Origin of the sequence: Spirillospora sp. NPDC052242 (assembly GCF_040679555.1) — a bacterium.
Taxonomy (GTDB): Bacteria; Actinomycetota; Actinomycetes; order Streptosporangiales; family Streptosporangiaceae; genus Spirillospora.
This window is the reverse complement of sequence record NZ_JBFAUZ010000001.1, coordinates 1-219,923: the sequence shown is the minus strand read 5'-3', so window position 1 is coordinate 219,923 and position 219,923 is coordinate 1. Positions and strand designations below refer to the sequence as shown.

Annotated in this window: 233 protein-coding genes, 2 tRNA genes, 4 pseudogenes and 2 riboswitches (1 of these 241 running past the window's edge); of the genes and pseudogenes, 152 read left to right on the top strand and 87 right to left on the bottom strand. The window is 72.7% G+C overall.

Annotation, left to right across the window (positions count from 1 at the left end; all coding sequences use genetic code 11):
* Positions 1-1,090, top strand: partial view of an FAD-binding oxidoreductase gene (locus tag AB0L25_RS01195; protein ID WP_500167352.1) — the 3' portion only. 500 nt of this gene lie to the left of the window's left edge; only the last 1,090 of its 1,590 coding nucleotides appear in the window; the start codon falls outside the window, past its left edge; it ends in the stop codon at positions 1,088-1,090.
* Here AB0L25_RS01195 and AB0L25_RS01190 read toward each other — a convergent pair.
* On the bottom strand, positions 1,053-1,367 hold the full coding sequence (locus AB0L25_RS01190; protein ID WP_500167350.1) for a hypothetical protein: 315 nt from the start codon (positions 1,365-1,367) through the stop codon (positions 1,053-1,055). The two genes, AB0L25_RS01195 and AB0L25_RS01190, sit on opposite strands and share 38 nt — an antisense overlap.
* Here AB0L25_RS01190 and AB0L25_RS01185 point away from each other — a divergent pair.
* Positions 1,360-1,530, top strand: coding sequence for a hypothetical protein (locus AB0L25_RS01185; RefSeq protein WP_500167348.1), 171 nt, complete (start codon positions 1,360-1,362; stop codon positions 1,528-1,530). The two genes, AB0L25_RS01190 and AB0L25_RS01185, sit on opposite strands and share 8 nt — an antisense overlap.
* A 78-nt stretch (positions 1,531-1,608) precedes the next feature.
* Here AB0L25_RS01185 and AB0L25_RS01180 read toward each other — a convergent pair whose 3' ends face one another.
* The 3 genes and pseudogenes from AB0L25_RS01180 to AB0L25_RS01170 form a co-directional block, all read right to left on the bottom strand.
* The gene (locus AB0L25_RS01180; protein ID WP_500167347.1) at positions 1,609-2,085 is read right to left on the bottom strand and encodes an Rv0361 family membrane protein; all 477 of its coding nucleotides are present in this window, start codon (positions 2,083-2,085) and stop codon (positions 1,609-1,611) included.
* A gap of 5 nt (positions 2,086-2,090) precedes the next feature.
* Positions 2,091-3,020, bottom strand: a complete 930-nt coding sequence (locus AB0L25_RS01175) for a hypothetical protein (RefSeq protein ID WP_500167345.1) — start codon at positions 3,018-3,020, stop codon at positions 2,091-2,093.
* Between the two features lie 193 nt (positions 3,021-3,213).
* A pseudogene (locus AB0L25_RS01170) lies at positions 3,214-3,393 on the bottom strand (SDR family oxidoreductase); the annotation flags it as partial.
* A gap of 546 nt (positions 3,394-3,939) precedes the next feature.
* Between AB0L25_RS01170 and AB0L25_RS01165 the strand changes: the two are divergent.
* From AB0L25_RS01165 to AB0L25_RS01145, 5 genes are read left to right on the top strand one after another with little or no spacing between them, the layout of a single operon-like run.
* The gene (locus AB0L25_RS01165) at positions 3,940-5,532 is read left to right on the top strand and encodes an AMP-binding protein (protein ID WP_500167343.1); all 1,593 of its coding nucleotides are present in this window, start codon (positions 3,940-3,942) and stop codon (positions 5,530-5,532) included.
* The gene (locus AB0L25_RS01160) at positions 5,529-6,758 is read left to right on the top strand and encodes an acyl-CoA dehydrogenase family protein (protein WP_500167341.1); all 1,230 of its coding nucleotides are present in this window, start codon (positions 5,529-5,531) and stop codon (positions 6,756-6,758) included. The genes AB0L25_RS01165 and AB0L25_RS01160 overlap by 4 nt, the downstream gene beginning before the upstream one ends.
* A gap of 40 nt (positions 6,759-6,798) precedes the next feature.
* On the top strand, positions 6,799-7,563 hold the full coding sequence (locus tag AB0L25_RS01155) for an enoyl-CoA hydratase/isomerase family protein (RefSeq protein WP_500167339.1): 765 nt from the start codon (positions 6,799-6,801) through the stop codon (positions 7,561-7,563).
* A gap of 9 nt (positions 7,564-7,572) precedes the next feature.
* A complete protein-coding gene (locus tag AB0L25_RS01150) occupies positions 7,573-8,511 on the top strand; it encodes a VOC family protein (RefSeq protein ID WP_500167337.1) in 939 nt (312 codons plus the stop codon).
* On the top strand, positions 8,502-9,596 hold the full coding sequence (locus AB0L25_RS01145; protein ID WP_500167335.1) for an acyl-CoA dehydrogenase family protein: 1,095 nt from the start codon (positions 8,502-8,504) through the stop codon (positions 9,594-9,596). The genes AB0L25_RS01150 and AB0L25_RS01145 overlap by 10 nt, the downstream gene beginning before the upstream one ends.
* Before the next feature lie 47 nt (positions 9,597-9,643).
* Here AB0L25_RS01145 and AB0L25_RS01140 read toward each other — a convergent pair whose 3' ends face one another.
* Positions 9,644-10,756, bottom strand: coding sequence for a helix-turn-helix domain-containing protein (locus AB0L25_RS01140; RefSeq protein WP_500167333.1), 1,113 nt, complete (start codon positions 10,754-10,756; stop codon positions 9,644-9,646).
* Between the two features lie 121 nt (positions 10,757-10,877).
* Here AB0L25_RS01140 and AB0L25_RS01135 point away from each other — a divergent pair, with 121 nt between their 5' ends.
* Entirely contained in the window at positions 10,878-12,104 is a 1,227-nt protein-coding gene (locus AB0L25_RS01135; protein ID WP_500167331.1) for a YncE family protein, read from the top strand.
* Here AB0L25_RS01135 and AB0L25_RS01130 read toward each other — a convergent pair whose 3' ends face one another.
* Positions 12,105-12,455: a hypothetical protein gene (locus AB0L25_RS01130; RefSeq protein ID WP_500167329.1), complete on the bottom strand. Its 351-nt coding sequence runs from the start codon at positions 12,453-12,455 to the stop codon at positions 12,105-12,107.
* 274 nt (positions 12,456-12,729) lie between these two features.
* On the opposite strand from AB0L25_RS01130, the gene AB0L25_RS01125 reads away from it, so the two are divergent.
* Positions 12,730-13,344: a hypothetical protein gene (locus tag AB0L25_RS01125; protein WP_500167327.1), complete on the top strand. Its 615-nt coding sequence runs from the start codon at positions 12,730-12,732 to the stop codon at positions 13,342-13,344.
* Positions 13,341-14,189 (top strand): hypothetical protein, encoded by an 849-nt coding sequence (locus AB0L25_RS01120; protein ID WP_500167325.1) that lies wholly within the window; start codon positions 13,341-13,343, stop codon positions 14,187-14,189. The genes AB0L25_RS01125 and AB0L25_RS01120 overlap by 4 nt, the downstream gene beginning before the upstream one ends.
* 4 nt (positions 14,190-14,193) lie before the next feature.
* Here the strand turns inward: AB0L25_RS01120 and AB0L25_RS01115 are convergent, their stop codons facing one another.
* From AB0L25_RS01115 to AB0L25_RS01100, 4 genes are read right to left on the bottom strand one after another with little or no spacing between them, the layout of a single operon-like run.
* Positions 14,194-15,105, bottom strand: coding sequence for an HpcH/HpaI aldolase/citrate lyase family protein (locus tag AB0L25_RS01115; RefSeq protein ID WP_500167323.1), 912 nt, complete (start codon positions 15,103-15,105; stop codon positions 14,194-14,196).
* Positions 15,105-16,298, bottom strand: a complete 1,194-nt coding sequence (locus tag AB0L25_RS01110) for a CaiB/BaiF CoA transferase family protein (RefSeq protein WP_500167321.1) — start codon at positions 16,296-16,298, stop codon at positions 15,105-15,107. The genes AB0L25_RS01115 and AB0L25_RS01110 overlap by 1 nt, the downstream gene beginning before the upstream one ends.
* 1 nt (position 16,299) lies before the next feature.
* A complete protein-coding gene (locus AB0L25_RS01105; protein ID WP_500167319.1) occupies positions 16,300-17,811 on the bottom strand; it encodes an aldehyde dehydrogenase in 1,512 nt (503 codons plus the stop codon).
* A gap of 11 nt (positions 17,812-17,822) precedes the next feature.
* Positions 17,823-18,782 carry a TIGR03621 family F420-dependent LLM class oxidoreductase gene (locus AB0L25_RS01100; protein ID WP_500167317.1) on the bottom strand — a complete coding sequence of 320 codons (960 nt, stop codon included), beginning with the start codon at positions 18,780-18,782 and terminating at the stop codon, positions 17,823-17,825.
* Positions 18,783-18,832: 50 nt separating this feature from the next.
* Between AB0L25_RS01100 and AB0L25_RS01095 the strand changes: the two genes are divergently transcribed.
* The 12 genes from AB0L25_RS01095 (at position 18,833) to AB0L25_RS01040 (ending at position 32,363) form a co-directional block, all read left to right on the top strand.
* A complete protein-coding gene (locus AB0L25_RS01095) occupies positions 18,833-19,687 on the top strand; it encodes an enoyl-CoA hydratase/isomerase family protein (protein ID WP_500167315.1) in 855 nt (284 codons plus the stop codon).
* A gap of 109 nt (positions 19,688-19,796) precedes the next feature.
* Positions 19,797-21,089 (top strand): aromatic ring-hydroxylating oxygenase subunit alpha, encoded by a 1,293-nt coding sequence (locus tag AB0L25_RS01090; protein ID WP_500167313.1) that lies wholly within the window; start codon positions 19,797-19,799, stop codon positions 21,087-21,089.
* On the top strand, positions 21,086-21,436 hold the full coding sequence (locus AB0L25_RS01085) for a hypothetical protein (RefSeq protein WP_500167311.1): 351 nt from the start codon (positions 21,086-21,088) through the stop codon (positions 21,434-21,436). The genes AB0L25_RS01090 and AB0L25_RS01085 overlap by 4 nt, the downstream gene beginning before the upstream one ends.
* A 164-nt stretch (positions 21,437-21,600) precedes the next feature.
* Positions 21,601-22,392 (top strand): SDR family NAD(P)-dependent oxidoreductase, encoded by a 792-nt coding sequence (locus AB0L25_RS01080; protein WP_500167309.1) that lies wholly within the window; start codon positions 21,601-21,603, stop codon positions 22,390-22,392.
* Positions 22,393-22,438: 46 nt separating this feature from the next.
* A complete protein-coding gene (locus tag AB0L25_RS01075; protein ID WP_500167616.1) occupies positions 22,439-23,386 on the top strand; it encodes a PaaX family transcriptional regulator in 948 nt (315 codons plus the stop codon).
* 19 nt (positions 23,387-23,405) lie between these two features.
* Entirely contained in the window at positions 23,406-24,164 is a 759-nt protein-coding gene (locus AB0L25_RS01070) for an SDR family NAD(P)-dependent oxidoreductase (RefSeq protein WP_500167307.1), read from the top strand.
* 226 nt (positions 24,165-24,390) lie between these two features.
* Positions 24,391-25,005 (top strand): hypothetical protein, encoded by a 615-nt coding sequence (locus tag AB0L25_RS01065; protein WP_500167305.1) that lies wholly within the window; start codon positions 24,391-24,393, stop codon positions 25,003-25,005.
* The gene (locus tag AB0L25_RS01060; RefSeq protein ID WP_500167303.1) at positions 25,002-27,494 is read left to right on the top strand and encodes an Hsp70 family protein; all 2,493 of its coding nucleotides are present in this window, start codon (positions 25,002-25,004) and stop codon (positions 27,492-27,494) included. The genes AB0L25_RS01065 and AB0L25_RS01060 overlap by 4 nt, the downstream gene beginning before the upstream one ends.
* Positions 27,491-28,408 (top strand): hypothetical protein, encoded by a 918-nt coding sequence (locus AB0L25_RS01055; protein ID WP_500167301.1) that lies wholly within the window; start codon positions 27,491-27,493, stop codon positions 28,406-28,408. The genes AB0L25_RS01060 and AB0L25_RS01055 overlap by 4 nt, the downstream gene beginning before the upstream one ends.
* The gene (locus tag AB0L25_RS01050; RefSeq protein ID WP_500167299.1) at positions 28,405-29,997 is read left to right on the top strand and encodes a hypothetical protein; all 1,593 of its coding nucleotides are present in this window, start codon (positions 28,405-28,407) and stop codon (positions 29,995-29,997) included. The genes AB0L25_RS01055 and AB0L25_RS01050 overlap by 4 nt, the downstream gene beginning before the upstream one ends.
* A 123-nt stretch (positions 29,998-30,120) precedes the next feature.
* A complete protein-coding gene (locus tag AB0L25_RS01045) occupies positions 30,121-30,786 on the top strand; it encodes a TetR/AcrR family transcriptional regulator (protein WP_500167297.1) in 666 nt (221 codons plus the stop codon).
* A gap of 140 nt (positions 30,787-30,926) precedes the next feature.
* Positions 30,927-32,363, top strand: a complete 1,437-nt coding sequence (locus tag AB0L25_RS01040) for a sigma-70 family RNA polymerase sigma factor (RefSeq protein ID WP_500167295.1) — start codon at positions 30,927-30,929, stop codon at positions 32,361-32,363.
* Here AB0L25_RS01040 and AB0L25_RS01035 read toward each other — a convergent pair whose 3' ends face one another.
* The gene (locus AB0L25_RS01035; protein WP_500167614.1) at positions 32,364-33,110 is read right to left on the bottom strand and encodes a CAP domain-containing protein; all 747 of its coding nucleotides are present in this window, start codon (positions 33,108-33,110) and stop codon (positions 32,364-32,366) included.
* Positions 33,111-33,402: 292 nt separating this feature from the next.
* Here AB0L25_RS01035 and AB0L25_RS01030 point away from each other — a divergent pair, with 292 nt between their 5' ends.
* From AB0L25_RS01030 to AB0L25_RS00965, 14 genes are all read left to right on the top strand, one after another.
* Positions 33,403-34,614: an ammonium transporter gene (locus AB0L25_RS01030; RefSeq protein ID WP_500167293.1), complete on the top strand. Its 1,212-nt coding sequence runs from the start codon at positions 33,403-33,405 to the stop codon at positions 34,612-34,614.
* Positions 34,601-35,305 (top strand): YoaK family protein, encoded by a 705-nt coding sequence (locus AB0L25_RS01025; RefSeq protein ID WP_500167291.1) that lies wholly within the window; start codon positions 34,601-34,603, stop codon positions 35,303-35,305. The genes AB0L25_RS01030 and AB0L25_RS01025 overlap by 14 nt, the downstream gene beginning before the upstream one ends.
* A 151-nt stretch (positions 35,306-35,456) precedes the next feature.
* Positions 35,457-36,431: an urea transporter gene (locus AB0L25_RS01020; RefSeq protein WP_500167289.1), complete on the top strand. Its 975-nt coding sequence runs from the start codon at positions 35,457-35,459 to the stop codon at positions 36,429-36,431.
* 55 nt (positions 36,432-36,486) lie between these two features.
* Positions 36,487-36,798 carry an urease subunit gamma gene (locus AB0L25_RS01015; RefSeq protein ID WP_500167287.1) on the top strand — a complete coding sequence of 104 codons (312 nt, stop codon included), beginning with the start codon at positions 36,487-36,489 and terminating at the stop codon, positions 36,796-36,798.
* A complete protein-coding gene (locus AB0L25_RS01010; RefSeq protein ID WP_500167285.1) occupies positions 36,795-37,622 on the top strand; it encodes a sirohydrochlorin chelatase in 828 nt (275 codons plus the stop codon). Before AB0L25_RS01015 ends, AB0L25_RS01010 begins: the two co-directional genes overlap by 4 nt.
* Positions 37,612-38,076, top strand: a complete 465-nt coding sequence (gene ureB, locus AB0L25_RS01005) for an urease subunit beta (RefSeq protein ID WP_500167283.1) — start codon at positions 37,612-37,614, stop codon at positions 38,074-38,076. Before AB0L25_RS01010 ends, ureB begins: the two co-directional genes overlap by 11 nt.
* Positions 38,077-38,081: 5 nt before the next feature.
* Entirely contained in the window at positions 38,082-39,809 is a 1,728-nt protein-coding gene (gene ureC, locus AB0L25_RS01000; RefSeq protein ID WP_500167281.1) for an urease subunit alpha, read from the top strand.
* A 47-nt stretch (positions 39,810-39,856) separates the two neighbouring features.
* A complete protein-coding gene (locus AB0L25_RS00995) occupies positions 39,857-40,561 on the top strand; it encodes an urease accessory protein UreF (protein ID WP_500167279.1) in 705 nt (234 codons plus the stop codon).
* An 11-nt stretch (positions 40,562-40,572) separates the two neighbouring features.
* The gene (gene ureG / locus AB0L25_RS00990) at positions 40,573-41,208 is read left to right on the top strand and encodes an urease accessory protein UreG (RefSeq protein WP_500167277.1); all 636 of its coding nucleotides are present in this window, start codon (positions 40,573-40,575) and stop codon (positions 41,206-41,208) included.
* Entirely contained in the window at positions 41,190-42,113 is a 924-nt protein-coding gene (locus AB0L25_RS00985) for an urease accessory protein UreD (protein ID WP_500167275.1), read from the top strand. Before ureG ends, AB0L25_RS00985 begins: the two co-directional genes overlap by 19 nt.
* Complete coding sequence (locus tag AB0L25_RS00980) at positions 42,110-42,562, top strand: fluoride efflux transporter FluC (protein ID WP_500167273.1); 453 nt, start codon at positions 42,110-42,112, stop codon at positions 42,560-42,562. The genes AB0L25_RS00985 and AB0L25_RS00980 overlap by 4 nt, the downstream gene beginning before the upstream one ends.
* The gene (gene crcB / locus AB0L25_RS00975; RefSeq protein WP_500167271.1) at positions 42,562-42,918 is read left to right on the top strand and encodes a fluoride efflux transporter CrcB; all 357 of its coding nucleotides are present in this window, start codon (positions 42,562-42,564) and stop codon (positions 42,916-42,918) included. The genes AB0L25_RS00980 and crcB overlap by 1 nt, the downstream gene beginning before the upstream one ends.
* 78 nt (positions 42,919-42,996) lie before the next feature.
* The gene (locus AB0L25_RS00970; RefSeq protein WP_500167269.1) at positions 42,997-43,554 is read left to right on the top strand and encodes a TetR/AcrR family transcriptional regulator; all 558 of its coding nucleotides are present in this window, start codon (positions 42,997-42,999) and stop codon (positions 43,552-43,554) included.
* Positions 43,551-43,940: a DUF6463 family protein gene (locus AB0L25_RS00965; RefSeq protein ID WP_500167268.1), complete on the top strand. Its 390-nt coding sequence runs from the start codon at positions 43,551-43,553 to the stop codon at positions 43,938-43,940. The genes AB0L25_RS00970 and AB0L25_RS00965 overlap by 4 nt, the downstream gene beginning before the upstream one ends.
* Here AB0L25_RS00965 and AB0L25_RS00960 read toward each other — a convergent pair whose 3' ends face one another.
* Together AB0L25_RS00960 and AB0L25_RS00955 are read right to left on the bottom strand one after the other, a co-directional pair.
* Complete coding sequence (locus AB0L25_RS00960) at positions 43,941-44,096, bottom strand: hypothetical protein (protein ID WP_500167266.1); 156 nt, start codon at positions 44,094-44,096, stop codon at positions 43,941-43,943.
* Positions 44,097-44,388: 292 nt separating this feature from the next.
* Complete coding sequence (locus AB0L25_RS00955; protein WP_500167264.1) at positions 44,389-44,529, bottom strand: hypothetical protein; 141 nt, start codon at positions 44,527-44,529, stop codon at positions 44,389-44,391.
* A gap of 621 nt (positions 44,530-45,150) precedes the next feature.
* On the opposite strand from AB0L25_RS00955, the gene AB0L25_RS00950 reads away from it, so the two are divergent.
* Positions 45,151-45,738 carry a dihydrofolate reductase family protein gene (locus tag AB0L25_RS00950; RefSeq protein ID WP_500167262.1) on the top strand — a complete coding sequence of 196 codons (588 nt, stop codon included), beginning with the start codon at positions 45,151-45,153 and terminating at the stop codon, positions 45,736-45,738.
* A gap of 230 nt (positions 45,739-45,968) precedes the next feature.
* Positions 45,969-46,472 (top strand): hypothetical protein, encoded by a 504-nt coding sequence (locus AB0L25_RS00945; protein ID WP_500167261.1) that lies wholly within the window; start codon positions 45,969-45,971, stop codon positions 46,470-46,472.
* Positions 46,473-46,738: 266 nt separating this feature from the next.
* On the opposite strand, the gene AB0L25_RS00940 is transcribed toward AB0L25_RS00945, so the two are convergent.
* A tRNA-Arg gene (locus tag AB0L25_RS00940) sits at positions 46,739-46,810 on the bottom strand.
* 128 nt (positions 46,811-46,938) lie between these two features.
* Here AB0L25_RS00940 and AB0L25_RS00935 point away from each other — a divergent pair.
* From AB0L25_RS00935 to AB0L25_RS00900, 8 genes are all read left to right on the top strand, one after another.
* Entirely contained in the window at positions 46,939-47,301 is a 363-nt protein-coding gene (locus AB0L25_RS00935) for a response regulator transcription factor (RefSeq protein ID WP_500167612.1), read from the top strand.
* Between the two features lie 21 nt (positions 47,302-47,322).
* Positions 47,323-47,985 carry a DALR anticodon-binding domain-containing protein gene (locus AB0L25_RS00930; protein WP_500167259.1) on the top strand — a complete coding sequence of 221 codons (663 nt, stop codon included), beginning with the start codon at positions 47,323-47,325 and terminating at the stop codon, positions 47,983-47,985.
* Positions 47,982-49,373: a diaminopimelate decarboxylase gene (gene lysA, locus AB0L25_RS00925; RefSeq protein WP_500167257.1), complete on the top strand. Its 1,392-nt coding sequence runs from the start codon at positions 47,982-47,984 to the stop codon at positions 49,371-49,373. The genes AB0L25_RS00930 and lysA overlap by 4 nt, the downstream gene beginning before the upstream one ends.
* A gap of 14 nt (positions 49,374-49,387) precedes the next feature.
* Positions 49,388-50,674 carry a homoserine dehydrogenase gene (locus AB0L25_RS00920; protein WP_500167611.1) on the top strand — a complete coding sequence of 429 codons (1,287 nt, stop codon included), beginning with the start codon at positions 49,388-49,390 and terminating at the stop codon, positions 50,672-50,674.
* 102 nt (positions 50,675-50,776) lie between these two features.
* Positions 50,777-51,844, top strand: a complete 1,068-nt coding sequence (gene thrC / locus AB0L25_RS00915; protein ID WP_500167255.1) for a threonine synthase — start codon at positions 50,777-50,779, stop codon at positions 51,842-51,844.
* The gene (thrB, locus tag AB0L25_RS00910) at positions 51,845-52,783 is read left to right on the top strand and encodes a homoserine kinase (RefSeq protein WP_500167253.1); all 939 of its coding nucleotides are present in this window, start codon (positions 51,845-51,847) and stop codon (positions 52,781-52,783) included.
* 455 nt (positions 52,784-53,238) lie between these two features.
* Complete coding sequence (gene rho, locus AB0L25_RS00905; protein WP_500167252.1) at positions 53,239-55,329, top strand: transcription termination factor Rho; 2,091 nt, start codon at positions 53,239-53,241, stop codon at positions 55,327-55,329.
* 168 nt (positions 55,330-55,497) lie between these two features.
* Complete coding sequence (locus AB0L25_RS00900) at positions 55,498-56,844, top strand: sensor histidine kinase (protein WP_500167250.1); 1,347 nt, start codon at positions 55,498-55,500, stop codon at positions 56,842-56,844.
* 77 nt (positions 56,845-56,921) lie between these two features.
* Here the strand turns inward: AB0L25_RS00900 and AB0L25_RS00895 are convergent, their stop codons facing one another.
* Complete coding sequence (locus AB0L25_RS00895) at positions 56,922-57,437, bottom strand: hypothetical protein (RefSeq protein ID WP_500167248.1); 516 nt, start codon at positions 57,435-57,437, stop codon at positions 56,922-56,924.
* Between the two features lie 87 nt (positions 57,438-57,524).
* Here AB0L25_RS00895 and AB0L25_RS00890 point away from each other — a divergent pair, with 87 nt between their 5' ends.
* From AB0L25_RS00890 to AB0L25_RS00800, 19 genes and pseudogenes are all read left to right on the top strand, one after another.
* On the top strand, positions 57,525-58,178 hold the full coding sequence (locus AB0L25_RS00890; RefSeq protein WP_500167246.1) for a response regulator transcription factor: 654 nt from the start codon (positions 57,525-57,527) through the stop codon (positions 58,176-58,178).
* Positions 58,179-58,338: 160 nt separating this feature from the next.
* Positions 58,339-58,557 carry a 50S ribosomal protein L31 gene (rpmE, locus tag AB0L25_RS00885; protein WP_500167244.1) on the top strand — a complete coding sequence of 73 codons (219 nt, stop codon included), beginning with the start codon at positions 58,339-58,341 and terminating at the stop codon, positions 58,555-58,557.
* A gap of 117 nt (positions 58,558-58,674) precedes the next feature.
* A complete protein-coding gene (gene prfA / locus AB0L25_RS00880) occupies positions 58,675-59,739 on the top strand; it encodes a peptide chain release factor 1 (protein WP_500167242.1) in 1,065 nt (354 codons plus the stop codon).
* A complete protein-coding gene (gene prmC, locus AB0L25_RS00875) occupies positions 59,736-60,596 on the top strand; it encodes a peptide chain release factor N(5)-glutamine methyltransferase (protein ID WP_500167240.1) in 861 nt (286 codons plus the stop codon). The genes prfA and prmC overlap by 4 nt, the downstream gene beginning before the upstream one ends.
* A gap of 79 nt (positions 60,597-60,675) precedes the next feature.
* Positions 60,676-61,303, top strand: a pseudogene (locus AB0L25_RS00870) (L-threonylcarbamoyladenylate synthase); the annotation flags it as partial.
* Positions 61,304-62,090: 787 nt separating this feature from the next.
* A complete protein-coding gene (locus AB0L25_RS00865; RefSeq protein ID WP_500167239.1) occupies positions 62,091-63,035 on the top strand; it encodes a DUF2207 domain-containing protein in 945 nt (314 codons plus the stop codon).
* A 157-nt stretch (positions 63,036-63,192) separates the two neighbouring features.
* A complete protein-coding gene (locus tag AB0L25_RS00860; RefSeq protein WP_500167609.1) occupies positions 63,193-64,371 on the top strand; it encodes a glycosyltransferase family 4 protein in 1,179 nt (392 codons plus the stop codon).
* A gap of 408 nt (positions 64,372-64,779) precedes the next feature.
* Positions 64,780-65,199 carry a Cg1360 family ATP-synthase-associated protein gene (locus tag AB0L25_RS00855; protein WP_500167237.1) on the top strand — a complete coding sequence of 140 codons (420 nt, stop codon included), beginning with the start codon at positions 64,780-64,782 and terminating at the stop codon, positions 65,197-65,199.
* Between the two features lie 108 nt (positions 65,200-65,307).
* Positions 65,308-65,532, top strand: coding sequence for an AtpZ/AtpI family protein (locus AB0L25_RS00850; protein ID WP_500167235.1), 225 nt, complete (start codon positions 65,308-65,310; stop codon positions 65,530-65,532).
* A gap of 61 nt (positions 65,533-65,593) precedes the next feature.
* On the top strand, positions 65,594-66,391 hold the full coding sequence (gene atpB / locus AB0L25_RS00845) for a F0F1 ATP synthase subunit A (protein WP_500167233.1): 798 nt from the start codon (positions 65,594-65,596) through the stop codon (positions 66,389-66,391).
* A 106-nt stretch (positions 66,392-66,497) separates the two neighbouring features.
* Complete coding sequence (atpE, locus tag AB0L25_RS00840) at positions 66,498-66,731, top strand: ATP synthase F0 subunit C (RefSeq protein ID WP_191327571.1); 234 nt, start codon at positions 66,498-66,500, stop codon at positions 66,729-66,731.
* A 31-nt stretch (positions 66,732-66,762) separates the two neighbouring features.
* Positions 66,763-67,320, top strand: coding sequence for a F0F1 ATP synthase subunit B (locus tag AB0L25_RS00835; RefSeq protein WP_500167231.1), 558 nt, complete (start codon positions 66,763-66,765; stop codon positions 67,318-67,320).
* The gene (locus AB0L25_RS00830; RefSeq protein ID WP_500167229.1) at positions 67,317-68,144 is read left to right on the top strand and encodes a F0F1 ATP synthase subunit delta; all 828 of its coding nucleotides are present in this window, start codon (positions 67,317-67,319) and stop codon (positions 68,142-68,144) included. The genes AB0L25_RS00835 and AB0L25_RS00830 overlap by 4 nt, the downstream gene beginning before the upstream one ends.
* Before the next feature lie 40 nt (positions 68,145-68,184).
* Positions 68,185-69,822 (top strand): F0F1 ATP synthase subunit alpha, encoded by a 1,638-nt coding sequence (gene atpA, locus AB0L25_RS00825; protein WP_500167227.1) that lies wholly within the window; start codon positions 68,185-68,187, stop codon positions 69,820-69,822.
* A gap of 6 nt (positions 69,823-69,828) precedes the next feature.
* A complete protein-coding gene (locus AB0L25_RS00820; protein ID WP_500167225.1) occupies positions 69,829-70,731 on the top strand; it encodes a F0F1 ATP synthase subunit gamma in 903 nt (300 codons plus the stop codon).
* Positions 70,731-72,161: a F0F1 ATP synthase subunit beta gene (gene atpD / locus AB0L25_RS00815; protein WP_500167223.1), complete on the top strand. Its 1,431-nt coding sequence runs from the start codon at positions 70,731-70,733 to the stop codon at positions 72,159-72,161. Before AB0L25_RS00820 ends, atpD begins: the two co-directional genes overlap by 1 nt.
* Positions 72,162-72,249: 88 nt before the next feature.
* Complete coding sequence (locus tag AB0L25_RS00810) at positions 72,250-72,636, top strand: F0F1 ATP synthase subunit epsilon (protein WP_500167221.1); 387 nt, start codon at positions 72,250-72,252, stop codon at positions 72,634-72,636.
* A 30-nt stretch (positions 72,637-72,666) separates the two neighbouring features.
* Positions 72,667-73,134 carry a DUF2550 domain-containing protein gene (locus AB0L25_RS00805; protein WP_500167218.1) on the top strand — a complete coding sequence of 156 codons (468 nt, stop codon included), beginning with the start codon at positions 72,667-72,669 and terminating at the stop codon, positions 73,132-73,134.
* A 247-nt stretch (positions 73,135-73,381) separates the two neighbouring features.
* Positions 73,382-74,911, top strand: a complete 1,530-nt coding sequence (locus AB0L25_RS00800; protein WP_500167216.1) for a M28 family peptidase — start codon at positions 73,382-73,384, stop codon at positions 74,909-74,911.
* Positions 74,912-75,048: 137 nt separating this feature from the next.
* Here AB0L25_RS00800 and AB0L25_RS00795 read toward each other — a convergent pair whose 3' ends face one another.
* Positions 75,049-75,675: a cob(I)yrinic acid a,c-diamide adenosyltransferase gene (locus tag AB0L25_RS00795; RefSeq protein WP_500167214.1), complete on the bottom strand. Its 627-nt coding sequence runs from the start codon at positions 75,673-75,675 to the stop codon at positions 75,049-75,051.
* 80 nt (positions 75,676-75,755) lie between these two features.
* Between AB0L25_RS00795 and AB0L25_RS00790 the strand changes: the two genes are divergently transcribed.
* From AB0L25_RS00790 to AB0L25_RS00780, 3 genes are all read left to right on the top strand, one after another.
* Positions 75,756-77,336 (top strand): GMC family oxidoreductase, encoded by a 1,581-nt coding sequence (locus tag AB0L25_RS00790; protein ID WP_500167212.1) that lies wholly within the window; start codon positions 75,756-75,758, stop codon positions 77,334-77,336.
* Positions 77,337-77,776: 440 nt separating this feature from the next.
* Entirely contained in the window at positions 77,777-79,279 is a 1,503-nt protein-coding gene (locus tag AB0L25_RS00785) for an aldehyde dehydrogenase family protein (RefSeq protein WP_500167210.1), read from the top strand.
* A 2-nt stretch (positions 79,280-79,281) separates the two neighbouring features.
* The gene (locus tag AB0L25_RS00780; protein ID WP_500167208.1) at positions 79,282-79,770 is read left to right on the top strand and encodes a GNAT family N-acetyltransferase; all 489 of its coding nucleotides are present in this window, start codon (positions 79,282-79,284) and stop codon (positions 79,768-79,770) included.
* Between the two features lie 82 nt (positions 79,771-79,852).
* Here AB0L25_RS00780 and AB0L25_RS00775 read toward each other — a convergent pair whose 3' ends face one another.
* The gene (locus AB0L25_RS00775) at positions 79,853-81,187 is read right to left on the bottom strand and encodes a carotenoid oxygenase family protein (RefSeq protein ID WP_500167206.1); all 1,335 of its coding nucleotides are present in this window, start codon (positions 81,185-81,187) and stop codon (positions 79,853-79,855) included.
* A 138-nt stretch (positions 81,188-81,325) separates the two neighbouring features.
* On the opposite strand from AB0L25_RS00775, the gene AB0L25_RS00770 reads away from it, so the two are divergent.
* Positions 81,326-81,862, top strand: a complete 537-nt coding sequence (locus AB0L25_RS00770) for a PadR family transcriptional regulator (protein WP_500167204.1) — start codon at positions 81,326-81,328, stop codon at positions 81,860-81,862.
* 75 nt (positions 81,863-81,937) lie between these two features.
* Here the strand turns inward: AB0L25_RS00770 and AB0L25_RS00765 are convergent, their stop codons facing one another.
* Complete coding sequence (locus AB0L25_RS00765; protein WP_500167202.1) at positions 81,938-82,759, bottom strand: SDR family oxidoreductase; 822 nt, start codon at positions 82,757-82,759, stop codon at positions 81,938-81,940.
* Positions 82,760-82,861: 102 nt separating this feature from the next.
* Between AB0L25_RS00765 and AB0L25_RS00760 the strand changes: the two genes are divergently transcribed.
* A complete protein-coding gene (locus AB0L25_RS00760) occupies positions 82,862-83,470 on the top strand; it encodes a TetR family transcriptional regulator (RefSeq protein ID WP_500167200.1) in 609 nt (202 codons plus the stop codon).
* A 10-nt stretch (positions 83,471-83,480) separates the two neighbouring features.
* Here AB0L25_RS00760 and AB0L25_RS00755 read toward each other — a convergent pair whose 3' ends face one another.
* The 3 genes from AB0L25_RS00755 to AB0L25_RS00745 all read right to left on the bottom strand — a co-directional run bounded on the left by AB0L25_RS00755 (position 83,481) and on the right by AB0L25_RS00745 (position 86,416).
* Complete coding sequence (locus tag AB0L25_RS00755; RefSeq protein WP_500167198.1) at positions 83,481-84,269, bottom strand: site-2 protease family protein; 789 nt, start codon at positions 84,267-84,269, stop codon at positions 83,481-83,483.
* A 1-nt stretch (position 84,270) separates the two neighbouring features.
* Complete coding sequence (locus AB0L25_RS00750; protein ID WP_500167196.1) at positions 84,271-84,861, bottom strand: TetR/AcrR family transcriptional regulator; 591 nt, start codon at positions 84,859-84,861, stop codon at positions 84,271-84,273.
* A gap of 328 nt (positions 84,862-85,189) precedes the next feature.
* Entirely contained in the window at positions 85,190-86,416 is a 1,227-nt protein-coding gene (locus AB0L25_RS00745) for an MFS transporter (RefSeq protein WP_500167194.1), read from the bottom strand.
* A gap of 74 nt (positions 86,417-86,490) precedes the next feature.
* On the opposite strand from AB0L25_RS00745, the gene AB0L25_RS00740 reads away from it, so the two are divergent.
* Both AB0L25_RS00740 and bla read left to right on the top strand, forming a co-directional pair.
* Entirely contained in the window at positions 86,491-86,973 is a 483-nt protein-coding gene (locus tag AB0L25_RS00740) for an RrF2 family transcriptional regulator (RefSeq protein ID WP_500167192.1), read from the top strand.
* A gap of 190 nt (positions 86,974-87,163) precedes the next feature.
* Positions 87,164-88,120, top strand: coding sequence for a class A beta-lactamase (gene bla, locus AB0L25_RS00735; protein ID WP_500167190.1), 957 nt, complete (start codon positions 87,164-87,166; stop codon positions 88,118-88,120).
* A 6-nt stretch (positions 88,121-88,126) separates the two neighbouring features.
* Here the strand turns inward: bla and AB0L25_RS00730 are convergent, their stop codons facing one another.
* Both AB0L25_RS00730 and AB0L25_RS00725 read right to left on the bottom strand, forming a co-directional pair.
* Positions 88,127-88,336: a hypothetical protein gene (locus AB0L25_RS00730; protein WP_500167188.1), complete on the bottom strand. Its 210-nt coding sequence runs from the start codon at positions 88,334-88,336 to the stop codon at positions 88,127-88,129.
* Positions 88,333-88,725, bottom strand: a complete 393-nt coding sequence (locus tag AB0L25_RS00725) for an ATP-binding protein (protein ID WP_500167607.1) — start codon at positions 88,723-88,725, stop codon at positions 88,333-88,335. The genes AB0L25_RS00730 and AB0L25_RS00725 overlap by 4 nt, the downstream gene beginning before the upstream one ends.
* Before the next feature lie 111 nt (positions 88,726-88,836).
* Here AB0L25_RS00725 and AB0L25_RS00720 point away from each other — a divergent pair, with 111 nt between their 5' ends.
* Genes AB0L25_RS00720 through AB0L25_RS00710 form a run of 3 tightly spaced genes read left to right on the top strand, consistent with a single transcriptional unit; the run spans position 88,837 to position 89,989 of the window.
* Complete coding sequence (locus AB0L25_RS00720; RefSeq protein WP_500167186.1) at positions 88,837-89,649, top strand: helix-turn-helix domain-containing protein; 813 nt, start codon at positions 88,837-88,839, stop codon at positions 89,647-89,649.
* On the top strand, positions 89,646-89,822 hold the full coding sequence (locus AB0L25_RS00715) for a DUF397 domain-containing protein (protein WP_500167184.1): 177 nt from the start codon (positions 89,646-89,648) through the stop codon (positions 89,820-89,822). The genes AB0L25_RS00720 and AB0L25_RS00715 overlap by 4 nt, the downstream gene beginning before the upstream one ends.
* On the top strand, positions 89,813-89,989 hold the full coding sequence (locus tag AB0L25_RS00710; protein ID WP_500167182.1) for a DUF397 domain-containing protein: 177 nt from the start codon (positions 89,813-89,815) through the stop codon (positions 89,987-89,989). Before AB0L25_RS00715 ends, AB0L25_RS00710 begins: the two co-directional genes overlap by 10 nt.
* On the opposite strand, the gene AB0L25_RS00705 is transcribed toward AB0L25_RS00710, so the two are convergent.
* From AB0L25_RS00705 to AB0L25_RS00695, 3 genes are all read right to left on the bottom strand, one after another.
* A complete protein-coding gene (locus AB0L25_RS00705; protein WP_500167180.1) occupies positions 89,990-90,121 on the bottom strand; it encodes a hypothetical protein in 132 nt (43 codons plus the stop codon).
* Positions 90,122-90,137: 16 nt separating this feature from the next.
* Entirely contained in the window at positions 90,138-90,497 is a 360-nt protein-coding gene (locus AB0L25_RS00700) for a maleylpyruvate isomerase N-terminal domain-containing protein (protein WP_500167178.1), read from the bottom strand.
* 82 nt (positions 90,498-90,579) lie between these two features.
* Positions 90,580-91,029 carry a carboxymuconolactone decarboxylase family protein gene (locus tag AB0L25_RS00695; protein ID WP_500167176.1) on the bottom strand — a complete coding sequence of 150 codons (450 nt, stop codon included), beginning with the start codon at positions 91,027-91,029 and terminating at the stop codon, positions 90,580-90,582.
* A 166-nt stretch (positions 91,030-91,195) separates the two neighbouring features.
* Here AB0L25_RS00695 and AB0L25_RS00690 point away from each other — a divergent pair, with 166 nt between their 5' ends.
* Positions 91,196-92,083, top strand: coding sequence for a LysR family transcriptional regulator (locus tag AB0L25_RS00690; RefSeq protein ID WP_500167174.1), 888 nt, complete (start codon positions 91,196-91,198; stop codon positions 92,081-92,083).
* Positions 92,084-92,087: 4 nt separating this feature from the next.
* Here AB0L25_RS00690 and AB0L25_RS00685 read toward each other — a convergent pair whose 3' ends face one another.
* The 6 genes from AB0L25_RS00685 to AB0L25_RS00660 all read right to left on the bottom strand — a co-directional run bounded on the left by AB0L25_RS00685 (position 92,088) and on the right by AB0L25_RS00660 (position 96,752).
* Positions 92,088-92,771 (bottom strand): hypothetical protein, encoded by a 684-nt coding sequence (locus AB0L25_RS00685; RefSeq protein ID WP_500167172.1) that lies wholly within the window; start codon positions 92,769-92,771, stop codon positions 92,088-92,090.
* A gap of 72 nt (positions 92,772-92,843) precedes the next feature.
* Positions 92,844-93,290, bottom strand: coding sequence for a hypothetical protein (locus AB0L25_RS00680; protein WP_500167170.1), 447 nt, complete (start codon positions 93,288-93,290; stop codon positions 92,844-92,846).
* 112 nt (positions 93,291-93,402) lie between these two features.
* The gene (locus AB0L25_RS00675; RefSeq protein WP_500167169.1) at positions 93,403-94,680 is read right to left on the bottom strand and encodes a hypothetical protein; all 1,278 of its coding nucleotides are present in this window, start codon (positions 94,678-94,680) and stop codon (positions 93,403-93,405) included.
* A gap of 519 nt (positions 94,681-95,199) precedes the next feature.
* Positions 95,200-95,379, bottom strand: coding sequence for a WD40 repeat domain-containing protein (locus AB0L25_RS00670; RefSeq protein ID WP_500167605.1), 180 nt, complete (start codon positions 95,377-95,379; stop codon positions 95,200-95,202).
* Positions 95,380-95,421: 42 nt separating this feature from the next.
* Entirely contained in the window at positions 95,422-96,102 is a 681-nt protein-coding gene (gene nucS / locus AB0L25_RS00665) for an endonuclease NucS (RefSeq protein ID WP_500167167.1), read from the bottom strand.
* 41 nt (positions 96,103-96,143) lie between these two features.
* Positions 96,144-96,752 carry a TetR/AcrR family transcriptional regulator gene (locus tag AB0L25_RS00660; RefSeq protein ID WP_500167165.1) on the bottom strand — a complete coding sequence of 203 codons (609 nt, stop codon included), beginning with the start codon at positions 96,750-96,752 and terminating at the stop codon, positions 96,144-96,146.
* 123 nt (positions 96,753-96,875) lie between these two features.
* Between AB0L25_RS00660 and AB0L25_RS00655 the strand changes: the two genes are divergently transcribed.
* Positions 96,876-98,999 carry an MMPL family transporter gene (locus tag AB0L25_RS00655; RefSeq protein ID WP_500167163.1) on the top strand — a complete coding sequence of 708 codons (2,124 nt, stop codon included), beginning with the start codon at positions 96,876-96,878 and terminating at the stop codon, positions 98,997-98,999.
* Between the two features lie 9 nt (positions 99,000-99,008).
* Here AB0L25_RS00655 and AB0L25_RS00650 read toward each other — a convergent pair whose 3' ends face one another.
* Positions 99,009-102,332 carry a DUF4132 domain-containing protein gene (locus AB0L25_RS00650; RefSeq protein ID WP_500167161.1) on the bottom strand — a complete coding sequence of 1,108 codons (3,324 nt, stop codon included), beginning with the start codon at positions 102,330-102,332 and terminating at the stop codon, positions 99,009-99,011.
* Between the two features lie 168 nt (positions 102,333-102,500).
* Here AB0L25_RS00650 and AB0L25_RS00645 point away from each other — a divergent pair, with 168 nt between their 5' ends.
* Together AB0L25_RS00645 and AB0L25_RS00640 are read left to right on the top strand one after the other, a co-directional pair.
* Positions 102,501-102,698 carry a hypothetical protein gene (locus tag AB0L25_RS00645; protein ID WP_500167159.1) on the top strand — a complete coding sequence of 66 codons (198 nt, stop codon included), beginning with the start codon at positions 102,501-102,503 and terminating at the stop codon, positions 102,696-102,698.
* Positions 102,699-102,802: 104 nt separating this feature from the next.
* Entirely contained in the window at positions 102,803-103,192 is a 390-nt protein-coding gene (locus AB0L25_RS00640) for an SCO5389 family protein (protein ID WP_500167157.1), read from the top strand.
* A gap of 52 nt (positions 103,193-103,244) precedes the next feature.
* On the opposite strand, the gene AB0L25_RS00635 is transcribed toward AB0L25_RS00640, so the two are convergent.
* On the bottom strand, positions 103,245-104,219 hold the full coding sequence (locus AB0L25_RS00635) for an LLM class flavin-dependent oxidoreductase (protein WP_500167155.1): 975 nt from the start codon (positions 104,217-104,219) through the stop codon (positions 103,245-103,247).
* 55 nt (positions 104,220-104,274) lie between these two features.
* Here AB0L25_RS00635 and AB0L25_RS00630 point away from each other — a divergent pair, with 55 nt between their 5' ends.
* From AB0L25_RS00630 to AB0L25_RS00615, 4 genes are all read left to right on the top strand, one after another.
* On the top strand, positions 104,275-105,846 hold the full coding sequence (locus AB0L25_RS00630; RefSeq protein ID WP_500167153.1) for a 3-hydroxyacyl-CoA dehydrogenase family protein: 1,572 nt from the start codon (positions 104,275-104,277) through the stop codon (positions 105,844-105,846).
* 23 nt (positions 105,847-105,869) lie between these two features.
* Positions 105,870-106,187, top strand: a complete 318-nt coding sequence (locus AB0L25_RS00625; protein WP_500167151.1) for an Rv1322 family protein — start codon at positions 105,870-105,872, stop codon at positions 106,185-106,187.
* 13 nt (positions 106,188-106,200) lie between these two features.
* Positions 106,201-106,923 (top strand): alpha/beta hydrolase, encoded by a 723-nt coding sequence (locus AB0L25_RS00620; protein WP_500167149.1) that lies wholly within the window; start codon positions 106,201-106,203, stop codon positions 106,921-106,923.
* Positions 106,924-107,014: 91 nt separating this feature from the next.
* Complete coding sequence (locus AB0L25_RS00615) at positions 107,015-107,836, top strand: alpha/beta fold hydrolase (protein ID WP_500167147.1); 822 nt, start codon at positions 107,015-107,017, stop codon at positions 107,834-107,836.
* On the opposite strand, the gene AB0L25_RS00610 is transcribed toward AB0L25_RS00615, so the two are convergent.
* The 3 genes from AB0L25_RS00610 to mce form a co-directional block, all read right to left on the bottom strand.
* The gene (locus AB0L25_RS00610) at positions 107,796-109,403 is read right to left on the bottom strand and encodes an AI-2E family transporter (RefSeq protein ID WP_500167146.1); all 1,608 of its coding nucleotides are present in this window, start codon (positions 109,401-109,403) and stop codon (positions 107,796-107,798) included. The two genes, AB0L25_RS00615 and AB0L25_RS00610, sit on opposite strands and share 41 nt — an antisense overlap.
* A gap of 129 nt (positions 109,404-109,532) precedes the next feature.
* Complete coding sequence (locus tag AB0L25_RS00605) at positions 109,533-110,855, bottom strand: DivIVA domain-containing protein (RefSeq protein ID WP_500167144.1); 1,323 nt, start codon at positions 110,853-110,855, stop codon at positions 109,533-109,535.
* 340 nt (positions 110,856-111,195) lie between these two features.
* On the bottom strand, positions 111,196-111,618 hold the full coding sequence (gene mce, locus AB0L25_RS00600; RefSeq protein ID WP_500167142.1) for a methylmalonyl-CoA epimerase: 423 nt from the start codon (positions 111,616-111,618) through the stop codon (positions 111,196-111,198).
* 83 nt (positions 111,619-111,701) lie between these two features.
* Between mce and AB0L25_RS00595 the strand changes: the two genes are divergently transcribed.
* Positions 111,702-112,892, top strand: coding sequence for an acetyl-CoA C-acetyltransferase (locus AB0L25_RS00595; protein WP_500167140.1), 1,191 nt, complete (start codon positions 111,702-111,704; stop codon positions 112,890-112,892).
* A gap of 35 nt (positions 112,893-112,927) precedes the next feature.
* Here AB0L25_RS00595 and AB0L25_RS00590 read toward each other — a convergent pair whose 3' ends face one another.
* Positions 112,928-113,617 (bottom strand): DUF4230 domain-containing protein, encoded by a 690-nt coding sequence (locus AB0L25_RS00590; protein ID WP_500167137.1) that lies wholly within the window; start codon positions 113,615-113,617, stop codon positions 112,928-112,930.
* A gap of 116 nt (positions 113,618-113,733) precedes the next feature.
* Between AB0L25_RS00590 and AB0L25_RS00585 the strand changes: the two genes are divergently transcribed.
* Positions 113,734-114,045: a DUF3817 domain-containing protein gene (locus AB0L25_RS00585; protein ID WP_500167135.1), complete on the top strand. Its 312-nt coding sequence runs from the start codon at positions 113,734-113,736 to the stop codon at positions 114,043-114,045.
* Here AB0L25_RS00585 and AB0L25_RS00580 read toward each other — a convergent pair.
* From AB0L25_RS00580 to AB0L25_RS00570, 3 genes are all read right to left on the bottom strand, one after another.
* Positions 114,042-115,424 (bottom strand): hypothetical protein, encoded by a 1,383-nt coding sequence (locus tag AB0L25_RS00580; RefSeq protein ID WP_500167133.1) that lies wholly within the window; start codon positions 115,422-115,424, stop codon positions 114,042-114,044. The two genes, AB0L25_RS00585 and AB0L25_RS00580, sit on opposite strands and share 4 nt — an antisense overlap.
* A complete protein-coding gene (locus AB0L25_RS00575) occupies positions 115,417-116,343 on the bottom strand; it encodes an ATP-binding cassette domain-containing protein (protein WP_500167603.1) in 927 nt (308 codons plus the stop codon). The genes AB0L25_RS00580 and AB0L25_RS00575 overlap by 8 nt, the downstream gene beginning before the upstream one ends.
* 375 nt (positions 116,344-116,718) lie before the next feature.
* Positions 116,719-117,129, bottom strand: a complete 411-nt coding sequence (locus tag AB0L25_RS00570) for a MerR family transcriptional regulator (protein WP_500167131.1) — start codon at positions 117,127-117,129, stop codon at positions 116,719-116,721.
* Positions 117,130-117,260: 131 nt separating this feature from the next.
* Here AB0L25_RS00570 and AB0L25_RS00565 point away from each other — a divergent pair, with 131 nt between their 5' ends.
* The 5 genes from AB0L25_RS00565 to AB0L25_RS00545 all read left to right on the top strand — a co-directional run bounded on the left by AB0L25_RS00565 (position 117,261) and on the right by AB0L25_RS00545 (position 121,861).
* The gene (locus AB0L25_RS00565; protein WP_500167129.1) at positions 117,261-118,130 is read left to right on the top strand and encodes an NAD(P)-dependent oxidoreductase; all 870 of its coding nucleotides are present in this window, start codon (positions 117,261-117,263) and stop codon (positions 118,128-118,130) included.
* A complete protein-coding gene (locus tag AB0L25_RS00560) occupies positions 118,127-118,558 on the top strand; it encodes a PPOX class F420-dependent oxidoreductase (protein WP_500167127.1) in 432 nt (143 codons plus the stop codon). Before AB0L25_RS00565 ends, AB0L25_RS00560 begins: the two co-directional genes overlap by 4 nt.
* A gap of 111 nt (positions 118,559-118,669) precedes the next feature.
* On the top strand, positions 118,670-119,611 hold the full coding sequence (locus AB0L25_RS00555; protein ID WP_500167125.1) for a tetratricopeptide repeat protein: 942 nt from the start codon (positions 118,670-118,672) through the stop codon (positions 119,609-119,611).
* Between the two features lie 89 nt (positions 119,612-119,700).
* A complete protein-coding gene (locus AB0L25_RS00550; protein WP_500167123.1) occupies positions 119,701-120,360 on the top strand; it encodes a cytidylate kinase-like family protein in 660 nt (219 codons plus the stop codon).
* Positions 120,361-120,457: 97 nt separating this feature from the next.
* A complete protein-coding gene (locus AB0L25_RS00545) occupies positions 120,458-121,861 on the top strand; it encodes an NAD-dependent malic enzyme (RefSeq protein ID WP_500167121.1) in 1,404 nt (467 codons plus the stop codon).
* 3 nt (positions 121,862-121,864) lie between these two features.
* Here AB0L25_RS00545 and AB0L25_RS00540 read toward each other — a convergent pair whose 3' ends face one another.
* The gene (locus AB0L25_RS00540) at positions 121,865-122,497 is read right to left on the bottom strand and encodes a hypothetical protein (RefSeq protein ID WP_500167119.1); all 633 of its coding nucleotides are present in this window, start codon (positions 122,495-122,497) and stop codon (positions 121,865-121,867) included.
* Positions 122,498-122,660: 163 nt separating this feature from the next.
* Between AB0L25_RS00540 and AB0L25_RS00535 the strand changes: the two genes are divergently transcribed.
* The 3 genes from AB0L25_RS00535 to AB0L25_RS00525 all read left to right on the top strand — a co-directional run bounded on the left by AB0L25_RS00535 (position 122,661) and on the right by AB0L25_RS00525 (position 125,463).
* Positions 122,661-123,236 carry a YqgE/AlgH family protein gene (locus tag AB0L25_RS00535; RefSeq protein ID WP_026402503.1) on the top strand — a complete coding sequence of 192 codons (576 nt, stop codon included), beginning with the start codon at positions 122,661-122,663 and terminating at the stop codon, positions 123,234-123,236.
* 11 nt (positions 123,237-123,247) lie between these two features.
* A complete protein-coding gene (locus tag AB0L25_RS00530) occupies positions 123,248-123,511 on the top strand; it encodes a DUF3039 domain-containing protein (RefSeq protein ID WP_500167117.1) in 264 nt (87 codons plus the stop codon).
* 209 nt (positions 123,512-123,720) lie between these two features.
* Positions 123,721-125,463: a DEAD/DEAH box helicase gene (locus AB0L25_RS00525; RefSeq protein ID WP_500167601.1), complete on the top strand. Its 1,743-nt coding sequence runs from the start codon at positions 123,721-123,723 to the stop codon at positions 125,461-125,463.
* Positions 125,464-125,466: 3 nt separating this feature from the next.
* On the opposite strand, the gene AB0L25_RS00520 is transcribed toward AB0L25_RS00525, so the two are convergent.
* From AB0L25_RS00520 to AB0L25_RS00510, 3 genes are all read right to left on the bottom strand, one after another.
* On the bottom strand, positions 125,467-125,988 hold the full coding sequence (locus tag AB0L25_RS00520; RefSeq protein WP_500167115.1) for a gluconokinase: 522 nt from the start codon (positions 125,986-125,988) through the stop codon (positions 125,467-125,469).
* Between the two features lie 3 nt (positions 125,989-125,991).
* Complete coding sequence (locus AB0L25_RS00515; RefSeq protein WP_500167113.1) at positions 125,992-126,573, bottom strand: isochorismatase family protein; 582 nt, start codon at positions 126,571-126,573, stop codon at positions 125,992-125,994.
* A gap of 93 nt (positions 126,574-126,666) precedes the next feature.
* Positions 126,667-128,028, bottom strand: coding sequence for a nicotinate phosphoribosyltransferase (locus tag AB0L25_RS00510; RefSeq protein ID WP_500167111.1), 1,362 nt, complete (start codon positions 128,026-128,028; stop codon positions 126,667-126,669).
* Positions 128,029-128,114: 86 nt separating this feature from the next.
* Between AB0L25_RS00510 and clpS the strand changes: the two genes are divergently transcribed.
* The 11 genes from clpS to rdgB all read left to right on the top strand — a co-directional run bounded on the left by clpS (position 128,115) and on the right by rdgB (position 135,252).
* Entirely contained in the window at positions 128,115-128,411 is a 297-nt protein-coding gene (gene clpS / locus AB0L25_RS00505) for an ATP-dependent Clp protease adapter ClpS (RefSeq protein ID WP_500167600.1), read from the top strand.
* On the top strand, positions 128,411-128,989 hold the full coding sequence (locus AB0L25_RS00500) for a DUF2017 domain-containing protein (protein WP_500167109.1): 579 nt from the start codon (positions 128,411-128,413) through the stop codon (positions 128,987-128,989). Before clpS ends, AB0L25_RS00500 begins: the two co-directional genes overlap by 1 nt.
* 75 nt (positions 128,990-129,064) lie before the next feature.
* Entirely contained in the window at positions 129,065-129,508 is a 444-nt protein-coding gene (locus AB0L25_RS00495; RefSeq protein WP_500167107.1) for a M67 family metallopeptidase, read from the top strand.
* A 45-nt stretch (positions 129,509-129,553) separates the two neighbouring features.
* Positions 129,554-129,682: a hypothetical protein gene (locus tag AB0L25_RS00490; protein ID WP_267898570.1), complete on the top strand. Its 129-nt coding sequence runs from the start codon at positions 129,554-129,556 to the stop codon at positions 129,680-129,682.
* An 85-nt stretch (positions 129,683-129,767) separates the two neighbouring features.
* Complete coding sequence (locus AB0L25_RS00485) at positions 129,768-130,040, top strand: MoaD/ThiS family protein (protein ID WP_500167104.1); 273 nt, start codon at positions 129,768-129,770, stop codon at positions 130,038-130,040.
* Between the two features lie 33 nt (positions 130,041-130,073).
* Positions 130,074-131,021, top strand: coding sequence for a PLP-dependent cysteine synthase family protein (locus AB0L25_RS00480; protein WP_500167102.1), 948 nt, complete (start codon positions 130,074-130,076; stop codon positions 131,019-131,021).
* A 193-nt stretch (positions 131,022-131,214) separates the two neighbouring features.
* Positions 131,215-132,018, top strand: coding sequence for a thioesterase family protein (locus tag AB0L25_RS00475; protein WP_500167100.1), 804 nt, complete (start codon positions 131,215-131,217; stop codon positions 132,016-132,018).
* A gap of 139 nt (positions 132,019-132,157) precedes the next feature.
* Entirely contained in the window at positions 132,158-133,060 is a 903-nt protein-coding gene (gene murI, locus AB0L25_RS00470; RefSeq protein ID WP_500167098.1) for a glutamate racemase, read from the top strand.
* A gap of 39 nt (positions 133,061-133,099) precedes the next feature.
* Positions 133,100-133,849: an MBL fold metallo-hydrolase gene (locus AB0L25_RS00465; RefSeq protein ID WP_500167096.1), complete on the top strand. Its 750-nt coding sequence runs from the start codon at positions 133,100-133,102 to the stop codon at positions 133,847-133,849.
* 66 nt (positions 133,850-133,915) lie between these two features.
* Complete coding sequence (gene rph, locus AB0L25_RS00460; protein ID WP_500167094.1) at positions 133,916-134,635, top strand: ribonuclease PH; 720 nt, start codon at positions 133,916-133,918, stop codon at positions 134,633-134,635.
* Positions 134,632-135,252 carry an RdgB/HAM1 family non-canonical purine NTP pyrophosphatase gene (gene rdgB / locus AB0L25_RS00455; protein WP_500167092.1) on the top strand — a complete coding sequence of 207 codons (621 nt, stop codon included), beginning with the start codon at positions 134,632-134,634 and terminating at the stop codon, positions 135,250-135,252. Before rph ends, rdgB begins: the two co-directional genes overlap by 4 nt.
* A 15-nt stretch (positions 135,253-135,267) precedes the next feature.
* On the opposite strand, the gene AB0L25_RS00450 is transcribed toward rdgB, so the two are convergent.
* The 3 genes from AB0L25_RS00450 to AB0L25_RS00440 form a co-directional block, all read right to left on the bottom strand.
* On the bottom strand, positions 135,268-136,197 hold the full coding sequence (locus AB0L25_RS00450; RefSeq protein WP_500167090.1) for an anti-sigma factor RsbA family regulatory protein: 930 nt from the start codon (positions 136,195-136,197) through the stop codon (positions 135,268-135,270).
* Positions 136,197-137,084, bottom strand: coding sequence for an MEDS domain-containing protein (locus AB0L25_RS00445; RefSeq protein ID WP_500167088.1), 888 nt, complete (start codon positions 137,082-137,084; stop codon positions 136,197-136,199). Before AB0L25_RS00445 ends, AB0L25_RS00450 begins: the two co-directional genes overlap by 1 nt.
* Before the next feature lie 110 nt (positions 137,085-137,194).
* Positions 137,195-138,184 carry an anti-sigma factor RsbA family regulatory protein gene (locus AB0L25_RS00440; protein ID WP_500167086.1) on the bottom strand — a complete coding sequence of 330 codons (990 nt, stop codon included), beginning with the start codon at positions 138,182-138,184 and terminating at the stop codon, positions 137,195-137,197.
* A gap of 240 nt (positions 138,185-138,424) precedes the next feature.
* On the opposite strand from AB0L25_RS00440, the gene AB0L25_RS00435 reads away from it, so the two are divergent.
* Positions 138,425-138,509 (top strand) — tRNA-Leu (locus tag AB0L25_RS00435).
* A gap of 105 nt (positions 138,510-138,614) precedes the next feature.
* Here AB0L25_RS00435 and AB0L25_RS00430 read toward each other — a convergent pair.
* Positions 138,615-139,085, bottom strand: a pseudogene (locus tag AB0L25_RS00430) (PH domain-containing protein); the annotation flags it as partial.
* Between AB0L25_RS00430 and AB0L25_RS00425 the strand changes: the two are divergent.
* Positions 139,084-139,431, top strand: a complete 348-nt coding sequence (locus AB0L25_RS00425) for a hypothetical protein (RefSeq protein WP_500167084.1) — start codon at positions 139,084-139,086, stop codon at positions 139,429-139,431. The pseudogene AB0L25_RS00430 and the gene AB0L25_RS00425 overlap by 2 nt on opposite strands.
* 272 nt (positions 139,432-139,703) lie before the next feature.
* Here AB0L25_RS00425 and AB0L25_RS00420 read toward each other — a convergent pair.
* The 3 genes and pseudogenes from AB0L25_RS00420 to AB0L25_RS00410 all read right to left on the bottom strand — a co-directional run.
* Positions 139,704-140,147: pseudogene (locus tag AB0L25_RS00420) on the bottom strand (PH domain-containing protein); the annotation flags it as partial.
* Positions 140,144-140,659: a PH domain-containing protein gene (locus tag AB0L25_RS00415; protein WP_500167082.1), complete on the bottom strand. Its 516-nt coding sequence runs from the start codon at positions 140,657-140,659 to the stop codon at positions 140,144-140,146. The gene AB0L25_RS00415 and the pseudogene AB0L25_RS00420, both read right to left, overlap by 4 nt.
* On the bottom strand, positions 140,656-141,279 hold the full coding sequence (locus tag AB0L25_RS00410) for a TetR/AcrR family transcriptional regulator (RefSeq protein ID WP_500167080.1): 624 nt from the start codon (positions 141,277-141,279) through the stop codon (positions 140,656-140,658). The genes AB0L25_RS00415 and AB0L25_RS00410 overlap by 4 nt, the downstream gene beginning before the upstream one ends.
* Positions 141,280-141,361: 82 nt before the next feature.
* Here AB0L25_RS00410 and AB0L25_RS00405 point away from each other — a divergent pair, with 82 nt between their 5' ends.
* Positions 141,362-141,961 (top strand): DUF998 domain-containing protein, encoded by a 600-nt coding sequence (locus tag AB0L25_RS00405; RefSeq protein WP_500167078.1) that lies wholly within the window; start codon positions 141,362-141,364, stop codon positions 141,959-141,961.
* An 18-nt stretch (positions 141,962-141,979) separates the two neighbouring features.
* Here the strand turns inward: AB0L25_RS00405 and bcp are convergent, their stop codons facing one another.
* On the bottom strand, positions 141,980-142,447 hold the full coding sequence (bcp, locus tag AB0L25_RS00400; protein ID WP_500167076.1) for a thioredoxin-dependent thiol peroxidase: 468 nt from the start codon (positions 142,445-142,447) through the stop codon (positions 141,980-141,982).
* 123 nt (positions 142,448-142,570) lie between these two features.
* Between bcp and AB0L25_RS00395 the strand changes: the two genes are divergently transcribed.
* The gene (locus AB0L25_RS00395; protein ID WP_500167074.1) at positions 142,571-142,882 is read left to right on the top strand and encodes a DUF3618 domain-containing protein; all 312 of its coding nucleotides are present in this window, start codon (positions 142,571-142,573) and stop codon (positions 142,880-142,882) included.
* Positions 142,883-142,946: 64 nt separating this feature from the next.
* On the opposite strand, the gene AB0L25_RS00390 is transcribed toward AB0L25_RS00395, so the two are convergent.
* The 5 genes from AB0L25_RS00390 to AB0L25_RS00370 all read right to left on the bottom strand — a co-directional run bounded on the left by AB0L25_RS00390 (position 142,947) and on the right by AB0L25_RS00370 (position 148,278).
* On the bottom strand, positions 142,947-144,218 hold the full coding sequence (locus AB0L25_RS00390) for a family 4 glycosyl hydrolase (RefSeq protein WP_500167072.1): 1,272 nt from the start codon (positions 144,216-144,218) through the stop codon (positions 142,947-142,949).
* Positions 144,219-144,222: 4 nt separating this feature from the next.
* Positions 144,223-144,894, bottom strand: a complete 672-nt coding sequence (locus AB0L25_RS00385; protein WP_500167070.1) for an SIMPL domain-containing protein — start codon at positions 144,892-144,894, stop codon at positions 144,223-144,225.
* A gap of 21 nt (positions 144,895-144,915) precedes the next feature.
* A complete protein-coding gene (locus tag AB0L25_RS00380) occupies positions 144,916-146,097 on the bottom strand; it encodes an amino acid deaminase/aldolase (RefSeq protein ID WP_500167068.1) in 1,182 nt (393 codons plus the stop codon).
* Between the two features lie 65 nt (positions 146,098-146,162).
* The gene (locus AB0L25_RS00375; protein ID WP_500167066.1) at positions 146,163-147,107 is read right to left on the bottom strand and encodes a CE1 family esterase; all 945 of its coding nucleotides are present in this window, start codon (positions 147,105-147,107) and stop codon (positions 146,163-146,165) included.
* Between the two features lie 34 nt (positions 147,108-147,141).
* Positions 147,142-148,278 (bottom strand): winged helix DNA-binding domain-containing protein, encoded by a 1,137-nt coding sequence (locus AB0L25_RS00370; RefSeq protein ID WP_500167064.1) that lies wholly within the window; start codon positions 148,276-148,278, stop codon positions 147,142-147,144.
* A 200-nt stretch (positions 148,279-148,478) separates the two neighbouring features.
* Between AB0L25_RS00370 and purU the strand changes: the two genes are divergently transcribed.
* From purU to AB0L25_RS00355, 3 genes are all read left to right on the top strand, one after another.
* Complete coding sequence (gene purU / locus AB0L25_RS00365; protein ID WP_500167062.1) at positions 148,479-149,327, top strand: formyltetrahydrofolate deformylase; 849 nt, start codon at positions 148,479-148,481, stop codon at positions 149,325-149,327.
* A gap of 124 nt (positions 149,328-149,451) precedes the next feature.
* Positions 149,452-150,066 carry a DUF6286 domain-containing protein gene (locus AB0L25_RS00360; RefSeq protein ID WP_500167060.1) on the top strand — a complete coding sequence of 205 codons (615 nt, stop codon included), beginning with the start codon at positions 149,452-149,454 and terminating at the stop codon, positions 150,064-150,066.
* A gap of 10 nt (positions 150,067-150,076) precedes the next feature.
* Positions 150,077-150,628, top strand: coding sequence for a hypothetical protein (locus AB0L25_RS00355; protein WP_500167058.1), 552 nt, complete (start codon positions 150,077-150,079; stop codon positions 150,626-150,628).
* A gap of 75 nt (positions 150,629-150,703) precedes the next feature.
* Here the strand turns inward: AB0L25_RS00355 and AB0L25_RS00350 are convergent, their stop codons facing one another.
* A complete protein-coding gene (locus AB0L25_RS00350; protein ID WP_500167056.1) occupies positions 150,704-152,131 on the bottom strand; it encodes a cation:dicarboxylate symporter family transporter in 1,428 nt (475 codons plus the stop codon).
* 82 nt (positions 152,132-152,213) lie between these two features.
* Between AB0L25_RS00350 and AB0L25_RS00345 the strand changes: the two genes are divergently transcribed.
* The 9 genes from AB0L25_RS00345 to amaP all read left to right on the top strand — a co-directional run bounded on the left by AB0L25_RS00345 (position 152,214) and on the right by amaP (position 157,782).
* The gene (locus AB0L25_RS00345) at positions 152,214-153,929 is read left to right on the top strand and encodes a sensor histidine kinase (protein ID WP_500167054.1); all 1,716 of its coding nucleotides are present in this window, start codon (positions 152,214-152,216) and stop codon (positions 153,927-153,929) included.
* Entirely contained in the window at positions 153,926-154,678 is a 753-nt protein-coding gene (locus tag AB0L25_RS00340) for a response regulator (protein ID WP_500167052.1), read from the top strand. Before AB0L25_RS00345 ends, AB0L25_RS00340 begins: the two co-directional genes overlap by 4 nt.
* Positions 154,679-154,745: 67 nt before the next feature.
* Positions 154,746-154,919, top strand: a complete 174-nt coding sequence (locus tag AB0L25_RS00335; RefSeq protein ID WP_500167050.1) for a hypothetical protein — start codon at positions 154,746-154,748, stop codon at positions 154,917-154,919.
* A gap of 163 nt (positions 154,920-155,082) precedes the next feature.
* A complete protein-coding gene (locus tag AB0L25_RS00330; protein ID WP_500167048.1) occupies positions 155,083-155,577 on the top strand; it encodes an Asp23/Gls24 family envelope stress response protein in 495 nt (164 codons plus the stop codon).
* The gene (locus AB0L25_RS00325) at positions 155,574-155,981 is read left to right on the top strand and encodes a hypothetical protein (protein WP_500167046.1); all 408 of its coding nucleotides are present in this window, start codon (positions 155,574-155,576) and stop codon (positions 155,979-155,981) included. The genes AB0L25_RS00330 and AB0L25_RS00325 overlap by 4 nt, the downstream gene beginning before the upstream one ends.
* A 13-nt stretch (positions 155,982-155,994) precedes the next feature.
* On the top strand, positions 155,995-156,195 hold the full coding sequence (locus tag AB0L25_RS00320; RefSeq protein ID WP_425248240.1) for a hypothetical protein: 201 nt from the start codon (positions 155,995-155,997) through the stop codon (positions 156,193-156,195).
* Positions 156,192-156,599, top strand: a complete 408-nt coding sequence (locus AB0L25_RS00315) for an Asp23/Gls24 family envelope stress response protein (protein WP_500167043.1) — start codon at positions 156,192-156,194, stop codon at positions 156,597-156,599. Before AB0L25_RS00320 ends, AB0L25_RS00315 begins: the two co-directional genes overlap by 4 nt.
* A complete protein-coding gene (locus tag AB0L25_RS00310) occupies positions 156,596-157,210 on the top strand; it encodes a DUF6286 domain-containing protein (protein WP_500167041.1) in 615 nt (204 codons plus the stop codon). Before AB0L25_RS00315 ends, AB0L25_RS00310 begins: the two co-directional genes overlap by 4 nt.
* Complete coding sequence (gene amaP, locus AB0L25_RS00305; protein WP_500167039.1) at positions 157,210-157,782, top strand: alkaline shock response membrane anchor protein AmaP; 573 nt, start codon at positions 157,210-157,212, stop codon at positions 157,780-157,782. The genes AB0L25_RS00310 and amaP overlap by 1 nt, the downstream gene beginning before the upstream one ends.
* 333 nt (positions 157,783-158,115) lie before the next feature.
* On the opposite strand, the gene AB0L25_RS00300 is transcribed toward amaP, so the two are convergent.
* The 7 genes from AB0L25_RS00300 to AB0L25_RS00270 form a co-directional block, all read right to left on the bottom strand.
* Positions 158,116-158,499, bottom strand: coding sequence for a type II toxin-antitoxin system death-on-curing family toxin (locus AB0L25_RS00300; RefSeq protein WP_500167037.1), 384 nt, complete (start codon positions 158,497-158,499; stop codon positions 158,116-158,118).
* Positions 158,496-158,705: a toxin-antitoxin system HicB family antitoxin gene (locus AB0L25_RS00295; RefSeq protein WP_500167035.1), complete on the bottom strand. Its 210-nt coding sequence runs from the start codon at positions 158,703-158,705 to the stop codon at positions 158,496-158,498. Before AB0L25_RS00295 ends, AB0L25_RS00300 begins: the two co-directional genes overlap by 4 nt.
* Positions 158,706-158,742: 37 nt before the next feature.
* Positions 158,743-160,116, bottom strand: a complete 1,374-nt coding sequence (locus tag AB0L25_RS00290) for an L-serine ammonia-lyase (RefSeq protein ID WP_500167033.1) — start codon at positions 160,114-160,116, stop codon at positions 158,743-158,745.
* A gap of 51 nt (positions 160,117-160,167) precedes the next feature.
* Entirely contained in the window at positions 160,168-161,430 is a 1,263-nt protein-coding gene (gene glyA, locus AB0L25_RS00285) for a serine hydroxymethyltransferase (RefSeq protein ID WP_500167031.1), read from the bottom strand.
* Between the two features lie 2 nt (positions 161,431-161,432).
* Positions 161,433-161,837, bottom strand: coding sequence for a glycine cleavage system protein GcvH (gcvH, locus tag AB0L25_RS00280; protein WP_500167029.1), 405 nt, complete (start codon positions 161,835-161,837; stop codon positions 161,433-161,435).
* Between the two features lie 16 nt (positions 161,838-161,853).
* A complete protein-coding gene (gene gcvT / locus AB0L25_RS00275) occupies positions 161,854-162,948 on the bottom strand; it encodes a glycine cleavage system aminomethyltransferase GcvT (protein WP_500167027.1) in 1,095 nt (364 codons plus the stop codon).
* Between the two features lie 101 nt (positions 162,949-163,049).
* Positions 163,050-163,147: riboswitch (glycine riboswitch) on the bottom strand.
* 4 nt (positions 163,148-163,151) lie between these two features.
* Positions 163,152-163,247, bottom strand: a riboswitch (glycine riboswitch).
* Between the two features lie 51 nt (positions 163,248-163,298).
* Positions 163,299-163,682, bottom strand: a complete 384-nt coding sequence (locus tag AB0L25_RS00270; protein WP_500167025.1) for a hypothetical protein — start codon at positions 163,680-163,682, stop codon at positions 163,299-163,301.
* 236 nt (positions 163,683-163,918) lie between these two features.
* Here AB0L25_RS00270 and AB0L25_RS00265 point away from each other — a divergent pair, with 236 nt between their 5' ends.
* Entirely contained in the window at positions 163,919-165,217 is a 1,299-nt protein-coding gene (locus tag AB0L25_RS00265; RefSeq protein ID WP_500167023.1) for a M50 family metallopeptidase, read from the top strand.
* On the opposite strand, the gene cds1 is transcribed toward AB0L25_RS00265, so the two are convergent.
* Entirely contained in the window at positions 165,210-166,352 is a 1,143-nt protein-coding gene (gene cds1, locus AB0L25_RS00260; RefSeq protein WP_500167021.1) for an L-cysteine desulfhydrase Cds1, read from the bottom strand. The two genes, AB0L25_RS00265 and cds1, sit on opposite strands and share 8 nt — an antisense overlap.
* A 63-nt stretch (positions 166,353-166,415) precedes the next feature.
* Between cds1 and AB0L25_RS00255 the strand changes: the two genes are divergently transcribed.
* Together AB0L25_RS00255 and AB0L25_RS00250 are read left to right on the top strand one after the other, a co-directional pair.
* Positions 166,416-167,501 carry a hypothetical protein gene (locus tag AB0L25_RS00255; protein WP_500167019.1) on the top strand — a complete coding sequence of 362 codons (1,086 nt, stop codon included), beginning with the start codon at positions 166,416-166,418 and terminating at the stop codon, positions 167,499-167,501.
* A gap of 66 nt (positions 167,502-167,567) precedes the next feature.
* Positions 167,568-167,930, top strand: a complete 363-nt coding sequence (locus tag AB0L25_RS00250; protein ID WP_500167017.1) for a YybH family protein — start codon at positions 167,568-167,570, stop codon at positions 167,928-167,930.
* A gap of 9 nt (positions 167,931-167,939) precedes the next feature.
* Here AB0L25_RS00250 and AB0L25_RS00245 read toward each other — a convergent pair whose 3' ends face one another.
* The gene (locus tag AB0L25_RS00245; RefSeq protein WP_500167015.1) at positions 167,940-169,475 is read right to left on the bottom strand and encodes an ATP-dependent DNA ligase; all 1,536 of its coding nucleotides are present in this window, start codon (positions 169,473-169,475) and stop codon (positions 167,940-167,942) included.
* 76 nt (positions 169,476-169,551) lie between these two features.
* Between AB0L25_RS00245 and AB0L25_RS00240 the strand changes: the two genes are divergently transcribed.
* On the top strand, positions 169,552-170,307 hold the full coding sequence (locus AB0L25_RS00240) for a hypothetical protein (RefSeq protein ID WP_500167013.1): 756 nt from the start codon (positions 169,552-169,554) through the stop codon (positions 170,305-170,307).
* 325 nt (positions 170,308-170,632) lie between these two features.
* On the opposite strand, the gene AB0L25_RS00235 is transcribed toward AB0L25_RS00240, so the two are convergent.
* From AB0L25_RS00235 to AB0L25_RS00225, 3 genes are all read right to left on the bottom strand, one after another.
* Positions 170,633-171,619: an AurF N-oxygenase family protein gene (locus AB0L25_RS00235; RefSeq protein ID WP_500167011.1), complete on the bottom strand. Its 987-nt coding sequence runs from the start codon at positions 171,617-171,619 to the stop codon at positions 170,633-170,635.
* A 105-nt stretch (positions 171,620-171,724) separates the two neighbouring features.
* The gene (locus tag AB0L25_RS00230; protein WP_500167010.1) at positions 171,725-172,585 is read right to left on the bottom strand and encodes an SDR family NAD(P)-dependent oxidoreductase; all 861 of its coding nucleotides are present in this window, start codon (positions 172,583-172,585) and stop codon (positions 171,725-171,727) included.
* 46 nt (positions 172,586-172,631) lie between these two features.
* Positions 172,632-173,738 (bottom strand): ferritin-like domain-containing protein, encoded by a 1,107-nt coding sequence (locus tag AB0L25_RS00225; protein ID WP_500167008.1) that lies wholly within the window; start codon positions 173,736-173,738, stop codon positions 172,632-172,634.
* 109 nt (positions 173,739-173,847) lie between these two features.
* Between AB0L25_RS00225 and AB0L25_RS00220 the strand changes: the two genes are divergently transcribed.
* On the top strand, positions 173,848-174,528 hold the full coding sequence (locus AB0L25_RS00220) for a TetR/AcrR family transcriptional regulator (RefSeq protein WP_500167006.1): 681 nt from the start codon (positions 173,848-173,850) through the stop codon (positions 174,526-174,528).
* Between the two features lie 50 nt (positions 174,529-174,578).
* Here the strand turns inward: AB0L25_RS00220 and AB0L25_RS00215 are convergent, their stop codons facing one another.
* Positions 174,579-175,169 (bottom strand): TetR/AcrR family transcriptional regulator, encoded by a 591-nt coding sequence (locus AB0L25_RS00215; RefSeq protein ID WP_500167004.1) that lies wholly within the window; start codon positions 175,167-175,169, stop codon positions 174,579-174,581.
* 115 nt (positions 175,170-175,284) lie between these two features.
* Between AB0L25_RS00215 and AB0L25_RS00210 the strand changes: the two genes are divergently transcribed.
* Positions 175,285-176,748: a flavin-containing monooxygenase gene (locus tag AB0L25_RS00210; RefSeq protein ID WP_500167003.1), complete on the top strand. Its 1,464-nt coding sequence runs from the start codon at positions 175,285-175,287 to the stop codon at positions 176,746-176,748.
* Between the two features lie 50 nt (positions 176,749-176,798).
* Here the strand turns inward: AB0L25_RS00210 and AB0L25_RS00205 are convergent, their stop codons facing one another.
* A complete protein-coding gene (locus AB0L25_RS00205) occupies positions 176,799-177,383 on the bottom strand; it encodes a TetR/AcrR family transcriptional regulator (RefSeq protein ID WP_500167001.1) in 585 nt (194 codons plus the stop codon).
* A gap of 212 nt (positions 177,384-177,595) precedes the next feature.
* Between AB0L25_RS00205 and AB0L25_RS00200 the strand changes: the two genes are divergently transcribed.
* From AB0L25_RS00200 to AB0L25_RS00190, 3 genes are all read left to right on the top strand, one after another.
* Complete coding sequence (locus AB0L25_RS00200) at positions 177,596-178,420, top strand: hypothetical protein (protein WP_500166999.1); 825 nt, start codon at positions 177,596-177,598, stop codon at positions 178,418-178,420.
* A gap of 75 nt (positions 178,421-178,495) precedes the next feature.
* On the top strand, positions 178,496-178,879 hold the full coding sequence (locus AB0L25_RS00195; RefSeq protein WP_500166997.1) for a nuclear transport factor 2 family protein: 384 nt from the start codon (positions 178,496-178,498) through the stop codon (positions 178,877-178,879).
* A gap of 166 nt (positions 178,880-179,045) precedes the next feature.
* Positions 179,046-180,137: a hypothetical protein gene (locus AB0L25_RS00190; RefSeq protein WP_500166995.1), complete on the top strand. Its 1,092-nt coding sequence runs from the start codon at positions 179,046-179,048 to the stop codon at positions 180,135-180,137.
* A gap of 45 nt (positions 180,138-180,182) precedes the next feature.
* Here AB0L25_RS00190 and AB0L25_RS00185 read toward each other — a convergent pair whose 3' ends face one another.
* The 3 genes from AB0L25_RS00185 to AB0L25_RS00175 all read right to left on the bottom strand — a co-directional run bounded on the left by AB0L25_RS00185 (position 180,183) and on the right by AB0L25_RS00175 (position 182,546).
* Positions 180,183-180,848, bottom strand: coding sequence for a TetR/AcrR family transcriptional regulator (locus AB0L25_RS00185; protein ID WP_500166993.1), 666 nt, complete (start codon positions 180,846-180,848; stop codon positions 180,183-180,185).
* 78 nt (positions 180,849-180,926) lie between these two features.
* Positions 180,927-181,595, bottom strand: coding sequence for an aggregation-promoting factor C-terminal-like domain-containing protein (locus tag AB0L25_RS00180; protein WP_500167598.1), 669 nt, complete (start codon positions 181,593-181,595; stop codon positions 180,927-180,929).
* 396 nt (positions 181,596-181,991) lie between these two features.
* On the bottom strand, positions 181,992-182,546 hold the full coding sequence (locus tag AB0L25_RS00175) for a MarR family winged helix-turn-helix transcriptional regulator (protein WP_500166991.1): 555 nt from the start codon (positions 182,544-182,546) through the stop codon (positions 181,992-181,994).
* Between the two features lie 320 nt (positions 182,547-182,866).
* Between AB0L25_RS00175 and AB0L25_RS00170 the strand changes: the two genes are divergently transcribed.
* The 10 genes from AB0L25_RS00170 to AB0L25_RS00125 all read left to right on the top strand — a co-directional run bounded on the left by AB0L25_RS00170 (position 182,867) and on the right by AB0L25_RS00125 (position 192,848).
* The gene (locus AB0L25_RS00170; protein WP_500166989.1) at positions 182,867-183,670 is read left to right on the top strand and encodes an MlaE family ABC transporter permease; all 804 of its coding nucleotides are present in this window, start codon (positions 182,867-182,869) and stop codon (positions 183,668-183,670) included.
* Complete coding sequence (locus AB0L25_RS00165; RefSeq protein ID WP_378298643.1) at positions 183,671-184,525, top strand: ABC transporter permease; 855 nt, start codon at positions 183,671-183,673, stop codon at positions 184,523-184,525.
* The gene (locus AB0L25_RS00160; RefSeq protein WP_500166987.1) at positions 184,522-185,637 is read left to right on the top strand and encodes an MCE family protein; all 1,116 of its coding nucleotides are present in this window, start codon (positions 184,522-184,524) and stop codon (positions 185,635-185,637) included. The genes AB0L25_RS00165 and AB0L25_RS00160 overlap by 4 nt, the downstream gene beginning before the upstream one ends.
* Positions 185,634-186,713: an MCE family protein gene (locus tag AB0L25_RS00155; RefSeq protein ID WP_500166985.1), complete on the top strand. Its 1,080-nt coding sequence runs from the start codon at positions 185,634-185,636 to the stop codon at positions 186,711-186,713. Before AB0L25_RS00160 ends, AB0L25_RS00155 begins: the two co-directional genes overlap by 4 nt.
* A complete protein-coding gene (locus AB0L25_RS00150; protein WP_500166983.1) occupies positions 186,713-187,741 on the top strand; it encodes an MlaD family protein in 1,029 nt (342 codons plus the stop codon). Before AB0L25_RS00155 ends, AB0L25_RS00150 begins: the two co-directional genes overlap by 1 nt.
* Positions 187,741-188,799, top strand: a complete 1,059-nt coding sequence (locus tag AB0L25_RS00145; RefSeq protein WP_500166982.1) for an MCE family protein — start codon at positions 187,741-187,743, stop codon at positions 188,797-188,799. The genes AB0L25_RS00150 and AB0L25_RS00145 overlap by 1 nt, the downstream gene beginning before the upstream one ends.
* The gene (locus tag AB0L25_RS00140) at positions 188,799-189,914 is read left to right on the top strand and encodes an MlaD family protein (protein ID WP_500166980.1); all 1,116 of its coding nucleotides are present in this window, start codon (positions 188,799-188,801) and stop codon (positions 189,912-189,914) included. Before AB0L25_RS00145 ends, AB0L25_RS00140 begins: the two co-directional genes overlap by 1 nt.
* On the top strand, positions 189,911-191,227 hold the full coding sequence (locus AB0L25_RS00135) for an MCE family protein (RefSeq protein ID WP_500166978.1): 1,317 nt from the start codon (positions 189,911-189,913) through the stop codon (positions 191,225-191,227). Before AB0L25_RS00140 ends, AB0L25_RS00135 begins: the two co-directional genes overlap by 4 nt.
* A gap of 21 nt (positions 191,228-191,248) precedes the next feature.
* Positions 191,249-192,265, top strand: a complete 1,017-nt coding sequence (locus AB0L25_RS00130; protein ID WP_500166976.1) for a hypothetical protein — start codon at positions 191,249-191,251, stop codon at positions 192,263-192,265.
* Between the two features lie 97 nt (positions 192,266-192,362).
* On the top strand, positions 192,363-192,848 hold the full coding sequence (locus tag AB0L25_RS00125) for a MarR family winged helix-turn-helix transcriptional regulator (protein ID WP_500166975.1): 486 nt from the start codon (positions 192,363-192,365) through the stop codon (positions 192,846-192,848).
* A 3-nt stretch (positions 192,849-192,851) separates the two neighbouring features.
* On the opposite strand, the gene rpsD is transcribed toward AB0L25_RS00125, so the two are convergent.
* Positions 192,852-193,457, bottom strand: coding sequence for a 30S ribosomal protein S4 (gene rpsD, locus AB0L25_RS00120; protein ID WP_500166973.1), 606 nt, complete (start codon positions 193,455-193,457; stop codon positions 192,852-192,854).
* 62 nt (positions 193,458-193,519) lie between these two features.
* Between rpsD and AB0L25_RS00115 the strand changes: the two genes are divergently transcribed.
* On the top strand, positions 193,520-194,395 hold the full coding sequence (locus AB0L25_RS00115; protein ID WP_500166971.1) for a DUF2470 domain-containing protein: 876 nt from the start codon (positions 193,520-193,522) through the stop codon (positions 194,393-194,395).
* A 290-nt stretch (positions 194,396-194,685) separates the two neighbouring features.
* Positions 194,686-195,867, top strand: coding sequence for a trans-sulfuration enzyme family protein (locus AB0L25_RS00110; protein ID WP_500166970.1), 1,182 nt, complete (start codon positions 194,686-194,688; stop codon positions 195,865-195,867).
* A 97-nt stretch (positions 195,868-195,964) separates the two neighbouring features.
* Here the strand turns inward: AB0L25_RS00110 and AB0L25_RS00105 are convergent, their stop codons facing one another.
* Positions 195,965-197,167 (bottom strand): DUF5925 domain-containing protein, encoded by a 1,203-nt coding sequence (locus AB0L25_RS00105; RefSeq protein WP_500166968.1) that lies wholly within the window; start codon positions 197,165-197,167, stop codon positions 195,965-195,967.
* A gap of 133 nt (positions 197,168-197,300) precedes the next feature.
* Complete coding sequence (locus AB0L25_RS00100; protein WP_500166966.1) at positions 197,301-198,083, bottom strand: lysophospholipid acyltransferase family protein; 783 nt, start codon at positions 198,081-198,083, stop codon at positions 197,301-197,303.
* A 132-nt stretch (positions 198,084-198,215) separates the two neighbouring features.
* Here AB0L25_RS00100 and AB0L25_RS00095 point away from each other — a divergent pair, with 132 nt between their 5' ends.
* The gene (locus AB0L25_RS00095) at positions 198,216-199,076 is read left to right on the top strand and encodes a hypothetical protein (RefSeq protein ID WP_500166964.1); all 861 of its coding nucleotides are present in this window, start codon (positions 198,216-198,218) and stop codon (positions 199,074-199,076) included.
* Between the two features lie 30 nt (positions 199,077-199,106).
* On the opposite strand, the gene AB0L25_RS00090 is transcribed toward AB0L25_RS00095, so the two are convergent.
* Positions 199,107-199,784 carry a uracil-DNA glycosylase gene (locus tag AB0L25_RS00090; RefSeq protein WP_500166963.1) on the bottom strand — a complete coding sequence of 226 codons (678 nt, stop codon included), beginning with the start codon at positions 199,782-199,784 and terminating at the stop codon, positions 199,107-199,109.
* 246 nt (positions 199,785-200,030) lie between these two features.
* Here AB0L25_RS00090 and AB0L25_RS00085 point away from each other — a divergent pair, with 246 nt between their 5' ends.
* Positions 200,031-201,476: a WS/DGAT/MGAT family O-acyltransferase gene (locus AB0L25_RS00085; RefSeq protein ID WP_500166961.1), complete on the top strand. Its 1,446-nt coding sequence runs from the start codon at positions 200,031-200,033 to the stop codon at positions 201,474-201,476.
* On the opposite strand, the gene AB0L25_RS00080 is transcribed toward AB0L25_RS00085, so the two are convergent.
* Both AB0L25_RS00080 and AB0L25_RS00075 read right to left on the bottom strand, forming a co-directional pair.
* Entirely contained in the window at positions 201,454-202,479 is a 1,026-nt protein-coding gene (locus AB0L25_RS00080) for a hypothetical protein (RefSeq protein WP_500166959.1), read from the bottom strand. The genes AB0L25_RS00085 and AB0L25_RS00080 overlap by 23 nt on opposite strands.
* A gap of 35 nt (positions 202,480-202,514) precedes the next feature.
* On the bottom strand, positions 202,515-203,450 hold the full coding sequence (locus AB0L25_RS00075; RefSeq protein WP_500166957.1) for an NAD(P)/FAD-dependent oxidoreductase: 936 nt from the start codon (positions 203,448-203,450) through the stop codon (positions 202,515-202,517).
* Positions 203,451-203,515: 65 nt separating this feature from the next.
* Here AB0L25_RS00075 and AB0L25_RS00070 point away from each other — a divergent pair, with 65 nt between their 5' ends.
* Positions 203,516-204,091: a helix-turn-helix domain-containing protein gene (locus AB0L25_RS00070; RefSeq protein ID WP_500166955.1), complete on the top strand. Its 576-nt coding sequence runs from the start codon at positions 203,516-203,518 to the stop codon at positions 204,089-204,091.
* A gap of 16 nt (positions 204,092-204,107) precedes the next feature.
* Positions 204,108-205,454: an MFS transporter gene (locus tag AB0L25_RS00065; protein ID WP_500166953.1), complete on the top strand. Its 1,347-nt coding sequence runs from the start codon at positions 204,108-204,110 to the stop codon at positions 205,452-205,454.
* On the opposite strand, the gene AB0L25_RS00060 is transcribed toward AB0L25_RS00065, so the two are convergent.
* Positions 205,413-205,976: a TetR-like C-terminal domain-containing protein gene (locus AB0L25_RS00060; RefSeq protein ID WP_500166951.1), complete on the bottom strand. Its 564-nt coding sequence runs from the start codon at positions 205,974-205,976 to the stop codon at positions 205,413-205,415. The two genes, AB0L25_RS00065 and AB0L25_RS00060, sit on opposite strands and share 42 nt — an antisense overlap.
* Before the next feature lie 50 nt (positions 205,977-206,026).
* Between AB0L25_RS00060 and AB0L25_RS00055 the strand changes: the two genes are divergently transcribed.
* Positions 206,027-207,106, top strand: a complete 1,080-nt coding sequence (locus AB0L25_RS00055; RefSeq protein ID WP_500166949.1) for an FAD-dependent oxidoreductase — start codon at positions 206,027-206,029, stop codon at positions 207,104-207,106.
* Between the two features lie 16 nt (positions 207,107-207,122).
* Here AB0L25_RS00055 and ddaH read toward each other — a convergent pair whose 3' ends face one another.
* From ddaH to AB0L25_RS00040, 3 genes are all read right to left on the bottom strand, one after another.
* Positions 207,123-207,962 carry a dimethylargininase gene (gene ddaH / locus AB0L25_RS00050; protein WP_500166947.1) on the bottom strand — a complete coding sequence of 280 codons (840 nt, stop codon included), beginning with the start codon at positions 207,960-207,962 and terminating at the stop codon, positions 207,123-207,125.
* A gap of 213 nt (positions 207,963-208,175) precedes the next feature.
* On the bottom strand, positions 208,176-209,390 hold the full coding sequence (locus AB0L25_RS00045) for a DUF6801 domain-containing protein (RefSeq protein WP_500166946.1): 1,215 nt from the start codon (positions 209,388-209,390) through the stop codon (positions 208,176-208,178).
* 142 nt (positions 209,391-209,532) lie between these two features.
* Positions 209,533-210,363 (bottom strand): alpha/beta fold hydrolase, encoded by an 831-nt coding sequence (locus AB0L25_RS00040; protein ID WP_500166944.1) that lies wholly within the window; start codon positions 210,361-210,363, stop codon positions 209,533-209,535.
* 291 nt (positions 210,364-210,654) lie between these two features.
* On the opposite strand from AB0L25_RS00040, the gene AB0L25_RS00035 reads away from it, so the two are divergent.
* The 3 genes from AB0L25_RS00035 to AB0L25_RS00025 are packed head-to-tail and all read left to right on the top strand — an operon-like array spanning position 210,655 to position 214,104.
* Positions 210,655-211,884, top strand: coding sequence for a M20 metallopeptidase family protein (locus tag AB0L25_RS00035; RefSeq protein WP_500166942.1), 1,230 nt, complete (start codon positions 210,655-210,657; stop codon positions 211,882-211,884).
* Positions 211,881-213,182 carry an MFS transporter gene (locus AB0L25_RS00030; RefSeq protein WP_500166941.1) on the top strand — a complete coding sequence of 434 codons (1,302 nt, stop codon included), beginning with the start codon at positions 211,881-211,883 and terminating at the stop codon, positions 213,180-213,182. Before AB0L25_RS00035 ends, AB0L25_RS00030 begins: the two co-directional genes overlap by 4 nt.
* Positions 213,183-213,240: 58 nt before the next feature.
* The gene (locus tag AB0L25_RS00025) at positions 213,241-214,104 is read left to right on the top strand and encodes a phosphorothioated DNA-binding restriction endonuclease (RefSeq protein ID WP_500166939.1); all 864 of its coding nucleotides are present in this window, start codon (positions 213,241-213,243) and stop codon (positions 214,102-214,104) included.
* Between the two features lie 49 nt (positions 214,105-214,153).
* On the opposite strand, the gene lpdA is transcribed toward AB0L25_RS00025, so the two are convergent.
* A complete protein-coding gene (gene lpdA / locus AB0L25_RS00020; protein WP_500166937.1) occupies positions 214,154-215,557 on the bottom strand; it encodes a dihydrolipoyl dehydrogenase in 1,404 nt (467 codons plus the stop codon).
* A gap of 211 nt (positions 215,558-215,768) precedes the next feature.
* On the opposite strand from lpdA, the gene AB0L25_RS00015 reads away from it, so the two are divergent.
* The 3 genes from AB0L25_RS00015 to AB0L25_RS00005 all read left to right on the top strand — a co-directional run bounded on the left by AB0L25_RS00015 (position 215,769) and on the right by AB0L25_RS00005 (position 219,735).
* Positions 215,769-216,302, top strand: a complete 534-nt coding sequence (locus AB0L25_RS00015; protein ID WP_500166935.1) for a hypothetical protein — start codon at positions 215,769-215,771, stop codon at positions 216,300-216,302.
* 63 nt (positions 216,303-216,365) lie between these two features.
* Positions 216,366-217,739 carry an MFS transporter gene (locus AB0L25_RS00010; RefSeq protein ID WP_500166933.1) on the top strand — a complete coding sequence of 458 codons (1,374 nt, stop codon included), beginning with the start codon at positions 216,366-216,368 and terminating at the stop codon, positions 217,737-217,739.
* A gap of 604 nt (positions 217,740-218,343) precedes the next feature.
* Positions 218,344-219,735 carry a family 2B encapsulin nanocompartment shell protein gene (locus AB0L25_RS00005; RefSeq protein ID WP_500166931.1) on the top strand — a complete coding sequence of 464 codons (1,392 nt, stop codon included), beginning with the start codon at positions 218,344-218,346 and terminating at the stop codon, positions 219,733-219,735.
* Positions 219,736-219,923: the final 188 nt, after the last annotated feature.

Genomic DNA, 219,923 nt, shown 5'->3' with positions numbered 1-219,923 from the left:
GCGCGTCCAGGCCGGGATCCTGGGCCCCGCGCTGGAACGGGAACTGCGCCCGGCCGGCCTCACGCTGCGGCACTTCCCGCAGTCGTTCGAGTTCTCGACGCTCGGCGGCTGGCTGGCGACCCGCGCGGGCGGCCACTTCGCGACCGTCTACACCCACATCGACGACCTGGTGGAGTCGATGCGGGTCGTCACCCCGGCCGGGACCGGCGAGTCGCTGCGGCTGCCCGGCTCGGGCGCGGGCCCCTCGCCCGACCGCATGTTCCTCGGCTCGGAGGGCGCCCTCGGCGTCATCACCGAGGCGTGGCTGCGGCTGCGCGAGCGCCCCCGGTGGCGGACCGGCGCGGCCGTCGAGTTCGACGACCACGCCGCGGCCGTCGCCGCCACCCGCGCCATCGCCCAGTCCGGGCTGTTCCCGGCGAACTGCCGGCTGCTCGACCCCGCCGAGGCGTTCGTCAACGCGGGCTCGTCCGCGCCCGGCGGCGTCCTCGTCCTCGCGTTCGAGTCGGCCGACCACCCGGTCGACGCGCCGATGGAGCGGGCGGCGGAGATCTGCCGCGACCACGGCCGCATCCCGGACGGCGTCACGCGCGGGGCGAGCACCGGGACGGCGGAGACGTGGCGCTCGGCGTTCCTGCGGATGCCGTACCAGCGGGACGCGCTGGCCGCCCGCTCGATGATCGTGGAGACGTTCGAGACGGCGTGCACCTGGGACCGCTTCGACGCCCTCCGCGACGCCGTCCGCGACGCCGCCGAACGGGCCCTCGCGTCCGTCGGCGCGACCGGCGTCGTCACCTGCAGGTTCACGCACGTCTACCCGGACGGCCCGGCCCCGTACTTCGGCGTCTACGCGTCCGGCGCCTGGGGACGGACGGTCGAGCAGTGGGACGAGATCAAGGCGGCCGTCTCGGACGCCATCGCGGCCCACGGCGGCACGATCACCCACCACCACGCGGTCGGCCGCGACCACCGCCCCTGGTACGACCGGCAGCGCCCCGAGCCGTTCGCCCTCGCGCTCCGCGCGGCCAAGGCCGCCCTCGACCCCGCGGGCGTCCTCAACCCCGGCGTCCTGATCGACCCGCCGCCCCGCTGACCCGGGACGTCCGGGCGGCGAGTTCGGCGAGGCCGGGGGCGGCGGAGGGGGCGCGCAGCGCGATCTCCGCGCCGTCGCGGGCGGTGAGCCCGAGGCCGCGCAGCCCCGCCGGTCCGTCGACGAACCGCAGCGGGAGCGCCGCGAACGTCTCGGCGCCGATGTGCTCCTCGACCTCCGCCGGGTCGCCGCCGAGCCTGATGGTCGGGGACCTCGGCCGGCAGGGCGTCCTGCTGCGCCGCGGGGACGAGCGCGACCGGCGCCGCACGATCGTGAGCATCGCCGACGAGCACCGTCCCGCGATCGAGTCCTGGCTCGGCGCCGGCGCCGCCGCCTGGCGCACCGCGTTCGAGCCGATGTCGCCGGACGAGCGGGACCTCGTCGTCGACGCCCTGCTCACCTACGAGCGGGAGACGATGGCGGCGACCCGGCAGCCCGACTGACTTCCCGGCGCGCGAACGCCGCGGGACGGGACGACCGGCGGCCGTCCCGTCCCGCGGCGCCGTGCGAGCGGGCGGCGCCTACCCGGGCCAGCGGTCGCGCTCGGGGTCGCACATCTTCCAGGTGCCGCCCTCCTTGCGCAGGTAGAGCGTGGCGGGCTCCTGCTCCGGGCGGGTCAGGCGCACCTCGGCCAGGTCGCCGGCGATCCGGATGCCGGACGTCTCGACCGGGCGCTCCGCGCTCTCGTCCCCGCCGCGCTCGTCCTCGGGGACGCCGGACTCGACGAGGCTCCGCGCCTCCTCGGCGCACAGCAGATCCAGCGTGGTGACCATGTCCTCCCGGTCGACCGCGTGCGCGAACTCCTCGACCGTGGCGTGGATCCGCGCCTCGTCCCGGTGCGTCCAGCGGTAGACCCCGTAGCCGGCGCCGGAGACGACCGCGAGCACGGAGACCGCCGCGACGGCCACGATCACCCGGAAGCGCGATCCCCGGCCCTTCGCCTGCCTGGGCGGGAACGGAGGCGGCGGCTGGTTCGGGCTGTAGGGCAGGTTCTGCATCCGGTTCACTTCCCCTGGCTCTTGAGCAGGTCTTGGATGAGTTCCTTGAGGTCCTCTTCCGCTTCCTGGCGGATCCTGGCCTGTTCCTGCCGCCATGCCGTGGTGGTGCCGCCGGTCAGAGCCGCGCTTCCCGAGCCCTTCGACCCGTTCGACTTCTTGGAGAGCCACTGGGCGTTCACCGGCGAGTGGGCGACGACGTACATGTTGTGCGGGGTGAGCTCCAGGAAGCCGGGCAGGGCGACGAGCCGGCGCAGCGGAACGATGTGGTCCATCGCCACCCCGGTGACCCGCAGGTTCCGCGAAGCGGGGTAGGCGTTGTCGGGCGAACCGATTTTGGGCGCCTGGACGCCCCGGAGGTAGGTGGTCGGCGGGAAGTCGGGCCGGTTGTCGTCGATCACCTTGTAGAGGCTGTGGACCGACGGCGGGAGCTTGGGCGGGCGCATGTCCACCCGCTTGGTCATGCCCTTCTTGTCGTTGCCGTGCCGGTCCTTCCCGTACCGGGGGAACTCGTACGTCTTGGCGTTCCACCGCTGGACGGCGTTCTTCTCTTCCGTGGAGACGTTCTTGAGGGTTCGTTCGATCTTCTGGACGACGTTCGCCGAGGGCGTCATGAACTGCGTGCGCGGATGCTTCGCCTGCGCCCGGTCGAGCGCCCGCTCGCAGGCCATGAGCCGGGATATGGCGCGGTTCTGCTCGGTCCGCAGGGTCGCCGCCTCGGCGTTGTAGGAGGCGACGTACGAGGCGCTGGTGCTCACGTTCGGTCGGGCGTTGTGGGCCCGGATGCGGGCCTGCACCGCTTTCAGTTCGGCGGCGGGACCGGGGCACAGCCTTTCGTAGTCGGGGGCGGCCGCCGCCGGGGAGGGCGCGGCGACCGCCAGGAGCGCGGCAAGGGGAGCGGTGGTCAGGAGCGCGGCAACGCGGCGCGGCGTTCGCATCACGACTCCTCGTCCGTCAGGGGAGACCATGCTCATATAGACGCTGATGTCTTTCTAAAAGTTCGGCCCCCCTGACACCCGGGATCGCCGAGACGGCGATCCCGCGCTCGTCCACGGTGAGGAGGTCGTGGCCCTCCGACCCGCCGGCGGCCACCACCTGGGCGGTGTGGAAACGCCAGCCTCGCGCGAACCGCTATGCGTTGCGCAGGGCGTCCGAGATCGGCTTCGCGCCGCCGTGGGCCGTGTAGCCGCCGTCCACGGGGATCTCGGCGCCGCTGATGTAGGACGCCTCGTCGGAGATCAGGAACACGACGAGCGGCGCGACCTCGTCCACCGTGCCCGGGCGCCCGAGCGGCGTCTGCGCGTCGTTCGCCGCCCGGAACGCCGCCGGAACCCGACCCCGTCACCCGCGTGCCCGTCGGGCGGGGCGGTGAGGTCGGTGGCGATGACGGTGGCGCCCTCGCGGGCGAGTGCGGCGGCCGCGGCGGCGCCCTGCCCGCGCGCGGCCCCGGTCGCGACGACGATCTTGCCTGCGACGCGCGGCACGGCGCTCCCTCCCGTGATCGGTCCGCCCACCTTCGCGCATCGAGCGGCGATCCGAAAAATGGATCTCGTGGATGGCCGCCATTCGTCGGAGTGATGGCGATCGATGGGACGGGCCGATTTGGGCGCGGAATTCGCGCACATTTCGGCTTCGCCGAAATTCGGGTACCCGGAAGCGGCCGTGGCCACACTGTCACCTGACGTCCCAAGCGACCATTTTGTTCCGTTTTGGACACTATTGCCGTATATGGCGTTGTATGTTCCGATATTTAGCGCACTGTCCAGATCCTGGATGATCTCGATTCGACCGCCGGCCACCCACCCCCGCAGCACCCCCGTCACCACGCATGCCCCCCGAGCGACAGCGGAGGCCCGGATGCGCAAGGAGACGCTGGAGAGCTTCGTCCTCGGCGATGTTCTCCGGTCGCAGGCGCAGATTCACCGCAGGCAGACCTTTCTCAGATTCCGGGACGGCGACATCAGCTACGGCGAGGTCGACGCGTCCGCCGACCGGATGGCGCGGGCGCTGTCCGGCGCCGGCGTCGGGCGCGGCGACCACGTGGCGCTGATGCTCCCGAACTGTCCCGACTTCGTGCCCCTCGTGTTCGCGCTGGCCCGGCTCGGCGCGGTCGCCGTGCCGGTCAACATCGGCTACCGGGGCGAGCTGCTCCGGCACGTGCTGACCAGCTCCGACTCCCGCTGGCTGATCATCGACGGCCCGTACGCCGAGCGGCTCCCCGAGCTGGCCGAGCGGCTCCCGAAGCTGGAGGGGGTGCTCGTCCGGGACGCGGCCGGGGCCGGGATCCTCCTCGACCGGCTCGGCAAACCGGCCCGCGAGCTGGGGAGCCTGCCGGACGACGGGGACGGCCCGGTGCGCGTCCCGGTCGGGTTCGGCGACCTGCAGGCGATCATGTACACGTCGGGCACCACGGGCCCGTCGAAGGGCGCGATGGTGCCGCACGCGCTCGCGCTGACCTGCGCGTACGACTCGCTCGACTTCCTCGACCGGTGGGGCAAGACGATCTACTGCCCGCTGCCCCTGTTCCACGCGGCGGCGCTGTGGGACGGGATGCTGTCGGCGCTCCTCGGCGGCGGGTCGATCGCGATCGTGGAGAAGTTCAGCGCGTCCCGGTTCTGGGACGACGTGCGCCGCTTCGACGCGCAGGTGTGCATGAGCGTGTTCTCGATGATCCCGATCCTGCTGAACCGTCCGCCGTCGCCGCGCGACCGCGACCACCGGCTCGAGACGTTCTACATGGGCAAGTCGAACCTGGACGAGCCGCTGCGCGAGCGGTTCGGCGTCCGGTCGGTCGAGACGTACACGAGCACCGAGGCGGGCATCGCGACGGGCAGCCCGTACGGGGAGTGGCGGACGGGCTCGTGCGGCACGGCGCACGACGAGCGGTTCCACGTCGCGGTCGTCGACGAGCAGGACCGGGAGGTCGGGCCGGGCGAACCGGGCGAACTGGTGCTGCGGCCGAAGCAGCCGTTCGTCCTCACGACCGGGTACTACGGCGCCTGGGAGGCGACCACCCGTTGTTTCCGGAATATGTGGTTTCACACCGGAGATCGGGTATGGCGTGACGAGGACGGCTATTTCTTCTTCCTCGACCGGATGAAGGACGCCATCCGCCGGCGCGGCGAGAACATCTCGGCCTTCGACCTGGAGTGCGAGATCAACGATCATCCGGCGGTGCTGGAGTGCGCCGCGATCGGCGTGCCCTCCGAGCTGGAGGACGAGGACATCAAGGTGTCGGTCGTGGTGCAGCCGGACCTCGGCCTCGACCCGGCCGAACTGATCGCGTACTGCGAGGAGCGGCTGCCGCGCGCGATGGTCCCCCGCTACGTCGAGTTCGTCGACGCCCTGCCGCGCACCCCGACCGACAAGGTCGCCAAGTACCGGCTGCGCGCCCAGGGCGAGGGCGGCATCACCCCCACGACGTGGGACCGGGAGGCGGACGGCCGGTGAACTGGGACGACACACCGCAGCAGGCCGCGTTCCGCGAAGAGGTGCGGGCGTTCGTCAGGGAGAACTTCCCCGCCGCGTACAGGCCCGCGTGGCACGAGGAGCAGAGCCTCGAACCCGAGGACGTCGCAGGCTACAACTGGCCCGTCGACCGTGTATCGGACGATCCGGTAAGGCGGGACGGCGCGCGCGCGTGGGCGCACGCGCTCGCACAACGCGGATGGATCGCACCGCACTGGCCGTCCGAATTCGGGGGTGCGGGCCTGTCTCCCATGGAGGAGTTCATCCTGCACGAGGAGATGATGCGCGCGCGCGTCCCGACCGTGAACGGCATCGGCGCCTTCCTTCTCGGACCCACGCTCCTCGTGCACGGGACGGACGAGCAGAAGGCCGCGCACCTCCCGCCCATCGCGCGCGGCGAGGCGACGTGGGCCCAGGGGTTCTCCGAGCCCGGCTCCGGCTCGGACCTCGCGTCCCTGCGCACCCGCGCGGTGCGCGACGGCGACGTGTACGTGGTGGACGGGCAGAAGGTGTGGACGTCGCTCGGCCAGTACGCCGACTGGCTGTTCGTCCTCGTCCGCACCGACCCCGACGCCGAGCCCCGCCACCGCGGCATCACGTTCCTGCTCGTCGAGGCGGACGCGCCGGGCGTCACGATCCGCCCCATCACCGACCTGCGGGGCGCCGCGCCGTTCTGCGAGATCTTCTTCGACGGCGTCCGGGTGCCGGTCGCGAACCGCGTCGGCGAGGAGAACCGCGGCTGGTACGTCGCGATGACCGCGCTCGGCTTCGAGCGGGCCGGGATCGGCGCGACGATCAAGTACGAGCAGGCGCTCGCCGAGCTCGTCGCGTACCTGCGCTCGCGGGACGGCGCCCGGTTCGCCCGCGCGGACGCGGACCTGCGGCGGGAGATCGCCCGCCGCCACACCGAGATCCGGGTGCTGTACAACCTGGCGCGCCACACCGTGTCGCGCCAGGCCGCGGGTGAAGAACCGGGGTACGAGGCGTCCGTCAACCAGCTCTTCGGTGCGGAACTCCACCAGCGCCTTGCGCGCACCGGCGCGCGCGCGTTCGGACGGTACGCCGACCTTTGGGAACGCGACGACGCACCCATGAACGCCTACTGGACCCACATGGTCCGCGACTCGGTCGCGTCCACCTTCCTCGGCGGGACCACCGAGATCCAGCGGAACGTCATCGCCACCCGGGGCCTGAACCTGCCCCGCTGACCCCCACGAGCCGATCCCTACCAGGAGGAGCGAGAAGCGCATGCCCGACACCGGATACGGCGACTACGAGACCATCGACCTGAGGCTCGACGAACGGGTGGCCTGGCTGACCCTGAACCGTCCCGACAAGCTCAACGCGCTCACCCCCACGACGATGCACGAGCTGCGGGACGTCTTCACCCGCGTCGACGACGACGAGGACGTGTGCGTCGTCGTCCTGCGCGGCGCCGGGGAGCGCGCGTTCTGCGCCGGGATGGACCTGGCCTGGTCCGAGAAGCTCACCCCGCGCGAGCGCGTCGAGCAGGGACGCCTCGGCGAGAAGACGTTCGCGATGATGGAGCGCACGTCCGTCCCGGTCGTCGCGGCCGTGCACGGCTACGCGGTCGGCGGCGGCCTCGAACTGGCGCTCGCCGCCGACTTCATCGTCGCGTCCGACGACGCCAAGATGGGCCTGGTCGAGATCACCCTGTCGGCGCGGCCCCCGTACCGGCCGAAGATGACCGAGGACGGCGACCCCGACCAGCCCGAGTACGGCGGCTCGGCGCCCGGCTGGGGCGGCGTCAAGCGGCTCCCGGAACGGATCGGCAAGGCCCGCGCGAAGGAGCTGCTGTTCACCGGCGCGCGCATCGACGCAGAGCGCGCGCTGCGGCTCGGGCTCGTCAACGACGTGTACCCGGCCGCGGAGTTCGACGAGCGGGTCGGCGAGCTGGCGCGGCGCATCGCGGCGATGAACCGCTACAACCTGCGCCTCGTCAAGGAACTCGTCACCAGCGGTTACGACTGGATCGAACCCCACCCGAGCTAGGAGGCACCCGTGCAGATCTACCGGATCGACCACGTCGCGCAGGTGACCACCGACCTCGACGCCCAAGTCGAGCTCCTTGAAGGGCTCTTCGGTTTCCGGCGCGCGCGCACATGGGACAACCCCGCCGAGGGCGCGCGCGGCGCCCGCCTGGAGATCCCCGGCAGCCACGGCCAGGCGTGGGAGGTCGTGGAGCCCGCCGGGGACGGCTCCGCCCTGCAGGCGTTCCTCGACGACCACGGCGGCCGCCCCGGCCTGCACCACGTCGGCGCCGAGGTGCCCGACCTCGAGGCGGCCCGCGCCGAACTCGAGGTGCGCGGCATCAAGCCGACCGCGGGCGAGCGGGGCCGCTGGCTCGAGGCGTCCCTCAGCCCGCCCGAGCGCGGCCCCGGCGTGCTGTGGCGCCTCCGCGGCCCCGGCGGCCTCGCCATGTGCGGCGACACCCCGGACGCCGCGACCGGCCCGTGGGACGCACCGGACGGCCCGTCCCTCGGCATCGTCGCGCTCGACCACGTCTGCCAGGCGTTCCCCGACCGCGACGAGCTCGCCCGCTGGTACCGCGACCTCGCCGGGTTCGTCCAGGTCTGGCGCACCGCCGACGACGAGCACCCCGACATGGCCGACCTCGTCCTCAACATCCCCGGCTCGGCGATCTGCTGGGAGGTGATCATGCCGCGCGGCGAGGACTCGTTCATCGAGCGGTTCTGGGACCGCAACGGCGCCGCCGCGCACCACGTCACGTTCGAGGTCGCCGACTGGGACCGCGCCATGGACGCCTGCCGCCGCCACGACACGCCCACGTTCGGCGAGAACGAGGGCGCCACCGACGGCGCCGCGTGGCGGGACGCGTTCATCCACCCGAAGCACACCGGCGGCGTCCTCGTCCAGCTGTTCTGGGAGGAACGGCCGGGCGTGTGGGTCCGCTCCGACAAGATCCCGCCATGGACCTGACCCGCACCGAGGACCAGGAGCTCATCGCCGCGACCGCCCGCGGGCTCCTGGCCTCCCGCGGCGCGGCCGCCGGGGCGCGGGCGATGGACGGCGACCCGGCGGGGCACTCGGCGGACCTGTGGAAGGAGATGGCCGGGCTCGGCTGGACCGGCCTGCCGTTCCCCGAGGACGCCGGCGGCGCGGGCGGCGACTTCCTCGACGCCTGCCTGCTGTTCGAGGAGCTCGGGTACGCGCTCGTCCCGAGCCCGCTCGCCGCGTCCGTCGCCGCGTGCGGCATGCCGATCGCCCGGTTCGGCACCCCGGCGCAACGCGAACGCTGGCTCGGCGCGATCGCCGCCGGGCGCGTCGCGACCGCCGCGCCCCTCCCGTGGGACCGGCCCGGCGAGGGACCGGCCGCACGCCGCGACGGGCCCGGGTACGTCCTCGACGGCGTCGCGACGTTCGTCCCGTTCGCCGCGTCCGCCGAGAACGTCCTCGTCGTGGCGCGGCTGGACGGCGAACCCCGCGCGTTCTGGGTGGACGCGTCGTCCGTGACCCCGCATCCGGCGGGGACGCTCGGCCTCGACCGCCCGTGCCACCTCGACCTCGCGGGCGTCCGCGTCGCACCGGACGACGTCCTCGGCGCCGACCGGGCCGCCGCGGACGCGATCTCGCTGTTCGGCACCGCGGCGACCTGCGCGGAGATGGTCGGCGCCGCGCAACGGGTGCTCGACATGACGGTCGCGTACGCGGCGGAGCGGCACCAGTTCGGCCGCCCCATCGGGACGTTCCAGGCGGTGCAGCATCACTGCGCCGACATGGCCATCGACGTCCTCGGCTCCCGCTTCATCGCCTACGAGGCGATCTGGCGGCTCTCGTCCGGCCGCGAGGCGTGGCAGGAAGTCTCGACGGCCAAGGCGTGGGTGAGCGAGGCGTACGAACGGGTGTGCGCGCTCGGCCACCAGGTGCACGGCGCGATCGGCTTCACCCGTGAACACGACCTGCACCTGTTCTCCCGGCACGCCATGTCCACCGCCCTATCCCACGGCGACGCCACCCTGCACCTGGACCGCCTCGCCACCACCCTCAACATCCCCCACCCCTGACCCCCGAGGGCCCCGGCCACCCGGCCGGGGCCCCGCCGGGGCGAGCGTCAACCGGCCTCGGTCGTCCGTTCCAGCCACGTGTGCAGGGCCCACCACCAGCGGAGCGTGTCGAGCACCGTGCCCTCCGCGCCCGGCGACGCGCCGACGACCTCCTCCAGCCGGCCCAGCCGGTACCGGACGGTGTTCGGATGGACGTGCAGCGCCGCGGCCGTCCGGTCCAGCCGGCGCTCGTGGTCGAGGTACGCCAGCGCGGTCGCCGCGAGCTCGCGGTGGAACGGATCGTCCGGGTTCAGCGGGCCCAGCAGCGTCCGGTTCAGCAGCCTCGCCAGCGCGGGCTGCGCCGCCAGCGCCGTCACCCCCGCCAGATCCGTCAGCTCCCGCAGCCCGCGCAGGCCCCGCGCCTCCGCCGCCCCCAGCGCGGCCCCGCACAGCGCGTACAGTTCGTCCACCTCGCCGAGCCGCGCCGGCGGCGCGCACACCACGAGCACGTCGTCGTCCAGGCCGTCCGGCAACCGGGGCGTCAGGCCCGACAGACGGCCGTCCACCAGCCCGAACACGCCGCCGCACACCGCGAGCCGCCGCTCCACCGCCCGCACCTGCACCGGGTCGGCGACGTTCGACGTCAGGCACCGGTACAGCCCGTCCGGCCGCAGCCCCGCGTGCAGGACGTCCTCGTCCGCCGGGGCCTCCCCGTGCAGCAGCCGCCGCAGCACCTGGAACCGGACGTCCCGCGCCGTCCGCGCCAGCTCCAGTTCGGCCGTCCGGTACCCGTTCACCACCGCCCGCTCCAGCGCCCCCACCCGCGGTTCGAGCTCCAGCAGCGCCGTCAGCATCACCTGCTCCGGCACGCCCGCCGCCCGCCCCCGCACCACCGCGATCTGCGCCGCGCGGCTCCGTCCCGCCTGCACGCCGTGCAGCAGCGCCGTGATCGGCACCCCCTGCGCCGCCCGGTCCGCGCCCAGCCGCGCCGCCGCCGCCAGGTCGCCCTCCCGCGCCAGCACCACCGGCAGCACCAGCGCGACGTGCCGCCGCGTCTCCTCCTCCGGCAGCCGCGCCACCGGCGGCGACTGGCTCCGCGCCGCCCGGACGACCTCGTCGATCACGCCCGCGTCCGTCGCCATCCCGCGCAGCACCGAAGCGAAGTCCTCGTGCACGATCACCGCCGGGGTTGTGGGCCGGTTCCAATCAACATGCACCGTCTTGTCCGCCGCCCCCTACCGGGACCGTGCGGGCGCTTGCTTTCCTATCGGCTACCGAAAAGTAACACCGCGAGGAGCGGCCATGAAGCCCCGGACGATCAGCTGCGGCCTCGCCGCCGCGGCCCTCACCGCCACACTCACCGCCGCCCCCGCCCACGCGGCGGACCTCCGCGAGGTGATGTTCGTCGGCAACAACTGGGACGGCACCGCGCACGTCATCGAGGCGCGCGGCGACTTCGAGGCCATCGGCCGCATCAACGTCATCCCCGACAAGGAGGAACGCCTCCGGGAGATCTACAGCGACCCCGTCAAGCTGATCTTCTTCCTGGGCGTCCGCATCACCGTCGGCGAGGGCCACGACCAGTACGTCGACGACATGTACTCCACCCCCGACGGCCGCTCCATGGTCGTGTCCCGCCCCAGCTTCGCCGACGTCGTCTCCATCGACCTCGAGACCGGCGCCGTCAACTGGCGCTTCCCCGTCTCCGGCCACCGCGCCGACCACATGGCCGTCTCGCCCGACGGCAACTCGGTCGCCGTGTCCGCCTCGACGTCCAACACCGTGCACGCCCTCGACATCGAGACCGGCGAGCAGATCGGCTCGTTCGCCACGGGCGACAAGCCGCACGAGAACGTCTACACGCAGAACGGCCGGTACCTCTGGAACATGTCGATCGGCGAGGTCAACAACGACCTCGACGCGCCGTGGCTCGACTTCGCCAAGGGCGACCGCCGCATCACCATCGCCGACACCACCACCTTCGAGGTCGTCCGCACCATCGACATGCGCGACCGCCTCGACGCCTTCGGCCGCGACGACCTCTCCGACGCCGTCCGCCCCGTCGCGTTCACCCCCGACGAGTCGAAGCTGTACTTCCAGGTGTCGTTCTTCAACGGCTTCCTCGAGTACGACGTCGAGTCCGACACGATCACCCGCGTCAAGGAACTCCCGAAGAACCCCGAGACCAGCGACGACCGCACCACGTTCGTCAACGACTCCCGCCACCACGGCATGTCGATGAGCCCCGACGGCTCGAAGCTCTGCATCGCCGGCACGATGGACGACTACGCCACGATCGTCGACCGCGCCACCCTGCAGGAAGGCCCCCTCGTCACCGCGTCCAAGCCCTACTGGGCGACCGTCAGCGGCGACGGCAAGTCGTGCGTCATCTCCGAGAGCGGCACCGACCAGGTCACCGCGATCAGCTTCGCCACCGGCCGCAAGATCGCGTCCGTCCCCGTCGGCGACCACCCCCAGCGCGTCCGCCTCGCCCACATCCCCGCCGACTGGACGCCCCCGACCGGCTGATCACCGCCCCGCGACCATCCCGGACGCCCGCACGGCGAGCCACCTGGCCAGCCACAACCACCACGGACGCGACAGCCCGAGCACGATCGCGTCCCGGATCCCCCGCCGCGCCGCGTCCCCCGCCGCCCACCCGCGCACGAGCACGATCATCGCCTCGGGCGCGGGCCGGGCGGCGGCGACGAACATCCGCACGATGCCGTCGCGCAGTTCCGGCCGCCCGGCGGCCGCGTCCAGCCAGAACGCCGCGGACTCCAGATCGCGGTCACGCGCAGGCGCATCTCGCGGGTCTCGCCGGACGGCGTGCGGACGTGCGTGAACGTCGTCCCGTTCGTGACCTCGCCGGTCAGGCACCGGACGACGCAGCCGTCGTCGCGCGGTTCGACCACCTGGACGGTCGCGCCGGTCACCGCTTGCGCGGGACGGCGCCGTGGTCGCCGACGAGGAGGGGATCGTCCGCGAGGTCGGGGCGGCGGTCGGCGGTGGAGACGAGGCCTGCTCGGCGGCACCGCGTCCGTAACCGGTCGCGGGGGATGGGGAAATTCGATACCGCCGCGCGATTAATGAGGTCATACTTCCCCTGAATGTGGAACGGGGGAGAAAAATGGATCTTGCCCGTGGACGACTTGTGGCTCCGACGATCTTTCTCGCGCTGGCCTGCGGGTGTGGCAGTGGCGTGATCAGCGGCGGAAACCCGGAGGAACCGGGCGCGAAGGCGTCCGAGAAAGGCGGCGGCGGCAATCCGGGCGGCGGTGGCGGCGGCGGGGAGGACACCGATTACGGGCCTCTCGAATTGCCCGTGGGAAACACCGGCGTGAACGCGGCGCCGGGCAAGGTGTACGAGGCCCTGCAGACGGGGAATTGCGGGCAGGCGCGGGTGGAGCTCGCGGCGGCGCCGAATGCCGCGTCGCCGCCCGACCCGGAGACGATGCGGTTGCTCCGGGTCGGGATCGCGCTGTGCGAGCGCAGGGGCGGGGACGCCAAGAGGGCGTTCGCGGGGTTGAGCAAACCGCTGGAACCCCAGTTCATGTGCTTCCTCTACCGGGCGGCCGCGGGCCTCATCGAGCGGCGGCCGGTGTCGGCGTTCGGGGATTGCCCGGCGGATCGCAGTCCCGGTGTGACGTCACCGGACGTGGAGATCCCCTCGCCGGAGCCGTCGCCGCCCGAGCCGCCGCCGACCCAGGTGCCCACCGACCCGACCGAGCTTCCGACGGAGGTCCCCTCCACGGAGGTCACTGGATGACGACCCCCGACGAACCCGCGGGGGAGGCGCCCCAGTCCGGGGTGTTGCGGTGGGTCACGGCCATCCTGGCCAACGCGACCGTCATCACGGCCATGCTGGTCTACTTCGGCTGGCAGCGCAGCGACGTGATGGCGAAGCGCCTGGGGATCAACGAGAGCATCCTCGGGATGTCGACCAGGGACTACGTGCTCCGGAGCGTCGGGCAGGTCCTGGTGCTCCTGCTGGTCATCGCGCTCGGCGGGTTCGTGTGGATCGCCCTCGACGGGTGGCTGACCCGCGCGCTGGAGAACCCCGGGCGCCTCACCGCCGTCGTCCTGCGCCTGCTCGGACTGGCGTGGATCGTGCTTCCCGCAATCGTCTTCGGGCTGGGGTTCGTCCCGGCCCTGAAGGCGTTCACCTACGTCGCGTTCCCGTTCAGCATCGGCGCGGGCGTCCTGCTGGCCTACTACCGGGCGCACGTGGAGGGGACGCCGCCCGCCCGGGACGCGCTGCTCCGCGGGTTCGTGGCGCTCGGCGTCGCGTTCGCCCTGTTCTGGGGGACGTCCCATTACGCGATCGTGCTCGGCAACGACCTCGCGGACAGGGTGAACCCCCGCGACCTCACCAAGGTGACCGTCTACAGTCCGCAGCGGCTGCACCTCGGCGCCCCCGGGGTGACCGAGTCTCCCTTGCCGGACGACAAGAGCGCCTATCGCTTCAAGTACACGGGGCTTCGCCTGCTCGATCACACGGGCGGGCACTACTTCCTCATCTCCGACACCTGGACGCGCGGCGAGGGCACCGTCATCGTGCTCGCGGCGAAGGACTCCAAGGCGCCCGTCCGGCTGGAGTTCTCGCACGCCTGAGCGGTCATTCGGGCGGATGCGGGCCCGCGAGGGCCGCCTTGCGGAGGGTGTTGGCGGCGAGGCGCATGTGGGCGGCGTCGACGAGACGGCCGTCGCGGCCGATGGCGCCCGTGCCGGAGCCGGACGCGCTCTCGTAGATCTCGATCGCCTCCCGCGCCTCCGCGATCTCCTCGGGGGTGGGGGAGAAGACGTCGTTGGCGATGGGCACCTGGCACGGGTGGATGGCCCACTTGCCGTCGAAGCCGAGGAGCGCGGCGTGCCCGGCGGCGCGGCGGTAGCCGTCCGGGTCGCGGTACGCCGGGTACGGGGCGTCGATCGCGTCGATCCCGGCGGTGCGGGCCGCGGTCAGGACCTGGACGCGCGCGTGGTGCCAGAAGTCGCCCGGGTAGTCGCCGAGCGGGTCGAAGTTGCCGTCGACGCGGGCGTGCAGGGACGCGGAGAGGTCGCCCGCGCCGAAGATGACGGCCTCCAGGCGGGACGAGGCGCGGGCGATCTCGGTCGCGTTCGCGAGGCCCTCGGCCTCCTCGATGAGGACTTCGAGCCCGATGCGCTTCGACAGCCCGAGCTTCTCCTCCAGCTGGGTGAGCAGGACGTCCACCCACCAGACGTCCCGGGCCGTGCGGGCCTTCGGGACGATCAGGACGTCGAGGGCGTCGCGGGCGCCGGTGACGATCTCGATGACGTCGTCGTGGCACCAGCGGGTGTCGAGGCCGTTCACGCGGACGGCGCGGGCGGTGCGTCCCCAGTCGAGGCCGGTGAGGGCCGCGACGGCGGTCGCCCGCGCGGCCTCCTTCGCGGCGGGGGCGCACGCGTCCTCCAGGTCGAGGAAGACGAGGTCGGCGCCGGACGCGGCGGCCTTCGCGCACATGTGCGCGTCGTTCGCGGGCGTCGCGAGCTCGGAGCGTCTCGGCCGCATCAGATGATCCCTTCCGATTCGAGGGCGTCGATCTCGCCGGGGGCGAGGCCGAGCAGCTCTCCGTACACGTGGCGGTTGTCGGCGCCGAGCGGACGGCCGAGGTGCTCGACGCGTCCCGGCGTGTCGCTCAACCGGACGACCGGGGCCTGCACGGTGACGCGGCCGAGGTCGGGGTCGTCGACGGGGAGGAACGTCCCGCGGGCCCGCAGGTGCTCGTCGGCGAGCAGGCGGGGCGCGTCGTAGACGGGCGCGGCGGTGACCTCGGCCTTCTCGAACACCGCCATGGCCTCGTCGAGGGTGCGGTCCGCGACCCACGCGGCGACGAGCCCGTCCACTTCGGCGGCGCGTTCCTGGCGGCGGACGGGGTCGACGTAGTCCGGGTGCTCGGCGAGGTCGGGACGGTCGATGGCGCGGAACACGCGCACCGCGATGCTCGGCGACGCGCTGGAGATCGCGAGCCATGCGCCGTCGGACGTCCGGTACGCGTTGCGGGGGGCGCTCGCGTCGAGCCGGTTGCCGGCGCGCCGCTTGACGACGCCGAGCTGGTCGTAGGCGAGGGTCGAGGTCTCCAGGAGCCGGGTCAGGGGCTCGATCAGGCTGACGTCGACGAGCTGGCCGGGGGCGTCGTGGACGTCCCGGTGGTACAGCGCCATCATCACCGCGTACGTGGCGGCGAGGCCCGCGACGCCGTCGGCGAGCATGAACGGCGGGAGCGTCGGGGGGCCGTCGGCCTGCCCGGTGAGGTGCGCGAACCCGCTCATCGCCTCGGCGAGCGTGCCGTAGCCCGGACGGTCGCTCTTGGGGCCGCCGCGCCCGTAGCCGCTGATGTGCGCGTACACGATGTGCGGGTGCGCGGCGTGCACGGACTCGTAGTCGACGCCCCAGCGGGCCAGGGCGCTCGGCCGGTTGCCGACGACGAGAACGTCCGCGACGGCGAGGAGCCGGTGCAGGAGCTCCTGGCCTTCGGGTCTCCGCAGGTCGAGGGTCGCGCACTTCTTGTTCCGGCCGATGCTTTTCCAGAGGAGGCCGATGCCGTCGCGGCGCTCGCCCCAGGTGCGCATCGGGTCGCCGGTGCGCGGCTGCTCGATCTTGACGACCTCGGCGCCGAACTCGCCGAGGGCGGTGGCGACCGTGGGGCCGGCGGCGAGCGTGGCCGCCTCGACGACCCGCACGCCGGTCAGCGGGCCGGGCACCTCAGCCCTCCGCCGCGAGGGAGATCGCCTTGGACTCCAGGTAGCCGTCGAGGCCCTCGGGGCCGAGCTCGCGCCCGACGCCGCTGGCCTTCATGCCGCCGAACGGCGCCGCGGGGTCCATGCTGTACGGCTGGTTGACCCCGAACGATCCGGTGCGGACGCCCCGCGCGACGCGCAGGCCCCGGTCGGCGTCGGCCGTCCAGACCGAGCCGGACAGCCCGTACTCGGAGTCGTTCGCGATCGCGACGGCGTCGTCGTCGCCGTCGTGGGCGATGACGGACAGGACGGGCCCGAAGATCTCCTCGCGCGCGATCCGCATGGCGTTGTCGACGTCGGCGAACAGCGTCGGGCGGACGTACCAGCCGCGGTCGAGCCCGTCCGGCATGCCGTCGCCGCCGACGACGACCCGCGCGCCCTCGCTCCGGCCCGCCGCGATGTACCCGAGGACGCGTTCCTGCTGGCGGCGCGCGACGAGCGGCCCGATCTCGGTGGCCGGGTCGGACGGGTCGCCGACGCGGAGGGACGCGACCATGTCCGCGAGGGCGTCGACGTGCTCGGCGTACCGGCCGCGGGGGACGAGCACGCGGGTCTGCGCGACGCACGCCTGCCCGCTGTTCATCAGCCCGGCGACCTTGATCCCCGCGGCGACGGCGGCGGGGTCGGCGTCGTCCAGGACGATCGCGGCGGACTTCCCGCCGAGTTCGAGGCTCGCGCGCTTCAGCGCGGCGCCGCACGCCCGCGCGACGTCCCGTCCGGCGGCGGTGGACCCGGTGAACGACACCTTGTCGACGCCGTGGTGCGCCACCAGGTGCCGCCCGACGTCCGGCCCGGCGGGCAGGATGCTCACGACGCCCGGCGGCAGGCCGGCCTCCGCGACGAGCTCGGCGAGCAGCAGCGCGTCCAGCGGGGTCTCCGGGGACGGCTTGACGACGATCGTGCACCCGGCGACGAGGGCCGGTGCGAGCTTCCCGACCAGCAGGAACTGCGGCATGTTCCACGGGACGATCCCCGCGACGACGCCGACCGGCTCCTTGCGGACGAGCACGTCCGCGCCGAACATCCCGGGCCGGGCCCGCTCCCACGCGACCGTCCCGGCGATGTCGGCGAACGCTTTCAGCAGCACCATCGGCAGCGTGGCCTGCGAGAACTTCGAGAACGTGATCGGCGCGCCCATCTCCGCCGTGATGAGCCGCGCCATGTCCCCGCGCCGCCCCTTGTACAGCGCGGCGAGGCGGCGGACGGCCGCGGCGCGCTCGGCCGGGTCGAGCCGCGGCCACGGGCCGTCGTCGAACGCGGCGCGGGCGGCCGCGACGGCGCGGTCGGCGTCCGCCGGGGCGGCGCCCGCCACGGACGCGATGACCTCCCCGGTGTGCGGGGAGACGACGTCGATGGCGCCGTCCGTGCTCGGGTCGGCCCACTCCCCGCCGATGAAAAGCCGTTTCCGCTCGACCCCGACCTGCTCGATCCCGAACTGCTCGATCCCGACCTGCTCGACCGCACTCTGTTCGCCCATGTCTCCCTCTCCTATGTCCCCGCGAGGCGGGCGACGACGGGCGCGAACCGCTCCATCTCCCGCTGCTGGACGCTGATGTAGTTCGCGCCGAACGCAGCGCGGCGCTCGGTGAGCCGGTCGGCGACCTCGTCGAGCGAGCCGACCAGGACGTTCGGGTGCTCGGGGAGGCCGTCCGGCGGCACCCCCATGAGGCCGGCGACCCGCTTGACGGCCGCGTCCGGGTCGTCGGTGATCGCGGTGAAGAACGGCGACGCCTCGATCTCGAGGTCCGCGAGCCGCGCGCCCGCCGCCTCCCGGACGAGGCCGAACCGGTGCGCGGCCTCCTGCGGCGGCGTCCGTCCGGCCTCGTTGACGGCGTCGAACGGCACGTTGTTGATGCTGACGATGTCGGCCTCGCGGGCCGCCAGGGACAGGACGCGCCGCCGCGCGCCGCCGATCATGATCGGCGGCCGGGGACGCTGCACCGGGACGGGCAGCCCCGCGTACTTGGTCGCGGTGGCGTGCGCGCCGCGCAGGTCGAGCTGCTCGCCGCTCCAGTGCGCCTTGACGAGCGCGACGACCTCTTCGAGCTTGTCGACGCGGCGTCCGGGCGGCGCGAACTCCAGGCCCATCGCCGCGTACTCCAGGGGGCTCCAGCCGGCGCCGATGCCGAACTCGAGGCGTCCGTCCGACAGCAGGTCGAGGGTCGCGGCCTCCTTCGCGAGGACGGCCGGGACGTGGTAGTCGGCGCAGAACACGCGGCAGCCGACGCGCAGCGTCGAGGTCACGGCGGCGGCGGTCGCCATCGCGGCGATCGGCGCGAGGTGCTGCGGCGGGAGCCGCGACTCGCGGGCCGCCCGCCCCGGCCCCAGGTAGTGGTCGGACACGAACAGCGTCGCGTACCCGAGGTCCTCGGCCGCGCGGGCGAGGTCGCGCCACTCCGCCCCCGAGGTCGCCTTCGTCGCCTGGACGGCGAAGCGAAAAGGATGCATATTTGGCACCGTACATCAGAAGTCTGTCGCACAACAGAGAGGGCGGCGCGATGGTGAAGCGCGCGCGGTACGCGGAGTACAAGGACAGCTACCCGAACTACCGGTTCGAGCTGAGCGACGACGGCATCCTGCTCATGCAGTGCCACACGAACGGCGGCAGCCTCGTGTGGGACTGGAAGTCGCACGACGACATGGCGGACGCGTTCGCCGACGTCGCCGGCGACCGGGAGATCAAGCTGCTCATCCACACCGGGACCGGCGAGAACTACAACGCCGACTGGGGGCTGCTGCCGAACGGCGAGCTGCCCGACCCGCCGATCTACGACGCGATGCCCGGGATCAGGGGACTGCACAAGCTGGACGAGAAGGCCTGGTACAACCGCAACCTGCAGTGGAACGTCCTCGACGTCGACGTGCCGATGATCAGCGTCGTCAACGGCCCGTGCAACATCCACTCCGAGGTGCCGCTGATGGGCGACATCGTCCTGGCCTCGGAGGACGCCTACTTCCAGGACGTCTCGCACTTCCCGCGCGGCCAGGTGCCGGGCGACGGGCAGCACGTCATCTGGAACCACGTCGTCGGCCCGAACCGGGCGCGCTACCTGCTGCTGACCGGCAAGAAGCTGTCCGCGCGGGAGGCGCTGGAGTGGGGCGCGGTCAACGAGGTCCTGCCGAAGGACCGGGTGCTCGACCGGGCGTGGGAGCTCGCCCGCGAGCTCGTCAAGCGGCCGCCGCTCGTCCTGCGGTACACGCGGCAGCTGTTCACCCAGAACCTCAAGCGCGCCTACCTGGACGAACTGGGCCACGGGCTCGCGCGCGAGACGTACGCCCAGCAGGAGTTCTTCCCGTTCGGCGGCGGCATGGCGCCCCTTGACCGCGCGTGGGACGACGAGCCGTGGACGTGACGGCGGACCCCCGTCGCGGCCCCCGCGGCACACAAAAGGAGACAGAAGTATGTTCTCAAAGCAAAAATCTGATTAGTATCGGCGCCATGCCAAGGCAAGGAGACGGGTCATGACGGAGCTGCAACAGCGCCTGGCCACGGGGAAGGGCAAGTTCACGCCGCTGTACGAGGACCTCGACACCGGCCCGGTCGACTACGAGGACTCGATCTCGCCGGAGTTCTTCGAGGCCGAGCGGGAGGCCGTCTTCCGGCGGTCGTGGCTGTACGTCGGCCGGTCCGAGCGGCTCCCGCGCCCCGGCACGTTCTTCACCCGCGAGCTGAACGGCCTGGCGTCGATCGTCGTCGCGCGCCGCAAGGACGGCGTCGTCAACGCCTTCCACAACGTGTGCGCCCACCGCGGCAACAAGGTCGTCTGGCAGGAGCACCCGCAGGAGGAGTCGAAGGGCTCCTGCCGCGAGTTCGCCTGCAAGTACCACGGCTGGCGGTACGGGCTGGACGGCCGCGTCACGCACGTCACGAACGAGGAGGAGTTCTTCGGCCTCGACAAGGACGCGCTGCGGATGCCGCCGGTCCACTGCGAGGAGTTCGCCGGGTTCATCTTCGTGAACCTCGCGCCCGACCCCGTCCCGCTGCGCGCCTACCTCGGCGACCGCCTCCTCGAACTGGAGGCGTACCCGTTCGGCGAAATGACGCAGCACTACGGGTTCTCGGCGCCGATCCGCGGCAACTGGAAGCTCGCCGTCGACTCCGTCTGCGAGTGGTACCACCCGCCGTACGTCCACGCGCGGTTCATCGACAAGGACGTCGCCAAGGCGGAGAAGATGGTCCCGCCGCCGGACTCCTACCACTACGACCTGTTCACGCCGCACATGCTGACGTCCGTGCCCGGCCCGCCGCCGCTCCCGCCGCGCGAACCCGGGACGGCCGGGCCCGCGGCTCGCGACCAGAAGTGGGTCTACCGCCTGTTCCGGGCCGGCCTGTTCGGCCCCGACGACGTGCCCGACCTCGGCCCGCTCCCCGGGTTCCTCAACGCGGGGAACATCAAGTCGTGGGGCAACGACCAGTTCTGGCTGTTCCCCAACCTGTCGGTGCAGATCTGGGCCCGCGGCTTCTACATCACCTACACGTACTGGCCCGAGGCCGTCGACCGGCACACCTACGACATCGACCTCTACTTCGTCCCGCCGAAGAACGCCCAGGAACGGCTGGCGCAGGAACTCGTCGTCGACAGCACGATCGAGTTCGCCATGCAGGACGTGAACACCATCGAGGCCACGCAGCAGGGGCTGTCGACCCGCGCCAACCGGCAGTTCCACCTCAGCGACCAGGAACTGCTCATCCGCAAGTTCCACAAGACCGTCCGCGACACCGTCGCCGCCCACGACGCGAAGGAGGGCCGATGACGACCGCGACGTCCGGCGCCCGCACCCTGCCCGAGCGGTTCGCCGACCTGGAACGGTGGGTCGCCGACTGGGCCCGCCCCACCCGGCAGGAGCGCTACGACATGCGCCTGTCGAAGAAGTACGACGAGCTCGAGGAGTTCTACGACGCGATCGCCCCCCGCGTCGAGGAGGCCATCGACTACCTCAACACCCGCGACCTCACCGACCTCGCGGACGACGACGCGCGCCTGCTGCAGCTCCTCTACTCGATGATCCTCGTCTCGTACGCGGTCAACGTGTTCATGCAGCCGCGCATCCCGGACTCGGGCGCCGCGTTCTTCGACACGACCGCCGAACCGGCCGTCTGACCGGGGGAGTCGCATGTCGATCACCGCGACCCCGCTCGGCCCGACGACCGGCCTGGAGATCACGGGCCTGCACGGGCGCGAGGAGGCGGTGGCGTGAACGCACCGAACACGGACGTCGGGAGCAGCGGTACCGCGGGAGCCGGCGCCGGAGAGGAGGCCGCGGCATGAACGCACCGCACACGGACGGCGGGGGCACCGGCCCGGGCGGGGCGCGGGTGGCCGTTGTCACCGGTGGGGGGTCCGGCATGGGGCGGGCGATCGTGCACCGGCTCGCGCGGGACGGTCTCGCGGTCGCGATCCTCGACATCGACGCGGCGAACGCGGAGCGGGTCGCCGCGGAGGTGCGGGAGCGCGGCGGCGCGGCGCTCGCGGTCGGCGGCGCCGACGTCTCCGACCGGGCCCGCGTGGACGCGGCGATCGCGCGCGTCCGCGCGGAGCTCGGCCCGGTGCTCGTCCTCGTGAACAACGCCGGGATCACCGGCTTCCGCGAGTTCATGTCGATCACGGAGGAGAAGTGGCGCCGCGTCATGGCGGTGAACCTCGACGGCCCGTTCCACTGCACGCAGGCCGTCCTGCCCGACATGCTCGACGCCGGCTGGGGCCGGATCGTGAACATCTCCTCGTCCAGCGCGCAGGGCGGGCAGGAGTACATGGCCCACTACGTGTCGTCGAAGGCGGGGCTGATCGGGCTCACCAAGTCGCTCGCGCTGGAGTTCGGCCCGAAGGGGATCACCGTCAACACGATCCCGCCCGGGTTCATCGACACGCCGATGCTGCGGGAGTCGGAGCGGCGCGGGATGTTCGGCGGCACCGTCGACGACCACGCGGCGCGCACGCCCGTCCGGCGGCCCGGCACCCCGGAGGACATCGCCGCCGCGTGCGCGTTCCTGGTGTCCGAGGAGGCGGGGTACATCACGGGCCAGATCATCGGCGTGAACGGCGGGCGCAACACCTGATGGACGCACCGGTGCGCCGGGCCCGCGCGGATAGCCTTCCCGCGTGATGGAAGCCCACATGGAGACCGCCGTCGAGGCGGTCCTGGAGACCGGGGCCGAGGCCGCCGTCGACCTGCCGCGCGTCCAGGTCGGGTCGAACCCGCAGCACCTCGTCCTCGGGCTCTTCATGGACTACTGGCCCGACCGCGCGGCGTACCTGCCGTCCGCGGCGATGGTCGAGCTGCTCACCGAGTTCGACAACACGGCGCCGAGCGCGCGCGCCGCGATCGCACGCCTCGCCCGGCGGAACGTCCTGGAGGCGGCCAAAAAGGGGCGCCGGACGTACTACCGGCTGACGGCGACCGCGGCGCGCTCGCTCGGCCGGGTGCAGGAGCGGGTCGTGCGGTTCCGCGCCGAGGAGCGGCCGTGGGACGGGGCGTGGACGACGGTCATGTTCTCCGTGCCCGAGGAGCGGCGCGACGTGCGGCACGTCGCCCGGACGCGGTTGCGCTACCTCGGCTACGCCCCGCTCTACGACAACGTGTGGGTGTCGCCGCGGGCCGACCGCGACCAGACCGTCGAGCTGTTCGAGAGCGTCGGGGTGGCGAACGCGACGGTGCTGCGCGCGGAGGTGACGTACGCGGCGGGCGGCGGCGACCCGCTGTCCGCCTGGGACGTCGACGCGATCGGCGCCCGCTACGCGGAGTACATCGCGGAGTTCGCGCCGCTGCTGGAGCGGGTCGAGCACGGCCGGGTGGGGGCGGCGGAGGCGCTGGTGGCCCGGACGGAGGTCAAGGAGAGCTGGCGCGAGCTGCTGAGCGTCGACCCCGAGCTGCCCGCGGACCTGCTGCCGGCCGGCTGGCCGGGGCGCCGGGCGCGGCGGATCTTCGCGGGCGTCTACGACGGGCTGGGGCCGCTCGCCGAGGCGCGCGTCCGGCAGCTCATCGCCAAGTACGACCCGGAGCTCGCGGGCAGGGCGCGACACCGGACCACCACCACGATCACGGAAACGTAGGGACGAAGGGGAGGACGCCATGGAGTCCGGAAACGAGCGGCTCGCCGGGAAGGTCGCGATCATCACCGGGGCGGGCGCGGGAATCGGAAGGTCCATGGCGACCCTGTTCGCCGCGCACGGCGCGCGGGTCGTGTGCGCCGACCGCAGCGGACGGCAGGACGACGTCGCGGCCGAGATCGGCGCCGCGGCCGTCGGCGTGCACTGCGACGTGGCGCGGGCGGACGACGTCCGGGCGATGGTCGAGGCCGCCGAGGAGCGGTTCGGACGGCTGGACGTGCTGTGCAACAACGCGGGGTTCGGCGGCCCGCGCAAGCCGATCGCCGAGCAGGACGAGAGCACCTTCGACGACGTCGTGGCGGTGAACCTCAAGGGCGTGTTCCTCGGCATGAAGTACGGCATCGCCGCGATGCTGCGGGCGGGCGGCGGCTCGGTGGTGAACACGGCCTCCGCGGCCGGGCTGGTGGGCTGGAAGAATCACTCCGTCTATGCGGCGGCCAAAGGCGGGGTCGTCCAAATGACGAAGAGCGCCGCGCTGGACTACGCGGAAGAAGGCGTCCGGGTTAACGCCATATGTCCGGGCATGACGTGGACCGATCTCGCGGGTGCCTCCGCGGCGCGCCCGGCGCCGCCGCCGGACGCGAAAATGCCGCTGCAGCCGATGAACCGCTGGGGGCTGGCGTCCGAACTCGCGGCCGCCGCGCTGTTCCTCGCGTCCGACGAGTCGTCGTTCGTCACGGGCGCCGCCCTCCCGGTGGACGGCGGCTACGTCGCCCGCTGAGCGATCATTGAGAATCTCGGGATAACGGGCGCGGCCCGTTGAGCTGACGTACGGGACTTACGGGGAATATGGGACCCGAATACGGTTCTGCAATCGGGTTTTTCCTGGCCGAATCCGGCCAGGGTCCGAGAACGGCCGGAGAACACGGTAATTCGACCTAGACAGCCCTCTTCGCGGCGACCAAAATCGCACTCCGGATCAGCCGTGATCGGGAGGAACGCACCGGATGGGACGCTTCGTCGCGGGGGCCCGGGGCGCGCTCCGGCAATGGCGGTACCCCCGGGAGTTCCGGATCGCGGCGCCCGCGTGGCCCGCCGACGCGCTCGCCGCGCTCACCGAGCTGGCACGCCTCGAGGCCGCCGCCGCGAAGCCGCCCCCGCCCGCTCCGGCCGCCGACACCGTGACCGACGTACCCGTCCCGCCCGCCGCCGCCCCCGCGCCCGAGCCCGCCGAACCCGCCGGGCTCGGCGGACGGTCGCTGGCGGACGTGGCGACGAGCCTGTGGCGGCTGCGCGCGCGCATCGAGCGGATGGACGACCCGCCCCGCGCGCTCGTCCGGCACCTGGAGTCCGCCTGGGACGCCTTCGCCGACGCGGGCGTCGAGATCAAGGACCACGCGGGTGAGCCGTTCGACCACGGGCTCGCGATCTCCGTGGCCGCCTACCAGCCCACCCCGGGCCTGCACCGGGAGCAGATCATCGAGACCGTGCGGCCGGGCGTCTACCTCGACGACCGTTCGATCCAGATGGCGGAGGTCATCGTGGGCACCCCGCAACGGACCGAGGAACCGGACGCCGGGGGACCGGCGGCCGGAGCGATGGAGGAGACGCGCGGACGATGACCAGGACCACGATCGACTTCGGTATCGACCTCGGCACCACCAACAGCGCGATCGCGATGCTGAGCGGCGTCGGCGCGGAGATCATCAAGAACAACGTCAGCTCCGACACGACCCCGTCGGCGGTGATGCTCGACCGGCGCGGCCGGCTCCAGGTCGGGATGCGGGCCAAGCAGCGCAGCGAGGACGACCCGGACAACACCTGCGTCGAGTTCAAGCTGCGGATGGGCACCACCGGACGGCCGAAGGAGTTCCCCGCCGCCGGGCGCACGATGACGCCCGAGGAGATGTCGGCCGAGGTGCTGCGGTCGCTGCGGCACGACGTCGTCCAGCACCACGGCGAGGAGATCGGCGCGGCGGTCATCACCGTCCCCGCCGCGTTCGAGCTCAGCGCGTGCGACGCCACCCGGCGCGCCGCCGAGCTGGCCGGGCTGCCGTACGCGCCGCTGCTGCAGGAGCCCACGGCGGCCGCGTCCGCGTACGGGTTCCAGACCGACACCGACAACGCGTTCTGGCTGGTCTACGACATCGGCGGCGGCACCTTCGACGCCGCCGTGGTCAGCGTGCGCGACGGCGAGTTCACGGTCGTCAACCACTGCGGCGACAACTACCTCGGCGGCAAGCTGCTGGACTGGGCGATCGTCGAGGAGGTGCTGGTCCCGGCGGTCGCCGAGGAGTTCCGGGTGGACGACCTGCGCCGCGGCAACCCCGCGCAGCGCCGGAACATGGCCAAGCTGAAGTGGGCCGCCGAGGCCGCCAAGATCGAGCTGTCCCGGGCCGACGAGGCGGCGATCACGGTGGAGATCGCCGACGCGTCCGGCGACCCGCAGGACTTCATCTACGACCTGACGCGCGCCGAGGTGGAGCGGCTGATGGAGCCGCTGATCGTCCGCTCGGTCAACCTGAGCCGCAAGGCGCTGGCGGAGAGCCGCCTCGGGCCCGGGGACATCGAGAAGGTCCTGCTGGTGGGCGGCCCGACGCTGATGCCGTACCTGCGGGAGCGGCTCGCCGACCCCCGCGAGGGCCTCGGCATCGACCTCGACCACAGCCAGGACCCGCTCACCGTCGTCGCGCGCGGTGCCGCGATCTTCGCGGGCGGGCAGCGGCTCGACACCGTCGACGCGCCGCCGCCCCCGGCGGTGAGCGGCGGCGAGTACGCCGTCGAGCTGGAGTACCGCCCGGTCGGCCCGGACATCGAGCCGTTCGTCGGCGGCCGGGTGACCGGCGCGGACACCGCGGGCTGCGCCGTCCAGTTCGTCAACGCCGCCGCCAAGCCGCCCTGGCGCAGCGGGCTGATCCCGCTGGCGGCGGACGGCACGTTCACCGCGACGCTCTGGGCGGAGAAGGGGCGCGCGAACACCTTCGAGATCGAGCTGACGAACGCGACCGGCGACCGCCGCCCGATCGCGCCCGGGACGCTCACCTACACGGTCGGGATCGTCGAGACGCAGCCGCCGCTCACCCACTCCATCGGGATCGGCCTCGCCGACAACGAGGTCGAGTGGCTGTTCCGGAAAGGCACGCCGCTGCCGGCCCGCCGCCGCACCAAGCTGAGCACGACGGTCACCGTCAGCCGGGGCAGCGGCGACGGCATGATCCGCATCCCGGTGGTGGAGGGCGAGCACCACCGCGCCGACCGCAACCGCCGCATCGGCCGGCTGGAGGTCGACGCGGAGCAGGTCACCCGGGACGTCCCCGAGGGCAGCGACGTCGAGATGACCATCGCGATCGACGAGTCGAGGCTCGTGGTCGCGCGCGCGTACGTCCCGATCCTGGACGAGGAGTTCGAGCACGTCCTGAACCTGCAGACCGAGTCGGTGCCGGCCGCCGACGACCTCGCCCGCGACGCCGCGGCCGAGAAGCGGCGGCTGGCCGCGGTGCGCCGCCGCGTCGACGAGTTCGGCGACGCGCGCGCCGCCGCGGTGCTCGCCCGGATCGACGCCGAGCGGATCGTCCCCGACCTCGACGCCGAGGTTGACGCCGCGCAGGTCGACCCGGACGCGGCCGCCGCCGGCGCGCGGCGGCTGCTCGACCTGCGGGCCGCGGTGGACGAGGCCGAGGACGAGCTCGAATGGCCGCAGCTCGTCCGGGAGGCCCGCGAGGCCGTCCCGGTGCTGCGGGAGATCGTCCGGGAGCGCGGCCGCCCCGGCGACCAGCCGATGCTGGACGCCGCCGAGGAGGCCGTCCAGGAGGCGATCACCGCGCACGACGCCGACCTGCTGCGGCAGCGCATCGACGAGCTGCGGCTGCTCGCCATGCGGGTGCTGGACGAGTCCGGCGACCTCGCGTTCATCGCGTTCGAGGAGCTGGAGACCCTGCAGCCCGAGATGCGCGACCGGGAGGAGGCCGGCCGGCTGGTGGCCGCCGGGCGGCGCGCCGCCGCGTCCGGCGACGTCGACACGCTGCGGCAGGTCAACGCGGCGCTCGGCGAGATGCTGCCGTCGCCGCCGCCCCCGCCCGACCCGTTCAGCACGGTCCGGCGCGGCCGATGAGCGGCCCCGCGCGCGCACCGGGCGCGCCGGAGGCGCCGGCGTCCGCGTCGTTCGCGGCGCGGGAGGCGGCGCTCGCCCAGGCTCGCCTGCTCGCCCGCGCCGGACGGTACGCGGAGGCCGCGGCGCTGCTCGACGGCGAGCACGGCGCGGACGTCCTCGACCTGCGGGCCCGCATGCACGCGCAGCAGGGCCGCCTGGACGACGCCGACCGCTGCTGGGCCGAGGCCGCCGAGCTGTCCCTGGGCGACGCCGACGCCGCCCGGGGCCGCGCCCGGATCGCCGAGCTGCGCGCGCGCTCGTCCGCCACCGGCCCCGGCCGGGTGCTCGCCGCGCGCGTCCTGCTCCGCGCGGGCGGCGCGGTCGCGGCGCTGCTCGCGCTCGTCCTGCTCGCCGCGCTCTGGGCGGACGACGACGCGCCCGCGGCCCTCCCGGCCGCCCCGGCGCCCGCGGCCTCGCCGCCGTCCGCGCCGCCGGCGCCCGCCGACCCGCTCACCGGGCTGGACCTGGACGTCCCCGGGGTGCGGGCGGAACGCCGCGGCGGGGAGATCGCGGTCACCTTCGACCGCGGCCTGTTCGGCGCGGGCGCGGCGCTCACCCCGGACGGCCGGGCCGCGCTCGCCGCGCTCGGCGAACGGCTGCGCCCGCACGCCGCCCGGCTCGCGGTCGCGGTGATCGGCCACACCGACCGCACGGCCGTCCGCCCCGGCGGGGAGTACGCGAGCAACGTCGAGATCGGGATGATGCGGGCCACGGTCGCCCGGGAGGCGCTCCGCTCCTCCGCGGGGATCCCCACGGCCCGGTTCACGCTGTCGACCCTCGCCGGCCTGGACCCGCCGCACGGCGGCGACGCGGCCCCCGGCGACCCCCGCGACCGCACGGTCAGCCTGCGCGTTTCCGCCGTGGAGGGACGATGAGCACGCGGGACCGGAACGCGGCGGCGTTCTTCGCGCACGCCGGAACGGACCTGTACCGGCGCAACCCGTTCCGGGTCGCCGGCCTCTCCGTCCACGCGACGGCCCGCGACATCCGGCGCCGCGCGGACGAGCTGCGGGTCGAGGCCCGCCTCGGCACGGGCGCGGGCGGCGGCGCCGGGCCGCTGCCGCTCCGCACGCCGCCCGACGCGGACGCCGTCCAGGAGGCGCTCCAGCGGCTCCGCGACCCGGTCCGCCGCCTCGAGGACGAGCTGTTCTGGTTCTGGCCCGCGCACAACGCGGCCGTCGAGGGCGCCCGCGACGAGGCCCTCGACGCCCTGCGGGAGGGGCGGCTCCACGACGCCGAGCGGCTGTGGGCCGACCCCGCGCCCGGCCGCGCCGCCGCCGTCGCCGCGCACAACCTCGCCGTCCTCACGCATGTCCAGGCCCTCGACGGCTTCCTCGACGCCGACACCGCCGACACCGCCGCCGACGGCCCCGGCGGCCGGGACCCGTGGGCGGCGGCGCTGCGGCACTGGCGGACCGTCCTCGGCACCGACGCGTTCTGGGACCTGGTCGCCGCCCGCGCCCGCGCCGCCGACGACCCGCGCCTCGGCCCCGGCACGGCCGACGAGCTGCGCGAACGGCTGCCCGCCGTGCTGCTGAAGATCGCCGCCGAGGCCGCCGTCCGGACGTCCCTGGGCGGCGACGCGACAGGCGGGTCCGCGCTCACCGGGGTGATCCGCGCCTCCGGGTTCGACGAGGCGGCCGTCGACACCGCGTTCCGCGCGGCGGCCGCGCCCGAGATGAACCGGCTCCGGTCGCTCGCGGAGTCCGCGCTCGACCGCGCCAGGACGTCCCCGGACACCGCCTGCGACGAGGCCGTGCACATCCTCGACCACTCCGGCGGCCCGCTGGAGGCGCTGGGCGAGATCCTGACCCCGGACCACCCGCTGCTGGAGGGCGTCCGGGACGAGATCGCCGAGCGCGTCCAGCAGTGCACGGTGCTGTACGGCAACAAGACCAAGGACTGGGCGACGGCCGAGGAGATCCTCGAACGCGCCGAGCCCGTCGCCGCGACGGTGACCGTCAAGTCCCGGATCCGCGCGAACATCGAGACCGTCGGCGAGAACCGGCTCTACGCGACCTGCTGGTTCTGCCGGGAGAACCCCGCCGACGACGACGCGGCGTACGAGAAGCAGATGCACGGCGACGTGCAGCAGCAGGTCGTCGGCTACTACCCGGCCCGCCAGATCCAGACCACGTGGCGGAAGCTGACCGCCCGGGTGCCGCGCTGCGCCGCCTGCGCCGCCGCGCACCGGTCCCGCGGCCGGAACGTGACGGGCTTCGGCTGCCTCGGCACCGCCGGGACGCTCGCCCTCGGCATCGCGCTGATCGTCGCGGGCGCGCCGCCCGTCGTGCCGTTCCTGCTGATCTTCGCGGCCTTCATCGGCTTCTTCGTCGTCATGGCCTCCGGGAACGTCGACGGCCTGCCGAAGAAGGCGCACGCGACGCTGGGCGACTGGCCGCCCATCAGGGAGCAGCTCGCCGCGGGCTGGGCGTTCGGCGAGAAACCCCCGTCCGCGGGCTGACCGGCCGGACGGGCCGGACGGCTCGGACGTGCGGGGCCCGTCAGGACGGGGCCGACGGGCGGCCCCCGATCCCCAGCCGCCCGGGGCGTTCTCTCCGGGGCCGGGACGTTCTATCGTGGGCGGATGCCCGAACCGCAGACCCGCCGCCTGCCCCGCGGCCGCCACGCCCTGGCGCGCGAGGAGGTGCGGCGCATCCAGCGGGCCCGGCTGTGCCGGGCGATGGCCGAGGTGATGGCCGAGAAGGGGTACGTCGACACGTCCGTCGCGGACGTGCTGCAGCGGGCGACCGTGTCGCGGCAGAGCTTCTACGAGCTGTTCGACTCCAAGCTCGACTGCTTCATGGCCGCCTTCGCGGGCGCGGGCGAGATCCTGCTGGAACGGCTCGCCGCCGACGTCGGCGTCGCCCGGGGCGCCGCGGCCGGCGGGACGCCCGCCGACCGGCTCGCGCTGTGCGAGCGCGCGATCGGCGCCTACCTGCGGGCGCTCGCCGCCGAACTGCCCTACGCGCGGCTGTTCCTCGTCGAGGTCTACGCGGCCGGCCCCGAGGCGATCGACCGCCGCGCCCGCACCCAGGAGATCATCACCGGTGCGCTCGCCGACCTGGTGGGCGCCGAGGACGAGTCCGTCCGGTTCGCCTGCCGGACGATCGTCGCGGCGACGAGCGCGATGGTGACCCCGCCGGTCGCCGAGCAGGACGCGGACGCGCTGCTCGCGCTGGGCCCGCCGCTGATCGAGCACGTCCGGCTGCTGTGGTCCGCGGGCGTCCTCGGCGGGGAGCCGTCCGCCTAGCCGCCCGGCCGGATCGCCGCCGGGCGGCGTCTTTGCCATGCTACGGCGATGGCCCGCAATCCCTCGATCACCGGCATTTCGTGTTATCCGCCGCGTTCCGGGGCGTCTCCTGAGGAGCTCTCGGAAGGACGGTGAAGCCCGTGCCCAAGGACGTGGCCCCGCTCGTGCGGGCGGCGCAGGGCGGCGACCCCGCGGCCAGGAACGAACTGGTCGCCGAACACCTGCCGCTCCTCTACAACGTGGTCGGCTGGGCCCTGGACGGCCACGCCGACGTGGACGACGTCGTGCAGGAGTCGCTGCTGCGCGCGCTCGGCGGCCTCGACGGCCTCCGCGAGCCCGCCAGCTTCCGCTCCTGGCTCGTCTCCATCGCGATGAACCAGGTCCGCAGCCGGTGGGCGGCGCTGCGCCGCCGCGCCCCCGTCGACCCGGACGCCCTGGCGCGGCTCGCCGAACCCGCCCCGGACTTCGCGGAGACGGCCGTCCTGCGCCTCGAACTCGCCGGGCAGCGCCGCGAGGTCGCCGACGCCACCCGCTGGCTCGACCCCGGCGAGCGCGACGTCCTCGCCCTCTGGTGGCTCGAGGCGTCCGGGCACCTCGCCCGCCGCGAGCTCGCCGACGGGCTCGGCGTGACCCCCGCGCACGCCGCCGTCCGGGTGCAGCGCATGAAGGCCCAGCTCGCGACGTGCCGCGCCGTCGTCCGCGCGCTCGCGCCGCCCCGCTGCGACGCGCTCGTCCTCGACCGCTGGGACGGCCGCCCGTCGCCGCTGTGGCGCAAGCGCATCGCCCGGCACGTCCGCGCGTGCCCCGCGTGCACCGACCGGGGCCGCGACCTCCTCCCGCCCGAGGCCCTCCTCGCCGGCCTCGTCATGATCCCCCCGCCGCCGGACGCCTTCGACCTCGCCTCCGCGGCGACCGCCGCCTCCGCGAGCAGCGGGACCGGCGGGTCCGGCAGGGGCGGTGCGGACGGGGGCGGGCGGGGGATGGCGCGGGGCGGGTGGGCGGCCGCGGGCGTGGTGCTCGCGATCGCCGTCGCCGTGGCCGTCTGGAGCCTGCGGGACTCCCCGCCCCCGGCGCCCCGCACGCTCGATCCCGCACCCGTGCAGCGCGCGCCGTCCCGTGCGCCCGCGCCCGCGACGGCGCCCGAGACGACGCCCGCGAAGGACCATCTCGACCGGCCCGAGTCCGAGGCGCCGCCGACGGTCGAGGAGCAGGTCGTCCGGCTGGTCAACGCCGAGCGCGCCCGCGCGGGCTGCCGCCCGCTGACCGTCGCGCCCGCCCTGCGCGAGGCCGCACGCGCGCACTCGTCCGACATGGCCGCCCGCCGGGCCCTCGACCACCGCGGCGCCCGCGGCGACGGGCCCGGCGACCGGATCACCGCCGCCGGGTACCGCTGGAGCGCGTGGGCCGAGAACATCGCGCAGGGCCAGCCGACGCCCGCCCGCGTCGTCGCCTCGTGGATGGGCAGCCCCGGGCACCGCGCCAACATCGTCGACTGCGACCTGCGGCAGATCGGCGTCGCGGTGTCCCGGGGCCCCGGCGGACCCTGGTGGACGCAGGTGTTCGCGACCCCGCGCTGATCAGCGGGCGCCGAAGACCTGCGTCCAGTACGGCCCGCCCGACTGGACGACCCCGACGCCGATCTCGTCGAACTTGCAGTTCAGGATATTCGCGCGGTGTCCGGGGCTGTTCATCCACGACCGCATCACGCTCTCCGGGCCCGACTGCCCCTTCGCGATGTTCTCCCCGTACGTCGACCACCGGTACCCCGCCGACGTGATCCGGTCGCCCGGGCCGTCCCCGTCCGGGCTCGTGTGGTCGAAGAAGCCCCGCGCGGCCATGTCCGCCGAATGCCCCTGCGCCGCCCGCACCAGCAGCGCGTTGCTCCGCACCGGGCCGCAGCCCGCGTCGGCGCGCGCGCCGTTCACGAGCGCCACCACCCGCGCCGCGACCGTCCCGCCCGCCGGGGCCGGCCGCGCGGACCGCCGGGGCTCGCTCGTCCGGGCCGGACGTGCGGGCGCGGACGTCCGCGCCCGCTCGGGCGCCCGCGATTCCCGCCGCACGGGCTCCCGCGTCCTCTCCGGCTTCGGCTCCGGCGCCGTCCGCGACGGCGACGGCGACGCGGGGGCGGTCGAGCGCGTCGCCGTCGGCGCGGGCGACGGCGTGCCCGCGTGCCCCGCGAGCGTCCCGTCCGGATCGTCCCGCACCAGGCCGACGACCGTCCCGGCGACCGCCCCGGCCACGAGCAGCCCCGCCGCGCCCACGGCCGTCCATACGACGACCCGCTCCGACGCCCGGCGCGGCCCGCGCCCGTCCCGTTCCCTCATCGCTTCCACGTCCCTTCCGTGTACGGATCACGAGGCAGACCGGCGGCGGAGGGGGCGATAACGAAAAATCCGGAAGCTCCTTCGACACCCGAAGTGCGGCCTCCCGTGCAGACGTCCGAAGTGGCGGCCCCCGCCCCCGCACCGGCCGTCCGGCCGCAGGGGCGCGCCAAGCGGTGTCCAAGATTTCCAAGCGCAGTGTTTGCCGCGTCGTCGGCGATGTGCGAGGTATCGCGGGAATTCCCAGCCTGCGGACGGACCGATCCCCAAAGGGGAAACATCAGGAAGGTCTGAAATGTCCTCGGGACTGAACACCGGCGATTCCGCCTGGCTGCTGGTGAGCACCGCGATGGTGCTCCTCATGACGCCGGGGCTCGCCTTCTTCTACGGCGGAATGGTCCGCTCCAAGAACATGCTGACGATGCTCTACATGAGCTTCATCTGCATCAGCCTGGTGACGATCCTGTGGTTCCTCTACGGGTACGGCATCGCGTTCGGCAAGGACGCGGGCGGGCTCGGGCTCATCGGGTGGGGCGACTGGCGCCTCGGCAACGTGGGCCCGGACACGCTGCAGGGCCGGATCCCGGAGCAGATCTACGCGTGCTTCCAGCTCACCTTCGCGATCATCACGGTCGCGCTGATCAGCGGGTCCATCGCGGGACGGGCGCGGTTCGGCCCGTGGATCCTGTTCGTCGTCGTGTGGGTGACGCTGGTCTACCTGCCCATCGCGCACTGGGTGTTCGCGCCGTCCGGCTGGCTGAGCGAGTGGGGCGTGATGGACTTCGCGGGCGGCCTGGTCGTGGAGCTCAACTCGGGCATCTCGGGCCTCGCGATGGCGCTCGTGCTGGGCCGGGGCGTCGAGTTCCGGCGCGGCGAGGGGCCGCGGCCGGGCAACATCCCGTTCGTCATGCTGGGCCTCGGCCTGCTCTGGTTCGGCTGGTTCGGCTTCAACGCGGGCTCGTCCCTCAACGACGGGGCGCTCGCCACCCGCGCGTTCGTCAGCACGATGATCGCGGGCTGCTCGGGGATGCTGACCTGGCGGCTCCTGGAGTGGCTGCGCACCCGGCACCTGACCCGGCTCGGGTCGGCCAGCGGCGCGCTCGCCGGGCTGGTCGCCATCACCCCGTCGTGCGCGTTCGTCAGCGTCGAGGGCGCGTTCCTCATCGGCGTCGTGGCGGCGGCGGTCTGCACGTACGCGGTCCAGCTGAAGCTCGTCGCCGGGTACGACGACACCCTGGACGTCGCCGGGATCCACGGGGCCGGCGGCATCGTCGGCGTCCTGTCGCTCGGCTTCCTGGCCACCGGCTGGGAGAAGGGCACGGCGGGGCTCTTCTACGGCGGCCCGGCATCGGTGCTGGGCAAGCAGGCGGTCGCGGTGATCGCCGTCGGGCTGTACGCGTTCGCCGTCACCTTCGTCATCGGCACCGTCATCGACCGGCTGTTCCGCATGCGCATGACCCCCGAGGAGCAGGCCGAGGGGACGGACGCGAGCTTTGCCGACGAGTGACGCGGCGGCGGGGGAGCGCGAGCACGGGCCGCTGCCCGCGTTCCTCATCCTGCTGACGGGCATCACCGGGCTGATCGACGCGGTCAGCTACCTGGAGTTCGGCAACGTCTTCGTCGCGAACGCCACGGGCAACGTCATCTTCCTGGGCTTCCGGCTCGGCGGCAGGGGAGAGACGACGGGCCCGTTCGTCGCGACGACCATCTCGACCGTGTTCTTCTGCGTCGGCGCCGCGATCGGCGGACGGACGCGCTTCGGCGGGCTCGACCATCGCGGGCTGCTGCTCGCCGCGGGCGTCACCGTGCAGGCCGCCGCCCTCGCCGCCGCGGCCCTGATCACCACGGTCCTCGGCCACACCCCCGCGCTCGAACGGCAGGCGCTGATCCCGCTGCTGGCGGCGTCGATGGGCTGGCAGTTCGCGATCGTGCGGCGCGTCGACGTCCCCGGCTTCCGGACGATCGTGATCACCACCGCGCTCACGTCGCTGGTCGCCGACCGGGGCAGGCCCCCGAGGCAGGTCGTGGGCAAGGCGCTGTCGATCGCGGCGCTGCTGGTGGGGGCGATGGCCGGCGCCCTGCTCATCCGGCATCTCGGCGTGGCGGCACCGCTGTGGACGGCGGCCGCGGTGCTGCTCGGCATCGGGGCCCTCGGCTTCTCCCGCGCCCGCAGTCCCGGATCCGAGCGCTGGGCCTGACCCGGGGATCTTTCCGTTACTTGGCCAACTGTTGATGGATGGCCAATTTTGCGGCCGAGTCTCCGGGAAAGAGGCCACATGTCATCACCGAACGGGCGGTAGCCCGAACCGTCCGGCCATTCATGCCATTCCGTCCGGGAGGAGGGTGTCCGTGCCGTCACCGTCATCGGACGCGCCGGATACCGGGAACCCGGAAAGGCAGCAGCGGTCGCCGGTCGCCGTCCAGACGATTCCGCGCGGCGTCGCCCAGGTCGACTTCCAGTCCAGCGACTGGACCGGGCTGCTGTTCATCCTCGCGCTCTTCGTCGGCGGCTGGCAGTTCGGCGTCTTCGGCCTGCTCGGCACCCTCACCGCCACCGTGACCGCGTCGCTGCTCGGCGTCGACCGGGACCGGATCTCGCTCGGGCTCGAAGGGTTCAACGGGACGCTCGTCGGCGTGGCGCTGGTGCTCTACCTCGGCGTCAACTGGACGACGGTGGCCCTGGTCATCGGCTCGGCGGTCGCCGCGAGCGTGCTCACCGCGGCCCTGCGGACCGTCCTCGGCCCGTACGACCTGCCGACGTTCACCGCGCCGTTCTGCGTCGTCACGACGGTGATGGTGATCGGCGCGCCGTCCTACGCGCGGGTCTGGGCCGACCACGCCAACACCGCCGCGCCCTCCGCGGCCGACCCCGGCACCGCGATGACCTGGCACGACTTCTGGCGCGGCTGGTTCAACGGCGTCGGGCAGGTGTTCTTCCAGGACGACTGGTACGTCGGCCTGATCTTCCTGGCCGGGCTCGCGGTGGCGAGCCGGCCCGTCGCGGCCGCGGCGGCCGTGTCGAGCCTCATCGGCCTGCTGGTCGGCTGGTGGCTGGGCGCCCAGGCCGCCGACCTCGGTGCCGGCCTGTACGGCTACAACGCCGTCCTGACCGGCATCGCGCTGACCGGGACGTTCGTCGCCCTGAGCCCGGTCGGCGTCGCGTACGCGGCGATCGGCGCGGCCACCGCCGCCGCGCTGACCGCCGGCATGACCGTGCTGTTCGACACGGTCGGCGGCCACACCCTGACCTGGCCGTTCGTGCTGGTCACCTGGGTGTTCCTGGCGGCCGTGCCGCTCCTGTCCAGGCTGCGGCGGGCCGATTGAGCGCAGCCCCGGGCACCGCACCGCGCACCGAACCGCGTCTCCAGAGAGGACACCGATGAACCTGTCACCACGAGAGATCGACAAGCTGCTCGTCTTCACGGTCGCGGAGCTGGCGGAACGGCGCCGCAAGCGCGGCCTGAAGCTCAACTACGGCGAGACGGTCGCGCTGATCAGCGCGGCGATCGTGGAGGCGGCCCGGGACGGCCGGACGGTCGCCGACTGCATGGAGCTCGGCAAGCAGGTGGTCGGACCGGACGAGGTGCTCCCGGGCGTCCGCGGAATGCTGAAGCTGATCCAGGTCGAGGCCACGTTCGACGACGGCACCAAGCTCGTCTCCTGCCACGACCCCGTCGGCGGCGGCAAGTGACCGTGCCGCCCGCCGCCACCGGACCGCCCGCCGGACGGGACCGCGCCGTCCTGCGGGTGGGCGGGCACGAGTGCCCGGCCGGGACCGGCGGCGTGCTCGGCCCGGGCCGCGACCTCGCCGTCGCGCTCGCCGCGCACCCGCGCGCGGTCGTGGTGCCGATGACGCTCGGCCGCGACCCGGGCCTCGCGGCGGCGGCCGCGCAGACGATCGCTTGGGCGGCGCGCGGCGCGGCCCCCGGCGACCTGCTGCTCGCCGGGCCGCTCGGCACGACGACGCACCTGGTCGGCTGGCTGCGGGCGGCCGTGGCACGGGCGCCGCGCGGCGGCGGCGACCGGGCGGCGCTCCTGGTGGCGCCGCCGGGCGGACCCGAGGACGACGCCGAGCTGTACAAGGTCGCGAGGCTGGTCTGGCGGGACCTGCGCGTCCCCTGGGTGGAGGTCGCCTTCATCGGCGGCGAGCCCGGCGTGCCCGAGGGCGTCGACCGCTGCCGCCGGCTGGGCGCCCGGGACGTCGTGCTCGTGCCCGCGGCGCTCGTCCCGCCGCCGTCCCACGCAGGGACGAGCGCCGCCGGGCCGCCGCTCGGACCCGCGGCGCTCGCGGCGCTCGTCCGGCGGCGCGCCGCCGAGGCGGAGGCGCGGTGGCTCCGGGACGGAGACGACGGCCTCGCCGCACCGGCGCACCGGCACCACGATCACCACGATCACGCCCATCACGACCAGCCCGATCCCGACCACCACCGCGGGCACGCGCCGGCGGGGCATGCGCACGGCCCGTCGCCGGAAACCGAGGAGACCCTGAAGGAGGCGGCCGCCCATGGCCGATGACGTGTACATGTTCGCGGACGGCTCGATCGAGCTGAACGCCGGGCAGCGCAGAGAGTCCATGACCGTGCACAACACCGGCGACCGGGCGGTGCAGATCGGTTCCCACTTCCACTTCTTCGAGGTCAACCGGGCCCTGCGGTTCGACCGGGAGAGGGCGTTCGGGATGCGGCTGGACATCCCGGCGGGCACCGCCGTCCGGTTCGAGGCGGGCGACACCAAGGAGGTGCGGCTCGTCGAGTACGGCGGCGGGATGCGCATCGTCGGGTTCGGCGGGCTGCTCGACGGCAGCATCCGGTCCGGGGCCGCGAAGGCCAGGGCGCTGGAGCGGATGCGCGCCCGCGGCTACCTCGACGAGCCCGAGGAGCCCGGCAAGGGCGGCGGCGCCAGCAAGAAGAAGCAGTCGAAGACCCGGACCGCCGCGGCGGGCCGCGGGTCGCGGTCGAAGAAGGGCTGACCCCGATGGCGACGACGATCTCTCGCGCGCAGTACGCGAGCATGTACGGCCCCACCGTGGGCGACCGGATCCGCCTGGCCGACACGAACCTGGTCGTGGAGGTCGAGAAGGACCACACCGAGGGCCACTACGGCGACGAGGCCCAGTACGGGGGCGGGAAGACGGCCCGGGACGGCATGTCGGCCGACCCCGCCTCCCGCAACGCCACCACGGCCCTCGACACCGTGATCACCAACGCGGTGATCATCGACCCGGTGCTCGGCGTCGTCAAGGGCGACATCGGGATCAAGGACGGCCGGATCGCCGGGGTCGGCAAGGCCGGCAACCCGCACACCCAGAACGGCGTGGACCGGCGCCTCATCATCGGCGCCGGCACCGAGGTGATCTCCGGCGAGAACCTCATCGCCACCGCGGGCGCGATCGACACGCACGTCCACTTCATCGCCCCGCAGCAGGCCCAGCACGCGCTGAGCAACGGGATCACCACGCTGGTCGGTGGCGGCACCGGCCCCGCGGACGGCACCCGCGGCACCACCTGCACGCCCGGCCCGTGGAACATCTCCCGCATCCTGCAGGCGTACGAGGACGTCCCGATCAACATCGCCGTCTACGGCAAGGGCAACAACAGCCTGCCCGGACCGCTGGACGAGCAGATCCGCGCGGGCGCCGCCGGGCTGAAGGTGCACGAGGACTGGGGCTCGACCCCGGCGGCCATCGACTGCGCGCTGCGCGTCGCCGACGACCACGACGTGCAGGTCACCATCCACACCGACACCCTGAACGAGGCCGGGTTCGTCGAGGACACCATCGACGCGATCAACGGCCGGGCGATCCACACCTACCACTCCGAGGGCGCCGGCGGCGGGCACGCCCCCGACATCCTGCGGATCACCTCGGAGCCGAACGCGCTGCCCGCGTCCACGAACCCGACGCTGCCGTACACCCGCAACTCGGCGGACGAGCTGCTGGACATGACGATGGTCTGCCACCACCTCAGCTACGACGTCCCCGAGGACCTGTCGTTCGCCGAGAGCCGCGTCCGCGCCGAGACGATCGCCGCCGAGACCGTCCTGCACGACCTCGGCGTCATCAGCATCATCGGCTCCGACTCGCAGGCCATGGGACGGGTCGGCGAGTCCTTCACCCGCGCGTTCCAGGTCGCCCACCACTGCAAGGACAAGCGCGGCCCGCTGCCCGAGGACTCCGCCCGCAACGACAACCACCGGGTGCTGCGCTACCTGGCGAAGCTCACCATCAACCCGGCCCGCGCCAGCGGCATGGCCGACACGATCGGCTCGCTGGAGGACGGCAAGCTCGCCGACATCGTGCTGTGGCAGCCGCACTCGTTCGGGGCGAAGCCGTTCATGGTCGTCAAGGGCGGGCTGATCAGCTGGGCGCAGATGGGCGACCCGAACGCCTCGCTGCCCACCCCGCAGCCGGTCTACCTGCGGCCGACGTACGGGTGCTTCGGCCGGGCTCTCCGGGAGACCTGCGTGACGTTCATGTCGGACGCGGCCATCGCGGAGGGCGTCCCGGAACGGCTCGGCCTGGAGCGCCTCATCCGTCCCGTGCGGCAGTGCCGGACCGTGGACAAGCGGCACATGCTGCGCAACTCGACGCTCGCCGAGATCGCCGTGGACCCCGAGACGTACCGCGTCACCGTGGACGGCGAGCCCGCGTCCATCGAACCGGCCACGAGCCTGCCGCTCAACCGGCTGTTCTTCATCGCTTGACGGGCGGAGTCGCATGACGAGTGGACGCGCATGACGGGCGGGCTCCCATGACGGACGACCTGGAGCCGCTGCTGGCCGGGCTCCAGCTCACCGACTCCGGCTTCCCCAGCGGGCTGTACACGCTGTCGCACGGGCTGGAGGGGCACTTCCAGCTCGGGGCGATCCCCGCGGCGGGCCCGGCCGCCCCGGTGCGCGACCTGGTGCGCGATCTCGTCCGCGCCGCCGGCACCGGCGACGCCGCCGCGCTCGCCCTCGCGCACCGGGCGGTCGCGGCCGGGGACTGGGACCGCGTGGTGGAGGTCGACCGCAGGCTGCACGCGATCAAGCTCAACCGGGAGCAGCGGACCGCGTCCGTGCGCACGGGCCGGCAGGTGCTGGACACCGCCGGCCCCGCGTTCGGCTCGGCCCCCGCCGCGCGGCTCGCCGCCCTCGTCGCGGACGGCGCGACGCCCGGCAACCACGCCGTCGTCGTCGGCGCCGTGCACGCGGGCCTCGGCGCGCCCGTCCGGCACGCCGTCGCCTGCGACCTGTTCGCGTTCGCCGCGAGCTGCGCGGCGGCGACGGTACGGCTCGGCCGCGTCGACTTCCGGAACGCCCAGCGGCTCCTGCGGGAGCTGCGCCCCGAGCTCGTCCGGGCGACCGGGACCGCGCTGGCCGCCCGCGGGCCCGCGGACCTGCACTCGTCGACACCGGCGGCGGACGCCGTCTCCGCCCTGCACGAACGGGCCGAGGCCCGGCTGTTCATCACCTGACCGGAGGACGCATGGAACTCGAACACGTCTACAAGATCGGCATCGGCGGCCCGGTGGGGTCGGGCAAGACCGCCCTCATCGAGGCGCTGGTGCCCCTGCTCGTCGCGCGGGGCCGCCGCCCCGGCGTCATCACCAACGACATCTACACGCAGGAGGACGCCGAGCACGTCCGCCGCACCCTAGCGGGCACGCTCGACCCCGAACGCGTCGCGGGCGTCGAGACCGGATCGTGCCCGCACACCGCCGTCCGGGACGACCCCACGATGAACCTCGCCGCGGCCGCCGAGATGCTCGACCGGTTCCCCGACATCGACGTGCTGCTGTTCGAGAGCGGCGGCGACAACCTGACGCTCACCTTCAGCCCCGCCCTGGCCGACGTCTACGTGTTCGTCCTGGACACCGCCGAAGGCGAGAAGATGCCGCGCAAGCGCGGCCCCGGCACCACCGACTCCGACCTGCTGGTCATCAACAAGATCGACATCGCGCCGTACGTGCGCACCGACCTCGCGGTCATGGAGCGGGACGCGCGCGCCGTGCGCGGCGACCGTCCGGTCGTCCTGACCGACTGCCTGGCCGGGACCGGGATCACCGAGGTCGCCGACTTCGTCCTGCAGCACCGGGAGGCGCCGTGCTCGCCGACGGGCTGACCGGCGCGCCGCCGCCGATCGCCGCGCCGCCCGCGGCCGTCGCGCGGCACGCGTCCGTCCCGGACACGCTCCCGGTCGGCGCGCCCGGCAAGGACGGCGTGCTCGACCTGGAGTTCGCCGTCCGCGGCCGCACCGAACTCGTCCGCCACTTCCAGCGGGCGCCGCTGCACACGACCCGCCCCCTGCACCCGGAACCCGACCTTCCGGACATGCCGCACGTGCTGTTCATGTCGTCGGGCGGCGGCGTCCTGCAGGGGGACCGCTACCGCATCCGGCTGCACTGCGGGCCCGGCACGTCCGTCCACTTCACCACCCAGACCGCCACGCGGCTCTACCGGATGGAGCACGACTACGCCGCCCAGACGGTCGACCTGCACGCCGCCGCCGACGCCTACGTCGAGTACCTGCCCGCCACCACGATCCCCTTCGCGGACTCGCGGTTCTACCAGCGCACGACCGTCACCGCCGACCCCGGCGCGACCGTCCTGCTGGGGGAGAAGCTGATGGCGGGACGGCTCGCGCGCGGCGAGCGGCACGCCTACACCGCCTACTGCACCGACCTCGAGGTGCGAGACCCGGACGGCCGCACGCTGTTCGCCGACCCGCTCCGGCTCGTCCCCGCCGAAGCCCCGGTGACCGGCCCCGCCGTCATGGACGGCTTCGGGCTGGCGGCGTCCCTCTACGTCGTCACCCGCCGCGCCCGCGAGGCCGCCGACGCCATGCACGCCGCGATCGCCGGCACGGGCCTGCGCGGCGGCGCGAGCGTCCTGCCCGGCGACCACGGCGCGTGGGCGCGGATCCTCGGCGCCCGGTCGCCCGAGGTGGAGACCGCGTTCCACCGCACCTGGGACGCCGTCCGCCGGCTCCTGCTCGGGACGCCCGCCCCCGACCGGCGGCACCCGTGAAGGGCCGCCTGGGGCACCGCGAGCGCGCCGAGGCGGCCGTCCTACATCCGAGCGCCCGCGCCCGCGCCCTCGCGGAGATCGCGTTCGGGGGCGCGCTCGGCGCGCTCGCCCGGTACCTGCTCGGCGAGGCGATCCCCACCGACCCGACGGGCTTCCCCTGGGACACGTTCACCGTCAACATGCTCGGCTGCCTCGCCATGGGCGTCCTGACGTCGTACCTGCTCGGCGGTCGACCGCACCCGTGGGTCCGGCCGCTCGCGATCACCGGCTACCTCGGCGGGTTCACGACGTTCTCGCATCTGATCGACGACCTGCACAGCCTCGACGGCGAACCCGGGCTGGCCGCCGGGTACGCGGTGGCGAGCGTGGTCCTCGGCTGGGTCGCGGTGGCCGCGGGCCTGGTCCTCGGCCGCCGGATCCCGCGCGGCCGTCCGGCGGAGGAGAAGTGATGCTGGCGATCCTGGTCCTGGTGGGCGGCGCCGTGGGCGCGACGCTCCGCTACCTCATCGACGGCTACGTCAAGGCGTCCGCCGGGAAGTCCTTCCCGTGGGGCACGCTCGCCGTCAACCTCCTCGGCTCGGCGCTCCTCGGCGCCCTGCACGGGGCCGGTTCGGGGACGCACGTCGAGGCGCTGCTCGGCACCGGCCTGTGCGGCGCCCTCACGACGTTCAGCACCTTCGAGCTCGACACCGTCCACCTCATCCAGGACGGCGCGTACGGCAAGGCGGCCGTCAACGCGATCGGCAGCCTGCTGCTCGGCCTCGCCGCGTTCGTCGCGCTCTACACCCTCGCCAAGGCCGTCTGACGGACCGTGTAACCCACGTCACCTGCGGATCATACCATTCCGTATGGTATGTTCCAGGGAAACGATCAAGGCGGTGGCATGGCGGGCAAGCGCGACTGGCTCGAGGCGGGGATCGGGATTCTGACCGAGGACGGTGCGCCCGCACTGACCCTCGAACGGCTGACCGACCGCCTCAACCTGACCAAGGGGTCCTTCTACCACCACTTCAAGGGCATGGCCGGCTACAAGACCGACCTGCTCGCGTACTACGAGAACGAGCACACCAGCCGCTTCATCGAGAACGCGGAGCGCGCCGGTGAAGCGGCCGGGACCAAGCTGGAACACCTGATGGAACTGGTCCTGGAGAGCAAGGACCAGAGCGACGACCTCGAGAACGCCATGCGCGCCTGGGCGCTGCAGGACGACGAGGCCCGCGCGCTCCAAGAGCGCGTCGACCGGCTGCGCATCGACTACCTGCGATCGCTGGTGCGCGGCCTCGGCGCCGACGACCGGGATCCGGGGCCGCTGGCCAGCCTGTTCTACCTGCTCCTGGTCGGAGCCCAGCAGGTCGTCCCCCCGGTGCCCGGCGACGAACTTCGGGAGATCTACACGCTGGCGCTGCGACTGGCGCCGCGAGAGAACGGACGGAACCCATGAGCGCACTCGCCCGCTGGACCCCCCGACTGATCATCGCGACCGCGATACTCCACTTCGTCTGGGCCTTCGCCCAGCCCAACGCCTGGGCGGACATCGTCGCGGACGGCTTCGCCCGTACCGCGGTCGACGCCGACGCGCCCGGCTACTTCGAGCGCGAGGCCAGCATCTGGTTCATGGGCGCGGGCATCGCGCTGCTCGCACTCGGCACGCTCACCCGGCACGCGCTGCGGACGACCGGCCGCGTCCCCGCCCAGGTCGGCTGGTACCTGCTGGCGCTCGGCGTGCCGCTCAGCGTCATCTACTTCCCGGTCACCGGAAGCTGGGCGCTCGTCGTCATCGGCGTGCTCGCGCTGGCCGCCGCACGCCGCCCCGCGCCCGCCGACTGATCACTCCGAGCCCGGACGGCCGAGCGCGTCGACCTCCGCCGAGGCCAGCGGCACCGGCGTGAACATCGGCGGCTCCTCCGCCGGATGCAGCGCCGTCGGCCCGTACAGCCAGTCCACGAACGAGTAGTCGTAGGTGCCGCGCTCCCGCAGCCACACTGGACCCGGTCTCCCGCACCGGAGCCGTCTCGGCACCCCTGGCGACCCGGTGGAACTCCGCACGCAACGTGGGGAGCACATCGCCCCCGTCGACCGGATTGCTGTAACGCACGGCCGCGTGACCGGGCTCCACCACCCCGCCGTACCCCTCCTTCTCCAGAGCGAGCTGGTCGGACAGCGCCCGATCGGTGTACTCCCACTTGTACGAGAGCAGCGGCGACCCGGGCTCCCCATGACCCACCCCGACCGGCCGCAGCCCCGGGTGCCCCCAGAGCCGCTCCGCGCGGCACCGCTAGGGCGTCGTCCGCTCGGAGACCTCCTCGCGCCCGAACTCGAAGAACTGCGACTCCGTCAGCCATTGGAACGGGATGTCCAGCCCGTCGATACAGGCCATCGGCCGATCGGCCGCGTTGTGCTGCGCGTGCCAGTTCACAACCGCCCAATCCCTAGAAAGCGATATGAAAACCGCCCCCTGACAGACGCCTACATCTCACTAAGCGCAATAGACATGAGCACCACAGCACAACAAAGCCCACCAAGAAGAACAACCCCGGACGCCGCCAAAGCAAGCCCCGGCCGAGCCAGCCGACGCACCACCAGATAAGCCACCGCACAAGCCAAAAACGCGGCCACCGCAAGGTAGAGCACAAAAACAGCCGCCACCCCCACCAACACAGCGGCCCCCACAGCAGCCGCCACCCTTGCCCCACCCCGAAGGTCCCGCCCAACGAGCAAGTAGGTGACCAACCCAGCAAACCCAGCACACCCACCCAGCATCACGGGGATGATCAGGTCATCCGCATTCATGCGCTTGTCCTCCCGATTCGAGACCGTTCCGTCACATACGACCCACCCTCACCCCAAAAAGTTCGACCCGCAATCCACATTGATCGACGCCACCGTGCATGAGCCGTTGGCACGGACGGCTGAGGAGACCTCCGCCTCGGCCGCGCCGCCACACCGCCAGGACACGTCATCCAGGGAGCAGGCCGATGAATCCCACGGCCCGGACAGGTCGGTACATGCGACAGCCGACAAGCGGAGGAGGCCCACGATGGGCAAGGTGCTCACCCACATGACGATGTCGCTGGACGGGTTCATCGCGGACCCGAACGACCAGGTCGGGGAGCTGTTCGACTGGTACGAAACAGGCGAGGTCAGCGTGCCGAACCCCAACGAGACCGTTTCGTTCCAGGTCGACGAAGCGAGTGCGCAGGTGCTGCGAGGGCTGACCGAAGGTTGCGGTGCGGTCGTCGCCGGCCGGCGCCTGTTCGACATCGCCGACGGCTGGGGCGACAAGCACCCGGCCGGAGCCCCCGTCGTCGTGGTCACGCACCGCACCCCCGAGGACGCCGCCACGAGGTGGCCCACCACGACGTTCGTCGAGGGAGTCGACACCGCGATCGCCCAGGCGAAACAGATCGCCGGCGACCAGGACGTCACCATCGCGAGCGCGTCGATCATCCAGCAGGCACTCGACCTAGGCCTGGTGGACGAGGTGTGCGTCAGCCTCGTCCCCGTGCTGTTCGGCGAAGGAATCCCCTACTTCGCCAACCTCCGCCAAGGCCACCAACTCCTCGACGACCCGACCGTCGTCCAGGGCCGCCGCGCCCTCCACCTGCGCTACCCGGTCCGCCGCTAGGGCCAACCTCGATCCCTCACGAGCCTCGCGCAGTACGTCGCCCTGGCACGGAGGCGCCCACCATCACTCGTCCCCGGCTCCGACTTAGAAAACCTACGGCCCACGCGGAGCGAACTACATCGAGTTGGGCTTCCCCTTGGCCGACCTAACCATGTTGATCCTTCACGGGGCTCCAGCAAGTCATAATGAATCAACCTGGCGGCTGGGAAAATGCTGTTACCTTCCCCTCCATGGCTGATCTCTTGGATTCGGTGGTCGAACCTGATGGCGCGGCGGATCACCAGATGTTCGGCATCTGCGATGAACGGGCCCCGATCGATGCCGATCTCGCCGCGCCGGTTCCTGGTCACGGTTGGCTCGGCGTCGGGAAATCCGCCGTGCTGCTCCGGGTGGCGACGGACTTTCTCGGGCTCCACGTCGCCATCGAGCGTTGGAACGACGAGCCGCCAGAGGTACAAGCACCCGAGGTCACCGACACCGTGCTCTTGCACTTCCCAACGGGCTCACTGACGTACGACGCCGTTGCAGGTGGCCTCAAGCCTGACTTCTTCACCGTGCCTCCTGGCACCTACAACGTCCGCATATCAGGCTGGGGCCGCGCTGATATCTGGGACAAGTGGAGTGAGATCAATGATGATCTCGACGGCGATGAAGCGGAGCGAGCAACTCGGGCCCTTCGGGGCCACGAACGCTACCTCTTCCAACTCTGGCCCTCCGGGCCCACACCTCGGTGACGTCGCGGGGCAACGCGTTGACGGCTGAGGGCGGGTACTGGTTGGAAGGATGGATGCGGCCCTGCGCCGCTAGGCTCGAGCCCCGATTCCGCGCCGGGGCTCTTGTCCTGGGGTGACCTGGGCGGATGTCCTCTAAGGCCGCTCCGCGCATGTTCCGTGAATCGCGACAGACGGCGACTTCCAGGGACGCCCGGCCGCCGACATGCGAAACCCCGGTGACCGCTGTTCCAGCGGGTCGACCGGGGTTCGATGTGATCAACTCAGGGTGCCCCCTGCAGGATTCGAACCTGCGCACACGGCTCCGGAGGCCGTTGCTCTATCCCCTGAGCTAAGGGGGCGTGCGCCCTGTGTGGGGCGCGGTAGAAGGTTACCAGGGTTGGCGGGGTGACGCGCACCTGGAATGTTCGCCGTGCGTCGAGGGGTGGAGTGGGCTAACTTCGTGGCCGTGACCGAGCCACTGGGACGCGTGCTGGTCGTCGATGATGACGAGGTGATCCGCCAGCTCATCGCCGTGAACCTGCAGTTGGAGGGGTTCGAGGTGTCGACCGCGGTGGACGGTCAGGACTGCCTCGACAAGGTGGGCGAGGTTCAGCCGGACGTGATCACGCTGGACGTCATGATGCCGCGGCTGGACGGGTGGGTGACGGCGATCCGGCTGCGGGAGGATCCGGCGACGGCGCACATCCGGGTCGCAATGATCACCGCGCGGGCGCAGGAGCACGACGTCCGGCGGGGGCACGAGATCGGTGTCGACGCTTATGTGACGAAGCCGTTCGATCCGAACCAGTTGATCCAGACGGTGCGGAAGCTCGCGGCCGTGTCCAGATAGTGGTCAAGTAGTCTCATCCGGGTGACTCCTGCCGATGTGAGCGCCGCCCTGGTGGCGGGGTTGCGCGATGCCGCGGCCCGGGGGGAGTTCGCGGGGGACGTGCCCGTGGACGTGCCCGTGTTCGCTCGGGGGCCCGGGGTGTTCGAGAGTCCCGTGGCGTTGCGGCTGGGGCTCGATCCGGAGGTCGTCGCGCGGTGGGTCGGGGGTGTCGCTTCGCGGGGGTTCGTTCGGGTCTGTGTGGGCGTGGACGAACTGGTGGAGCGTGTCCGGAGTGATCCTGGTTACGGGGTCGCGAGGGTGCCGGCGTTCCGGTGGGACGAGTGGCCGCGGACGTTCGAGAATCCCGGGTTCGTCGTGCGGTACGCGTACGCCAGGGCTTGTTGGGCTGTGCGGTGGGCTCGTGAGGTAAAGGTTCCGGAGGGTTCGCTGGTGCGGGCGGAGCCCGAGGAGTTGGCGCTGGTCTCCTTGTTGGGAGACTTCCCTGGGCGCGCGGCTCAGGCGGAGCGGGAACGGGACGCCAGGCCGTTGGTGTTGTGTCTGGAGAAGGTCGCCGGGGCGTACCACGACGTGCACGAACGTTGTCCCGCCACGGACGGAGGACGGGTCGCCTTGGCCGAGGCGGTTTCGCGCGTCCTCGGCAACGGCCTGAACATGATCGGTGAGACCCCTAGAGAGCGAATATGAGCCGTGTACATCCTGCCGGTCCCCGGCATGCCGACGTTCTGCCCGAAGACCACCCGGCGGGGCCCGCCGACGATCTGAACGCACTCGATGTGCGGGTGTGGCCCCGGAACGCCGTCCGGGAGGACGGCGTCATGACCGTGGGCGGTGTCGACGTTCGGGACCTGGCCCGGGAGTACGGGACGCCTTTGTACGTCTACGACGAGGACGACGTGCGGAGCCGGATGCGCGAGTACGCGGCGGCCTTCCACGACGGTGACGTCCACTATGCGGGCAAGGCGTTCCTGTGCGGGGCCATGGTCAAGTGGCTCAACGAGGAGGGGCTCGGCCTGGACGTGTGCAGTGGCGGGGAGCTCGCGGTGGCGTTGGCCGCGGGGTTCCCGACCGAGCGCATTACGTTGCACGGAAGCAACAAGGCCACGTGGGAACTGGAGAAGGCCCTCGAGGCGGGTGTCGGACGGATCGTGCTCGATTCGTTCGAGGAGATCGCGCGGTTGGGCTATCTGGCCCACGAGCGTGGGGTTCGGCCCAAGGTGATGGTGCGTGTGACTACGGGAGTGGAGGCGCACACGCACGAGTTCATCGCGACGGCCCATGACGACCAGAAGTTCGGGTTTTCCAGGAGTTCGGGGGCCGCGCTCGAGGCGGTTCGGCGGGTGCTGGCGCTCGGGCAGCTGGAACTGGTGGGGCTGCACAGCCACATCGGCTCGCAGATCTTCGACGTGGACGGGTTCGAGGTCGCGGCGCACCGGCTCGCGGAGCTGCTCGTGGCGATCAGGGACGAGCACGGGATCGAGCTCCCGGAACTCGACCTGGGCGGCGGGTACGGGATCGCGTACCTGCCGGGCGAGGAGCCGCACGATCCGAAGGCGATCGCGGACGGGCTGCGCGAGATCGTCGCGCGGGAGTGCCGGGCGTACGAGCTGGCGATGCCGCGGCTGACGGTGGAGCCGGGGCGCGCGATCGTCGGCCCGGGGGGCGTCACGCTGTACGAGGTCGGCACGGTCAAGGACGTCGAGGGGCTGCGCACGTACGTGTCGGTCGACGGGGGGATGAGCGACAACCTCCGGACCGCGCTGTACGGGGCCGAGTACACCGGCGTGCTGGCGAGCCGGTCGTCCGATGCCCGGCCGATGCTCAGTAGGCTTGTCGGCAAGCACTGCGAGAGCGGCGACATTGTGGTGCGCGACCTGTGGTTCCCCGAAGATATTGCGGCGGGGGACCTGGTCGCGGTCGCGGCGACGGGTGCGTACTGTCGTTCGATGGCCAGTAACTACAACCACGTGCCGAAGCCCGCCGTGGTGGCGGTGCGGGACGGCAGGTCGCGCGTGATCGTCCGGCGGGAGGGCGTCGAGGACCTGCTGCGGCTGGATGCGGAGGTCGAAGCGTGAAACGCCGACTGCGGGTGGCGCTGCTCGGTTGCGGCGTCGTCGGCACGGAGGTCGTGCGGCTGCTGCACGAGCAGGCGGACGACCTGGCCGCGCGGGTGGGCGCGCCGCTGGAGCTGGCCGGGATCGCCGTGCGGCGGCCCGACCGGGTCCGCGCGGGCGTCCCGGCGGAGCTGGTCACGACGGACGCGCAGGCGCTGGTCACCCGGGACGACGTCGACATCGTCGTCGAGGTGATCGGCGGGATCGAGCCGGCGCGGACGCTGCTGCTCGAGGCGATGAAGTCGGGCAAGTCCGTCATCACGGCCAACAAGGCGCTGCTGGCGGAGGACGGCGCGACGCTGTTCGCCGCCGCGCGCGAGTACGGCGCGGACCTGTACTACGAGGCGTCCGTGGCGGGCGCCATCCCGCTGCTGCGGCCGCTGCGGGAGTCGCTGGTCGGCGACCACGTGCACCGGGTGCTGGGCATCGTGAACGGCACCACGAACTACATCCTCGACCAGATGGACACGCACGGCGCGGGGTTCAACGACGCTCTGGAAGAGGCCCAGGCGCTGGGGTTCGCCGAAGCGGACCCCACGGCCGACGTGGAGGGGTTCGACGCCGCGGCCAAGGCCGCCATCTTGGCGCAGCTCGCCTTCCACACGCCCGTCACCGCTGCCGACGTGCACCGGGAGGGCATCACGGAGGTCAGCCCGGGCGATGTGGCCGGCGCCAAGGGCATGGACTGCGTCGTGAAGCTGCTGGCCATCTGCGAGCGCGTCCCGTCCGAGGACGGACGCAACGGGCGCGGGGTGTCGGTGCGGGTCTATCCCGCGATGATCCCGCGGTCGCACCCGCTGGCGAGCGTCCGGGACGCCTACAACGCGGTGTTCGTGGAGGCGGAGTCGGCCGGGTCGCTGATGTTCTACGGTGCGGGCGCGGGCGGCGCCCCGACGGCGTCGGCGATCCTCGGCGACCTGGTCGCGGTGGCGCGCAACGTCGCCGGGGGCACGCCGGGCCCGGTCGAGGTGACGTACGCGAAGCTGCCGGTGCTGCCGATGGGCGAGACCGTCACGCGCTACTACATCCAGCTGGACGTGGCGGACGAGGCGGGCGTGCTCGCGACCGTGGCGGAGGAGTTCGCCCGGCACGGGGTGTCGATCCAGGCCGTCCGGCAGGTCGGGACGGGCGAGGACGCGCAGCTCGTCGTGGTGACGCACCGGGCGCCGGACGCGGCGCTGTCCGCGACGGTCGAGGGCCTGCGGGGGCTGTCGATCGTCCGCGAGGTGGCGAGCGTCATGCGCGTCGAGGGCGAGGACTGACGCGGGACGCGTCCGGCACGTCCCGCACGCACTAGAATTCGCACGACATCGCAGGTCGTGCGGCGGTCTGGGTAGGGACCGCAGGTCGGCAAGGAGAACGACGTGAACCCCAACGCCCGCGCGTGGCGCGGCCTCATCGAGGAGTACCGTGACCGGCTCCCGGTGACGGAGAAGACCCCCGTCGTCACGCTGCTGGAGGGCGGCACGCCGCTCGTTCCGGCCCACCGGCTGTCCCAGCTGACCGGCTGCGAGGTGTACCTGAAGGTCGAGGGCGCGAACCCGACCGGCTCGTTCAAGGACCGCGGCATGACGGTCGCGATCAGCAAGGCGGCCGAGGAGGGCGCGAAGGCGGTGATCTGCGCGTCCACCGGCAACACCTCGGCGTCCGCGGCGGCGTACGCGGTGCGCGCGGGGATGACCTGCGCGGTGCTGGTGCCGCAGGGCAAGATCGCGATGGGCAAGCTGGCGCAGGCGCTGGTGCACGGCGCGCGGCTGCTGCAGGTCGACGGCAACTTCGACGACTGCCTGGAGCTGGCGCAGAAGCTCGCGGTGGACTACCCGGTCGCGCTGGTCAACAGCGTGAACAAGTACCGGCTGCAGGGGCAGAAGACGGCCGCGTTCGAGATCGTCGACGCGCTCGGCGACGCCCCGGACGTCCACTGCCTCCCGGTGGGCAACGCGGGCAACATCTCCGCCTACTGGATGGGCTACAAGGAGTACGCGGAGGGCGGGGAGGCGTCGAGGCGGCCGCGGATGCTGGGCTTCCAGGCGAGCGGCGCCGCGCCGTTCGTCAAGGGCGAGCCGGTGCTGAAGCCGCAGACGATCGCGACCGCGATCCGCATCGGCAACCCGGCGTCGTGGAACCTCGCGATCAACGCGCGGGACGAGTCGGGCGGCGCGATCGACTCGGTCACCGACCGGCAGATCCTCGCCGCGTACCGGCTGCTGGCCCGCGAGGAGGGCGTGTTCGTGGAGCCGGCGTCCGCGGCGAGCGTCGCGGGACTGCTGCAGGCGAGCGAGCAGGGCGGCGTCGAGCGGGGCGCGAAGGTCGTCTGCACGGTGACCGGAAACGGCCTCAAGGACCCCGACTGGGCGATCTCCGGGGCGCCCGCCCCGACGACCGTGAAGGTCGACGCGCACGCCGCCGCCTCCGCGCTGGGCCTGACCTAGATGGGGTGGCCGCAGGCGCCGGTCTCGGTGCGGACGCCCGCGACCAGCGCGAACCTGGGGCCGGGCTTCGACTCGCTGGGCCTGGCGCTGACGCTGCACGACGACGTCGAGGTGGGGCTGACCGACGACGCGACGGCCATCGAGGTGGACGGCGAGGGCGCCGAGGTCGCCGACCGGGGCGAGCGGCACCTGATCGTCACGACGCTGCGGGCCGGGTTCGACCGGATCGCCGCGCTGGGCGGGGCCGATCCCGGCCAGCCGAAGGGTGTCCGGCTGCGGTGCCGCAACCGGATCCCGCACAGCCGGGGGCTCGGGTCGTCGTCGGCCGCCATCATCGCCGGGCTGGTCGCCGCGCGCGCGCTGCATCCGGACGGTTCCGTACTGGACGACGACGAAGTGCTTCGGCTCGCGACCGAGATCGAGGGGCATCCCGACAACGTCGCCCCGTGCCTCGCGGGCGGGCTGACCGTCGCGTGGACGACGCCGGACGGCCCGCGCCTCGTGCGGCTCGAGTCCCGGATCGACCGTGTCGTTGCGTTCGTCCCGGAGCAGCGTCTGGCCACCGAGCGCGCGCGCGGGCTGCTGCCCGAGACCGTCCCGCACGCCGACGCGGCCGCGAACGCCGGACGGGCCGCGCTGCTCGTCGCCGCGCTCACCGCGGGCCTCGACGGCGTCCTTCTGGACGCCACGGAGGACCGGCTGCACCAGGATTACCGGGCCCCCGCGATGCCGGAATCCGCGGCGCTCGTGGCGCGGTTGCGCGACGCGGGCGTCCCCGCCGTGATTTCCGGGGCAGGTCCTACTGTCCTGGCCTTCACAACTGCATCACAAGTTGATTCGATGGAGCTTGAAGTGGGTAATGGGTGGCACGAACACCCGTTGCAGGTCGCGGTCCGCGGCGCACGCGTCGTGGCCGGTGAACCGCCCGTCCGGCCCTGACCCCCGGCACCGCTGGAGCGCGCCCGCACACCGCTCCCGCCGGTACCGGATCCGGCGAGATCCACCGAGGTAAAATGCGAAGACATCGACCTCTGGGGAATAGCAGTGCGCCCTGGTGATGTTAGGCTGAATGCCGCACCAGATGCCCCGTTCGGGGCAGCGTGCTCGTCAGCCGCGCGTCGCCAGATCGGCCCTTCGGCCGTGTCGGTCCCGCGTACTAGGCTTCCCGAGACCGTGACATCCCGATGTCAGGCATTCCAGCGAAACTTCGGACGTGGCGGGACCCGGGACACGCACGAGCGAACCGTCCCGACCATCATCTGGCTGTGCCCAGACATCGCGGCTCGCGACCCCATCGTGAGCCGCGGAGCCCGACTCGGCGCCCCCGCCGGGCCGCACTACCGGGTTGACTGGCCGAACGCCGGCCAACACCCGCTCCCTGGGAAGGACCCTTAGTGAGCGAATCCAGCGAACTCCTGACGGACGCATCCGGCACGACCGCCGTCGAGGCCGGCGCGGAGCCCGCCGCCACCCCCCGGCGCCGCCGGCAGGGCACCGGCCTGTCGGCCATGGTGCTTCCCGAGCTGAAGAAGCTCGCGTCCGAGCTCGGCATCACCGGGACGACCGGGATGCGCAAGAGCCAGCTCATCGCCGCCATCCAGGAGAAGCAGGGCGGCGGCCGTGAGCAGGGCTCGGCGGGGAGCGAGCAGGGAGCCGCTGCCCCGGCCAAGACCGAGCGTCCCCGGCGCACCCGCACCGCCGCCAAGCGCGACGCGTCCGACGACACGGCCGCGGCGACCGCCGCCCCCGCGCCGGAGCAGGCGCCCGCCGACAAGCCCGCCGACCGGGGCGACCAGGCCGCCGACCAGGCCGAGAAGCCGCAGAAGGCCGCCGACAAGGGCGACAAGGGCGACAAGGCGGAGAAGGTGGCCGACAAGGCCACCGACAGGCCCGAGCGCGGCGACAAGGGGGAGCGCGGCGGCCGGCAGAACGCGCGCGCGGCGGCCGACGGCCGCGGCGACCGCGCCGAGCGGCAGGGCCGCGACGGCGACGACGACTCCCAGGGCGGCCGCGACCGCGGCGAGGGCCGCGACGGCCAGCGCGACCGCGGTGAGAACCGCGAGGGCGGCGGCCGGCAGCGGCAGCGCGGCCGTGACCGCGACGGCCGTGACCGCGACGGCCAGGGCGGCGGCCAGGGCGGCGGCCGGCAGCGCGGCGAGGGCCGCGACCGCGACGGCGGCCGTGACCGCGACCGCGACCGCGACGGCGGTCGTGACCGCGACGGCCAGGGCGGCGGCGGCCGGCACGACGACGACGAGAGCGGCGGCCGGGGCCGGCGCGGGCGCCGGTTCCGCGAGCGCAACCGGGGCCGCGGCCGCGAGCGCTACGAGGAGCCGGTGATCAGCGAGGACGACGTCCTCATCCCGGTCGCGGGCATCCTCGACATCCTGGACAACTACGCGTTCGTCCGGACGACCGGCTACCTGCCGGGGCCGAACGACGTGTACGTCTCGCTGTCGCAGGTCCGCAAGAACGGGCTGCGCAAGGGCGACGTCATCACCGGCGCCGTCCGGCAGGCCCGTGACGGCGAGCGGCGCGAGAAGTTCAACGCGCTCGTCCGGCTCGACACCGTCAACGGCATGGAGCCGGAGCAGTCGAAGGGCCGCGTCGACTTCAGCAAGCTGACCCCGCTGTACCCGCAGGAGCGGCTGCGCCTCGAGTCCGACCCGGGCGTCCTGACGACCCGGATCATCGACCTCGTGTCGCCGATCGGCAAGGGGCAGCGCGGCCTGATCGTGTCGCCGCCCAAGGCCGGCAAGACGATGGTGCTCCAGGCGATCGCCAACGCGATCACCAAGAACAACCCGGAGTGCCACCTGATGGTCGTCCTGGTGGACGAGCGTCCGGAAGAGGTCACCGACATGCAGCGGACGGTGAAGGGCGAGGTCATCCACTCGACCTTCGACCGTCCCGCCGAGGACCACACCACGGTCGCCGAACTGGCCATCGAGCGCGCCAAGCGGCTCGTCGAGCTCGGTCACGACGTCGTCGTCCTGCTCGACTCGATCACCCGCCTCGGCCGCGCCTACAACCTGGCGGCCCCGGCGTCCGGGCGGATCCTGTCCGGTGGTGTCGACTCGACCGCGCTGTACCCGCCGAAGCGCTTCTTCGGCGCCGCGCGCAACATCGAGAACGGCGGCTCCCTGACGATCCTCGCCACCGCCCTGGTCGAGACCGGGTCGCGGATGGACGAGGTCATCTTCGAGGAGTTCAAGGGCACCGGCAACATGGAGCTCAAGCTCAACCGGCAGCTCGCGGACAAGCGGATCTTCCCCGCGGTGGACGTCGACCAGTCCAGCACCCGTAAGGAAGAGATCCTCATGGCCCCCGAGGAGCTGCGGGTCGTCTGGCAGCTCCGCCGGGTGCTGCACGCGCTCGACACCCAGCAGGCGCTGGAGCTCCTCATCGAGAAGATGAAGGAGACCAAGTCGAACGCCGAGTTCCTCCTGCAGGTGCAGAAGACCACGGTGTCCGACGACCGCTGACGCGTCGCACGTCGCCCCCGTCCGGCTCGTCCGGGCGGGGGCTTCGCGCGTCCGGCGCCGCCATGGTGGGGTTTTCCCCACCCGGGAACTACAGGTGGACGTCATGGCGGCCCGACCTCCCGTCGAGCACTCTTGAACCGTACGGAGAACCGGCCACGGAGGGGTGACATGGGCGGGTTGAGCACGGCGCCGGGCGGCGCCGCGACGAGCGCCGCGGGATCGGGACGGTCGGTGGCGCGCGCGTCGTGGCGACCGCTGGACATGGCGCGTTCGTCCATCACGTGGCGGTCGGCGGCCTACCAGCTCGTCGGCCTGGCGTACGGCACCGCCTGGTTCATGCTGCTGGTGACCGGGGTCGCGCTGTCGGCGGGGCTCCTCATCATCTGGGTCGGGGCGCCGCTGGCGGCCCTGCTCCTCCTCCTGTGGCGCGGCGGCGCGATCGCCGAGCGGGCGCTGATGAAGGGCGCCTTCGGCGTCACGATCCCGAGCCCCTACCGGCCGATGCCCAAGGGGAACCTGTTCCGGAAGCTGAAGGCCATGGCGGCCGACCCCGCCACCTGGAAGGACTTCGCGTACTTCGCGCTGCTCTTCCCCGTCACGTTCATCGAGTTCACCGTCTCGGCGATCCTCTGGGCGGCGACCGCGGTCTTCCTCGCCGCGCCGGTGGTGGTGCTGCTCGGCGAGGACATGCGCATCCAGGTCGGCGACCTGTTCACCTACTATCCGCAGACCCCCCTCGACGCGCTGCCCGCCATCCCCGTCGGCTGCGCCCTGCTCGTCCTGGCGATGTACGTGACCCGCGTGATGGGCATCGGGCACGCCCTGTACGCGGTGTTCCTGCTCGGCCCGAACGCGTCCCAGACGGAGGCGCGCCGGCAGCAGGCCCGCGCCGACCGCCTCCAGGCCAGCCGGGCCCGCGGCGTGGACGCCGCCGAGGCCGAGCGCCGCCGCATCGAACGCGACCTGCACGACGGCGCCCAGCAGCGCCTGCTGGCCGTCGCGATGGACATCGGCCGCGCCCGCGCCAAGCTCGAGGACGACCCCGAGGGCGCCCGCGCACTGATCGAGCAGGCCCACACGGGCACCAAGGAGGCCATCTCCGAACTGCGCGACCTGGCCCGCGGCATCTACCCCGCCATCCTCACCGACCGCGGCCTCGACCCCGCCCTGTCCGGCCTCGCCGCCCGGGCCCCCGTCCCCGTCGAGGTCGACGTCGACCTCCCGGAGCGCCCCCCGGCCGCGGTCGAGAGCATCGCCTACTTCATCGTCGCCGAGTCCCTCGCGAACATCGCGAAGTACGCCCGCGCCACGCGCGCGTCCGTCCGGGTGGCGCGCGAGGACGCCTGGGTCGTCGTCGAGATCATCGACAACGGCGTCGGCGGAGCCGTCGCCGCCCCCGACGGCGGCCTCGCCGGCCTCGCCGACCGGGCCGCCACCATCGACGGCATGATGATCGTCGACAGCCCGCCTGGCGGCCCCACGATCATCCGCGCCGACCTCCCCTGCACCTGGTAGCCCACCCCCACCGGGGCGTTCCGTCCAGGGACGCCCCGGCCCGCTTCCGGATCGTCGCGCGATGGTGTTGCGGGGCCTCAGGTCGGTTCGGGCCAGTGGGCGGTGCCGTGCACCGGCAGGATGTCCTTGACGCGGCAGCCCATGGCGTCGATTGCGGGGAGCAGCTCGCTGCGGACCTGCGTGTCCGCACCGGGTGGGTAGGCGACCCGGATCTGGTGGCCGTAGGCCGTTTCGTAGGTCAACCTCCACCGGCCGCCGGCGGCGGCGAAGTGGTCCTGCCGGGCGCCGTCCGCGCCGCAGAAGCCGCCACGGGCGCTGGTCGGTGCCAGGCTTCGGCGCAGGACGCGGAGCCGCTCCTCGTACGGCGGGGCGCCTTCCGCCTCCGCCAACTGCAGGTAGACGTGGACGTCCTTGCGGTAGGGGTCGAACCAGGGGCCGTCGACGTCCGAGCCGCGCTCCCTCATCCTGGCCATCAGCCGCTCGACGAGGCCGGTGAGCACGAGCGCGTCCTCCGCCTGCGTCCAGTCGGCGGCGGTCCCCACCGGCGACGCGGGCGGCGGCACGAGCGCGAGCAGCCGTTCGAGCTCCCTCATGACCGCAGACTCTAACCGCGACCGGAGGGAGGCCCGGCGCGGCGCCGCCGCGCCCGCGACGGTCGAAGGGACGCGGATAATGGACGGATGCGGGTTGTGATCGCCGAGGATTCGGTGCTGCTGCGCGAAGGGCTCGTCCGGCTGCTCGACGACGCCGGGATCGAGACCGTCGCGACGGTCGGGGACGGTCCCGGGCTTATCGGGATCGTCGAGGAGCACGACCCCGACCTCGCGATCGTGGACGTGCGGATGCCGCCGTCGTTCACCGACGAGGGGCTGCGCGCGGCGCTCGCGGTGCGCGAGCGGCGGCCGGAGACGCCGATCCTGGTGCTGTCGCAGTACGTGGAAGAGCGGTACGCGACCGACCTGATCGGCGGCGGCGCGGAAGGCGTCGGCTACCTGCTGAAGGAGCGGGTCGCGGACGTCGCCGAGTTCATCGACGCGGTGCGGCGGATCGCCGCGGGCGGCACCGTCATCGATCCCGAGGTGATCGGCCAGCTGCTGGGCCGGCGGCGGGACGGGGACCCGCTCGAGGGGCTCACGCCACGGGAGCGCGAGGTGCTCGGGCTGATGGCGCAGGGACGGGCGAACGGTGCGATCGCCGCGGACCTGGTCGTCACCGAGGGCGCCGTGGAGAAGCACATCTCCAACATCTTCGCGAAGCTGCGGCTGCAGCCCGCGCAGGGCGAGCACCGGCGGGTCATGGCCGTCCTCACCTACCTGGGGCGCGCCGGCGGCTGAGGGGAACGCGGGAATGCCCGGTGACCTCGGCACGTTCTGGTATCTGGCACACTTGGAGTGCAACCGCTGCGGTACCGGTTCACGCCTCCCCCATATCCCATGGCCCGGCCATGCGTGTCAGGCGGGGCGCCCGGCGACCGCCCCAGGCGAGGAGAAACCCATGAAGGCCGACATTCACCCCGAGTACGTCGTCACGACCGTGACGTGCACGTGCGGCAACACCTTCGAGACGCGCAGCACCGCCGCGAACGGCGTCATCCACGCGGACGTGTGCTCGAACTGCCACCCGTTCTACACGGGCAAGCAGAAGATCCTGGACACCGGCGGCCGGGTGGCGCGCTTCGAGCAGCGCTTCGGCAAGAAGAAGGCCGACAAGTAGGACGAGCGCGCACCAGCGACCAGGGACGGCCCGGGGACCCGAGCGGGCTCCGGGCCGTCCGAAGCCTGCATCCGGAGGCCGCCAGGGGTCCCCGGGCCGGAACGGCCAGGACACAGCGTGAATCTCGACGATCTGATCAGCGAATACGCGGGCATCGAAGAGCGGCTCGCGGACCCGTCCGTGCACGCCGACCAGGCGCTCGCGCGGCGGCTCGGCAAGCGGTACGCCGAGCTGAAGCCGATCGTCGAGACCTACCGGGACTTCACCTCCACCGAGGACGACCTGGGGACCGCGCGGGAGCTCGCGGGCGAGGACGAGACGTTCGCCGCCGAGGCGACCGAGCTGGAGAAGCGCCGCGCGGAGCTCGAGGAGCGGCTGCGGCGCCTGCTGGTGCCCCGCGACCCGAACGACGCCAAGGACGTCATCCTCGAGGTCAAGGCCGGTGAGGGCGGCGAGGAGTCGGCGCTGTTCGCGGGCGACCTGCTGCGCATGTACCTGCGGTACGCGGAGCGGATCGGCTGGAAGACCGAGATCCTGGACTCGCACCCGTCCGACCTGGGCGGGTACAAGGACGTGACGGTCGCGGTGAAGGCGAAGGGCTCCCAGGAAGAGGGCGTCTGGACGCGCCTGAAATTCGAGGGCGGCGTCCACCGGGTGCAGCGGGTTCCGGCGACGGAGTCGCAGGGACGGATCCACACGAGCGCCGTCGGTGTCCTGGTGACGCCCGAGGCCGAGGACGTGGACGTCCAGATCGACCAGAACGACCTGCGGATCGACGTTTACCGTTCGTCCGGTCCGGGTGGGCAGAGCGTCAACACGACCGACTCGGCGGTGCGCATCACGCACATCCCGACGGGCGTCGTGGTGTCGTGCCAGAACGAGAAGAGCCAGCTCCAGAACAAGGAGCAGGCGCTGCGCATCCTGCGGTCCCGGCTGCTGGCGATCGCGCAGGAGGAGGCGGACGCGGCGGCGGCGGCCGAACGCAAGAGCCAGGTCCGCACGGTGGACCGCTCCGAACGGGTCCGCACCTACAACTATCCGGAGAACCGGATCTCCGACCATCGCGTCGGATACAAGGCCTACAACCTCGACCAGGTGTTGGACGGCGACCTGCACAACGTGACGCAGGCGCTCGTCGACGCCGACATGGAACGCCGGCTGGCCGAAGCCCAGGAATCATGACGCTGCTGCTCGACGAGATCGCCAGGGCGACCGCGCGGCTCGCCGAGGCGGGGGCCGCCTCCCCCCGCGCCGACGCCGAGGAGCTCGCCGCGGCCGTGCACGGCGTCAAGCGGTCCGAGCTGCACGGCGTCCCGGACGGCTCGTTCGACGCCCGGTTCTGGGAGTTCGTCGCCCGGCGGGAGGCCGGCGAGCCGCTGCAGCACATCACCGGGCGCGCGTTCTTCCGGTACCTGGAGCTGAAGGTCGGGCCCGGCGTGTTCGTACCCCGCCCCGAGACCGAGGTGATGGTCGGCTGGGCGCTCGAGACGCTGCGGGACATGGACGTCCGCGACCCCCTCGTCGTCGACCTCGGCACCGGATCGGCGGCGATCGCGCTGTCGATCGCCCTGGAGGCGCCCCGCGCGCGCGTGCACGCGGTGGAGAAGGACCCCACGGCGTTCGTCCACGCCACCCGCAACATCGAGGAACTGGACGAGCGCGGCCGCGTCCGGCTGCACCTCGGCGACTTCGGGACCGCGCTGCCGGAACTGGACGGCACGGTCGACCTCGTCATCAGCAACCCCCCGTACATCCCGATGAGCGAGTGGGAGTACGTCCCGCCGGACGTCCGCGACCACGACCCGGCGGCGGCCCTGTGGGGCGGCGGGGACGACGGGCTCGACGCCATCCGCGTCGTCGAGCGCACCGCGCGCCGCCTGCTGCGGCCGGGCGGCCACGTCGCCGTCGAGCACAGCGACCTGCAGGGCAACGCCGTCTACTGGACGTTCCCCGAGGAGAACGGCTGGCGCGACGTCCGCAACCGCCGCGACCTCACCGACCGGGACCGGTTCGTCACCGCCCGCATGATCGCCGACTGACGCCTTCGCGGTGCGGCCCGGCGCCGCCGTGACGGCGGAAGCGGCCTGAGCGGGAAGCCGGGCGTGGGAAACTGGGGTCGTGAGCCGACGTTATGACTGCGCTGAGCCGATGGAGCGGACGCGGGGGATCGCGGAGGCGGTCTCCGCGGTACGGCGCGGAGAACTGATCGTCCTGCCGACGGACACGGTGTACGGCGTCGGTGCCGACGCGTTCACGCCCGCGGCGGTCACCGCGCTGCTGGAGGCCAAGGGCCGCGGCCGGGAGATGCCCCCGCCCGTCCTGGTCGGGTCCGTGCGCGCCGCGACCGCGCTCGTCGAGGACCTCGGCCCCTACGGGCAGGACCTGATCGACGAGTTCTGGCCGGGCGGGCTGACGCTGGTGTGCCGCGCCAACCGGAGCCTCATGTGGGACCTCGGGGAGACCAAGGGCACGGTCGCGGTGCGGATGCCGATGCACGAGCTCGCGGTGGAACTGCTCAAGGAGACCGGCCCGCTGGCGGTCAGCAGCGCGAACCTGAGCGGCTCGCCGGCCGCGCGGAACGCCGCCGAGGCCGAGGAGATGCTCGGCGACTCCGTCTCGGTCTACCTGGACGGCGGCCCCACCGGGCACGGCGACGCCTCCACGATCATCGACCTGACCGGCTCCGTGCCGCGCCTGCTGCGCGCGGGCGCCGTCCCGGTCGAGAAGATCCGCGCCGTCGTCGGCATCCTGCTCACCGACGACGAGCCGGACGAGGACGAGCCGGACGCCGCCCCGTCGCCCCCGTCGCTCACGAAGGACACGTCCGCGAACACCCGCATCGAGGACGCGACCGACCCGTCCGACGCCCCCGCGCCCCCGTCCCTCACGAAGGACGAGCCGAAGGCCGCTCCGGAGGACGCGCCGACCGGCGAGCTGACCGACGAGGCCAAGGACGCGCCCAAGGACGCGCCCAAGGACGCGCCCAAGGACGCGCCCAAGGACGCGCCCAAGGACGCGCCCAAGGACGCGCCCAAGGACGCGCCGACGGGCGGCGATGTTCCGGCCGCGACGAAGGACGAGCCCGCGAAGGTCGCCGACGAGCCCGAGAAGGCTGCGGCGGACGACGTCGCGAAGCCCTCGGGCACGGCCTCGGCCGACGAGAAGCGCTAGACGTACCCCACGGCCCCCGCCGTCCGGTGCGGCCCGCGCCCGGACGGCCCGCCAGGACGGACGTCCGGCGCCCGCGGCGCACCGGTCTCAGCGGCCTCCGAGTGGCGCGGAGGCGGGCGGGGGGCGTGGGGCTTCCCGTACACGCGGGGCGCCGGGAAACTCCCGGGACGGGGGCGCTCACGCCCCTGCGAGCGCCCTTGAGCGGGCGCCCGACCCGGCGATCGTGCGGCGCACGCCCCGCGGCGACCCCGGAGCAATCGCGGGGTACCCCCGAAGCCAGGGGATTCGGTCGGAAACGGGGGAATCGCGGCATCGGCGCGTTGGGCACGCGGACGCCGGGTAGCGATGCGACGATGCGAGACGTGCGTGGCCGTGTCCGGGGGCCCGCGATCGGGGCGGGCGTGCTGCTGGTGGCGCTGCTGGTCGTGCCCGCCGCGGCCGATCCGGCGGTGCGGCCGCGGATCCCGACCTACGACGTGGTGCTGACCCTGCGGGCCGACGGGGTCCTGCACGTGCGGGAGACGATCACGTTCGACTTCGCCGACGGCGGCCGCGGGATCGTGCGGCGCCTGCGGTACCGCGTCGGCGACCGCCTGTACGAGGTCCGGGACGTGCGCGCCAGTTCGTCCACCGGGGCGCCGGCCCGGGTGCGGACGACGAAGCTGGGGCACGAGCTGCGGATCGGCGTCGGCACCCGGGGGCCGGAGGTGCACGGCCGGCAGGCGTACGTGATCGAGTACGACGTGCTGCGGGCGTTCACGCCGCGCGCGGGGTTCGACGAGCTGGGATGGGACGCGATCGGGACGGGCTGGGACGTCCCGATCGAGCACGCGGCGGTCCGGGTGGAGGCGCCGGTGCGGCTCCGGGACGTGCGGTGCCGCGCGGGCAGGCCGGGTGCGAGCGTCGCCTGCGCGGGGGACCGGGACGGACGGTACGCGATCGACTTCACGCAGGACGGGCTGGCGGCGGGCGAGGGGATGCGGGTGCGGGTGCGGCTGCCCGACCGGGCGGTCACGGCGCCGCCGCCCGCGTACGCGCGGCCGCACTGGGCGGGGACGTGGCGGGGGACGGCGATGCTCGCGTTCGCGGTGGCCGCGGTGGCGCTGGCGGTGCGGCGGCCGCCGCGGCGGCGGACGGGGACGGGGCTGGCGGCGGCGGGCGCCCTGCTGGTCGCCGCGGACGCCGCGAACGACGTCGTCGCCCGCGGACCCTGGGCGTTCTCGCTGGGAGACCCGTCGCTGGCGGGGCTCGCGCTGCTCACGGTGGGCGCCGGAATCGTTCTCGCCCACAGGGTAGGTGAGCCGTAAGGCACGCGGGCGGGCACGAGTTGGGATTACAGTTGGTCGGTCGCGAGGCGAACTGATCGCCCCGGACGGCCGTCTACGTATCAAGGGACGTGTGCCGGCTGGACGCGCGCGTCCCGTTCGGGGCGGCGCGGAGACCGGTGAGGGGAGGCGCAAGGGCGTGCGGGAGTACCTGCTGACCATCCTGGTCGCCGCCCTCGTGTCCTACGTGCTCACTCCCTCGGTGCGCAGGTTCGCCGTCTGGTTCGGGGCGCAGGCCGTCCCGCGCGACCGGGACGTGCACGTGATCCCGACGCCCCGGCTGGGCGGGCTCGCGATGTTCGGCGGGATGGTCGCCGCGCTGGTCGTGGCGACGGGGCTGCCGCAGATGCGCCAGGTCCTGCAGGACGGCGACATCACGGTCGCGAAGGCGCTGCTGCTGTCGGGCGGGCTGATCGTGCTGGTCGGCATCGCCGACGACCGGTGGGAGGTCGACGCCCTCACCAAGTTCGCCGGGCAGGTCGCCGCCGCCGGGATCTTCATCATGCAGGGCATCCAGATCTACGTGATCCCGCTGCCGAACGGGGAGTCGCTGTCGCTGCCGCCCGCGTACGGGGTGCCGCTGACGGTGTTCGTCGTGGTCGCGACCATCAACGCGGTCAACTTCATCGACGGGCTGGACGGCCTGGCGGCGGGCGTCGTCGGCATCGCGGCGCTCGCGCTGTTCTCGTACGCGTACCTGCTGTCGAAGGCGAACGGCATGACGACGCTGACGAGCGCGACGCTGACGGCGGCGGTGCTGTTCGGGATCTGCGCGGGCTTCCTGCCGCACAACTTCAGCCCCGCCCGGATCTTCATGGGCGACACCGGGTCGATGCTGATCGGGCTGCTGCTCAGCGCGTCGACGATCATGCTGACGGGGCAGTTCGACCCGGCCGTCCTGGCGAACGGGCTGTTCCCGTTCTGGGTGCCGCTGCTGCTGGTCCCGGCCGTCGCGGCGGTCCCGTTCATGGACATGCTGCTCGCGGTGTGGCGCCGCACGAACCAGGGCCGGTCGCCGTTCTCCCCGGACAAGCAGCACCTGCACCACCGGCTGCTGCAGCTCGGCCACTCGACCCGCCGCGCCGTGCTGATCATGTACTTCTGGGTGGGGCTGCTGGCGTCCGGCCTGGTCGGGCTGGCGATCTTCGACGCGGCCTGGATCACCCTCGGCGTCACCCTGGTCGTGGCGGTCGGCGGCGTGGTGCTGGTCCTGGCCGGTCCGGGACGCGGACGGCGCCGCCGGAGCAAGGACGAGTCCGGAGCGGGCGACGCCGGGGGCGGCGCCGAACCCGCGATGCGCACCAAGATGCCGGTCTGACGCCCCGCCCGACCCCCGGCTCCCGAACCCCCGCCGGTCCGAGGCCCCGCCCACGAGGCCCCGGCGGACCCCCGGCAACCGAATCCGGTTCCGTGATTTGCGCCACTCGAAGGTGTACGGATCCCCCTGCGCTGCGGGCCTGAAGGCGACTCGCCGGTAACGATCAGACGTCGGAGGACATGTCACTCGGCGTGTTCGCTTAGGGTCGGCCCTGTCGGCGCCCTGCCCGGGCGTTGCCCCCGGCGCCGACGCCCCCGACCTCGACGGACGTCCCGTGCCGTGAGCCGCCGGGGACCGCGAGCCCGCCCGGTATCGCATTACCTAGAGGGTAATTGTGGACATTCCGGACGCTTGTGATACCTTTCACGAACAAGAGACGAACACTCAACGTGACCAGCCGGAGCCCTCATGCAACCTTCCGACGCCCGGATGCTCCGCGGCGCCGCGATCCCGACCGCAATGGTCGGCGTGGGTGCCGTCCTGATCGGCCTGCTGACCGCGGGCACCAAGGGACTCTTCGGCGCGGCGCTGGCCGCGGTCGTGGTGATCGCCTTCTTCTCCCTCAGCGCCGTGGTCGTGTCGTGGGCCGGCCGGATCTCCGCGCAGACGATGATGCTCGCCGCGCTGGCCAGCTACGTCGTGAAGATCCTCGTGGTGATGGTGCTGGTCACCCTCATCGACGGGGTGTCGATCTGGAACACGAAGGTCTTCGGCTGGACCGTCATCGGACTGGCCCTGACGTGGATCGCCGCGGAGTTCCGGGTCACGTTGCAGCGGGGGAGGCCCTACATTGACGAGCCCGAGGGCGCCCTGGACAAGGTTCCGTGATGAGCCGATCACGGACGGTGCCGGCCGCGGGGCCGACACCGCGACCGGTCGCCAGGGACTACTCCAATATGACCACCGCCTTGATGGCCTGCTATCGTCCGGAGCGCGATGAGCGAGCAGAAGCGTCGGCCGGAGGACGGTCAACAGGAATTCGCCGACGCCGCCTGGTCCGTGCCCAGCTACCTCCTGTCCGGGATGGCCATCTGGGGTGGGCTCGGATGGCTGCTGGCCAAGTGGACGGGACAGGCGTGGATCACGCCGATCGGCCTGGTCATCGGCGTCGTGCTCGCCATCTACCTGGTCTACGTGAAGTACGGTCGCCATTCCGCCTGAGCGGCCCCGCCGCCGAGGAAGCCTTCGTGAACCATCGCCACATTGATGAAGGGAACGCCGCGTGAACGCGCAGACGGTCCTCGCCTCCACCGGTGGGGGGGAGTTCCAGGCCCCGGGGCCTGAGATCTTCGAATTCCCGCCCCTGTTCGCCGGCGGCCCCGAGTGGCTCACCAAGCCGGTGCTCTTCGCCGTCGTCGGCGCGCTGGTCGTCTGCGTGTTCTGCTGGAGCGCGTTCGCCAAGCCGAAGCTGGTGCCGCGGGGCGTCCAGAACATCGGCGAGATCGGCTACGTGTTCGTGCGCGACCAGATCGCCCGCCCGTTCCTGGGCAAGAACACCGAGCAGTGGATGCCGCTGCTGATGTCGGTGTTCCTGCTGGTCTGGGTATGGAACATCTTCGCGGTCATCCCGGTGATCCAGTTCCCGATCACCTCGCACATCGCGTTCCCGGCCGTACTGGCGATCTTCATCTACTTCATCAAGGTGTACCTGGGCATGAAGCACCAGGGGCCGGTGAAGTACTTCACGAACCTGATCCCCCAGGGCCTGCCCAAGCCCGTCTACTTCCTGCTGGTGCCGATCGAGTACCTGTCGACCTTCATCCTGGCGCCCTTCACGCACGCGGTGCGGCTGTTCGCCAACATGTTCGCCGGTCACATGATCCTGGCGTTCTTCAGCCTCGTCGGGTTCTGGTTCCTGATCGAGAAGCCCACGGCGCTCGGGTTCGGTGTGGGCATCATCGGCGTGATCGTCACCATCGTCATGACCGCGTTCGAGCTGCTCATCCAGTTCCTGCAGGCGTTCCTGTTCACGATGCTGGCCGCCATGTACATCCAGAGCGGCCTGCACGCGGACCACTAAAGGCCACACGGTGTCGCTCTGCCCCCCGGCCGGGCGTCCCAAACAGTCATCCTCGATAAGCCAGACCGGCGGACACTCCGCCGGCCGACAGAAAAGGAAAGAACCCATGACGGGAGTGCTCGCCGCCGTCGAAGGCAACGTCACCGCGATCGGGTACGGCCTCGCCGCCATCGGCCCCGGCATCGGTGTCGGCATCATCTTCGGCCAGGGCGTCAACGCGATCGCCCGCCAGCCCGAGCTGACCGGCGTCATCCGCACCAACATGATGCTGGGCTTCGTCCTCACCGAGGCGCTGGCCCTCATCGGTCTGGTCGCGCCGTTCATCTTCCAGGGCATCTGACCGGGCTTCACCCTGAGGAGGGGCTGTAGACATGATCACAGCGACTTCCGTCCTCGCGGCGGAGGAGAACAACCCTCTGCTTCCGCACTCGTACGAGCTGGTCGTCGGGATCTTCTCGTTCCTCGTCGTCCTCATCGTCGTCGGCAAGATCCTCACCCCGCGCATCCAGAAGACCCTCGAAGAGCGGTCCAATGAGATCGAGGGGGGCCTGAAGCGGGCCGAGGAGGCCCAGGCCGAGGCCAAGGCGACGCTCGAGGAGTACAAGGCCCGGGAGAAGCAGGCCGCGGTCGACGCGTCCGAGGCCCGGCGGAAGGCCGAGGAGCAGGCCGCCGCGATCATCGCGGAGGCCAAGGAGCGGGCCCAGGTCGAGGCGAACCGCATCACCGAGGCCGCCAAGGCCGAGATCGAGGCGGAGCGTCAGCAGGCCCTCGCGGCGCTGCGCGCCGAGATCGGCACGCTGTCGGTCGACCTCGCCGGCCGCGTCGTGGGCGAGTCCCTCGAGGACAGCGCGCGCCAGAGCCGGGTGATCGACCGGTTCCTCGAAGAGCTCGAGGACCGTGCTCGCACGCAGGAGCAGATCACATCATGACCATCACGGGAGCGGTGAGCAGGGCGTCGCTGGCCGAGGCCGGGGAGCGGCTGGAGGCGGTCATCGCCTCCGGTGACGCCGACCTGGCCCGGCTGGGCGGCGACCTGTTCTCGGTGCTGCACCTGATCGACCGCGAGCACGGACTGCGGCGGGCGGTGTCCGACCCCTCGCGGGACGGGGCCGACAAGGCGCAGCTCGTCCGGATCCTGCTGGAGGGCAAGGTCACGCCGGCCGCTCTCGGGCTGGTCGCCGACGTCGTCGCGCTGCGCTGGTCCACGTCCTCGGAGCTGGCGGACGCGGTGGAGATCCTCGCGGTCTCCGCCGAGGCCGCCCGCGCCGAGGCGGACGGGCGGATCGACGACCTGGAGGACGAGCTCTTCCGGTTCTCCCGGCTCGTCGAGGGCGAGGCGGAACTGCGCGCCGCGCTGACGAACCGCGCCCTGCCGGACGACCGGAAGGCCGGGCTCCTCGGCGCGCTGCTGGACGGCAAGGTCACCGCGGCCACATCGGCCCTGGTCACCGAGGTCGTTCTGCGGCCCCGAGGACGTAGCCTGGAGAGCGGGCTGGCCGAGTACGGCAAGATCGTCACCCGGCGCAGGCAGCGGCTGGTGGCCCTGGTCCGCTCGCCGGTCGAGCTTTCCGAGTCGCAGCGCACGCGGCTCGCGGCGGTGCTCGCCGCCGCGTACGGCCACGAGGTACACCTGAACATCGAGCTCGACCCGTCCACGATCGGCGGACTGTCGATCCAGATCGGGGACGAGATCATCGACGGCACGATCGCCGGACGGCTGGACGACGTCCGCCGGCGGCTCGGCACCGGCTGAGGCCGGCAGAGCTGACCCCAAAGGGAGCAAGAGAGGAATCATGGCGGAGCTGACGATCCGTCCGGATGAGATCCGGAACGCGCTGGAGCGCTTCGTCCAGTCGTACGAGCCCGAGGCCGCCGCGCGCGAAGAGGTCGGCACCGTCGTCGATTCGGGCGACGGCATCGCCCACATCGAGGGGCTGCCCTCCGCGATGGCGAACGAACTCCTGGAGTTCGAGGACGGCACCCGCGGCCTGGCTCTGAACCTGGACGTGCGCGAGATCGGCGCCGTCGTCCTGGGTGAATTCAGCGGCATCGAGGAGGGCCAGAAGGTCCGTCGGACCGGCGAGGTCCTCTCGGTTCCCGTCGGCGACGGCTACCTCGGCCGCGTCGTCGACTCGCTGGGCAACCCGCTGGACGGCAAGGGCGCCATCGAGACGACCGAGCGTCGTGCCCTGGAACTGCAGGCGCCCAGCGTCGTGCAGCGGCAGTCGGTGGGCGAGCCGCTGCAGACCGGCATCAAGGCGATCGACGCGATGACGCCGATCGGCCGCGGCCAGCGCCAGCTGATCATCGGTGACCGGCAGACGGGCAAGACGACCGTCTGCGTGGACACCATCATCAACCAGAAGGAAGCCTGGGAGTCGGGCGACCCGAGCAAGCAGGTCCGCTGCATCTACGTCGCGGTCGGCCAGAAGGGCTCCACGATCGCCAACGTGCGCCGCTCCCTGGAGGAGGCCGGCGCGCTCGAGTACACCACGATCGTGGCGGCCCCGGCGTCCGACCCGGCCGGCTACAAGTACATCGCCCCCTACACCGGGTCGGCGATCGGCCAGCACTGGATGTACCAGGGCAAGCACGTCCTGATCGTCTTCGACGACCTGTCGAAGCAGGCCGAGGCGTACCGCGCGGTGTCGCTGCTGCTGCGCCGCCCGCCGGGCCGCGAGGCCTACCCGGGCGACGTCTTCTACCTGCACTCGCGTCTGCTGGAGCGCTGCGCGAAGCTGTCGGACGACCTGGGCGCCGGTTCGATGACGGGTCTGCCGATCATCGAGACCAAGGGCAACGACGTGTCGGCGTACATCCCGACGAACGTCATCTCGATCACCGACGGCCAGTGCTTCCTGGAGACGGACCTGTTCAACCAGGGCGTCCGTCCGGCCATCAACGTCGGTATCTCGGTGTCCCGAGTCGGCGGGTCTGCGCAGATCAAGGCGATGCGCAAGGTCGCCGGTTCGCTGAAGCTGGCGCTGTCGCAGTACCGTGACCTGGAGGCGTTCGCCGCCTTCGCGTCCGACCTGGACGCCGCGTCGCGGGCGCAGCTGGAGCGCGGTGCGCGCCTGGTCGAGCTGCTGAAGCAGCCGCAGGGCAGCCCGTTCCCGGTCGAGCAGGAGGTCGTGTCGGTGTGGGCGGGCACGTCCGGCCAGCTGGACGACGTCCCGGTCGCCGACATCCGCCGGTTCGAGCGCGAGTTCCTCGACCACGTCGCGCGCGAGGAGGGCGGTCTGCTGACCTCCATCCGCGAGACGGGCCAGCTCTCCGACGACGGCCTGGCCGCGCTCGAGCGCACGATGGCCTCCTTCAAGAAGGGCTTCCAGACCAGCGAGGGTGAGCTGCTGGGCGCGGAGGAGAGCGTCGAGGCGATCGACGAGGAGGCCGTCGGCCAGGAGACGATCACCCGCGTCAAGAAGGGCTGACGGGCGATGGCCCAGGTTCGCCAACTCCGGCAGAAGATCAGGTCGGTCAAGTCGACCGCCAAGATCACTCGTGCCCAGGAGATGATCGCCACCTCGCGGATCGTCAAGGCCCAGCAGGCGGTGGCGGCGTCCAAGCCGTACGCCGACCAGATCACGCAGGCCCTGTCCGCGCTGGTGAGTCACCACGTCGGTGTCGATCATCCGCTGCTGCACGAGCAGCCGACCGACAACCGCAGCGCGGTGCTGATCATCACCAGCGACAGCGGCTTCTGCGGCGCGTACAACGTCAACGTCATCCGAGAGGCCGAGGCGCTGATCACGCGGCTGCGGGAGTCCGGGCGCGAGCCCGTCCCGTACGTGATCGGCAACAAGGGCATCACCTGGTACCGGTTCCGCGACCGGCACATCCAGGAGCAGTGGGCGGGCTTCACCGACCGGCCCGACTTCGCCTCGGCGGAGCGGATCGGCCGGCGGCTGACCGACGACTTCCTGAAGACGGACGCGGAGGGCGGCGTCGGTGAGATCCACGTGGTCTACACCGAGTTCGTCTCGCGGCTGACGCAGGAGGTCCGGGTCACGCGCCTGATGCCCCTGGAGATCCAGGAGGGCACGGAATCGGACGCCAAGGTTCCGCCGGCGTACGACTTCGAGCCGTCGGCGCAGGCCGCGCTGGACCTGCTGCTGCCCAACTACGTCGAGAGCCGCATCTTCCACATGCTGCTGCAATCCGCGGCGTCCTACCAGGCGTCGAAGCAGCGGGCGATGAAGTCGGCGACCGACAACGCGAACGAACTGGTCGAGGTCTACACGCGCCAGATGAACCAGGTGCGGCAGGCCATGATCACCCAGGAAATCAGCGAGATCGTCGGTGGCGCTGACGCGCTCGCCGATTCTGGCGGGAGTAACTAATGACTGCACCAGTAGAGACGGCGACCGCGACCGGGCGCGTCGCCCGTGTCATCGGCCCGGTCGTCGACGTGGAGTTCCCCGCCGACGCCATCCCGGAGATCTACAACGCCCTCCGTGTCGAGGCGACCATCGGCGGCGACACCCAGACCCTGACCATGGAGGTCGCCCAGCACCTCGGCGACAACATGGTCCGGGCCATCTCGATGAAGCCCACCGACGGCGTCGTCCGCGGCGCCCCGGTCGTGGACACCGGCGAGTCCATCTCGGTGCCGGTCGGCGACATCACCAAGGGCCACGTGTGGAACGCCCTCGGCGAGACGCTCGACGTTCCCACGGCCTCCCTGGAGGTCAACGAGCGGTGGGGCATCCACCGCAAGGCCCCGGCGTTCGACCAGCTGGAGTCGAAGACCGAGATGCTGGAGACCGGCATCAAGGTCATCGACCTCCTCTGCCCGTACGTCAAGGGCGGGAAGATCGGCCTGTTCGGCGGCGCGGGCGTGGGCAAGACCGTCCTCATCCAGGAGATGATCCGGCGTGTCGCCCGCAACTTCGGTGGCACCTCGGTGTTCGCGGGCGTCGGCGAGCGCACCCGTGAGGGCAACGACCTCTGGGTGGAGATGGAAGAGGCGAACGTCCTCAAGGACACCGCGCTGGTGTTCGGCCAGATGGACGAGCCGCCGGGCACCCGTCTGCGGGTCGCGCTGTCGGCGCTGACGATGGCCGAGTACTTCCGGGACGTCCAGAACCAGGACGTGCTGCTGTTCATCGACAACATCTTCCGGTTCACCCAGGCCGGCTCGGAGGTCTCCACGCTGCTCGGGCGCATGCCGTCCGCGGTGGGCTACCAGCCGACCCTGGCGGACGAGATGGGCGTGCTGCAGGAGCGGATCACCTCGACGCGCGGTCACTCGATCACCTCGATGCAGGCGATCTACGTGCCCGCCGACGACATCACCGACCCGGCGCCGCACACCACGTTCGCGCACCTGGACGCCACCACGACGCTCTCCCGGGCCATCACCGAGAAGGGCATCTACCCGGCGGTCGACCCGCTCGACTCCTCCTCGCGGATCATGGACCCGCAGGTGCTGGGGAACGAGCACTACGAGGTCGCCCAGGAAGTGAAGCGGATCCTGCAGAAGTACAAGGAGCTGCAGGACATCATCGCGATCCTGGGTATCGACGAGCTCTCCGAAGAGGACAAGGTCACCGTCAACCGGGCGCGGCGCATCGAGCGTTTCCTGTCGCACCCGATGTACGTGGCCGAGCAGTTCACCGGCCAGCCCGGTGTGACCGTGCCGAAGGACGAGACGGTCGCGTCCTTCAAGGCCATCGCGGAGGGCAAGTACGACCACATCCCCGAGCAGGCGTTCTTCATGTGCGGTGGCATCGAGGACGTCGAGAAGAAGGCCAAGGAGCTGGAGAGGTAGTCCGCTCCGGTCGCGGCCGGGTTCCGGACTCCGGGACCCGGCCGCGGCCGAACCGCGGCAACCGATCCGGCAATCGGAGGATTGTGACGTGGCAACCCTGAAGGTCGGGCTCGTCTCGCCGGAGCGCGAGATCTGGTCCGGCGATGCCAAGATGGTGGTCGCGCAGACCATCGAGGGCTCGCTCGGCATCCTGCCCGGGCACGCCCCGGTGCTCGGCGTCCTCCTCGACGGCAGCGTGGTCAAGATCGAGCCCGCCGACGGCGGCGAGCCGGTCACCGCGATGGTCGGCAGCGGCTTCTTCTCCGTCGCGGCCGACGAGGTGTCGGTCCTGGCCGAGCAGGCCGAACTGAGCCACGAGGTCGATGTGGACGCCGCGAAGCGCGCGCTCGAAGAGGCGCAGGCGTCCGGCGACGAGGACGGCACCATCGAGCGGCGGGCGCGCGCCCGGCTGCGCGCGGCGGGCATCGAAGCCTAGTATCGAGGCCGAGCGGAACGGCGGGGGGACTTGGGCGAGCACCTGGCAGTGGACGTCGGCGCGGTGCTCGCCGCCCTCGCCGCGGTGTGCGCGCTCGTGTTCCTCGCGATGGCGGTACGCCGCCGCCTGTTCGTGCGCGGCGGCGGCGCGGTCGAGTGCAGCCTGCGGGAGCTGCCGGCCGAGGAGGGCGGCGCCCCGGGAGTGTGGCGCCTGGGCATCGGCCGCTACAAGGGCGATGTCCTGCACTGGCACCGCGTGTTCGGACTCAGCAGACGGCCCCGGCAGGTGATCCACCGCCGGGGCCTCGTCGTGTCCAACCGCAGGCGCCCCGATCCGGAGGAGGCCGACGGCCTGCTGCCGGACGTGAGCATCATCGAGGTCCGCGACGGCGACCTGCGGGTCGAGCTCGCGATGGGCGCGTCCGCGCTGACCGGCTTCCTGGCATGGCTGGAGGCGGCGCCCCCCGGCTTCCCGGTGGACCTGCACGTCCCCGAGTAGACACGTCCCCGAGTGTCCCCGGGTGGACACGTTCCCGAGTGGACGTCCGGAGCCCAGCCGTTGCCCCAGGCTTTTCACGGCTTGTCCCGTGCGGCTCACCTACCGGATCGGCCCACCCGGTTCGGCATGGGCGGGTAAGGGCGCGGTATCGGTTCGTCCTGCGTACGGTCGTGCGAGTTGCCGGTGACGGAGCGTGTCGAGATGATCGCTGCTGGTCAGCTCTCTCTTCCCGTTCGCAGGAGTCCAAGTGCGCAAGCTGCTCAGTGGGTCGGCCGTGATGCTGCCCGCCGCGACCGTGTCCCTCCTGGCGTTGTCCGCGGTCCCGCCCGCCGGCGCGGCGCCGGCCCGTCCCGACCTCGCCGAGCTGGTGACGATCGGGGACGTGCGGCGGCACCTGGAGGCGTTCCAGCAGATCGCCGACTACAACGGCGGCAACCGGGCGGCGGGCACGTCCGGGTACGACGTCTCGGTGAAGTACGTCGTGGGGCGGCTGCGCAAGGCGGGGTTCTCGCCGACCGTGCAGAAGTTCACCTACCCGTACTGGCTGGAGCGCTCGGAGCCGGTGATGTCCCGGACGGGCGGCAAGAGCAAGAAGAAGACGTACAAGGCGGGCGAGGACTTCGCCGCGATGATGTACTCGGGCTCCGGTGACGTCACCGCCCGCGTGTTCGCCGTGGACGTCCCGGCGAAGGGCGAAGAGGGCACCAGCGGGTGCGAGAAGAAGGACTTCAAGGGGTTCGACAAGGGCGCGATCGCGCTCATGCAGCGCGGGAAGTGCTCGTTCGAGGTGAAGGCCGCGCGCGCGCGGAGCGCGGGTGCGGCGGCGGCCGTCATCTACAACAAGCCCGGTGAGAAGGGCCCGATCAACGGGACGGTCGCGAAGCCGGCGAAGCTGCCGGTGGTCTCCACGAGCCACGAGGTCGGCGCGGCGCTCGCGAAGGCCGCGGCGAAGGGCGGGCTGACGCTGCGGGTGAAGACGGACACCGAGCACGGGAAGCGGTCGTCCAGCAACGTCATCGCCGACACGAAGCGGGGCCGCGCCGACAACGTGGTCGTCGTCGGCGCGCACCTGGACAGCGTGCGAGAGGGCGCGGGCATCAACGACAACGCGACGGGTTCGGCGGCGGTGCTCGCGGTCGCCGAGGAGATCGCCGCGCTCGGCGAGAAGGGCCTGCGGAACCGGGTGCGGTTCGCCTGGTGGGGCGCCGAGGAGGAGGGCCTGCGCGGTTCGACCCACTACGTCGAGAAGATGGACCCGTCCGACCGGCGGAACATCGCCGTGAACCTCAACTTCGACATGCTCGGCTCGGTGAACGGGATCCGCGCCGTGTACGACGGCGACCACTCGCTCGGCCAGGGCACGACCCCGCCGCCCGGGTCGGCGGCGATCGAGAAGATGTTCCGCGAGTACTACAAGGACCGCGACCTGCCGACGGCCGAGAGCGTCTTCAACGGCCGCTCCGACTACGGCCCGTTCATCGACCACGGCATCCCGGCGGGCGGCATCGCGACCGGCGCGGACGGCGTGAAGACGGCGGCGGAGGCGAAGGCGTACGGGGGGCGCGCGGGCAAGACCTACGACCCGTGCTACCACGCGAAGTGCGACCGGATGAAGAACGTGAACCTGAAGATGCTGGACACGAACGTCGACGGCGTCGCGCACGTGACGCAGCTGCTCGCGGCCAGCACGGTCGCGGTGAACGGCGACGCCCGGCTGCTCCCGTCGGCGCTCGGCGCGGCGGCCCCGCTGTGGAGCGGCGGCCACCTGCTCCGCTGAGCGGGCGAAGCGACCGCGAGACGGGACGAGACGAGACGGGACGGGACGAGACGAGACGGGACGGGACGGGGCGGGGCCGGCGATCGGCCCCGCCCCGTTCGCATGCGCGGGCACGCGTGCCCGGCGCGCCGGTCGTCCTAGCGTTCGCCGCCCGGCTTCCACAGGACGTCGCCGTGCTCGAGGTTCGCGACGCGGCAGAGGATGAACAGCAGGTCCGACAGGCGGTTCAGGTACTTCACGGCCAGCGGGTTGACGCCGCCGGGCGCGGCCTCGGGGTCGTCCACGGCGGCGGCGCCGTGCGCCTCGACGGCCGCCCACGCGGAGCGTTCGGCGCGCCGGGTGACGGTCCGCGCGACGTGCAGCAGCGCGGCGCCGGGCGTCCCGCCGGGCAGGATGAAGCTGCGCAGCGGCGTCAGCTTCGCGTTCTGCTCGTCGCAGGCCGCTTCGAGCCGCTCGATGTACGACGCCTCGATGCGCAGCGGCGGGTACTCGGGGTCCGGGACGACCGGGGCGCACAGGTCCGCGCCGACGTCGAACATGTCGTTCTGCACGCGGACGAGGAGCGCGGCGACGTCCTCGGGGAGGGAGCCGAGGGCGAGCGCGGCGCCGATCGCGGCGTTGGCCTCCTCGACGTCGGCGTAGGCGGCCAGGCGCGGGTCGGTCTTGCGGGTGCGGGACGCGTCGCCCAGCGCGGTGGTCCCGTCGTCGCCCGTCCGGGTGTAGATCCGGGACAGCACGACCGGGTTCTCCCTGTTCTTCGCCATGCCGGTCACCCTAACGCCGGGCTCCGTTCCGAAGGGCGTTCGGTAGTGTTCGACGACCTGGTCCGTGCAGGAGGTGCGCCGTGTACGACTACATCATCGTGGGGGCGGGCAGCGCGGGGTGCGTGCTGGCCGCCCGGCTGACCGAGGACCCGTCGGTCACGGTGCTGCTGCTGGAGGCGGGCCCGCCCGACGACGCCCCCGAAATCCACATCCCGGCGGCCGTCGCGTCGCTGATCAAGGGCCCGTACGACTGGGACTACGCGACCGTCCCGCAGGAGCACGCCGCGGGCCGCAGCGTGTACTGGCCGCGCGGGCGGACGCTCGGCGGCAGCTCGTCCACCAACGCGATGATCTACACCCGGGGCGCCCGGCTCGACTACGACACCTGGCGGGACGAGCACGGCTGCACCGGCTGGGGCTACGCGGACCTCCTGCCGTACTTCCGCCGGGCCGAGGACCAGCAGCGCGGCGAGAGCCCGTACCACGGCGTCGGCGGCCCGCTCCGCGTCGAGGACCTGCGCTTCAAGCACCCGCTGACCCAGGCGTGGGTGAAGTCGGCGAAGGCGCACGGGCTCGCCGCCAACCCCGACTTCAACGGCCCCGACCAGGACGGCGTGGGCTTCTACCAGGTCACGCACAGGCGCGGGCGCCGCTGGTCGGCGGCCGCCGGGTACCTGCACCCGGTCGAGTACCGCCCGAACCTCACCGTCGTCACCGACGCGCTCGCGACGCGCGTCCTGATCGAGGACGGACGCGCGACGGGCGTGACGTACGAGGCGCGCGGGGAGTCGCTGACGGCCCGCGCCGACCGCGAGGTCGTGCTGTCGGGCGGGGCGGTGAACAGCCCGCAGCTCCTCATGCTGTCGGGCGTCGGGCCCGCCGACCATCTCCGCGAGCACGGCATCAAGGTGCTCGTGGACTCGCCCGTCGGCCGGAACTTGCAAGACCACCCGTTCGTGAACGTCATGTTCGCCACGCCCCGGACCAAGAACCTCTGGGAGCAGGCGAACGCCCGCGCGTTCGCGCTGCACTCCGCTCTGGGGCGCGGCCCGTACGCGTCGAACGTCGCGGAGGCGGGCGGGTTCGTCCGGACGTCCGAGGGGCTTCCCGCGCCCGACCTGCAGTACCACGTGCTGCCGACCCCGTTCATCGACCAGGGGCTCGTCGAACCGTCGCAGCGGCTGCTGTCGGTGCTGGTCACCGCGATCGCCGTCCGGAGCCGGGGGACGCTCGCGCTGCGCTCCGCGAGCCCGTACGCCAAGCCGCTGATCGACCCCGCGTACCTGTCGGACGAGGCCGACCTCGACATCCTGGTCGCGGGGGTGAAGCAGGCCCGCGCGATCGCCGACACCGGCCCGCTCGCGTCGCTGCTCGGCGGCGAGTTCGCCCCCGGCGAGCAGGTGTCGGGCGACGCGGCGATCGCCGAGTTCGTCCGCCGCGAGTGCGCGACGCTGTTCCATCCGACGAGCACGTGCGCGATGGGCGCGGTCGTGGACGCCGAGCTGCGGGTGCTGGGCGTCGCGGGCCTGCGGGTGGTCGACGCGTCCGTCATGCCGTCCGTCCCGCGCGGCAACACCAACGCCCCGACGATCGCGATCGCCGAGCGCGCGGCCGACCTGATCCGCGGCGCGACCCCCCTCGCCCCCGAGGAGACCGGCTGAGGCGCCCGTCCGTCCGGAACGAGGAACGCCCCCGTCCGTCCGGACGGGGGCGTTCTGTGCGGGACGCGCGCCGTGCGCGTGCAACCCGCGGCGGTCACCGCTTGAGCGCCTTCGCGAGGCGGACGCGGCGGGCCCGGCGGGCCTCGCTCCGGCGCTGCCGTACGCGGTCGTCGATGATGTCCCGGGTGATCTCCGGACGGATCATGGTCGTTCTCCTCGTGTTCCGCCGGGCCCTCGCGGCCCGACATCTACGAGGTTCGTCCTAAGGCGGTGCCTCCCGCATCGGGACGACGGCTTATCCGGGGGCCTCAGAACCGCCTTAGACGCCCGGGACGGCTTATCCGCGGGGGGTGGGACTCGTGGAGACGCGGCATAAGGTGCTTTACTAGCGAGTACTACGCATGCAAGCGAGCACTTACTGGCCCTCCCGGGAGGTTCCCATGTCCGTGGCCACGGAGAGCACCGAGAAGACGTTCGCGTCGCTGAACCCGGCCACCGGCGAGGTCGTCGCCGAGCACCCCGTCCACGACGGGGCGGACGTCGCCGCCGCGATCGACCGGGCCCGGGAGGCGTCCCGCTGGTGGGGCGAGCTGGGCTGGCGCGAGCGCCGGCTGCGGCTCCTCAACGTCAAGGGGTCCCTCGCGCGCAACCTCAACCGGATGGCCGAGATCATCCATCAGGAGACCGGCAAGCCGGTCGCCGACGCGCAGCTCGAGACGATCATGGCGATCTCGCACCTGGACTGGGCGGCGCGCAACGCGCAGAAGGTGCTCGGGCCGCGCAGCGTCTACCCGGGCATGATGGCGATCAACCAGAAGTGCACGCTGGAGTACCAGCCGCTCGGCGTCGTCGGCGTCATCGGACCCTGGAACTACCCGATCTTCACCCCGATCGGCTCGATCGCGTACGCGCTCGCCGCCGGGAACGCCGTCGTGTTCAAGCCGTCCGAGTTCACCCCGGGCGTCGGGACGTACCTCGCCGAGCTGGTCGCCGGGGTCGTCCCCGAGCACCCGGTCCTGCAGGTCGTGACCGGGTACGGCGCGACGGGCGCCGCGCTCGCGTCGTCCCCGCACATCGGCAAGCTCGCCTTCACCGGCTCCGCGCCCACCGCGCGCAAGGTGATGGCAGCCTGCGCCGAGAACCTCACCCCGATCGTCGCCGAGTGCGGCGGCAAGGACGCCTGCATCGTCGACGCCGACGCCGACCTCGACGCCGCCGCGGACGCCGCGCTGTGGGGCGCGATGTCGAACGCCGGGCAGACCTGCATCGGCGTCGAGCGGATCTACGTCGTCGACCGCGCCTACGACGCGTTCCTCGGCAAGCTCACCGACAAGGCCCGCGAGCTGCGCCCCGGCTTCGACCGCGAGGCCGCCTACGGTCCGATCACGATGCCCGGCCAGCTCGACATCATCGAGCGGCACATCAAGGACGCCATCGCCAAGGGCGGGAAGGCCGTCGTCGGCGGGCCCGAGTCCGTCCGCAAGCCGTACGTGGAGCCGGTCGTCCTCACCGACGTCCCGGACGACTCCGCCGCCGTCTGCGAGGAGACGTTCGGCCCGACGATCACCGTGCACCGGGTCGCCTCGCTCGACGAGGCCGTCGAGAAGGCGAACCGCACGAGCTACGGGCTCGCGGGGACGATCTTCTCCGGCAGCAAGTCGCGCGCGATGGAGGCGGCCCGCGCGATGCGGTCCGGCATGACGTCCATCAACGCGTTCGCCGCGTTCGCGCAGGTCGCGGCGCTGCCGTTCGGCGGCGTCGGGGAGTCCGGCTTCGGCCGGATCCACGGCGCGGACGGGCTGCGCGAGTTCGCCCGCCCGAAGGCGATCACCCGGCAGCGGTTCGCGACCATGAACCTGACGTCGTTCGGCCGCTCCGAGAAGGAGATGGCGCGCGTCCTCGGCCTCATCAACATGCTGCACGGCAAGCACTACAAGCGGTGACCATGGACGGCGGTTTCGCACCGGTGCGCAGCGGATGGCGGGCCACGCTGCGCCCGGTGCCGCCGCCTCCGGACGGGTTCCGCCCGTTCGCCGACGCCGACCTGCACGTCCTCGCCGCCCTCATGTGGGACGCCTACCGCGGCACCCCCGACGAGGACGACGTGGGCGGCCCCGACGGCGCGCTGCGGGAACTGCGGCTGACGCTGGCCGGCGAGTACGGCACGTTCCTGCCCGGCGCGTCGTTCGTCGCCGAACCGGACGGACGTCCCGTCGCCGCGGCCCTCGTGACCGTGTACCGGGACGAGCCGCTGCTCGCGTTCCTGTTCACGGCGCCGTCCTGCACCGGCCGAGGGCTCGGCCGCGAGCTCGTCCTGGCGGTGATGCACGCCCTCGCCGAGGGCGGGCACGACACCCTCACCCTCGCGGTGACCCGCCGCAACCGCCGTGCCCGGCTCCTCTACGGCCGCCTCGGCTTCGTCGAGATCGGTTAGGCGACGGTGAAGCCGCCGCCGACCGGCGGGACGGATCCGGTCACGTGGCCGGCGCCGCCGGCGGCCGGCCGCCGTGCCGCGGTCAGGCGTCGGGGATCCAGCTCCCGTGGAACCCGGCCGGGACCCGGCGGGGCAGGCGGACGGACGCGACGGTGCGGGCGACGTCCATCGCGTCCAGGACGACGAGGTCGGCGCCGGACGAGCCGGACACGATCGACAGCAGCCAGCCCTCGTCCTCTGCGCGCGCGCCCTCGGCCGGGACGAACACCGCCTCGCCCACGTGGACGTCGCCGTCGAACTCGCGCGTGGACGACGAGCCGTCGCGCACGTCGTACTTCACGATCGCGTTCCCGGACACCGTGTAGAGGTACCGGTGCGGCAGGCCCGTCCGGGCGTCGTCGTGGGTGGGGAACTCGATGGGCCGGTCGTCCAGCCGCTCCTCGGCGGCGCGCCCGGTCGCGGGGTCGAGCGTCCAGCGGTGCAGGCTCGCCTTGTCGAGCAGCCCGGCCTCGCGGGCGGGATCGGCGGAGCCGCCGATCATCGCCCACACGGACATGAAGTCGCCGGGCGCGTAGCGGACGGCGTCGAGGACGATCCGGCCCGCCGCGTCCTCGTGCGCGTTCCCGACGTGGAAGACGTAGCACGGGTCGACGTCGAACCAGCGGACGCCCCCGGCGGCGTCCCGGCGCATGACGCCGAGCCGCGCCCCGTACGCGTCGTCCCAGCGGAACGGCATGGACGTCCCGCCCGTCGCCAGGTCGACGTCGAAGACGACGGGCAGGTCGAGCCAGACGACGTGGTTCTCGGTGATCGCGAAGTCGTGCATCATCGTGCCCGCGGGCACCTCGATCTCGCGGCTCTCCACGAGGCGTCCGTCCGCCGCGAGACGGTGGTAGGTGAGGTGCGGCGGGAAGACGCCGTAGCCGAAGAACAGCAGCTCGCCGGTCGCCGGGTCCTGCTTGGGGTGCGCGGTCATCGCGGTGGTGAGGCGCCCGCCGAAGTCGCGGGTGCCGAGCGTCTCGAGGTCGGGCGACACCGCGTGGGGGAGCCCGGCCTCGACGAGCGCGAGGATCTCGCCGGCGTGCGGGACGACGTGGGTGTTCGCGGGGACGGCGGTGAGGTCGAGGGTCCCGTCGTCCCGCACGTACGGGGCGTCCTCGGTGAGCTCCCGGGTCCGGACCCAGCGGTTGCGGTACCACTCGGCGCGGCCCGCGCGGAGCCGCACGCCGTGGATCATCCCCGGGCCGGTGAACCAGTGGCCGCTCGGCTGTCCCGGCCGGGGGTTGGGGCCGTTGCGGAAGTAGCGTCCGGCCAGTTCGGGCGGGAGGGCGCCGGTGACGGGCAGGTCCAGCGCCTCGATCTCGTCCGGGACCGGGGCGAGATGCCCGTCGAGCCACATGCCGGTGTCCTGGGTCATGGTGAATCCTGCCTTTCGGTGGGGCGGACGGTACTTCGGCGCGGTCGGGGTCACCTCGGGTGCACATTCCACTTCTGACAGGTCGAACCTAGACATTCTATTTGTGACATGTCAAGAGAGGAATGTAGGGTGGACGCCATGAGCCTGCGACACGCCGTGCTGGGACTGATCGCCGAACTGGACGGAGCCAGCGGCTACGACCTGCTGAAGATGTTCGAGATCTCGCTCGCGAACGTGTGGCCGGCCACGCAGAGCCAGGTTTACGGCGAACTCGGGAAGCTCGCCGACGCCGGGCTCATCGACGCGGCCGACGAGGGCCCGCGCGGCCGCAGGGAGTACACGATCACCGAGGCGGGGCGGGCCGAGCTGCACCGCTGGCTGGTGGAGGCCGAGCCCAAGAAGCCGATGCGCGACGAGACGCTGCTCCGCGTCTTCCTGCTCGGCGGCGTCACGCCGGGGGAGGCGCAGGAGTTCATGCGGGCCCAGACCGACCGGCTGAACAGCGCCCTGGACGGCCTCGCCGCCCTCGACGAGACCGTGGACTGGGACGACGACGACCTCTCGCGCTACGGACGGCTCGTCATCGAGTACGGCAGGCGGTCCATCGCGATGCGCCGCGACTGGTTCGAGTGGGCCAGCGCCGAGATGCGGTCGTTCGACGAGCCCGCCCGCTAGCGCGGGCCGCCGTCCGCCGGGCCGCCGCCCTCGGGGGCGCGGCGGCCCGGCCCGCCGGTGGGGCCGCGGCCTGGGTCAGCGGAAGTCGTCGGCGTGGTCGGCGGCCCAGTCGGCGAACGTGCGCCCCGGACGTCCGGTGATGCGCTCGACCTCGCCGGTCGGTTCGACGGCGGTGTCCACGGCGTCCGCGCGCAGGCGCAGCAGGACGTCCACCAGGCCCTCCCGCATGTAGGGCAGCGCCAGCATCTCCTCGCGCGCCTCCTCCGGGGTGATCTCCTCGAAGGACGCCGGGAGGCCGGTCGCGTCGGCGATGGCGCGGACCTTGTCCGGGCTCGTCAGCGCCTCGGGGCCGCTCAGCACCGGACGCATGCCCAGCAGCGCGTCCGTCAGCAGGGCGCGGCCCGCGACGGCGGCGACGTCACGCTCGTGGACGGGCGTCGAGCGGGCCGCCGCGTACGGCTCGCGCACCGGACGTCCGGCGCGGATCGCGTCCCGCCAGCCCAGCGCGTTGGACGCGAACTCGCCGGGGCGCACGAACGTCCACTCGAGCCCGGAGTCCTCGATCGCGGCCTCGAACGCGAGGTGGTGCGCGGCGAGCTCGTTGGCCGGGTCGGGGTCGAGCGCGGCGGCCGACGACAGCAGGACGACGCGGCGGACGCCGTGCTCGGCGGCGCGGGGGAGCAGGTCGCCGAGCCCGTCCCAGAACGCCGCGGGGTTGAGGAAGATCGCCGTGACGCCGTCCAGCGGCATGTCGGCGGTGCGGGCGACCTCGGCATCGGCGGGCAGCCGCGCGGTCGCCGGGTCGCGGGTGAGGGCGCGGACCTTCGCGCCCGCGCAGAGCAGCTCGCCGACCACGTGGCGGCCGACGTTACCGGTGGCTCCGGTGACGAGGAACATGGCGGTACTCGCTTTCCGTTGGGAACCGCTCCAGGTTCAACCAAACGGATGAAGTTGTCAACCAAGTGGATGAAGTGGCGGGCGCGCGGTTACGATGGCCGCGTGACGGAACGCAGGCCACGGGCGCGGCGGGCGCCGGAACCGGACGAGCGCAGGCTCGACGCCGAGCGCACGCGCAGGCTCCTCCTGGAGGCGGCGCTGGACGAGTTCTCCGCCAAGGGGTACGCGGGGGCCCGCGTCCAGGACATCGCCGACCGGGCCGGGGTCAACAAGCAGCTGATCAGCTACCACTTCGGCGGCAAGGAGGGCCTGTACCGCGAGCTCGGCCGCCGCTGGCTGGAGCGCGAGGCCGAGTTCAACGACCCCGGCGTCCCGCTGCACGAGCTCGTCGTCCGGTACCTGCGCAACGCGCTGGACGACCCGCGCGGCTCGCGGCTCGAGGCATGGCGCGGCCTCACCGAGGACCCCGGCGAGGCGCGGCCCGAGTCGCCCGAGGACCTGTCGGACATGGAGCGCCGCAAGGCCGCCGGCGAGATCGCCGACGACCTCGAACCCGGCTACGTGATGCTCGCCCTGCACGCGCTGGTGTCGCTGCCGATCACCCGGCCGACGGTCGTCCGGGACGTCCTCGGCGAAGACCCCGCGTCCCCCGGGTTCCGCGAACGCTACGCCGAGCAGCTCGCCCGGATCGTCCGCCACCTCGCGGGCTGAGGCGCCCGGGTCAATCCTGCCAGAACTGGAACAGGGCGTGGCCGATCGCGATCTGCAGCTCCTCCAGGCCGATCGCGTCGGTGATGTAGTAGACGACGTTGAAGAAGCCCTCGTTGATGGGGCCGAGCCACAGCAGCGCGACCAGCACCAGGAACGCGTACCCCGCGTACTGGTTCGCCTGCCGCACCCAGCTCCGCGGCAGGTACGGCTCGATGATCCCGAAGCCGTCCAGGCCGGGGATCGGCAGCAGGTTCAGGATCGCGGCCGTCACCTGCAGGAACGCCAGGAACGCCACGCCGACCCAGAAGACGCTGTGGGAGTCGTCCGCGAGGGTGTTGAGCAGGACGGCCAGGACGATCGCGAACAGGATGTTCGACAGCGGGCCCGCCGCCGAGATGAGGCTGTGCCGGATCTTCCCGCGGATCGAGTGCCGGTCGATCCACACCGCGCCGCCCGGCAGGCCGATGCCGCCGAGCAGGATGAACAGCACCGGGATCGCGAAGCTCAGCACCATGTCGGCGTACTTGAACGGGTTGAGCGTCAGGTAGCCCTTGGTCGCGACGCTGTGGTCCCCGGAGCGGAACGCCGTGTAGGCGTGCCCGAACTCGTGCAGGCACAGCGACAGGATCCACCCGGCCAGCACGAACACGAACAGCGCGATCCGGGCCGGCTGGTCGGTGATCTGCCCGTACCGCCACGTCACCAGCCCCGCCAGGGCGGTCGCCGCCACGATCAGCAGGAACACCGGGCTCGGCCGGACGGCCGAACCTCCCCGCGTGCCCTGCGCGATGTCCGTCATGTCATGCCCCTTCCGCCGCGATGGCGGGCACGACGTAGGTGCGCAGGAAGCGGCGCAGCCCGTCGGCGTCCCGGTCGCGGTCCATCACGATCAGCGAGGTGATGATCCGGAAGAGGAACTCCACCGTGCCCTCCACCTCGATGTCCGGCCTGAGCGTCCGCTGCCGCTGCGCGCGCTCGAAGTGGGGCCGGACGTACTCGCAGCACAGGTCGAGGACGTGCTCGGCCGCCCCCGCCACGGCCGCCTGCATGTGCCCCGCCGCCTCCGGCACGAGGAAGTGCGCGATCGTCGGCGCGCCGCGGACGTACTCGACCGCGTCCAGCGTGCCCTCGACGATCGCCTCCGGCACCGACCGCTCCCTGCGGAGCCGGTCGGTGAGGTGGTCGAGGAAGCGCAGCAGGTCGCGCACCACGACGGCGAGGATCAGTTCGTCGCGTCCCCCGGTGACGGCCCGGTAGACCGTCGCCCGGGACAGCTTCGCCGCGGCGGCGATGTCCTCGACCGTGGTCTTGGCCACCCCGAACCGGCCGAAGCACTCTTCGGCGGCGTCGATGATGCGCTCACGGGTGGCGTCGGAGGCGACCGGGGGCATGCCCTGAACATTACCGGGCCGTGCCCGGTGACCGACCCCGCCCGGCGCCCCCGGCGCGCGGCCGGAACGGGGGGCCGCGTCGCCGTCCCCGTGCATGGACGGCGCCGGGGGCATGATCGGCGTCCGCGGCCCCGCACCCGGCCGTCGCCAGGCCGCGTTCTCCGAGGCGGTCCGGAGCACCGGCGGCAGCCGGACGAGGGACGATCCGGCACGTCGCCTCGTGTTCGACTAGACGAGCCCGGTGCCGAGTCGTCTCGCCTGTCCGCGGCGCCGCGGGTGGGCGGCCTGCACGTACCCCGGACTCGATGAGGCGGAACGCGAGGTCCGCTCAGGATTGTCGCGTCCTGCCGGAACGATCGTGCAGCCGGGCGATGGGGAGCAGCATCGCCATGGTCAACCCGCTCAGCAGGCCGAAGGCCAGGTGGAAGTCGCCCAGGCCGTCGCGCAGAAAGCCGATCAGCAGCGGTGCCAGCGCGGCGCAGGCGTAGCCGACGAAGAACGCCATCGCGCTGATCCTCCCGGCCTCGGCGGCGTCCCGGCCGATCGCCACCGGCAGCGTGAGCACCAGAGGGAAGAGGCCGCCGTGCCCGATGCCCAGCGCCAGGATCCAGACCCAGGACGCGGTGTCCGGGGCGGCCGCCAGTCCGGCGAAGCCGACAGCGGTCAGTGCCGTGGTCAACGCCAGTCCGACGCGCCGGTCGGTGCGTTCGCCCAGCAGCATGGGGACGGCCAGCATCGCGACGACCTGGACGGCGATCATCACGGTGAGCAGTGCCCCCGCCCCGGGGGCGCTGTGGCCCGCGTCATCGTGGAGCAGTGGTGCCACCCAGGCCAACTCGCAGTAGTAGAGCCCGGAGTTCCCGGCGGACAGCGCCGTGATGCGCCAGGCCGCGGCGCTGCGCCAGGGCAGGCCGCGAGTGGCCGGTCCGGCGGGGCTCGCGAAGGCGTCCAGGCCGAGCGGGCCCTTGGCGGCCCGCCACACCACCATCCCCGCGAGTGCGAGCACGCTCCAGGACCCCAGCGCGCCGGGCCAGGAGTCCAGTGCGTCCGCCAGCGGTGCGCTGACCCCGGCGGCGACCGCGCCGCCCAGCCCCAGGCCGGCGGTGTAGATGCCGGTGACCAGGCTCGCGCGGTCGGCGAACCGCGTCTTGACCACCACGGGCAGCAGCGTCTGGGCGATCGCGATCCCGGCACCGACGACGGCGGCACAGCTCAGTTGCAGTGCCGTCGAGCCGCCGATCCCGCGGGCCGCCGTCGCGGCCGCGATGATGGCGAGTCCCAGCAGCACCGCGTGCTGTAGTCCGATCCGGCGGGCGACGACCGCCGCCAGCGGGGCGCACAGTCCCATGGCCAGGGTCGGGATGGTCGTCAGCAGTGAGATGTCCGCGGCCGACAGTTTCATGTCGGCGCGGATGCGGTCCACCAGCGGTGACACTGCGGCGATCGCCGGTCGCAGGTTGGCCGCCGCGACGAACAGGGCCACGGCCGCCGCGCCCAGAGCCGCGCGCGCCCGGCGCGCCTCCGGTTCCCGGGTCAGCGTCATGAGCTTCTCCATGATCTTGGACGTTTGATGTCCGAGTTGTATCACAACTCGGATATTCGGTGTCCGAGTTCCGATAGGGTGGGGTCATGAAGCTGTCCAATGGGGTGGAATGGGCGCTGCACGGCTGCGTCACGCTCAGCCAGGCCGCGGAGCCGGTACCGGCGACGCGGATCGCGGAGCTCCACGCCATCCCCCCGGCCTACCTGGCCAAGCATCTGCAAGCGCTGTCCCGGGCGGGCATCGTGCGCTCCACCGCGGGGCAGGCCGGTGGTTACACCCTCACCCGCCCCGCGTCCGCGATCACCGTGCTGGAGGTCGTCCGGGCCATCGACGGAACCGAGCCCGCCTATCGGTGTACCGAAATCCGGCAGAACGGACCGCTCGCCGTCCCCGCCGACCGATGCGCACGCCCCTGCGCCATCGCGCGTGCCATGGCGGCCGCCCAGGACGCCTGGTCCACCGCACTAACGAGCGTCACCATCGCCGACCTGGCCGCCGACATCGACGCCGACAGCGGCGGCACCGCGCTGCCCCAGGTACGTCGCTGGCTGGCGGCCGCGCGCGGCTGACCCTCCCGTCAGAGGGGAGCCCGGAGTCGTGAGCCGCGCCGACGACCGCGCCCGCCTCGTCGCGTCTCCCGCGAGATCGCCCGAGCCCGCCTGACGGCCGGGTGACGAGCAGCCATATCCATCCGAATATCGAATGCTGATCCATATCGGTATTGGACACACTCGAACTGCCGGTGATCTTCTAGCGCGCATGACACGACCTCTTCGCCGCCTGGGCGTCGCGGCGCTCACCACCTGCGCGCTGCTCGCCGGCGCCGCCTGCGGAGCCGCCCCCGCCGACACCCGCGTCGCGATACCCGCCGCCGACACCGGCACCGTCGCCTCGAACGCCGCCCTGGAAAAGACGCTGGCCGAACTGGAAACGTCCTACAACGCCCGCATCGGCGCGGTGGGCATCGACCTGGCCACCGGCAAGACCGTCGGCTACCGCTCCGGCGAACGCTTCCCGTTCAACTCGATGTTCAAGGTGTTCGCATGCTCCGCCGTCCTGCACAAGGCGCGGACCGACAGCCCCGGGCTCATGGACAAGGTGATCCGCTGGACGTCCGACGACATGTCCGGGCTGACCGGGAACTCGCCGGAGACCACCGAGTACACCGACACCGGCATGACGCCCGCCCAGTTGTGCCGCGCGGGGATCACCAAGTCCGACGGCTTCGCGGGCAACATGCTGCTGGAGCAGATCGGCGGACCGTCCGGCCTCACGGCGTACTTCCGCTCCACCGGCGACCGGGTGAGCCGCCTCGACCGTCCCGAGCCGTACCTGACCGAGTGGGAGCCCGGCCAGGTCCGCGACACCACCACCCCCGCCGCGTCGGCCCGCACCTTCGCCGAACTCACCACCGGCAAGGCCCTCCACCCCCGTGACCGCGAACGGCTGGTCGGCTGGCTGAAGGCCAGCCTCACCGGCGCCAAGCGGATCAAGGCCGGGCTGCCCACGGACTGGACGGTCGGCGACAAGACCGGCACCGGCGGCGCGTCGAACCACGGCACCGCCAATGACATCGCGATCGTCTGGTCGCCCGGGACGAAGGCCCCGATGATCCTCTCCGTCCTCACCAACCGCACCACCGACGACACCCCGCACGACGACAAGGTGATCGCAGACACCGCCACCGCCCTGGCCCAAGCCCTCGGCCGCCTCTGACCCGCGCTACGTCCGGCCATGTTCCGGACGGAAGAACCGCGTCACCCGGTCCGCCGCGCCGGGGTCCGCCGCGGCGAGCATGTCCAGGAGGCCGTCGCTGGAGGACGCCGAGATGTGGACGCGGCCCGTCGCGCGCCACACGTCGTCCCGGTCCCGCGTGATCGCCCACTCGGGGAAGAGCCGCTGCAGGAACAGCAGCAGCACGCTCTCGTTCACGCGGGCACCGGTTCGAGTTCGGCCCACACGACCTTCCCGCCCTCGCTCAGCGGACGGGTGCCCCAGCGGCGCACGAGCGCCTCGATGAGCAGGAGCCCGCGCCCCGACTCGGCGGCGAAGTCCACCGGACGGACGATCGGCGGCGCGTCCGACACGTCCCACGCCTCCACCACCGCCGCGCCGTCGTCCCGCCGGTAGGCCCGGACGACCACGGGGTCGCCCGCCCGCGACCCGTGCCGGATCGCGTTGGTCGCCAGCTCGCTGATCACGGTCCGGGCGACGTCGTCGTCCAGCCGCCACGCCCCGAACGTCACCGCGACGAAGTCGCGCACCTGCTTGATCGCCCCCGGATCCGCCTTGATCACGAGCGTATGTGGCTCACTGGACATGGTCACCTCACCGATTGTCGATTCCCGGTGACAGAGTGCGCTCGGCGGCTTACCGTTGTCGCGTGCCCCCGCAAGATCTGGAAATGCGCCGATCTTGAAAGGCTGGACCAGGTGACGAACGAACCCCCCGACCCGCTGGCGAGCATGTGGGCATGGATCGCGTACCAACTGCGGTTTCAGCGTGTCGAGCGTGGCTGGACGGGTGACGATGTGGCCAAGCTCCTCAACTGCTCGCGTGCCACGATTTCCAGACTCGAGGGCGGGGAAGCCCGCTTGACGGAGAAGCAGGCGGCAAAGCTAGACAAAGAGTGGAGACTGGGGAGGTTTTTCGCGGCTGCGCTGTGGTACGCCCGCCTCGCCCCAGAGCCGCAGTGGTTGGCGACCTACACCAACTTCGAGGGTCGCGCCGCAATGGTTCAGATGTTCAACGGACAGGTAGTTCCGGCCCTTCTCCAAACGCCCGACTATGCCCGGTGTCTCCTGGAGAGCGGACATAACAGCGAAGAGGTGGTGAAAAAGGCACTCGCTGGCCGCCTTGGACGTCAGAAGGTTCTTTCCCGGTCCGAACCGCCGGAACTCTGGGTCCTGATCACCGAAAACGTTCTGACGTGGCCTGTCGGTGGAAAGGAGGTCATGCTGGCTCAACTCGCGCACCTTCAGGAGTCGGCAGGTCGACCCAACATCACTTTGCGTATCGTCCCTTGTCGATCGGGTGCTTCCGAAGCGCTGGACGGCGCGTTCAAGATCATGACTGTGCGTGAGGGAGAAATCGGTTATATTGAGGCCGCCACCGGCGGACGTCTTATCCGGGACGTCGATGGCGCGCGTGCGCTGAGGATGCGCTTTGAGCGCATTGGAGCGAAAGCGCTCCCTGTGGACTCCACGGAAGAGATGATTCAGCGAGCTATGGAGGCGCTAGGGTGACATATCCTGATTGGCGAAAGGCAAGCCGCTCCGTCGACGGAACGTCCGCCCAGTGTGTGGAGATTGCCGCGCTTCCGGATGGCATCGGGGTTCGTGACAGCAAGGACCCTGAGGCTGGCCATCTCATTCTCACTCCCGCTGCCTTCCGCAAGTTGGTTGAGCGGTGCAAGTGACCCGGTGGCGGAAGTCGCGGAGAAGTGGATCGCAGGGGGATGCGTGCGTGGAGGTCGCTGCTTTGCCTGGTGGGGTCGGGGTGCGGGACAGCAAGAAGCCTGAGGGTGGGCATCTCGTCCTCGGGGCCGCGGCGTTCCGGGTGTTGCTGGACGAGCTCAAGCGGTAGTCAGAGCGCGTAGTTCCGCAGGTGGCGGAGCGCGAGGGCGGCGTGCGGGCCCTGCGTGGTCAGCGTCGATCGTTCGGCGGGGAGGCGGCGGGCGCCGACGCGGCAGAACTCGGACGCGGGGCCGCGGATCACCGACTCGGCCTGCGGATCACCGAACTCCCAGGTGTCGCCGTCGGGGGCGGTCAGTTCGCATCGGACGGGTCCCGCCTGTTCGCCTGCCGCGGCGAGCGCGTACGGGAGGGTGCGGTGGGCGAGCCAGGCGATGGCCGTCCGCGACGAGCCGGTCCATCATGTCGTCCAGGGCGACGCCGGGTTCGCGTTGGAACGCCGAGTCGTGTCCGGCGGCGGAGGCGAGGACGAGCTCGTTGGTCTGGGCCAGGTGGAGCACCACGTCGCCGATCGACCATCCCGCGCACGCGGACGGACGTTCCCAGGCGGGGGCGTCCAGGCCCGTGAGGACCTCGTCGAGCCGATCGAACTCCGCCGCGAGATCGTCGTAGACGTCCATGGTCGCCACGCTACCGAGCCGCGTTCGGTTCGGCCAGGGGGAGCGGCACCGGTCCGGGTGCCCGGGCCGGTGCCGTCCCGGGTCAGGTCCAGGAGGTGCCGGCGGGTTCCTTGATGGACGCGTTGAGGCGGTTGAACATGTTCGTCACGCCGATCAGCAGGATCAGCGCGGCGATCTGCTTCTCGTCGAAATGGTCGGCGACCTGCTCCCACAGTTCGTCGTCCACGGCGTCGCCGGAGCGGTCGGCCAGCCGGGTGACCGCCTCGGTCAGCTCCAGGGCCGCACGCTCGGAGTCGGTGAAGAACGGCGCCTCGCGCCATGCGGAGACCGCGGCGATCCGCTCGGTGGTCTCCCCGGCCTTGACCAGGTTGGCGTTGTGGGCGTGGACGCACGCCGAGCAGCCGTTGATCTGGCTGGCGCGCAGGCCGACAAGCTCCTGCAGTTCGTGGGAGATGCCGCCCTGGTTCACGGCCTTGAAGATGGCGCCGATGCCCTTCATGCCGTCGGGCAGCACGAAGGCGGGATTGGTCATGCGCGCTTGCATGGTCGGTTCCTCTCGGAGGGGGACGCGGCCCCGAAGGGGCACGGTGAAGGGCCGCCGGCGGCATCACCAACCTTCGTCGGAGTGCAGGTCGCGATCAACGTAAACTTCGCGCACATGCCGATAACGCACGGGTTATGACCCGAGAGGGACGCCGGTGGAGCTGCGTGACATCGAAATTTTCCTGACGCTGGCCGAGGAGCTGCACTTCGGCCGCACCGCCGAGCGCCTCCACGTGTCCCAGGCGCGGGTCAGCCAGGCGATCCGGCAGCAGGAGCGCCACCTGGGCGGGGCGCTGTTCGACCGCTCCAACCGCCGCCAGATCCGCCTGACCGCGCTGGGCCGCCGGCTCCACGACGACCTCCGTCCCGTCTACGCGGGCCTGCACGAGAGCCTGGAACGCGCACGGCTGGCCGCCCTCGGCGTCACCGACGTCCTGCGCGTCGGCATGCTGCCGTTCAACACCGCCGACCTGCATCCCTTCTGGGACGCCTTCCGCTCCCGGCACCCGCAGTGGCGGCTGCAGATCCGCCGCGCCCCGTTCACCGACCCGTTCGCGCGGCTCCGCGCCGGTGAACTGGACGCCCTGATCGTGTGGCTGCCGGTGGAGGAACCCGACCTGGCCGTGGGCCCGGTCCTGTTCACCGATGCGCGGCTGCTCGCCGTGTCCGCGGACGACGAGCTGGCCGCGCGGTCGTCGGTGCCGCTGGAGGCGCTCGCGGGGCGCCGGCATGCCACGGCCCCCGCCATGCCGGTCTACTGGGAGGACCGCTACCTGCCGTTCGAGACCCCGCGGGGCCGCCCCATCGAGCGCAGCCAGATCGTCACCAACGGCGACGACCTCATCCACCTGGTCAGCACGGGCGAGATCGTCCACGGCTTTCCCGCCCACGTCACGAAGTACTGGGCCATGCCGCACATCCGGTGGCTGCCCTTGCCGGACACGCCGCCCCTGTCGTACGCCCTGGTCTGGCGCCGCGATGCCGAGAACGACGCCGTCCGCGCCCTCGCCCGGACCATCCGCGACCTCGGTCCCCGCCCCTGACCGGTCAGGCGACGGCGTAGGGGGCGGCGGGCTGGGGGCCCGTGCCCTCGCGGGCGGCGACCCAGGAGTCGTGCATCCACATCTCGGTGCCGCGGCGGCCCGCCGACGAGTCCCAGCGGACGTCGCGCTCGTAGGTGACGACGCGTCCGGTGCCGTCCACGATCACCCACGCGTACAGGCCCGACTCGTGGCGCGCCTTGACCTTCATGCCCGGGACGACGTGCTCGCGCCCGTCGGGCGTGCGGACGCGCTCGTCGTGGCGGTCGACCCACTGGACGTCCAGGCCGCGCGCGTACTCGGGCGCGTGCCGGCGGAGCCAGCCGAGGGCGGCCTCGCGGGCGCGCTCCTCCGGGAGGAGGTCGCCGGACGCGCCGGCGATCATGCGCGTGTAGCCGAGCAGGGTCCCGTCGCGGGCCACGACCGTCGAGACGTGTTCGGCGCCGAGGGTGCGGCGGCCGTCCCGCTCGTACCGCGTCACCGTGACCGGGGTGTCGTCGTGGTTCTCGGTGCGGGTGTCCGCGACGCGCCACCCGGCGGGCACGGGGAGTTCCGTCGGCGCCGTCGCGGGACGGGACGGGGCGGCGAGGTCGCGGACCTCGCCGTCGTCCTCGGACACCGCCATGGCCGTCGCGCCCAGCGCCGCGGCGCCGGCCACCGCCGACGCCGCGAGGATCCGCGTTCTGAACATGCGCCCTCCAACTAGTTGGTTGGGCACGACGGTAACACCGCGCGGGCGCGGTGCCAACCGTTCGGTTGGGGATCAGTCGATGTCGGGACCCACGACGCAGTCGTCGTTGCTCATGTCGCCCTCGGACACGTTCGGCTCCCACCGGAGGGTGTTCGGCTGGACGTCGAGGGTCGCGTACGTCTCGCCGTCCTCCAGGCAGTGGTCGTGGTCGCGGCCGACCTGCACGCCGCCGAGGTCGGTGACGACGAAACCGCGGGCGCGGTCGAGTTGCACTTCGACGGTGAAGCCGAGTCCGCGGGAGTAGCGGAATTCCGCGTCCCGTGGAATCACCCACATCTGCGAGCTCTTCTGCTCGACCAATGCCTGGTCGCCCACGTCGCCGTCCTGGTCCCATCCGTCGATGTAGACGGTCATGCCGGGCTGGATCTGCCAGAGCGCGTTCTCGGGCTCGTTCTGGCAGGCCACGGTCAGGGCCAGAACGGGCAGGAGCGCCGCGGCCGTTCGGATTCTGGGGCGCATGGGGGATTCCCTCTCCGCTGGTCGGACGGTCGCAGTTTCGCAGCACGGACGACGTTCCGCGTTAACGCATCCGGTCTGTTCGCCGAACAATTCCGTTCGGCTCGATCCGGTTTCAGCCTTTCGTGGAAGCCGTCGGAAGGTAGGGCGCGTATTCGTGCAGTTTCTGTTCGAGCACGGCCTGCTTCACGGTCCGGGTCGCGGTGCCGAGCCCGGCGCCGAGGACGATCAGGACGGACGTCCCGAGGTGCGGCGCGCCGACGCCGGCCAGGGCGAGCGCCGCGTGCGGCAGCACCGCGAGGGCCCCGAGGACGAGCGGGGTCGTGAACCCGACGCGCGACCGCACGTACGCGAGGTAGTCGGCGGTCGGGCGTCCGGGGCGGATCCCGGGGACGAACGCGCCCTCGCGCGCGAGCCGGTTCGCGGTGCCGTCGACGTCCAGGGTCCCGAGCGGGGAGGCGGCCTTCGCGAGGACGGCGAGCGCGAACAGGGCGAGCATGAACCAGGTGCCGCCGTGCAGGGGCGCCGTCCACAGGCCGTCGGGAACCCCGCCGCCGGGCCGGAGGCGGGCGGCGAGCGCGGGCACGTGCAGGAGGGCGAGCGCGATCAGCACGGCGCGGAGTCCGGTGCGGTGCAGGTGGACGGGGATGTACGCCTTCTCGCTCCGGGGCGCGCGGACGCCGACCGTCCGGCGGGCGTACTGGACGGGCACCCGCCGTTCGGCCTGCGTGAAGACGATCAGCGCGGCGACGGCGAGCAGGGCCGTGAGCAGGACGACGGCGAGCGCGGCGGCGAACGCCCCGGTGCCCTCGGTGGCCCGCACGTCCGCCAGGAGGCGGGGGAAGACGGCGCAGACCTGCGTGAAGAACAGCAGCGCGAGGCCGTGGCCGAAGCCGCGCGCCGCGACCAGCCGGAGCAGCCACGCCGTGAGCACCGTCCCGGCCGTCATGGACGCCGCGACCGCGACGGGGCCCGCGCCGGTCAGGACGTCGCGTTCGCGGGCCGCGATCGCGACGGCGGCGCCCATCGCGGCGCCCATGCCGACGGCGAGGACGTCGGCGTACCGCCCGATCCGGGCGGCGCCGCGCGGCTCGGCGGCGAGCGCCCGCAGGCGGGGGATCGCGGGGGTGAGCAAGCCCATCGCGACGGCTGCGGCGACGTGCGGGAACACCCCGAGGCCGAGAACCGAGAGGTGCAGCAGCCCGCCGCCCGTGAGCAGGTCGAGCAGGGCGTACGCCGGGTCGTCGCGGACGGCCGCGGCGGCGGCGTCGCGGAGCGCCGCGACGTCCGCGCCGAAGCTCGGCACGTTCTGCCCGATCCGGTAGAGCAGCACGGCCACGACCGTGAACAGCAGCTTCGTCCGGAGCCGGGGGGTGCGCAGGAGGGCCCTCACCCAGCCATATGTACACTAATGTTCATTAGATGTCAGTGCCCCGCTCGTGAACGCGGGGTGAAGTCGCGGTCGGCTTCATCGCCGCCGGTGGCGAATATCGGTCCGACCGGTAATGGCTCAATGCGCGCGCTGAACCGTTATGGGGTTGCCGCGAAACCGCTCGCGGTATGGCCGAAAGCGGTCGTTGATCTTGGCGATAATCGAGTTACCCGGGGGCGGGCAACGGCCGTCTCCGGTACGTCGCCACCGGATACGACGCCGCCACGGGCACGACCACTCTCAGACGGGACCTGTACTCCCCGTGGGGCATCACGGTCTTCGGTGACAACTGCAAGTTCGCTTTCGGTGACGTCACCGCGACCTATAACAACAACACCCGGATCCTGAAGTACCGCACCGGGGTCGCCCGCCCGTATTCGGCCGCCAACGAGGACGGTTCGACCGGCTGCCCCGGCGTGGACGCCGACGGGGAGACCATCACCTTCACCGGCGAGTTCAAGGTCGGCTCGGCTCTCAAAATCACCCGCACCGTCTCCTGACGCCCGCCCGCCCCACCGGACGCGCGCCGCCGGCCGCCCCCGGCGGCGGGCCCGGCTCCCAGTCGAGTTCCCACACCCGGACGGTCCCGTCGCGGTCGCCCGCGAGCACCAACCGGCCGTCGGGGGGCGCCGCGACGCAGGACGCATCGTGCCCGTCCAGCTCAGGTGTCTATCTGGTGACGGGGCCGGGCGGGACGGGACGTCAGAAGAGGGTGCCCTCGTGCTCGATGCCGCGGAGCGCGTCGTAGTCGAGCGTCACGCAGTGGATGCCGCGGTCGGTGGCGAGGACCCGCGCCTGCGGCTTGATCTCCTGCGCGGCGAACACCCCGCGGACGGGCGCGAGGTGCGGGTCGCGGTTGAGGAGTTCGAGGTAGCGGGTGAGCTGCTCGACGCCGTCGATCTCGCCGCGGCGCTTGATCTCGACCGCGACCGTGGCGCTGTCGGCGTCCCGGCAGAGGATGTCGACGGGGCCGATCGCGGTCGGGTACTCGCGCCTGATGAGCGTGTAGCCGTCGCCGAGGGTGGTGATGTGCTCGGCGAGGAGCTCCTGCAGGTGGGCCTCGACGCCGTCCTTCCGCAGGCCCGGGTCGAGCCCGAGCTCGTGGCTGCTGTCGTGCAGGATCTCCTCGATCGTGAGGATCAGCCGCTCGCCCGACTTGCCGTGCGTCACCGTCCAGCGCGCGACGGCGCCGTTCTCGGTGTACGGCTCCTCGCGCAGGGAGCAGGGCGGATTCATCCAGTTCAGCGGCTTGTAGGCGCGATCGTCGGCATGGATGCTCACGCTGCCGTCCGCCTTGATCAGGACCAGGCGGGGGGCCATCGGGAGATGGGCGGTGAGCTTGCCGGCGTAATCGACGCTGCAGCGGGCGATGACGAGACGCACCCGCCCGAGCTTAGTGCGGACGGCGGGTGCGGGCGCCCGGTTCAGCCGTGGACGGCCAGGTGGATCACCGCGGCGATCAGCCGGTCGAGGTCGCCCTCGTGCGTGCCGTCGTCGCTGATCAGGTGCCGGTCGACCAGGCCGTCGAAGCCGGCGAGGAAGAACCGGGCGATGGCCTCGGCGCCGGTGGCGAGGGTGACGCCGGTCTCCTCGGCGAGGCCGGTGACGAGCTCGGCGGCCGTCCGCTCCATGGCGAGCTGGTGCTCGCGCAGCGCCTCGCGGATGTCGGGGTCGCGGGAGCCGATGACGGTCAGCTCGTCGAACACGCGGAAGCGTCCGGGGCGCTCGGCGTAGGCGTCCCACAGCGCGCGCGCCATGATCCGGACGGACGTCGCGAAGCCCTCCGCGCCCGGTGCGGCCTCGGCGGGCGCGGCGGCGCACACGCGGTCGATCATCTCGCCGGCGAGCCGCTCGACGATCGCGCCGTACAGGTCGCGTTTCGTGCCGAACGTGTAGTGGACGGTCGCCTGCGCGACGCCCAGCTCGGCGGCGATGGCCCGGGTGCTGCCGGCCTCGACGCCCTTGCGCGCCATCAGGTCGATGGCCGCCTCGACGAGCTGGGGACGCCGCTCGGCGGCGGGGACGTGCGCCATGGCACCCAAGGTTACCGAGGTCCGGGAACGTGGCGACGCTCACCTTGTCACCCGACTTGTTCGACTGACTAAGTCGTGCGTACAGTCAACGGCGGGACACCGACGTTCAAGGGGGACGACCGCATGACGAACCTGCTGCACCGGCTCGGACGCCACGCCTACCGGCGCCGCGCCGCCGTGCTCGCGTGCTGGCTCGCGCTGCTCGCCGCGCTCGGCGGCGCGGCCGCCGCCTACTCGGGGAAGGTGAGCGAGGAGTACCGCGTCCCCGGCACCGAGGCCCAGGAGACCCTCGACCGCATCGCCGGGACCCTGCCCGAGTACGCGAACGCCTCCGGACGGGTCGTCCTCGCGGCGCCGCACGGCGAACGGCTCGACCCGCGCGACGTCCGTCCGGTCGTCCAGGCGGTCGGGCGGGTGCCGGACGTCGCGCAGGCCGTCGACCCGTTCGCCGCCCGGGCCGTCTCGCCGGACGGACGCATCGCGATCGTGCAGGTCGTGTTCGACGAGCGCGTCGACGACCTGGGGGAGGCGCCGCGCGAGGCGGTGCAGGACGCGGCGCGGGCATCGGCGGGCGACCTGCGCGCGGAGTTCGGCGGGGACGCCTTCATGCCGGCGGTCGAGGTCGGCGGGGCCGGCGAGATCATCGGCGTCGGCGTCGCGGTCGTCGTGCTGCTGATCACGTTCGGCTCGCTGGTCGCCGCCGGGCTGCCGCTGCTCAGCGCGCTCGCGGGCGTCGGCGTCGGGATGGCCGGGCTGTACGCGCTCACCGGACCGCTGGAGATCATCTCGACCGCGCCGGTGCTCGCGCTGATGATCGGGATGGCGGTCGGGATCGACTACGCGCTGTTCGTGCTGTCGCGGCACCGGCAGAACCTCGCCGCCGGGCTGGACCCCGAGGACGCCGCCGCGCTCGCCGTCGGCACGGCGGGCGGCGCCGTCGTGTTCGCGGGCGCCACGGTCGTGGTCAACCTCGCCGGGCTCGCCGTCGCGGGCGTCCCGTTCCTCACCGTCATGGGCCTGTCGGCGGCCGGCGCGGTGATCGTCGCGGTGCTCGCCGCGCTCACCCTGCTGCCCGCGCTGCTCGGCTTCGCGGGCCGCGCCGTCACCCGGTTCCGCGTCCCCGGGCTGCGCGGGGGCGCCCGGGACGGCGCCGGGTGCGGCGCGCGCTGGGCGCGGCTCGTCGTGCGCCGCCCGGTGCCCGTCCTGCTCGCCGGTCTCGCGCTGGTCGGCGTCATGGCCGTCCCCGCCCACGACCTGCGGCTCGGCCTGCCCGGCGCCGGGTCCTTCCCCGAGAGCACCACCGCCCGCCAGGCCGGCGACCTGACGGCCGAGGGGTTCGGCCCCGGCTTCAACGGCCCGCTGATCGCCGTCGTGGACGGCGGCCCCGCCGCGGCGGAGCGGGCGGTCGCGCACATCTCGGCGCTGCCGGGCGTCGCGGCCGTCCTCCCGCCCGGCACGTCACCGGACGGCCGCATCGCCGCGGTCACCGTCATCCCCGAGCACGGCCCGGACACCGCGGCCACCGAGAACCTCGTCGAGGCGATGCGCGCCGAACCGGGCGTCGCCGTCACCGGCACGACCGCCGCGAACATCGACGTCTCGCGGAAGCTGGGCGACGCGCTACCGCCGTTCCTCGCCGTCATCACCGTGATCTCGCTGGCGCTGCTGACCCTCGCGTTCCGCTCGGTGCTCGTCCCGCTCAAGGCCGTCGTCGGCTTCCTGCTCAGCGTCGCCGCGTCCCTCGGCGCCGTCGTCGCCGTCTACCAGTGGGGCTGGCTCACCGACCTCGTCCCGGTGAACCGGGTCGGGCCGGTCGCGAGCTTCCTGCCGATCCTGCTGATCGGCGTGCTGTTCGGCCTCGCGATGGACTACCAGGTTTTTTTGGTGTCGCGGATGCGCGAGGAGCACGCGAAGGGCGCGGCCCCGCGCACGGCCGTCGTGTCGGGCTTCGCGGACGGCGCCCGCGTCGTGACGGCCGCCGCGCTCATCATGATCGCGGTGTTCGGCGGGTTCGTCGCCTCGCACGACCCGATCGTCCAGTCGATGGGGTTCGCGCTCGCGGTCGGCGTCGCCGTCGACGCGTTCGTCGTCCGGATGGGCCTCGTGCCCGCCGTCATGGCGCTGCTCGGCCGCGCCGCCTGGTGGTTCCCGCGCCCGCTCGACCGGATCGTCCCGCACATGGACCTGGAGGGCGAGGCGCCGTCCGCCCCGCCCGCCGACCGCGCCCCCGAACCCGCCCGCACCTGAGGCGGACCGTCACAGCGCCTCGTCGGCGAGGTCGGTCAGGTCGTGGAGCAGCTCCGAGGCGGTGAGCGGGTCGAGGTCGCCGAACCGGAGCCCGTCCTTGGGGCGCGGCCGGTCGCGGGGCGAGTCGGCGAGCCGCACGTAGGAGAGTTCCTGATCGCCGGAGTGCCGGTACGGCTCGACCACGGAAATGCCCGGAAAGACGCCGATCACCACGTACCGGTCCTCGCCGACGCGCTTGGAGATCGACGTCTGGGCCGCGCCGTCGCCCGCCTCGCCCCGCACCCACCCGCGCCGCTCCAGCCGCATGACCGCCTGCACCGGCACGGTGACGCCGTCGAGCCGGTGCAGCTCGCCGCCGCCGCGCTCGTCCTCGGTGAGGGCGAGGACGGGCCGGGCGAGCTGCGCGAACGGCTGCAGGATCTCGTAGTCGGCGAACACCCGGGACCACGCGGGCAGGGCCGCGCCCAGGTGCAGCGGATGCACGACGCCCACCCGGGACGACTCGGACGGCTCGAACGGCTCGTCGTCGACGTCGGCGAACGTCCCGTCCTCGGCGATGCGGAACGCCGTCGCGCCGCCGCCGTCCTCGGCGACCCACAGCAGGCGGCGCGCCACGTGCCGGAGGAAGGGGTGCCAGGCGACGTGCTCGCGGAAGTCGCGGGCCGTCCAGCGGCGTCCGTCCAGCATGGCCGCCTCGAGCCGGTGGATCTGGACGGACGCCGCCGCGCGGACGTCCTTCTTGAGCGCGGCGAACGTCGCACGTGCGGCGTTCGCCGCCTCCGCGTCGTCGCCCGCGCCGGGCTTGGGCAGCGACGCGCGCCGCTTGCCCCGCTCGTCCCGGACGTACGGTTTCAGCTCCTCGTCGAAGCCGACGACGAACCGCCGCGGGCCGTAGTCGAGCGTCATCGAGCCGTCGGCGTCCAGCCCGAAGGACGGGACGAGCCGGTCGGCGAGCTGCTCGGACGTCAGGCCGCGGCGCCGCGCCAGCTCGTCGATCTCCCGCCGCGCCGCCTCCCGGAGGCTCGCGTGTTTCGCCTTCTCCGCGAGGCCCGCCAGGGTCGCCAGCGCCGGGTCGGTGCCGATGCCGCCGAGGACGCCGAGCGCCTTCGCCGCCCGCGCCCGGCCGCCCTCGCTGGGCCACGTCCGCAGCAGCGGCACCAGCAGCCGGACGGTCGCGTCGTCGCCCGTCCGGCCGAGCTGGAGCATCGCCCAGTCGTCCCGCGAGGGCTCGCCCGCGTCCCGCCACAGCTCGAACAGCGCCCGGCCGAACGCGGCGAGCGACGCGGGGTCGCACGCGGCGCGCAGCTCCGCCACCCGGTACGGGACGGGCAGCGCCAGCAGGTCCAGCAGCCGGGGGAGCGAAGCGCGCGGGACGGCGCGGGCGCCGTCGCGCAGCCGCACCTGCGGCAGCGCCGCCGCGTCCGGTGTCCAGGTCCGCTTCGGGGGCTTGACCAGGCCGGTCTCGGCGGGATGCGCGGACAGCAGGGCCTCGATCGCGGCCGCCGCCGCGTCGCCGTGCGCGTCCCGCGCGGCCGCGACGACCGGGCCGGGCCCCCGCTCGCCGGCGAGGCGCCGCAGCGCGGTCTCGGCGGGCCGCCACGCCGCGGCCTTCGTCGCGAGGGCGGACGGGACGAGCAGCGGCACGGCGGCCGTGCCGTGCCGGTCCAGCCAGGCCCGCGCCACGTCCGCGCCGCGGCGGTTCTTCGACAGCCAGTCGGCGACCAGCAGCGCCGCGCGTTCGTCCAGCACCGGGAGCAGCGCGTCCCCGTAGTCGTCCGGCCGGTCCTTCGCGAGCGCCAGCACCGGCGGCAGCGCGTCGGCGCCGAACCGGGCGAGGAGGAAGCGCACCGGCAGTTGCCTGCGGGCGGCCGGGGCGTCCCAGTCCGCGATGCGCGACCGTACGACGTCCTCCGGTCCGTACACCGCGACCTGGCCGAGGCCCATCGGGTACCGCATCCCGTTGCGGTGCGCGGTGAGCTCCTCCCAGTCCGGCTGGTCGGGCCGCAGCACCTTGGGCTGCTCGGCCAGCCACTCCGCGCGCTCGCCGTCCCGCCAGACGACCCGGGGCGGCGGGGCCTCGAGGCCGGTCCGCACCGGGCGGGACGGACGCTCCCACGGTGCGTCCGCGAGGAACCGGGGCACCTCGCCCGGGGCCGCGTCCGGCAGTGGCGGGGCCGGGTCGAGGACCGCGGCCAGGGTGCCGCGCACGGCCTCCGGGAGCCCGGGGAGGGCCGCGGTGATCGCGTCCCGGTGGGACCGCGCGTGCTCGCGCAGCAGCAGCGCGGCGGCGTCGGCGTACGGGCCCGCCAGCAGCCGCGCCGCCCGCACCGGGAAGCGGGCCATCGCCGCCGCGAGCGGCCCCTTCGCCTCCGGACGGGCGCGCCGGTCCAGCAGGATCCGGAGCGCGTCGTCGGTGGGGACCAGCGAGATCGCGGCGAGGAGCAGGTCGCGCTCCTCGTGGTACGGCCGGTCGTTGAGCCGCCGGGCGAGGGGCCGCAGGGCGTCCGCCCCGAGGCCGTCGAACAGGGTGGCCAGGGTCCCCTCGTGGAACGCCGCGTAGGCGGCCGGGGCCGCGGCCGCCTGGCCCGCCCGGCCCAGCGAGCAGTACACCAGCTCGTCGAGGCCCGGGTGGCGCCCCTGCGCCAGGCACCGGTCCACGTCGTCCTGCCGTGTCGGCAGCAGGTAGACGACGAGCCAGTCCAGGTACCACTGCGTTCCGGACGTCCAGCGGACGGCCGGCAGCCGCCGGTCCGCCTCCGCGTACACGTCGTCGCCGGCCGCCGCGAGGAGGGTCCGCACCCGCCGCAGGAGGTGCGCCATGCCGGGCCCCGTCTGGCCCCATATGACGTGGTCGTAGGCGGGATGGCCGGGGCCGGGCCTGCCGAAGCCGTCATGGTCGACCGTCCGGCACAGTTCGAGCAGCGCGAGCGCCGCGAAGACGAGCCCGTGCTCGGCGATCCAGTGGTCGACGAACGACCGGTACGCCCGCATCTGGTCGAGGTCGACGCGGTGCCGGGCGACGTGGGACCGGTCGGCGCCCTCGCGGTCGTCGTCGCGCGCCACGACGACCGCGACCGCCGCCGCGCCCGCCGGGTCGGGCTCCCCGTCCAGGTGGCGGCGCGCGGCCTCGGCCAGGCCGGGCCCCGCCTTCCCGCCGCGCAGCTCCCGGACGCGCTCGGCCGCGCCCTCCAGCAGCCGGAGCGCGCCGGCCGGCCCTTCGAGGTCGACCGCGGGCCCGGGGACGCCGCCCCGTCTCGGGCGGACGTGCGGGAGCCACTCCGCCGGGATGATCAGTGCGTCTTCGTCCGTCGGCAAGGGCAGGGCTTCGACCATGACGATCAACGTAGTGCGCGATACCGACGAGATTCCGGCGTTCCGGACAGCGCTAAGGCGTCCGCCGGGACGGAAGTAAGGCGTCGTGCCGATGTGGGGGCGGGCGCCTTAGGACGAACCTTTTCCATGTCGGGCCGGACACGCGGCCCGGCGGACGGAGGGAACGTCGTGTACCACAACGACATCATGTACGCGCTCATGCGGGAGCGGGCGCGGGACATGCGGGCCGAGGGGGAGAGCGCGCGGGCCGGACGGGCGGTGCGCCGGGCCCGCGAGTACTGGGCGGACCGGATGCCGGTCCCCGGCCGGATCCGCCGCCCGCGCTCCGCCGCGACGCGCCGGGGCGGCGCGGCGCCCGCGCGCTGATCGCCCGGGACGCGCAAGTCAGTGCCGCTGTCAAGCCTGGAAAATGCCGGAACGCGTGATTAGCGTCGAGGACCGGTGTCATCCGTCCGCGAAAGGACCCCACAATGTCCCTTGACGTGACCCCGGAACTCCTCGAGACGGCACAGCGCGGCGAAGTCGACGACGCCGCGTTCGTCGAGTGCATCAGGACGTCCCTCCCGTACGCGTGGGAGATGATCAGCGGCCTGGTGGCGCGGCTGCAGGTCGACGGCGGCGACTTCGCCGACAACCTGACGCCGCCGCCGGACGAGCAGGCGCGCGGCCAGCTGCTGCGCGTGCTGGCCAGCGACGCCATGCGCGGCACCCTGGAGCGCTACTTCGGCGTGAAGCTCGCGTTCCAGAACTGCCACCGCGTCGCCGTGTTCCCGGCGGACGGCGACCCGGCCGCGTACGCGACGTTCGTCACCGCGCGCGAGCAGATCCTCAACCAGTCGCCGGAACTGCGCGACTGCTGATCCGTCCGGACGGCCCCGCCCGCGCAGGCGCCGCGGGCGGGGCCGTCCGCGTTCAGCGGAGGCGGGGCAGGACCTCGGCGCCCAGGCGCGCGATGTTGTCGAGGGTCGCGCGGTGCGAGCCGGCGGCCTCCACGAGCAGGACGAAGTGGTCGATGCCGGTGCGTTCCGCGGTGGCCGCGAGCGCCGCCGCGCAGTCGTCCGGGGAACCGACCGGGTGCAGGTCGCACATGCGGCGCGTGTAGCCGACGGGATCGCGGGACGGGCGCGGACGATCGTCCACGGGGACGTACCCGTCCAGACCGGGCCCGAGCCACGGCGGCATCCCGTCGAGGAGCGTCTTCACCGCCTCGTCCCGCGTGTCCGCGACCTGCGCGAGATGCACGGAGATGTGCGGGACGTCCGGGACGCCGTGGCGCTCGACCGCCGCGGCCTTCTCCGCGTCGCCGACGTGCATGCCCAGCAGCATGGGAAGCCCCCGGGACGACGCCAGCCGCTCGGTCTCCGGCGACGTGCAAGCCACGGCCACCGGGGGCGGGGCAAGCGCGCGCGGGACGACCGGCACCTCACGGAACCGGAAGTGCTCGCCCGTCCACGACACCCGGTCCGAACGGAGCCACTCCAGCAGGAGATCGAGAGACTCGGCGAACCCGTGCTCGTAGCGGGGGAGCCCCGTGCCGAACACCTCCAGGTCCCGCCACGGGCCGCCGCGCCCGACGCCGAGCCGGAACCGGCCGCCCGACACCAGCGACAGCAGCGCCGCCTGCTCGGCGAGAGCCACCGGATGCTGCGTGGACAGCACGCTGACGGCCGTCCCCACCTGGACGCGCCGCGTCACGCCCAGCAGATGCCCGGCCATCACCGTCGCGGACGGCACGACCCCGTACGTCATGAAATGGTGCTCGGCCAGCCACACGTCGTCGAAGCCGGCCCGTTCCGCGGCGACCGCCGCGTCGACCGTGCGGGCCAGGGCGGCGGCGTCGTCCTGACCGGGGAAGCGGGCGGCGAGAAGGAAGATTCCGAAGCGCACGTCCCGGTCGTACCCGGGATCGGGGGCGGACGAGCCCTCTGCAAGACTGCGAACCATGACGAGTGGTTCGTTCAGCAGGGTCGGGGTCGTCGGACTGGGCACCATGGGCGCGGGCATCGCCGAGGTGCTGGCGCGCGGCGGCCTCGCCGTCGTCGGCATCGAGATCAACGCGGACGCGCTGGCGCGCGGGCGCGGGCACCTGGAGTCCTCGACCGGACGCGCGGTCAAGCGCGGCCGGCTCACCGAGGACGCGCAGCGCGAGATCCTCGACCGGATCGCGCTGTCCACCGACTTCGCCGACCTCGGCGACTGCGACCTCGTCATCGAGGCCGTCCCCGAGCGGCTCGACCTCAAGCGGACCGTGTTCGCCGAACTCGACCGCGTCTGCCGCGCCGACGCCGTCCTCGCCACCAACACCTCGTCCCTGTCGGTCACCGACATCGCCGTCACCACCGGACGCCCCGACAAGATCGTCGGCGTGCACTTCTTCAACCCCGCGCCGGTGATGAAGCTGGTCGAGGTCATCCGCACCGTCCGCACCGAGCCGCAGGCCGCCGAGCGCGTCGCGGCGCTCGTCCGGGACCTCGGCAAGACGCCCGTCACGATCGGCGACCGCGCCGGGTTCGTCGCGAACCGCCTGCTGTTCGGCTACCTCAACCAGGCGGCCGGCATGCTCGAGTCCGGGCACGCCACCCGCGACGACATCGACACCGCGATGACCGTCGGCGCCGGGCTGCCGATGGGCCCGTTCACCCTCATGGACCTCATCGGCCTCGACACCTGCCTGGAGGTCCTCGAGGCGATCCACGCCGAGACCCGCGACCGCCGCCACGCCCCCTCGCCGCTGCTCCGTGAACTCGTCACCGCCGGGCTGCTCGGCCGCAAGACCGGCCGCGGCTTCTACGACCACGAGAACCCCGCCGCCCCCGCCGAGGACGCGCCCGCGGCCGCCCCGCCCGTCGTCGGCGTCCTCGGCACCGGCCCGCTCGCCGACGCCCTCGCCGCCCGCGCCGACCGCGCCGGGGCGCGGGTCCGCACGTCCGCCGACGGGCTCGCCGACTGCGACCTCGTCATCGAAGCCGCCCAGGACGCCGAGACCGGCCGCGCGCTGCTCGCCGAGGCGTCCGCGAACGTCAAGGACGGCGCCGTCCTCGCCGTCACGTCCGCCGCCGGCCAGGCCGTCGAGCACGCCGTCGCGTCCGGACGTCCCGGCGACGTCGTCGGGCTGCGCCTCCCCGAACCCGACCGCGACCTCGCCGAGATCGCCGCGACCGTCGCGACCGCCCCCGGCGTCGCCGACCGCGCCGCCGCGCTCCTCGCCGCCCTCGGCCTCACCACCGTCCGCTGCCGCGACCGCGCCGGGTTCATCGTCGACGCGCTCCGCTTCCCCTACCTCAACGACGCCGCCGCCATGCTCGGCGCCGGATACGCCGACCCCGACGCCATCGACGCCGCCATGACGCTCGGCTGCGGCTACCCCACCGGCCCCATCGCCGACCTCGACCGGCTCGGCGCGGGCCGCGCCGCCCGCGTCCTGCGCGCCCTGTACGCCGAGACCCGCGAACCCGCCCTCGCCCCCGCCCCGCTGCTGGTCGAGCACGTCACCGCCGGGCGTCCGCTCCGCTGAGACCCGGCCCTACCCTGTAAGGCATGAGCCCCCGCAAGAACCGCCGCTCCGCCCCCGGACCAGCGCCGCGGGGCGGCGGCGGCATGTGGGCTCAGGACACCGAAGACGGGCCGGACGGCACCTGGATCGTCCGCAACGTCGCCGGGACGAACGCGGCGAAACCGTACCGCTGCCCCGGCTGCGACCAGGAGATCCCGCCCGGCGTCGGGCACGTCGTCGCCTGGCCCGCCGACGAGCGCGGCGGCGCCGACGAGCGGCGGCACTGGCACCGGCCCTGCTGGCGGGCCCGCACCCGCCGCGCGCCCCGCGTCCAGCGGAGCCGCAACGCGCCCCGCTACTGACCGAAGGAGACCGATGGCGGAGATCCGGGCCGCGACCGTCCTGCCGGCGCGCCGCGAGGACATCACCCTGCACACGTCCGACGGGCTCGAACTCGTCGGCGAACTCGCGCTGCCCCCCGAGAACCCCCCGGCGGCCACGCTCGTCTGCCTGCACCCGCTGCCCACCGCCGAAGGCATGATGGACAGCCACGTCCTGCGCAAGGCGTCCTACCGGCTGCCCGCGCTCGCCGACCTCGCCGTCCTGCGGTTCAACACCCGCGGCACCACCTCGGCGCGCGGCACCAGCCAGGGCGAGTTCGGCGAAGGCGAGACCGAACGGTTCGACGTCGCCGCCGCCCTCGAGTACACCGAGTACCACGACCTCCCGCACCCCTGGCTGCTCGGCTGGTCGTTCGGCACCGAACTCGCGCTCAAATGGGGCCGCGACCCCCTCGTCGAAGGCGCGATCCTCCTGTCGCCCCCGCTGCACCGCGCGACCGACGCCGACCTCGACGCGTGGGGCGCCGACGGACGTCCCGTCCTCGCGCTCGTCCCCGAGTTCGACGACTACCTCCGCCCCGACGAGGCCCGCGAACGGTTCAAGCGCGTCCCGCAGGCCGAGGTCGTCGGCGTCGACAACGCCAAGCACCTGTGGGTCGGCGAACCCTACGTGCGCACCGTGCTGAACGAGATCGTCCGCCGCGTCGCGCCCGCCGCCCACCCGCTGCCCACCGAATGGGACGGACCCGCCGCGTAACCAGGATCGGCCGATGACGGCCACACCTGATCATCTCGGGCGCGATCCGGGTAACCATTACCGGTAACCCGACACGAGGTGAGGAACCCGCATGACCGTGCAGCTCTACGCCAGAGACGTCGGTTCCGGCACGCCGCTCGTCCTGCTGCACGCCTTCCCCCTCTCGTCCGCGATGTGGCTCGAGCAGCGGCAGGGCCTCGCCGGACGGTTCCGCGTCATCACCCCCGACCTGCGCGGCTTCGGCGGGTCCCTGCTCGGCACCGACGAACCGTCCATCGACGCCATGGCCGACGACGTCGCCCGCATGTTCCGCGCCCAGGGCGTCCGCCGCGCCGTCGTCGGCGGCCTGTCCATGGGCGGCTACGTCGCCATGGCGCTCTGCCGCCGCCACCCCGACCTCGTCCTCGGGCTCGTCCTCGCCGCCACCCGGGCCGCCGCCGACACCGAGACCGCCCGCGCGAACCGGCTCCGCCAGGCCGACGCCCTCGACGGCGGAAGCGTCCAGGTGCTCGTCGACGAGGTGCTCCCCGGCCTCGTCGGCCCCACCACCATGCGGCAGCGCGCCCTCGTCTACGGGCGCGTCCGCGGGCTCGTCCAGGCCACCCCGCCGCACGCCGCCGCCTGGGCGCAGCGCGCCATGGCCGCCCGCCCCGACTCCTTCGCGACCCTCCGCGAGCTGCGCGTCCCCACCCTCGTCATGGTCGGCGACGAGGACGCCCTCGCCACCGAGGACGAGGCCCGCGCCATGGCCGACGCCGCCCCCGACTCCGAACTCCTCGTCATCCCCCGCGCCGGGCACCTGTGCGCCGTCGAGCAGCCCGACCTGTTCAACCAGGCCGTCGCCGAATTCACCGCCGCCCTCGCCCGGACGGCTAGAGAGTCTCCTGACGGGGCAGGACGACCTCGCGGATGAGCAGCGACACCGCCGCGGCCGTCGGGATCGCCAGCAGCGCGCCCACCACCCCGAGCAGCGCCGCCCCCACCAGCGCCGCCACGATCGTCACCGCCGGCTGGACGTCCACCGTCCGCTTCATCACCCGCGGATAGATCAGGTAGTTCTCCACCTGCTGGTACGCCACGTAAAAGATCACGCAGGCGATCACGTCCGTCAGCGACCCCGTCAGGAACGCGATCAGGCACACGACCACCGCGCCGATCGTCGCGCCCACCAGCGGGATCAGCGCCGTCACCGACACGATCAGCGACAGCGCCAGCGCGTACTTCACCCCCACGATCGACAGGAAGATGTACGACATCGCGCCCGCGATGAACCCGATCATGAACTGGCCCGCGACGTACCCGCCGATCCGGTCCAGGATCTCGTCGCCGAGCAGCGCCACGCGCGCGCGCCGCGTCCGCGGGGCGAGCTTGTAGAAAAACGTCTTGATCTGCGGCAGCGACCCCAGGAAGTACAGCGTCAGGATCAGGATGGTCACCGTCTGGACCACACCGTTTATGGCGACCCGGCCGATCCCCGTGGCGGCGTCGGTGACCTGCTTCTGGAAGTCCTCGCCGTTCACGAACGTCTCGGCCCGCTCCAGCAGCCCGTACCGCTTGTCCCACTCCACGAGCTGCTTGTTGTTCTGCAGCTGCTCGACGAACTGCGGGATGCTCTCCCGGAGCTCGTTGACCTGCTCGGTGACCGGCTGCACCAGCGACGCGACGAACCCCGCGAAGAACAGCAGGACCCCGAAGAACACCGCCCCGACCGCCAGCCCCCGGGGAAGGCCGATCCGCCGCAGCCGCTCCACCGCCGGGTTCAACCCGATCGCGAGGAACAGCGCCACGACGATCATCACGATCGTCGACCGCGCACTCGTGGCCGCCTGCACCAGCAGCCACGCCGTGATCACCCCGAGGGCCGCGGTGAAGCCGAACACGAACGGGTGATGCCGGCCGAGCGGCTCCCCCGGCCGTCCGAACGGGAACCGCTGGTCGACGCCCGCCTCCCGGCGCCGCTGCTCGACGTCCATCGCGGGGTCGGGCGTCACCTGCAGCGGCGCGCCCTTCTCGGCGACGAGCGCCCCGCCTGCCTTCACCGGCTTCGCCGCCGAGCCCCGCTCCCCGTCGTCGGGCGCCGAGTCGTCCAGGACGTCCGTGTCCTGCGGCCGCGTCTCCGTGGGCCCACTCTGCGCAGCGTGCCCGTCGGTGTCTTCGTTCCCGTCCCCATCCGCGTCGGCCGCAGCGGACGCGTCCGGGTCGACGTCCGCGTCGGCTGCGGTGGGCGCGCTGGACGCGTCGGCCGCGTCCCGCTCGTCCGCCGCGCCGGGGCCGGGGGGCGCCTCGGCGGTGTCCCGCTCGGCGTCGCCCGCGGCCGGCTCGGTGTCGTCGCTTGCCGGGGTGCCGGGACGGTCGGGCTCGGCACCTTCGTCCGTCGCCGCGGGCTCGGGGGTGTCGTCGGGGGGCGGGGTGGGGGCAGGGATCCGGGCGGGGCCGGGCGGCGCGGCGGAACCGTCCTCGCGGGGGGTCTCGTCGGGCACGGCGTCTCCTCTGTCTCCTGCCGTCACCGGCCTCGGGTGTTGCTCGTGTACAGACGACCGAAAGCCTAGAGGCGTTCACTCGGCCTCTAGGCTTTCGGTCGGTGACGCGCGGGTGAACGCGTCAGGTGGTCACTCCTGCCACCAGTCCTCGTCGTCCTCGTCGGACTTCTTGGCGTCGCCGCCCTTGGCCGGTGCGGCCTTCGCCGCGGCCGGCTTCGGGGCCGGCTTCGGAGCGGGCGGCTCCGCCTTGGGCTCGGCCGCGGGGATGGCGGGCTTCTCCGGCGGCGCGGCGATCTCGTCGGTGCCCATGCCCGGGGAGACGCCGCCGATGAGCTGGCGCAGCTGGTTGAGGTGGCTGGTGATGCTGTCGCGCTGGCGGGTGAGCTCGTCGACCTGGCGCTGCGCGTTGGTGCGGACGCGGTCGGCCTCGGCCTTGGTCTCGGCGAGCAGCTGCTCGGCCTGCGCCTTGGCCTCGGCGATGACGTTGTCGCTGTTCTTGCGGGCGTTCGCGACGAGCTGCTTGGCGTGCGAGTCGGCCTCGCGGCGGGTCTGCTCGGCCTGCTGGGTGGCCTTGGCGGCGCGCTGCTCGGCGGACGCGGCGCGCTGCTCGGCCTCGGCGACGAGCTTCTGCGTCGCGGCCTGGGCGGCGGCGTGGCGCTCGGCGTCCTGGCGGTCGGCCTCCTCGCGGCGGGCGGCGAGCTGGATCTCGAACTCGGCCTCGGCCTGGGCGCGCTGGGCCTCGCTCTCCTCCAGGATGCGCTGCGCCTGGGCGCGCATCTCGTCGGCCTGCCGCTTGGCCGTGGTGAGGATCTCGTCGCGCTCGCGCTTGGTGGACGCGCGCAGCTGCGCGACCTCGCGCTCGGTGGTGGTGCGGAGCTTGGCGATCTCCCGCTCGGCGGCGGCGCGCTTCTCGGCGACCTCGTGGTCGGCGGTGGCGCGGAGCTTGGCGACCTCGCGCTCGGTGGTGGAGGTCAGCTCGTCGGCCTCGCGGCGGGCGGACGTGCGCACCTCCTCGGCCTCGCGCTCGGCCGCGTTGCGCATGTCGTCGCCCTCGCGCTGGGCGGTGGCGCGCAGCTCGGCGGCGTCGTTCTCGGCGGTGGCGCGCAGCTCGGCGGCGTCGACCTTCGCGGCGGCCTTGATCTCGTTGGCCTCGGAACGCGCGGCCTGGACGAGCTCGGTGGCCTGCTCCTCGGCGAGCCGGAGCAGCTGCTCGATGCGGGCGCCGAGGCCGGAGTAGGTGGGGCGCTCCTGTTCCTGCAGCTGGCGATGCGCGTCGGACAGCTCCCGCTGCATGGCCTGGGTCGACTCGCGGGTCTGCCGGACCTCGCTCTCGAGCTGTTTGATGTGCTCGTCGACCTGGTGCCGGTCGTAGCCGCGGAGCACCACGTCGAACTCGCGTGGGGGCGTGTCTTCGAAGAAGTTGGTGAGCTGGGCGTCGATGTCGGACTGCATGTGGCTCAATCCTGATGTGACGGGGCTACGGGTGGTTCCGGGGACCGGTTGATCGCCTGGCGGGAACGGCGCAGCGCCCCAGACCTCTTCCGGCGAATGAAGCCTACTCCGGACACTGCCGTGTTGGGGGCTCATCTTGACGCGCTGCGTGTTTTGTCCCGTTTTGGCATGTCGCTCCGTGAAGTCGCGGCTGCCCAGGTACGGGCCCCACAAATGCACCAGACGCGACCGAACGGTCACAGAGCGGCAGTCTGTACCCCGTTACCCCGTCCCGGGGTCCCGAATGCGTCACGATCCGGTCACGGTGCGGCGCCGCTCCGTGACCGGCCGTCCGCCGCCGTCAGCGCTTCTGCACGAGTTCGGTCAGGACGCCGTGGCAGTCCTTCGGGTGCAGGAAGTTGATCAGCGAGCCCATCGAGCCCTTGCGCGGCTCGTCGTACAGGACCCGGACGCCCTTCTGCCCGATGTTCGCGGCCTCCTCGGAGACCGTGGCGTCGGTGCCGAACGCGATGTGGTGCACCCCCTCGCCGTTCTTGGCGAGCCATTTGGCGACGGCCGAGTCGTCGCGGATCGGCTGGATCAGCTGGAGGTAGCTCGCGGCGCCGTCGCCCGTCTCGTTGATCTTGAGCATGGCCTCCCGGACGCCCTGCTCCTCGTTCACCTCGAAGTGCACGTCGGAGAAGCCGTAGGTGGCCTTGTAGAACTCGACGGTGGCCTCGAGGTCGTGGCAGGCGATTCCGATGTGGTCGATACGGGTCAGCATGGGCGGGTCTCCCTCGAAGGCGTGCCGATACTCCTGGGTATGGTGGCAAACGTCGGCGCAGCACCACTCTGGAGGGCCCCCTCATGACCGCCACATCCGTGATCGTCGCCGGAGCGCGCACGCCCATCGGCCGCCTGATGGGCTCGCTCAAGGACTTCTCCGCGGCCGACCTCGGCGCGCACGCGATCCGGGCGGCGCTGGAGCGGGCCGGGGTGTCCGGCGACCAGGTCCAGTACGTGATCCTCGGGCAGGTGCTGCAGGCGGGCGCGGGGCAGATCCCGTCGCGGCAGGCGGCCGTGAAGGCCGGCATCCCGATGAACGTGCCGTCGATCACCATCAACAAGGTGTGCCTGTCCGGCCTGGACGCCATCGCGCTCGCCGACCAGCTGATCCGCGCGGGCGAGTTCGACATCGTCGTCGCGGGCGGCATGGAGTCGATGACGCAGGCGCCGCACCTGCTGCCGAAGTCGCGCGGCGGCTACAAGTACGGGTCGGTCGAGATGCTCGACCACATGGCCTACGACGCGCTCACCGACGCGTTCGACGGCATCGCCATGGGCGAGTCGACCGAGCGGCACAACGCGAAGCTCGACATCTCCCGCGAGGAGCAGGACGAGTTCTCCGCGCGGTCGCACCGGCGTGCCGCCGAGGCGATCAAGAACGGCGTGTTCGACGACGAGATCGCCCCGATCGAGATCCCGCAGCGCCGCGGCGAGCCGGTCGTGTTCGGCACCGACGAGGGCGTGCGGGGCGACACGACGACCGAGGGCCTCGCGAAGCTGCGTCCGGCGTTCAGCAAGGACGGGACGATCACCGCGGGCTCGTCCTCGCAGATCAGCGACGGCGCCGCGGCGGTCGTGGTGATGTCGAAGGCGAAGGCCGAGGAGCTCGGGCTGGAGTGGCTCGCCGAGATCGGCGCCCACGGCAACGTCGCGGGCCCCGACAACTCGCTCCAGTCGCAGCCCGCGAACGCGATCAAGCACGCGCTCGGCAAGGAGGGCCTGGACGTCGCCGACCTCGACCTCATCGAGATCAACGAGGCGTTCGCGGCGGTCGGGATCCAGTCGATGCGCGACCTCGGCGTCGGCCCGGAGAAGGTCAACGTGAACGGCGGCGCGATCGCCCTCGGCCACCCGGTCGGCATGTCGGGCGCCCGCATCGCGCTCCACCTGGCCTACGAGCTGAAGCGCCGCGGCGGCGGCGTCGGCGCCGCCGGCCTCTGCGGCGGCGGCGGCCAGGGCGACGCGCTCGTCCTCCGCGTGCCCAAGGCGTGACGCGAGCCCCCGCGCCCGCCGGGCGGGCGCGGGGGTCACTGGGCCGGTTCGGTGAACTTGACGGACGTGAAGCCGAGGGCCTGCAGCATGTTCGTCAGCATCGACCTCGTGTTGGCGTCGGCGCGCTCGCGCAGGCCGCTCTTCGCGGCCGCGTCCTGGATCTTCCGGCTCGCCAGGACGTACAGCTGTTGTTGGTCGTTCGGGTTGTCGCTGAAGAAGTCGCCGAACCGGTCGAACAGGCCGCGGTCGGTGGCGTGGACGTAACTGTTCTCCGTGTCGAGGTTCGTCTTCTCGAGTTGCGCGGGCGGCAGCGTGATCGTCGCGGCCGTCCGGTCCGCGTTCACCCTGATCGCGCCCGCACCGAACTTCGAGAAGTCGACGTAGGCGTCCACGGTGCCGTTGCCGACGAACAGGGTCCGCTTCCCGCGCAGCGAACCCGGCAGGAACTTCGCGTCCTGCTCCAGGTCGACGATGACCTGGAAGGACCCGCTCGCGGCCTCGTAGCGCCGCAGGTCCTGGATGGACTTGACCAGGACGGGCCCGCTGCGGTCCTTCGTCTCCGTCTCGAACGGGTTCGCCCAGTCCGGCAGCCCCAGCCCGCGCAGCAACTGCAGGCCCAGCACCACGACGACGGCCGTCGCGACGACCAGCAGCACCGGACCGCGCAGGAACCGGAGCGGGCGGAGGGATCGGGGGGTGCCCGTATTCGGTTTTTCGCTCGCCATACACCCGGCATGCCCCGCCGCGCCGCACGTTCACGCCACTTGTTGCTGTCCGGGCGATGTGATCAGGGCCATACCCCGGCCTGAAACCTCCCGCGCCCGACGGCCGTTGACCGGACGTGGACATCGTTCGTGCTTTCCGACTCGTCTCCATCGCGGAGGCGGTCTCGTTCCTGGTGCTGCTGCTCGTGGCCATGCCGCTGAAGTACATGGCGGACATGCCCGCGGCCGTGTCGCTGGTGGGCCCGATCCACGGGGTCCTGTTCATCGCCTACGTCGGCGCGGCGGTGATCGTGCGGCAGCAGCTCGGCTGGAGCATGACGCGGACGATCCTCGCGCTGGGCGCCGCGGTGCTGCCCATCGCCCCGTTCTTCGTCGAACGCCACTGGACCAAGCCCGCGCCGGTCACCGAACCGGCCGGCCGGGCTTAAGGCTCCTGCGCGGCCGCACCGGGCTGGGGGTCCCGGTGCGGCCGTGCAGGGGAACCCTGCGCGCCGTTCCCCGCCTCGTGCGGAGGGCGGCGCGTCGTCGTTCCCGGACGGTCCGCCGCGTCCGCCGTGCGGACGTCCGCCGCGGTGCGGAAGTCGTGGGGGCCGAGCGTGCACGTCCGGTAGTCCGCGAAGTGCCGCGCCAGCCACGCGCGGCGCCGCTCCTCGCTCCACGAGCCGAACAGCCGCGCCGTGCGCTCGTCCCCGATCGCGGGCGGCGCCTCCCCGACGAGCCACGCGTCCACCAGCGCCCCGTACCCGTGCGGCGACGGGCACGCGCGGGCGTCGCGCAGGCCGTCCCGGATCCGCCGGACGGCCCGCTCCTCGAACCCCGGCGGCAGCGCGGCGTCGAGATGGACGCCCGCGACGCCGTCCCGCACCCCGCCGGGCGCCCACCCGGGCCGCTGCTCCACGCGGGTGAACGCGCCGGGCGTCCCCTCCAGCCGCGCGGCGAGCGGCAGCACAGCGGCCGTCAGCGCGGGCAGCGCGTCGCGCAGCGCCGGATGCACGCACACGGTCAGCGGCCACTCCTGACACACCTGGTCGGTGCGGACGGGCGCGACCGTCCCGCCCGCCGTGCCGTGCAGCCCGAGCGTCGCCGCCGCGGACGCCGCGAGCGCGACGGCGAGCGGGACGCCGATCAGCGCGCGGCGCGTCGCCCACAGCACGTATCCGAGGATCAGCGCGGCCGTCGCGCCGACCGCCCACACGACCTGGTCGGCGAGCACCTGCGGGCGCAGCGTGGTGAACAGCGCGACCTGGTTCAGCGCGGCCGGGGGCAGCAGGCTCCACCAGGACATCCCGGGCACCCGCAGCGCCGCCCACAGCCCGGTGGCGGCGAGGACGAGCGGCGCCGTCGCCCGGTGCGGCGCGACCCGTCCGGCCAGGTAGCCGGCCACGACGTGCAGGACGAGCGCGCCCGCGCCCGCCGCGAACCCGAGCGGGTGCGAGCGTCCGGTGCCGTCGTGCAGGAGGGTGACGGCGACGATCACGGCGGTGACCGCGGCGTACGAGACGAGCGCGGCGGCCGACAGCAGCAGCAGGTCGAACAGCACGCCGGTGGCGGGGGAGCGGGCGGTGAGGTTGCGCAGGTAGTCCATGGGGCGTTCCCGGACGGCCGTCCACGCGGCGAGCGCGGCGGCGACCGGGCCGAGCAGCCGCACCGCGTTCACCAGGGCGACGACGGTGTTGTCCCGGTAGGCGTGCGGCGGGCACATCGACAGCGCCGCCGCGGCGGTGCCGACGACGGTGAGCAGCGGCACCGCGACGAGCAGCGCCGTGCGGCGGGCGTCCAGCCGGAGCACCCGACCGAGGTCAGACACCGGCGGCGCTCCGCACGGGCGTCCGGCGGGCCCGCGGCCGGACCGGCTGCGGCAGCGCGGGCAGCGGCGGCCGGCGGCCGATGCGCCGCGGCCGGCCCGTCCAGGGCAGTGCGGACCATGGACGGGCCGGCCACAGCCACCGGCGCGGCACCGGACCTTCGCCGCGCCGGTGATCGCCGGGCACCGCGTCCCGTCCGCCGGCCGCGTCGGGCCATCGGCGGTCGGCGGCGGAGCGGCCCCGGCGGGTCGTGGCCGAACGGGTGGGCTGTTCGGTGAGCTTGCCGCGGGTCAGCGTGAACAGCCGGTCGCACCAGCCGGTGAGCGGGTCGCAGCCGTCCGCGGTGATCACCACGGTCGGAGCGAGGGCGCGCAGCACCGGGATCAGCTCGGCGATCGCGGCGGACGCGTCGCCGCCCGGCCCGGCCGCGCCGGTCGGCCAGGGCTCGGCGGCGGCGCACAGCTCGCCGAACGGTTCGTCGAGGAGCACCAGCTCGGGTTCGTGGACGCACGCCGCGGCGAGGCCGGCGCGCAGCCGGACGTCCGGCGGCAGCAGCGCGAGCTCGGTCCCGGCGGCCTCGGTGAGGTCGAGGCGCTTGACCATGGCGCGCGCGGCGGCGGTGCTCGTCCGCTTGAAGTACGCGGCGTACTCGACGAACTCGCCCGCCGTCATGTTCCCCGCGCGGGAGAACCGGGCCGGCAGGTAGCCGATCCGGGCCCGCGCGGCGCGCAGCTCCGTACCGTTCGATATGTCCCTTCCGAGAATGTGCAGCGCACCGGCGTTCGGTCGGCGCAATGTCGCGAACGTGGCCAGCAGAGTGGATTTACCGACACCAGGTGGACCGGCAAGGCCGACCACGCCTTCGGCAAGGCCGAAGGTCACCGGGCGCAGGAGCCACCGCCCCCCGCGGCGGACACCCATTCCTCGGGCCACGATCGCGGAATACTCCGCGATCACTGTTTCCCCCCGTTGTTCGCCATGCGCTCGCTGCGGCCGTGTCTGGCGCGCCGGTGGCCTCCCCCGTCACCACGCGGCGCCCGCCCGGCTCCCGGCACCGGCCGAACCGGTGTCCAGGGCGTCCGGAGCTCTTTTGCCGCGGAACGATGCATCGACATCGCGACTATAACCGGGCTTGGCGATGGCTGTCAGCAATCTTTTTGCCTTTACTGCGGGACCGCTGGAATCTTTGCCTCGCAGCGTGACTGGAACAAAATAAGATATATGGACAATCGGCATATGCCTGCTAAAAGGCATTTCGCGTGCCGGGTGCTATCCGCCCCCGGATGACGCGATCGATCACACGGTCGCCGGCTCCGGTTCGGACTCGTCGCACTCCTGGTAGGGGGACGTCGCCACGCGGCGCTCGGTCGCGTCGATGAAGTCGCTCAGCACCTGCCGAGACTGGACGACCGACTCGATGCACTCGTCGAGCTTCCGCAGGCGCGCGCGCAGAGCGTCCAAGAGTTCGGGACACGGCTCGAAGTCGGGGCCCGACCCATTCGCACAGGGAAGCAGGTACGCGATCTCCTTCGACGACAGCCCCGCCTCGAGAAGCCTGCGGATCTGCGTGACGGTCAGGACGGCGTCGTCCGCGTACTCGCGGTAACCGTTGGCGCCCCGGCCGGCCTCCAGCAGCCCCTGCGACTCGTAGTAGCGCAGCTGGTGCGCGTTGACCCCGGTCCGCCGGCTCAGCTCTCCGATCAGCATGGCGCTCGCCCCTTGACCTTCATATCAGTATGAACGTTCAGGATTCTGCCATGACCACTGATGCACCCCAAAAGACGACATCGCCCCGAGAGACGACATCGACGCATAACGACGGCACCGCCCGCACCCCTGTGACCGTCCTCGGCCTCGGGCTGATGGGAAGCGCGCTCGCCGAGGCGTTCCTGCGCGCCGGGCACCCCACGACCGTCTGGAACCGGACGGCCGCGAAGGCCGAGCCGCTCGCCGCCCGGGGCGCGACCCTCGCCGCGACGCCCGCCGAAGCCGTCGCGGCCGCCCCGCTCGTCGTCGTCTGCCTGACCGACCAGGCGTCCGTCCGCGCCGTCCTCGAAGCGGCCGGCGCCGCCCTGGACGGCCGCACGGTCGCGAATCTGACGTCCGGATCGTCCGGCGAGGCCCGGGAGACCGCCGCGGCGGCCGCCCGGCACGGCGCCGACTACCTCGGCGGCGCCGTCATGGCGATCCCCGAGGCGGTCGGGACCGCGGACGCCGTCTTCGTCTACAGCGGGCCCCGCGCGGCCTTCGACCGGCACGAACCGGTTTTGCGGAGCCTCGGCGAGGGAACGTCGCACCTCGGCGGCGATCACGGCCTGGCGTCGCTGAACGAGATGGCCGTCCTGAGCCTGATGTGGAACGTGCTGAACGGTTTCCTGCACGCCACCGCGCTGCTCGGCGCGGCGGGCATGGACGCCGCCGCGTTCGCCCCGCTGGCGAAGACGGGCGCCGAGACCGTCGCCGGCTGGTTCGCCGGCTACGCGCGGCAGGTCGACGACGGCGCGTACCCGGTCCTGGACGCCGCCATCGACCAGCAGCGCGTCGCGATGCGGCAGCTCGTCGACGAGAGCGCGGCGCTCGGCGTGTCCACCGAGCTGCCCGCCCTCATCACGGCCCTGGCCGACCGGGCCGCGGCCGCCGGGCACGGCGGCGACGGCTACGCCGCGCTGATCGAGCAGTTCCGCAAGCCCTCGGAGGGACGACCATGACCACCACGCAGTTCGACCCGCGCGCCCTGCTCGCCGAGAGCCGGCTCGGGGTCCTCGCGACGATCAAGTCCGACGGGCTCCCGCAGCTGTCGCCCGTCATGCCGTACTACGACCGGGACGCGGGCGTCCTCTACGTGTCGATGACCGAGGGGCGCGCCAAGACCGTCAACCTGCGCCGCGACCCGCGCGCCGCGCTGGAGGTCACCTCGCCGGACGGCCGCGCCTGGGCCACCGCCGAGGGCCCGGTGACGCTCACCGGGCCCGGCGCCGACCCGGACGGGCCGGAGGTCGACGCGCTCGTCGACTACTACCGCCGCGCCGCAGGGGAGCACCCCGACTGGGCCGAGTACCGGTCCGTCATGGTGTCCGACCGCAGGGTGCTCATGACCATGACGGTCGACCGCGTGTACGGCGAACGGCTCGGCTGACCCCGGCCGGTCGCCTCCTCGACCCGTCCCCGCACTCCGCTGGGAGCGTACGGGCGCACAGGTGGTGCGGGGATGGGGCAGGATGGAGCCATGCCTTCTCGGGACTTTTCGTTGCACGGGGCCATCGACCTGGGCGCCCGCCAGGCGGCCGTCAGGAAGCAGCAGGAACGCCGGGCGCAGGCGCAGGCGGGCGGCGGGGCCGCGCCCGCGGGCGCGGCCGGCGGGCAGTACGTCGTCGACGTGACCGACGAGACGTTCAACACCGACGTCGTGGAGCGCTCGCAGAGCGTGCCCGTCCTCGTCGACTTCTGGGCCGAGTGGTGCGGGCCCTGCAAGCAGCTCGGGCCCATCCTGGAGAAGCTCGCCGCCGAGGCGGCCGGCAAGTGGGTGCTCGCCAAGGTCGACGTCGACGCGAACCCGCAGCTCGCCGCGTACATGCAGCAGATGGGCGTCCAGGGCATCCCGTTCGTCGCCGCGGTCGTCGCCGGGCAGCTGCTGCCGTTCCTCAACGGCGCCGCGCCCGAGCCGCAGGTCCGGCAGGCCATCGACCAGCTCTTCGACGTGCTGCGCAAGGAGGGCATCCTCCCGGACGCGCCCGCCGGCGAGCCGGGCGCGGAGCAGCCGGCCCAGCCGCAGATCGACCCCGGGCTCGCCGAGGCCGAGGACGCCCTCCAGCGCGGCGACCTCGACGCGGCCAAGGCGGCGTTCGAGCGGCTGCTCGCGCAGAACCCGCGCGACCCGCAGGCGAAGCAGGGGCTCGGGCTCGTCGAGCTGAGCCTGCGCGTGCAGGCCCTCGGCGACCCGCAGCGCGCGCTCCAGGAGGGCCAGGCCAAGCCCGGCGACGTGCCCGCGCAGATCGGCGCCGCCGACGTCGAGATGATGTCGGGCCGCGTCGACGAGGCGTTCGCGCGGCTGATCGCCGCCGTCCGGGCCAGCGCGGGCGACGACCGCGACGCGGCGCGCAAGCACCTGCTGTCGCTGTTCGACCTCCTCCCGCCGGACGACCCCCGCGTGGGCAAGGCGCGCCGCTCGCTGCAGTCGGCCCTGTTCTGATCGGGACGTTCTGACGCTCCGGCACCGGCCCGCCGCCGATCCGGCGGCCGGGCAGGGTGACGGACGCCCGAAATGGGCATGAACTGTCCGTGACCGCCCGGATCGTCACCATCTCCGCCGCGTTCGGCGCGGCCGGCGCCCTCGTCGGCCCCGCCGCGGCGGAGCGCCTCCGCCTGCCGTTCGTCGACCGCGCGATTCCCGAGGTCGTCGCGAGCGAGATCGGCTGCACCCTCGAGGAGGCCCTCGCCCACGACGGCCGCGCCGAGAGCGGCCTCGGCCGCATCCTCGCCGGCGCCGCGCGGCTGCCGAACGTGTCGCTGAGCGGCATGGAGGTCCACCTGCCGAACCGCGACGCCGTCCCGCCGGAGGAGTTCACCGCGCACACCGAGGAGGCGATCCGCCGCGCCGCCGAGGACGGCTGCGTCGTCCTCGGCCGCGCCGCCGCGCTCGTCCTCGGCGACCGGCCGGACGCGCTGCACGTCCGGCTGGACGGGCCGCGCGAGCGCAGGATGGTCCGCGCGGCCGCCGAGATGCCCGCGAACTGGGACGCGAGTGGGCCGAGCGGGACGCCGTACCGCGAAGTGGAGCGTATGCTCGTGGACAACGACCGCGCCCGAACGGCCTACGTGAAGCACTTCTACGGGGCCGATCCCGCCGATCCGCGGCTCTACCACCTCGTGATCGACACCACGAGGCTGCCCGTGCCCGCCGCCGTCGACCTCGTCGTCGCCGCGGCGGGGACGCTCTGAGCCCGCGGGGCCGTCCGGGCACGGCCCCCGGCGTGCCACGCCGATCGCGCGCACGTCCGGGACACGGACATACCCGGTTACAGAGGGAGCATCTGTCGTGGCGAGCGTGCCGAGCGTTTCGTACTCCATCACCGTCCGGCTGGAGGTCCCGGCCGGCGGCAAGGCCGTAAGCCAGATCACCCACGTGGTGGAGAACGCGGGCGGCATCGTCACCGCCCTCGACGTGAACACCGCCGGGCACGAGACGCTCCGCATCGACGTGACGATCGCCACCCGCGACACCCAGCACGCCGAGGCCATCGCCGCGGCGCTGGAGCAGCTCGACGCCATCAAGATCCACAAGGTCAGCGACCGCACGTTCCTGATGCACCTCGGCGGCAAGATCGAGATGTCGTCGAAGGTCCCGCTGCGCAACCGCGACGAACTCTCGATGGCCTACACGCCCGGCGTCGCCCGCGTCTCCCTCGCGATCGCCCGCAACCCCGAGGACGTCCGGCGGCTGACGATCAAACGCAACAGCGTCGCCGTCGTCACCGACGGCTCCGCCGTCCTCGGCCTCGGCAACATCGGCCCCGAGGCCGCGCTGCCCGTCATGGAGGGCAAGGCCGCGCTGTTCAAGCGGTTCGCCGGCATCGACGCCTGGCCGATCTGCCTCGACACGCAGGACACCGACGAGATCGTCCGGACCGTCCAGATCCTCGCCCCCGCGTTCGGCGGCATCAACCTCGAGGACATCTCCGCCCCCCGCTGCTTCGAGGTCGAGGCCCGCCTCCGCGAACTCCTCGACATCCCCGTCTTCCACGACGACCAGCACGGCACCGCCATCTGCGTCCTCGCCGCGCTCACCAACGCGCTCCGCGTCGTCGGCAAGGACCTGTCGTCCGTCCGCATCACGATGGCGGGCGCGGGCGCCGCGGGCAGCGCGATCCTCAAGCTGCTCATGCACGCGGGCGCCCGCGACCTGATCGTCTGCGACTACCGCGGCGCCGTCCATCAGGGCCGCGACGACCTCGACGACTCGCTCCGCTGGATCGCCGAGCACACGAACTCCGCCGGCTACGCGGGCGACCTGCGCGGCGCCGTCAAGGAGGCCGACGTGTTCATCGGCGTCTCGGCCCCCGGCATCCTCACCGGCGACGACATCGCCACTATGAACGACGACGCGATCGTCTTCGCCCTCGCCAACCCCGAGCCCGAGGTCTCGCCGGACGAGGCCCGCGAGCACGCCGCCGTCGTCGCCACCGGCCGCAGCGACTACCCGAACCAGATCAACAACGTCCTCGCGTTCCCCGGCGTGTTCCGCGGCCTCCTCGACGCCCAGGCGGACGGCGTCACCCTCGACATGCTCGCCGCGGCCGCCGCCGCGCTCGCCGAAGTGGTCACCCCGGAAGAGATCGGCCCGAACTACATCGTCCCGAGCGTGTTCCACCCGGACGTCAGCTCCCGCGTCGCGGGCGCCGTCCGCGAGGCCGCCGGCGGCCGCCCCCGCACGGAGGCGTGACCGTCACTTCTGCAGCATCTTCTCCTTGCGGCGCGGCCACACGCCCCCGTACCAGAAGATGACCCCGCCGGTGATCAGGGCGGCGAGGGCGGTGGCGCCCCGCGCCCACAGCACCCCGTCGTCCTGGCCGGTGTAGGGCAGCTCAGACGGGTCGTCGCCCGGCGCTCCCGCACCGGCGCAGTTCGCCTCGACGGCCTCGGACGCGATCCGCTCGTTCGCCCACGCGACCTGCACCCGCGTGCGCCGGTCCTCCCGCACCTCGACGTCCACCGTGCGCGCCTCGCCGCCGCCCAGCCGTCCGGGGATCGCGGCCGTGTCGTCGTTCTTCTCGATGCTGAAGTCCGCGGGCCGCGACCCGGTGTTCCGGATCCGCACCGGCACCGTCCGCCCCGGGCACGACACCGACCCGATCTCCGCCGTCAGCGCCGCCCGCCCCGACGCCGTCGGCTCGGGCGACTCGCGCGACTCGCGCGGCGACCCGGAACCGGACCCGGACGGCGACGGGGACGGCGCGGTCGTCCGGTTCGACGCGGGCGTCGCCGCCTCGGAGTCGTCCCCTCCCACCAGCGGCGGGATGGCGATGAACGCCGCGAGGGCGAAGAACACGGCGGCGATGACGACCCTGGGCAACTGCATCGCTGTCCTCCCCGGGCCCGCGGGCGCGGGCGGCCGATGGTCCGAGAGATCATTCTCAACCTGTGCTGTTGTGCTGCCGATATCCCCGTCGATAGGTGTACGTACCAAGGTAACGAGAAGGGGGGCGTGCCGCCGAGGGTCGGCGCAACGCATGATGGAACCCATGGAAGACGGCATCAGGGTGGGGCTACTGCTCGTCGCGACCCCTCAGCTGGAGGATCCCAACTTCAAGCGCAGCGTGGTCCTGCTGGTCGAGCACGACATGGACGGCGGGACGCTCGGTGTCGTCCTCAACCGGCCGACCGAGGTTCCGGTCGACCGGGTGCTGCCGCCGTGGGCCGAGCTCGTCACCGGGCCGTCCGTGGTGTTCCAGGGCGGGCCCGTGGCGCTCGACAACGCGCTCGCCCTGGCCCGCCTCCCCGGGGAGGACGAACCGCTCGGCTGGCGCGCCCTGGAGGGCGGGGCCGAGGTGTCGCGGGTCGGGCTCGTCGACCTGGAGGCCCCGCCCGGCCTGCTCGCGGCCGAACTTCTCCAGTTCCGGGTGTTCGCGGGGTACGCCGGCTGGTCCGCGGGGCAGCTGCGCACGGAGATCGAGGAGGGGGCGTGGTACCTGGTGCCCGCCGAGGCGGGCGACGTGTTCGCTCCCGACCCCGACCGGCTCTGGTCGGACGTCCTGCGCCGTCAGGGCGGCGACCTGGCGTTCGTCTCCACGTACCCTGAGGACCCGACGCTCAATTAAGGTGTGATGACGTGAGCACGAAGATCCTTCCCGATGGCGACACCCAGACAGATGTACGGCCGGATCTGTCGCACGGTGACGGCGACCACGAGCGGTTCGCCCACTACGTGAAGAAGGCGAAGATCACCGAGAGCGCGGTGAGCGGCACGCCGGTGATCGCCCTCTGCGGCAAGGTGTGGGTGCCGAACCGCGACCCGAAGAAGTACCCCGTGTGCCCGGAGTGCAAGGAGATCTACGAGTCCATGCAGCCGGGCGGCGACAAGAACGACGGCTGACCCGCCGGTGCGGGACGGCCAGGCGCCGCGGGGCGCCCGGCCGTCGCTTTCGCGTGCCGTGGGGGAAGGGGCGGACACGCCCGGGCGATGTCGCGGGCGTGTCGGCTGGTCGCGGTGTGGATCGCGGCACAGGTTGGGCTCGGAGGGCACGATCTGTCGGTCCCGGTATGTAGCCTGCTATGACCGTGAGCACCTTCGCCGCACCGAGCATGCCCCCCGCGTTCCCCGAACGGGCCGCCTGGGGGACGGCGTCGTCCCTGCGCGCCTGGCAGCAGGAGGCGCTCGAGGCCTACTTCGGGACGGACGGGCAGCAGCCGGGGCCGCGCGACTTCCTCGCCGTCGCGACGCCCGGCGCCGGTAAGACGACGTTCGCGCTGCGGCTCGCGCGGGAGCTGATGGAGCGGCGGGCCGTCGTGGCGGTGACGGTCGTGTGCCCGACCGAGCACCTGAAGCGGCAGTGGGCCGAGTCGGCGGCGCGGGTGGGGATCAAGCTCGACCCCGAGTGGCAGAACAGCAGCGGGCCCGTCGGCAAGGACTTCCACGGCGTCGCGGTGACGTACGCGACGGTGGCGGCGCGGCCGGCGCTGCACCGGAACCGGACGGAGTCCCGCAAGACGCTCGTGATCTTCGACGAGGTGCACCACGCGGGGGACGGCCTGTCGTGGGGCGACGCGGTGCGGGAGGCGTTCGAGCCGGCGGCGCGGCGGCTGTCGCTGTCGGGCACGCCGTTCCGGACCGACATCAATCCGATCCCGTTCGTGGAGTACGAGGAGGGCCCGGACGGCGTCCGGCGGAGCCGCGCGGACTACACCTACGGGTACGGGCCCGCGCTGGCCGACGGCGTCGTGCGTCCGGTGATCTTCCTGGCGTACGCGGGGGAGATGCGGTGGCGGACGCGGGCGGGCGACGAGATCACCGCGACGCTCGGCGAGCCCCTGACGCAGGACCAGACGGCGCAGGCGTGGCGGGCTGCGCTCGACCCGAAGGGCGACTGGATCAGGCAGGTCCTCGCGGCGGCGGACCGGCGGCTGACCGAGCTGCGGCGGGTGATCCCGGACGCGGGCGGGCTGGTGATCGCGACCGATCACGAGACCGCGCGGGCCTACGCGAAGATGCTGCGCGCGGTGACGGGCGAGGGCGCGACGATCGTGCTGTCGGACGATCCGTCGGCGTCGAAGAAGATCAAGCAGTTCGGCGAGACCGGTGACCGGTGGATGGTCGCGGTCCGGATGGTGTCGGAGGGCGTCGACATCCCGCGGCTGTGCGTGGGCGTGTACGCGACGTCGACGAGCACGCCGCTGTTCTTCGCGCAGGCGATCGGGCGTTTCGTCCGGGCGCGCAAGCGGGGCGAGACGGCGTCGGTGTTCCTGCCGTCGGTGCCGACGCTGATGGGGCACGCGGCGGAGCTGGAGGAGGAGCGCGACCACGTGCTCGACCGTCCGGTCCGTGAGGACGGCCTGGACGACGATCTGATCGCCGAGGCGAACAAGCGGCAGGACACGCCGGACGTCGGCGAGGAGCTGCCGTTCGAGACGGTCGAGGCGTCCGCGACGTTCGACCGGGTGCTGTACGACGGCGGCGAGTTCGGCATGCACGCGACGCCGGGGTCGGCCGAGGAGGAGGAGTACCTCGGCATCCCGGGGCTGCTGGAGCCCGACCAGGTGTCGGCGCTGCTGCGCAAGCGGCAGGCGGAGCAGCTCGCGGGGGCCCGGCAGAAGAAGACGGGCGATCCGCGCGCCGACCGGACCGCCGCCGAGGACATCGCGGCCCTGCGGCGGGAGCTGAACGGCCTGGTCAACGCGTGGAACCACCGGACGGGCCAGCCGCAGGGCGTGATCCACAACGAGTTGCGGCGGCAGTGCGGCGGCCCGGCGGTGCCGCAGGCGAGCGCGGAGGAGATCCGGGCGCGGATCACGAAGATCCGCGAGTGGGCGGCGCGCCGCCGGGGCTGAGGGTCAGCGGCCGACGGCGGCCCGGATGCGGTCGACGAGCGCTTCGGGCGCCTCGTCGGCGGGGACGGTGAGGACGTCCTCGTCGGGGCCGGGGCGCTCGTAGTCGGCGAACTGGCTGTCGAGCAGGTCGGCCTTGAAGAAGTGGCCCTTGCGTTCGCGCATCCGTGCGGCGATCGTGTCGCGGTCGCCGTCCAGGAGGACGAGCCGGACCTGGTCGGAGCGGCCCTCGAGGAGGATGCCGCGGTAGGCGCGCTTGAGGGCGGAGCAGGTGACGACGCCCGGTTCGCCCGCGCGGATGCGCCCGTCCATCCAGGTGCCGATGGCGCGCAGCCACGGCATGCGGTCGGCGTCGGTGAGGGGGACGCCGGAGCGCATCTTGGCGATGTTCTCGGGGGAGTGGAAGTCGTCGGCCTCGGCGTAGTCCCAGCCGAGGCGTTCGGCGAGCAGCGTGCCGACGGTCGTCTTGCCGCTGCCGGACACGCCGCCGATCAGGATGATCTCGGGGGGCTTCACGTCATTGGTCACGGTTCAGGATCTCACCACCGGGGCGCCGGAGAGCGCGACGCCCTCCCGCGCGAGTTCGTCGAGGGCGCGGTCGGTGGTCGCGCGGGCGACCCCGGCCGTCAGGTCGAGCAGGACGGTCGTGCGCAGGCCGCCGCGGGCGGCGTCGACGGCGGTGGCGCGGACGCAGTGGTCGGTGGCGATGCCGACGATGTGGACGGTGTCGACGCCGTGGGCGGTGAGCCAGTCGGCGAGCGGGACGTCGTCGTCGGTGGCGCCCTCGAAGCCGCTGTAGGCGGCCGTCTCGCGGCCCTTGCTGAACACGGCCTCGATGTCGGCGAGCGCGAGGTTCTCGTGGAAGTCGGCGCCGGGGGTGCCGATGACGCAGTGCGGCGGCCAGGTGTCGACGTAGTCGGGTTCGGCGGAGAAGTGCGCGCCCGGGTCGAGGTGGAAGTCGCGGGTGGCGACGACGTGCGCGTATTCGGGGCGGTTGGCCGACAGGTGCCCGGAGATGGCCGTGGCGACGTCCGCGCCGCCGGCGACGGCCAGCGAGCCGCCCTCGCAGAAGTCGTTCTGCACGTCCACGATGATCAGAGCCTTCTTGCCCATGACCGCTCCCGTTTCGGTTCCGCGGGGTCCACCCCGACGTTTCCCCGACACCTTGGACGCTATCCCAGTCCGCGGCGTGGAGGAACCGGCCGGTCAGGGGCGCGGGCCGCCGTCGATGAACTCGGTGGGCAGCGCGGGCTCGCCGCGGGACAGCTGGAGTGCCGTCGCGGGCAGTTCCGCGACCGCGCGGGCGTGCCGGTCGCGGGCGTCCCGCAGCGGTTCGCGCCCGACGATCTCGCCGTCCCGGACGAGCGGGACCTGCAGGACGCGGTCGCGTGGGCCGGGCGCGGGCTCCCCGGTGGTGATCGTCTCGGCGTAGGCGGTGCCGTGCGGGTCGACGCGCCGGACGGCGGCCTTGCGCCCGCCGCGGCTGGGCTTGCCGGTCGACCGCTTGGCGACCGGGCGCATCGGCGCGCCGGGGTCCGGCCCGTCGGCGCGGGCGACGAGCTTGTAGACGAGCGAGGCGGTGGGCGCGCCGGACCCGGTGACGAGGGACGTGCCGACGCCGTAGCCGTCGACGGGCGCGGCGGCGAGGGCGGCGATGCCGTACTCGTCCAGGTCGCCGGTGACGACGATGCGGGTGTCGCGGGCGTCGAGGGAGTCGAGCTGGTCGCGGACGCGGCGGGCCATGACCGCGAGGTCGCCGGAGTCGATGCGGACGGCGCCGAGCGCGGGCCCGGCGAGTTCGACGGCGGTGCGGACGGCGCGTTCGACGTCGTACGTGTCGACGAGGAGGGTCGTGGATTCGCCCAGGGACGCGAGCTGTGCTTGGAACGCGTGGCGTTCGCTGTCGTGCAGGAGCGTGAACGAGTGCGCGCTCGTCCCCGCCGTGGGCACACCGTAAAGCCGTCCGGCTTCGAGGTTCGATGTGGTGGCGAAACCCGAGATGTAGGCTGCGCGCGCCGACGCGACGGCCGCGTTTTCGTGTGCGCGCCGCGAGCCCATCTCGATGAGGGGGCGGCCCTGCGCGGCCTGCACCATCCGGGACGCGGCGGACGCGATGGCGCAGTCGTGGTTGAGGATCGACAGCACGACGGTCTCGAGCAGGACGGCCTCGGCGAACGTCCCCTCGACCCGCAGGATCGGCGAGTCCGGGAAGTAGCACTCGCCTTCGGGGTATCCCCAGACGTTCCCGGTGAAGCGGTACTTCTCCAGCCATTGCGCCGTGGGTTCGTCGACGACGCCGTTCGCGGTGAGCCAGTCCAGCTCGTCCGTCCCGAAGCGGAACGCCTCGATCGCGTCGAGGAGGCGCCCGGTCCCGGCGACGACGCCGTAGCGGCGCCCGGCCGGGAGGCTGCGCGCGAACACCTCGAACACGGCGGGCCGGTCGGCCGTCCCGCTGCGCAGCGCCGCCTGGAGCATGGTCAGCTCGTACCGGTCGGTCAGCAGCGCGGTGCCGCCCGTTCCTTCACCTGTGTGCACAGGTGGCAGCCTAAGCCCCGGTGCGGGCACCATGGACCTGGAGGCCGGTGCACCTAGCATCGGATGCGAGGGCGGCACGATCTCGCGGGCGAGAGGGGGAGACGCAGGCCATGAGCGCCATGAGCACGGCGCCCGCACCGGTCGAGCTGGAGCGGCCGGACGTCGAGGAGGAGTCGCGCGCCGACCGGCCCTGGCTGGCGATCGTCTGGAACGACCCGATCAACCTCATGTCGTACGTCACATACGTGTTCCAGACCGTGTTCGGCTACGCGAAGCCCAAGGCGGAGAAACTGATGCTGGACGTCCACCACAAGGGACGGGCCGTCGTGGCCAAGGGCACCCGCGAGGAGATGGAGCGGGACGTCGAGATTCTGCACTCCTACGGGCTGTGGGCGACCGTGAAGCGGGACGACTGATGGCGGACGTCCGCCGGACGCGGGCCGGCGTGCGGGTGCGGCTGGCGGCCGAGGAGTCGGGGCTGCTGACCTCGCTGATGGAGCAGATGCTCGCGCTGATCGAGGGCTCGCCGGACGCGGGCGGCGCGCCCGGCGCGGGCGGGCCGGACGATCCGCTGGCGTCCATCGGCATCGCCGAGAAGGCGGAGAAGCCCGACGATCCGGTGCTCGCGCGGCTGTTCCCCGACGCGTACGGCGATCCGGGCGCCGCGGCGGGCCGCGAGGAGGCCGAGGCCGCCGACGACTTCCGCCGCTACACCGAGATGGGGCTGCGGGACGGCAAGCGCGACGCGGCCGCGACGGTGCTGAAGACCCTCCCCGACGGGGGCGGCAGCGCGCTGCTGGACGACGAGCAGGCGCAGGTGTGGCTGCGGGCGCTGAACGACGTCCGGCTGGCGCTGGGCACCCGGCTGGAGATCAGCGAGGAGTGGTACGACGAGGCCGTGCGCCTCGATCGGGACGATCCGCGCGCGCCGCTGTTCGCGGCGTACGACTGGCTCACGATGCTGCAGGAGAGCCTCGTCCAGGCGCTGTGGTGACGGGCGCGGCGGTGGGTTGTCCACAGTGCGGACTCGGCGGGGAGCGCGGACGTCCGTCCGGGTAGCCTTCGGGACATGCTGACGATCGAGCGTTCCCTGGTCGACAGGATCGTCGCGCACGCGCGCGCCGACCACCCCGACGAGGCCTGCGGGGTCATCGCCGGCCCGATCGGGTCCGACCGTCCCGTCCGGTTCGTCCAGATGGTCAATGCCGAGCGCTCGCCGACGTTCTACCGGTTCGACTCCCAGGAGCAGCTGAAGGTGTGGCGGGAGATGGACGACCGCGACGAGGAGCCGGTGGTGATCTACCACTCGCACACGGCCACGGAGGCCTACCCGTCGCGCACCGACATCTCGTACGCGCAGGAGCCGAACGCGCACTACGTCCTCGTCTCCACCCGCGAGGAGGACGACGTGGAGTTCCGCTCGTACCGGATCCTGGACGGCGAGGTGACCGAGGAGGAGGTCGTGATCGTCGACTCCTACCCGGACTCCCGCCCGGACTCCGCGCAGGTGTGACGGGCGCTACGGAGAGCGATGGTCGGGACAGGTAAAGTGGGCGTCATGTGGACGAGCGGGAGCAGAACGGGCGCGCGGCGCCGCGTCCCGCCCGCCGTGGTGCCCCCCGTGCAGAGCTTCCTGTTCGGGCACTCGCGCGCCGAAGTCGTCTACGACTGTTCGCCGACGCGCTGATCCTCACCTGGAATTCCCGCGTTCCCCGCCCTGTTGCAACGGCTTGGGCGGGGAGCCCCCGTACGACCAAAAGGAGATCATCGCGATGGCGATCGAGGTCCGGATCCCGACGATCCTGCGCAATCTCACCGACGGCGCCAAGTCCGTGGAGGGCAAGGGCGGCACGCTGGACGAACTGTTCACCGATTTGGACTCGCGGCACGAGGGGCTGCGCGCCCGCCTGGTGGACGACAAGGGCCTGCGCAAGTTCGTGAACGTCTACCTCAACGACGAGGACGTGCGCTTCCTCGGCGGGCTGGAGACCGCGGTCTCCGACGGCGACAGCGTCACCATCCTCCCGGCCGTCGCCGGCGGCTGACCCGGCCGGACGACTACGGAGACGACGAACGACATGCGTTTCGAGTCGCTGCTGGACTCGGTCGGCGGCACGCCGCTGGTCGGGCTGCCGCGCCTGTCGCCGAGCGAGGACGTCCGGATCTGGGCGAAGCTCGAGGACCGCAACCCGACCGGTTCGGTGAAGGACCGGCCCGCCTTCTACATGATCGACAAGGCGGAGAAGGACGGGCTGCTGACGCCGGGCTGCACGATCCTGGAGCCGACATCGGGCAACACCGGCATTTCGCTCGCCATGGTCGCGAAGCTGCGCGGCTACCGGATGGTGTGCGTGATGCCGGAGAACACCTCGGCGGAGCGGCGGCAACTGCTGGAGATGTGGGGCGCGGAGATCATCTCCTCGCCCGCGGCGGGCGGGTCGAACGAGGCTGTCCGCGTCGCGAAGGGCCTGGCCGAGGAGCACCCGGACTGGGTGATGCTCTACCAGTACGGCAACGAGGCGAACGCGCTCGCGCACTACGAGACGACCGGCCCGGAGATCCTCGCCGACCTGCCGACCGTGACGCACTTCGTCGCGGGCCTCGGCACCACCGGCACGCTGATGGGCGTCGGCCGCTACCTGCGCGAGCAGGTGCCCGACGTGAAGATCGTCGCGGCGGAGCCCCGGTACGGGGAGCTGGTGTACGGGCTGCGCAACATCGACGAGGGGTTCATCCCCGAGCTGTACGACGACTCGGTGCTGACGACGCGGTTCTCGGTGGGCTCGGCGGACGCGCTGCGCCGCACCCGCGAGCTGCTGGAGCAGGAGGGCATCTTCGCCGGGATCTCGACCGGCGGGGCGCTGCACGCCGCGGTCGGGATGGCGCGCAAGGCCGTCAAGGCCGGGGAGCGGGCCGACATCGTGTTCATCGTGGCCGACGGCGGGTGGAAGTACCTGTCGACGGGCGCGTACGGCGGCACGCTGGAGGAGGCCGAGGCGGCCCTGGAGGGCCAGCTCTGGGCCTGAGGCCGGCTCTGGGTTGAGCCCGGGCCGGTTCGGGGTGAAATGTGCCCGGGGCCGGTTCTCGGCCGCGCCGTGTCAGTGGCGTGATGCTACTCATATGGGCGGTCCGCCCGGCGGACGGTAGGGTTCGGTTCCGAATATGGTTCTAGAATCCGGCCGGGCGGGCGCCCGCCGCGCGGTGGAGCAGGGAGTGCAGATGAGCGTGTTCGCGGACGCCACCGCGGTGCGGAAGGTCGACGAGGGCCGCTACGCGGTCGACGTCCACCCCGGCTACTGCATCGGCGCGGCGCCCAACGGCGGCTACCTGATGGCGCTGCTCGGCCGCGCCGCCGTGGACGCCTCCCCGCACGCGCACCCGGTCTCGACCGCGACGAACTTCCTGCGCGTCGCCAAGGCCGGCGCCCCCGCGGAGATCGTCGTCGAGCCGCGCAAGGAGGGCCGCACCGCGGCGACGTCCCTGGTCAGCCTCGTCCAGGACGGCAAGCGCATCGTGGACGCGCTCGTCACCACCGGCACCCTGGAGCCCGGCGCCGACCCCGACTGGGTCGGCGACCCGCCCGCCGTGCCGCTCCCGCCCCTGGAGGACTGCACCGGCGCCCGTCCGCCCGGCGACAAGAACGGCTTCGCCGACCACGTCGACATGCGGTTCGACCGCACCACGATGGGCTGGCTCGACGGCAACCCCAGCGGCCGTCCCGAGGTCCGCGCCTGGTTCCGGCTGCCCGACGGGCACGAGCCCGACCCGTTCGTCCTCGCGCTGGCCGTGGACGCGCTGCCGCCCGTCTCGCTCAACCTCGGCGCGAACGGCTGGGCCCCGACCGTCGAGCTCACCTGGCACATGCGGGCCGTCCCCGCTCCCGGCTGGCTCGCCCTGCACGGGTCCGGACGGCTGCTGACCGGCGGCTGGTTCGACGAGGAGGTCGAGGTGTGGGACTCGGCGGGCCGGCTGGTCGCGCAGAGCCGGCAGATCGCGCGCGTCCCCAAGGGCGGCTTCAAGTAGCCCTGGAATTTCCCGCGTGTTGCGCCTGAGATTTCCAGGAGAACGGACGCGGCCCCATGAGCGGGTGTGTTTTCCGCCGGGTGGCGGTGTGATGTCCAACGCATGACGTACCTGTGGGTCCGTACGTCGCCTAGCCTTGATGACCATGTCAGATGCCGGTTCGCCGAGCGGGGACGACCCCTCGCTCCTCCCGGCGGAGGCGCCTCCGGATCCGCTCGGGGAGTTTCCGCTGGACGCCCCGATCGGGGTCTTCGACAGCGGGTTCGGCGGTCTCACCGTGGCCCGCGCGATCCTCGACCAGCTCCCGAACGAGCCGATCGTCTACCTGGGCGACTCGGCCCGCCAGCCGTACGGGCCGCGGCCGATCGCCGAGGTCCGCGCGTTCGCGCTGGAGATGCTCGACAGCCTCGTCGACGAGGGCGTGAAGATGCTGGTGATCGCCTGCAACAGCGCCAGCTCGGCGATGCTGCGCGACGCCCGCGAGCGCTACGACGTCCCGGTCGTCGAGGTGATCAACCCGGCGACCCGGCGCGCCGCCCGCGCCACCCGCAACGGACGCGTCGGGCTGATCGCGACCCGCGCCACCGTGCAGAGCCGCGCCTACGAGGACTCGTTCGCCGCGGCCCCGCACATCGAGCTCGTCAGCGCCGCCTGCCCGCGCTTCGTCGAGTTCGTCGAGGCGGGAGTGACGGCCGGGGACGGGCTGCTGGACGCGGCGCGCGAGTACCTGAAGCCCATCGTGGACGCCGGATGTGACACCCTCATCCTCGGCTGCACGCATTACCCCCTTCTTGCCGGCGTCATCTCGTATGTCGTCGGTGACGGGGTCACACTGGTCTCAAGCGCCGACGAGACCGCCAAGGACGTGTACCGAGTGCTCCACGACCGGGGACTGGCCCGCGCCGAGGGGACGCCCCCGCCGCGGCACCGCTTCCGGGTGACCGGCGACCCCGAGGTGTTCGCCGAGCTTGGGCGCCGGTTCCTCGGACCGGAGATCGGCACGGTCGAGAGCGACCTCGGTCGGGCCCTGACCACCGGATGACCACCTGATTCCTCGGGGGACGCAGAAGGAGGAGTGAGCGTGCGGGTCACTGTGATCGGCTGCTCCGGCAGTTACCCTGGGCCGGACAGTCCCGCGTCCAGTTATCTCGTCGAGGCCGAGGGCTTCGCCATGATCCTCGATCTCGGCAACGGTGCGCTCGGCTCGCTGCAGCGCTTCCACTCCCTGTACGAGATCGACGCCGTGTGCATCTCGCACCTGCACGCCGACCACTGCCTCGACCTGTGCGGGTACTGGGTGGCGCGGACGTACCGGCCGAGCGGCCCGCCGCCGCGCATCCCGGTGCACGGGCCCGAGGGCACGGCCGCCCGCATGGCCCGCGCCTACGACCTCGACCCCGACCCCGGGATGTCCGAGACGTTCGACTTCCGGACCCTGCGGCGCGGCCCGTTCGAGATCGGCCCGTTCCGGGTGACGACCGCGCTGATGCCGCACCCCGTCGAGGCGTACGCGTTCCGCATCGAGCACGACGGCAAGGCGCTCGCCTACTCGGGCGACACCGGGCCGTCCGACACGCTCGTCGACCTGGCCAGGGACGCCGACCTGTTCCTGTGCGAGGCGTCCTTCCTGGAGGGCCCGGCGCTGCCGTCCGAGCTGCACCTGACCGCCCGCGAGGCCGCCGAGCACGCCGCGCGCGCCGATGTGGGACGGCTCGTCCTCACCCACCTCGTCCCGTGGAACGACGCGGACGTGTCGCTCAAGGAGGCCAAGTCGGGCGGCTACGGCGGGGAGATCGAGCTGGCGCAGGTCGGCACCCGCTACGACTTGTGAGACGGACGCGCCCCGGGCGGCGGGCGCACCGCGGTGCGGTCCCGGGACGGCGTTAGGGTGGTGCGCATGTCTCGCCCCGATGATCGCGCGCCCGACAGCCTCCGTCCCGTCCGCCTGCAGCGCGGCTGGCTCGACCACGCGGAGGGCTCGGTGCTCGTCGAGTTCGGCGGCACCCGGGTGCTGTGCGCGGCGTCCGTCGAGGACTCGGTGCCCCGGTGGCGGCGCGACAGCGGCCTCGGCTGGGTCACCGCCGAGTACGCGATGCTGCCCCGCGCCACCAACACCCGCAACGACCGCGAGGCCGTCAAGGGCAAGATCGGCGGCCGCACCCACGAGATCTCCCGGCTGATCGGCCGGTCCATCCGGGCCTGCATCGACTACAAGGCGCTCGGCGAGAACACGGTGCGGCTCGACTGCGACGTCCTGCAGGCCGACGGCGGCACCCGCACCGCCGCGATCACCGGCGCGTACGTCGCGCTGGCGGACGCGGTGAGCTGGATGCGCGAGCGCGGCCTCGTCAAGCGCGACCCGTTCACCACCTCGATCGCGGCGGTCAGCGTCGGCGTCGTGCACGGCGAGGCGCGGCTCGACCTCTGCTACGAGGAGGACTCGGCCGCCGAGACCGACATGAACGTCGTCTGCACCGGCGAGGGCAAGTTCGTCGAGGTGCAGGGCACCGCCGAGGGCGCCCCGTTCGACCGCGCCGAACTCGACGCGCTGCTCGACCTCGCGGCGGGCGGCTGCGCCGAGCTGACCCGCCTGCAGATGGAGGCGCTCGGCCGATGACCCGGATCGTCCTCGCCACCCGCAACCAGGGCAAGATCGCCGAACTGCACCGCATCCTCGAAGGCATCGACGTCGCGGGCCTCGCCGAGTTCCCGGACGCGCCGGACGTCCCCGAGACGGAGCCGACGTTCGAGGGCAACGCGCTGCTGAAGGCCCGCGCGATCTGCGCGCACACCGGCCTGCCCGCCGTCGCCGACGACTCCGGCCTGTGCGTGGACGAGCTGAACGGCATGCCCGGGGTCCTGTCGGCCCGCTGGTCGGGCCGCTTCGGCGACGCGTCCGGCGACAAGGACGCGGCGAACCTGCGGCTCGTCCTCGACCAGCTCGCCGACACCCCGGACGAGCGGCGCGGCGGGGCGTTCGTGTGCGCGGCGGCGCTCGTCCTGCCCGGCGGCGTCGAGCACTGCGTCGAGGGCCGGATGCGCGGGACGGTCGCGCGCGCCCCGCGCGGCACCGGCGGGTTCGGCTACGACCCGGTGTTCGTCCCGGAGGGCGAGACCCGCACGACGGCGGAGCTGTCGCCGGAGGAGAAGGACGCGATCAGCCACCGCGGCCGCGCGTTCCGCGCCCTCGCCGACATCCTCCCCGACGCCCTGGCCGCCGCCGGCCTCACCTGACCGCCCCCCCGGGCGCTAGGGGGCCCGGCGGGTGTGGATCCGGACGAACGTGCCGTCCCACCCGGTGCGCAGCTCCATCAGGTCGACCAGCAGGCGGACGGTCCACAGGCCGAAGCCCGGCTGGAGTGCGGTGTCGGGCGGGATGAACCCGGTCAGGGAGCTGGGCGCCGGGCGCCAGCAGCCGTGGTCGCCGACCTCGCAGACCAGGTCGTCGCCGTCGGCCCACATGCGCAGGCCCGCCGGGGGCGTGCCGTGCTGGAGGGCGTTCGCGGCGAGCTCGTTCACGGCGGTGACGAGGTTCAGCGTGCGGGTGCGGCCGAGGCCGTGCGCGGCGGCGCGGCGCTCGACGAACGTGCGGAGCGCGTGCAGGTCGGCGCCGTCGATGACCATGTGGTCGGCGCCGGCGGGACGGGCGAAGCCGCGGGCCCGGTCGCATTCGGCGCCGAACGCCTCGGGCCGCACGTACTCGTCGTTGGACACCGAACGGCCGTCCCGCAGGACGATCGGGTGCGTGCGGCGCGCCTGCCGGACGACCTCGGCGGGCAGGGACGTCCCGTCGTAGGGGCACAGCGCGCGCGCCCCGGAGCCGCCGAACACGACGTTGATCAGGGATTCGTAGCGGATCCACTCGCGGGTCTGCCGCTCGTCCCAGCCGTCCCACACCGGTTCGGCCAGGGCGCACACGCTGCGCGGGGCGCTGGCCTTCACGATCTCCTGGTAGTCGCGCAGGGTGTGGACGGGGTGCCGGTAGAAGTCCGCGGAGTCCCGGAAGGTGATCGCGTCGCCGTGCTCGGCGAGCGTGTCGCGCAGCGCCGTCAGATGGGGTTCGCGCGCCACGGCGACGACCGCCTGGCCGGCCTCCAGCCCCGCCTCCAGGAACGGGACGGTGACCTCCAGGTAGTCGTCGGGGCCCGCGTACACGAACGCCCTGTGCTCCAGCGTCATCAGGCGAGGTCCTCCGTCTCGGGCACCCGGTCGCGGCCGCGGGCCAGGCCCGGCAGCCGGTGCCAGCCGACCATCTCGATCACGTTCTCGACTTCGGGCTGCAGCCCGTCCAGGATCAGCGCGTCGTCGCCGTCGAGGGCCACGGCGTGCCGCACCAGCAGGTGCAGGCCGCGCAGGTCGATGAAGCGGAGCCGGGACACGTCCAGGTGGACGCCGCGGTGCCGCCCGTCCGGCCCGACGCTGACCCGCGCGAGCCTGTCCTCGAACGCCTTGTGCCGCGCGGCGTCCAGTTCGCCCTCGATGCGCAGGCCGTCCGGTGCGAAGGTGCGGACGATCCGCAGGACGTTGTCCTCGTACTCGGGGTCGACCTCGACGAGGACCTCGTGGGTGTCGCGGAGCGCGGCGAGCTGGTCGGGCGGGCAGGAGCGCCGGTCGATCTGGCACACCGCCATCGCCATGGTGCTGGGCGAGACGGCGTCGCCGACGCGGTGCTCGCAGCCCAGGACGCCGGGGAGGTCGGCGACGCCGGGATCGTTCAGCAGCCAGCTGTAGTCGGTGGTGAGGCGGACGGCGCGGAAGCCCTGCCCGAACGCGGACTCCACCTCGCCGGCGATCGTGTCGAGCATCATCGCGGGTTCGAAGCCGCCGCCGCGGTTGAGGCACGCGTCGCGCCGCGAGATCACCCGCAGCTGGCCGGTCCGCTGGAAGGTCGCCGCGTCGACGCCGGCGCCGAGCCCGGGCAGCCGGTCGGCGGGCGCGTCGGTGACGTAGACGACCTTCTCGTTCGTCGCCAGCCCCTCGCGCACGAACGGGCCGATCACCCGGTCGCGCTCCTCGAAGCCGGTGTAGGCCAGCCAGCCGTGGTCGCCCGGCCGTATCTCGCTCACGTGTCGCTTGGCGAACCAGGGTGTTTCCATGGCCTGCCCATCGAGGTCGTCGTGGATGGGTCCAGAGTACGCCGTCCGGCGGCTTTTGGAAGCTCGTTGCACGGACTCCATCACCCTCCGTCGCCCGCGCCGTGCGGGGGGTCGGGCAGGGCCAGGCGCAACCGCACCACGGTCCCCGCCGGTCCCGTCCGGATCTGGACGAGCGAGCACAGCAGCCGCACGGCCCACAGCCCGAACCGTCCGCAGGCGCCCGCCTCGGACCGGCGCGGCGGGACGAGCCCGAACCCGGCGTCCGGCGGCCAGCGGCCCCCGTCGGCGACCTCGCACACGAACGCCGGGTCGCCGTGCGCGTCGTCGGCCGGGTCCGTCCACAGGCGCAGCATGATGGGCGGTGCGCCGTGCCGTTCCGCGTTCGTGACGACCTCGGTGACGGCGACCAGGAGCCGCTGCAGGTCGTCGTCGGGCAGCGGGGTGCGGCGCGCGTATTCGGCGACGTAGGCGCGCAGCCAGTACAGGTCCGGACGGTCGATCTTGAGTTCGTCCGCGTGGGCGGGCGGCGGCGGCAGCGGGTCGCGGTCGCACCGCGCGTTGAACGCGCCGGGGTCGACGTACCCGGGGTTGGGCACGGCGCGCTCGCCCCGGACGGTCTCGGGGTGCGTCCGGCGGCCCGCCGCGACGACGCCGGGCGGGAGCGTCGCGGCGTACGGGCACATGATCGCGGCGCCGGTCTCGCGGAACGCGATGTTGAGGATCGCCTCGACCCGCTGCCATTCGAGGACCTCCAGCGGCCGCCGCCGGGCCCACACCGGCTCGCCGAGCAGCCGCAGCCGCCGCCCCTCGCCGTCCAGGGCCTCGGCGTCGCTGAGGCAGTCGGCGAGGGTCCGCGAGGGGTGCGCGTACCAGCGGGCCGCGTCGTTGAACTCGATCGCCCCGGCGTCCGCGCCGAGGGCGTCGCGCAGCAGCACCTCGAGTCCGAGCCCGCAGACGACCTGGACGCGGTCGCCCGCCTCCAGCCCCTCGCCGAGGAACGGGACGGCGCCGGCGAGGAACTCGTTCACCCCGTCGTACGGCAGTACGCGATGAGTGAAGGTCGCGCTCACGGCGCCCCCAGCGAGTTGTCGATCACGGCGTCACCGTCCGCACGCGGATCGCGGCGCAGCGCACGGACACCTCAAGAGTAGGACGCCCGGCCCGTCCGCGCAGGCCCCCTTTTTCAAAACCCCGGACGGCGGCGCGGCCCCGCGGCCCCCGGGCCCGCCGCGGAGCACGCGGGAAGAAACCCGATGTCGGTGTGATCGGCCGAGCCGCTAAGCTGAGCGCGCCCCCTCGCGGGGGCGCGCGCGGGCGTGGCGAAACCTGGTATACGCGGCAGGTTTAGGTCCTGTTGGTGGCGACACCGTGGGGGTTCGAATCCCCCCGCCCGCACCCGGAATCCCCCTCGGCTCCGGCCGCGACGAAGGGGGCGAGGAGGCCCGGGGCGGCCTGGACGGCGAACGCCAGGCTCTCGTCCCGCCCGATGTCCGGGGTGTCGTAGCCGCCCTCCCCGGCGGCGGTCATCGCCGAGACGGTCCGCAGGCCGAGCCGTCGCTGCAGCAGGGACTCGCGGATCACGATCGTGCTCACCGCCGACCTCCGCAGTGCCGTGGTGGAGCGGGTGACGAGCCCGGAGCGGGTGACGAGGTACGGACCGGCGATCACGTGGCCGAGCGCCCGGTAGGCGACGGCGGCGGCGGCGAGCGTGCACGGCCAGAGCGCGGCGGGGCCCCAGAGCGTCGCGGCGGGCACGGCGCCGGCCAGGGTGAGCCAGGACAGGACGAGCGCGAGGACCCCCGGCACGGCGGTGGCCCACACGAGGCGGCGGCGCAGCGCGGCGTGCGGATGCGGGGCGAGCGGGGTCTCCAGCGGGTTGTCCGCGCCGCCGAGGACCTGCCCGGTCACCCGCCTGGCCGCCGTCACGGGACCGCGCGGCAGGATGTCCGCCGGCTGGGACGGCGCCCACATGGAGAGGCCGGTCGTGATGACGCGCGTGTCGGCGATGCCGAGCCAGCGCCAGAGGGCCGGTTCGGAGATCTGCGCACCGCGGATCCGGTTCTCGTCCCGGTTGACCTCGCGGGTGGTGAACAGGCCCCGGCGGGTCCGCAGGAGGGTGCCGTCCCGTCCGGGGACGCGGGCGAGCTCGAAGTTCCAGTACTCGGTGAAGTACGAGACGGCGAGGCCGAGCACGCCGACGGCGCTGACGGCGCCGAACGCGGCGGCGACGGCCCACGCGCGGCCCGTCCCCTCGCGGTCGAGGAGGCCCGACACCGCGCCGGAGACGTCCACGCCGAAGCCGCTCAGCAGCCAGTAGCCGCCCCAGGCGAGACCGGCGGCGAGAACGTACGCCCAGAAGTTGAACATGTTGTAGACGACCCAGCGGGGCTCGAACCGGGCGAACACGGCGAGCGGAGCGAGCGAATCGGGCTGAGCGAGCGGAGCGTGCGAATCGGGCTGAGTGAGCGGAGCGAGCGAATCGGGCTGAGTGAGCGGAGCGTCGGACGTCTTGGTGCCGTCGGGGGTGTCGGGGGACTCCGGGGACTCCCGGGGCGCGGGGACGGCAGGGGCCGGGGGGAGGAGCAGGCGCCGCAGCGCGCGGGCGTCGGCGCGGGAGACCGCGTCGAGCCGCAGCGCGGACTCGCCGGCGGCCGCCTGCTGCCCGGCGCCGATCTTCACCACGCGCAGCCCGGCGAGCCGGTGCCGGAGCCTCGCCTCGGTGTCGACGCTGCGGATCCGGTCGCGCCGGATCGAGCGGTGCACGCGCCGGAACACGCCGGTCGTGAGCTCGACGTGCGTCAGGGTGATCCGGTAGCGGGTGAACGTCCAGCGCAGTGCGTCGGCGGCGGCGCCGATCAGGCCGACCGCGGCGAGGCCGAACAGCGGCCACGTCCCGCCGGAGCCGGGGTCGATCCCGAACACCCAGACGGAGAGGGCGGCGGGCAGCAGCGACAGCACGCTCCGCGCGAGGTCGACCCACGTCACCCGGACGTGCAGCCGCTGCCACCCGGACGGCAGGACGGGCCGGGTCATGTCGCGTCCCCGGGGGTGGCCTGCGCGATCCGCGACAGCCGTTCGGCGGTGCGGGCGGCGGTCTCCCGGTCCAGGCCGCCGATGTCGACGGCGCCGCGCGACGAGGCCGTGGTGACGCGCAGCGTCGAGAGCCCGAGCAGCTGTTCGAGGGGGCCCTGGACGGCGTCCACGGTCTGCACCCGGGAGAGCGGCGCGACCCGCCATTCGCGCACCAGCCAGCCGGTCAGGGCGTAGACGGCCTCGTCGGTGGTCTCCCAGCGGTGCACCCGGTACCGCCACAGCGGTTCGACGAGCAGCCCGGCGAGCAGGAGGACCGCCGCGCCCGCGATGAGGGCGGCGAGCCAGGGGCGCGCGGACGTCCAGAGGGCGTACGCGGTGATCGTCCCGGCGAGCAGCGGCCCGCTCAGGACGAGCGACTGCAGCATCCACCAGGCGACGGCGCGGCGCTCGACCCGGTGGCGCGGCGGCCGGAGCGCGAGGGTCCCCGGTTCGGGCCCGGCCCCGCGGGTCACGGCCCGCTCCGGATCGCGTGGTCGATGAAGTCGAGCAGCGCGGCCGACTGCGCGGGCAGGTCGACGGCGTCGTTGGTCGTCCAGGAGCCGAGGACGCCGTCGGCGCAGCGCAGGATGATGTTCGCGACGGTGCGCGGGTCGAACGCGCGGAACTCGCCGTCGCGCTGGCCGCGGGCGAGGATCTCGGCGAGCCCGTCGACCTCCTCGGCCATCTCGGCGGCGAAGGCGAGGGAGCCGTCCGCCGTGCGGTGCCCGCCCACGATCTCGATCACGGCCAGGAATTCGGTGCGGTGCTCGTCGAAGTACTCGAGCTGGGCGCCGATCCACGCCCGGACCTGGCCGAGCGCGGTGGGCTCGGCCGATATCCGGCCCTCCATGTGCGCCCACGCCCGCTCGAAGAACCCCGACACCACCGAGCGCAGGATCTCGTCCTTGCCGCTGAAGTGGTAGGTGATCACGCTCTTGCTGATGTCGGCCCGCTCGGCGATCCGGGCGAGCGAGGCGTTCGCGTACCCGGCCTCCGCGACGACCCGGGCCGCCGCCTCGACGATCTGCGCCCGCCGGGCCTCCTCGATGAACGACCGCCGTTTCCGCTCGGGCGGCCTGTTTTCCGAACTCATGGTCGGATTCTAGTCCGATCGGCCTAAAATCTGGCCGTATGGACAAAAAAGAGATCGGACGTACGGCACGGGGACGCCGCACGTGACCGCGCTGCTGTGGACGGGCGCGGCGGGCGCCTGGGGGTTCGTCGCGACGTTCCTGCTGGACGGCTGGACGCGGCCGGGCTACCGGCCGGTGCGGCACGCGGTCAGCGCGCTGGCGCTGGGCCCGCGCGGGTGGGTGCAGACCGCGAACTTCGTGCTGTGCGGCCTGGCGGTCATGGGCGGCGCGGTCGCCGTCGCGGGGGCGCTCGGCAGCGCCCTCCTCGCGGTCGCGATCGGGGTGTTCGGCGCCGCGCTCGCGGCGTCCGGCGTCTGGCCCATGGACGCGATGCGCGGCTATCCCCCGGGAGCCCCGGACGGGACCCCGGAGGACGTCTCCATGCGCCATCGGCTCCACGACTGGGCGGGGGCGGCCGTGTTCACGACGCTGCCCGCGGCGGCGTTCGTCGCGGCGTTCACCGTGCCGGATGCGGTGTGGAAGGGCTACTCCGTGCTGACGGGCGTCGCGCTCGTCGCGGGCCTGCTGGCGTTCGGGCAGGCGTGGGAGAACGATTCGCGGTACGCGGGCCTGGTGCAGCGCGCGACCATCATCGTCGGCTGGCTCTGGCTGGGACTGCTGTTCGGGTACGCGGCCGCCTAGCCGGAGCCGTCCGGTGGGTCAGACCGCGAGGTCGCGGCGGAGGCGCTCCACGTGGCCGGTGGCCTTCACGTTGTAGTACGCCTTCTCGATCTTGCCTTCGGGGTCGATGACGAACGTCGAGCGGATCACCCCGACGACGACCTTGCCGTACAGCTTCTTCTCCCCGTAGGCGCCGTACGCCTTCAGCACCTCGTTCTCCGGGTCGGAGAGCAGCGGGAACGTCAGGCCCTCCTTCTCGCGGAACTTCGCCAGCTTGGCGGGCTTGTCGGGGGAGACGCCGACGACGGTGACGCCGGCGGGCTCCAGCTCCGCGAGGCTGCCCTGGAAGTCGACGGACTCCTTGGTGCAGCCGGGCGTCATCGCGGCCGGGTAGAAGTAGAGGATCACGCGCTTGCCGCGCAGCGACGCCAGCGACACCGGGTTCTCGTCGGCGTCGGGGAGCTCGAATTCGGGGGCGAGATCCCCCGGCTGCAGCCGCTCGGACACGTGTTCCGCCTTTCGCTCGGGAAATGCCTTCAACCGTACCGGGTGGGTGTGTCGGGCGTTCGCGGGCGAGACCTGCAAGACTGTTCGGATCATGCGTCGACCGACATGGTGAGGACACACGGCATGGCTGACAGGAGCCGCGACCCGGAGGCGGTGGAGCGGGAGATCGAGCGCACCCGCGAGGAGCTCGCGCGCAACATCGACGAGCTCGCGGACCGGCTCAACCCGAAGCACGTCGCCCAGCGGGGAACCGAGCGGCTGAAGGAGGAGGCCCAGATCGTCGCGCAGGCGATGGGGTCGCTCGTCCGCCCGGCCGAGGGGGAGGACGGCGAACCGGGGCGGCTCGATCAGCGCGTCGTGCTGGCCGGGGCCGGCGCGGCGGTCGCGCTGACCGCCCTCGTCCTGTGGCGGCGGAGCCGCAAGCGCCGCCGCTGAACCCCCGGCCTCCGACCCCCCGAGGCGCCGGTCCGCATCCGCGGGCCGGCGCCTCCGGCGTTCGTCAGGCGAACTGGGGCAGGTGCGCGCGGTGGGCGGCGAGGCCCTCGTCGAGGATCCGCTCGGCCGTGTCCTTGGACCGGACGAACGGGTGCGCCATGAGCGCCTGCAGGGCGGTGCGGCGGTCGCCGGTGACGGCCGCGTCGGACGCGAGGCGCTCGTAGGCGTGGATCGCCTGCGTGAGCCCCCGGACGGGCGCGGGCAGCGCGCCCATCGTGAGCGGGACGGGCCCGGAGCGGCCGACGATCGCGGGCGTCTCGACGATCGCGTCGTCGTCCAGGGACGACACGGCGCCGCCGTTCCGCGTGTTGACGATCATGCGGCGGTTCTCGTCGCGGTGCAGGGCGCAGATGACGTCGACGGCGAACTCGCCGTGCTCGCCGCCGCCGCGCTCGCGGGACGGGTCGGGGTCGGGCCTGCGCGACTCGGCGGCGACCTGCTCGTAGTAGGCGGGGAGCATCGCGAGGATGTCCTGCGCCCGGGTGGTGCCCTTGGCGCGGAGTTCGCGGACGACGTCGTCGTGGAAGAAGTAGTACTTCGCGTAGGAGTTCGGCAGGAAGCCGAGGGCCTTCGCGAGTTCCGCCATCCGGGACGGGTCGCGCCACGGGGTGGCGCCGCCGCCCGGGACCTCCAGGTCGTCGAGGAGGCGCGGCAGGTCGAGTTCGGCGCCGTCGAGCCGGACGCGCGACGCCCACGTCGCGTGGTTCAGCCCGATCCAGTCGGCCTCGAGCCGGTCGGCGGGGAGGCCGAGGAGATCGGCCCACATCTCGGTGTCGCCCGCGAACTGGTCGCAGAGCCCGATGATGCGGGCGCCGGTCGTCCGGGCGACGGCGTCGGTGACGACGTTGGTGGGGTTGGTGTAGTTGACGATCCACGCGTCCGGGGGCGCGGCGGCCGCGATCTCCAGCAGGACGGGCACGGAGCGCAGGGCCATCAGGAACCCGCCCGGCCCCGCGGTCTCCTGCCCGACGACGCCGTGCTTCAGCGGGATCGACTCGTCCAGGTGCCGGGCCGCGAGCCCGCCGGGGCGGAACGTGGTGAACACGTAGGAGGCGCCGTCGAGGGCCGCCTTGAGGTCGGTGTGCGCGGTGACGGTGAGGGACGCGCCGCGCGCGGCGAACATGGCGCGGGCGAGGCGCGTCATGACGTCCAGGTGGGGGGCGTCGATGTCGTGGCAGGCGAGCTCGGTGCCCGCGAGGTCGTCGGCGCGGTGCAGCACGCCCCGGACGACACCGGGCATGTAGCCGCTGCCGGCGCCGATGATGGCGATCTTCACGCGGTCACGCGTCCAGGTCGGGGGCGGTGGCGGTGAAGCGGGCCTCGACGGCGGCGCGGACGGTCCGCCGCGCGGGTTCGAGGTCGATCGGCTCGGGTTCGGCGGCGGACTCGGCGGCCCCGTACGCGGCGGCCAGCCGGACCGGCACCGGGCCGTCGGCGTCGGCGCGGCCGAGGCCCTCGTCGGACAGTTCGAGCAGGCCGGTGAGCCGGGCGCCGAGGGCGTCGGCGTAGCTGCGGGCGCGGGCCACGGCCTCCTGCGCGGCCTGCCGGGCGGCGCGCGCGTACACCTCGCTGTCCCGCCGCAGGTCCCACTCGGGGCCGTGGACGTAGGTGCGTTCGAGGTCGCCGAGCCGGGTGACGAGCTCGCCGAGGACGGCGAAGTCGGCGACGACGAGCTTGATCCAGACGGTGCCCTGGTAGGCGCGGACGTCGCCCTCCCGGCGCCGGTACTTCAGCAGCGGGGTGATCGACAGGCCGCCGGTCTCGAGCCGCTCGACCGCGTCGCCGTAGGAGCGGATCAGCTCCAGGCAGCGGTCGTTGCGCTCGACGAGCCGGTCGAGGGCCGGGCGGCGGTCGCTCTCCTGCGACTGGACGTGCACCGACAGCCGGGCGATCTCGGGCTCGACCTCCAGCACCGCCTCGCCGCGGACACTGATGACGGGTGCGTCGCTCATACCCGCCAACCTAACCGGTCCTCAGAGGAACGTGCGGCCCTCGCCCCGATAGGTCGGGACGGTCCGGACGAACCGGTCGCCGTCGATCAGGTGGACCGCGTCGAACCGCTCGCACAGCTCGCCGGCCTTGGTGTGCCGGAACCAGACGCGGTCGCCGATCTCCAGCCGGTCGGCGGCGGACCCGAGCAGCGGCGTCTGCACCTCCCCGGCGCCCTCGTTGGAGTCGTACGCGAGGCCGGTCGGCAGGTAGGGGACGGGCAGCCGGACCGCGTCCCCGGGACCGGACGCGAGGTAGCCGCCGCCGAGGACGGTCACGACGCCGGGCCCGGGTCGCCGCACCACGGGGAGGGCGAACAGCGCGGCGGGCCGTCCGGCGAAGTTGGAGTACTGGTCGAACAGGTGCGGGTGGTAGAGCCCGGACCCGGCGGCGACCTCGGTGACGGCGCGCTCGGCGACGGTCTTCTCGACGCTGCCGGTGCCGCCGCCGTTGACGAACTCCAGGTCGGTCAGGTTCCGGACGGCCCGGACGATCGCCGCGCGCCGCCGCGCGAGCTCCAGCCGGGACCGCTGCTGCATGGCGCGGATGACGCGGGCGCGCGCGGGACGCCCGGGCGGCAGGTCGCCGACGCCCGCGATCTGCGACTCGTAGGCCATGAGCCCGACGAGGTCGAGGGCGGGGCGCTTGAGGATCTGCTCGGCGAACGCGCCGACCTCGGCGGCGGTGCGCAGCGGGGAGCGCAGCGCGCCGATCCGGACCCGCCCGCCGAGCGGACGGTACGACGCGTCGATGTCGATGCAGACGCGGATGCGGCGGTCCCCGGCGGCGCGCTCGATCATGTCGAGGTGCTCGGGGCAGTCCACCATGAGCGTGACGGTGCGGGCGGCGTCGCTCGCGGCGAGTTCGGCGAGCGCGGCGCGGTCGGCGGTCGGGTAGGCGACGAGGATGTCGTCGCTGACGCCCTCGGCGGCGAGCCACAGCGCCTCGGGCAGGGTGAACGCCATGACGCCGGCGAAGCCGTCCGTCGCGAGGACGTCCTCCAGGAGGGCGCGGCAGCGGACCGACTTGCTCGCCACCCGGATCGGCTTCCCGGCGGCGCGGCGGACGAGGTCGGCGGCGTTGGCGCGGAAGGCCGCGAGGTCGACGACGGCGAACGGCGCCTCGAATCCGGCCGTCGCGGCGTCGTAGCGGTCCCGGAGGTTCATGGGGCCCACACTGCCATATCCGGCGGCAAATGTGAAAACCCTTCACATCGGGTCGGGGGCGCTGGTCAGCCCTCGCGCGGATGGTCCGCGAAGAACTCCCACAGCCGCGCGCTCGCCCCGGACGGCCACTCGTGCGTCCCGCCGGCGATCGTGCACAGCGTCACCGCGACGCCCTCCGGCCCCTTGCCGGTGCTCCTGCACCGCCCGTTCTCCCCGAGGCCCGGGACGTCCTCCTTCAGCTCGGGCAGCCCGGCGCGCTTCCGCCAGAAGTCGACGGCCTGCGACACCGGCGGGAACGGCCGCTTGTCGTTGAAGTCGCGGTCCCCGCCGCCGCGGAACGGGACGTTCGCGTCCGCGGTGCCGTGCACGATCATCGCCGACACCGGCCTCTCCGGCTCGCAGTCGGTGACGAGCGCCCCCTCCACGGCGCCGATCGCCGCGACCTTGCCCGGCTCGCGGCACGCGAACTTGTACGCCATCCCGGCGCCGTTGGAGAACCCGGTCACGTACACCCGGTCCGGGTCGGCGAGCCCCGCCCCGGTCAGCTTGCCGATCAGCTCGGACAGGAACTCGACGTCGTCGATGCCGCCGATCTTCGCGGCGCCGCAGCAGTCGCCCGCGTTCCACGTCGTCATGAACCCGTTGGGGTACGCGACGAGGAAGCCGTGCTCGTCCGACAGCCCGCTGAAGCCCGTCCGCTCCTCGGCCTGCTCCATGTTCGACAGCCCGCCGTGCAGGGCCAGGACGAGCGCGGGCGGCTCGGCGGGCCGGCCGTCCTCCCACTCGCCGTCGGCGACCTGCGGCGGGACGTGCAGCAGGTACTCGCGGTGGCCGAACGCGTCGACCTTCAGCTTCTGCTTGTGCGTGCCCGTGCCGGTCGGGATCCCGTCGACCTTCGCCGGGCGCCCGCCCTTCCCGGGCTCGCCGCCGCCTCCGCCGTCCGAGCAGCCCGCCAGGAGACCCGCCAGGAGAAGGGAGACCGCCGCCGCCACGAGCCGGATTCGCCGCATGGCAGGCAAGGTAACCCCAAATGACGGCAATAAACTACTCGCTGGTAGTAACGCCGGCGAGGCGCACGTCGCGCGTCGCCGCGTCCGCCGCGGCGAAGTCCAGCAGCCGCCGCGCCTCGGCCTCCAGCCCCGCCCGCTCGGCCGCCGGCGGCTCCGCGTACGTCCGGACGGTCAGCACGGCCGCGTCCCGGTCCCGTTCGAGCTCCCACTCGCCGGCGGTGAAGCCGTCGAGCAGGACGATCCCCGGCAGCGGCCGGCGCTTCGCGTAGTTCCGCGCCCGGTACCCGTCGGTGATCACCAGGGACCGGTCGGCGTGCGACAGCAGCAGGTTGTCGAAGTCGTACAGCAGGCGCGGCGGCGCGGGCGTCGCGGGGTCCGGGCGCGGCGCGTCGGGCAGGTCGAACAGCTCGCGCCCGGTCGCCGCGTCCTCGAACACCGCCAGCCGGGGCCGGAGCCGCTCCACGACCTCCTTCAGCCGGGTGAGCCCCGACCACGTCTGCACGTCCATCACGCTCGCCGGGCCGAAGGCGGCGAGGTAGCGCAGGACCAGGTCGTCGAGGGAGGAGTCAGCCGCGAGCGGCCGCCCCAGCCACGCCTCGGCGGTGGTGTGCGCGATCGGACCGCTCTTCCCCCACACGCCGCGCGGCGGCACCTGGACCAGCGCCATCCGGTTGCGGGCCGCGTACGCCAGCGACGCGGGCGGCCGCTCGCCCCACCCGGCCGCGCGCCCGTGCTCCGCCAGCGCCGCACCGAGCCGCTTTCCCGTCAGCGGCCCGGCCTCCAGCAGCGGACGGGCGGCGGCGACGAGCTCGTCCATGTCCAGGCCCTCGACGGGCTTGCCGTGCGTGAAGTTCCGGAACAGGTCCCGGTCCAGGACGGGCTGGATCAGCGGCCGCATCCACAGCGCGTCCCGCGCGCTCACCAGGTGGATCGTCGACCGCATCAGCGCCAGTCGGACGATCTTCCGTTCGACGAGCAGGTCCGCGATGCCGCCCGGCGTCACGCCGTCCAGCCGGACGCCGAGACCGGCGTACCAGGAGTGCGGCGTCTGCGCCTGCAGCCCGGCGAGCCGCTCGACGGCCTCGACCACGGGGATCGCGGCCCGTTCGAGGAGCATCTGGCGGGCCAGCAGTGCGCGGTTGCGCGCACGCAGGTCGAGTCGTGGTGCCATTCGGTGCCGTCCTCCCGATTCGACCCCATCATACCAGAACGGAACACTCTGTTCTGCTCAGGTTTCTCCGGCCGCACCCGGGCCTGACACGCCTCCGACCGGCGGGAATGGCGTCCCGGGCGGGGGCCCGGCGCGTAAGCTCGGAGGAGCCCGGGTCCCGGGCGTTCCCGAACACCACAGACCGCGGCGAGAGAGAAATCGTGAAGCAATACGTCCTGACCCTGTCGTGCCCCGACCGTCCCGGAATCGTCGCCGCGGTCTCCGGGCTCCTCGCCGAGCGCGGGTGCAACATCTTGGAGAGCCAGCAGTTCGGCGACCCCGAGAGCGGCACGTTCTTCATGCGGGTCCAGTTCGCCGCCCTCGCCGACACCGACCCGGACGAGCTGCGCGGCGCGTTCGCTTCGCTGGTGCCCGAGCTGGGCCTGGAGTGGAAGCTGCACGACCTCGCGGAGCGGCCGCGCGTGCTGATCATGGTGTCGAAGGGCGGGCACTGCCTGAACGACCTGCTGTACCGGCACCGCTCCGGGCTGCTGGACATCGACGTCGTCGCGGTCGCGTCCAACCACCCCGACCTGCGGCCGCTCACCCAGTCGTACGGGATCGACTACCACCACCTGCCGGTCGGGTCCGGCGGCAAGCCCGCGCAGGAGGCGGAGATCCTCGCGCTGGTCGAGCACTACCGCGCCGACCTGGTCGTCCTCGCCCGCTACATGCAGATCCTCTCGGACGACTTCTGCGCCAAGCTCCCCGGGCAGATCATCAACATCCACCACTCGTTCCTGCCGAGCTTCAAGGGCGCCCGCCCCTACCACCAGGCCCACGCGCGCGGCGTCAAGGTGATCGGCGCGACCGCGCACTACGTCACCGCCGACCTGGACGAGGGCCCGATCATCGAGCAGGAGGTCGCGCGGGTCGACCACACCCACAGCCCCGAGGAGCTCGTCGCCGTGGGCCGCGACGTCGAGTGCCTCGCGCTCGCCCGCGCCGTCCGGTGGCACTCCGAGCACCGCGTCCTGCTCAACGGCGACCGGACGGTCATCTTCCGCTGACGGCGGCCGCCCGCACCCAGCGATCTTCCGCTGACGTGCGCAAATGTCGGCATGGCGTGTTTCACTCTCCGTGCTTTTCGGTCACGATGGGCAACGACGTCCGACGTGGCTCACGGGGGTGGCTGTGACCGAGACGCTGGTCAAGGACCTGATTCGGGAAGCGCAGAACGAGAGGCGGGCACGGCGGCTGGCGGTCCGCGAGTTCCGGCCGCGCCGGGCGCTCGCCGGGCTGACCGCCGCGCTGCTGCTCACCGCGCTCGGCGGCGTCGCCGCCGTCGAGCTGCTGGCGGCGGCGCTCGGCTCCGGCGTGCACCCGATCCCCGGCGCGGACCGCGTCGTGGACGCCCTGCACCGGCTCCCGTGGAGCGACCCGGTCATCACGGCCGGCGCCGCCGCGACCGCCGCGCTCGGGCTCGCGCTCGTCCTCGCCGGGCTGCCCGGGCGGCTGCGGGCCGTCCCGCTGGCCGGGGCGGACGCGCGGCTCGCCGGCGGGCTCGGCCGCGCCGACCTGCGGCGGACGGTCGCGGACGCGGCCCTGCGGGTGCCCGGGATCGAACGCGCGCGCGTCCGCGGCCCCGGCGCGCTGCGGCGGCGGATGGTCGTGCGGGTCGCGACGCCGTACCACAACCCCGCCAACCTGGCCGACCTGGTGGCGGACGCCGTCGGGGAGCGGCTGGACGCGATCGAGCCGATGCGGCGGCCGCCGGTGGACGTCCGCGTCGGCTACCGCCGGGGCTGAGGGGAGACGCATGCGGATCGCGATCACGGCGACCGGGATCGCCCTGGCGGGCTGCGGCGCCGCGGCGCTCGCCCTCGGGCGCGGCGCCTTCGGCCTGGCGGACGCGCCGCCCTTCCATCCGGCGCTGGTGGCGTTCGCCACCGAGAGCCTCTGGTTCCTGCCGGTGCTGACCGGCCTCGCGGAGGCCGCGGCGCTGAGCGGGCAGCTGTGGCTGATCATGCAGATCCGGTCGGCCGTCCAGCAGTGGCGGCCCGACCTGGACGCCCGCACCCGCGACCGCGCGCGGGAGGCCGCGGGCGATCTCGACCGGGACGCGCGGAGCCTGCCGGGCGTGACGGACGTGCGGATCCGGCTGACCGGCGGCGTGCACCGGCCGCGGCTGCGGATGACGGTGGTGTGCGCGGGCGACGCCGTGCTGGGCGAGGTGTACGGGGAGCTGGGCGCCGGGCCGGTGGAGCGGTACCGGCGCGCGGTCGGGATGCCCGACCTGCCCGCCGTGATCCGGTTCCGGCTGACGTTCCCCCGCCCCGCCCGGCGCCGCCGCAGCCTCGAAACCGCCTGAGCCGCGCGACGCCGCGGCGGGCTCCCGGCGGCCGGGGCCTCGCCGCCGCCCGGGAGCCCGCCGCGTCCTGACGGGTCAGGGCTTGGCGGTGCCGGCGGACGCCGGTTCCCGGTCGGCCGTGCCGTCGGCCTCGCGGGCGTCCGCGCCGTCTGCGCCCGCCGCGTCGGCCGGACGGTCGGGGCCGGCGCCGCCGTGGTGGTCGTCCAGCATCGTGGCCTCGTCGAACGGGTCCTCGCCGGCGAGGACGCGGCGGGCCTTGTCCCGGTCGAACTCGCGGGTCCAGATGCCGATGACGACGGTCGCGACGGCGTTGCCCGCGAAGTTGGTGAGGGCGCGGGCCTCCGACATGAAGCGGTCGATGCCGACGATGAAGCCGACGCCGTCCACCAGTTCGGGCTTGTGCGACTGGAGGCCGCCGGCGAGGGTGGCGAGCCCGGCGCCGGTGACGCCCGCGGCGCCCTTCGAGGCGATGATCATGAAGAGCAGCAGCGGGATCTGCTCGCCGACCGACAGCGGCTGGTCCTGCGCGGACGCGATGAACAGTGTCGCCATCGTCAGGTAGATGGCGGTGCCGTCGAGGTTGAACGAGTAGCCGGTCGGGACGGTGATGCCGACGACCGGGCGGCTGATCCCGAGGTGCTCCATCTTCGCGATGAGGCGGGGCAGCGCCGACTCCGAGGAGGACGTCGACAGGATCAGCAGGAACTCGCGGGCGAGGTAGCGCAGCAGCGTGAACACGTTGATCCGCGCGACCAGCCACAGCACGGCCCCGAGGATCACGAAGACGAACACGACGCAGGTGATGTAGAAGCCGATCATGATGACGGCGAGGCTGCGCAGCGCGTCCCAGCCGCTGGAGCCGACGACGGCGGCGATCGCGCCGAACGCGCCGACCGGCGCGGCCCACATGATCATGGACAGCACGCGGAAGACGAGCTTCTGGACGTGCTCGATGCCGCGCAGGATCGGGGCGCCCGCCGGGCCGAGCTGCTGCAGCGCGAAACCGACCAGCAGCGCGACCAGGAGCGTCTGCAGGACTTCGCCCGTGGTCAGCGCCGACACGAGCGTGTCGGGGATGATCCCGAGGAGGAAGTCGACGGTGCCCTCGCCGCCCTCGGCCTGCTCGTGCGCCGACGACACGCTCGACGGGTCGAGGTGCATGTTCTCGCCCGGGTGCAGCATGTTGCCGACGACCAGGCCGATCGTCAGCGCGAACGTCGACATCAGCAGGAAGTAGCCGATCGTGATGACGCCGACCTTGCCGACGCTGGCCGCGCGGGCGACCGAGCCGACGCCGAGGACGATCGTGCAGAAGATGACCGGCGCGATCATCATCTTGATCAGTTTGACGAAGGCCTCGCCGATCGGCTTCAGTTCGAGCGCGAAGTCCGGCGCGGCGATTCCGACGGCCACGCCGGCGATCACGGCCGCGATGACCGCGAGATACAGGTAGTGCATGCGGTCCTTGCGCTTGCGGCCCGCTGGGGTGGGTGTGGCGGTCAAAGTGCGTCTCCTCTGTTAATCCGGCGGGCACACTATGCGCGCGGCCTGTGATCCCAGTCACGTTTGTGTACATTTCGTTCACGTGTCGGGGACCGGAGGTTTGCGGGAGGTGAAGGCGCTGGCCGCGGCGTCCTACGGCCGCTGGAGCCTCGCGCGGCGGCTGCTCGTGCTGCAGGCCGTCGTCGTCGGGCTGCTCGTCGTCCTCGGCACCGCCCTGGCCGGACTGGACGCCCGCCGCGCGGCGCACGACCGCGCCGAGCAGACCGTCACGGCCGTCGCGGAGAGCATCGCCGACTCCCCGAACCTGCGGGCCGCGCTCGAGCGGCCCGACCCGACGTCCGTCCTGCAGCCCTACACGGAGCTGATCAGGCACGACACGGGGATCGACTTCATCACGATCATGGCGCCGGACGGCACCCGCTACACCCACCCCGAGCCCGGGCGGATCGGCGGCCGGTTCGTCGGCAACACCGCGCCCGCGCTCGCGGGGCGGACGTTCAGCGAGACCTACACCGGCACCCTCGGCCCGTCCGTCCGGACGGTCGCGCCCGTGTTCGGCGACGCCGCGTCCGGCGAACGGGGCCGGGTGGTGGCGCTGGTCGCGGTCGGCATCACCGTCCGGGAGATCTCCGCGGAGTTCGAGGAGCGGCTCATGTCGCTCGCCCTGATCGCGGTCGCGGCGCTGGCCGTCGGGATCACCGGGAGCTACCTGATCTCCGCGCGGCTGCGCCGCCAGACGCGCGGCGCCGCGCCCCGCGAGCTGCGCGAGATGTTCGACTACTACGAGGCGATCCTGCACGCCGTCCGGGAGGGGCTGCTGCTGACCGACCGGTCCGGGCGCGTCGTGCTGTACAACGACGCGGCCCGCGATCTGCTCGGGCTGCCGCCGGCCGGGCGGGCGCGCGGCCGTCCCGCCGCCGACCTCGGGCTGCCGGACGCGCTGACCGCGGCGCTCGTGTCGCCCGCGCCGCGCTCGGACGAGATCCACGTGGGGGACACGCGGGTCCTGGTCGTGAACACCTCGCCCGTCCGGTCCGGGGACCGGGCGATGGGGAACGTCGTGACGCTGCGGGACCACACGGAGCTGCAGGGGCTGACCGGCGAGCTGGACACCGTCCGCGGGTTCGCGGAGTCGCTGCGGTCGCAGGCGCACGAAGCGGCGAACCGCCTGCATACAGTGGTGTCGCTGGTGGAACTCGGCCGTCCGGAGCAGGCCGTGGAGTTCGCGACGTCGGAGCTGGCCGCGGCGCAGCGGCTCACCGACCGGGTCGTCGGCGCGGTGAGCGAGCCGGTGCTGGCGGCGCTGCTGCTCGGCAAGTCCGCCGAGGCCGCCGAACGCGGCGTCGAGCTCGACCTCGGCGCCGACTCGGCGCTCGACGGCCCGGCGGGCGGCATCGAGCCGCGCGACCTCGTCACGATCCTCGGCAACCTGATCGACAACGCGGTGGACGCGGCGATCGCCGGGGCCGACCGGCGGCCGCCCCGGGTGACGGTGACCGTGCGGTCCGAGCCGGACGCGCTGGTGCTGACGGTCGCCGACAGCGGCCCGGGCGTCGACCCGGCGGCCGTCCCGGACCTGTTCCGGCGCGGCTGGACGACCAAGGACGCCGGGGACGACCCGGTGGGGCACGGCCTCGGCCTCGCGCTGGTCGGGCAGGCGGCCCGCCGCAACGGCGGGACCGTCGAGGTGGGCGGCGGGAGCACCGCGGCGGGCACGGACAGGGACGGCGGGGAGTCGGGGGCGGAGTTCACCGTCCGGCTGCCGGTCCGCGAACGGACGGAGGAGACGGCGCGATGAGCGAAGCGAACGGCGGCGCGGGCGGCGCGGGCGGCGCGGGCGGCGCGGGCGGCGGCGCGGCGATCCGGGTGCTGGTGGTGGAGGACGAGCGCGTCGCGGCGGAGGCGCACCGCGTCTACGTGGAGCGGGTCCCCGGGTTCGAGGTGGCGGGCGTCGTCCACTCGGGCGCGGACGCCCTGCGGTTCTGCCGCCGCGAGCCCGTCGACGTCGTCCTGCTGGACTTCTACCTGCCCGACACGCACGGCCTCACCGTGTGCCGGGCGCTGCGGGCCGAGGGCCGCGACGTGGACGTCATCGCCGTGACGTCCGCGCGGGACCTGACCGTCATCCGGTCGGCGGTGTCGTCCGGGATCGTCCAGTACCTGCTGAAGCCGTTCACGTTCGCGTCGCTGCGGGAGCGGCTCGAACGGTACGCGCGGTTCCGCGACCAGACGGCGCGGGCCGGGGAGGTCGCGGGGCAGGCCGACGTGGACGGGATGCTCGCCGCGCTCCGCACCCCCGGGCAGCCGGCGCTGCCGAAGGGGATGAGCGGTGACACGCTGGAGCGGGTCAGCGCGGCGCTGTCGGGGGCCGCGGACGGGCTGTCGGCCGCGGCCGTCGCCGACCTGACCGGCGTCTCCCGCGTCACCGCGCGCCGCTACCTGGAGTACCTCGCCGACAACGGGCTGGCCGCGCGCCGCCCCCACTACGGGCAGATCGGGCGGCCCGAGGTGCGCTTCTACCCGGAGCGCGCGCAGGCCGCCGGGTAGAACGGGCGCGACTCGGGGTACCACTGGGACGAAGGTTCGTCGGTGCAACGACATCGGGGGAGTTGTCGTGGGTGACGTGAACGACAAGACCGAGCGCAGGACCCAGGGCGAGGCGGCCCGCGACGCCGCGGCGGAGGGCGGCGAGCGGGCGCCCGCGCGGGACGCGGGGCCGCGCCGCAAGGGCGCGGCGCCGAAACCGGGCGACGCCGCGCGCAAGATGCGCGCGATGTTCAAGGGGTAGGCGGCTCGGCGGAGGCGTTCTCGTGGCGAGGGCCGGTGGGGTGCCACCGGCCCCTTCGCATGCCCGGCAAAACCGCGTTGACCTGGCCTTTGTCCATTTTTTCGGTTTTTCTTCGGCGGTGGCGAGCATCACACTGACGTTACCGATGCATTGGGGGGACGTCGTGAGTCAGGACGACGGGCGGACCGGCCAGGGCACGACCGGGACGATGCACAAGCCGCCGCAGCAGCAGTCGCGGCGGCCCGAGTCGGGGGGCCGCAGCGAGCTGGTCACGCAGGGCGGAAAGACGACGATCGCCGACGTGGTGGTCGCCAAGATCGCGTCGATGGCCGCCCGGCAGGTCGGCGGCGTGTACGCGATGGGCGCCGGGATGAGCCGCACGCTCGGCTCGATGCGCGAACGGATGCCCGGCATGTCGGGCGACTCCACGCAGGGCGTGCAGGTACAGGTCGGGGAGCGGCAGGCCGCCGTGGACATCGACGTCGTCGTCGAGTACGGCGTCTCCATCCCGGACCTGGCGAACGCGGTCCGCCGCAACGTCAGCAACGAGATCGAGCACATGTGCGGGCTGGAGGTCGTCGAGGTGAACATCGCCGTCGACGACGTGCACCTCGCCGAGGAGGAGGACCGGCAGCCCGAGGAGCCGCGGGTCCGATGATCACTTGGACGAACGCGCCGGAACGGTCCGCGGTGCCGAGGCAGACGGGGCCGTCCGCCGGCGCGGGCGCCGCCGCACCGGCGGTGGAACCCGCGGTCGCGGCCGCGCCGGTCGAGCCGTCGCCGGCCGAGGTCCTCGCCGAGCGCATCGCCGAACGGGTGCTGGCCTGCGACGACGTCGTGGCGCTGACGGCCGGGCCGCACGGCCGCGTCGCGACCTACCGGGCGGGGGCCCCGTTCGCGGGCGTCGCCGTCCGCGCCGGCACGGTCGAGGTCGGGATCGTCGCCCGGTACGGGCGGCCGCTGCCGCTGGTCGCCGAGGACGTCCGCGGGCGCGTCCGTCCGCTGTGCGAGGGGCGCGCGGTCGACGTGCTGATCGCAGACCTCGCCGACGCGGCGAGCTGAGGGGGAGATCCGGATGGACATGAGACTGCTGTGGCCGCTGGTCGGCCTGGCGTTCGGCATCGCGCTCGGGTTCGCGGGCGCGTTCGGCGGCTTCGGCGCGTTCTTCATCGTGCTGCTGCTGGGCGCGTTCGGCTTCCTGGTGGGCCGCGCCATCGAGGGCGAACTGGACATCCGGCAGCTGTTCACGCTGAACACCGGGAAGCGGCCGCGATGACCGCGCCGCCCGGCGTCCGCGCGGAGGCGCCGTCCGGCGCCCGGCGGGACGCGCCGCCGGACGAACGCGGCGAGACGCGGATCAGCGACCGGGCCGTCGCGCGGATCGTCGCGCGCGCCGCCGGCGAGGTCGAGGAGTCCGGCGGGCTCGGCCGCTCGCTGCTCGGCGTGTCCGTCCCGGGGCGCCGCGCCGCCCGCACCGAGGTCCGGGTGGACGGCCACATCGTCACCGCGCGGGTCGCGCTGTCGGTGACGTACCCGATGCCGGTGCGGGAGACGGCCCGCCGCGTCCGCGAGAAGGTGCGCGAACGGGTCGAGGCGCTGACCGGGCTGACCGTCCGGCAGGTGGACGTGGACGTCGCCGAGCTGGAGCACCCGCCGGCGCGCGAGAGGACGGTCCGATGACGACGCACGCGGGGCACGTCCGCCCGGCCCGCACCGGGCACGCCGACCGGGCCGTCCGGGCCCGCAAGGCCGACCGGGCCGCCCGGCACGCGTTCCGGTCGCGGCGCGTCCGGATGGCGACGCTCGCGGCGGTCCTGCTGACCGCCGCCGCCGTCCTCACCGCCATCGAGGTGATCACCGGCCTGCTCGACCGGCCGTGGCATTTGATCCCGTACGAGCGGGTCTCGGACGAAACCTGGAACGACCCGAAGGTCCTCGGCATCACCGCCGCGCTCGCCGCGCTCGGCCTGATCTTCATCCTCGCGGGCCTGCTGCCCGGCCGCACCCGCATGGTCCCGCTGCAGGGCGACGACCCGAACGTGATGATGGGCGTGAACCGGCGCGGGCTGAAACGCGCCGCCGCTGCCGCCGCCGAGGACGCCCCGGGCGTCTCGCGCGTCCGCAAGGTGAAGCTGCGCCGCCGCAAGGTGAAGGTGCTCGCCGAGACGCCCGTGCACGACCCCGCGGGCCTCGGGCAGGGCGTCGCCACGTCCGTCCAGGAGCGGCTCGACCGGCTCCGGCCGTTCCCGCCCCGCGCGGTCAAGGTCCGCCTCAGAGCCGAAGGAGACTGATGGACCGGCACCCCGCCCGCACGAACCGCACCGGCCTCATCGTGCTGGGCGCCGTCCTGCTCGCCGCCGGCGGGGCGGGCCTCGCCCGCGGCGCCGGCCTGTTCGGCGACCCGGCGGCGCGGGTGCTCTCCTCGGACGTCCGGCGGTTCGCCGAGGACAACGCGTGGTTCTGGCCCGCGATCGCGGCCGTCGCCGTCGTCCTCGCCCTCCTCGGCGTCCTGTGGCTGATCGGGCAGATCCGCACCCACCGCGTTCCCGAACTCGCGATGGAGCCCGACCCGGACGGCGGCAAGACGCGCCTGTCGGCGAAGGCCGTCACCGGGGCCTTGGAGCGGGAGATCGAGGAGTATCCGGGCGTCCGCCGGGTCCGCGCCCGGCTGCTCGGCTCGTCCCGCGACCCCGAACTGCACCTCAACGTCACCTACGGCCACCGCGCGGACGCCGCCGACCTGCGCCGCCGCATCCAGGAGGAGGGCGTCCCGCGCCTGTGCGCCGCCCTCGAACGCGAGACGGTGCCGACGGTCGTCCGGCTGCGCCTGGTGCCGAAGGACGAACCGACGACCGTCGTCTGAGATCGGGCGCCGTCTGAGATCGGGCGCCGTCCGAAATAGGGCGTCGTCCGAAGCCTTGACGACGCCTTGGAACGCCGTTGGGCCGATGGTGCCGGATATGCGACTAACGTCCGAATAAGTACCTGACGTCGAGAGCGACAAGAGGAGGCGCGCTTGTCCCACCACCCACGCACGGGCGGCTCCGCAGAGGGGCTCTTCGACGTACGGAGGGAACACACGGATCACGGCCTGGGCCCCTTCCACTGAGCGGCCCGCCGGCCCGGGGGGCGCGGCACTTCCCATTTCCACCGCGACCCTCGGGTCTTTTCGTGTGCGACTCGCCGCCGGCCCGTGTCAGCGGGCGGGCCAGGGCGCGACCCGCAACGCCTCCGCGATGTCCTTGACCTCGATCTCCGAGCAGTCCGACGCGATCTGAAGGACCAGGTCGAACGCCTCGTCATCGTTCAGCCCGGATCCGTGGCCGTTGACGATGAGCATGATCTCCATGGCCGCCCACGCCGTGCGTTTGTTGCCGTCGACGAAGGGATGGTTGCAGATGACCGAGTGGAGCAACGCTGCCGCCTTCTCCGCGAGACTCGGATAAGCCTCCAGGCCGAACGCAATGGTCTGAGGGCGCGCGACGGCGCTCTCCACCAGTCCCGCGTCGCGCACGGCGGCCTGGCCGCCGAGGTGGCGGGCGTTCAAGGCGATGATCTGCTCGGTGGTCGGGTAGATCACGTGTCGGCCAGTCGCCTGAACAGCTCCTTGCGGTCCTCGAAGACCAGGTCGGCGGCCTCTGCGATGGCCGACTCCTGCGTGCGGCGGGCGACGACCTCGTCGAGCGCGCGCACGATCGCGGAGTTGACGGATATGTGGTCGGCCGCAGCCAGTTCGACGAGCTTGGCGTCGAGCTCGTCCGGAATCCTGACGCTGCGAGTGGTCATACCAAAATGATACCTGACTAAGGACGGCCACTCAGCGTCAGCATTCGATGACGTTGACGGCGAGGCCGCCGCGGGACGTCTCCTTGTACTTGTCGAGCATGTCGCGGCCGGTGTCGCGCATGGTCTTGATCGCCTTGTCGAGCGTCACGAAGTGGCGGCCGTCGCCGCGGAGCGCGATGCGGGCGGCGCTGATGGCCTTGATGGCCCCGACGGCGTTCCGCTCGATGCACGGCACCTGGACGAGCCCGCCCACCGGGTCGCACGTCAGCCCGAGGTTGTGCTCGATGCCGATCTCGGCCGCGTTCTCCACCTGCTCGGGCGTTCCGCCGAGGACCTCGGTGAGCCCGGCGGCCGCCATCGAACACGCGGAGCCGACCTCGCCCTGGCAGCCCACCTCCGCGCCGGAGATGGACGCGTTCTGCTTGAACAGCACGCCCATCGCCCCGGCCGCCAGCAGGAACCGGACGATCCCGTCGTCGTCCCGTCCGGGGACGAAACGGTCGTAGTAGTGCAGGACGGCCGGGATGATGCCCGCGGCCCCGTTCGTCGGGGCGGTGACGATCCGGCCGCCCGCCGCGTTCTCCTCGTTGACGGCGAGCGCGAACAGCGTCACCCAGTCCATCGCGTGCAGGGGATCGGCCGGCTTCTCCGCCATGAGCTGCCGGTGCAGCTGGGGCGCGCGGCGGCGGACCTTGAGGCCGCCGGGCAGCAGGCCCTCGCGGTCGCAGCCGCGGGCCACGCACGCGCGCATGACCTGCCACAGCTCGACGAGGCCCGCGCGGATCTCGGCGGTCGAGCGGCCGAACGCGCGCTCGTTCTCCAGCATCAGGCCCGACACCGACAGGCCCGTCTCCGCGCAGCGCTCCAGCAGCTCCGCGGCCGTGTCGAAGCGGTGCGGCAGGACCGTGTCGTCCGGCTTGATGCGGTCGGCGCCGGTCGCGTTCTCGTCCACGATGAACCCGCCGCCGACGGAGTAGTACACCCTCGCGCGCAGCTCGTTCCCCGCGTCGTCGAACGCGGTGAACCGCATCCCGTTCGGATGCCCGGGCAGCGACTCCTTCCGCTCGAACACCAGGTGCTCGCCGACCTCGAACGGGACGTCGCGGGCGCCGAACAGCCGCAGCGTCCCGCGGGCGCGGACGTCCGCGACGCGCTCGTCGGCCGTGTCGACGTCCACCGTCTCGGGCTTGTCGCCCGCCAGGCCGAGGATCACCGCCTTGTCGCTGCCGTGCCCCTTGCCCGTGAGCCCGAGTGAGCCGTACAGGACGGCCCGGACGGACGCGGTCTTCTCCAGCAGCCCGTCCCGGTCCAGGCCGCGGGCGAACCGGTGCGCGGCGGCCATCGGGCCGCCGGTGTGCGAGGACGAGGGGCCGATGCCGATCTTGAACAGGTCGAAAACGCTGATGGCCATGAATGCCCCCGCGTTCCCCTCCGCCCGGCGCCCGGGCGGAGGGGAACCGATCTAGAGGTTCGGGTACAGCGGGTGCCGGTCCGCGAGGGTCTTCACCCGCGCGGCCAGCGCGTCCCGGTCGAAGGACGGCTGCAGCGCCAGCGCGATCACGTCGGCGACCTCGGCGAAGTCCTCCGTCGTGAACCCGCGGGTGGCGAGCGCCGGGGTGCCGATCCGCAGCCCGGACGTCACCATCGGCGGGCGCGGGTCGTTCGGGACCGCGTTCCGGTTGACGGTGATCCCGACGTCGTGCAGCCGGTCCTCGGCGTCCCGCCCGGTCAGCTCCGAGTCGACGAGGTCGACCAGGACCAGGTGGACGTCCGTGCCGCCGGTCAGCACCTTCACGCCGGCCTTCGCCGTGTCCTCGGCGAGCAGCCGCTCGGCGAGGATCTTCGCGCCCTCGACGGTGCGCGACTGCCGCGCCCGGAACTCGTCCGAACCGGCGATCTTCAGCGCCACCGCCTTCGCGGCGATCACGTGCTCCAGCGGCCCGCCCTGCATGCCCGGGAACACCGCCGAGTTGATCTTCTTGCCGTACTCCTCGCGGGACAGGATCAGCCCGCCGCGCGGCCCGCCCAGCGTCTTGTGCGTCGTCGTGGTGACGATGTCCGCGTGCGGGACGGGCGAGGGGTGCAGGCCCGCCGCGACGAGCCCCGCGAAGTGCGCCATGTCGACCATGAGCAGCGCCCCGACCGAGTCGGCGATCTCCCGGAACGCCGCGAAGTCGAGCTGGCGCGGGTACGCCGACCAGCCGGCCACGATCATCTTCGGCCGGTGCTCGGCGGCCAGCGAGGCGACCTCGTCCATGTCGACTCGGCCGTCCTCCGCGCGCACGTGGTAGGGCACCACGTTCAGCACCTTGCCGGAGTAGTTCAGCCGCATCCCGTGGGTGAGGTGCCCGCCGTGCGCGAGGTCCAGCCCGAGGATCGTGTCGCCGTGCTGCAGCAGCGCGAAGTACACGGCCGTGTTGGCCTGCGCGCCGCTGTGCGGCTGGACGTTCGCGTGCTCGGCGCCGAACAGCTCCGTGGCGCGGTCGATCGCGAGCTGCTCGGTGACGTCCACGTACTCGCAGCCGCCGTAGTACCGGCGGCCCGGGTAGCCCTCGGCGTACTTGTTCGTCAGGACCGAGCCCTGCGCCTCCAGCACCGACGTCGGCGCGAAGTTCTCCGACGCGATCATCTCCAGCGTCGACTGCTGGCGCCGCAGCTCGGCGCCGACGGCCTCGGCGACCTGCGGGTCGGCCTCGGCCAGCGATGCGTAAAGGGACGAGGACACGCTCACGCCTCCTCGATGAGCTTGCCGTACGCGGCCGCGTCCAGCAGGTCGCCGGGCGCCTCGGAGATGCGCACCTTGAAGATCCAGCCCTCCCCGTACGGGTCGTCGTTGATCACGCTCGGCTCGTCCACCACGCCGGTGTTGATCGCGGTGATCTCGCCCGTGACCGGGGAGTACAGGTCGCTGACCGACTTGGTCGACTCCACCTCGCCGCAGGGCTCGCCCGCCTCGACGGTGTCGCCCTCGGACGGCTGCAGCTCGAGGTAGACGATCTCACCGAGGGCCTCGGCGGCGTGGGACGTGATCCCGACCGTGACGATCCCGTCCTCGGGCGCCTGCCCGGTGTCGTCGAGACCGGCCACCCACTCGTGCTCTTCGCTGTAGCGGAGCTGCTCCGGAACGCTCACGTTGTTGCTCTCTCTTTCAGGAACGCTTGTAGAACGGCAGGGCGACCACGTCGACCGGTTCGGCCCGGCCGCGGACGTCCACGGCCAGACCGGACTCCCCGACACCGGTGTCGAGGTACGCCATGGCGATCGGCTTGCCCAGTGTGGGCGAGGGCGCGCCGCTCGTCACGACGCCGCACGGAACGCCATCGGACGTGACGACCGCATACCCCTTGCGGGGCGCGCGACGCCCCCGCGCCACCAGTCCCACGAGCCTACGGCCGGCGGGGGTCTGCGCCTGCGCCGCCAGGGCGGACTTCCCGACGAAGTCGACGGGCTTGTCCAGTTTGACGACACGGCCCAGCCCGGCCTCGAACGGGGTGGTCTCGGCCGTCAGCTCGTTGCCGTACAGCGGCATCCCCGCCTCCAGCCGGAGGCTGTCGCGCGCCGCGAGGCCGCACGGGACGACGCCGTCCACGGCCGCGAGCTCCCGCCACAGCCGGACGGCGTCGCCCGCGTCGACGAACAGCTCGAAGCCGTCCTCGCCGGTGTAGCCGGTGCGGGCGACGAGCGCGTCGATCCCCGCGACCCGGTCGGCGAGCACGGCGTAGTACTTGAGGTCGTCCAGCGGGGCGCCGGTGAAGCGCGCGAGGATCTCCTGCGCGTGCGGGCCCTGCAGCGCGACGAGCGCGTAGGCCGCCGAGCGGTCCTCGACGGCGGCGTCGAACCCCCGCGCGCGCTCCACGAGCGCGTCGTGGACGACGTCCGCGTTCGCGGCGTTCGCGACGACCATCCACGTCTCGTCCGCGAGCCGGTACACGATCAGGTCGTCGAGCACGCCGCCGTCCGGGGCGCAGATCATCGTGTAGCGGGCCTTGCCGACCTTCATCGGCGACAGGTTCCCGACGAGCGCGTGGTCGAGCGCCTCACCGGCGCCCGGCCCGGAGAGGAAGATCTCCCCCATGTGGGACAGGTCGAACAGCCCCGCGCCGGTGCGGACGGCCCGGTGCTCGGCCGTCTCGCTCGCGTAGCGCAGCGGCATCAGGTATCCGGCGAAGTCGACGAGGTGCGCGCCGAGGTCCGCGTGGACGTCGTGCAGCGGTGTTCTCTTCGCGTTCGGATCGGCGGACATGGGTTCGGCTCCTTCGTCACGGGCGCGACGGGGTCGACGGAGTCGACGGGGTCGACAGGGTCCATCGTCCCACTCGCGCACCGGGCGTCTCGGTGCCTCCCCCTCTGTCATCGGAGCCTGAGAGCTTCACCCGCGGCGGACGGCGCGCGCCACGGGCTTTCACCTTCGGCGGGGGACCGGGGTCCCCGCTTTCCAGAGGTCGCCTGGCCCGTGCGGTCCATGGGCCTGAGAGGTTCCGGGGAGGATTTGCTCCTTCGGCGTCCCGGGCCGGCTGCCGGGGACTCTCCCGCACGGGATCAACGGCTTCGCGTCAGGCTAGCAGCGGCGTCGCCGCCCCGACCAGCCCCGGGTCACCCGGCGGGCGGGTCGGTGGAGAACTTCTTCACGCACGCCTCCATCGCCTCGCGGACCCGGGTGATCTGCTCCTTGGACGGCGTCGTGCCCGGTGTCGGGGTCGGGATCCGGACGCCCTGCTCGGCCATGCAGTCGTTGAACGCCTTCGTCGCCGCCGAGGTGGCGGGCGGGCCGCTCGGCAGCCCGTCCCCGCCGGTGGCCGGGGCGCCGCCGCCGTCCGGCCGTTCCTGCGCGGTGCCGGACGGCCCGGACGTGCCGGGGGCCGGGGCCGGGGCGGACGCGCCCGTGCCGCGCGTGTCCGGCCGCTCGTCCGACCCGCCGCAGCCGGCGAGGGCCAGCGCGATCGTCAGGACGGGCAGCGCGACGAGTGTGCGTTTCACGGCGATTCCTTCCGGCGGACGGACGGGACCGCGCCATGATGCGCGCCGCCGGGGGCGTGCGGATATCGACGCGCCTGCCAACCGGCACGTCCGGATTTGGGCGTCATGCGCAAAATGACCGTCGGATCGGGCGATTCCCGGGGCATCCGGACGGCCCGTCGTATGACGTACGCTGAGTTGGTTCCTGGAGATCACCCCGCCGGGCGGGGGTTCGGACGACCGGAGGGGCGTGACGCATGGGCTGGCTGGCCGGCGTACTGATCCTTTTCTTCGGCCTGATGGCGTCCATCGCCCTGCACGAACTGGGGCACTTCTCCTTCGCCAAGCTGTTCAAGGTGCGCACGACCCAGTTCATGGTCGGCTTCGGCCCCACGCTGTGGTCGCGGCACAAGGGCGAGACCGAGTACGGGATCAAGTGGATCCCGCTCGGCGGCTACATCCGGATGATCGGCATGCTGCCGCCCCGTAAGGGCGACAAGCCCGGCGAGGTCCGGCAGATCAGCACCGGCCCGTGGCAGGGGCTGATCGAATCGGCGCGCGGCGCGGCCCTCGAAGAGGTCCGGCCCGGTGACGAGAACCGCGTCTTCTACGCCAAGCCCTGGTGGCAGAAGCTGCTGATCATGTTCGGCGGCCCCGCGATGAACCTGCTGCTCGCGGTGGTGTTCTTCGCGATCCTGATCATGGGGCTCGGCACGTACGTGAGCAAGCCCGTCATCAGCCAGGTCACCGACTGCATCGTCCCCGCGAGCCAGGCCGCGAACCTCGACACCTGCCCCGCGAACGCCACGCCCACCCCGGCGCGGCAGGCGGGCCTGCAGGCCGGCGACCGCGTCGTCTCCTTCGACGGCACCCGCATCGAGGACTACGAGCAGCTCCAGCTCCTGATCCGCGACTCGGCGAACAAGACCGTCCCGATGACGATCGAGCGCGACGGGCGGACCCGGCAGGTGACCGTCCCGATCGCCCGCAACGAGCTGGCCAGCCTCGAAGACCCGGACGAGGTCGTCACCGTCGGCTTCCTCGGCATCACCCCCACCCGCGAACTCGAACGGCAGGGGCCCGGGGCCGTCGCCGAGCACATGGTCGACCTCACCGGCCGGACGGTCGAGGCGCTGATCAACATGCCGCAGAAGATGGTCGGCGTGTGGGAGGCGGCGTTCGGCGGCGAGGAACGCGACCCGAACGGGCCGGTCGGCGTCGTCGGCGTCAGCCGGTTCGGCGGCGAGATCGCCGCGTCCGACGCGCTCACCGGGCAGGAGAAGGTCTCCTACTTCGTCATGCTGCTCGGCTCGCTGAACCTCGCGGTCGGGCTGTTCAACCTCGTCCCGCTGCTCCCGCTGGACGGCGGCCACATCGCCGGCGCCCTGCTGGAGGCGCTCAAGAAGTTCTTCGCGAAGATCTTCCGCAGGCCCGACCCCGGCTACGTGGACGTCGCCAAGGCGCTGCCGGTCACGTACGCGATGGCGATCGTGCTGATCGTCATGGGCGGGCTGCTGATCTACGCCGACCTGGTGAACCCGATCCGGCTCATGTGACGCCGCCCGCCGCGCCCGGCTCGGCGTCCGGCAGGACGCCGGTCTCGAGGAACCGATCGAGCGCCACCAGGTACGGCGCGATGTCGAGCCCCTGCGCGCGCAGCCACGCGTCCGACCCGTACGTCCCCGCGTACCGCTCGCCGCCGTCGCAGATCAGCGTCACCACGCTGCCGCGCTCCCCGCGCGCCCGCATCTCCGCGACCAGCCGCACCACGCCCCACATGTTCGTGCCCGTCGACCCGCCCACGCCGCGCCCGCCGACCGCGCTCGTCCACCGCATCGCCGCGATCGACGCCGCGTCCGGTACCCGGATCATCCGGTCGATCACCGTCGGCAGGAAGGACGGCTCGACGCGCGGGCGCCCGATGCCCTCGATCCGCGAACCGCAGGCCGTCCGTCCCGGGTCCTGGTCCTCGAACGAGCCGTAGAACGCCGAACCCTCCGGATCGACCACCGCCAGCCGCGTCTGGAACCGCCGGTACCGGACGTAGCGGCCGATCGTCGCGGACGTCCCGCCCGTCCCGGCGCCCACCACCACCCAGGACGGCTCGGGGAACCGCTCCAGCCGCAGCTGCTCGAAGATCGACTCGGCGATGTTGTTGTTGCCGCGCCAGTCCGTCGCCCGCTCGGCGAACGTGAACTGGTCCATGAAGTGCCCGCCGCACTCGGCCGCGAGCCGCCGCGACTCGTCGTAGATCGCGCCCGGCTCGTCCACCAGATGGCAGCGCCCGCCGTGGAACTCGATCAGCGCGATCTTCTCCGGGCTCGTCGACGCCGGCATCACCGCGACGAACGGCAGCCCCAGCAGCCGCGCGAAGTACGCCTCCGACACCGCCGTCGACCCGCTGGACGCCTCGATGATCGTCGTGCCGCGGGTGATCCACCCGTTCGCCAGCCCGTACAGGAACAGCGACCGCGCCAGCCGGTGCTTCAGCGAGCCCGTCGGATGGACCGACTCGTCCTTCAGGTACAGGTCGATGCCCCACTCGGGCGGCAGCGGGAACACGTGCAGGTGCGTGTCCGCGCTGCGGTTCGCGTCCGCCTCCACGAGCCGGATCGCCTCGGCGATCCAGGCGCGCCCGCCGGGGTCACAGCGATCCACGATCCCGCCCACGGTTCCCCCTCGATCGTCCATGATCGGCAGGTTCCCACGATAACGGTGCAAGTCACCGGGCATCATGGAGCCCACGGGGGGCTCATGATCCATCTGTTCGAGCAACGCATCGTCGACACCGGCCGCCTGCCGCTGTTCGGCTTCTTCGTCGCGTTCATCGTCACGTTCGTCCTCACCCGGGTGAACGTCCGGCTGATCCGGGCGAACGTCCGCTGGTGGTTCCGCAACGTCAAGGCGGGCGACGTCCACATCCACCACGTCGTGTTCGGCGTCGTCCTCATGCTGGTCGGCGGGGTCGCGAGCCTCGCCGTCCCGGACGGCCGCGTCGGGTTCGACCTCGCCGCCGCGATCGTCTTCGGCATGGGCTCCGCGCTCGTCCTCGACGAGTTCGCGCTGATCCTGCACCTCAGCGACGTCTACTGGACCGAGAAGGGCCGCGCGTCCGTCGACGCCGTGTTCGTCGCGATCGCCGTCACCGGCCTGCTCCTGCTCGGCGTCAACCCGCTCGGCGTCGAGGGCTCGCCGCTCCCGTCCGTCCCGGGCGTGCAGGTCGAGCTGATCTCCGGGTTCTACGTGGCGTCCCTCGCGGTCAACCTCGTCTTCGCCGTGATCACGCTGCTGAAGGGCAAGATCTGGACGGGCCTCATCGGCCTGTTCGTGCCCGCGCTCCTGTTCGTCGGCGCCGTCCGCGTCGCCCGTCCGGGCTCCCCCTGGTCCCGCTGGCGGTACGCCGCCGACTCGCGCAAGTACGCGCGCGCCGTCCGCCGCGAGAAGCGGATCCGCCGCCCGCTCATCCGCGGCAAGATCTGGGTGCAGGAGTTCATCGCCGGCCGCCACGACCTCATCCCGCCCGAACTCCGGCACCGCCGCACCACCGCCGAGGGCGCCCGCCGCCGCAGGCTCGCCCGCCACCAGCGCCGCGCCGCCGCCCGCGCCCAGCGCCGCACGGTCGCCCGCGTCCGGACCCGCACCACGGTCCGGCTCCGGCCCCGCCGCGCCGAGCCCGCCCGCGGCGACGCGTTCCGCAACCCGCGCCTGCGCCTCGGCCGCAACCGCGCCCCCCGCCCCCGGGACGCGCCCGCCCCCGAGTACGCCGCCCGCCGCCCGAACGGCGGTGACGAGTCCGCCCCCGGCCACGCCGGCGGAACCGAGCCCGCGGAACGCGGTTAGCGCCCGGAGCGTCGCACCCGCCTGGCACGATCGCGTTGGTGCGGAAGAACTCTGGGGAGGCTGCGGATGGCAGGCGGCACGCGTGCGCACGAGCGGGCCGGACGGCCCGAGGATCTGAGCCGGTTCGTCGTGGAGCGGCTGAACGCGGGCGACGTGGACGGACTGGTGGCGCTGTACGAGCCGGACGCGGTGCTCGCCCTGCCCGGCGGCGGCGTCGCCACCGGGCACGCCGAGATCCGGCGCGCGTACGAGCGGCTCGTCGCGGACGGGCCCGTGTTCGCGCCCGGCGAGCAGCGGCCCACCCTCCGGCAGGGCGACCTGGCGCTGACGTCGGTGCGGCTGCCGGGCGGCGGGGCCACCGCCGAGGTCGCCCGGCGGCAGCCGGACGGGACCTGGCTGTGGGTCCTGGACCAGCCGCGGGTCGTGTGACGCGGCGGGTCAGTCCATGACGGGGGCGACGGCGCGGACGGTGTCGATCGTGTCGGCCTCGTTCGCGGACTTGTCGGGGCGGTAGCGCAGGACGCGGGCGAAGCGCAGGGCGATGCCGCCGGGGTAGCGGGTGCTGCGCTGGACGCCGTCGAACGCGATCTCGACGACGAGTTCGGGACGGACGTGCACCGTCCAGTCGTCCTCGCGCACCGCGAGTTCGCGCAGCGTGCGCGTCTGCCAGGCGAGGAGTTCGTCCGTGAGGCCCTTGAAGGTCTTGCCGAGCATGACGAACCCGCCGGACTCGGGGTCGCGGGCGCCGAGGTGCAGGTTCGACAGCAGCCCGCTGCGGCGGCCGTGCCCCCATTCGACGGCGAGGACGACGAGGTCGAGCGTGTGGCGGGGCTTGACCTTGATCCAGCCGGCGCCGCGGCGGCCCGCGGTGTAGGGGGAGTCGAGGGACTTGACGACGACGCCCTCGTGGCCGCGCGCGACGGCCTCGTCGAACATCGCCTTCGCCGCGGCCGGGTCGCCGGTGACGAGCCGGGGCATCCGCAGGTGTTCGGGGACGATCCGGGCGAGCGCGGCGTGGCGTTCGGCGCCGGGCGCGTCGAGCAGGTCGGCGCCGTCCAGGTGCAGGACGTCGAACAGGTAGAGGGTGAGCGGGACGGTCTCGGTGTCCTTCGCGGTGCGGGTGGCGGTGCGGGCGCCGGTCACCTGGAACGGGTGCGGGCGCCCGTCGGGCCGCAGCGCGATCAGTTCGCCGTCGAGGACCGCGTCGCGCACCGGCAGTTCCCGGACGGCCGCGACGACCTCGGGCAGCCGCTCGGTGATCTCGTCGAGCGTGCGGGTGAAGACGCGGACGGTGCCGTCGGACACGTGCACCTGGGCGCGGACGCCGTCGAGCTTCCACTCGACGGCGGCCTCCGCGGCGAGCTTGCCGAACGCCTCGTCGATGGACGGCGCCGCCGCGGCGAGCATCGGCTTCACCGGGCGCCCGACCTCGAGGGTGAAGGCCCGCAGTCCCGCGGCGCCGTCGGCGAGGGCGGCGGTCGCGACCGGGCCGAGCGAGCCGCGCAGCATGAACGCCCGCCGGACGTCCGCCGCCGGGACGCCCGCGGCGGACGCGATCGCCTCGGCCATCAGGCCGTCCAGCGCGCCCTGCCGCAGCTCCCCGGACAGGAGGCGGACGAGGAAGTCCTGTTCGCCGCGCGTGGCGCGGCCCATCAGCTCCGCGACGAGCTCGCGGCGGCGGGCGACCGACCCCTTGCCGGACACGGCGCCGATCTCGGTGAACGTCGCGTCGACCTCCGCGACCGTCAGCTCCGGGACGTCCGCGGGCGGCGGGAGGTCGCGCAGCGCCGCGTAGCCCACGCCGATCTGCCGCTGCGGCAGCTCGCCGGACAGGTAGGCCACGACGATCGGCGCCTCGCGCGCCCCCGCCTGCCCGAGGCACGCGGCCAGCGCCGCGACCTTGGCCTTGCGTCCGGACGTCTCCGCGACGACCGCCGACGTCCGGGCGACCTCGATGATCCGCACGCCTCCCATTGTGACCGGGCGGTCTGACAAATGGATCGGCCGGGGGACCTGGTCAGGCCGGGCGTGCCTGACTACGTTGACGAGCGTGGGGAGATCGGACGCGGCGAGCCGGGAGGGCACGGGCCTTCCGCGGCCGCCCGAGCCGTTCGAGCGGGTGTACTCGGCGCCCGATCCGCCGTCGCCGTCCCGCCGTCCCGGCCTGCTGGCGGTGCTGGCGGTCGTGGTGGTGCTGGGCGTCGCGGGCGGCGGGGTGCTGCTGCTGCGGTCGGGGGACGAGCCGGTGCCGCGGACGGCCGCTCCTTCGACGGCCGCGCCCACGTCGGCCGCCCCGTCGTCGGCCGTGCCCTCGTCGGCGGAGCCGATCGCGGCGCTGCCCGAACCGTGCGGGATGGTGACCGACGAGACCGTCCGGCGGACGATCCCGGACGCGCGGCAGCGGGACAGCGCGAACTCGACGCTCACCACGTGCACGTACTCGTCGACCGGTTCGGCGTTCCGCTGGCTGCGGGTGGAGGCGCACCTGTACGCGCCCGCGAACACGGCCACGCCGGTGGAGGACGCGCGGCGGTACTTCGATGCGCAGTGGCGGCAGGCGCACGAAGCGCCGCTCGTCCGGACGGTGACGCTGGAGCGGCAGCCGGGCCTCGGGGACGAGGCGTACCGGTGGTTCAAGAGCGACGAGGGCCAGCCGACGGTCGTCGGGCAGGTGACCGCGCGGACCCGGAACGCGGTGATCACGGTCAGCTACAGCGAGCGGGGCGAGGGGGCCGCGCGGGAGCGGGAGTGCCTCGACGCGGCGGCCGCCGTGGCGCGAGAAGTTCTCACGTCTCTACAATTCTGACCTGAATCGGCCGATCATGGCATATTTACTGTCAGTACCTTCTAAGGTGTGAGGTTAAGGGGAGGGAGTTCGCCGGTCGATTCCCCGGTTCGACGACGCGATCGGTGTGCTGCGATGCCTTCGGGGAGGAGGAGGTCGACGACGTGGCCGGGCCATCGGACGGAGTGTCCTGGGTGTGAACCCCAGGTCGGCAGCATGTCCTCGTCGAGGGGCCGCGGAGTGGACCACACTCCGCGGCCCTTTCTGTTGCGCCGGCCGGACCATTGCACGTGATTAGAGTGCCATTCGGTAATGTCACGCTCGACGTCGAGATAAATGGCGCGCCTCAACGAGAACGCGTTATGGGTGTAAGGAGTCCGGTGCGCTCCCAGACCCCGCGGGCGCGGCCGTCCAGGAAGCCGACCTCGTCGAAGAACGCGGTGCACTTGCGGAACGCCCACGCCAGCGTCTCCCGCCGGTGGGCGCTCTCCGCGGCGGCCCGCCGCGCGACCTTCGGGTCCAGCCCCACGGCCGTGTAGCAGGACGGATGGATCACCTGGGACGCCATGAACCGGGTCGCCTGCGCGAGCCCGTAGGCGGCGGCGCGCCGCCGCACCGGGGCGGCCCTCGCGACGAGCCGCTTCAGCTCCTCCCGCGCGTACTTGATGTGCCGCGCCTCCTCGATCACGTGGATCCGCGTCACCTGCCGCACCATCGGCTGGACGTCCTCGTCGGGGAACGTCAGCCGCTGGAAGGCGTCGGTGAACTCCTCGACGACGAGCGTCCCGGCGAACATCGGCATCGGGTCGTACACGGCGCCGAACAGCTTCGCGGCCTGGAACTCGGCCGCGCGGGGGCGGTGCGTGCGCAGCCCGCACGTCCGCACCATGCGGGCGAACATCGTGGAGTGCCGGCACTCGTCGGCGATCTCCGTCAGCGCGTACGCGACGTGCTCGCTGTCGTACCGCTTGCGGTACGCGTGCATGACGAGCGACTGCATCAGCAGCATCTCCGACCAGATGCCGAACGAGGCGATGCTGCACACCTCGTGCTTCGACAGCTCGACCCGCTGCCGGTGGCTCATGACGTCCCACAGCGGCGTCTCGTAGAGCGACACCAGCCGCGGCGGCAGATAGAAGACGTCCGGATCCTGCGGGGCGTCCCACTCGACGTCGACCTCGGGGTCGAACGAGTGCTTGCGGGACGTCCGCAGGAGGCGTTCGGCCACGACCTCGCGGTCGGTCAGCTCCAGCGTGTGGTCGCCGTCCCGGCACCGGATCCGCGCGGTCCGGGTCCGTGGACGGCCGTCCTGTACGAGGGCTTCGGGGGGCATGGGGCCGGCTCCTCTCACCGGGGCGGGGGCGTTGCAGGGGGCGTGTCCCCGTGTCCCGGGTGCGCGGTGCGAGCGGACGGCCGCCGAGGCCGGCCGGGCCCGCGCCTACCGGGGGGCGGGGATTCGGGCGATGAGGCGCATGGCTCCCGGGGAGAGCCGGGAGAGGGTGTGCAGGAGGTGGCCCTCGAAGTTGACCGGGACGACGGCGCGGTTCTTGATGATCGCGTCGACGACCCGCTCGGCGACCTTCTCGGGCGGGTAGTTGCGCAGCCGCATGGCCTTCTGGGTGCGCTCCTTGAGGCGCTCGCGCTCGGCGGGGGTCCCGCCGACGACGATGCCGTTCTTGACGATGCCGGTGCTGGCGAATCCGGGGCAGACGACGCTGACGCCGATGCGGTGCCCGGCGAGTTCGGCCCGCAGGCTCTGGCTGAGCATCAGGACCGCCGACTTCGTGGTGGAGTAGGCGGGCACGGCGCGGGAGGGGGCGAACGCCGCGGCGGACGCGATGTTGACGATGTGGCCGCCGAAGTTCGGCTTGTCGGGCTTGTTGGGCAGCGCTTCGACGCGGTCGACCATCTGCTTGCCGAACAGGCGGGAGCCGTGCACGACGCCCCACAGGTTGACGCCGAGGATGCGCTCCCAGTCCTCGACCCCGGTGTCCATGAAGGGGCCGCTGACGATGATGCCGGCGTTGTTCACGACGATGTCGGGGACGCGGTGGGTCTCCTTCACCTCGGCGGCGAACGCCTCCATCGCGGCCCGGTCGGCGACGTCGACCTCGTAGGACGCGCCTCCGGTACCGAGCGTCTTGGCGAGCTCGATCGTCCGTTCGGCGGCGGGCAGGTCGATGTCGGCCGCGATCACCGTGGCGCCCCGCTCGGCGAGGGCGAGCGTGATCGCCCGGCCGAACCCGCTGCCGGCTCCGGTGACGACGGCGAGCGCGCCGTCGAAGTGCGCGAGGGGCATGCCAACCTCCGTGAACAACGTCCCGATGAGTGGGCTCTAAAGGTACTCAGCCGGAGGACGCCTCCGCGATGACGGTGTCGACCTCGGTCCTGCGCGCGGCCTCCTCGGCGGCGAAGCGTTCGCCGTCGAGCCGTTCCGCGATCTCCTCGTCCTGGTTCATCAGGGCGTCGAGATCGGCCTTCCCCATCTCGAGGACGCCCATGTCGTCATAGGTCCGCCGGATGCGCTCGCTCCACAGCCCGATGTCCTTGACGCACGGGACGATCCGGCTGAACAGCAGGCTCTGGAACATCCGCATGTACGGCGAGTTGTTCACCATCTCGTCGATCTCGGCCGCCGGGATCCCGAAGTTCTCCCAGACCTCCCGGCCGCGGATGCGGTCGCGCATGAGGTGGCAGCCCTCGATGACGAAGTCCTCGCGTTCGCGGAGTTCGGCGGGGGAGAGCTGCTTGTAGTAGTCGCGGAGGGCGAGCCGCCCGAACGCGACGTGCCGCGCCTCGTCCTGCATGACGTAGGCGAGGATCTGCTTCGGGAGCGGTTTGGTGGTGACGTCGCGCATGACGCCGAACGCGGCGAGCGCGAGGCCCTCGATGAGCACCTGCATGCCGAGGTAGGGCAGGTCCCAGCGGGAGTCGGCGAGGGTCTCGTCGAGGAGTTCCTGCAGCTTGGTGTTGATGGGGTAGACGAGGCCGATCTTCTCCTGCAGGAACTTGGAGAAGAGCTCGACGTGGCGGGCCTCGTCCATCGCCTGGGTGGCGGAGTAGAACTTGGAGTCCAGGTCCGGGACGGACTCGACGATGCGGGCGGCGGTGACCATCGCGCCCTGCTCGCCGTGCACGAACTGGGAGAACTGCCAGGACGCCGAGTGCCTGCGCAGCTCGCCGCGGTCCTTCTCCGTCATCCGGTCCCAGTGCCTCGTCCCGTAGACGGCGAGGGACTGGTCGGGGACGCCGAGGACGTCGTGCGGATCGACCTCCAGGTCCCAGTCGATGCGCTTGGCCGAGTCCCACTGCTTGTCCTTGCCCTTCTGGTACAGGGCGAGGAGCCGGTCGCGGCCGTCGTCGTACTCCCACGTGAACCGGGTGTCTCCGGTGATCGGGACGTTCCAGGTGGACGTGTCGACGGGCGAGGTGTAGAGATCATGGGTCGACATCGGCGTTCCCCCTCGAGGACGCAACGTACGGTGTACGTCTTACGTACACTGTACGTACCGTGACACGGCCCACCGGGGCTGTCAATGGAGAAGGGACGGGGCGGCGAACGTGACCTCCGACACTCCCGGGCGCGCGGCGCCGGAGCGGCGTCCGGCCCTGACCCGGGGACGGATCGTCCGCGCGGCGATCGGGCTCATCGAGCGGGAGGGCGCGGACGCCCTGTCGATGCGGCGGGTCGCGGCCGAGCTCGACGTCGCCGTGATGTCGCTCTACAACCACGTCCCGAACAAGAACGCGCTGCTGGAGGGCGTCGCCGAGCACGTCGTGTCCGGGATGGAACTGCAGGACGACCCGTCCGCGTCCTGGCAGGACCGTGCGCGCGCGCTCGTGCGGGCGTTCCGGACGGTCGCGCACGAGTACCCGCGCTGCATGACGGTCGTCCTGACGCGGAAGTTCGACACGACGATCGGGCTGCGGCCCGCCGAGCGCGCCCTGGCGCTGGCCGAGGCGGCCGGGTTCGACGGCGTGACGGCCGTCCGGATCACGCGGGCGCTGATGGCGTACGCGCTCGGCACGCAGATGCGCGAGATCGGCTTCGGCAAGTGGCTGCACCATCTCGACACGAGCCCGGCCGCCGACTTCGCCAGGCTGGACCCCGACGAGTTCCCGCACGTCATCGCGCTCGGGGCCGAACTGTCCCGGCACGACCCCGAGGCCGACTTCGAGTTCGGCCTCGACCTCCTGATCGCCGCCCTGGAGGCGCTGCCCCGCGCGCGTCCGGCGCGGTAGCCGGTCCGCGCGACCGCCCGCGCGACCCGTCCGTCCCCGGGCGTCGGCGGTCAGCCGGTTCCCTTGCGGTCGGCGATGTACGGGCTCAGCCCGCTCCAGCAGAAGTCGGTCATGTAGCGCGCGGCGTCCTCGGCGGTGACGTCGGGACGGCCGGTCTGCCACTGCGCGAGCCGCTCGCTCGCGCCCATGATGATCTGCGTGTAGGCCGCGACGACGTCGGCGGGGGCGTCCGGGACGAACGTGGTGAGGACGCCCGCGATCAGCCCGCTCTGCTGCGCGCGCGCCTCGTCCAGGGCCTTCATGGTCTCGGGCGGGCCGATCGGCTCGCGCAGGATCATGGCGAACGACGCGCTGTGCGACTCGACGAACCCGAAGTAGGCGACCATGCCGCGCCACAGGATGTCGGCGGGGTCGGTCGCCTGGGCCATCGCCTTCTGCGTGACCTCGAAGAGCTCGGTCTTGGACCGGCGCATGCAGGCGAGGAGCAGGCCGTCCTTGGAGCCGAAGTGCTCGTAGAGCATGGGCTTGGAGACGCCGCAGCGGTCGGCGATCTCGTCCATCGAGGTGGCCTGGTAGCCGCGTTCGCCGAACACCTGCTCCGCGACGTCCAGCATCTGCCGCCGGCGCTCGGCGCGGGACATCCGGCGTCGGTGGGATGGTGTGGCGGCACTCACAGCGAAATCCTATCTGTTGGACCTACCGTCAGTAAGCTACTGCGGGTAACTTACCCGGAGTAGGTAACGGGAGAGGACGGTTATGAGCGAGCGTGCACCGGCGATCGTCATCATCGGCTCCGGATTCGCGGGGCTCGGCATGGCGATCGGCCTCAAGAAGGCCGGATTCCACGACTTCGTCATCCTGGAGAAGAGCGAAGCCCTCGGCGGCACGTGGCACGACAACACCTACCCCGGGTGCGCCTGCGACGTCCCCTCGCACATGTACTCGTTCTCGTTCGAGCTCAACCCCGGCTGGTCGCGGATGTTCGCGCCGCAGCCGGAGATCCGCTCGTACATGGAGCGGACGGCCGACAAGCACCGGGTGCGCGAGCACATCCGGTTCGGCGCGGCCGTCGAGAGCATGGAGTACGACGACGCGGCCAAGCGCTGGAACGTGACGCTCGCGGACGGGACGGTCCTCACGCCGAAGGCGATCGTGTCCGGCATCGGCGCCCTGCACATCCCGTCGTTCCCCGACCTGCCCGGCATCGAGCGCTTCCAGGGCGCCGCGTTCCACTCCGCCGAGTGGGACCACTCCTACGACCTCGCGGGCAAGCGCGTCGCCGTCATCGGGACGGGCGCGTCCGCGATCCAGTTCGTCCCGCGGATCGCGAAGGAGGTCGAGCACCTCGCGCTGTTCCAGCGGACGCCGCCGTGGATCCAGCCGAAGCCCGACCGGGAGTTCCCGGCGGCCGTCCGCAAGGCGTTCGAGAAGGTGCCGGGCGCGGCGCGCGGGTTCCGCAACGGGATCTACTGGACGCTGGAGGCCCGCGCGGTCAGCTTCACGACCGACCCGCGGCTGTCGGGCCCGATGGAGTGGCTCGCCCGCCGGCACCTGAAGCGGCAGATCCCCGACCCCGAGCTGCGCGCGAAGGTGACGCCGGACTACACGATCGGCTGCAAGCGGGTGCTGCTGTCCAACGACTACTATCCGGCGCTGACGAGGCCGAACGTCGAGGTCGAGACGTCCGGCATCGCCGAGGTGCGGGAGCACTCGGTCGTCACCCGGGACGGCCGCGAGTACGAGGTCGACTGCATCATCTACGGCACCGGCTTCAAGGTGACCGACGCGCTCGCCGAGCTGCGGGTCACCGGGCGCGGCGGCGTCAAGCTCCAGGAGCTGTGGGCGGACGGCATCGAGGCGCACCGCGGCACGACGATCCCGGGCCTGCCGAACTTCTTCATGCTGCTCGGCCCGAACACCGGCCTTGGGCACAACTCGGTCGTCTTCATGATCGAGGTGCAGATCCGGCACGTGCTGAGCTGCCTGCGGCTGCTCCAGGAGAGCGGCGCGGACGCGATCGAGCCGAAGCCGGAGGCCGCGCGCGCGTTCAACGACAGGATGCACCGGCGGCTGCGCAAGGCGGTCTGGAGCGACGGCGGCTGCCAGAGCTGGTACCTGGACGACAAGGGCGTCAACCGGACGCTCTGGCCGGGGCACACGTTCGAGTTCTGGGCGGGCAGCCGCAAGGCGCGGCCCGAGGAGTACACCCTCATCCCGTGACCCGGGGCGGGCCGGGGCGGCGGGGGCCGCTCCGGCCCCCGCCCGCGCGGTCATTTCTCGGGGGCGAACATCGGCCGGTACCCGGCGATGAGCTGCCGGATCACCGGACGCTGCTGGGCCGGCGTCCGGCCGCGCAGCCCGTGGATCGGGTCCAGGCCGTCGTAGTAGGGGGCCAGCGCGAGGAACGGCAGCAGCGCCAGGATCGTCGTGGCGAGGACTTCGAGGTCGGCGTCCGCGCGGATCTGCCCCCGCTCCTGCCACAACTGCAGCGTCGGGTGGATGACCTGCAGGTAGTGCTGGTTGGCGGTGTCGCGGACGACCGAGCGGACGGCGTTGTCGAGCTCGAAGTTCGTCGCCGCGGTGACGCCGCGCTCGAGCGGGTGCGCCTCCATGTACTCCGACCAGTCGCACATGACGTCGAACAGCCACTCGTCGAACTGCTGGTCGAAGTCGATGGCGGCCATGCGGCGCTCCATCTCCTCGCGGATGCGCCGGGACGCCTCGTCGCAGACGAACGCGAAGAACTCCAGCTTGTCGTTGAAGTACTGGAACAGCGAGCCCTTGGCGATGCCGGCCTCGCGGGCGATCGTGTTGAGGCTGCCGGTCGAGTACCCGTGTTCCCCGAACTCCTTCATCGCCACTTCAAGCACGCGCGCGCGCTTTGCGACGTTCAGGCGGAACCAGGTTGACGTCGGCATGGACCTCTTCGACTTTCCGTCAGGGAGCGGTAACCCGAAGGTCAGGATAACGGTCCCGGGCGTCCCATGTGACCCGAACGTCCTCGTCGTCCGGACGTTTCCGCCGGTCCGGCCCCATGTTCGGGGTGGTTCGACTAGTTTCGCCGGACATGTGCGTATCGATGGCCGAGGCCGAATTCACCGGAACGACCCTGTACGTCGGGCGCAGGCGGCATCCGCGCCACGGCGCGATCGAGGTGCTCGGCTACGAGAACACCGCGCTGAACCTCGCGGAGGGGCCCAACGCGATGCTCCTGCACCTGCCCGCCCGCGCGATGTCGCCGGACCGGTTCGTCCCGGTCGGACGGCGCGGCGGCCGCGTCCTCGCGGCGATGGTGGACGCCGTGCGGCCGCTGTCGGTGAGCGCGGGCGCCGCGACCATGGACTGGATGTCGGAGGACGAACCGGCCGTGCAGGTCTTCGAGCACGACGTCTACACCGTCCTGCTGGCGGACGACGCGACGCTGATCCCGGCCGCGCTGGCGCGCGTGCCCGAGCGCAAACGGCCGCGCCTCGACCCCGCGCTGATGGAGTTCTACGCCGTCCACTACCCGCGCCACTCCATCGCGGTCTGCTGCTTCGACAACGCCGACGCGCGCCGCGCCAGGCCGCTGCTCCTGTGGTACGAGCCGCTCGACCCGGACGTCCTGGTCGCCCCGGCACTGGACGCCCACACCGGCGGCCCGCCGGTCCCGGGCGAGCCGGTCGGGACCGACCACTGGGTCGTCTTCGGCAGCGACGAGGCGCCCGGCGGATGGGGCGCGCCGGTGGCCTACCCGCACGCGCTGCGCGCGAAGGTCCGCGACTTCCTGCCGGACGCGGTGATGGGCGCGCACTTCGGCTCCGCGCTGCCGAACGGCGACTTCGCGATCGCCCACGACGACCTGCTCGCGGGCCGGCTCGACCGGATCGAGCGCCTGCGCCCGGCCGGCTGACCGTTGACGGGGACTCACCCCTCGGGGGTACCGTACGCCCTCGTACGTGTACGTCGTACGCCTACAGGAGGCGACATGGGCATCACCACCGAACGCGACCTCGCCGACTTCCTGCGCGACTATCCGCGCGAGATGGTCGCCGCCGGCAACGACCCCGGCGACGTCCTCGACCGTTACTTCGAGCCCGATTTCGAATGGCGGACGGACGACGTCGTGCTCGACCGCCGGCGCGTCATCGAGCACGCCCGCCCGGCGCGCAAGAACGCGCTCGAAGGGGACGTCGAGGTGCACGGAGTGCTCGTGGACGGCGACCGGTTCGCCGCCCACACCACGATGCGCACGACGATGCGCAAGGGCGGCGTGCTCGTGACGGAGTCGCAGATGTTCGGCCGGCTGGGGCCCGATGGCCGGATCCGGCGGATCGACCAGTTGAACAGGATGGGCCGGGACGGCGATTGACGAGCGCGTTCGTGCGCACATCCTGACAATCCGTAAGGAGAAATCACCCGCCGAAGTGAGCAATCGGCCGCCGGGCGTTCGACGCCCTTGTCCGGTCCATTCACCCCGTGCTTGGATTCGTTTCGGACAATTGTACCGATCGTCACTAGGCGGGGGAGGCGGACAGGTGCGTTCACGTTCGACCGGCGGAACACTGATCGCGGGAGTGGGCGCGGCGGCCGTCCTCACGGTGTCGGGGGCGGCCCCCGCGCTGGCGGAGCCGACGCCGACCACGACGTCCTCGGACATGACGCCGCCGCCGACCGACACCGGCACGCCCACCCCGCCGGTGGAGACGCCGACGCCGACGCCCACCCCGACTCCCACGCCGACCCCCACCCCGACGCCGACCCCGACTCCCACGCCGACGCCGACGCCCACGCCCACGCCCACGCCGACGCCCACCCCGACTCCCACGCCGACCCCCACGCCCACCGACCCCGGCGAGCCCACCGGCCCCAAGCGGCTGGCCCTGGAGCTCTCCGCGACGGGGACGACCGTGCGGCCCGGCGGGTCGATCCGGGTGACGGCGCACTACTGGGCGTTCGGCGCCACCGCGAAGGGCGCCGCCCTGCGGGTGGACGCGCCGGGCGCGTCCGTCAGCCCGGCGCGGCGGAGCATCGGGTCGCTGGGCTCGGGCGGCGGGAACGCGACCGCGACCATCGCCGTGCCGGCCGACTCCGGGCCGCGCGCCGTGCGGGTGACCGTGACGCTCTCCGCGCCCGGCATGAAGACCGCGTCGCGCTCGTTCGACCTCGTCGTCACCGACCCGTCCGGCAACGTCCCCGACGACCTCGCCGCGCTGACCTCCGGGTCGCTCCCGCCGGTGACGCCGCCGGGCGTCGTGGCGGGGCTGCCGTCGTCGGTGCCGGGGCTGCTCGGCGACATCCGGGCGCCGCAGGTCGCGCTGCCGCCGGTCGCGGCCCCGCGGGTCGCGCCGCTGTCGAACGCGGTCGTGCCGATGTCGAGCCTGCGGGCGCTGCACGACGACGCGTCCCCCATCGAGGAGCTCGGCGCCCTGCAGGCGGGCGTGCTCTCCGCGCTCGGCTCGGCGGTGATCCTGGCGCTGCTGCGGATCCGCCTCGCGCGCCGCGCGGGCCCGCCGCCGCGCCGCGTGTACGGCCGGACGTACGGGCGCGTCGACCGCCGCGGCCGCCCGTCCAGGCACGGGGTGCGGATCGCGCTGCTGCCCGCGGAGCCCTACCGGCCCCGCCCCTGACACGCCCCCGAGACCCCGCCCCGAGAGCCCGCAGTGACGCCCCGGTCAGCGCGCGAGCCGGATCAGGATCCGGCAGACCTCCTCGAGGATCTCGCCCGCCTCGGCCTCGTTCTCGGCGGTGGCGATCTCCCGCCCGGCCTCGCCGATCACCGTGGTGAGGACGAGCCCGAGCACCTCCTCGGCGCGTCCGGTCGCGGGCGGCTCGGCCGCGCGGGCCTCGCTCCGGCCGCGCAGCAGCTTGGTGTTGCGGGCGACCCACCGCTGGGTGCGGCTGCGCCGCATCAGCGACGACCCGGGCGGGCCTTCACCGGCGAGGAACAGCCGGGCCGCCTCCCGGCGCTCCCAGCAGACCCGCAGGTACGCGCGGGCGCCCGCGATGAACTGGGCGATCGGGTCGTGCTCGCCGTCCTCGCGGGCGGCCGCGACGGCCTGCGCCGCGCGCCGCTCCTGCTCCCCGGTGAGCTCCTCCCACAGCGCCACGTACAGGCCGGCCTTGCCGCCGTAGTGGTGGTAGAGGCTGCCGACGCTGATCCCGGACCGCTCGACGATCTCGGCGATGCCCGCGTCGGCGTACCCGCGGTCGGCGAAGACCTCCTGGGCGGCCGTCAGCAGCGCCTGGCGGGTCGCGTCGGCGCGCGCCCACTGCCGTCCGCCGCCGCCCGCGGTCTCGCCGTTCGCCTCACCGGCCTGGCGCGTCCTGCTCGTCCGCATCCCACCATGGTGCCAGGCGGGCGCCCGCGCCGCCGCGCGGCACGGGCGCCGATGCCCGGAGTTCCGTCGGTGGACGGCTCAGTACCAGCCGACGCTCTGCGAGTGGCCCCACGCCTCGCACGGGGTGCCGTAGCGGGCGTCGATGTAGCTGAGGCCCCACGCGATCTGCGTGGCGGCGTTCGTCTGCCAGTCCGACCCGGCGCTGGCCATCTTGGAGCCGGGGAGGGACTGCGGGATGCCGTAGGCGCCGCTGGACGGGTTCTGGGCCCGCTCGTTCCAGCCGCTCTCCTTCGTCCAGAGGCTCTCCAGGGCGGACCAGCAGCCGCTCCAGCCCTTGAGCGCGTTCATCCGCTGGCCCATGGCCTTGTTCTGCGACACGGACGTGTCGCCGCCGCCTGCGGGCGCGTCCGGGATGGCGCCGCCGCCGGACGGGGTCTCCGGCTCGGGCTTGTCGAAGGAGCTCTTGACGGACTCGTCGCTGTTCTTCTCCGCCTTCTCCTGCTTCGCCAGCGCCTGCTGCTTCTCGTAGGCGCGCTTCTTGGCGGTCGCGACGGCGTCGGCGGCCACCGGGTCCATCGCGGACCCGCGCATGATCTCCAGCATCTCGTTGGCGGACATGCCCTCGGCCGCGATCGCCGGGGGCTCGCTGTCGTCCTCGCCGCCGCCGATGGGGACGAGCACCAGGACGGCGGCGAGCACGACCAGGCCCACCGCGGTGATGGTGACGTTGCTGGTGAGGACGCGCAGCGCCGTGCCGCGGTTCGGCTTGAACCGCCCGGCGGCCCGCAGCGCGGGCGACGTCCGCCCGGGCGGCGGCCCGGCCTCGTGCGGGACGTCCGAGGGGTACTCGGGCGGGTACGGCGCGCCGGGCGCCTGGGCACCGGGCGCCTGGGCGCCGTCGGCGTACGGGTCGCCCGCGGCGTACGGGACGTCCGCTCCGTACGGGGCCCCGGTGCCGTTCGGGTCGCCGGGGGCCTGGGCGGCGTGCGGGAGTTCGTGCTGAGGGGCGTCCGCCTGCGCCTGCTCGCCACGCCCACCGAGGGCGAAGCGGGAGGCCTTCTTGGGGCGTCTGCGGTTGCCGTGACTCTGGGGCATAGGGAAAGACTGCCTTATCGGCCGGGAGTTGTGTCCGGTTCGCCGATTTTAGGGGTGCGCACCGCCGTGCGGATCACCGCTGTCGGCGGAATCGAAGAACTCCAGGTCGCCGACCGCGATCCGCGCCGCCTCGAGCGCCTCGAACAGCCCGTCGTGGCCCGCGCCGGCGAGCCCGGCGAGGGGGCTGCCGGGCGCCTCCAGGGCGAGGTTGGCCTCGTTGACGCGCTCCCGGCCCTTCGCGGTGATCCGGACGAGCGCGGCGCGCCGGTCGCGGGGGTGCTTGATCCGCTCCACCAGGCCGTCCGCCCGGAGCTGGTCGACGGTGAGCGTCACCGTCGTCGGATGCACCATCAGCCAGCGGCCGAGGGTGCTGAGGCCGGCCTGCCCGGAGCGGATGAGGGCGAGGGTGGTGAGGACGGCGTAGCCGGTGCGGCCGAGGTCGAACCGGCCGAGCTCCTCCTCCAGCGCCTTCTTCAGCAACTGGTTCAGGCGGCCCACCGAGCAGATGGCCATGAAGGGACCCGGGTCGCCGCGCAGGCCCAGTCCGTCCCAGCGGTCCTTGATGCCGGTGACCAGCGGGTCCACGCCGTCACTCCCGTTCACGTCTGTGGTTCGTTGTGGCGGGGTTCGCACCCCGAGATCGTAGCTTCGGACAAAGGTCCATGTAAGTACTCGATTCTTAGACCTTCTTCTAATAGAGTGCGGCAGATCACAGGCGAGGCCTGCGTGCTCTGACGAGCCGGGGCTTTCGCATGTGGTACCGGATCTCGGCCGAGACCGGAAGGCGCGCGAGGAAAACCTGGACGTCGCGCGCCCTTTTCCGGACGGCGGAGGGCCGGCGTATCGGATGAGCGCCGACGTCCGAGAACGAAGGAGGCTGGTATGACCCTTCGCCCCGCCCCCCAGGGGGAGGTCGCCGGCTGATGGCCCTGAGTCTGTCCCGGGCCCCCGATCTGGCGCGCAGGCGAGTCGAACGCACCCTCGACGAGACCGGGCTGCTGTGCGTGACCCTCCTGGAGGGGCTGCGCCGCACCTGGGACCTGCGCCAGTGGTGGGGCGAGTTCATCGAGCAGTGCTGGTTCCTCGCGCGGGTCACCGCCATCCCGGTCATGCTGATCGCGGTGCCCCTCGGCGCGACGATCTCGCTGCAGGTCGGCGACATCGCGCGGCAGCTCGGCGCCGCGTCCGGCACCGGCGCGCTGCTCGTCGCCGCGATGATCCAGCAGGTCGCGCCGCTCGCGGCCGCGCTGCTGGTCTCCGGCGTGGGCGGCTCGGCGATGACGTCCGACATGGGCGCCCGCAACATCCGCGACGAGCTGGCGGCCATGGAGGTCATGGGGATCAACCCCGTGCACCGCCTGGTCACCCCGCGGCTGTGGGCGGCCAGCACCGTCTCCGCGCTGCTGTGCTCGGTGGTGATCCTCGCCGGCGTGCTCGGCGGCTTCTACTTCAACGTCATCCAGCAGGGCGTCAGCCCCGGCGCCTTCTTCGACGGCGCCACGACCCTCCTGCAGTTCTCGGACCTCGTTGTGACCCTGTTCAAGGCGTGGGTGTTCGGCTTCGTCGCCGCCGCCGTCGCCTGCTACATGGGCATGAACTGCGACTACGGACCCGTCGGCGTCGGCCGCGCGGTCAACCGGGCGGTGGTGGTCACCTCGATCGTGGTGTTCGCCATCAACTACGTCGTCGAGATGGTCTACCAGGTCCTCGTCCCCCGGAAGTTCTAGATGGTCGCCATTACCCCCGTACGCAAGCTGGGCCGGGCCGTGCAGACGCGGACGGCGGGCCTCGCGGCCTCCGCCAACCTGCCGGTCTTCCTCGGCCGGGTCCTCTACCACCTGTTCTTCGACATCATCATCCGCCGCAAGTACGGCAAGACGCTCGCCAAGCAGGTCAGCGACATCACCGTCGGCGTCGGCGCGCTCGTCATCGGCGGCGGCATGATCTTCGTGATCGCCACGATGTCGCTGGCGACCGGCGCGATGGTCGGCCTGCAGGGCTACCCCGGGCTGGAGCGCATCGGCGCCGAGGCGTTCACCGGGCTGATCTCCAGCTACTCCAACGTCCGCGAGGTCACCCCGATCATCGCGGGGGTCGCGCTGGTCGCGCAGGTCGGCACCGGCTTCACCGCCGAGATCGGCGCGATGCGGATCTCCGAGGAGATCGACGCGCTGGAGGTCATGGGGATCAACTCCCTCGCCTACCTGGTGTGCACCCGGGTCGCGGCGGGCGTGATCGCGCTCGTGCCGCTCTACCTCGTGTCACTGTTCATGGCGTTCTTCGCCACGCGGTTCATCACGATCCAGTACTTCGGGCTGTCGCCCGGCATCTACGACTACTACTTCCACCTGTACCTGCCGCCGATCGACGTGTTCTACAGCGTGATCAAGGTGGCGATCTTCGCTTTCATCATCATGTTCGTCCATTGCTACCGCGGCTACTACGCCGCCGGCGGCCCGGTCGGCGTCGGCGTCGCCGCGGGCCGCGCGATCCGGGAGTCCACGATCCTGATGATCCTCATGAACCTGGTCCTGTCGTACATCTTCTGGGGCCACGGGAGCACGGTGGAGCTGACCGGATGAGCGACGAGACACTCTCCGCCCGCTCCCGGACGATCTTCGGGCTGGTCGGCGCGGGCGTCCTGGCGGCGGCCGCGGCGCTGATCGCGGTCGGCGCGACGCAGGACCACGACGGCTCCACCTACTACACCGCGCAGTTCGGGACGGCCGGGCAGGGCCTCGACCCCGAGAAGTCCGAGGTGAAAATCCGCGGCATCGAGGTCGGCACCGTGGCCTCGCTGGAACTGCGCGACGACGGCCGGGTGAGCGTCCGGCTCCGCCTGGACGAGGGCGTCCGGATCCCCGACACGACCGTGGCGTCCATCGAGCCGGTGTCGGTGTTCGGGCCGAAGGACCTCACCCTCGACCTCGGCGCGCACGAACTGAGCGGCCCCTACCTCGACGACGGCGGCCGCATCGCCAAGACCCGGGACCCGCAGGAGCTCGCCGACACGGCGTGGCCCACCTACGAGCTGACGCAGGCGATCAACCCGGACGACGTCGCGACGCTGCTGCACACGTTCGGCGCGGGCCTGTCCGGGCAGGGCCCGGCGCTGCGCCGGACGATCGACAACGGCGCGAAGGTCATCGACGCGACCCACCGGAACCGGGAGGTGATCCGGTCGCTGCTGAACGACATCACCGGCGTCTCGCAGACGCTCGGCAGCCGCGGCGACACGGTCACCGGCCTCGCCGGCGACTTCAACGAGCTCTCCGCGGTGATCAACGAGAAGCCCGACAAGGTGTCGCTGCTGCTGGACGAGGCGAGCGAGCTCGGGAACCGGGTCGGCGGCACCCTGCAGCGGCAGGGCGGCAACCTCGGCGACGTCGTGGACGGCGCCGCCGACGTCGCCGACGTGGCGAACCGGCAGCTGCGCAACGTCCCGGTCCTGATCGACAGCCTGAACGGGTTCTTCCGGCTGCTCGCGCAGATCATCCGCATCCCGGGCCCCGAGGGCACGATGGTCGCGCAGGCGTCCAACCGGCTGCCGCTCGACATCTGCGCCATCATCCGCGACCTGTGCCCGACGACGTCCTTCGAGACGTCCTTCGGGAACGGCGCGAACGCGAACGGCACGAACGCGAACGGCACGAACGGCACGCGCTCCACCGGGACGAACGGGAGGCGGCCGTGAGCCGGCGGCCGCGCGGCAAGGCCGCGCGCGGTCCCGACTACCGGACGACGGTGAAGTTCGTCGTGTTCGTCGCGGTGACGGGCCTGCTGACGTTCTTCATCGGCCAGCAGATCCTCGGCACGTCGTTCGCCGACCGGTACCGGCTGACCGCGACGTTCGACGACGTCACCGGGCTGGTGGAGGGCGACCTGGTGAAGGTCGCCGGCACCCCGGTGGGCCGGGTCGAGGGCATCGAGGTGGTGCGCGGCAAGGCCCGCGTGGAGATGGCCGTCGACACCGAGCTGAAGATCCCGCAGGACTCGACCGCCGCGATCCGCTGGCGCAACGTGATGGGGCAGCGGGTCGTCTACCTGGAGCCCGGGGCGAGCAAGGAGATGCTCGACGACGGCGACCGGGTGCCGCACACGCAGTCGGTCGTGGACCTCGGCGCCATCGTCAACAGCCTCGGGCCGCTGACCCGCAACCTCGACCCCGACCAGCTCAACAAGATCCTCTTCTCGTTCTCGCAGGCGCTCGAGGGCAACGAGCAGAACATCTCGGTGCTGACGAACAACCTGGACGTGCTGCTCCAGACGTTCGCGTCCCGCAAGGACACGATCAGCAAGATGATCGACGACTACGAGACGGTCAGCGGCGCGGTCGCGACGCGCGACAAGCAGATCGCGGCGAGCATCGACAACCTCGAGTCGCTCGTCGAGGTGTTCGTCGACAACCGGCAGCTGCTGGAGAACGCGACCGTGCAGATCGCCGGCGTCACCACGAACCTGAACCGGGTGCTCGGCGGCAACGACGCGCAGCTCGCCCGGATCATCCGGAACCTGGCGGAGCTGAGCGAGACGTTCCGGCTGAACGTCGACCAGCTCGAGCAGATGGTGCAGCGGCTCCCGCTGACGCTGCGGCAGCTGTTCTCGGCCGCGAACGGCGGGCACTTCCTGCGCACCAACGCGCTCTGCCTGAACATCGTCCAGGGGCCGTGCCCGTTCGAGATGGAGCTGCCGAAGGCGCCCGGGACGGACGAGCCCACGCAGCAGGAGCTCGACAAGCTGCGGGCGATGCTGACGAAGGGGGGCGAGTGATGGCGCTGAAGTCGCTGCGCGACGTCAACCAGAAGCTCGTCGCGATCGTGACCCTCGCCGTGCTCGGCGCGTCCGTGGCGTTCGCGTTCGCCGTCGGGCAGCTCCACCTGTTCGACCGCGGCTACACGATGAGCGGCGAGTTCACCGACGTGTCCGGCATCAAGGCGGGCGACGACGTGCGGGTCGCCGGGGTGAAGGCGGGCCGCGTCACCGGCGTCGAACCGGACTTCGACACCGGCAAGGTGATCATCACCTGGCATGTGGACGCCGGGATCGACCTCGGCCGGCAGACCCGCGCGGAGGTCACCACGACGACGCTGCTCGGCGGCCGCTACCTGAAGCTGTCGGGCCCGGTCGCGGAGCCGTACCTGGCGTCGCTGCCGGAGTCGCGGCGGCGGATCCCGCTGGCGCGCACGAGCGTCCCGTTCACCGTCCCGGAGGCCCTGGAGGGCGCGCACGACATCGTCGGGCGGCTCGACCAGGAGAACATCGACAAGCTGCTCACCCAGATCAACAAGATCGAGTCGCCGGGCGCGAAGAAGCTGAACCGCATCCTGGTCAACCTGCGGGACGTGTCGCAGATGCTGAACGACCAGGCGCCGCAGATCGAGAAGCTGATCGAGAACAGCAAGCAGATCTCCGGGACGCTCGCCAGCAAGGACCAGCAGCTCCGGGAGATCATCGACTCGAGCCAGGTGCTGCTGCAGACGCTCGTGCGGCGCCGCGACGAGCTCGCCGCGACGATCGGGCAGGGCAGCCGGACCGTGCGGACCCTGTCGAACGTCATCGAGAGCAACCAGAAGGAACTGGACAAGCTCCTCGACGACCTGCACCTGCTCACCACCCGTCTCGCGCCCAACATGGACGCGCTGAACACCGACTTCTCGCTGCTCGGCCCCACGTTCCAGCAGGTCGCGAACCTCAAGGGCCGCGGCCCGTGGATCGAGGGGCTGCTCACCGGCCTCGGCCCGATCCAGCCGCCGGGGCCGATCTCCACCCGCCGCCCCGCGGGCCAGGGAGGCAACTGATGACGCGCCGCTTCCCGCACGCCCTCGCCGCCCGGGGCCGCGCCCTCGCGGCCGTGCTGGGCCTCACCCTCGCCGCGTCCGCCGGCGGCTGCTCGATCGTCCCGGCGGCCGACGACGGCCGCACGATGACCGTCTACTTCCCGAAGGCCCGCTCCTTCTATCCCGAGTCGAAGGTGAAGGTCATGGGCGCCGACGTCGGGCGCGTCGAGTCCGTGCAGAACCTCGGCGACAAGATCAAGGTGACGTTCACGATCCGCGACGACGTCCCGCTCCCCAAGGGGGTGCAGGCGTCGATCGTCCCGCTGAACCTGATCGGCGAACGCAACCTCGTCCTGCACCCGGCGTGGAAGCCGGGGCAGCCGAAGGAGCAGGCCGACGAGATCCCGATCGAGCGCACCCACGTGCCCGTCGAGGTGGACGACGCGCTGAACGCCTTCACCAACCTCGCGGACGCGCTCGACCCCACGAAGATGCAGGGCGCGCTCGACACCGCGGCCGGGACCGTCCAGGGCAACGGCCGCCAGTTCAACGCCACGCTGGAGCAGAGCGCCCGGCTGGTCGAGAACGTCGCCGGGCAGGACCAGGAGCTGATCGAGGTCGCCGAGAACCTGGACCGGCTCGCCGGGGTCGTGCGCGGGCGCGAGCAGGTGCTCGGCACGCTGATCCGCAACTTCGGCGAGGCGACGCGGGTGCTCAGCAGCGAGCGCGGCGAGCTGCAGGAGCTCATCAAGGGGATGCTGGTCCTCGCCGACAACGGCCAGGAACTCCTCGACAAGTACGAGGGGCAGCTCCCGTACGACCTGGCGGTGCTCACGCGCGCCGCGCTCGTCCTCAAGGGCAACTCCAAGGAGCTCGCGCAGCTCCTGGAGGTCCTGCCGGGCATCAGCGACGCGCTCATCGGCGGCTACGACCCGGAGACGAAGTCGCTGTACATCCGGTTCGCGACGGACGCGTTCCTGCGGACCTGGCTCAAGGGGCTGATGGACACCGACGAGGTCGGCTGCCCGCTTCCCGCGCCCAACTCGAACTGTCCGTGGGATGACGAGGGAGGCAACTGATGCGCGGGCTGATCCTCGCCCTCGCGGCGGTCGTCGCGGTCGCGGTGTCCGGCTGCTCCTACCGGACGGCCGGCGCCCCGCAGGGCGACCTGACCCTGACGGCGACGTTCGACGACGTCCAGGGGCTGGTCGCCGGGCACAGCGTGCAGATGTCCGACATCAAGGTCGGCAGCGTCATGAAGGTCGAGCTGGTCGAGGGGTACCGGGCGGAGGTGACGCTGTCGATCGAGGACGGCGTCCGGGTCCCGCAGGGCACCCGCGCCGAGATCAAGGTGACGTCCCTGCTCGGTGAGAACTTCGTCGACCTGCAGATGCCGCCCGGCGCGAGCATGAGCGCCGGGCCGTTCATCGGCGACGGCGGGAAGATCGCCGACACCCGGGTGCAGCCGGCGTTCGAGGACGTCGTCGGGCAGGCCGGGCCGCTGATCCAGGCCCTCGCCGGGGACGACCTCGCGACCGTCGTCAACGCGGGCGCGACGGCCCTCGACGGCAACGGCGAGAAGCTCAACTCGACGATCGCGAAGGCGTCCGATCTGGTGCGGGTGTTCGCCGAGCAGCGGCGGGCGCTCGCCGAGTCGGTGGACCAGTTCGCGAAGCTGGGCCGCGACCTCGCCGAGCGCGAGGACGTCCTGGCCGCGGCGCCCGAGCAGATCGAGCGCACGACGCGGCTGCTGGACGAGAACAAAGAGAAGATCATCCGGGCGGTGGACGAGCTGACGAAGGCCGCCCGCGAACTGAACAACAAGGTGCTCGCGGGGCGCATCGAGCGGTTCCGCGGGCTGCTGCAGGACATCGATCCCGTGCTGGCCCAGCTGGGGAGCAGCCGCAAGCGGCTGACGAACCTGGTGGACGGCATGGTCGAGTTCGAGACGAAGATCCCGCTCGCCACCTACGACGGGCAGCTTCTGCTGTACCCGCTGCTGGAGGTCGTCTGGCCGGACGGCACGCCGGTGATCCCGGGCGTCGGCCAATCCACCGGCGGCGGCACCGGCGGCGGGGCCGGCGGGACCGCCCGGGGCGGCGGGCAGCAGCGCGACGCCGGCGCCCCGCAGCTCCCCAAGGAGCTGGAGGGCCTGCTGCCGGGCCTCGAGAAGATCCTGGAGCCGCGCCGATGAAGAGACGGTTCGCGTTCGACCGCGTCACGATCAACCTGCTGGCGTTCGGCGTCCTCGCGGTCGTCATGGTCGTGTGGGCGTTCGGCAACGTCGTGAAGTTCGATTTCATCGAGCGGCCGTACCACATCTCCGTGGAGTTCGAGTCGTCGCCGGGCCTGCAGCCGGGCTTCGAGGTCGACTACCTCGGCGTCCGGATCGGCAAGATCGACTCGGTGGAGCTGGTGAAGGACAAGGTCGTCGTCACGCTCGACATCGAGCGCGGCGTCGACATCCCCGAGGGCGTCACGGCGGCGGCCGCCCGCAAGTCGGCGGTCGGCGAGCCGGTCGTCGAGCTGACCCCCGGCCCGAAGGCCGCCGCCGCCCCGCCGCTGGAGGCGGGCGCGGTGATCCCGGTGTCGCACACGAGCGTGCCGCCCAAGTACAGCGACCTGTTCGCCTCGGTCATCGACACGCTGAAGGCCGTCGACCCGCAGGACGCGAAGGTCCTCACCCAGGAGCTCGCGGCGGGCTGGGAGGGCCGCGAGAACTCGCTCCGGCAGATCATCAACGGGTCCGACCAGCTCACCGCCACGTTCGCGCAGAACACCGAACTGCTCGACGGGCTCACCAAGGACCTCGGCCGCATCACCGACGTCCTCAACCGGAACCGGGGCAGCCTCGGTGCGGGCGTCGACAACCTCGCCGCGCTGACCGCGGCGCTCGGCCAGGTGAAGGGCGACATCGCCGAGCTGCGCGACCGCGGGCCGGTGCTGCTCGACACCGTCAACACGCTGCTGGAGAAGACCGGCCCCGACTTCGAGTGCACGATGCAGTCGCTCGGCGACTGGGGCTTGAAGCGCTACAACCCCGACATCCTCGCCGACCTGAACGAGACGCTCGCGAAGGCGCCGCAGCTCGGGGTCGTCCTGGACAACGTCATCGGCGGGCCCGAGGGCTCGCCCGTCCTGAACGTCGTGTTCATGCTCACCGTTCACGAGCAGGCGACGCTGGAGTACAAGTACCCGCTGCCGCAGCCCGCCGTTAACAAGGTCCCGACCTGCCCGGGCGGGCGGATGCCCGCGGACACCGAGCAGGCCCCCTACAAGGCCAAGAACCCGGGGGACACGATCCCGACGCACGATCCGTCCATCGGGCGGGAGGAGGAACTGCGGGCGCAGCGGGCCGCCGCGCAGGAGGACACCGGCGGCGGTCCGCCGCCGTGGTTGATGTACGCGCCCCCGGTGATCGCGCTGATGGTGCTGATCAGGGTCATGGCGGGCTCGGTGCCCGTGGTGTCCCGGCTGTCCCGGCTGCGCCGCCGGGACGAGGACTGAGAGCCTAAGGAGTTACCCCATATGTCCAGCAGGGACGTCGACGAGGTCGACACGGACGAGGCCGCGGAGGCGGCGACGCCGGAGCGTCCGGCGGCGCGGCCCGCCAAGCGCAAGCGGCGGGTGCGGGTCATCGAGGTCATCGACGACGAGGACCTCGACGAGGTGCTCGAGGCTCTCGACGCCGAGGACGCGGAGGCGTCCGCGGACGACTCCGACGACGCGGCCCCCGCCGATCCTCCGAAGCCCAAGGCGTCCGCGACGAGGCCGAAGCCGCGTCCCGCCCGCCTGGAGCCCCCGGAGGAAGAGGACGAGTCGGACGAGGCGGACGAGACCGCCGAGGACGGCACCGCCGAGAAGGGGGAGCCCGCGAAGCCGCGGGTGAAGCCGGGCCTCCGCGAGCCCGCCGCCGAGCCCGCGCCGACGTACCTCGGCATGAACCGGACGGCGCTGATCGTGGTCGTCGTCCTCGTGGCGCTGCTCGCGAGCCTCGCCCTCTGGCAGTGGCGCGCCGCGAGCGGCGCGGCGTCCGACGCGGACGAGCGCGAGGCCGTCGCCGAGGTCGCGTCCGCGTACGGGGACGTGGCGCTGAACTACAACGCGTCCAACTACCAGGCGCAGATGGACAAGGCGCAGAAGCTCATGGGCGGCGACCTGCTGGAGAGCTTCAAGCAGTCGACGCTCCCGAACCTCGGGAACACCTTCAAGGAGAACCCGAAGCTGGCGCTGTCGTCCAAGACGAACCAGACGTTCGTCGGCAGCGTGAACGGCCGGTTCGCGACCGCGGTGGTGATGGTCGACATCGACGTCACGACGAGCGAGGGCTCGACGTCCGCGCCCGGCACGCTGCTGCGGCTGTCCCTCGGCAAGATCGACGGCGAGTGGAAGGTCACCAAGCAGTACGCCTCGGGCACCGACGACTCGACCGCCGGCCAGCTCCCGGCGGGCACCCCCACCGGCGGCGCCCCCACCGGCGGGACGTCCGGCGGCGGCGCGTCGCAGCAGCCGAAGCCCGAGACGAGCGAGAAGCCCGGGAACTAGGGCGTCTCGGTCGCGATCGCGCCCCGTCCGGCGGAAGCCGGGCGGGGCGCGGCGCGTTCTGCTGAGAAAGCGGACGAAGGCGGGCATGATGGCGGCGATGACGGAACAGCGGACGGGCGTGCCCGAGGTGCCGGACGAGGTGATCGCCGAGTTCGGGACGCTGCTGAGCACGGTCACGCTGCTGGAGCGCATCGCGGGCCGCGAGCTGGAGCGGCGCTGCGGCATCCGGCACGCGGCGTTCGAGGTGCTGCTGCGGCTGTCGGCCGCCGATCCCGACCGGCCCACGTCGATGGGCGGGCTGGCCGGGGAGCTGATCCTCACCAGCGGCGGGATGACCCGGCTGATCGACCGGATGGAGGAGTCGGGCCTGGTGGCGCGGCACGCCGCCCCCGGGGACCGGCGCGGCCGGCTCGTCGAGCTGACCGACGCCGGCCGCGCGAAGCTGGACGAGGCCATGCGGGTGCACGCGGAGACGCTGCGGCGCCACTTCGCGGGCCCGCTGACCGACGAGGGGCGCCGCCGCCTCGTGGAGTCGCTGCGCACGCTCCGCGCGCACGCCCGCGCGGAACTCGACCTGCGCTGACGTTCAGCGCGAGTAGTGCTCGACCACGAGCTGCTCGTCGCAGATCACCGGGATCTCCTTGCGCTCCGGCAGCCGGGTGAGTTGTGCGGCGAGGGCCTCGTGCCGGACGTCCAGGTACGGCGGGACGTTCTCGGTGTGCCCGCCCGCGGCGGCGATCTGGAAGGCGTCCATCTTCCGGCTCCGCTCGGCGATCGTGATGACGTCGCCGGGCTTCAGCCGGTAGGACGGCCGGTCGACGCGGCTCCCGTTGACCAGCACGTGCCGGTGCACGACGAACTGCCGCGCCTGGTAGATCGTCCGCGCGAGGCCCGCCCGCAGGACGAGCGCGTCCAGCCGGCGTTCGAGGTCGACCAGGAGCGCCTCGCCGGTCTTGCCGCCGGACTTGGCGGCCTTCTCGAACGCGTTGCGGAGCTGCGCCTCGCGGATGTTGTACTGCGCGCGCAGCCGCTGCTTCTCGCGCAGCCGCACCTTGTAGTCCGACTCGTTCTTGCGCGCGCGCCCGTGGACGCCGGGCGGGTACGGGCGCGCCTCGAAGTACTTCACGGACTTGGGCGTCAGCGGAATGCCGAGCGCCCGCGACAGCCGGACCTTCGGACGGGACTTGTTCATGCACGCTCCAAGTGGTTAGGTGGTCCTAAGTTAGGTAAGCCTAACCAACATAGCAAGGAGGCATGGTGCGACGAGCGGAGACCGACCAGCAGGACAGCGGCGGCCCGCGCCTCGCCGGCGCCGCGGACCCCGGGGCCCTCTCCGGGCCCACGCCGGCGGAACGGGCGCGGACCCTCGCCTACGGCATGGCGGACGGCGTGCTGGTCGCGGCCGGCGTCCCCTACGCGCCGGTCCCGGCGCACACCACCGACCTCGACGGGCGGCCGCTGCTGCTCCTGCCCGCGTCGTCCCCGATCGTCGCCGCGCTCGCCGGCGAGCCCGACCTGCCCGCCACGCTGCGGATCTGCGACGTCGCGCCCGTCCCGCTGCCCGACCGGGTGCGGGGGCGCGCCTGGCTGCACGGGTGGCTCACCGAGATCCCGGCCGCCGAGCTGCGCGCCGCCGCGCTGCGGCTGTCCCGCCCCCACCCGCGCCCAGAGCTGCTCGACCTCGCCGCGCCCGTCCCGCCGCCGCGCGGCGCGGGCGACGGCGAGGCGGACGAGGGCAGCCAGTGGACGATCCTCGCCCTCGAGGTCGCGCAGGTCGAGATCGACGACGCGTGGGGCAGCGCCACCCTCGAACCCGAGGAGTACGCGGACGCCGCGCCCGACCCGTTCGTCGCCGTCGAGGCCGGGATGCTCACCCACCTCGACGCCGCGCACCGCGCCGAGCTGACGGGCCTGCTGCCCGAATCCGTCCTGGCCGACATCGGCGACGGGACGTGCGACGCCGTGCGGCCGCTCGGCCTCGACCGGCACGGGCTGTGGCTGCGCTGCCGCATGCCCTGCGCGGACGGGGCGGTGACCTGCGACCTCCGGCTCCCGTTCCCCGAACCGGTCCGGGACGTCCACGGCCTCCGCCGCGCCTACCGCACCCTGTTCGCCCGCGCGAACCCGTAGGCGCGCGGCGACCCGTACATCACGAAACCGCGCCGATGGCCGTGGTCTCCCGGATGCGGGGGACGGCCGCGCCGGGTGATGCTCGTCGCACCGGTCGCGGGCCGCGACGGCCCGGCCGGGGCGGATCCGATCGCCTGCCCGCCCTCGCGGGGTGGGTGGGCGGGCGACGGTCGTCCGCACCCCCAGGGCGCGGCCGCGCCCGCGACCGGGCCCTCCTCCGTGCCGATCGCCCGGGCCACTCGCCCCGATTGGCTCTACCCGGTCGCGGGCGCGGCTCGCACGCTGGACCCATGACCGCACGCGACCCGCAGACCCGCGCCGTCCACCCGCCCGTCCCGATCCCCGCGGGCAGCCGCCCCCTCGGCGTCCCCATCTACCAGGGGCACCTGTTCGGCTTCGACTCGGCCGACGCGCTCGCCGCCGCGTTCGGGGGACCGGACGAGGCGTTCTTCTACTCGCGGATGGGCAACCCGACCGTCCGCGCGCTGGAGGAGGCCCTCGCCGACCTGGAGGGCGGCGCCCGCGCGCTGGCGACCGCGTCCGGGATGGGCGCGATCAACGCCGTGCTGACGGGGCTGCTGCGGTCCGGCGACCACGTCGTAGCGCAGGCGTCCCTGTACGGCGGGACGCACGCGCTGCTGGCCGACCTCGCCGACCGGTGGGGCGTCGAGGTCACCCGGATCGGCGGCGACGACCCCGCCGAGGTGCGGGACGCGCTGCGCCCGAACACGCGGGTGCTCTACCTGGAGACGATCTCCAACCCGACCACGCACGTCACGGACGTCCCCGCCCTCGCGGCCGCGCTCGCGGGCACGGACGTGCTGACCGTCGTCGACAACACCTTCTCGCCGCTGCTGTTCGCGCCGCTGGCGCACGGCGCCGACGTGGTGGTGCACTCGACGACCAAGTACATCGGCGGGCACGGCGACATCCTCGGCGGCGCCGCGGTGTTCGCCGACGCGGACGTGCACCGCCGCGTGTGGGAGCACGCCGTCGAGCTCGGCTCGACCGCCGACCCGTTCGCGGCGTGGCTCGCCGTCCGCGGGCTCGCCACCCTGCCGATGCGCATCGCCCGGCAGAGCGCGACGGCCCTCGACCTGGCCGGGCGCCTCGCCGCGCACCCGTCCGTCACGCGCGTCCACTACCCGGGCGTCCCGGACCATCCGCAGCACGACCTGGCGGCGCGCCTCCTGCCGGACGGGCACGGCGGCGTCCTGTCGTTCGAGCTCGCCGGCGGACGGGACGCGGGCCGCGTCTTCGCCGAGGCGGTGCGGCTCATCGCGCTCGGCCCGTCGCTCGGGGACGTCGCGTCGCTCGTCATGCACCCGGCGAGCACCTCGCACCGGCAGCTCGACGCCGCCGCCCTCGCCGCCGCGGGCATCGGCGAGGGCACGGTGCGGCTGTCGGTCGGGCTGGAGGCGCCGGACGACCTGTGGGAGGACATCGAGCAGGCGCTCGCCAAAGCGCACTGAGCAAGCGCTCGCCAAAGCGCACTGAGCAGGCGCTCGCCAAGGCGCACTGAGCGGGCGCCCGCCAAGGCGCACTGAGCAGGCGCTCGCCGGGTCGGAGCTACAGGTAGAAGCCCGTGTCGGTCTCGGGGTCCTCGTCCTGGTCGAGGGTGCGGCGCTCGCCCTTGCGGAGCGCCGCGACCTCGGCGAGCGTCGCGCCGTCCGGGCCGACCTGCGCGGCGAGGGCGCCGTCGGGGTCGCCCGCGCCGTCGGGTCCGGCGAGCCACTCGGCCGACTCGTCGCGGGTGAGCCGCCCGACCTCGATCTGCGCGAGGCAGCGGCCCGGACGGACGACCGCGGGGTGCAGCTTCGCGAGGTCCTCGTTGGTCGTGATCGCGACGAGCACGTTGCGGCCCTGGCCGAGCATCCCGTCGGTGAGGTTCAGCAGCCGGGACAGGCCCTGGCCGGCGGACTGCTTGGCCTCGCCGCGGATCAGCTCGTCGCAGTCCTCGAGGATGAGCAGCCGCCAGCGGCCCTCGTCGTCGTCCTCGCCGACGGTGACCTTCATCAGGTAGCTCGGGGTGCCGAACAGCGACTCGGGGTCGAGCACGCAGTCGGCGTCGCACCAGTCGTTCCACGCGCGGGCGAGGGCGCGCAGCGCGGTCGTCTTGCCGGTGCCGGGCGGGCCGTGCAGCAGCAGGAGCCGGCCGGACACGTCGTCCGCGCCGAGCTTCATCACCGCGTCGAGCTCCTCGGCGACCCGCGCGGTGTAGTTCGCGCGGATCTCGTCCCACGGGTCGGCGGAGATGGCCCGCTCCTGCCGGACCGGGCCGTGCGGCGCCTGGTGCCAGAACCCCATCTCGACGCTGGTCTCGTCGGTCTTCGGCGGGTCGGTCGCGTCCCGCACCGCCTGCTCGAGGACCGACTCGGCCAGCTCGTCGGTCACCGCCGACACCGCGATGTAGGCGATGCCGCTCGTCCACTTGTTGCTGAGCAGCGTCCACCCGTCGCCCTCGGCGAGGACCGACTCCTTGCCCTTCTCGTGCGCGACGCGCACCAGCCGGGCGCCGTCCGGGCGCAGCGGCGCCTCCGGACGGACGTGCGCCAGCCGCGTCGACCGCGACCAGGGCTGCTCACCGGACGCGAACGGCCGCAGCGACAGCACGTCCATCACGTCGGCGGGGGAGTTGCCGTCGTTGAGGTTGAAGACCACGGGCAGTGCCGCGTCCGGGCCGGGTTCGGTGACGTTCTCCCCGTTCTCCCCGGGCTCCCTCGGCGTGATCAGGTGGACGACCTCCTGCGACGGCTCGTGCGACGTGGTCATGGTTCCGATGATCAGGCCCCGCGGCGCACGCCGTCCACCGAATTAGCCGAACCGGACGGGTTCGTCACGCCGGGTGCGGCTCGTCCGCCTCGCGGGGGTCCGGGGGCCGGGGGAGCGCCTCGGGACGGCTCGGTCAGGCGGAGCCGTCGCGGAGTTCGCGGGCCGCGCGGGCGGCCTTGCGGTCCTCGGCCTCCTTGAGGTCGAGCTTCTCGGCCTCCTCGGGCGTCGGGGCGGTCCCGCCGAGGTGGGCGGGCTGCCACCAGCGCTCGTTCGCCTTCGGGATGTCGGGGTACTCGCGCTGCGCCCGGTCCAGCAGCTCCGACATGCGGCGGTGCAGTTCGGCCGTGACCGCCTCGTAGTCGTCGCCGCGCTTGGGGTGCATCGGCTCGCCGATGAGGATGGTGACCGGCACGTTGCGCTGGAACAGGCGGCGCTTGCGGCCCTTCGTCCAGAGCCGCTGCGGGCCCCAGATCGCGATGGGGATCAGCGGGGTCTTGGACGCCACCGCCATCCGCACCGCGCCGGACTTGATCTCCTTCACGGTGAACGAGCGCGAGATCGTCGCCTCGGCGAAGACCCCGACGATCTCGCCGCCCTTGAGCGCCTTGAGCGCGGCCGCGTACGAGGAGGCGCCCGCCTCCCGGTCGACCGGGATGTGATGCATGCCGCGCATCAGCGGCCCGGCGATCCGGTTGTCGAAGATCTCCTTCTTCGCCATGAAGCGCGCGAGCCGCCCGGCGGGGTGGACGGCGAGCCCGGCGAAGATGAAGTCCAGGTAGCTGACGTGGTTGCTGACCAGCACCGCGCCCCCGGTACGGGGGATCTGCTCGGTCCCCTCCAGACGGAACTTGAGATTCAGCGCCTTGAACACACCGAGAGCCGTCTTGATCACCGGCGGGTACACGTATTCGGCCATGTCAGCACCGTACTTGAGCGCAACATGATCAGCGACCGAGAGCGAGGAACCGCGATGCATCGCACAACCGGGGTCGTCTCTGAGAAGGTTGTGGTGTGACGTGATCCCGTGACCCGTGGAGGGGGATGAGCAATGGAACCGTTGGACGCGGCGGCGGACGTGCACGCGCTCATCCGCGACGTGCTGCCGGACCTCGCGCCGACCGCGTGGTTCGACCCGGGCACCTCGGAGGTCGTGCTGCCGGTGGGCCGGTCCGAGGCGCGGGCGTCGAGCTGGACGGTGCTGGAGCGCTGCGCCCGCGAGCCCCGTTCGGCCTGGCCGAAGGTGGTGGACGAGTGGGTGCGCGAGGTCGGCGACCGCGCGTTCCTCGCGGTCGGGGAGATGGAGCTGTTCGGGGACGTCCGCGAGCTGCTGCGGCTGCGGATCGTGCCGAAGCTCGCGCCGCGCGAGCGCGAGGGGCTCGTCGTCGTCCCGGCCGGCGACCACTTCGACGCGATGGTGATGATCGAGCATCCCCGTTACGGGGGGCCGCTCACGAAGGCGCGGGCGGGGCTGCTCGGCCTGCACAAGCTCGGGTACGTGATGACGAACACGCACGACCGCGAGCTCGCCGACGTCGAGGTCCGGGTGCAGCCGCTGCTGCCGGGCCGGGACGTCCGCGTCGTCTCCAAGCCCGGCAGCCGGTACGTGTCGGCGCTGCTCAGCGAGGTCGACCAGTTCGTGCCGTGGCCGAACGAGCACGGCGCGCTCGTCGGGGTCCCGTGCCACAGCACGCTGCTGCTGTACCCGATCACGTCGGCGGCGGTGCTGGAGGTGCTGCCGGTGTTCGCGGACGTCGTCCGGGAGATGCACGACGACGCCGACGACCCGTGCGCGCCGGGCGTCTACTGGAGCCACGGCGAGCGCCGCCTCACCCCGCTGGACCCGGACGTCGCGCCGTCCGGGTCGGACGAGTTCGCCGCGCTGCTGCGCCGCCTCCCCGACGAGACCTGAGCGTCCCTGCGGGACGAGACCTGAGCGTCCCTACGGCAGCTTCCAGTCGACGGGCGGGGCGCCCTGCTTCTGCAGGATCTCGTTGGCGCGGCTGAACGGGCGCGAGCCGAAGAAGCCGCCGTCGGCCGAGCGGGGGCTCGGGTGCGGCGACTCGATGCAGGGCACGCCGCCGAGCAGCGGCTTGAGGTCGCGGGCGTCCCGTCCCCACAGGATCGCGACGAGCGGCCGGCCGCGCCCGGCGAGCGCGCGGATGGCCTGCTCGGTGACCTGCTCCCAGCCCTTGCCGCGGTGCGAGCCGATCTTGCCGGGCATCACGGTCAGCGCCCTGTTGAGCAGCAGGACGCCCTGCTCGGTCCACGGCGTGAGGTCGCCGGTGGACGGCTCGGGGTGGCCGAGGTCGTCGCAGTACTCGCGGAAGATGTTGACCAGGCTCGCGGGCAGCGGCCGGACGTGCGGCGCGACCGAGAAGCTGAGCCCGACCGCGTGCCCCGGGGTGGGGTAGGGGTCCTGCCCGACGATGAGGACGCGGACGTCGTCGAAGGGCTGGGTGAACGCGCGCAGGATCATGTTCCCGGCGGGGAGGTAGCGCCGCCCGGCCGCGACTTCCGCGCGCAGCCAGTCCCCGGCGGCGGCGATCGTCCCGGCGACGGGCTGCAGCGCGTTCGCCCAGCCGGCTTCGACGATCTCTGAGAGGGGGCGTGCCGTCATGGCGCCACACCCTAGCGAGATGATCTGACACGCCGCGGCTTGATGGGGCCGGTGAGGTTTCCTGACCGCGGTTCGCGCGGAAAATGATCAAAACTTCTTGAAAACATGCTCAAAATAACCCGAGGTCAGGTGGGAATGCCCGGTTAAGTCCTCATTTCTTCTCGCTCACAATGTTGACCCACCGCCCGGCCACCGCATAACTCTCAAGGGGTAGGCAGGCGCACGACGAGCGGACGGGACGAGAGCATGGGCCAGCTGACCACCGTGGACGCGACCTTCCTCCACGCCGAGACCGGCACCACCCACGCGCACATAGCCGGGGTCGGCGTCATCGATCCGGCCGGCTGCCCCGGCGGGCGGCTCACCGTCCCGCTGGTGGCGTCGCTGATCCGCGAGCGGGCGCACCTCGCCGCGCCGCTGCGGCAGCGGCTCGTCCAGGTCCCGTTCTCCCTCGACCACCCCTACTGGGAGGACGACCCCGACTTCAGGCCCGAACGGCACATCTCGGAGATCGGGCTGCCCGCGCCCGGCACCCGGCGGCAGCTCGCCGAGGTCGTCGCGATGCTCCACGAACGGCCCCTCGACCGCGCCCGCCCGCTCTGGGAGATCGTGATCGTCCAGGGTCTCGAGGGCGGCCTCACCGCCGTCTACGCCAAGGTGCACCACGCCGCGACCGACGGCGTCATGGCCGCCGAGACGCTCGCCGCGCTGCTCGACCTCACCCCCGAGCCCCGCGAGGTGCACCCCGACGCCGAACGGATCCCCGAACGCGCCCCCGCCCTCGGCGACATGCTCCGCAACGGCCTGCTCAAGGCCGCGCTGCACCCGGTGAAGGCCGCGCTGTCGATGGCCCGCGCCGTCCCGCACGCCGACGAGATCCCGGGCGTCGCCGCCATCCCCGGCGTGGGCCTCGCGTCCGCGTTCGTCCAGGGGGCGCTGCGCCGCGAGGGCCTGCCGCGCGTCCCGCGGTCCAGCGCGCCGCCCACCCCGTTCAACCGGCCGATCGGCCCGCGCCGCGCCGTCGCCTGCGGCGAGCTGCCGCTCGACGAGATCAAGAAGATCGGCCGGGGGCTCGGCGGCAGCGTCAACGACGTCGTCATGGCGCTGTGCGCGACCGCGCTGCGGCAGTGGCTCGACAAGCGCGGCGAGCTGCCCGACCGCCCGCTCGTCGCCGGCGTCCCGGTGTCGCTGCGCGGCGGCCGGTCGACCACCGACGCGTGCAACCAGGTGTCGATCATGACCGCGCCGCTCGCCACCCACATCCCCGACCCCGCCGTCCGGTTCACCGCCGTCCGCCGCGACATGGACCTCGTCAAGCGCCGCTTCGCCGTCACGTCCGGAAGCTGGGTGCGCGAGCTGAGCGGGCTCGTCCCCGCGCCCGTCGCGGGGCCGCTGACGCGGCTCGTCCTGCAGGCCGGCGCGGCCGTCTCGCTCCGCCCCATCAACCTGGTGATCTCGAACGTGCCGGGCCCGCAGTTCCCGCTCTACCTGTGCGGCGCGCGCGTCCTCGGCTACTACCCGATCTCGGTGGTGACGGACGTCAGCGGCGGCCTCAACATCACCGTGTTCTCCTACGACGGGACGGTCGACATCGGCATCGTCGCCTGCCGCGACCTCGTGCCCGACCCGGCCGAGATCATCGACCACCTCGAGGACGCCCTCGACGAGCTCAAGGCGCTGGCCGCCGACTGACCCCGAGCGCCTCCCGGTGCCGCCATGCCAGCTCCAGGGCGGCGGCGCCGGCGGGCTGCATCGGCGCCGGGACGGTCCCGTCGAACGGCGCGCGCGTCACCTCGCCCTCGGCGTTGACCTCGACCGCGTCCCCGAACAGCTCGGCGAACGCGTCGTCGTTGAACACCACGACGGTCAGCACGTCCAGCGCGAGCGTCAGCGGGTCGACGCCGATGCCGAGGAGGTACGCGCGCGCCCGCCCGGCCGTCCGGGCGGCGGTGAGCGCGCGGTGGAAGGGCCACGCGTCCTGGTCGAACCCGGGGCCGTAGTCCTCGTCCCGGCCGAGCACCTCCTCGGCGTACTCGCGGACCATGCAGCGCCAGAGGTCGAGGTCGCGGCGCTCGTCCCGCGCGCGGAGCGGCTGGAACACCCCGACCGGCATCACCTGGAACAGGCCGCCCGCGTGCGCGACCTTCGCCGGGTCGCGCCGGTGCAGCAGGTACGTCCCGGACGCCGTCAGCGTCACGGTCGTGATCGCCGGGAGCGCCGTGCGGCGGGCGAGGTCGCACGGGTCGCCGATCCGGTCGCGCAGGCCGCGCCGCCCCGCCGCCAGCTCGTGCGCGACGGCCTCGCCGACGTTCACCCCGTCGAAGTACCACGCGGGCGACAGCCGCAGCGTCGGCCGCTCCGCCGGCGGCTCGACGGCGACGAGCCGGTAGGCCGGGCGGTCCTCGAACACCGCCGGGGGCGCGAGCGCCCCGAGGGCCTGCGCGTACGTCCGGTACCCGCCGGGCAGGCCGTCCGGCGGGTCGGCGACGGCGGGCGGCGCGGGCGACGGGTCCCACGCGAGCCGGACGTCGCCGAGCGGGACCGGCGCGTCCGGCACCCAGCCGTCCGCGCACCGCAGCGGCGTGCCCGCGCCGCGCGGGACGTCCGGGTACAGGCCGTCCGCGACCTCCCCGAGCCGTGCCCGCGCGCCGTTGAGCGCCGCCCGTTCGTCCCGCCACCGCGCCGCGTCGTCCATGCACGCCACCCTACGGAGCGGGGGGACGGGCCGGGTCACGCCGCACGGGCGGCGAGCTCGCGCTCGATGTCCTCCTCGATGAGGTCCATGTTGATCAGCCCGGCGCTCCAGACGGCGTCGGCCGCCGCGGTGATCACCTGCCCGGCGGGCTTGACGACGTTGCCGGCCGCCCACACGCCGGGGACGCTGGTCAGGCCGAACTGGTCGGTCTTCACCTGGCCGTCCTCGGTCAGCTCGCAGCCGAGGTCGGTCAGCGGGCCGGAGCGGGCGACCATGCGCGGGCCGAGGAAGACGGCGTCGCACGGGACGGTCTCCCCGCCGGCCAGTTCGAGGCCGGTGACGCGGTCGTTCTCCACGACCAGCCGCGCCGCCTCGCCCTGGACGACGGTGACGCCGCGCGCGTCCAGCCGGTCGGCGTCCGCGCCCTGCGGCGCCTCGGCGGTGACGAAGGTGACGTCCTTCGACCACTGCGTGATCAGCAGCGCCTGGTGCACCGACATGGGGCCGGTCGCCAGCACGACGATCTTCTGGTCGCGGACCTCCCAGCCGTGGCAGTACGGGCACATCTGCACCTCGCGGCCCCAGCGCTCGCGCAGGCCGGGGACGTCCGGGAGCTCGTCGGTCACGCCGGTGGTCACCAGGAGCCGCCGGGCGTGCAGGACGGTCCCGTCCCGCAGGGTGACGGCGAAGCCGCCGGCGGTCCGCTCGGTGCGCTCGACGACGCCGTCGACGATCTCGCCGCCGTAGCCGCGGACCTCGGTGCGGCCGATCTTGCGCAGTTCCTCCGGCGGCATCCCGTCCCGGGTCAGGAACCCCTGCATGTGCGCGACGGTCGCGTTGCGCGGCTCGCCGGAGTCGACGACGGTCACGCGGCGGCGGGCCCGCGACAGCACCAGGGCCGCGCTCAGCCCGGCCGGTCCGCCGCCGATGATCAGTACTTCTCGCTGCTCGTTCCCCAGGTGTTCGCTCATGTCCCCGAGGATGCGCGACGCCCTGCGAGATTGACAAACTTCGTTGCCGAAACTGCAATGGACGCATGAGCGAACCGATCGAGGACGTGCTGGCGGGCGTGGGGGAGCGGCTGCGGCGGCTGCGCAGGGAGCGGGAGGTGACGCTGTCCGCGCTCGCGGAGTCCACCGGCATCTCGGTGAGCACGCTGTCGCGGCTGGAGTCGGGCAAGCGGCGGCCCAGCCTGGAGCTGCTGCTGCCGCTCGCGCAGGCGTACCAGGTGCCGCTGGACGAACTGGTGGGCGCGCCCGAGGTCGGCGACCCGCGCGTCCGGCTGCGGCCCCAGAAGCGGGGCGACCTGATCGTCATGCCGCTGACGCGCCGCCCGGGCGGCATCCAGGCGTTCAAGATGATCCATCCGGAGCGTCCGGGGAAGCCCGAGCCGAAGGCGCACGAGGGCTACGAGTGGCTGTACGTCCTGAACGGGCGGCTGCGGCTCATCCTCGGCGACCGCGACCTGGTCCTGGAGCCGGGGGAGGCCGCCGAGTTCGACACCCGGCTGCCGCACTGGTTCGCGGGCGTCGGCGGTCCGGCCGAGGTGCTGTGCCTGATGGGGCCGCAGGGTGAGCGCATGCACATGCGCGCCCAACCCAAACGGAAGTGACATACATTGGTTTTCCGTGCAGAACGCCCGAACCCCCCAGCATTCCCAGGAAGTCGGAGAACGCAGGACCGCCCCCGTCGCGTGGGTGCTGTGGGGCGTCGGCATCGCCGCCTACGTCGTGGCGATCCTGCACCGGACGTCGTTCGGCGTCACCGGAGAGGACGCCCTGCACCGGTTCGACGCGTCCGCCGGGATCCTCGCCACGTTCACGGTCGTCCAGCTCCTCGTCTACGCGGGGCTGCAGGTCCCCGTCGGGCTGCTGCTCGACCGCGTCGGCCCGCGCCGGATGATCGCGGGCGGCGCGCTGCTGATGGCCGCCGGGCAGGCGCTGATGGCCGTCGCGACGTTCGTCCCGCTCGCCGTCGCCGCCCGCGTCGTCGTCGCGGCCGGGGACGCCATGACGTTCATCAGCGTGCTCGGCATCGTCGGCGCGTGGTTCGCGCCGCCGCGCGTCCCGGTCGTCACCCAGCTCACCGGCCTGCTCGGGCAGCTCGGCCAGGTGCTCAGCGCGATCCCGCTGGTCGCGCTGCTGCACGGACCCGGCTGGGGCACCGCCTTCGGGTCCGCCGCCGCCCTCGGCGTCCTGGTCGGCGTGCTCGCGCTCGCGGTGCTGCGCGACGCCCCGCCCGGGGCGCGTCCCGCGTCGTCTCCGACTCCGCGGGAGGTCGGCCGCGACCTGCTCGCCGCGTGGCGCCAGCCCGGCACCCGCCTCGGCCTCTGGAGCCACTTCGTCACCCAGTTCACCTCGAACACCTTCGCCCTGATGTGGGGCTACCCGTACCTGGTGTCCGGGCAGGGCATGGAGCCCGCGACCGCCTCGACGCTCCTCACCGTGTTCGTCCTGGCGAACATGGTGTCCGGCCCCTACATCGGACGGCTCGTGGCGCGGCACCCGCTGCGCCGTTCGTGGCTCGTCCTCGGCATCGTCGGCCTCAACGCCGGGGCCTGGGCCGCGACCCTCGCGTGGCCGCCGCCCGCGCCCGCGTGGCTGCTGGTGGTCCTCGTCCTGTGCGTCGCGCTCGGCGGCCCCGGCTCGATGGTCGGGTTCGACTACGCGCGCACCTTCAACCCGCCCGGACGGCACGGCGCCGCGACCGGCATCGTCAACGTCGGCGGCTCGGTCGGCGCGCTCGTCACGATCCTGCTGATCGGGGTGGTGCTCGACGCCGCGTCGCCCGGCCGCGAGTACACGCCCGAGGCGTTCCGCCTCGCGTGGACCGTGCAGGCGCTCGTCTGGGCGGTCGGCCTCGCCGGGGTGCTGCGCACCCGCCGCCTCGCCCGCCGCGAGCTCGCCCGCCTCGCCCGCGTCGGGCCGGCCGGGTCAGCGGGCGAAGCCGTGCAGCAGCGCGCGGACCACGCCTGACGGGTCGGGCTGCGGCACGTCGATGAGGCCGCGGTAGACGACCAGGCCGACGAACATGTCCGACAGCAGCCACAGGTCGGCGTCCGCGCGCAGCTCGCCCCGCTCGATCGCCCGGTCGTAGATCGCCCAGCTCCGGGCCATCCGGTCGCGCATGGCGGTGCGCAGGATCTCGCCGACCGCCGGGTCGCGGCCCGCCTCGCCGAACGTCTCGCGCGTCCGCTCCGCGAGCTCGGGGGCGTTCCAGGCGGCGAGCGTCTCGGTGACGATCACCCGCAGGTCCCCCTCGAGCGAGCCGGTGTCGGGGACGGCCGTGACCTGGGCGTCCATGGCGGCGCGGAGCGCGTCGAGCAGCATGTCGCGCTTCGTCGCGTAGCGGCGGAAGACGCTGGCCCGGCCCACCCCGGCGGCCGCGGCCACCTCGTCCACGGTGAACGACGGCCCCTTGCTCACCAGCAGCTCCACCGCCGCCCGCTTGATGCGCGCGTCCACCGCGGGATCGGGCTTGCGTCCCCGAGCCGTCATTGTGATACTCCTAGTATCAGATACTGTAAGTCTCAGATTGGGTTCCGAACATGAGAGTACTCATCGTCGGCGCGGGCGTCGCGGGGCTGAGCGCGGCGCGCGGCCTCGCCCTCGCCGGGCACGACGTCGAGGTGTACGAGGCGGCGCCCGAACTCCGCACCGAGGGCGGCTCGATCTCCATCTGGCCCGCGACCGTCGGCGTCCTGCGCGAGCTCAAGGTCGACCTCGACGGCGCGGGCCGCCGCCTGGAGGCGATGGTGAGCCTCTCGCCGCGCGGCCGCCGCCTCGGCACGATCGACCTCACCGCCGTCGAGCGCGCCTTCGACGGCCTGCCCGCCCTGCACATCGCCCGCCGCGAACTCGTCGAGCGCCTCGCCGACGGCGTCCCCGTCCGCTACGGGCACGAGATCGCAGAGGTCGACCCCGACCGCGCGGAGATCGTCTTCGCCGACGGGCGGACCGCCCGCGGCGACCTGCTCGTCGGCGCCGACGGCCGCCGCTCGGTCGTCCGGCGGGCCCTCGGCGGCGGCGAGGCGCGGCTCAACGGCTGGGTCACCTGGCAGGCGTTCACCACCCTGCCCGCCGACATCATCGACGCGGGACGGACCCTGCTCGTCTCCAACGGGCGGTCGCTCGGCAGCGTCGCCCCCGCCGGGCACGGCCGCGCGCTGTGGTGGTTCGACCTGCGCGCCAAACCCGGAAGCCGATTCTGGGGCGACGCGCCCGACATCCTCGACCGGCTGCGCGAGCGGTTCGGCCGCTGGCCCGACCCGTTCCCCGCGGTGCTCGAGCACGCCGAGACCGCCGGCTTCTACCCGCACCACCTGCACCGCGTCCCGTCCACCTGGGGGCGGGGCCCGACCACCCTCCTCGGCGACGCCGTCCACACGATGCCCCCGGCGATGGCGATGGGCGCAGCCCAGGCCGTCGAGGACGCCTGGGCGCTGAGCCGCACCCCCGAGGACCCCCGCGCCTACGAGCGCGCCCGCACCAAGACCGTCCGCCGCGTCGCCCGGATGGTCGCGACCGAGATGCCCAGCCGCCAGGGGCCGCTCACCGGGCTCGTCCCGGACGCCCGCTCCACCAAGTCGTACGTCACGTGGCTCCGCTCCGCCACCGACTACCTCTAGCCGCGCGGCCCCGGCCCTAGCGGCGCAGCTCCAGCGTGCAGCACTTCGGGCCGCCGCCCGCCTTCCGCAGCTCCGACAGATCCACCGGAACCGGCTCGTACCCCCGCGCCCGCAGCGTGCCGATCAGCCCCTCGGCCTCGGCGTTGATCACCACGTTGCGTCCGTCGCAGACGGCGTTCAACCCGAGCACCGCCGCGTCCCGCTCGTCCGCCAGGACGGCGTCCGGGAACAACCGCTCCAGCACCGCCCTGCTCCCGGGCGAGAACGCGCCCGGGTAGTAGGCGACGTTGTCGCCGCCCAGCGGGAACAGCGCCGTGTCCAGGTGGTAGAAGCGCGGGTCGACCAGCCGGAGCGTCACCACCGGACGTCCGAGGAACTCCTGGGCCTCCTGGTGTGCGGCGATCTCCGTCCGGAAGCCCGTCCCGGCCAGGATCACGTGGTCGAGCGTGAGGAAGTCGCCCTCGCCCTCGTTCGTGTGCTCCGCCTCGAGCACGTCCGCGAACCCGTTCGCCCGCAACCACGCCGCGTACGCCGGACCCTCCGCCCGCCGCTCCGCGTGCGTGAACCGCGCCCCGTACACGCGCCCCCCGACGACCAGCGCGCCGTTCGCCGCGAACACCATGTCCGGCAGCCCGGGAACCGGCTCGATCAGGCTCACCTCGTGCCCCAGCGCGAGGTACGCGCCCCGCAGCGCCTCCCACTGCGCGACCGCCCGGCCCGCGTCGGCGCCCGCCGCCGGGTCCATCCACGGGTTGATCGCGTACGTCACGGCGAAGTGCTCCGGACGGCACATCAGGTAGCGCCGCCGCAACGCCGTCCGCGCAGGTGCAGGCTCCATCGCCGGCATGACGGTCATGCGTGTCTCCAGGCTTTCCGAGGAGGGATTCGACTGATCGAAAGCCTAAGAACCGAACCGCCCCGAACCAATGCGCGAACCTTGCTCTCACCTACCACTTCGTTGCTACTTCAGCCCCGCGCCGGGTGAATCGTTGCGCCCGTCGGCGAAACCCGCGAAATACGGACGCGCCTCCCCTCGCGGAGGGAGGCGCGCACCGTCGTCAGGTGATCGTCAGGTCACCGGGGTGTCGACGAGGTACACCTTCGGGGACGGGGTCTCGCACGTGGCCGAGGCCCGCGTGGAGCCGTTGAACGTGAAGGTCGCGGCCGCGTCGCCCATCGACACCGCCACCGACTCCGCGCCCGCGTTCGCCGAGTACGGGCCCGCGGTCAGCGTGCCGTTCGCGGGCAGCGACAGGACGATCTTCTGGTCGCGGACGAGCTGCACGGTCGGGATCTCGATCCCGTCGTCCGCCACGTTGTCGATCGCGGGGGACCCGCCCTCCACGTTCAGATCGAGTTTCGTCACCTCACCGGACGCGCTCGTGTAGCCCATGTCGATCAGCTTGTTCACCGTTCCCGCCGGGATGGTCAGCGCCCCGGACGCGTCGGTGAACGAGAAGCTCGACCCGCGCCTCATCGACAGCGGGAAGTTGCCGCCCACCGCGATGCCGACGTCCAGCGGCGTCCCGCCGAGGCTGCACTCGTACGGCGCGTTGATGATGCCGACGACCTCGTTCGAGTCCGGCTCCGGGAAGTCGAGCGGCGCGCCCTGGATCTTCGCCGGCGGCTGCCCCGCCGGCCCGCCGACCGCGACCCGCAGCAGCGCGTTGCCCTGCGTCGCCTTGCAGTCGGCCTTGATCGGGATGCTGAACCCGACGGACGACTTCAGGTCGACCTCCGCGACCGCCCCGTCGAACTTGAACGTCACCGCGCCGCCGTCCGGCGCCGTGTACGGCCCGACGTCGAACGTGCCGTCCAGCGGCAGCCCCACCTTCAGCGGCTGCCCCGCCTCGATCGGGATGTCGTCGATGACGAACGGGTCGCCCTCCGCGATGTTGATCGACTCGGGCGTCGCGTTCGCCGCGCCGATGCTGAGGTTCGTCACCCGCGCGTCCGCCGACGTCAGGCCCAGGATGGGCGCGAGCGACGTCAGCCACGACGGGAACGTGATGCTGCCCGACCCCTGCGTCAGCCAGAACTCCTGGCCGGGGCCGAGCTGGACGGGCGCGACGCCCTGCACGTCGACGTCCGTCGGGAGGTAGAACACCGGAATGCCGGCCAGCGTGATCGTGCAGCCGATCGGCAGCTTGAACCGTCCGGTGTCCACGCCCACCTCGGGGACGATCTCCGGTGGCAGCGCGTGCGCCGGGGTCGCGACGACCGTCCCCGGCAGCAGCGCGGCCACCCCGACGACCAGGGCCGCCAGCCTGCGCCTGAGTCTCATGAGGACTCCCTTCAAAGGTACTTATGGGCACCCCGATGGGAGGAATGATGACGACGGCCGTTCACGCCCGGTATCGAGGTCTATGAGCCTTCTCGCGAACTTCGTTGGCAGTCCCGGGCGGAAATCCCTGGCCCGTGCGCCCTCACGCCTTGAGGAAATCGGCGATGGGCGCGGTCTGCCCGAGGATCGCGTGCCCGGTCTCCGGCAGCAGCACCACGGACGCGTCCGGGACGCACTCGCGCACGCGCCGGGCCGTCCCGTGCGAGTCGAACATGACGTCGCGCCCGCCGACGATCACCAGCACGGGCATGCGCAGCCCCCGCAGCGCGTCGTCCGGGAACACCGGCAGCCGCTCCGTCCGGGGCCGGAACTGCTCGAACGTCAGCACGAGCCCGTCCAGGACGGGCCCGTCCGCCAGGCCGGTGACCTCCGCCGCCGTCCGGCGCACGCCGCCGCGCCCCATCGCGCGCATGACCAGCGCCTTGGCGAGCCAGCCGACCTTCTGCCGGCCCAGCCCGCCGGGGCACAGCAGCCCCAGCCGCCGCACCCGCTCTGGGCGCCGGACGGCGTAGTCCAGGGCGATCCACCCGCCGAGCGACGCCCCGACGAACGCGGCGTCCGCCAGGCCGAGCCCGTCCAGCACGTCGTCCAGCCACAGCGCGGGCGCGTCCGTCCCCAGCACCGGACGCGACGGCGCGCTCAGCCCCGGCTCCCCGACGAGGTCGACGGCGTGCACGCGGAAGTCCCGCGACCACGCGGCGACGTCGTCCCGCCACATCGTCGCGTTCGCCCCCGACCCGTGCAGCAGCACCACCGGCGGCGCGTCCGCCCGGCCGGAGACGACGGCGAACGTCTCGCCCTCCCGCGTGGGCACCCGCACATGCTCGGCGGGAACCGGCCAGCCGTCCAGGTTCTCCCGGTACAGCCGCAGCAGCTCACGCTCGCCCGCTGGGGACTTGTAGATCACGCTCATGTCGCATCCTCCTCATGTAAACATCTCTATCAGTACTCGTCGACGGATTGATAGGGAAGTTTAAGGCATGAAACGGTATGACGGTTCCCTCCGTGGCGGGCTAGGGGCGAGGCCGCGAGTTCCTGAACATCACGTTCAATAACATCTAGCTTGTATAAAGACGCGCCCCTCTGCTGCCGTGTAGCGAATGTTCACCAGATAGTCAACCGTTGACGGACCTGGTGTGACCTCTTACGCTCGCGTACACCTTGAGCGAAAACATACGGAGTGTTCAGTTATGGAGGTCGCGTCTTGGAGATCGCTGCGAACCGTGCCGGAACCGAGCCGGGCGAACGGTTCCTCTCCCGCGGGGCGGCGTTGCTGCCCGAGTTGGTGGCGCTTCGGCGGGCGATCCACGCCGAGCCCGAGCTGGGACTGCACCTGCCGGAGACGCAGCGCAAAGTGCTGGACGCGCTCGCGCCGCTCGGGCTCGAGGTGCGCACCGGGACGGCGCTGACCTCGGTGGTCGCGGTCCTGCGGGGCGGACGTCCCGGCCCGACCGTCCTGCTGCGCGCCGACATGGACGCCCTGCCCCTGCGGGAGGACGCCGACGTGCCCTTCCGGTCGACGAACGGCGCGATGCACGCGTGCGGGCACGACATGCACGTCGCGGGCCTGGTGGGCGCCGCGCGCCTCCTGCACGAGCACCGGGACGAACTCGCGGGCGACGTCCTGTTCATGTTCCAGCCCGGCGAGGAGGGGTTCGGCGGCGCGCCGCTGATGCTGGACGAGGGGTTGCTCGAAGTGACCGGCGAACGTCCGGTCGCGGCGTACGCCGTGCACGTCGGGCCCGGTCCGCGCGGCACGTTCGTGACCCGGCCGGGCACCGTCACCGCGAGTTCGACCACGTTCGAGGTCGAGGTGTCGGGGCGGGGCGGGCACGGATCCCGTCCGCACGAGGGCGTCGACCCGGTGCCGGTGCTGGCGGAGATCGTGCTGGCCCTGCAGAGTTTCGTCACCCGCCGGTTCAACGTCTTCGACCCCGTGGTGCTGTCGGTGACCAACCTGGCCGCGGGGACGGGCGCCGCGAACGTCATCCCCGGTTCCGCGACCCTCGGCGGGACGATCCGGACGATGTCCCCCGAGGCCCTGACCAGGGCCGAGGCGGAACTGCCGGCGTTCGTCACCGGGATCGCCGAGGCGCACGGCGCGACGGCGCGCACCGAGATCGTCACCGGCTACCCGAGCGTCGTCAACGACCGGGTCACGACCGCCCGCGCGCTGGACGTGCTCCGCGCGTCCTTCGGGGACGCCCGGGTCGTCGAGGCGCCGAACCCGACCATGGGCGCCGAGGACTTCTCGTACGTCACGCGGAACGTGCCGGGGACCATGCTGATGCTGCTGGCGAGCCCGCCGGACCTCGACGGACCGCCCGCGCCGAACCATTCCCCCCGCGCGGTGTTCGACGACGGCGTCCTCGGCGATCAGGCCGCCGCGCTCGCGCTGCTGGCCGCCGGGACGCTCGCCGGGGACGCGCGATGAGCGCCCCCGTCGAGACGGCCGCGCCCGCGACGGCCGGGCGCGGCGGACGGCTGTCGCGCGGCAAGAACCTCGCGCTGCTCACCACGTCGACCTCGATGGACAACACCGAGGCCGGACTCACCACGGTGATGTTCCCGCTGATGCGGGACGCCTTCGGGCTGTCGGGGGCGGCGCTGGGCCTGATCACGGCGGTCACCAAGGTCGCCGGCGCGCTCACCAGCGTCCCCTGGGCGATGCTCGCGCGCCGGTACCCGCGGCGGACGGTGCTGGCGGTCTGCTCGGGGTTCTGGGGCCTGTGGATCATCGCGGCGGGGCTGTCCCCGAACTTCGCCGTGTTCCTCGTGCTCTACGGGATCGGCGCCGCCGGCTTCGCCGGCTCGGGCGCCATCGCGCTCGAGATCCTCGGCGACGTCTACGACGATCACCACCGGGGCCGCGCCACCGGCATCCTGTACGCCGGGGTCGCGATCATCACCGGGGGCAGCGCGCCGCTGTTCGGGATCCTGTCGCACCTCGACAACGGCTGGCGCTACGGGTACGTCATCTCCGGCGCGATCTGCCTCCTGATCGGGGTGCTGCTCCTGACGCTCCTGGACGATCCCCGGCGGACCGTCGAGAGCACGCCGCGGCGCGCCGGGTTCGACGCGCGGAAGGCGGGACACGACCTGCGCGAACTGCTGCGCATCCGCACCTTCCGCTACATGCTGGTGCAGCGGCTCTTCTCCGGCCAGAACGTGATGATGTCCTTCAGCATCGTGTTCCTGGTCGACGAGCGCGGGTTCTCGACGGCGACGGCCTCCGTCATCGCGCTGCCGTTCGCGCTCGGCTACATCGTGGGCACCCTGCTCGGCGGGCGGCTCCTGGACCGCCTGCAACGGGTCATGCCGCGCAGCGGACGCGTGGTGATGCTCCAGGCCAGCCAGCTCGCGTTCGCCGCCATCGCCTGCGTCGCGCTGTTCGTCTCGGTGGACGGCATCGCGCCGTACATCGGGCTGTTCGCCCTCGTCGGGCTGTGCCAGGGGCAGGTTCCCGTCGTGCACCGGCCGCTGGTGATGGCCGTGGTGCCGCCGCATCTGCGCGCCATCGCGTTCGCCGTCTCCGTGTACGTCGTCGAGTCCGTCGCCATCGGCGGCTACGCGCTGCTCACGGGCCACCTCGGCGACCGGTTCGGCCTGCAGTACGGCCTCCTGGTCACCACGGTCCTGCTCACCGCCGCGAACGGCCTCGCCTCGGCCGCCCTCTACCGCCCCTACGCCCGCGACTACCTCGGCGTGACCTCCCGGGAGGCCCCGGCCTGACCCCCGCCCCCGGCATGGTCCCGGCCCACTACCGGCGCCCCGGCAGTAGGGTTCCGGCGTGGACTGGGCGGAACGGGTCACGACGGTCAACCAGTGGCGGCGCGGCGACAAGCGCGCGCCGCACAAGCCGCTGCTGCTGCTGTACGCGCTCGGGCACTTCCAGAACCACGGGGACGAGCCGATCGTCTACCGCGACGCCGAGGACCGGCTGCGGCGCCTGCTCGACGAGTTCTGGCGGAAGGGCAGCAGCCCCGCCTACCCCTTCCACCACCTGACGAGCGACGGCCTGTGGGACGTCCGGACGGCCGACGGCGGCGGGAGCCCGGGACCGAACGTCGGGCCGCTGCGGCGTTCGGGCGCCGCCGGGCGGTTCGCGGACGACCTCGCGCGCGACCTGCGGGACGACCCGGGGCTCGCGGCACGCCTCGGCCGGGCGATCCTCGACGCGAACTTCGAGCCGTCGCTGCACGACGAGCTGTGCGCGGCCGTGGGCCTCGCCGTGGACGGGCTCGCCGGGGCCCGCCGGCGCGATCGGGAGTTCCGCCGGGACGTGCTGATCGCCTACGAGTACCGGTGCGCGTTCTGCGGGTTCGACGGCGTGCTCGACGGGACGGCCGTCGGGCTGGACGCCGCGCACGTCCAGTGGTGGGCGTTCAACGGGCCCGACGAGGTGGCGAACGGGATTTGCCTGTGCGTCATGCACCACAAGCTGTTCGACAAGGGCGTGCTCGGCATGACGCGGGACCGCCGGATCACCGTGTCGACGATGTTCGTGGGGCGCGGGGACGCCGCGCGGGCGCAGGTGCTCGAGCTGGCGGGGCGTCCGGTCGAGCCGCCGCAGCGCGCGTTCCCGGCCGTGGCCGTCGAGCGGGTCGCCTGGCACGGCCGGGAGGTCTTCCGCGGCGACCCGCGCGCCGCTTGAGTGAATCGCGTGAGCGGGGCGTGCCCGGCGGGCGGGCACGCCCTCGCGCTCAGAGGTTGATCATGTGGCCGGCGAGGCCGTGCACGGCCTCCTTGACGGCCTCGCCCAGGGTCGGGTGGGCGTGGACGTTGCGGGCCACCTCGTGGACGGTGAGGTCCCACTGCTGGGCGAGGGTGAGCTGCGGCAGCAGCTCGGTCACCTCGGGGCCGATCAGGTGGGCGCCGAGGATCTCGCCGTACTTGGCGTCGCTGATCACCTTGACGAAGCCGTCGCCCTCGCCCATCCCGAGCGCCTTGCCGTTGGCGCTGTAGGGGAACTTGGCGACCTTGACGTCGAAGCCCTGCTCCTTGGCCTGCGCCTCCGTCCAGCCGAACGACGCGACCTGCGGCTGGCAGTAGGTGGCGCGCGGGATCATCACGTAGTCGAGCTCCATCGTCTCGGCGTCCGCGATGGTCTCGGCGGCGACGATGCCCATGGCCTCGGCGGCGTGCGCGAGCATCAGCTTGGCGGTGACGTCCCCGATCGCGTAGATGTGCGGGACGGACGTGCGGCAGCGGCCGTCGACGTCGATCGCGCCGCGCTCGGTCAGCCGCACGCCGGTCTTGTCGAGGCCGTAGCCGTCCACGTTCGGCTGGAAGCCGATGGCCTGCAGGACCTTGTCGGTCTCGATGACCTGCTGCTCGCCGGCCTTGCCGGTGACGGTGACCTTGACCTTCGGGCCGGAGTCGTCGATGGAGTCGACGCGGGTGGAGGTCAGGACGTCGATGCCGAGCTTGCGGTACCGCTTGGCGAGCTCCTTGGAGACGTCGGCGTCCTCGTTCGGCACCATGCGGTCGAGGAACTCGACGATCGTGACCTTGACGCCGTAGTTGTGCAGGACGTAGGCGAACTCGACGCCGATGGCCCCGGCGCCCGCGATGACGATGCTCTCGGGCAGCTCCGAGCTGAGGATCTGCTCCTCGTAGGTGACGACCCGCTCGGAAAGGGACGTCCCGGGCAGCAGCTTGGTGTGCGCGCCCGCGGCGATGATGCAGTTGTCGAAGGTGACGGTGTCGGACGAACCGTCGGCCTTCGCCACCTGCAGGGTGTTGGAGTCGGTGAACGTGCCCCGGCCCTCGTAGGAGGTGATCTTGTTCTTCTTCATCAGGAACTGGACGCCCTTGACGAGCTTGTCCGAGACCTGGCGGCTCCGCTGGAAGGCGACGCCGTAGTCGAAGGACACCTGCCCCTCGACGTTGATCCCGTAGGTCTTCTGCTCCTGGGTGAAGATGTGGGCGAGCTCGGCGTTGCGCAGCAGCGCCTTCGAGGGGATGCAGCCGACGTTGAGGCAGACCCCGCCCCAGTACTTCTCCTCGATGATCGCCGTCTTCAGCCCGAGCTGTGCCGACCGGATCGCGGCGACATATCCACCCGGGCCCGCGCCCAGGACCACGACATCAAAGTGTTCGCTCATATCCAGTGACGATATTCCGCCGCGGCCGGTGCTCGCATCCTGGTCGCGCGGGAGGTCCGGGGGAGGCGGCCCGGGGGAGGTGCGGGAGACCTCGCCGAGCGACCCGCGCGGTCACGTACTGTTGTCCCCACGGGCGGTGGAACAGGGCGAGCCCGCCCGGTCGTTGTCGGCAGATGTCCCCGTCCCGCCCGGAACCCGGAGGAGAAGACGAGTGCGGATCCCCAAGCGCGTCAACGCCGTCCTGGACTGGATGGAGCAGCACACGCGGGCGCTTGCGGTGGTGTTCGTGCTGGTCGTGCTGGTGGCCGTCCTGGTGGCCTTGGTGACGGCGCTGGTCCCGCCCGCGGTGGGCCTGCCGGTCGCGGGGTTCGTCCTCGGCGCGTCCGCCGGCGGCTACATGATGCACGCGCGGATGGCGCGGCGGGTGGCGCGGGTCCGCCGGGAGGCGGACGACCTGCTGCGCGAGAACGGGGCGCTGCGGCACCGGTACAACGTGCTGGCCAGCGGGGTGATCACCCGGGAGGCGCAGGAGACGCAGGCGATCGTCCCGATCCCCGAGGACGATCTGCTGGACGCGTCCGACGATCCGCAGCGGACCATGAGCCTGCCCGAGCTGACCGACGAGCTGCTCGGCATGGGCGAGGACGACGCCGACGGGACGGACGGGCGCGCGGGCCGGGACGGCGGTCCCGCGGGGGACACCGCCGACCTCGGGGAGGCCGTCGAGGAGTCCCGCAGAGGGTGACCGCTTCGCACCCCGGCGTTAGCTTTGTCGATCTTCGGGCAGGGCCAGGGCCGGGAGGTGCCGATGAGCTCACAGTCCGGAGCGGCCGCGGAACCGGCGGGCGGCGAGGCGGAGGTCGACGAGGCGGCGGTGCGCAAGGCCGTGATCGCCTCCGCGATGGGGAACTGCATCGAATGGTTCGACTTCGGCGTGTTCAGCGCCGGGGTGATGACCGCGATCATCGGGGACGTCTTCTTCCCCGAGGATTCGGCGGGCAGTGCGACGCTGCGGTCGTTCGCGCTGATCGCGGCGGCGTTCCTCGCCCGGCCGTTCGGCGGGCTGTTCTTCGGGCCGATGGGCGACAAGCTGGGCCGCAAGCGGGTCCTGGCGACCACGATCATCCTGATGTCGGGCGCGACGTTCGTGATCGGCATCCTGCCGAGCTACGCGGTGATCGGCATCGCGGCGCCGCTGGTGCTGCTGGCGGTCCGGCTGATCCAGGGCTTCTCGACGGGCGGTGAGTACGGCGGCGCGGCGACGATGATCGCCGAGTACGCGCCGACGAACAAGCGCGGGTTCTACGGCAGCTTCCTGGAGCTCGGCACGCTGGTCGGCTACATCCTGGGCGCCGGGCTGGTGCTGCTGATGACGGTGGTGCTCGGCGACGAGGCGATGCGCGACTGGGGCTGGCGGATCCCGTTCCTGATCGCGCTGCCGCTCGGCATCGTCGGGCTCTACGTCCGGACCCGCATCGAGGACACGCCGACGTTCCAGAAGATGGAGGAGGCGGGCAAGAAGGCGGCCTCGCCGCTGAGGGAGACGCTGGTCCACTACAAGCGGCGGATCCTGCTGCTGATCGGCATCGTGTTCCTGCTGAACATCGCGGACTACACGATGCTGACGTTCATGCCGTCCTACCTCATCGACTACCTCGACTACGACGACACGTCGTCGCAGCTCGTCACGATCGGGGTGGAGGCGGTGATGATCCTGTTCATCGTGCCGCTGGGCGCCCTGTCGGACCGGATCGGCCGCAAGCCGCTGCTGATCGCGGCGGCGATCGGGTTCTTCCTGCTGTCGTGGCCGGCGTTCGCGCTGATGCAGACGAACGACACGCTGGGCGTGCTGGCCGGGTACGCGATCGTCGGCGGGCTGCTGGTGCTGATGCTGGCGGTGATCGGGTCGACGTTCCCGGCGATCTTCCCGACGAACGTGCGGTACGGGGCGTTCGCGATCGGCTACAACATCTCGACGTCGCTGTTCGGCGGGACGACGGCGGTCGTGGTCGGTTCGCTGATCAGCGTGACGGACTCGAACTACGTGCCCGCCTTCTACCTGATGCTGGCGGCGCTGGTGGCGTTCATCCCGATCCTGAAGATTCCGGAGACGGCGCGGGTGCCGATCGACCGGGTCGGGAACGAGGACACCCCGGAACTCGCGGGTTCCGGGGCGAAATGACGATTATCTGCTGATATCCGGTTATTCGGTCCCGGGGATCGTTGTCCGGCGATCCCCGGGGCGAGCGGTCGCCGCGGTCAGCGGGCGAAATGCCGGCGGGCCCAGCCCACCAGCGTTCCGGCGATCACCAGTCCGGCGACGGTCTCGATCGCGAGTGCGGTCCACACGATCACTGGGGGCCTCCTCTCGGGTCCGACCGGGTCCCGCCTCCCGGGACCCGTCGCGCATCAGGCACAACACCACTATGCGGCCGATGTTTCCGTGCCGCGCCCGCCGAAACCGGTGATTTGTATCACTTTGCACCGCTCTGACCTGCGACGAAACCTCACCCGACGGTAAAAACCGGTGGTCGTCGCGCCGCGCGCCCGGACGTCCGGACGTCCGTCCGCCGGGGCGCCATCACGGGAGGGTTCTAGTCCTGTGACCCCGGGGTAAAGCAAGGGTGAAGGTGATCGCACGTTGCGCCCAAGTAATTACCGTCTGTAGCGTCACGGTTGGCCGAGCGGACGGCGCGGCGGGAACGGGCGGGTCGAACACCGGCCCTTTCTTTCCGTGCCCGATCGACCATTCCCGAAGCGAACGGCGACGAATCGGTGGTGTGCACGTGACGGAACAGCAGTTGAGCCTCGGTACCTCGGCGGCACGGAACCTGGCGACCACGACCAAGACCGTCCCCCAGATGCAGGGCATCACCTCCCGGTGGCTGCTGCGGCTGCTGCCCTGGGTGGAGGCGAAGGGCGGCGCCTACCGGGTCAACCGCCGGCTCACCTACACGCTCGGCGACGGCCGGGTCACCTTCGTGACGACGGGCGCCGACGTCCGCGTCATCCCCCGCGAGCTCTGCGAGCTGCCGCCGCTGCGCGGCTACGACGACGACCTGGCCCTCGACGCCCTCGCCGGACGGTTCGTCCAGCACGAGTACGAGCCCGGCGAGGTCATCGTCGAGGAGGGCCGCCCCGTCGACAAGGTCGTCCTCGTCGCGCACGGCAAGCTCAGCCGCATCACCGCCGGCGAGTACGGCACCGAGGCGGTGCACGGCACGCTCGCCGACGGCGACTTCTTCGGCGACCAGGCCCTCCTCGGCGAGGAGGAGGCCCCCGAGTGGGACAGCACGGTGAAGGCCGTGACGTCCTGCACGCTGCTCACCATGAGCGTCAGCGACTTCCAGGAGACGCTCGGGCAGTCGCCGACGCTCCAGGCCCACCTGGAGGAGTACCGCAACGCACCGGCGCGCGCGCACAACCAGCACGGCGAAGCGGCGATCGACCTGTCGGCCGGTCACGCCGGCGAGCCGACGCTGCCCGGCACGTTCGTCGACTACGAGGCCTCGCCGCGCGAGTACGAGCTGAGCGTCGCGCAGACGGTCCTGCGCGTCCACACCCGCGTCGCCGACCTGTACAACCACCCGATGGACCAGGTGGAGCAGCAGCTCCGGCTGACCATCGAGGCGCTCCGGGAGCGCCAGGAGAACGAGATGGTCAACAACCGGGAGTTCGGGCTGCTGCACAACTCGGCTCTCTCGCAGCGCATCCACACCCGCAGCGGCCCGCCCACCCCGGACGACATGGACGAGCTGCTCGCGCTCGTCTGGAAGGAGCCGGCGTTCTTCCTCGCGCACCCGAAGGCGATCTCCGCGTTCGGCCGCGAGTGCAGCACCCGCGGCGTGTACCCCGACCACGTCGACGTCCTCGGCCAGCGGGTCCCCGCCTGGCGCGGCGTGCCGATCTTCCCGTGCGACAAGATCCCGGTGAGCGCGCGCCGCACCAGCTCGATCCTGCTGATGCGGACCGGCGAGGCCGCCCAGGGCGTCGTCGGCCTGCACCAGACCGGCCTGCCGGACGAGTACCAGCCGGGGCTGTCGGTCCGGTTCATGGGCATCGACGAGAAGGCGCTCATCAAGTACCTCGTCAGCGCCTACTACTCGACGGCCGTCCTCGTGCCGGACGCGCTCGCGATGCTGGAGTCCGTCGAGATCGCCCACGGTGCGGGAGCGTGACGCCCGACCCGAGCATCCTCCCGGCCGGGGAGACGCACCGCCGGGCGCCCGCCGGGACGTCCCGCAGGACGCACCGCCGGGCGTCCGGCCACGCCGTCCAATACCCGCCGTGATAGCCGTTGGCCATGGACGGTCATCTGCGCGATCTGCGGTATTTCGTCGCGGTCGCCGAGGAGCTGAACTTCACC

What these genes read in the sequence shown, in the direction of transcription:
- AB0L25_RS01100 (WP_500167317.1), bottom strand. Translation starts at nt 18,782, where the DNA reads ATGCATCCTTTTCGCTTCGCCGTCCAGGCGACGAAGGCGACCTCGGGG.
- AB0L25_RS00130 (WP_500166976.1), top strand. Translation starts at nt 191,249, where the DNA reads ATGTCCAGCAGGGACGTCGACGAGGTCGACACGGACGAGGCCGCGGAG.
- AB0L25_RS00575 (WP_500167603.1), bottom strand. Translation starts at nt 116,343, where the DNA reads ATGGGTGTCCGCCGCGGGGGGCGGTGGCTCCTGCGCCCGGTGACCTTC.
- rph (WP_500167094.1), top strand. Translation starts at nt 133,916, where the DNA reads ATGTCTCGCCCCGATGATCGCGCGCCCGACAGCCTCCGTCCCGTCCGC.
- AB0L25_RS00125 (WP_500166975.1), top strand. Translation starts at nt 192,363, where the DNA reads ATGACGGAACAGCGGACGGGCGTGCCCGAGGTGCCGGACGAGGTGATC.
- AB0L25_RS00110 (WP_500166970.1), top strand. Translation starts at nt 194,686, where the DNA reads ATGACCGCACGCGACCCGCAGACCCGCGCCGTCCACCCGCCCGTCCCG.
- AB0L25_RS00115 (WP_500166971.1), top strand. Translation starts at nt 193,520, where the DNA reads ATGGTGCGACGAGCGGAGACCGACCAGCAGGACAGCGGCGGCCCGCGC.
- AB0L25_RS00770 (WP_500167204.1), top strand. Translation starts at nt 81,326, where the DNA reads ATGAGCCTGCGACACGCCGTGCTGGGACTGATCGCCGAACTGGACGGA.
- AB0L25_RS00170 (WP_500166989.1), top strand. Translation starts at nt 182,867, where the DNA reads ATGGCCCTGAGTCTGTCCCGGGCCCCCGATCTGGCGCGCAGGCGAGTC.
- AB0L25_RS01135 (WP_500167331.1), top strand. Translation starts at nt 10,878, where the DNA reads ATGAAGCCCCGGACGATCAGCTGCGGCCTCGCCGCCGCGGCCCTCACC.
- AB0L25_RS00605 (WP_500167144.1), bottom strand. Translation starts at nt 110,855, where the DNA reads ATGCAGTCCGACATCGACGCCCAGCTCACCAACTTCTTCGAAGACACG.
- AB0L25_RS00245 (WP_500167015.1), bottom strand. Translation starts at nt 169,475, where the DNA reads ATGGGAGGCGTGCGGATCATCGAGGTCGCCCGGACGTCGGCGGTCGTC.
- AB0L25_RS01085 (WP_500167311.1), top strand. Translation starts at nt 21,086, where the DNA reads ATGACGACCGCGACGTCCGGCGCCCGCACCCTGCCCGAGCGGTTCGCC.
- AB0L25_RS01145 (WP_500167335.1), top strand. Translation starts at nt 8,502, where the DNA reads ATGGACCTGACCCGCACCGAGGACCAGGAGCTCATCGCCGCGACCGCC.
- AB0L25_RS00380 (WP_500167068.1), bottom strand. Translation starts at nt 146,097, where the DNA reads ATGAACCTCCGGGACCGCTACGACGCCGCGACGGCCGGATTCGAGGCG.
- bla (WP_500167190.1), top strand. Translation starts at nt 87,164, where the DNA reads ATGACACGACCTCTTCGCCGCCTGGGCGTCGCGGCGCTCACCACCTGC.
- AB0L25_RS00290 (WP_500167033.1), bottom strand. Translation starts at nt 160,116, where the DNA reads ATGGCCATCAGCGTTTTCGACCTGTTCAAGATCGGCATCGGCCCCTCG.
- AB0L25_RS00225 (WP_500167008.1), bottom strand. Translation starts at nt 173,738, where the DNA reads ATGTCGACCCATGATCTCTACACCTCGCCCGTCGACACGTCCACCTGG.
- AB0L25_RS00640 (WP_500167157.1), top strand. Translation starts at nt 102,803, where the DNA reads ATGTCCCTTGACGTGACCCCGGAACTCCTCGAGACGGCACAGCGCGGC.
- AB0L25_RS00100 (WP_500166966.1), bottom strand. Translation starts at nt 198,083, where the DNA reads ATGGCCGAATACGTGTACCCGCCGGTGATCAAGACGGCTCTCGGTGTG.
- AB0L25_RS00395 (WP_500167074.1), top strand. Translation starts at nt 142,571, where the DNA reads ATGGCTGACAGGAGCCGCGACCCGGAGGCGGTGGAGCGGGAGATCGAG.
- AB0L25_RS00475 (WP_500167100.1), top strand. Translation starts at nt 131,215, where the DNA reads ATGAGCGTGTTCGCGGACGCCACCGCGGTGCGGAAGGTCGACGAGGGC.
- AB0L25_RS00510 (WP_500167111.1), bottom strand. Translation starts at nt 128,028, where the DNA reads ATGGTGCCCGCACCGGGGCTTAGGCTGCCACCTGTGCACACAGGTGAA.
- AB0L25_RS01055 (WP_500167301.1), top strand. Translation starts at nt 27,491, where the DNA reads ATGAGCGGCCCCGCGCGCGCACCGGGCGCGCCGGAGGCGCCGGCGTCC.
- AB0L25_RS00310 (WP_500167041.1), top strand. Translation starts at nt 156,596, where the DNA reads ATGACGACGCACGCGGGGCACGTCCGCCCGGCCCGCACCGGGCACGCC.
- AB0L25_RS01070 (WP_500167307.1), top strand. Translation starts at nt 23,406, where the DNA reads ATGGAGTCCGGAAACGAGCGGCTCGCCGGGAAGGTCGCGATCATCACC.
- AB0L25_RS00135 (WP_500166978.1), top strand. Translation starts at nt 189,911, where the DNA reads ATGAAGAGACGGTTCGCGTTCGACCGCGTCACGATCAACCTGCTGGCG.
- atpE (WP_191327571.1), top strand. Translation starts at nt 66,498, where the DNA reads ATGACGGGAGTGCTCGCCGCCGTCGAAGGCAACGTCACCGCGATCGGG.
- AB0L25_RS01165 (WP_500167343.1), top strand. Translation starts at nt 3,940, where the DNA reads ATGCGCAAGGAGACGCTGGAGAGCTTCGTCCTCGGCGATGTTCTCCGG.
- AB0L25_RS01180 (WP_500167347.1), bottom strand. Translation starts at nt 2,085, where the DNA reads ATGCAGAACCTGCCCTACAGCCCGAACCAGCCGCCGCCTCCGTTCCCG.
- mce (WP_500167142.1), bottom strand. Translation starts at nt 111,618, where the DNA reads ATGCTGACCCGTATCGACCACATCGGAATCGCCTGCCACGACCTCGAG.
- AB0L25_RS00900 (WP_500167250.1), top strand. Translation starts at nt 55,498, where the DNA reads ATGGGCGGGTTGAGCACGGCGCCGGGCGGCGCCGCGACGAGCGCCGCG.
- atpD (WP_500167223.1), top strand. Translation starts at nt 70,731, where the DNA reads ATGACTGCACCAGTAGAGACGGCGACCGCGACCGGGCGCGTCGCCCGT.
- AB0L25_RS00075 (WP_500166957.1), bottom strand. Translation starts at nt 203,450, where the DNA reads ATGAGCGAACACCTGGGGAACGAGCAGCGAGAAGTACTGATCATCGGC.
- AB0L25_RS00570 (WP_500167131.1), bottom strand. Translation starts at nt 117,129, where the DNA reads ATGCTGATCGGAGAGCTGAGCCGGCGGACCGGGGTCAACGCGCACCAG.
- AB0L25_RS00265 (WP_500167023.1), top strand. Translation starts at nt 163,919, where the DNA reads ATGGGCTGGCTGGCCGGCGTACTGATCCTTTTCTTCGGCCTGATGGCG.
- AB0L25_RS00185 (WP_500166993.1), bottom strand. Translation starts at nt 180,848, where the DNA reads ATGCGGACGAGCAGGACGCGCCAGGCCGGTGAGGCGAACGGCGAGACC.
- lysA (WP_500167257.1), top strand. Translation starts at nt 47,982, where the DNA reads ATGAGCCGTGTACATCCTGCCGGTCCCCGGCATGCCGACGTTCTGCCC.
- AB0L25_RS00620 (WP_500167149.1), top strand. Translation starts at nt 106,201, where the DNA reads ATGGCGGAGATCCGGGCCGCGACCGTCCTGCCGGCGCGCCGCGAGGAC.
- AB0L25_RS00215 (WP_500167004.1), bottom strand. Translation starts at nt 175,169, where the DNA reads ATGTCCCGCGCCGAGCGCCGGCGGCAGATGCTGGACGTCGCGGAGCAG.
- gcvT (WP_500167027.1), bottom strand. Translation starts at nt 162,948, where the DNA reads ATGTCCGCCGATCCGAACGCGAAGAGAACACCGCTGCACGACGTCCAC.
- AB0L25_RS00995 (WP_500167279.1), top strand. Translation starts at nt 39,857, where the DNA reads ATGACGGACGACCTGGAGCCGCTGCTGGCCGGGCTCCAGCTCACCGAC.
- AB0L25_RS00255 (WP_500167019.1), top strand. Translation starts at nt 166,416, where the DNA reads ATGATCCATCTGTTCGAGCAACGCATCGTCGACACCGGCCGCCTGCCG.
- AB0L25_RS00070 (WP_500166955.1), top strand. Translation starts at nt 203,516, where the DNA reads ATGAGCGAACCGATCGAGGACGTGCTGGCGGGCGTGGGGGAGCGGCTG.
- AB0L25_RS00540 (WP_500167119.1), bottom strand. Translation starts at nt 122,497, where the DNA reads ATGCAGTTGCCCAGGGTCGTCATCGCCGCCGTGTTCTTCGCCCTCGCG.
- AB0L25_RS00425 (WP_500167084.1), top strand. Translation starts at nt 139,084, where the DNA reads ATGGAGAGGCCGGTCGTGATGACGCGCGTGTCGGCGATGCCGAGCCAG.
- AB0L25_RS00105 (WP_500166968.1), bottom strand. Translation starts at nt 197,167, where the DNA reads ATGACCACGTCGCACGAGCCGTCGCAGGAGGTCGTCCACCTGATCACG.
- AB0L25_RS00085 (WP_500166961.1), top strand. Translation starts at nt 200,031, where the DNA reads ATGGGCCAGCTGACCACCGTGGACGCGACCTTCCTCCACGCCGAGACC.
- AB0L25_RS00355 (WP_500167058.1), top strand. Translation starts at nt 150,077, where the DNA reads ATGCGGATCGCGATCACGGCGACCGGGATCGCCCTGGCGGGCTGCGGC.
- AB0L25_RS00590 (WP_500167137.1), bottom strand. Translation starts at nt 113,617, where the DNA reads ATGGCGAGCGAAAAACCGAATACGGGCACCCCCCGATCCCTCCGCCCG.
- AB0L25_RS00525 (WP_500167601.1), top strand. Translation starts at nt 123,721, where the DNA reads ATGCCCCCCGCGTTCCCCGAACGGGCCGCCTGGGGGACGGCGTCGTCC.
- AB0L25_RS00625 (WP_500167151.1), top strand. Translation starts at nt 105,870, where the DNA reads ATGAGCCCCCGCAAGAACCGCCGCTCCGCCCCCGGACCAGCGCCGCGG.
- AB0L25_RS00340 (WP_500167052.1), top strand. Translation starts at nt 153,926, where the DNA reads ATGAGCGAAGCGAACGGCGGCGCGGGCGGCGCGGGCGGCGCGGGCGGC.
- AB0L25_RS00160 (WP_500166987.1), top strand. Translation starts at nt 184,522, where the DNA reads ATGAGCGACGAGACACTCTCCGCCCGCTCCCGGACGATCTTCGGGCTG.
- AB0L25_RS00685 (WP_500167172.1), bottom strand. Translation starts at nt 92,771, where the DNA reads ATGTTCAGAACGCGGATCCTCGCGGCGTCGGCGGTGGCCGGCGCCGCG.
- AB0L25_RS00515 (WP_500167113.1), bottom strand. Translation starts at nt 126,573, where the DNA reads ATGGGCAAGAAGGCTCTGATCATCGTGGACGTGCAGAACGACTTCTGC.
- AB0L25_RS01075 (WP_500167616.1), top strand. Translation starts at nt 22,439, where the DNA reads ATGGAAGCCCACATGGAGACCGCCGTCGAGGCGGTCCTGGAGACCGGG.
- AB0L25_RS01050 (WP_500167299.1), top strand. Translation starts at nt 28,405, where the DNA reads ATGAGCACGCGGGACCGGAACGCGGCGGCGTTCTTCGCGCACGCCGGA.
- AB0L25_RS00205 (WP_500167001.1), bottom strand. Translation starts at nt 177,383, where the DNA reads ATGAAGGAGTTCGGGGAACACGGGTACTCGACCGGCAGCCTCAACACG.
- AB0L25_RS00950 (WP_500167262.1), top strand. Translation starts at nt 45,151, where the DNA reads ATGGGCAAGGTGCTCACCCACATGACGATGTCGCTGGACGGGTTCATC.
- AB0L25_RS00490 (WP_267898570.1), top strand. Translation starts at nt 129,554, where the DNA reads ATGTGGACGAGCGGGAGCAGAACGGGCGCGCGGCGCCGCGTCCCGCCC.
- AB0L25_RS00030 (WP_500166941.1), top strand. Translation starts at nt 211,881, where the DNA reads ATGAGCGCCCCCGTCGAGACGGCCGCGCCCGCGACGGCCGGGCGCGGC.
- AB0L25_RS01045 (WP_500167297.1), top strand. Translation starts at nt 30,121, where the DNA reads ATGCCCGAACCGCAGACCCGCCGCCTGCCCCGCGGCCGCCACGCCCTG.
- crcB (WP_500167271.1), top strand. Translation starts at nt 42,562, where the DNA reads ATGCTGGCGATCCTGGTCCTGGTGGGCGGCGCCGTGGGCGCGACGCTC.
- AB0L25_RS01035 (WP_500167614.1), bottom strand. Translation starts at nt 33,110, where the DNA reads ATGAGGGAACGGGACGGGCGCGGGCCGCGCCGGGCGTCGGAGCGGGTC.
- ureC (WP_500167281.1), top strand. Translation starts at nt 38,082, where the DNA reads ATGGCGACGACGATCTCTCGCGCGCAGTACGCGAGCATGTACGGCCCC.
- cds1 (WP_500167021.1), bottom strand. Translation starts at nt 166,352, where the DNA reads ATGGACGATCGAGGGGGAACCGTGGGCGGGATCGTGGATCGCTGTGAC.
- AB0L25_RS00650 (WP_500167161.1), bottom strand. Translation starts at nt 102,332, where the DNA reads ATGGTCGAAGCCCTGCCCTTGCCGACGGACGAAGACGCACTGATCATC.
- AB0L25_RS00785 (WP_500167210.1), top strand. Translation starts at nt 77,777, where the DNA reads ATGTCCGTGGCCACGGAGAGCACCGAGAAGACGTTCGCGTCGCTGAAC.
- AB0L25_RS00595 (WP_500167140.1), top strand. Translation starts at nt 111,702, where the DNA reads ATGACCGCCACATCCGTGATCGTCGCCGGAGCGCGCACGCCCATCGGC.
- AB0L25_RS00560 (WP_500167127.1), top strand. Translation starts at nt 118,127, where the DNA reads ATGACCACCACGCAGTTCGACCCGCGCGCCCTGCTCGCCGAGAGCCGG.
- AB0L25_RS00970 (WP_500167269.1), top strand. Translation starts at nt 42,997, where the DNA reads ATGGCGGGCAAGCGCGACTGGCTCGAGGCGGGGATCGGGATTCTGACC.
- AB0L25_RS00010 (WP_500166933.1), top strand. Translation starts at nt 216,366, where the DNA reads ATGAGCTCACAGTCCGGAGCGGCCGCGGAACCGGCGGGCGGCGAGGCG.
- AB0L25_RS00295 (WP_500167035.1), bottom strand. Translation starts at nt 158,705, where the DNA reads ATGACCACTCGCAGCGTCAGGATTCCGGACGAGCTCGACGCCAAGCTC.
- AB0L25_RS00890 (WP_500167246.1), top strand. Translation starts at nt 57,525, where the DNA reads ATGCGGGTTGTGATCGCCGAGGATTCGGTGCTGCTGCGCGAAGGGCTC.
- AB0L25_RS00680 (WP_500167170.1), bottom strand. Translation starts at nt 93,290, where the DNA reads ATGCGCCCCAGAATCCGAACGGCCGCGGCGCTCCTGCCCGTTCTGGCC.
- AB0L25_RS01090 (WP_500167313.1), top strand. Translation starts at nt 19,797, where the DNA reads ATGACGGAGCTGCAACAGCGCCTGGCCACGGGGAAGGGCAAGTTCACG.
- AB0L25_RS00795 (WP_500167214.1), bottom strand. Translation starts at nt 75,675, where the DNA reads ATGGCGAAGAACAGGGAGAACCCGGTCGTGCTGTCCCGGATCTACACC.
- AB0L25_RS00660 (WP_500167165.1), bottom strand. Translation starts at nt 96,752, where the DNA reads ATGGCGCACGTCCCCGCCGCCGAGCGGCGTCCCCAGCTCGTCGAGGCG.
- AB0L25_RS01060 (WP_500167303.1), top strand. Translation starts at nt 25,002, where the DNA reads ATGACCAGGACCACGATCGACTTCGGTATCGACCTCGGCACCACCAAC.
- AB0L25_RS01105 (WP_500167319.1), bottom strand. Translation starts at nt 17,811, where the DNA reads ATGGGCGAACAGAGTGCGGTCGAGCAGGTCGGGATCGAGCAGTTCGGG.
- AB0L25_RS00320 (WP_425248240.1), top strand. Translation starts at nt 155,995, where the DNA reads ATGGACATGAGACTGCTGTGGCCGCTGGTCGGCCTGGCGTTCGGCATC.
- AB0L25_RS00820 (WP_500167225.1), top strand. Translation starts at nt 69,829, where the DNA reads ATGGCCCAGGTTCGCCAACTCCGGCAGAAGATCAGGTCGGTCAAGTCG.
- AB0L25_RS01190 (WP_500167350.1), bottom strand. Translation starts at nt 1,367, where the DNA reads ATGCTCACGATCGTGCGGCGCCGGTCGCGCTCGTCCCCGCGGCGCAGC.
- murI (WP_500167098.1), top strand. Translation starts at nt 132,158, where the DNA reads ATGACCATGTCAGATGCCGGTTCGCCGAGCGGGGACGACCCCTCGCTC.
- AB0L25_RS00090 (WP_500166963.1), bottom strand. Translation starts at nt 199,784, where the DNA reads ATGACGGCACGCCCCCTCTCAGAGATCGTCGAAGCCGGCTGGGCGAAC.
- AB0L25_RS00385 (WP_500167070.1), bottom strand. Translation starts at nt 144,894, where the DNA reads ATGAGCGACGCACCCGTCATCAGTGTCCGCGGCGAGGCGGTGCTGGAG.
- AB0L25_RS00370 (WP_500167064.1), bottom strand. Translation starts at nt 148,278, where the DNA reads ATGGCACCACGACTCGACCTGCGTGCGCGCAACCGCGCACTGCTGGCC.
- AB0L25_RS00200 (WP_500166999.1), top strand. Translation starts at nt 177,596, where the DNA reads ATGTGCGTATCGATGGCCGAGGCCGAATTCACCGGAACGACCCTGTAC.
- AB0L25_RS01065 (WP_500167305.1), top strand. Translation starts at nt 24,391, where the DNA reads ATGGGACGCTTCGTCGCGGGGGCCCGGGGCGCGCTCCGGCAATGGCGG.
- AB0L25_RS01175 (WP_500167345.1), bottom strand. Translation starts at nt 3,020, where the DNA reads ATGCGAACGCCGCGCCGCGTTGCCGCGCTCCTGACCACCGCTCCCCTT.
- AB0L25_RS00500 (WP_500167109.1), top strand. Translation starts at nt 128,411, where the DNA reads ATGGCGGACGTCCGCCGGACGCGGGCCGGCGTGCGGGTGCGGCTGGCG.
- AB0L25_RS00740 (WP_500167192.1), top strand. Translation starts at nt 86,491, where the DNA reads ATGAAGCTGTCCAATGGGGTGGAATGGGCGCTGCACGGCTGCGTCACG.
- AB0L25_RS00830 (WP_500167229.1), top strand. Translation starts at nt 67,317, where the DNA reads ATGACCATCACGGGAGCGGTGAGCAGGGCGTCGCTGGCCGAGGCCGGG.
- AB0L25_RS01080 (WP_500167309.1), top strand. Translation starts at nt 21,601, where the DNA reads ATGAACGCACCGCACACGGACGGCGGGGGCACCGGCCCGGGCGGGGCG.
- AB0L25_RS01120 (WP_500167325.1), top strand. Translation starts at nt 13,341, where the DNA reads ATGACGACCCCCGACGAACCCGCGGGGGAGGCGCCCCAGTCCGGGGTG.
- AB0L25_RS00630 (WP_500167153.1), top strand. Translation starts at nt 104,275, where the DNA reads ATGACGAGTGGTTCGTTCAGCAGGGTCGGGGTCGTCGGACTGGGCACC.
- AB0L25_RS00615 (WP_500167147.1), top strand. Translation starts at nt 107,015, where the DNA reads ATGACCGTGCAGCTCTACGCCAGAGACGTCGGTTCCGGCACGCCGCTC.
- AB0L25_RS00695 (WP_500167176.1), bottom strand. Translation starts at nt 91,029, where the DNA reads ATGACCAATCCCGCCTTCGTGCTGCCCGACGGCATGAAGGGCATCGGC.
- thrB (WP_500167253.1), top strand. Translation starts at nt 51,845, where the DNA reads ATGGGGTGGCCGCAGGCGCCGGTCTCGGTGCGGACGCCCGCGACCAGC.
- AB0L25_RS00700 (WP_500167178.1), bottom strand. Translation starts at nt 90,497, where the DNA reads ATGGACGTCTACGACGATCTCGCGGCGGAGTTCGATCGGCTCGACGAG.
- AB0L25_RS00150 (WP_500166983.1), top strand. Translation starts at nt 186,713, where the DNA reads ATGGCGCTGAAGTCGCTGCGCGACGTCAACCAGAAGCTCGTCGCGATC.
- AB0L25_RS00040 (WP_500166944.1), bottom strand. Translation starts at nt 210,363, where the DNA reads ATGAGCGTGATCTACAAGTCCCCAGCGGGCGAGCGTGAGCTGCTGCGG.
- AB0L25_RS00315 (WP_500167043.1), top strand. Translation starts at nt 156,192, where the DNA reads ATGACCGCGCCGCCCGGCGTCCGCGCGGAGGCGCCGTCCGGCGCCCGG.
- AB0L25_RS00895 (WP_500167248.1), bottom strand. Translation starts at nt 57,437, where the DNA reads ATGAGGGAGCTCGAACGGCTGCTCGCGCTCGTGCCGCCGCCCGCGTCG.
- AB0L25_RS01030 (WP_500167293.1), top strand. Translation starts at nt 33,403, where the DNA reads ATGTCCTCGGGACTGAACACCGGCGATTCCGCCTGGCTGCTGGTGAGC.
- AB0L25_RS00045 (WP_500166946.1), bottom strand. Translation starts at nt 209,390, where the DNA reads ATGAGACTCAGGCGCAGGCTGGCGGCCCTGGTCGTCGGGGTGGCCGCG.
- AB0L25_RS00535 (WP_026402503.1), top strand. Translation starts at nt 122,661, where the DNA reads ATGGAAGACGGCATCAGGGTGGGGCTACTGCTCGTCGCGACCCCTCAG.
- AB0L25_RS00060 (WP_500166951.1), bottom strand. Translation starts at nt 205,976, where the DNA reads ATGACGGCTCGGGGACGCAAGCCCGATCCCGCGGTGGACGCGCGCATC.
- prmC (WP_500167240.1), top strand. Translation starts at nt 59,736, where the DNA reads ATGACGCTGCTGCTCGACGAGATCGCCAGGGCGACCGCGCGGCTCGCC.
- amaP (WP_500167039.1), top strand. Translation starts at nt 157,210, where the DNA reads ATGGACCGGCACCCCGCCCGCACGAACCGCACCGGCCTCATCGTGCTG.
- AB0L25_RS00325 (WP_500167046.1), top strand. Translation starts at nt 155,574, where the DNA reads ATGATCACTTGGACGAACGCGCCGGAACGGTCCGCGGTGCCGAGGCAG.
- AB0L25_RS00055 (WP_500166949.1), top strand. Translation starts at nt 206,027, where the DNA reads ATGAGAGTACTCATCGTCGGCGCGGGCGTCGCGGGGCTGAGCGCGGCG.
- AB0L25_RS00965 (WP_500167268.1), top strand. Translation starts at nt 43,551, where the DNA reads ATGAGCGCACTCGCCCGCTGGACCCCCCGACTGATCATCGCGACCGCG.
- rpsD (WP_500166973.1), bottom strand. Translation starts at nt 193,457, where the DNA reads ATGAACAAGTCCCGTCCGAAGGTCCGGCTGTCGCGGGCGCTCGGCATT.
- AB0L25_RS00210 (WP_500167003.1), top strand. Translation starts at nt 175,285, where the DNA reads ATGAGCGAGCGTGCACCGGCGATCGTCATCATCGGCTCCGGATTCGCG.
- AB0L25_RS00775 (WP_500167206.1), bottom strand. Translation starts at nt 81,187, where the DNA reads ATGACCCAGGACACCGGCATGTGGCTCGACGGGCATCTCGCCCCGGTC.
- atpA (WP_500167227.1), top strand. Translation starts at nt 68,185, where the DNA reads ATGGCGGAGCTGACGATCCGTCCGGATGAGATCCGGAACGCGCTGGAG.
- AB0L25_RS00750 (WP_500167196.1), bottom strand. Translation starts at nt 84,861, where the DNA reads ATGCCCCCGGTCGCCTCCGACGCCACCCGTGAGCGCATCATCGACGCC.
- AB0L25_RS00450 (WP_500167090.1), bottom strand. Translation starts at nt 136,197, where the DNA reads ATGACGCTGGAGCACAGGGCGTTCGTGTACGCGGGCCCCGACGACTAC.
- AB0L25_RS00655 (WP_500167163.1), top strand. Translation starts at nt 96,876, where the DNA reads ATGACGAACCTGCTGCACCGGCTCGGACGCCACGCCTACCGGCGCCGC.
- AB0L25_RS00410 (WP_500167080.1), bottom strand. Translation starts at nt 141,279, where the DNA reads ATGAGTTCGGAAAACAGGCCGCCCGAGCGGAAACGGCGGTCGTTCATC.
- AB0L25_RS01095 (WP_500167315.1), top strand. Translation starts at nt 18,833, where the DNA reads ATGGTGAAGCGCGCGCGGTACGCGGAGTACAAGGACAGCTACCCGAAC.
- ureB (WP_500167283.1), top strand. Translation starts at nt 37,612, where the DNA reads ATGGCCGATGACGTGTACATGTTCGCGGACGGCTCGATCGAGCTGAAC.
- AB0L25_RS00195 (WP_500166997.1), top strand. Translation starts at nt 178,496, where the DNA reads ATGGGCATCACCACCGAACGCGACCTCGCCGACTTCCTGCGCGACTAT.
- AB0L25_RS00745 (WP_500167194.1), bottom strand. Translation starts at nt 86,416, where the DNA reads ATGGAGAAGCTCATGACGCTGACCCGGGAACCGGAGGCGCGCCGGGCG.
- AB0L25_RS00495 (WP_500167107.1), top strand. Translation starts at nt 129,065, where the DNA reads ATGCTGACGATCGAGCGTTCCCTGGTCGACAGGATCGTCGCGCACGCG.
- AB0L25_RS00145 (WP_500166982.1), top strand. Translation starts at nt 187,741, where the DNA reads ATGACGCGCCGCTTCCCGCACGCCCTCGCCGCCCGGGGCCGCGCCCTC.
- AB0L25_RS00945 (WP_500167261.1), top strand. Translation starts at nt 45,969, where the DNA reads ATGGCTGATCTCTTGGATTCGGTGGTCGAACCTGATGGCGCGGCGGAT.
- AB0L25_RS00080 (WP_500166959.1), bottom strand. Translation starts at nt 202,479, where the DNA reads ATGGACGACGCGGCGCGGTGGCGGGACGAACGGGCGGCGCTCAACGGC.
- clpS (WP_500167600.1), top strand. Translation starts at nt 128,115, where the DNA reads ATGAGCACGGCGCCCGCACCGGTCGAGCTGGAGCGGCCGGACGTCGAG.
- AB0L25_RS01155 (WP_500167339.1), top strand. Translation starts at nt 6,799, where the DNA reads ATGCCCGACACCGGATACGGCGACTACGAGACCATCGACCTGAGGCTC.
- AB0L25_RS01115 (WP_500167323.1), bottom strand. Translation starts at nt 15,105, where the DNA reads ATGCGGCCGAGACGCTCCGAGCTCGCGACGCCCGCGAACGACGCGCAC.
- AB0L25_RS00375 (WP_500167066.1), bottom strand. Translation starts at nt 147,107, where the DNA reads ATGCGGCGAATCCGGCTCGTGGCGGCGGCGGTCTCCCTTCTCCTGGCG.
- AB0L25_RS00230 (WP_500167010.1), bottom strand. Translation starts at nt 172,585, where the DNA reads ATGCCCCTCGCGCACTTCGACGGCGCGCTCGCCGTCGTCACCGGAGCC.
- AB0L25_RS00165 (WP_378298643.1), top strand. Translation starts at nt 183,671, where the DNA reads ATGGTCGCCATTACCCCCGTACGCAAGCTGGGCCGGGCCGTGCAGACG.
- AB0L25_RS00855 (WP_500167237.1), top strand. Translation starts at nt 64,780, where the DNA reads ATGCAACCTTCCGACGCCCGGATGCTCCGCGGCGCCGCGATCCCGACC.
- AB0L25_RS00765 (WP_500167202.1), bottom strand. Translation starts at nt 82,759, where the DNA reads ATGTTCCTCGTCACCGGAGCCACCGGTAACGTCGGCCGCCACGTGGTC.
- ddaH (WP_500166947.1), bottom strand. Translation starts at nt 207,962, where the DNA reads ATGACCGTCATGCCGGCGATGGAGCCTGCACCTGCGCGGACGGCGTTG.
- AB0L25_RS00725 (WP_500167607.1), bottom strand. Translation starts at nt 88,725, where the DNA reads ATGTCCAGTGAGCCACATACGCTCGTGATCAAGGCGGATCCGGGGGCG.
- AB0L25_RS00235 (WP_500167011.1), bottom strand. Translation starts at nt 171,619, where the DNA reads ATGCCCCCCGAAGCCCTCGTACAGGACGGCCGTCCACGGACCCGGACC.
- AB0L25_RS00755 (WP_500167198.1), bottom strand. Translation starts at nt 84,269, where the DNA reads ATGACGGACATCGCGCAGGGCACGCGGGGAGGTTCGGCCGTCCGGCCG.
- AB0L25_RS00250 (WP_500167017.1), top strand. Translation starts at nt 167,568, where the DNA reads ATGGCAGGCGGCACGCGTGCGCACGAGCGGGCCGGACGGCCCGAGGAT.
- ureG (WP_500167277.1), top strand. Translation starts at nt 40,573, where the DNA reads ATGGAACTCGAACACGTCTACAAGATCGGCATCGGCGGCCCGGTGGGG.
- rpmE (WP_500167244.1), top strand. Translation starts at nt 58,339, where the DNA reads ATGAAGGCCGACATTCACCCCGAGTACGTCGTCACGACCGTGACGTGC.
- AB0L25_RS01015 (WP_500167287.1), top strand. Translation starts at nt 36,487, where the DNA reads ATGAACCTGTCACCACGAGAGATCGACAAGCTGCTCGTCTTCACGGTC.
- AB0L25_RS00095 (WP_500166964.1), top strand. Translation starts at nt 198,216, where the DNA reads ATGGAACCGTTGGACGCGGCGGCGGACGTGCACGCGCTCATCCGCGAC.
- lpdA (WP_500166937.1), bottom strand. Translation starts at nt 215,557, where the DNA reads ATGAGCGAACACTTTGATGTCGTGGTCCTGGGCGCGGGCCCGGGTGGA.
- AB0L25_RS00850 (WP_500167235.1), top strand. Translation starts at nt 65,308, where the DNA reads ATGAGCGAGCAGAAGCGTCGGCCGGAGGACGGTCAACAGGAATTCGCC.
- AB0L25_RS00780 (WP_500167208.1), top strand. Translation starts at nt 79,282, where the DNA reads ATGGACGGCGGTTTCGCACCGGTGCGCAGCGGATGGCGGGCCACGCTG.
- AB0L25_RS00140 (WP_500166980.1), top strand. Translation starts at nt 188,799, where the DNA reads ATGCGCGGGCTGATCCTCGCCCTCGCGGCGGTCGTCGCGGTCGCGGTG.
- AB0L25_RS00480 (WP_500167102.1), top strand. Translation starts at nt 130,074, where the DNA reads ATGCGTTTCGAGTCGCTGCTGGACTCGGTCGGCGGCACGCCGCTGGTC.
- rdgB (WP_500167092.1), top strand. Translation starts at nt 134,632, where the DNA reads ATGACCCGGATCGTCCTCGCCACCCGCAACCAGGGCAAGATCGCCGAA.
- AB0L25_RS00485 (WP_500167104.1), top strand. Translation starts at nt 129,768, where the DNA reads ATGGCGATCGAGGTCCGGATCCCGACGATCCTGCGCAATCTCACCGAC.
- AB0L25_RS00835 (WP_500167231.1), top strand. Translation starts at nt 66,763, where the DNA reads ATGATCACAGCGACTTCCGTCCTCGCGGCGGAGGAGAACAACCCTCTG.